This is a genomic window from Halomonas sp. ANAO-440, assembly GCF_019915905.1.
GTDB classification, from domain to species: domain Bacteria; phylum Pseudomonadota; class Gammaproteobacteria; order Pseudomonadales; family Halomonadaceae; genus Halomonas; species Halomonas chromatireducens.
Genome location: NZ_JAHXBV010000005.1, coordinates 55,680 through 249,096 on the forward strand (window position 1 = coordinate 55,680; position 193,417 = coordinate 249,096).

The 193,417-nt window shown below is 63.1% G+C and carries 178 protein-coding genes and 6 tRNA genes (1 of these 184 running past the window's edge); 112 read left to right on the plus strand and 72 right to left on the minus strand.

Annotated features, from left to right (window positions below; all coding sequences use genetic code 11):
* Positions 1–704: the 3' portion of an efflux RND transporter permease subunit gene (locus tag KZO25_RS05315; RefSeq protein ID WP_223136170.1), read on the plus strand. The gene continues 2,470 nt to the left of window position 1, outside the view; 704 of the gene's 3,174 nt are visible here — the last part of the coding sequence; its start codon lies beyond the left edge, outside the window; the stop codon is at positions 702–704.
* Positions 697–2,115 carry an efflux transporter outer membrane subunit gene (locus KZO25_RS05320; RefSeq protein ID WP_223136171.1) on the plus strand — a complete coding sequence of 473 codons (1,419 nt, stop codon included), beginning with the start codon at positions 697–699 and terminating at the stop codon, positions 2,113–2,115. Before KZO25_RS05315 ends, KZO25_RS05320 begins: the two co-directional genes overlap by 8 nt.
* Before the next feature lie 56 nt (positions 2,116–2,171).
* On the opposite strand, the gene KZO25_RS05325 is transcribed toward KZO25_RS05320, so the two are convergent.
* Together KZO25_RS05325 and KZO25_RS05330 are read right to left on the minus strand one after the other, a co-directional pair.
* Positions 2,172–3,695: a methyl-accepting chemotaxis protein gene (locus tag KZO25_RS05325; RefSeq protein ID WP_223136172.1), complete on the minus strand. Its 1,524-nt coding sequence runs from the start codon at positions 3,693–3,695 to the stop codon at positions 2,172–2,174.
* Positions 3,696–3,863: 168 nt separating this feature from the next.
* On the minus strand, positions 3,864–4,625 hold the full coding sequence (locus tag KZO25_RS05330) for an NAD(P)H-dependent oxidoreductase (RefSeq protein WP_223136173.1): 762 nt from the start codon (positions 4,623–4,625) through the stop codon (positions 3,864–3,866).
* 94 nt (positions 4,626–4,719) lie between these two features.
* On the opposite strand from KZO25_RS05330, the gene KZO25_RS05335 reads away from it, so the two are divergent.
* Complete coding sequence (locus KZO25_RS05335) at positions 4,720–5,601, plus strand: LysR family transcriptional regulator (RefSeq protein ID WP_223136174.1); 882 nt, start codon at positions 4,720–4,722, stop codon at positions 5,599–5,601.
* Here the strand turns inward: KZO25_RS05335 and KZO25_RS05340 are convergent.
* The gene (locus KZO25_RS05340; protein ID WP_223136175.1) at positions 5,598–8,036 is read right to left on the minus strand and encodes a membrane-bound PQQ-dependent dehydrogenase, glucose/quinate/shikimate family; all 2,439 of its coding nucleotides are present in this window, start codon (positions 8,034–8,036) and stop codon (positions 5,598–5,600) included. The genes KZO25_RS05335 and KZO25_RS05340 overlap by 4 nt on opposite strands.
* A gap of 220 nt (positions 8,037–8,256) precedes the next feature.
* On the opposite strand from KZO25_RS05340, the gene KZO25_RS05345 reads away from it, so the two are divergent.
* Together KZO25_RS05345 and KZO25_RS05350 are read left to right on the plus strand one after the other, a co-directional pair.
* Entirely contained in the window at positions 8,257–9,264 is a 1,008-nt protein-coding gene (locus KZO25_RS05345; protein ID WP_223136176.1) for a zinc-dependent alcohol dehydrogenase family protein, read from the plus strand.
* Between the two features lie 181 nt (positions 9,265–9,445).
* Positions 9,446–9,649 (plus strand): putative motility protein, encoded by a 204-nt coding sequence (locus tag KZO25_RS05350; RefSeq protein ID WP_066451583.1) that lies wholly within the window; start codon positions 9,446–9,448, stop codon positions 9,647–9,649.
* A 54-nt stretch (positions 9,650–9,703) separates the two neighbouring features.
* Here KZO25_RS05350 and KZO25_RS05355 read toward each other — a convergent pair whose 3' ends face one another.
* The 7 genes from KZO25_RS05355 to KZO25_RS05385 form a co-directional block, all read right to left on the minus strand.
* Positions 9,704–10,399 (minus strand): aspartate/glutamate racemase family protein, encoded by a 696-nt coding sequence (locus KZO25_RS05355; RefSeq protein ID WP_223136383.1) that lies wholly within the window; start codon positions 10,397–10,399, stop codon positions 9,704–9,706.
* 54 nt (positions 10,400–10,453) lie between these two features.
* Positions 10,454–11,158: a DUF899 domain-containing protein gene (locus KZO25_RS05360; RefSeq protein WP_223136177.1), complete on the minus strand. Its 705-nt coding sequence runs from the start codon at positions 11,156–11,158 to the stop codon at positions 10,454–10,456.
* A 12-nt stretch (positions 11,159–11,170) separates the two neighbouring features.
* Complete coding sequence (locus KZO25_RS05365; protein ID WP_223136178.1) at positions 11,171–11,566, minus strand: VOC family protein; 396 nt, start codon at positions 11,564–11,566, stop codon at positions 11,171–11,173.
* Positions 11,539–12,090, minus strand: coding sequence for an SRPBCC family protein (locus KZO25_RS05370; RefSeq protein WP_223136179.1), 552 nt, complete (start codon positions 12,088–12,090; stop codon positions 11,539–11,541). Before KZO25_RS05370 ends, KZO25_RS05365 begins: the two co-directional genes overlap by 28 nt.
* Positions 12,077–12,448 carry an ArsR/SmtB family transcription factor gene (locus tag KZO25_RS05375; RefSeq protein ID WP_262488856.1) on the minus strand — a complete coding sequence of 124 codons (372 nt, stop codon included), beginning with the start codon at positions 12,446–12,448 and terminating at the stop codon, positions 12,077–12,079. Before KZO25_RS05375 ends, KZO25_RS05370 begins: the two co-directional genes overlap by 14 nt.
* A gap of 53 nt (positions 12,449–12,501) precedes the next feature.
* A complete protein-coding gene (locus KZO25_RS05380; protein WP_223136180.1) occupies positions 12,502–13,221 on the minus strand; it encodes an SDR family NAD(P)-dependent oxidoreductase in 720 nt (239 codons plus the stop codon).
* Positions 13,222–13,315: 94 nt separating this feature from the next.
* On the minus strand, positions 13,316–13,639 hold the full coding sequence (locus tag KZO25_RS05385; RefSeq protein ID WP_223136181.1) for a hypothetical protein: 324 nt from the start codon (positions 13,637–13,639) through the stop codon (positions 13,316–13,318).
* A 161-nt stretch (positions 13,640–13,800) separates the two neighbouring features.
* Here KZO25_RS05385 and KZO25_RS05390 point away from each other — a divergent pair, with 161 nt between their 5' ends.
* Positions 13,801–14,691, plus strand: a complete 891-nt coding sequence (locus KZO25_RS05390; RefSeq protein WP_223136182.1) for a LysR family transcriptional regulator — start codon at positions 13,801–13,803, stop codon at positions 14,689–14,691.
* 21 nt (positions 14,692–14,712) lie between these two features.
* On the opposite strand, the gene KZO25_RS05395 is transcribed toward KZO25_RS05390, so the two are convergent.
* Together KZO25_RS05395 and KZO25_RS05400 are read right to left on the minus strand one after the other, a co-directional pair.
* Positions 14,713–15,324: a cell wall hydrolase gene (locus KZO25_RS05395; protein WP_223136183.1), complete on the minus strand. Its 612-nt coding sequence runs from the start codon at positions 15,322–15,324 to the stop codon at positions 14,713–14,715.
* Between the two features lie 118 nt (positions 15,325–15,442).
* Positions 15,443–16,405 carry an arsenic resistance protein gene (locus tag KZO25_RS05400; protein WP_223136184.1) on the minus strand — a complete coding sequence of 321 codons (963 nt, stop codon included), beginning with the start codon at positions 16,403–16,405 and terminating at the stop codon, positions 15,443–15,445.
* 93 nt (positions 16,406–16,498) lie between these two features.
* On the opposite strand from KZO25_RS05400, the gene KZO25_RS05405 reads away from it, so the two are divergent.
* Positions 16,499–17,164: a glutathione S-transferase family protein gene (locus tag KZO25_RS05405; RefSeq protein WP_223136185.1), complete on the plus strand. Its 666-nt coding sequence runs from the start codon at positions 16,499–16,501 to the stop codon at positions 17,162–17,164.
* Here KZO25_RS05405 and KZO25_RS05410 read toward each other — a convergent pair whose 3' ends face one another.
* From KZO25_RS05410 to KZO25_RS05425, 4 genes are all read right to left on the minus strand, one after another.
* Positions 17,165–17,908, minus strand: coding sequence for a carbon-nitrogen hydrolase family protein (locus tag KZO25_RS05410; RefSeq protein WP_223136186.1), 744 nt, complete (start codon positions 17,906–17,908; stop codon positions 17,165–17,167).
* Positions 17,905–18,864 (minus strand): DMT family transporter, encoded by a 960-nt coding sequence (locus KZO25_RS05415; protein WP_223136187.1) that lies wholly within the window; start codon positions 18,862–18,864, stop codon positions 17,905–17,907. Before KZO25_RS05415 ends, KZO25_RS05410 begins: the two co-directional genes overlap by 4 nt.
* A 223-nt stretch (positions 18,865–19,087) precedes the next feature.
* Positions 19,088–19,357 (minus strand): hypothetical protein, encoded by a 270-nt coding sequence (locus tag KZO25_RS05420; RefSeq protein ID WP_223136188.1) that lies wholly within the window; start codon positions 19,355–19,357, stop codon positions 19,088–19,090.
* Between the two features lie 70 nt (positions 19,358–19,427).
* Positions 19,428–19,778 carry a VOC family protein gene (locus KZO25_RS05425; protein WP_223136189.1) on the minus strand — a complete coding sequence of 117 codons (351 nt, stop codon included), beginning with the start codon at positions 19,776–19,778 and terminating at the stop codon, positions 19,428–19,430.
* 286 nt (positions 19,779–20,064) lie between these two features.
* On the opposite strand from KZO25_RS05425, the gene KZO25_RS05430 reads away from it, so the two are divergent.
* A complete protein-coding gene (locus KZO25_RS05430) occupies positions 20,065–20,904 on the plus strand; it encodes a PhzF family phenazine biosynthesis protein (RefSeq protein WP_223136190.1) in 840 nt (279 codons plus the stop codon).
* Positions 20,905–20,949: 45 nt separating this feature from the next.
* On the opposite strand, the gene KZO25_RS05435 is transcribed toward KZO25_RS05430, so the two are convergent.
* On the minus strand, positions 20,950–22,047 hold the full coding sequence (locus KZO25_RS05435) for a class I SAM-dependent methyltransferase (protein WP_223136191.1): 1,098 nt from the start codon (positions 22,045–22,047) through the stop codon (positions 20,950–20,952).
* A 104-nt stretch (positions 22,048–22,151) separates the two neighbouring features.
* On the opposite strand from KZO25_RS05435, the gene KZO25_RS05440 reads away from it, so the two are divergent.
* Positions 22,152–23,168: a GlxA family transcriptional regulator gene (locus tag KZO25_RS05440; protein WP_223136192.1), complete on the plus strand. Its 1,017-nt coding sequence runs from the start codon at positions 22,152–22,154 to the stop codon at positions 23,166–23,168.
* 239 nt (positions 23,169–23,407) lie between these two features.
* Complete coding sequence (locus KZO25_RS05445) at positions 23,408–24,310, plus strand: arylamine N-acetyltransferase family protein (RefSeq protein WP_223136193.1); 903 nt, start codon at positions 23,408–23,410, stop codon at positions 24,308–24,310.
* A 133-nt stretch (positions 24,311–24,443) separates the two neighbouring features.
* On the opposite strand, the gene KZO25_RS05450 is transcribed toward KZO25_RS05445, so the two are convergent.
* Both KZO25_RS05450 and KZO25_RS05455 read right to left on the minus strand, forming a co-directional pair.
* On the minus strand, positions 24,444–24,902 hold the full coding sequence (locus KZO25_RS05450) for a carboxymuconolactone decarboxylase family protein (protein ID WP_223136194.1): 459 nt from the start codon (positions 24,900–24,902) through the stop codon (positions 24,444–24,446).
* 81 nt (positions 24,903–24,983) lie between these two features.
* Entirely contained in the window at positions 24,984–26,267 is a 1,284-nt protein-coding gene (locus KZO25_RS05455) for an NAD(P)/FAD-dependent oxidoreductase (RefSeq protein WP_223136385.1), read from the minus strand.
* A 115-nt stretch (positions 26,268–26,382) separates the two neighbouring features.
* Here KZO25_RS05455 and KZO25_RS05460 point away from each other — a divergent pair, with 115 nt between their 5' ends.
* Positions 26,383–27,276, plus strand: coding sequence for a helix-turn-helix domain-containing protein (locus KZO25_RS05460; RefSeq protein WP_223136195.1), 894 nt, complete (start codon positions 26,383–26,385; stop codon positions 27,274–27,276).
* 18 nt (positions 27,277–27,294) lie between these two features.
* On the opposite strand, the gene KZO25_RS05465 is transcribed toward KZO25_RS05460, so the two are convergent.
* The gene (locus KZO25_RS05465) at positions 27,295–28,026 is read right to left on the minus strand and encodes a DUF899 domain-containing protein (protein ID WP_223136196.1); all 732 of its coding nucleotides are present in this window, start codon (positions 28,024–28,026) and stop codon (positions 27,295–27,297) included.
* A 148-nt stretch (positions 28,027–28,174) separates the two neighbouring features.
* On the opposite strand from KZO25_RS05465, the gene KZO25_RS05470 reads away from it, so the two are divergent.
* Complete coding sequence (locus KZO25_RS05470; RefSeq protein ID WP_223136197.1) at positions 28,175–29,098, plus strand: bifunctional helix-turn-helix transcriptional regulator/GNAT family N-acetyltransferase; 924 nt, start codon at positions 28,175–28,177, stop codon at positions 29,096–29,098.
* 53 nt (positions 29,099–29,151) lie between these two features.
* Here the strand turns inward: KZO25_RS05470 and KZO25_RS05475 are convergent, their stop codons facing one another.
* Positions 29,152–30,177, minus strand: coding sequence for a MerR family transcriptional regulator (locus tag KZO25_RS05475; protein WP_223136198.1), 1,026 nt, complete (start codon positions 30,175–30,177; stop codon positions 29,152–29,154).
* A gap of 126 nt (positions 30,178–30,303) precedes the next feature.
* Here KZO25_RS05475 and KZO25_RS05480 point away from each other — a divergent pair, with 126 nt between their 5' ends.
* From KZO25_RS05480 to arsH, 3 genes are all read left to right on the plus strand, one after another.
* On the plus strand, positions 30,304–30,717 hold the full coding sequence (locus tag KZO25_RS05480) for a PadR family transcriptional regulator (RefSeq protein ID WP_223136199.1): 414 nt from the start codon (positions 30,304–30,306) through the stop codon (positions 30,715–30,717).
* A gap of 66 nt (positions 30,718–30,783) precedes the next feature.
* Entirely contained in the window at positions 30,784–31,947 is a 1,164-nt protein-coding gene (locus tag KZO25_RS05485; protein WP_223136200.1) for an MFS transporter, read from the plus strand.
* Positions 31,944–32,690, plus strand: a complete 747-nt coding sequence (arsH, locus tag KZO25_RS05490) for an arsenical resistance protein ArsH (protein ID WP_223136201.1) — start codon at positions 31,944–31,946, stop codon at positions 32,688–32,690. The genes KZO25_RS05485 and arsH overlap by 4 nt, the downstream gene beginning before the upstream one ends.
* A gap of 60 nt (positions 32,691–32,750) precedes the next feature.
* On the opposite strand, the gene KZO25_RS05495 is transcribed toward arsH, so the two are convergent.
* Positions 32,751–33,470: an FMN-dependent NADH-azoreductase gene (locus KZO25_RS05495; protein ID WP_223136202.1), complete on the minus strand. Its 720-nt coding sequence runs from the start codon at positions 33,468–33,470 to the stop codon at positions 32,751–32,753.
* A gap of 138 nt (positions 33,471–33,608) precedes the next feature.
* On the opposite strand from KZO25_RS05495, the gene KZO25_RS05500 reads away from it, so the two are divergent.
* Positions 33,609–34,529 carry a LysR substrate-binding domain-containing protein gene (locus KZO25_RS05500; RefSeq protein WP_223136203.1) on the plus strand — a complete coding sequence of 307 codons (921 nt, stop codon included), beginning with the start codon at positions 33,609–33,611 and terminating at the stop codon, positions 34,527–34,529.
* Positions 34,530–34,724: 195 nt separating this feature from the next.
* Here the strand turns inward: KZO25_RS05500 and KZO25_RS05505 are convergent, their stop codons facing one another.
* From KZO25_RS05505 to KZO25_RS05515, 3 genes are all read right to left on the minus strand, one after another.
* Positions 34,725–34,901 (minus strand): hypothetical protein, encoded by a 177-nt coding sequence (locus KZO25_RS05505; RefSeq protein ID WP_223136204.1) that lies wholly within the window; start codon positions 34,899–34,901, stop codon positions 34,725–34,727.
* Between the two features lie 262 nt (positions 34,902–35,163).
* Positions 35,164–35,601: a VOC family protein gene (locus KZO25_RS05510; RefSeq protein ID WP_223136205.1), complete on the minus strand. Its 438-nt coding sequence runs from the start codon at positions 35,599–35,601 to the stop codon at positions 35,164–35,166.
* Positions 35,602–35,678: 77 nt separating this feature from the next.
* Positions 35,679–36,632, minus strand: coding sequence for a helix-turn-helix transcriptional regulator (locus tag KZO25_RS05515; protein WP_223136206.1), 954 nt, complete (start codon positions 36,630–36,632; stop codon positions 35,679–35,681).
* 117 nt (positions 36,633–36,749) lie between these two features.
* Between KZO25_RS05515 and KZO25_RS05520 the strand changes: the two genes are divergently transcribed.
* Positions 36,750–37,457, plus strand: a complete 708-nt coding sequence (locus tag KZO25_RS05520) for a glutathione S-transferase family protein (protein WP_223136207.1) — start codon at positions 36,750–36,752, stop codon at positions 37,455–37,457.
* A gap of 133 nt (positions 37,458–37,590) precedes the next feature.
* On the opposite strand, the gene KZO25_RS05525 is transcribed toward KZO25_RS05520, so the two are convergent.
* Positions 37,591–37,917: a rhodanese-like domain-containing protein gene (locus tag KZO25_RS05525; protein ID WP_223136208.1), complete on the minus strand. Its 327-nt coding sequence runs from the start codon at positions 37,915–37,917 to the stop codon at positions 37,591–37,593.
* Between the two features lie 124 nt (positions 37,918–38,041).
* On the opposite strand from KZO25_RS05525, the gene KZO25_RS05530 reads away from it, so the two are divergent.
* The 3 genes from KZO25_RS05530 to KZO25_RS05540 all read left to right on the plus strand — a co-directional run bounded on the left by KZO25_RS05530 (position 38,042) and on the right by KZO25_RS05540 (position 40,135).
* On the plus strand, positions 38,042–38,938 hold the full coding sequence (locus KZO25_RS05530) for a LysR family transcriptional regulator (RefSeq protein WP_223136209.1): 897 nt from the start codon (positions 38,042–38,044) through the stop codon (positions 38,936–38,938).
* Between the two features lie 54 nt (positions 38,939–38,992).
* The gene (locus KZO25_RS05535; RefSeq protein ID WP_223136210.1) at positions 38,993–39,169 is read left to right on the plus strand and encodes a hypothetical protein; all 177 of its coding nucleotides are present in this window, start codon (positions 38,993–38,995) and stop codon (positions 39,167–39,169) included.
* A gap of 96 nt (positions 39,170–39,265) precedes the next feature.
* Positions 39,266–40,135, plus strand: coding sequence for a DMT family transporter (locus KZO25_RS05540; protein WP_223136211.1), 870 nt, complete (start codon positions 39,266–39,268; stop codon positions 40,133–40,135).
* A gap of 32 nt (positions 40,136–40,167) precedes the next feature.
* Here KZO25_RS05540 and KZO25_RS05545 read toward each other — a convergent pair whose 3' ends face one another.
* Positions 40,168–40,518, minus strand: a complete 351-nt coding sequence (locus KZO25_RS05545; protein ID WP_223136212.1) for an antibiotic biosynthesis monooxygenase family protein — start codon at positions 40,516–40,518, stop codon at positions 40,168–40,170.
* A gap of 125 nt (positions 40,519–40,643) precedes the next feature.
* On the opposite strand from KZO25_RS05545, the gene KZO25_RS05550 reads away from it, so the two are divergent.
* Positions 40,644–41,363: an ArsR/SmtB family transcription factor gene (locus KZO25_RS05550; RefSeq protein ID WP_223136213.1), complete on the plus strand. Its 720-nt coding sequence runs from the start codon at positions 40,644–40,646 to the stop codon at positions 41,361–41,363.
* Here KZO25_RS05550 and KZO25_RS05555 read toward each other — a convergent pair.
* Positions 41,339–41,758 carry a VOC family protein gene (locus KZO25_RS05555; RefSeq protein ID WP_223136214.1) on the minus strand — a complete coding sequence of 140 codons (420 nt, stop codon included), beginning with the start codon at positions 41,756–41,758 and terminating at the stop codon, positions 41,339–41,341. The two genes, KZO25_RS05550 and KZO25_RS05555, sit on opposite strands and share 25 nt — an antisense overlap.
* A gap of 270 nt (positions 41,759–42,028) precedes the next feature.
* Here KZO25_RS05555 and ada point away from each other — a divergent pair, with 270 nt between their 5' ends.
* The gene (gene ada, locus KZO25_RS05560; protein WP_223136215.1) at positions 42,029–43,132 is read left to right on the plus strand and encodes a bifunctional DNA-binding transcriptional regulator/O6-methylguanine-DNA methyltransferase Ada; all 1,104 of its coding nucleotides are present in this window, start codon (positions 42,029–42,031) and stop codon (positions 43,130–43,132) included.
* Between the two features lie 7 nt (positions 43,133–43,139).
* Here ada and KZO25_RS05565 read toward each other — a convergent pair whose 3' ends face one another.
* Positions 43,140–43,682, minus strand: coding sequence for an Lrp/AsnC family transcriptional regulator (locus tag KZO25_RS05565; protein WP_262488857.1), 543 nt, complete (start codon positions 43,680–43,682; stop codon positions 43,140–43,142).
* 67 nt (positions 43,683–43,749) lie between these two features.
* On the opposite strand from KZO25_RS05565, the gene KZO25_RS05570 reads away from it, so the two are divergent.
* Both KZO25_RS05570 and KZO25_RS05575 read left to right on the plus strand, forming a co-directional pair.
* The gene (locus KZO25_RS05570; RefSeq protein WP_316935507.1) at positions 43,750–44,919 is read left to right on the plus strand and encodes an MFS transporter; all 1,170 of its coding nucleotides are present in this window, start codon (positions 43,750–43,752) and stop codon (positions 44,917–44,919) included.
* Positions 44,920–44,945: 26 nt separating this feature from the next.
* Positions 44,946–45,344 carry a VOC family protein gene (locus tag KZO25_RS05575; RefSeq protein WP_223136217.1) on the plus strand — a complete coding sequence of 133 codons (399 nt, stop codon included), beginning with the start codon at positions 44,946–44,948 and terminating at the stop codon, positions 45,342–45,344.
* On the opposite strand, the gene KZO25_RS05580 is transcribed toward KZO25_RS05575, so the two are convergent.
* Positions 45,329–46,117: a helix-turn-helix transcriptional regulator gene (locus KZO25_RS05580; protein WP_223136218.1), complete on the minus strand. Its 789-nt coding sequence runs from the start codon at positions 46,115–46,117 to the stop codon at positions 45,329–45,331. The genes KZO25_RS05575 and KZO25_RS05580 overlap by 16 nt on opposite strands.
* Positions 46,118–46,225: 108 nt before the next feature.
* Between KZO25_RS05580 and KZO25_RS05585 the strand changes: the two genes are divergently transcribed.
* Positions 46,226–47,812, plus strand: coding sequence for an MFS transporter (locus tag KZO25_RS05585; RefSeq protein WP_223136219.1), 1,587 nt, complete (start codon positions 46,226–46,228; stop codon positions 47,810–47,812).
* 126 nt (positions 47,813–47,938) lie between these two features.
* Here the strand turns inward: KZO25_RS05585 and KZO25_RS05590 are convergent, their stop codons facing one another.
* Positions 47,939–48,091 (minus strand): hypothetical protein, encoded by a 153-nt coding sequence (locus tag KZO25_RS05590; RefSeq protein WP_223136220.1) that lies wholly within the window; start codon positions 48,089–48,091, stop codon positions 47,939–47,941.
* Positions 48,092–48,625: 534 nt separating this feature from the next.
* On the opposite strand from KZO25_RS05590, the gene KZO25_RS05595 reads away from it, so the two are divergent.
* The 5 genes from KZO25_RS05595 (at position 48,626) to KZO25_RS05615 (ending at position 53,869) form a co-directional block, all read left to right on the plus strand.
* Entirely contained in the window at positions 48,626–49,735 is a 1,110-nt protein-coding gene (locus tag KZO25_RS05595) for a TRAP transporter substrate-binding protein (RefSeq protein ID WP_223136221.1), read from the plus strand.
* A 126-nt stretch (positions 49,736–49,861) separates the two neighbouring features.
* Positions 49,862–50,386: a TRAP transporter small permease subunit gene (locus tag KZO25_RS05600; protein WP_223136222.1), complete on the plus strand. Its 525-nt coding sequence runs from the start codon at positions 49,862–49,864 to the stop codon at positions 50,384–50,386.
* A 3-nt stretch (positions 50,387–50,389) separates the two neighbouring features.
* On the plus strand, positions 50,390–51,715 hold the full coding sequence (locus KZO25_RS05605; RefSeq protein ID WP_223136223.1) for a TRAP transporter large permease subunit: 1,326 nt from the start codon (positions 50,390–50,392) through the stop codon (positions 51,713–51,715).
* Between the two features lie 131 nt (positions 51,716–51,846).
* A complete protein-coding gene (locus KZO25_RS05610) occupies positions 51,847–53,337 on the plus strand; it encodes a cache domain-containing protein (RefSeq protein ID WP_223136224.1) in 1,491 nt (496 codons plus the stop codon).
* Positions 53,246–53,869 carry a response regulator gene (locus tag KZO25_RS05615; RefSeq protein ID WP_262488858.1) on the plus strand — a complete coding sequence of 208 codons (624 nt, stop codon included), beginning with the start codon at positions 53,246–53,248 and terminating at the stop codon, positions 53,867–53,869. The genes KZO25_RS05610 and KZO25_RS05615 overlap by 92 nt, the downstream gene beginning before the upstream one ends.
* 34 nt (positions 53,870–53,903) lie before the next feature.
* On the opposite strand, the gene nfo is transcribed toward KZO25_RS05615, so the two are convergent.
* Positions 53,904–54,752 (minus strand): deoxyribonuclease IV, encoded by an 849-nt coding sequence (nfo, locus tag KZO25_RS05620; RefSeq protein WP_223136225.1) that lies wholly within the window; start codon positions 54,750–54,752, stop codon positions 53,904–53,906.
* Positions 54,753–54,846: 94 nt separating this feature from the next.
* Between nfo and KZO25_RS05625 the strand changes: the two genes are divergently transcribed.
* From KZO25_RS05625 to KZO25_RS05640, 4 genes are read left to right on the plus strand one after another with little or no spacing between them, the layout of a single operon-like run.
* Positions 54,847–55,470, plus strand: a complete 624-nt coding sequence (locus KZO25_RS05625) for a LolA family protein (protein ID WP_223136226.1) — start codon at positions 54,847–54,849, stop codon at positions 55,468–55,470.
* A gap of 20 nt (positions 55,471–55,490) precedes the next feature.
* On the plus strand, positions 55,491–56,000 hold the full coding sequence (locus KZO25_RS05630; RefSeq protein WP_223136227.1) for an SRPBCC family protein: 510 nt from the start codon (positions 55,491–55,493) through the stop codon (positions 55,998–56,000).
* Positions 56,001–56,057: 57 nt separating this feature from the next.
* The gene (locus KZO25_RS05635; protein ID WP_223136228.1) at positions 56,058–57,068 is read left to right on the plus strand and encodes a GGDEF domain-containing protein; all 1,011 of its coding nucleotides are present in this window, start codon (positions 56,058–56,060) and stop codon (positions 57,066–57,068) included.
* Positions 57,052–58,575, plus strand: a complete 1,524-nt coding sequence (locus tag KZO25_RS05640) for a PLP-dependent aminotransferase family protein (protein WP_223136229.1) — start codon at positions 57,052–57,054, stop codon at positions 58,573–58,575. The genes KZO25_RS05635 and KZO25_RS05640 overlap by 17 nt, the downstream gene beginning before the upstream one ends.
* Positions 58,576–58,578: 3 nt before the next feature.
* On the opposite strand, the gene KZO25_RS05645 is transcribed toward KZO25_RS05640, so the two are convergent.
* From KZO25_RS05645 to KZO25_RS05655, 3 genes are read right to left on the minus strand one after another with little or no spacing between them, the layout of a single operon-like run.
* Complete coding sequence (locus tag KZO25_RS05645) at positions 58,579–59,352, minus strand: GNAT family N-acetyltransferase (protein ID WP_223136230.1); 774 nt, start codon at positions 59,350–59,352, stop codon at positions 58,579–58,581.
* On the minus strand, positions 59,349–59,960 hold the full coding sequence (locus KZO25_RS05650; RefSeq protein WP_223136231.1) for an FMN-binding negative transcriptional regulator: 612 nt from the start codon (positions 59,958–59,960) through the stop codon (positions 59,349–59,351). Before KZO25_RS05650 ends, KZO25_RS05645 begins: the two co-directional genes overlap by 4 nt.
* An 11-nt stretch (positions 59,961–59,971) precedes the next feature.
* Positions 59,972–60,436 carry a GNAT family N-acetyltransferase gene (locus KZO25_RS05655; RefSeq protein ID WP_223136232.1) on the minus strand — a complete coding sequence of 155 codons (465 nt, stop codon included), beginning with the start codon at positions 60,434–60,436 and terminating at the stop codon, positions 59,972–59,974.
* A 160-nt stretch (positions 60,437–60,596) separates the two neighbouring features.
* Between KZO25_RS05655 and KZO25_RS05660 the strand changes: the two genes are divergently transcribed.
* A complete protein-coding gene (locus KZO25_RS05660) occupies positions 60,597–61,541 on the plus strand; it encodes a DNA-3-methyladenine glycosylase family protein (RefSeq protein ID WP_223136233.1) in 945 nt (314 codons plus the stop codon).
* A 4-nt stretch (positions 61,542–61,545) separates the two neighbouring features.
* Positions 61,546–62,070: a methylated-DNA--[protein]-cysteine S-methyltransferase gene (gene ogt / locus KZO25_RS05665; RefSeq protein ID WP_223136234.1), complete on the plus strand. Its 525-nt coding sequence runs from the start codon at positions 61,546–61,548 to the stop codon at positions 62,068–62,070.
* A gap of 10 nt (positions 62,071–62,080) precedes the next feature.
* On the opposite strand, the gene KZO25_RS05670 is transcribed toward ogt, so the two are convergent.
* Positions 62,081–62,572 carry a MarR family winged helix-turn-helix transcriptional regulator gene (locus tag KZO25_RS05670; protein WP_223136235.1) on the minus strand — a complete coding sequence of 164 codons (492 nt, stop codon included), beginning with the start codon at positions 62,570–62,572 and terminating at the stop codon, positions 62,081–62,083.
* Positions 62,573–62,642: 70 nt separating this feature from the next.
* Between KZO25_RS05670 and KZO25_RS05675 the strand changes: the two genes are divergently transcribed.
* From KZO25_RS05675 to KZO25_RS05695, 5 genes are all read left to right on the plus strand, one after another.
* Positions 62,643–63,578 (plus strand): DMT family transporter, encoded by a 936-nt coding sequence (locus KZO25_RS05675; protein ID WP_223136236.1) that lies wholly within the window; start codon positions 62,643–62,645, stop codon positions 63,576–63,578.
* A 175-nt stretch (positions 63,579–63,753) separates the two neighbouring features.
* Entirely contained in the window at positions 63,754–64,623 is an 870-nt protein-coding gene (locus KZO25_RS05680) for a LysR family transcriptional regulator (RefSeq protein WP_223136237.1), read from the plus strand.
* Positions 64,624–64,722: 99 nt separating this feature from the next.
* The gene (locus KZO25_RS05685; RefSeq protein ID WP_223136238.1) at positions 64,723–65,082 is read left to right on the plus strand and encodes a YciI family protein; all 360 of its coding nucleotides are present in this window, start codon (positions 64,723–64,725) and stop codon (positions 65,080–65,082) included.
* 9 nt (positions 65,083–65,091) lie between these two features.
* A complete protein-coding gene (locus tag KZO25_RS05690) occupies positions 65,092–66,339 on the plus strand; it encodes an RNA polymerase sigma factor (RefSeq protein ID WP_223136239.1) in 1,248 nt (415 codons plus the stop codon).
* Between the two features lie 45 nt (positions 66,340–66,384).
* On the plus strand, positions 66,385–66,747 hold the full coding sequence (locus KZO25_RS05695) for a DUF1428 domain-containing protein (protein WP_223136240.1): 363 nt from the start codon (positions 66,385–66,387) through the stop codon (positions 66,745–66,747).
* Positions 66,748–66,822: 75 nt separating this feature from the next.
* Here the strand turns inward: KZO25_RS05695 and KZO25_RS05700 are convergent, their stop codons facing one another.
* Positions 66,823–68,805, minus strand: coding sequence for an acyl CoA:acetate/3-ketoacid CoA transferase (locus KZO25_RS05700; RefSeq protein WP_223136241.1), 1,983 nt, complete (start codon positions 68,803–68,805; stop codon positions 66,823–66,825).
* A gap of 138 nt (positions 68,806–68,943) precedes the next feature.
* On the opposite strand from KZO25_RS05700, the gene KZO25_RS05705 reads away from it, so the two are divergent.
* Positions 68,944–69,816: a bifunctional nuclease domain-containing protein gene (locus KZO25_RS05705; protein WP_223136242.1), complete on the plus strand. Its 873-nt coding sequence runs from the start codon at positions 68,944–68,946 to the stop codon at positions 69,814–69,816.
* A gap of 61 nt (positions 69,817–69,877) precedes the next feature.
* On the opposite strand, the gene KZO25_RS05710 is transcribed toward KZO25_RS05705, so the two are convergent.
* Positions 69,878–70,693, minus strand: coding sequence for an acyl-CoA thioesterase (locus KZO25_RS05710; protein ID WP_223136243.1), 816 nt, complete (start codon positions 70,691–70,693; stop codon positions 69,878–69,880).
* A gap of 64 nt (positions 70,694–70,757) precedes the next feature.
* Here KZO25_RS05710 and tadA point away from each other — a divergent pair, with 64 nt between their 5' ends.
* Entirely contained in the window at positions 70,758–71,249 is a 492-nt protein-coding gene (tadA, locus tag KZO25_RS05715) for a tRNA adenosine(34) deaminase TadA (RefSeq protein WP_223136244.1), read from the plus strand.
* Positions 71,250–71,296: 47 nt separating this feature from the next.
* On the opposite strand, the gene mltF is transcribed toward tadA, so the two are convergent.
* On the minus strand, positions 71,297–72,754 hold the full coding sequence (mltF, locus tag KZO25_RS05720; RefSeq protein ID WP_262488859.1) for a membrane-bound lytic murein transglycosylase MltF: 1,458 nt from the start codon (positions 72,752–72,754) through the stop codon (positions 71,297–71,299).
* A gap of 168 nt (positions 72,755–72,922) precedes the next feature.
* Here mltF and purL point away from each other — a divergent pair, with 168 nt between their 5' ends.
* Positions 72,923–76,864 carry a phosphoribosylformylglycinamidine synthase gene (gene purL / locus KZO25_RS05725; protein ID WP_223136246.1) on the plus strand — a complete coding sequence of 1,314 codons (3,942 nt, stop codon included), beginning with the start codon at positions 72,923–72,925 and terminating at the stop codon, positions 76,862–76,864.
* Between the two features lie 109 nt (positions 76,865–76,973).
* Here the strand turns inward: purL and KZO25_RS05730 are convergent, their stop codons facing one another.
* Positions 76,974–77,477 carry a hypothetical protein gene (locus KZO25_RS05730; RefSeq protein ID WP_223136247.1) on the minus strand — a complete coding sequence of 168 codons (504 nt, stop codon included), beginning with the start codon at positions 77,475–77,477 and terminating at the stop codon, positions 76,974–76,976.
* 326 nt (positions 77,478–77,803) lie between these two features.
* On the opposite strand from KZO25_RS05730, the gene KZO25_RS05735 reads away from it, so the two are divergent.
* From KZO25_RS05735 to KZO25_RS05765, 7 genes are all read left to right on the plus strand, one after another.
* Entirely contained in the window at positions 77,804–78,598 is a 795-nt protein-coding gene (locus KZO25_RS05735) for a crotonase/enoyl-CoA hydratase family protein (RefSeq protein ID WP_223136248.1), read from the plus strand.
* Positions 78,599–78,673: 75 nt separating this feature from the next.
* A complete protein-coding gene (locus KZO25_RS05740; protein ID WP_262488860.1) occupies positions 78,674–80,497 on the plus strand; it encodes a DEAD/DEAH box helicase in 1,824 nt (607 codons plus the stop codon).
* A gap of 125 nt (positions 80,498–80,622) precedes the next feature.
* Entirely contained in the window at positions 80,623–81,579 is a 957-nt protein-coding gene (locus tag KZO25_RS05745) for a segregation and condensation protein A (protein ID WP_410505374.1), read from the plus strand.
* Positions 81,576–82,481: an SMC-Scp complex subunit ScpB gene (gene scpB / locus KZO25_RS05750; RefSeq protein ID WP_223136249.1), complete on the plus strand. Its 906-nt coding sequence runs from the start codon at positions 81,576–81,578 to the stop codon at positions 82,479–82,481. The genes KZO25_RS05745 and scpB overlap by 4 nt, the downstream gene beginning before the upstream one ends.
* The gene (gene rluB, locus KZO25_RS05755; protein WP_223136250.1) at positions 82,478–83,335 is read left to right on the plus strand and encodes a 23S rRNA pseudouridine(2605) synthase RluB; all 858 of its coding nucleotides are present in this window, start codon (positions 82,478–82,480) and stop codon (positions 83,333–83,335) included. The genes scpB and rluB overlap by 4 nt, the downstream gene beginning before the upstream one ends.
* 87 nt (positions 83,336–83,422) lie before the next feature.
* Positions 83,423–83,498, plus strand: a tRNA-Lys gene (locus KZO25_RS05760).
* Between the two features lie 30 nt (positions 83,499–83,528).
* A tRNA-Lys gene (locus KZO25_RS05765) sits at positions 83,529–83,604 on the plus strand.
* A gap of 379 nt (positions 83,605–83,983) precedes the next feature.
* Here the strand turns inward: KZO25_RS05765 and KZO25_RS05770 are convergent.
* On the minus strand, positions 83,984–85,093 hold the full coding sequence (locus KZO25_RS05770; RefSeq protein WP_223136251.1) for a diguanylate cyclase domain-containing protein: 1,110 nt from the start codon (positions 85,091–85,093) through the stop codon (positions 83,984–83,986).
* A 351-nt stretch (positions 85,094–85,444) separates the two neighbouring features.
* Between KZO25_RS05770 and KZO25_RS05775 the strand changes: the two genes are divergently transcribed.
* Positions 85,445–86,164: a Crp/Fnr family transcriptional regulator gene (locus KZO25_RS05775; protein WP_223136252.1), complete on the plus strand. Its 720-nt coding sequence runs from the start codon at positions 85,445–85,447 to the stop codon at positions 86,162–86,164.
* A 182-nt stretch (positions 86,165–86,346) separates the two neighbouring features.
* The gene (locus KZO25_RS05780; RefSeq protein ID WP_223136253.1) at positions 86,347–87,117 is read left to right on the plus strand and encodes a Crp/Fnr family transcriptional regulator; all 771 of its coding nucleotides are present in this window, start codon (positions 86,347–86,349) and stop codon (positions 87,115–87,117) included.
* Between the two features lie 104 nt (positions 87,118–87,221).
* On the opposite strand, the gene KZO25_RS05785 is transcribed toward KZO25_RS05780, so the two are convergent.
* The 4 genes from KZO25_RS05785 to KZO25_RS05800 all read right to left on the minus strand — a co-directional run bounded on the left by KZO25_RS05785 (position 87,222) and on the right by KZO25_RS05800 (position 92,269).
* The gene (locus tag KZO25_RS05785; RefSeq protein WP_223136254.1) at positions 87,222–87,506 is read right to left on the minus strand and encodes a YqjD family protein; all 285 of its coding nucleotides are present in this window, start codon (positions 87,504–87,506) and stop codon (positions 87,222–87,224) included.
* Between the two features lie 42 nt (positions 87,507–87,548).
* A complete protein-coding gene (locus KZO25_RS05790; protein WP_223136255.1) occupies positions 87,549–88,712 on the minus strand; it encodes an AI-2E family transporter in 1,164 nt (387 codons plus the stop codon).
* 347 nt (positions 88,713–89,059) lie between these two features.
* The gene (locus KZO25_RS05795) at positions 89,060–91,606 is read right to left on the minus strand and encodes a chemotaxis protein CheB (RefSeq protein WP_223136256.1); all 2,547 of its coding nucleotides are present in this window, start codon (positions 91,604–91,606) and stop codon (positions 89,060–89,062) included.
* A gap of 63 nt (positions 91,607–91,669) precedes the next feature.
* Complete coding sequence (locus tag KZO25_RS05800) at positions 91,670–92,269, minus strand: PAS domain S-box protein (RefSeq protein ID WP_223136257.1); 600 nt, start codon at positions 92,267–92,269, stop codon at positions 91,670–91,672.
* 664 nt (positions 92,270–92,933) lie between these two features.
* Here KZO25_RS05800 and KZO25_RS05805 point away from each other — a divergent pair.
* Positions 92,934–94,199, plus strand: a complete 1,266-nt coding sequence (locus tag KZO25_RS05805; protein ID WP_223136258.1) for a phospholipase D-like domain-containing protein — start codon at positions 92,934–92,936, stop codon at positions 94,197–94,199.
* 203 nt (positions 94,200–94,402) lie between these two features.
* A complete protein-coding gene (locus KZO25_RS05810) occupies positions 94,403–94,582 on the plus strand; it encodes a CsbD family protein (protein WP_066444883.1) in 180 nt (59 codons plus the stop codon).
* Between the two features lie 121 nt (positions 94,583–94,703).
* On the opposite strand, the gene KZO25_RS05815 is transcribed toward KZO25_RS05810, so the two are convergent.
* Positions 94,704–94,946 (minus strand): hypothetical protein, encoded by a 243-nt coding sequence (locus KZO25_RS05815; RefSeq protein WP_144439602.1) that lies wholly within the window; start codon positions 94,944–94,946, stop codon positions 94,704–94,706.
* Between the two features lie 349 nt (positions 94,947–95,295).
* On the opposite strand from KZO25_RS05815, the gene nadA reads away from it, so the two are divergent.
* On the plus strand, positions 95,296–96,324 hold the full coding sequence (nadA, locus tag KZO25_RS05820) for a quinolinate synthase NadA (RefSeq protein WP_223136259.1): 1,029 nt from the start codon (positions 95,296–95,298) through the stop codon (positions 96,322–96,324).
* 202 nt (positions 96,325–96,526) lie between these two features.
* Here nadA and KZO25_RS05825 read toward each other — a convergent pair whose 3' ends face one another.
* Entirely contained in the window at positions 96,527–97,975 is a 1,449-nt protein-coding gene (locus tag KZO25_RS05825; RefSeq protein ID WP_223136260.1) for a M48 family metalloprotease, read from the minus strand.
* Positions 97,976–98,114: 139 nt separating this feature from the next.
* On the opposite strand from KZO25_RS05825, the gene KZO25_RS05830 reads away from it, so the two are divergent.
* Positions 98,115–98,363, plus strand: coding sequence for a sulfurtransferase TusA family protein (locus KZO25_RS05830; RefSeq protein ID WP_066444901.1), 249 nt, complete (start codon positions 98,115–98,117; stop codon positions 98,361–98,363).
* The gene (locus tag KZO25_RS05835; RefSeq protein ID WP_066444904.1) at positions 98,360–99,463 is read left to right on the plus strand and encodes an AI-2E family transporter; all 1,104 of its coding nucleotides are present in this window, start codon (positions 98,360–98,362) and stop codon (positions 99,461–99,463) included. Before KZO25_RS05830 ends, KZO25_RS05835 begins: the two co-directional genes overlap by 4 nt.
* A 62-nt stretch (positions 99,464–99,525) precedes the next feature.
* Here KZO25_RS05835 and KZO25_RS05840 read toward each other — a convergent pair whose 3' ends face one another.
* A complete protein-coding gene (locus KZO25_RS05840; protein WP_223136261.1) occupies positions 99,526–100,002 on the minus strand; it encodes a peroxiredoxin in 477 nt (158 codons plus the stop codon).
* A gap of 180 nt (positions 100,003–100,182) precedes the next feature.
* Between KZO25_RS05840 and dapA the strand changes: the two genes are divergently transcribed.
* The 4 genes from dapA to purC are packed head-to-tail and all read left to right on the plus strand — an operon-like array spanning position 100,183 to position 103,666.
* The gene (gene dapA / locus KZO25_RS05845) at positions 100,183–101,067 is read left to right on the plus strand and encodes a 4-hydroxy-tetrahydrodipicolinate synthase (RefSeq protein WP_066444910.1); all 885 of its coding nucleotides are present in this window, start codon (positions 100,183–100,185) and stop codon (positions 101,065–101,067) included.
* Positions 101,068–101,124: 57 nt separating this feature from the next.
* Positions 101,125–102,093: a lipoprotein, NlpB gene (locus KZO25_RS05850; protein ID WP_262488861.1), complete on the plus strand. Its 969-nt coding sequence runs from the start codon at positions 101,125–101,127 to the stop codon at positions 102,091–102,093.
* Positions 102,093–102,908, plus strand: coding sequence for an MBL fold metallo-hydrolase (locus KZO25_RS05855; RefSeq protein WP_223136262.1), 816 nt, complete (start codon positions 102,093–102,095; stop codon positions 102,906–102,908). Before KZO25_RS05850 ends, KZO25_RS05855 begins: the two co-directional genes overlap by 1 nt.
* A 44-nt stretch (positions 102,909–102,952) precedes the next feature.
* Complete coding sequence (gene purC / locus KZO25_RS05860; protein ID WP_223136263.1) at positions 102,953–103,666, plus strand: phosphoribosylaminoimidazolesuccinocarboxamide synthase; 714 nt, start codon at positions 102,953–102,955, stop codon at positions 103,664–103,666.
* Positions 103,667–103,754: 88 nt separating this feature from the next.
* On the opposite strand, the gene tsaA is transcribed toward purC, so the two are convergent.
* On the minus strand, positions 103,755–104,492 hold the full coding sequence (gene tsaA / locus KZO25_RS05865; RefSeq protein ID WP_262488862.1) for a tRNA (N6-threonylcarbamoyladenosine(37)-N6)-methyltransferase TrmO: 738 nt from the start codon (positions 104,490–104,492) through the stop codon (positions 103,755–103,757).
* A gap of 95 nt (positions 104,493–104,587) precedes the next feature.
* On the opposite strand from tsaA, the gene KZO25_RS05870 reads away from it, so the two are divergent.
* Positions 104,588–105,115 (plus strand): GNAT family N-acetyltransferase, encoded by a 528-nt coding sequence (locus KZO25_RS05870; protein ID WP_066452194.1) that lies wholly within the window; start codon positions 104,588–104,590, stop codon positions 105,113–105,115.
* A 76-nt stretch (positions 105,116–105,191) separates the two neighbouring features.
* Here the strand turns inward: KZO25_RS05870 and nadC are convergent, their stop codons facing one another.
* Positions 105,192–106,046 carry a carboxylating nicotinate-nucleotide diphosphorylase gene (gene nadC / locus KZO25_RS05875; RefSeq protein ID WP_066444926.1) on the minus strand — a complete coding sequence of 285 codons (855 nt, stop codon included), beginning with the start codon at positions 106,044–106,046 and terminating at the stop codon, positions 105,192–105,194.
* Between the two features lie 91 nt (positions 106,047–106,137).
* Between nadC and ampD the strand changes: the two genes are divergently transcribed.
* From ampD to KZO25_RS05905, 6 genes are all read left to right on the plus strand, one after another.
* On the plus strand, positions 106,138–106,689 hold the full coding sequence (ampD, locus tag KZO25_RS05880; RefSeq protein WP_223136264.1) for a 1,6-anhydro-N-acetylmuramyl-L-alanine amidase AmpD: 552 nt from the start codon (positions 106,138–106,140) through the stop codon (positions 106,687–106,689).
* Positions 106,690–107,032: 343 nt separating this feature from the next.
* A complete protein-coding gene (gene aceE / locus KZO25_RS05885) occupies positions 107,033–109,705 on the plus strand; it encodes a pyruvate dehydrogenase (acetyl-transferring), homodimeric type (protein WP_066444929.1) in 2,673 nt (890 codons plus the stop codon).
* A 63-nt stretch (positions 109,706–109,768) separates the two neighbouring features.
* Positions 109,769–111,799 carry a pyruvate dehydrogenase complex dihydrolipoyllysine-residue acetyltransferase gene (gene aceF, locus KZO25_RS05890; RefSeq protein ID WP_066444933.1) on the plus strand — a complete coding sequence of 677 codons (2,031 nt, stop codon included), beginning with the start codon at positions 109,769–109,771 and terminating at the stop codon, positions 111,797–111,799.
* A gap of 247 nt (positions 111,800–112,046) precedes the next feature.
* On the plus strand, positions 112,047–112,703 hold the full coding sequence (gene adk, locus KZO25_RS05895) for an adenylate kinase (protein ID WP_066444935.1): 657 nt from the start codon (positions 112,047–112,049) through the stop codon (positions 112,701–112,703).
* 108 nt (positions 112,704–112,811) lie between these two features.
* Entirely contained in the window at positions 112,812–113,516 is a 705-nt protein-coding gene (tsaB, locus tag KZO25_RS05900) for a tRNA (adenosine(37)-N6)-threonylcarbamoyltransferase complex dimerization subunit type 1 TsaB (protein WP_066444937.1), read from the plus strand.
* Between the two features lie 65 nt (positions 113,517–113,581).
* Positions 113,582–114,286, plus strand: a complete 705-nt coding sequence (locus KZO25_RS05905; RefSeq protein WP_066452196.1) for a class I SAM-dependent methyltransferase — start codon at positions 113,582–113,584, stop codon at positions 114,284–114,286.
* A 27-nt stretch (positions 114,287–114,313) separates the two neighbouring features.
* On the opposite strand, the gene plsB is transcribed toward KZO25_RS05905, so the two are convergent.
* Positions 114,314–116,752 carry a glycerol-3-phosphate 1-O-acyltransferase PlsB gene (gene plsB, locus KZO25_RS05910; RefSeq protein ID WP_223136265.1) on the minus strand — a complete coding sequence of 813 codons (2,439 nt, stop codon included), beginning with the start codon at positions 116,750–116,752 and terminating at the stop codon, positions 114,314–114,316.
* Between the two features lie 124 nt (positions 116,753–116,876).
* On the opposite strand from plsB, the gene KZO25_RS05915 reads away from it, so the two are divergent.
* Complete coding sequence (locus KZO25_RS05915; protein WP_223136266.1) at positions 116,877–117,998, plus strand: phospholipase D-like domain-containing protein; 1,122 nt, start codon at positions 116,877–116,879, stop codon at positions 117,996–117,998.
* 69 nt (positions 117,999–118,067) lie between these two features.
* Here KZO25_RS05915 and KZO25_RS05920 read toward each other — a convergent pair whose 3' ends face one another.
* Entirely contained in the window at positions 118,068–118,724 is a 657-nt protein-coding gene (locus KZO25_RS05920; RefSeq protein ID WP_223136267.1) for a YecA family protein, read from the minus strand.
* A gap of 195 nt (positions 118,725–118,919) precedes the next feature.
* Here KZO25_RS05920 and KZO25_RS05925 point away from each other — a divergent pair, with 195 nt between their 5' ends.
* The 3 genes from KZO25_RS05925 (at position 118,920) to KZO25_RS05935 (ending at position 122,739) form a co-directional block, all read left to right on the plus strand.
* Positions 118,920–119,510: a SprT-like domain-containing protein gene (locus KZO25_RS05925; RefSeq protein ID WP_223136268.1), complete on the plus strand. Its 591-nt coding sequence runs from the start codon at positions 118,920–118,922 to the stop codon at positions 119,508–119,510.
* A 172-nt stretch (positions 119,511–119,682) separates the two neighbouring features.
* Complete coding sequence (gene acs, locus KZO25_RS05930; protein WP_223136269.1) at positions 119,683–121,632, plus strand: acetate--CoA ligase; 1,950 nt, start codon at positions 119,683–119,685, stop codon at positions 121,630–121,632.
* A 444-nt stretch (positions 121,633–122,076) separates the two neighbouring features.
* Positions 122,077–122,739, plus strand: coding sequence for a LuxR C-terminal-related transcriptional regulator (locus tag KZO25_RS05935; protein ID WP_066444975.1), 663 nt, complete (start codon positions 122,077–122,079; stop codon positions 122,737–122,739).
* 298 nt (positions 122,740–123,037) lie between these two features.
* On the opposite strand, the gene KZO25_RS05940 is transcribed toward KZO25_RS05935, so the two are convergent.
* The 4 genes from KZO25_RS05940 to KZO25_RS05955 form a co-directional block, all read right to left on the minus strand.
* Complete coding sequence (locus KZO25_RS05940; RefSeq protein WP_223136270.1) at positions 123,038–126,988, minus strand: PAS domain-containing hybrid sensor histidine kinase/response regulator; 3,951 nt, start codon at positions 126,986–126,988, stop codon at positions 123,038–123,040.
* Between the two features lie 151 nt (positions 126,989–127,139).
* Positions 127,140–127,655, minus strand: a complete 516-nt coding sequence (locus tag KZO25_RS05945) for a hypothetical protein (protein WP_066444981.1) — start codon at positions 127,653–127,655, stop codon at positions 127,140–127,142.
* Positions 127,656–127,750: 95 nt separating this feature from the next.
* Positions 127,751–129,547: a sodium:solute symporter family protein gene (locus KZO25_RS05950; RefSeq protein ID WP_223136271.1), complete on the minus strand. Its 1,797-nt coding sequence runs from the start codon at positions 129,545–129,547 to the stop codon at positions 127,751–127,753.
* 6 nt (positions 129,548–129,553) lie between these two features.
* Entirely contained in the window at positions 129,554–129,814 is a 261-nt protein-coding gene (locus tag KZO25_RS05955) for a DUF4212 domain-containing protein (protein ID WP_223136272.1), read from the minus strand.
* Between the two features lie 693 nt (positions 129,815–130,507).
* Between KZO25_RS05955 and KZO25_RS05960 the strand changes: the two genes are divergently transcribed.
* From KZO25_RS05960 to ttcA, 3 genes are all read left to right on the plus strand, one after another.
* Positions 130,508–132,328, plus strand: coding sequence for a putative nucleotidyltransferase substrate binding domain-containing protein (locus KZO25_RS05960; protein WP_223136273.1), 1,821 nt, complete (start codon positions 130,508–130,510; stop codon positions 132,326–132,328).
* 105 nt (positions 132,329–132,433) lie between these two features.
* A complete protein-coding gene (locus KZO25_RS05965) occupies positions 132,434–133,063 on the plus strand; it encodes a 3'-5' exonuclease (RefSeq protein WP_223136274.1) in 630 nt (209 codons plus the stop codon).
* A 91-nt stretch (positions 133,064–133,154) separates the two neighbouring features.
* The gene (ttcA, locus tag KZO25_RS05970; protein ID WP_410505376.1) at positions 133,155–134,096 is read left to right on the plus strand and encodes a tRNA 2-thiocytidine(32) synthetase TtcA; all 942 of its coding nucleotides are present in this window, start codon (positions 133,155–133,157) and stop codon (positions 134,094–134,096) included.
* A 111-nt stretch (positions 134,097–134,207) separates the two neighbouring features.
* Here ttcA and fnr read toward each other — a convergent pair whose 3' ends face one another.
* The 11 genes from fnr to ccoN form a co-directional block, all read right to left on the minus strand.
* Positions 134,208–134,954: a fumarate/nitrate reduction transcriptional regulator Fnr gene (gene fnr / locus KZO25_RS05975; protein ID WP_223136275.1), complete on the minus strand. Its 747-nt coding sequence runs from the start codon at positions 134,952–134,954 to the stop codon at positions 134,208–134,210.
* Positions 134,955–135,106: 152 nt separating this feature from the next.
* Positions 135,107–136,498: an oxygen-independent coproporphyrinogen III oxidase gene (gene hemN, locus KZO25_RS05980; RefSeq protein WP_262488864.1), complete on the minus strand. Its 1,392-nt coding sequence runs from the start codon at positions 136,496–136,498 to the stop codon at positions 135,107–135,109.
* A 107-nt stretch (positions 136,499–136,605) separates the two neighbouring features.
* Positions 136,606–137,304 carry a sulfite exporter TauE/SafE family protein gene (locus tag KZO25_RS05985; protein WP_223136276.1) on the minus strand — a complete coding sequence of 233 codons (699 nt, stop codon included), beginning with the start codon at positions 137,302–137,304 and terminating at the stop codon, positions 136,606–136,608.
* Positions 137,304–137,537: a cbb3-type cytochrome oxidase assembly protein CcoS gene (gene ccoS / locus KZO25_RS05990; protein WP_223136277.1), complete on the minus strand. Its 234-nt coding sequence runs from the start codon at positions 137,535–137,537 to the stop codon at positions 137,304–137,306. Before ccoS ends, KZO25_RS05985 begins: the two co-directional genes overlap by 1 nt.
* The gene (locus KZO25_RS05995; RefSeq protein WP_223136278.1) at positions 137,534–140,011 is read right to left on the minus strand and encodes a heavy metal translocating P-type ATPase; all 2,478 of its coding nucleotides are present in this window, start codon (positions 140,009–140,011) and stop codon (positions 137,534–137,536) included. Before KZO25_RS05995 ends, ccoS begins: the two co-directional genes overlap by 4 nt.
* A 34-nt stretch (positions 140,012–140,045) precedes the next feature.
* On the minus strand, positions 140,046–140,561 hold the full coding sequence (locus tag KZO25_RS06000) for a FixH family protein (protein WP_066445011.1): 516 nt from the start codon (positions 140,559–140,561) through the stop codon (positions 140,046–140,048).
* Positions 140,558–141,997 carry a cytochrome c oxidase accessory protein CcoG gene (gene ccoG, locus KZO25_RS06005; protein WP_223136279.1) on the minus strand — a complete coding sequence of 480 codons (1,440 nt, stop codon included), beginning with the start codon at positions 141,995–141,997 and terminating at the stop codon, positions 140,558–140,560. Before ccoG ends, KZO25_RS06000 begins: the two co-directional genes overlap by 4 nt.
* A gap of 128 nt (positions 141,998–142,125) precedes the next feature.
* A complete protein-coding gene (ccoP, locus tag KZO25_RS06010; protein WP_066445020.1) occupies positions 142,126–143,055 on the minus strand; it encodes a cytochrome-c oxidase, cbb3-type subunit III in 930 nt (309 codons plus the stop codon).
* Positions 143,052–143,288, minus strand: a complete 237-nt coding sequence (locus tag KZO25_RS06015; RefSeq protein WP_223136280.1) for a cbb3-type cytochrome oxidase subunit 3 — start codon at positions 143,286–143,288, stop codon at positions 143,052–143,054. Before KZO25_RS06015 ends, ccoP begins: the two co-directional genes overlap by 4 nt.
* Before the next feature lie 2 nt (positions 143,289–143,290).
* On the minus strand, positions 143,291–143,899 hold the full coding sequence (gene ccoO / locus KZO25_RS06020) for a cytochrome-c oxidase, cbb3-type subunit II (protein ID WP_066445025.1): 609 nt from the start codon (positions 143,897–143,899) through the stop codon (positions 143,291–143,293).
* 22 nt (positions 143,900–143,921) lie between these two features.
* Positions 143,922–145,346, minus strand: a complete 1,425-nt coding sequence (gene ccoN, locus KZO25_RS06025) for a cytochrome-c oxidase, cbb3-type subunit I (protein WP_066445027.1) — start codon at positions 145,344–145,346, stop codon at positions 143,922–143,924.
* Positions 145,347–145,507: 161 nt separating this feature from the next.
* Between ccoN and KZO25_RS06030 the strand changes: the two genes are divergently transcribed.
* From KZO25_RS06030 to KZO25_RS06055, 6 genes are all read left to right on the plus strand, one after another.
* A complete protein-coding gene (locus tag KZO25_RS06030; protein WP_066445029.1) occupies positions 145,508–146,239 on the plus strand; it encodes an alpha/beta family hydrolase in 732 nt (243 codons plus the stop codon).
* A gap of 41 nt (positions 146,240–146,280) precedes the next feature.
* A tRNA-Val gene (locus KZO25_RS06035) sits at positions 146,281–146,356 on the plus strand.
* Positions 146,357–146,407: 51 nt separating this feature from the next.
* Positions 146,408–146,484 (plus strand) — tRNA-Asp (locus KZO25_RS06040).
* A gap of 108 nt (positions 146,485–146,592) precedes the next feature.
* Positions 146,593–146,669, plus strand: a tRNA-Val gene (locus tag KZO25_RS06045).
* Between the two features lie 3 nt (positions 146,670–146,672).
* Positions 146,673–146,749, plus strand: a tRNA-Asp gene (locus tag KZO25_RS06050).
* Positions 146,750–146,937: 188 nt separating this feature from the next.
* The gene (locus KZO25_RS06055) at positions 146,938–148,947 is read left to right on the plus strand and encodes an FAD-dependent oxidoreductase (RefSeq protein WP_223136281.1); all 2,010 of its coding nucleotides are present in this window, start codon (positions 146,938–146,940) and stop codon (positions 148,945–148,947) included.
* Positions 148,948–148,967: 20 nt separating this feature from the next.
* On the opposite strand, the gene KZO25_RS06060 is transcribed toward KZO25_RS06055, so the two are convergent.
* Genes KZO25_RS06060 through KZO25_RS06070 form a run of 3 tightly spaced genes read right to left on the minus strand, consistent with a single transcriptional unit; the run spans position 148,968 to position 152,319 of the window.
* Positions 148,968–150,044 carry a response regulator gene (locus tag KZO25_RS06060; RefSeq protein ID WP_223136282.1) on the minus strand — a complete coding sequence of 359 codons (1,077 nt, stop codon included), beginning with the start codon at positions 150,042–150,044 and terminating at the stop codon, positions 148,968–148,970.
* Positions 150,041–151,810, minus strand: a complete 1,770-nt coding sequence (locus KZO25_RS06065) for a sensor histidine kinase (RefSeq protein WP_223136283.1) — start codon at positions 151,808–151,810, stop codon at positions 150,041–150,043. The genes KZO25_RS06060 and KZO25_RS06065 overlap by 4 nt, the downstream gene beginning before the upstream one ends.
* A complete protein-coding gene (locus KZO25_RS06070) occupies positions 151,807–152,319 on the minus strand; it encodes a molybdopterin-dependent oxidoreductase (protein WP_223136284.1) in 513 nt (170 codons plus the stop codon). Before KZO25_RS06070 ends, KZO25_RS06065 begins: the two co-directional genes overlap by 4 nt.
* Positions 152,320–152,725: 406 nt before the next feature.
* Between KZO25_RS06070 and KZO25_RS20150 the strand changes: the two genes are divergently transcribed.
* The 13 genes from KZO25_RS20150 to KZO25_RS06135 all read left to right on the plus strand — a co-directional run bounded on the left by KZO25_RS20150 (position 152,726) and on the right by KZO25_RS06135 (position 178,172).
* Positions 152,726–158,125: a VWA domain-containing protein gene (locus KZO25_RS20150; protein WP_223136285.1), complete on the plus strand. Its 5,400-nt coding sequence runs from the start codon at positions 152,726–152,728 to the stop codon at positions 158,123–158,125.
* 20 nt (positions 158,126–158,145) lie between these two features.
* A complete protein-coding gene (locus tag KZO25_RS06080; RefSeq protein ID WP_223136286.1) occupies positions 158,146–163,752 on the plus strand; it encodes a vWA domain-containing protein in 5,607 nt (1,868 codons plus the stop codon).
* The gene (locus tag KZO25_RS06085) at positions 163,742–166,159 is read left to right on the plus strand and encodes a hypothetical protein (RefSeq protein WP_223136287.1); all 2,418 of its coding nucleotides are present in this window, start codon (positions 163,742–163,744) and stop codon (positions 166,157–166,159) included. Before KZO25_RS06080 ends, KZO25_RS06085 begins: the two co-directional genes overlap by 11 nt.
* A 10-nt stretch (positions 166,160–166,169) precedes the next feature.
* The gene (locus KZO25_RS06090; protein ID WP_223136288.1) at positions 166,170–167,591 is read left to right on the plus strand and encodes a hypothetical protein; all 1,422 of its coding nucleotides are present in this window, start codon (positions 166,170–166,172) and stop codon (positions 167,589–167,591) included.
* A 33-nt stretch (positions 167,592–167,624) separates the two neighbouring features.
* Entirely contained in the window at positions 167,625–168,638 is a 1,014-nt protein-coding gene (locus KZO25_RS06095) for a hypothetical protein (RefSeq protein WP_223136289.1), read from the plus strand.
* Between the two features lie 59 nt (positions 168,639–168,697).
* Positions 168,698–168,910 (plus strand): hypothetical protein, encoded by a 213-nt coding sequence (locus KZO25_RS06100; RefSeq protein ID WP_223136290.1) that lies wholly within the window; start codon positions 168,698–168,700, stop codon positions 168,908–168,910.
* 2 nt (positions 168,911–168,912) lie between these two features.
* Entirely contained in the window at positions 168,913–170,001 is a 1,089-nt protein-coding gene (locus KZO25_RS06105; protein WP_223136291.1) for a WD40 repeat domain-containing protein, read from the plus strand.
* Between the two features lie 140 nt (positions 170,002–170,141).
* Positions 170,142–171,122, plus strand: a complete 981-nt coding sequence (locus KZO25_RS06110; protein WP_066451638.1) for a hypothetical protein — start codon at positions 170,142–170,144, stop codon at positions 171,120–171,122.
* 62 nt (positions 171,123–171,184) lie between these two features.
* Entirely contained in the window at positions 171,185–172,195 is a 1,011-nt protein-coding gene (locus KZO25_RS06115; protein WP_144439690.1) for a hypothetical protein, read from the plus strand.
* 122 nt (positions 172,196–172,317) lie between these two features.
* Positions 172,318–172,947: a hypothetical protein gene (locus KZO25_RS06120; protein ID WP_262488865.1), complete on the plus strand. Its 630-nt coding sequence runs from the start codon at positions 172,318–172,320 to the stop codon at positions 172,945–172,947.
* A 423-nt stretch (positions 172,948–173,370) separates the two neighbouring features.
* Positions 173,371–175,293, plus strand: a complete 1,923-nt coding sequence (locus KZO25_RS06125) for a PrkA family serine protein kinase (RefSeq protein ID WP_066451644.1) — start codon at positions 173,371–173,373, stop codon at positions 175,291–175,293.
* 24 nt (positions 175,294–175,317) lie between these two features.
* Entirely contained in the window at positions 175,318–176,601 is a 1,284-nt protein-coding gene (locus tag KZO25_RS06130; RefSeq protein ID WP_066451646.1) for a YeaH/YhbH family protein, read from the plus strand.
* Between the two features lie 17 nt (positions 176,602–176,618).
* Positions 176,619–178,172 carry a SpoVR family protein gene (locus KZO25_RS06135; RefSeq protein ID WP_066451651.1) on the plus strand — a complete coding sequence of 518 codons (1,554 nt, stop codon included), beginning with the start codon at positions 176,619–176,621 and terminating at the stop codon, positions 178,170–178,172.
* Between the two features lie 90 nt (positions 178,173–178,262).
* On the opposite strand, the gene KZO25_RS06140 is transcribed toward KZO25_RS06135, so the two are convergent.
* Complete coding sequence (locus tag KZO25_RS06140) at positions 178,263–178,577, minus strand: high-potential iron-sulfur protein (protein ID WP_043510453.1); 315 nt, start codon at positions 178,575–178,577, stop codon at positions 178,263–178,265.
* 189 nt (positions 178,578–178,766) lie between these two features.
* On the opposite strand from KZO25_RS06140, the gene KZO25_RS06145 reads away from it, so the two are divergent.
* Complete coding sequence (locus tag KZO25_RS06145) at positions 178,767–179,261, plus strand: methylated-DNA--[protein]-cysteine S-methyltransferase (protein ID WP_066451653.1); 495 nt, start codon at positions 178,767–178,769, stop codon at positions 179,259–179,261.
* A 35-nt stretch (positions 179,262–179,296) separates the two neighbouring features.
* Positions 179,297–179,716, plus strand: a complete 420-nt coding sequence (locus KZO25_RS06150) for a CopD family protein (RefSeq protein ID WP_066451655.1) — start codon at positions 179,297–179,299, stop codon at positions 179,714–179,716.
* Between the two features lie 54 nt (positions 179,717–179,770).
* On the opposite strand, the gene KZO25_RS06155 is transcribed toward KZO25_RS06150, so the two are convergent.
* Entirely contained in the window at positions 179,771–180,235 is a 465-nt protein-coding gene (locus KZO25_RS06155; RefSeq protein WP_223136292.1) for a DUF2231 domain-containing protein, read from the minus strand.
* A gap of 135 nt (positions 180,236–180,370) precedes the next feature.
* Between KZO25_RS06155 and coxB the strand changes: the two genes are divergently transcribed.
* The 15 genes from coxB to KZO25_RS06230 all read left to right on the plus strand — a co-directional run bounded on the left by coxB (position 180,371) and on the right by KZO25_RS06230 (position 193,203).
* Positions 180,371–181,333, plus strand: a complete 963-nt coding sequence (gene coxB, locus KZO25_RS06160) for a cytochrome c oxidase subunit II (RefSeq protein ID WP_262488866.1) — start codon at positions 180,371–180,373, stop codon at positions 181,331–181,333.
* Positions 181,330–183,861 carry a cytochrome c oxidase subunit I gene (gene ctaD, locus KZO25_RS06165; RefSeq protein ID WP_223136294.1) on the plus strand — a complete coding sequence of 844 codons (2,532 nt, stop codon included), beginning with the start codon at positions 181,330–181,332 and terminating at the stop codon, positions 183,859–183,861. The genes coxB and ctaD overlap by 4 nt, the downstream gene beginning before the upstream one ends.
* Positions 183,858–184,208, plus strand: coding sequence for a hypothetical protein (locus tag KZO25_RS06170; protein ID WP_262488867.1), 351 nt, complete (start codon positions 183,858–183,860; stop codon positions 184,206–184,208). Before ctaD ends, KZO25_RS06170 begins: the two co-directional genes overlap by 4 nt.
* A 103-nt stretch (positions 184,209–184,311) precedes the next feature.
* Positions 184,312–184,587 carry an Lrp/AsnC family transcriptional regulator gene (locus KZO25_RS06175; RefSeq protein WP_043510462.1) on the plus strand — a complete coding sequence of 92 codons (276 nt, stop codon included), beginning with the start codon at positions 184,312–184,314 and terminating at the stop codon, positions 184,585–184,587.
* A gap of 95 nt (positions 184,588–184,682) precedes the next feature.
* Positions 184,683–185,561, plus strand: coding sequence for a DNA/RNA non-specific endonuclease (locus KZO25_RS06180; RefSeq protein WP_066448977.1), 879 nt, complete (start codon positions 184,683–184,685; stop codon positions 185,559–185,561).
* 153 nt (positions 185,562–185,714) lie between these two features.
* Positions 185,715–186,197 (plus strand): Na+/H+ antiporter subunit E, encoded by a 483-nt coding sequence (locus tag KZO25_RS06185; RefSeq protein ID WP_066448975.1) that lies wholly within the window; start codon positions 185,715–185,717, stop codon positions 186,195–186,197.
* Positions 186,197–186,484, plus strand: a complete 288-nt coding sequence (locus KZO25_RS06190; RefSeq protein WP_066448967.1) for a monovalent cation/H+ antiporter complex subunit F — start codon at positions 186,197–186,199, stop codon at positions 186,482–186,484. Before KZO25_RS06185 ends, KZO25_RS06190 begins: the two co-directional genes overlap by 1 nt.
* Positions 186,481–186,810 (plus strand): monovalent cation/H(+) antiporter subunit G, encoded by a 330-nt coding sequence (gene mnhG, locus KZO25_RS06195; RefSeq protein ID WP_223136296.1) that lies wholly within the window; start codon positions 186,481–186,483, stop codon positions 186,808–186,810. Before KZO25_RS06190 ends, mnhG begins: the two co-directional genes overlap by 4 nt.
* Before the next feature lie 23 nt (positions 186,811–186,833).
* Positions 186,834–187,376 carry a DUF4040 domain-containing protein gene (locus KZO25_RS06200; RefSeq protein ID WP_066448961.1) on the plus strand — a complete coding sequence of 181 codons (543 nt, stop codon included), beginning with the start codon at positions 186,834–186,836 and terminating at the stop codon, positions 187,374–187,376.
* A complete protein-coding gene (locus tag KZO25_RS06205; protein WP_066448958.1) occupies positions 187,373–187,792 on the plus strand; it encodes a Na(+)/H(+) antiporter subunit B in 420 nt (139 codons plus the stop codon). The genes KZO25_RS06200 and KZO25_RS06205 overlap by 4 nt, the downstream gene beginning before the upstream one ends.
* Complete coding sequence (locus KZO25_RS06210) at positions 187,792–188,145, plus strand: cation:proton antiporter subunit C (RefSeq protein ID WP_066448954.1); 354 nt, start codon at positions 187,792–187,794, stop codon at positions 188,143–188,145. Before KZO25_RS06205 ends, KZO25_RS06210 begins: the two co-directional genes overlap by 1 nt.
* The gene (locus tag KZO25_RS06215; RefSeq protein ID WP_066448951.1) at positions 188,145–189,632 is read left to right on the plus strand and encodes a monovalent cation/H+ antiporter subunit D family protein; all 1,488 of its coding nucleotides are present in this window, start codon (positions 188,145–188,147) and stop codon (positions 189,630–189,632) included. The genes KZO25_RS06210 and KZO25_RS06215 overlap by 1 nt, the downstream gene beginning before the upstream one ends.
* Positions 189,629–191,113 (plus strand): proton-conducting transporter membrane subunit, encoded by a 1,485-nt coding sequence (locus KZO25_RS06220; RefSeq protein WP_316935524.1) that lies wholly within the window; start codon positions 189,629–189,631, stop codon positions 191,111–191,113. The genes KZO25_RS06215 and KZO25_RS06220 overlap by 4 nt, the downstream gene beginning before the upstream one ends.
* Before the next feature lie 22 nt (positions 191,114–191,135).
* Positions 191,136–191,447 (plus strand): hypothetical protein, encoded by a 312-nt coding sequence (locus KZO25_RS06225; protein WP_223136297.1) that lies wholly within the window; start codon positions 191,136–191,138, stop codon positions 191,445–191,447.
* Positions 191,448–191,487: 40 nt separating this feature from the next.
* Positions 191,488–193,203 carry a Na(+)/H(+) antiporter subunit D gene (locus KZO25_RS06230; RefSeq protein WP_066448941.1) on the plus strand — a complete coding sequence of 572 codons (1,716 nt, stop codon included), beginning with the start codon at positions 191,488–191,490 and terminating at the stop codon, positions 193,201–193,203.
* The last annotated feature ends 214 nt before the right edge of the window (positions 193,204–193,417 follow it).

Sequence of the window (193,417 nt, forward strand, 5' to 3'; positions counted from 1 at the left end):
ACGGCTACCCGGCGGCGGACCTGATGGGCGAGGCCGACCCACGGATGCTGTCGTCGAGCCAGGCGATCGAGGTGGTCGAGCAGCTCGCCCCGGCAGTGCTGCCGGCGGGCATGTCCTTCGAGTGGACCGACCTGAGCTACCAGCAGGTCAACCAGGGCGGGGCGGCGCTGGTAGTGTTCCCGCTGGCCATCCTGCTGGTGTTCCTGGCGCTGGCCGCGCTCTACGAGAGCTGGACGCTGCCGCTGGCGGTGATCCTGATCGTGCCGATGTGCATGCTCTCGGCGCTGATCGGGGTGAAGCTCACCGGCGGCGACAACAACATCTTCGTCCAGGTGGGCCTGGTGGTGTTGATCGGCCTGGCGTGCAAGAACGCCATTCTGATCGTCGAGTTCGCCCGGGAGCTGGAGATGCAGGGGCGAGGCATCGTCGAGGCGGCCCTGGAAGCCTGCCGCCTGCGCCTACGGCCGATCATCATGACCTCGATCACCTTCACTGCGGCGGTGGTGCCGCTGATGCTGGCCGGCGGCGCCGGTGCCGAAGTGCGCCAGGCGCTGGGCACGGCGGTATTCGCCGGCATGATCGGCGTGACCCTGTTCGGCCTGTTCCTGACCCCGGTTTTCTACGTCGCCCTGCGCAAGCTGGTGTCGCGCGGGGAGGCACAGCCTCTTGAAGCGCTGTCCACGGAGGGCTCCTCCCATGCATAACCCGACACTGCGCAACCTGCTGCTGTTGCCGCTCACTCTCATGCTGGCCGCCTGCGCGGTGGGTCCCGACTACCGCACACCGGAGCTGCCGGCACCGCAGGCGCGTGCCGAACCGGAGCTCGTCACCGCCGAGCCGGTCGAGGTCGAATTCTGGCAGCGCTTCGAGGACCCGCTGTTGACCCAGTTGGTGGAGGATGCCCTGGGTGCCAACCATGACCTGCGGATCGGCCTGGCTCGCTATGACCGTAGCCGCGCTCTGCTGCGCCAGAGTCGCCAGGATCTGCGCCCCGGGGTCAATGCCGAAGCCGGCGCCGCACACCAGCGCTTCAGCGCCGATCAGATGCCAGGGGTGTCACGCACCGACCGCGACAGTGAGAGCTTCGATGCCGGGGTGAGCGCCTTCTGGGAGCTGGACTTCTTCGGCCGCGTGCGACGTGGGGTGGAGGCCCAACGGGCCGAGGCCGAGGCCAGCGCCGCCGACCTGCGTGCCCTGCAGGTCGTGGTGGTCGGCGAACTGGTCGACCATTATTTCCAGCTGCGCGGCGTGCAGGAGCAACTGCGGGTGGCCCGAGCCAACGCCGACAATCAGCGCGAGTCGCTCAGGCTGGTGAATGCGCGACTGGAGGCGGGGCGAGGCACCGAGTTCGACAGCGTGCGCGCCAGAGCCCAGCTGGAGAATACCCTTTCACGTATTCCCGCCCTGGAGGGGGAGGTTGCCGCCCGGGTCCATCGCATCGCCGTATTGACCGGCAAGGAACCCGGGGCACTGGTGGCCACCCTGGAGCGGCCGACCCCCTTGCCCGCGTTGCCGGTACAGGTGGCGACCGGTCTGCCGGGGGACCTGCTGCGTCGACGCCCCGATATCGCTGCCGCGGAGCGCCGTCTCGAGGTCGCCAGTGCGCGCATCGGTGTTGCCACTGCTGATCTCTACCCACGCTTCACCCTGACCGGGCTGCTGGGCACCCAGGCGGCCAGTACCGGCGACCTGTTCGGCCGCGACAGCGAGACACGCCTGGTGGCACTCGGTGTGGACTGGTCGTTTCTCGACCGGGAGCGGGTGCGGGCGCGAATGGCCGCCGCCGATGCCGATTCCGACGCCAACCTGGCGCACTATGAACAGACGATCCTTCTGGCGCTGGAGGAGACCGAGACGGCGCTCGCCCGCTACGCACAGGCGCTGCGCGAGCGCGAACACCTGGTCGATGCCGCCGAGGCCAGCGCCGAGGCGGCCCGGCAGGCGCGGGTTCGCTTCGACGTCGGGGTCATCGACTTCCTGCAGGTCATCGACGCCGAGCGCTCGCTGCTGGAAGCGGAGGACAGCCTGGCGCGCAGCCATACGCGATCGGCTACGGCACTGGTGGGACTCTACCGAGCGCTGGCGGGTGGATGGTCCCTGCGCGAGTCGGCCTGAGGCTCAGGCGAAACTTTGTGGTCTGGCCAGGGGCTGAGCCCCTGGCCAGTGACACGTCATGACACCAGGGCGGGAGCGTGAAAAGAGGCGGAGGAGGGGGCCTGTAATTTCGGCTCATCGGGCTTTGCCATGCTTAGCTGGGCATTGCTTTCGTGAAATGTGAACTCGTTGATGGAGGCCATGAGCGACGTTGCCACTTGTGCCAGGTGTTCGGCCAGTCGATGGGCGTCTTCCAGTGAGTGTGCCGAGCGCTGGATCGAAGACTGCATCTCGCCGACGCTTGCGTCGAGGTCCTCAATGCCAAGGTGTTGCTGGGAGGTGGCATGGTCGATTTCGGCGAGGCGTGAGGCCACCTCCTGGAACGTTTTCATGACTTGTTGCATGGTCTGGTCGACATCCTGGGTCTGTTGTACGCCGCTGCGTACGCCTGTTTCAGTCTGTTGTACGCGCTCGCGGATCCTGCCGGCGGTTTCGCTGGTTCGTTGCGCCAGCGTGCGAACCTCGCTTGCCACCACGGCAAAACCACGGCCATGCTCGCCGGCCCGCGCAGCCTCTACGGAGGCATTCAGCGCCAGCAGGTTGGTCTGAAAGGTAATATTGTCGATCTCGCCCAGCAGGCTGGCAATGTTCCTGGCGTTCTCCTCCAGCAGTTGCATTGCGTCGCGCAGTGAGGCGGCCTTTGCCCCACCGCTCTTGGCGGCGAGCTCGGCCTCGCTGGCCAGCTGTCTGGCCTGGGAGGTTTTCTCGGCACTTTCACGGGTGGTTGTTGCCAGCTGTGTGGCTGCAGCGGAAACGCGCTCCACCTGGGCCGTATTGTGACTTGCCTGGCTTCGCACGCTGTCGTGCGCCTTGAACAACCCGTCACCCAGCGTATTGACCTGCTTTGCCGCCTCACGCGCTACGCCTAGGGTGCCGGTCAGCTTCTGCTGCATGTTGCCGATGGAAGCAATGGCGGGTCGCGTCAGTTGCTCGCTGGAAAGCGACATATCCAGCCGGCCTTCGCTGGCGGCTTCGGCAAATTCGCAGACCGTCAGGCTATCGTCCACCATGTGACGCAGCTCACGGGCCAGAAAGCCAAGCACCACGACCTGGGCCACCACGGCGCCGGCATGCATCAGCAGACAGGCAATGAGGCTGGCTTCTTCCCCGTGGCTGCCGACGCTCTGGTAGAGGTGGACATGCCCGCCATATTGCAGCCAGGTGAAGAGCGCATGGTGTACGGCGATGACCAGACCACCGAAAGCAATGACTCGCCAGTCGCTATATAGGATGAGTACTGCCAGCATGATGAAGATGCTGAAGTGCGCCTCGATCATGCCGCTGCTCTGTTCGATCAATACTATCGACAGGCCCATGAACAGGGCTGCCTTGATAAAGCCATTGACGATATGACCGGGCAGCTTCCATTGCACCAGGGCGGCCAGCGGGAAGGCGGTCACTGCAAATATCACCGCAAGGCCAAGTGTACCGGTGGCAAGCCCGACGGCCAGGCACAGCAACAGGTGGGCAAAGGCGGGCAGCCACATCAACTGATCGGTGCGTTGATGATGGCGCTGGATGGTAAAGGCTGGCTGAGACATCGGGATCCCTCTGGCGGTGCGAGTCAGCATTAGCGATTCATTGTATATTGATTCTTTGGTGTACAGGATCCGTACAATGACGCGTTAATTTCTCTATCGGCCAGGATGAGGCCAACTTTAGCGCTGGCCGACATGCAGCGCATCGCCGAGGTCGACGGTTCGGGCGTCTCACAGCTGCCAGATATCGGGATGCCCCGCCTTGAGCACGCCCTGATCGTCCCAGTCGTTCCAGCCGGCGAAGGAGATCGGCGCCTCATTGTCGAGCCCTTCCAGCCGTTGCGCCCAGGCTGCCTTCTCGGCCTCCAGGCGCTGGCGGAATGTCGCCTCCGCTTCGTAGCTCAACCCGCCGCCCTGAACGCCGTAGGTGACCTGGGGGGGCAGCACGCTGACACCGAGGTAGTAGAGCGAATAGTGGATCGGCCACAGCAGCGTCACGATATGGCCGCTGCGACCGTGTCGGGTGAAGGTGGGCGCCGGGGCGCCGGTGGTCACCGAGAGCATCACGCGCTTCTCCAAAAAGCGCCCGCGGTCGTAGCGCATCCGGCCGGAGTAGAGCCCGCCGTAGACGAACACCCGGTCGAACCAGCCCTTGAGCATGGCCGGCTGGGCGTGCCACCACAGCGGGAACTGCAGGATCACCAGGTCGGCGCGCTCGAGCCGCTCGATCTCGCGCTGCACGTCGGCGGGTAGGGTGCCGCTCTCGAAGGCGTGGCGCTGCTCGGTGAGCGGAAAGAAGGTATCGGGTTCGCAGCGCCCGGGGTAGTGCGCTGCTCCCTCCACCGGATCGAAGCCTTCGGCGTAGAGGTCCGAGACCTCGACGCTGTAACCCTGGCGCTGCAGGGTGTCGACGGCGACATCTTTCAGGGCGCCGTTGAAGGAGTAGGGCTCAGGGTGGCAGAACACGATCAGGGCATGATGGGGGCTATGCATTACAGGGCTCCGGTTCGTTGGCTACGGTGCATGCCCTCAGGCTATGCTGTACGAAGACGAACTGAAATTACCCAGAAATGACAATGAACCTTGCATGAATGAACAGGCTTTGCACTGGGATGACCTGCGGGTGGTCCAGGCCATTGTCGAGGCGGGCTCGCTTTCCGGCGCCGGGCGGCGCCTGGGGGCCAGCCACGCCACGGTGTTCCGGCGGCTGAATGCCATCGAGCGGCGCCTGGGTGTGGCGCTGTTCGAGCGCTCGCGCACGGGCTATGCGGCCACGGCGGCGGGGGAGGACCTGGCGGCTACCGCCGCCCGTGTCGCGGTCGAAGTGCACGGCGCCGAGCGGCGCGTGGCGGGGCGCGACCTGCGTCTCTCCGGCAGCATCCGCGTGACCACAACGGATACGCTGCTGATGGGGCTGCTGTCGCCGATCTTCGCCGATTTCCAGCGCGCCCATGCCGAGATCGTCCTCGAGGTAGCGGTTTCCAACCAGCTGTTCAATCTCTCCCAGCGGGATGCCGACGTGGCGGTGCGGCCGTCGTCGTCACCGCCGGAGCACCTGGTGGGACGGCGGGTCGGCTCCATTGCCCAGGCGATCTATGCCCGTGCCGATAACCACAGCGATGCCTGGGTCGGGCCGGATCGCCACCTGGGCTATGCCGCGCTCGATGGATGGATGGTCAATAACGGCGCGAACCAGCGCTGCCGCTACCGCGTCGACACTCTGCTCGGCATGCTGGCCGCCGCCCGCGACGGGCTCGGCCGCGCCGTGCTGCCCTGCTACCTGGCCGATGCCGAGCCGGTGCTGACGCGCCTCGGCGAGCCGATCCCCGAACTCGCCACCGACCTGTGGCTGCTGACCCACCCCGACCTGCGCCGGGTGGCGCGTATCCGGGCCTTCATGGCTTTCCTGGCCGAGGCCATGACGGGATGCAAGGCCCGGCTTGCAGGCCAACTGGCTCGGCGGGCCTAGTCTTCGGGGAGAGCATAAGCCATCACGCTGTCACCCAGGCTGGTCTCGGCCTGGAAGGCCCCGCCTGCAGCGATCACCACGTACTGACGCCCCTCGTGCATGTAGGTCATCGGTGTCGCCTGGCCGCCGGCCGGCAGGCGCGCCTCCCACAGCATGTCGCCGGTGGTGTTGTTAAAGCCGCGAATATAGTCGTCCATGGTGGCGCCGATGAAGGTCACGCCGCCGGCGGTGGTGATCGGCCCGCCGCTGGTGGGCGCGCCCACGGTCATTTTCAGCCGTGCGGGAATGCCCCAGGGGCCCTGATCGAAGCTGGTGCCGATCGGGCGTGACCAGACCAGTTCGCCGGTGGCGATATCGGTAGCGCTGAGAAAGCCCCAGGGCGGCGCAGCGCAGGGCATGTCCAGCGGCGAGAGCCAGGCGCCGCGCTGTGCCGCTACCGGAGCGCCGAGCATGGGCTGGGCTTCCTGGTCGATGTAGCTGGCACCCTCTTCGCCGATGGGGGCGATATTGTCCATTTCCTCGGCTTCCTCGCGCGGGTAGAGCACCACGCGTGACGGCATACGGTTGTTGTTGACGATCATCAGGTTGTTTTCGAGATCGAAGGTGGCGCTGCCCCAATTGATCCCACCGAGGATGCCCGGGAATTGCAGCATCCCGTCGGGATGATCGAGGGTCGGTGGGGTGAACATGCCTTCGTAGCGCATGCGCTCGAACTGGATTCGGCAGTAGAGATGGTCGAGCGGTGTGGTACCCCAGGTGTACGCGCCGCTAAAGTGCTCGACCTCATGGCCCGGTAGTGAACCGAAGTTGGGCATACTCGGCGAAAAGGGCTGGTGCTCGGCCGCCCAATCGCCCTCGATGGTGCCATGGGGCGCCGGTCGCTCCTCGATGGGCAGCAAGGGCTCGCCGGTTTCCCGATCGAAGACGAACACCTGCCCGTACTTGGTCGCCTGGACCACGGCGGCCCGGGGCCCGTCGTCAGTGGGGAAATCGATCAGCGCGGGCTGGGCGCCTAGGTCATAGTCCCACAGGTCGTGGAGCACCGTGGTGAACTTCCAGCGCACTTCGCCGCTGTCGACCTCCACGGCAACCAGGGTAGAGGTGAATTCGTCCTCTTCGGGGCTGCGGTCGCCACCGTACTGATCGTTAGTGGGATTGCCGGTGGGCAGGTAGACCAGCCCCAGGTCCGCGTCCGCCGAGATCGCCGTCCACACGTTGGGTGTGCCACGGGGATAGACCTCGTCTTCCGGCGGCTGCTGGTCCGGGGTGGTCCAGACCGAGTCCCATGTCCACTGCCATTCGCCGGTGACGGCGTCATAGGCGCGTACAGCACCGGAAGGCGCATCGCGGCGCTGGTTGTCGGTGACCTGATGGCCCACCACGACGATGCCGTTCACTACGGTCGGCCCTGAGGTGTTGGAGAGCAGCCCCAGCGCCTGCGGGTCCATGCGGTCGTTGAGATCCACCGTACCGTTGTCGCCGAAGCTGCTGCAGATCGATCCGTCCTCGGCGTCCAGTGCCATCAGGCGACCGTCCAGCGTGCCCAGCAGCAGGCGACGAGGGCACTCTTCCACCGGCTCGGGGGCCTCGAAGTAGGCCACTGCGCGGCAGGTGGTCGAGAAGACATTCTCCTGTGCCTCCACCGCCACTTCCGGGTCGAAGTGCCACTGCTGCCCGCCGGTGCCGGGGTCCAAGGCAAAGACTTGATTACTCTGGGTGCAGACGTAAAGGTTATTTCCGATCTTCAGCGGGGTGTTCTGGAAGGCATAGGGCGCTGCATCGCTGGGCGGCTCGTCGCCGGTATTGAACTCCCAGGCCACCTCCAACTGATCGGCGTTGTGCGGCGTGATCTGGTCGGCCGGCGAGAAGCGCTGGGCCAGGTTGGTGCCGCCGTAGGCAACCCAATCCGTGTCATCCGGGGCATTCTGCTGGGGGATCTCCTCGGCGGCCAGCGTGGTGGGAGCATCGGGGCCGGAGTCAAAGATGAGCCACAGCACCGCCCCGGCGTAGCCGACGATGATCAGCACGCCGAGCAGCGGGCCGGCGTAGGGCAGGGGAGGCTGGTAATAGCCGCGGCGATACAACACGGGCAGCAACAACAGGGCGACAGCCAGCAGACCGGCCATGAGCCCGGTACGTGCCAGCAGGTCGATATGCCAGACCGGCATCCAGCCCTTGCCCGCAATTTCCCACAGCGACCAGAGAAAGGTACCCGCCACGGTAGCGGCATAGACCCACACCCCCGCTGGCAAACCCAGCATGAGCATGACGGAAGCCACCAGCGTGGCAATGCCGGCCAGGAGAAAATAGAACGTTCCGCCGAGATAGATCAGATAAGCGCCACCCAGCGACATGGCCAGACCGAGCAGCAGCAGAACGTAGGCGAGAATGGTGACGGCCCAGCCGGCCGCTCCTCGTGAGGAATGCACATCCATGGCAATACCTGTGGCTCAGGGGCGAGAGGGTCGGGTCCGCTTGAAGGCTTGCCTAAAAGCTAGGCCACATCGGTGGCGGGCGCCATGAACGAAAACAGCGGCTGCACTGCTTCAGCGTGAATGGCCGGGTAATGAACGAGTGCTTTTGGTGCCCCGGCCTTCGCTGTGTTGAACTGGTCTCATGGCATCTTGATATATAGCGACGGAAAGGAGTGCAGAGATGAAGGTCGTTACCCTACAGAGCCCCGGCGGGCTGGACCAGCTACAAGTCAGCGAGCGGGAGGCGCCCGGCGAGCCGGGGCCGGGTGAGATTCGCGTGCGTGTACATGCCAGCTCCCTCAACTTCCACGACTACGGTGTGGCGTCCGGCATGATCCCCACCGAGGACGGTCGCATCCCCATGTCAGATGGGGCGGGCGTGGTCGAGGCGGTCGGCGAAGGTGTCGATGAGTTCGCCGTGGGCGATGCGGTCGTCTCCACCTTCTTTCCCTACTGGCTCGATGGTCCGGCGCGGGTCGGCGACTTCAAGACCACGCCTGGCGACGGCGTCGACGGCTATGCCCGTGAGCGGGTGATCCGCCCAACCACCTGGTTCACCCACGCACCCAGCGGCTACAGCCACGAAGAGGCTGCCACCCTGACTACCGCGGGGCTCACCGCCTGGCGTGCGCTGGTGGTGGACGGCAACCTCAAGGCGGGCGATACCGTGCTCACCCTGGGCACCGGCGGCGTCTCGATCTTCGCCTTGCAGTTCGCCAAGGCCATGGGCGCGCGGGTGATTTCCACCTCTTCTTCGGATGAGAAGATTGAAAAGCTCAAGGAGCTAGGCGCCGACCACACCCTTAACTACAAGGCAGAGCCTGAGTGGGGCAAAACGGTGAAGGCACTGACCGATGGCCAGGGCGTCGATCACGTGATCGAGGTGGGCGGCCCCGGCACCTTGCCGCAATCCATCGATGCCGTGCGCATCGGCGGTCACATTTCGCTGATAGGGGTGCTGACCGGTCGCGGTGGCGAGATTCCCACGGCCAAGCTGATGGCCAAGCAGGCGCGCCTGCAGGGGCTGATCGTCGGCAGTCGTATCCACCAGCAGGAGATGGTGCGCGGCATCGAGGCCAGCGGTGTGCGCCCCATCATCGACAGCACCTTCGGGCTTGAGGAGATAGCCGACGCCTTCCGTCACGAGGAGGCGGGGCGCCACTTCGGCAAGATCTGTCTTACCTACTGATGATGGGATAGGTGTTCGGGGCAGCGCCGCATCGCTGCGCCGTGTGTCGCGAAAGGCTAGCCGCTTTCGCTACAGGTTAATTTCATCGGGGACAGTTGCTAGGGCGAGATGCGGTTTTGCTCTGGCGTGTGTCTGCTGTTAGCGTGGGTAAACAGAAGAATCAGATATTGGAGCAAGCAACATGGATTCAGCCGTCAATACCATCGTCGGCCAGTCGCTGGTCATGCAGCAGGCTCAGGCCGCGCAGCAGGTACAGCTGGAGGTCTACAAGGAAGCCCTGGACATGCAGAAGGACCAGGTTGCCGCCCTGATGGCTTCGGCTTCGGTGGCACCGCAGTTGGCCAATGATGGCATGGTGGGCACCCACATCAACACTTACGCCTAGGCTTGACCGAATAGTTTCTGCGCTTGGCCATACGGCGTTAAATTAAGCTCAAGTCTATCGCTGTAGTGCCCACTTCACCGCTTCCTCGGCGTGAATGGCTGCGGTGTCGTAGAGCGGCACCGCGGTATGGCTCTGCTGCACCAGCAGGGCGATTTCGGTACAGCCGAGGATTACCGCCTCGGCGCCCTGCTCGTGTAGCGACTCGATGATTTCCAGGTAGCGCTGCCGCGACGCCTCCTTGACTTGGCCCAGGCACAGCTCGTGAAAGATCACCTCGTGAACCTGGTCACGCTGAGCCTCGTCGGGCACCAGCACCTCGATGCCGAAGCCCTCAGTGATGCGCCCCTTGTAGAACTCCTGCTCCATGGTGAAGCGGGTGCCGAGCAGGCCGACGCGGCTAATGCCGTCGGTGGCCAGGCGCTGTGCCGTGGCGTCGGCGATGTGCAGCAGCGGAATCGAGACCGCTTTGGCGACCTGCGGGGCGACCTTGTGCATGGTGTTGGTGCCGATCAGCAGGAAATCCGCACCGCCGGCCTCCACGCTGCGGGCAGCCTGGCTGAGGATCTCGGCGGTGGCGTCCCAGTCGCCGGCGTGCTGTAGCCGCTCGATCTCGGCGAAGTCGACGCTGTACAGGCACAGCTTGGCCGAGTGCAGCCCGCCCAGGGCAGCTCTAACGCCCTCGTTGAGCGCGCGGTAGTAGCTGGCGGTGGATTCCCAGCTCATGCCGCCGAGCAGGCCGATGGTCTTCATGGTCATGCGCTCCCTCATGTTGTCGTTTATTCCATAACTGTCATACGGCGCCGCCTATGTCTCGTACTCGTCGTGGCGGCGGTTCCAGACGTACGGTGGCGTTTGCGGCCAGCCCGCCGGTGAGTCCTCCCAGCTCTCCTGGCGACCGTAGGGCGTCAGGTCCAGATAGGTCCACAGGCTGCCGAGGTATTCCACGCCGCGTTTGCCGCTGAAGTAGGTCCGATAGATACGTTCGTCGTCGGTCAGAAAGACGCTGATGCCATGTCGCTCGCCGCGATCGGTGTCGGGAGCATGGCAATTGCAGCTCGTCACGCCCATGTCCTGGTTGAAGTCGCTGCCGAGCGACGAGTACCACGTCGGGTGCTGCCAACCCATGCGGGCCTGATAGCGTAGAAGCTTTTCCCGCGGTGCACGGGAGACCAGCACCAGCGTGGTGTCACGGGCGTGCAGGTGGGCGGGGTGGGTCATGGCGTCCACCACCCAGGAACAGCCGTCGCAGCCGGCCTCCCAGTCGGGGCCGAACATGAAATGGTAGACGATCAGCTGGCGGCGCCCCTCGAACAGGTCGAGCAGGGTAGTTTTACCCTGTGGCCCGTCGAACACGTAGTCAGCGCTCACCTCGACCATTGGCAGGCGGCGGCGGGCGGCATTGAGCCTGTCGCGTTCCCTTGTGTGAGCCTTCTCGCGGGCGATTTGCGCTTCCAGGGCGGCGCGCCATTCGCTTTCGGAAACGATCGGAGGCAGGGGCGAGGTCGTCATCGTGCCGCTCCTTCATGCCAGGTTGAGCTGCCACGATACGCCGAAGCGGTCGTTGAGCCAGGTGAAGCGCGTGCTGAAGCCGTAGTCGTCGGGTGGCATCAGCGTCTTGCCCTGTTCCGACAGCTGCTCGAGAAGCCGCTCGAATTCTCCAGTGCTTTCGCACTCGACGAACAGGGATATCGAAGGCGTAAACGTGAAGTCGTGCTTTACCGGGCTGTCGATGCAGGTGTAGCGCCTGCCCGCCATGGTGAATTCGGCCTGCTTGACGCTGCCTTCCGACCCTGGCTCGCCAGGGCCATAGCGCTCGAGCCGGACGATCTCGGCCTCCTCGAACAGCGAGACATAGAACCTGATGGCCTGCTCGGCGTTGCCGTCGAACATCAGCTGTGGGGTGACATGATGCGGCATCGGTACTCCTCCTCCAGGCGCTCGAACGTGGGCCAGAAAGGGGCGGGGCGGCGGCCCTCCAGCACGCCTTCCAGAACGGTGAGGTGGGTATGCCAGCCACTGGCCACGTTGACCATGGTGTCGTCATCGGCGAGGCGACGATGGGTCACCACCAGGCGTACCTGATCGCCGGCCTCGCTGAGTTCGAAGGTCACCTCCGACGGGGCTTCGCTGCCTCCGCCCCAGGTCCAGGCAAGCACGTGGGGTGGCTCGCAGCGCAGCACCTGGTGATGCGTCGTGAAGCTGCCGTCGTAGCGGCGAAACCGCTCACTTGGTGGCGTCCTGTCGGGTGTCAGTTCGGTATTGTGGAAGTGCAGAGTGAAGGCGCTGCCTGCACGCGGTTCCATGGCACCGGGAGCGAGCCACTGGCCACGCTTGTCGGATTCTGTGAGATAGGCCCACACGCGCTCGATGGGCCCCGGCAGCAGGCGCTCGAAGCGGATGCTGTCCTCGGCGATTGGCCGGCCGTGGTTAGCGTCGTTCATCTGCCTTTCCCTCCTCTGGCGGCTTGCCATCCGGTGCAGCCTTCATCGCCGCTTCCAGCGCATTCAGGCGCTGGCTCCAGAAGCCTTCGTAGAAGCTTAGCCACTGTTCCGCCGCCGCCAACGGCTGCGTTTGCAGCCGGCAGTAGTGGGCGCGTCCTTCGATGCGCCGCTCTACCAGCCCTGCCTGCTCCAGCACGCGTACGTGCTTGGAAACGGCAGCCAGTGACATGGGGAACGGCTCGGCCAGCTCGCCGACCTTGCGCTCACCGGCTGCCAGCCGCTCCAGCAGCAGGCGGCGGGTGGGGTCGGCCAGGGCGTGGAAGACCCGGTCCAGATGTGTTTCATTATATTCAACCATATGGTTTATATAGTGGCTTGACGATGTCTTTTCAACCATATGGTTGAACATTGCTAGAAGCGCGTATCGCTTATGGCAGGCATTACTACTTCCTTGACGTAGGAGCTCGGCGACAGCGTCAGCAGGGTGCGAACCAAATGCACCACGTCGTGCATGGGAATTAGCTCGCCGTCGCCGCGCCGTGCCGCGCGCTCGAGAGGCACGGCCAGGTCATCTTCGGTATTGAGATGACCGAGCTGCAGGCAAGTGACCGCCAGGCCCTGGTCACGAAAGCCCTCGCGCAGTGCCTCGGCGATGCCGCGCAGGGCGAACTTGGTGGCGCTGAAGGTGACCTCCGGCCTGCCATGGCCGGGCAGGGCGGAGGTCGAGCCGGTGAGGATGATGCGCGGGGAGACGGAGCGCAGCAGCGCGGGAAGCAGCGCCTGAACCAGCAGGATCGCCCCGCTGACATTGACCGTGACCATGCGCTGGATCTCCGCCGGGCTGTCTTCCAGGAAGCGGTAGTCCGGCTCGAAGGCTCGGCTTTCCCACAGCCCCAGGTTGTAGATCAGCACGTCCACGCCGTTCTCCGTCACGGACTCGGCCACGCTGGCGGCGGCCCGTTCGGGTGATGCAAGGTCGGCGGCAATCCACTCGATTTCGATGCCGGTGCGCTCGGGCAGCCTCGTCGGTACGCGGCGTGACACGCCGATCAGGTGATCGCCACCATCGCCCAGCCCTTCGACGAAGGCCCGGCCCAGGCCCTGGCTCGCTCCCACGATCATGATGCGCATGCTTCTTTCCTCGCTGTAGTGACGTTGCCAGTACCGTAAGACCTCAAGTGCAGATGAGGTCAAGTCGCAAGCGTCCAAGCATCGCTGTTCAGTGCTACCTCCGTTGTGCGGCCTTGCGACTTGCCCGACGCTTCTCCAGCGTCTGCTCGGCGTCTTCCTTCAGCGGCAGGCGCGAGGCCCACAGGATGTCGTCGCGGCGGTGGTTCATGTCTTCGAGCATGTGATCGTCCTTGGCCAGCAGCGGCATGAAACGCTGGCGGAACTGCCGCCGGCGCCGGTATTCCCACCACTTGGTTTCGAGCTTGTGGATCAATCCCAGCGGAGGCATGGCCGGCATGAAGAAATCCGGCTGGGGCGGTGGGGTGGGGCGCTTCTCGGCCACCGAGTTGGGCTGGCGAAGCGGTTCGTACTGGCTCATGTCGCACCTCCTGGCAGGCAGCCGCCATATGGGACGGTTGCCATGCACTCTTATGGATTAAGGGAGGGTCGCGACCTCTGGGGATAGCTTGGCTTGACGGGTTTGATCAGGCAAACGAAAAGGTCTACATTGTGCTATAAGAAAAATTGAAAGGTTTCATCATGACAGCTGCCACCCTGCCGAACGGTAATAGCGCCCTGCCGCTGCTCGACTCGGATGTACTGCGCACCTTCGTCGCCATTGCCGAATGCGGCAGCTTCACCCGAGCCGCCCGCCAGGTGTTTCGCACGCCCTCGGCGCTCAGCATGCAGATCAAGCGCCTGGAAGAGACGCTGGGCCAGGCGCTATTCGTACGCGAGGCCCGTCAGGTCAGACTCACGCCGGAAGGGGAGATACTGCTCGGCTACGGGCGGCGTCTGCTCAGGCTCAATGAGGAAGCGGTGACCCAGTTTCTGTCCCCTTCCTTGGAAGGGCGCATCGGTTTCGGCACGACCGATGATGTGGGCACACGAATCCTGCCAGGCGTGCTGGGTCAGTTCGCCCGCTCGCACCCGGCTGTGCAGGTCGATGTGGTCGTGGGCAGCAGTCGGGAGATGCTCGCCCGCCTGGACGCTGGCGACCTTGACCTGGTGTTGGTTACCGCCGGCAATCCGGGGCAGGAAGTACGCGGCGAGATCGTGCACAGCGAGGCGCTGGTATGGGCGGGGCGGGAAGGCGGCATCGCTGCACAGCGCTCGCCGCTACCGGTAGCCCTGGCCCATCATGGCTGTGCCTGGCGGGGGATGGCTCTCGACGCGCTGGACCATGCCGGGATGAGCTATCGGATCGCATATACCTGCGAGCATTGTGCCGGCCATGAGGCAGCCATGCTCGCCGACCTGGCCGTGTCGCCTTTTCCGCTCAGCTTGATCCGCCCACCGTTGAGACGGATCGACTCGAGCCTGCTTCCGCCGCTGGGTGACTACCAATTGGAGCTGGTCAAACGACCCGGTGCCGGTCAGGCCAGTGAGGCTCTGGTGGGGTATGTGATGGACGCCTTCCGCAAGACCTGAGCGTTCTCCCGTGGGTTGCCCTCAGTCGGCGGAGGCGACGTCAGGTCGGTAGAAGATGAAGGCCTCGGTTTCGATAGTGACCAGGAACTCGTTCGCCCAGTGGGGATGCACGGTGCGGTCGTGGAAATAGAGCGCTCCGTCCGTGTGGTCGGGTAGCTCCTGATTGAGAGCCAGGCGCGCCACTTCCTTGGCCACTTCGTAGGCGTCGTCCTCCACCACTTCATCGGGTCGGCCGTCACACCACCAGGAAAACTGGCAGGGGGGCTGCTCGGAGCCCTGTTTCACCACGTCGCAGATGGTGTTGGGGAAGGCCTCGCCAGCGAGCCGGTTCATCACCACATTGGCCACCGATTCCATATCGTGCCCCGGCACGCCCTTGGCTTCCCAATAGATGGTACGTGCCAGGCAGGTCAGCGGCTCCTCCAGTGGGTCGCTGCCCTTCGGATCCACCAGTTGCGCTTCCTGCTCACTGATCGATTCGACTGGCTCGTTCACCTCTACATCGGGAGCCACGACCTGTTCCAGTACCTCGGCCTTGCGTACGGCTTCTTCGGCTTGCTCCCCGGGGTCGGCCAGCGCTGCCTCGATGGGCAGTATCATGAGTAGCCAGCCGGCCAGCAGGGGTGGGCGCATGGTCTAACCTTCGTGTGTTATTTCATCAGGACCCGGCACTCCAGCGTCTTTAACGCCAAGATCGGGTAACGAGTATAGTGCCCTGGCTGCCCTGGCCCACCGCGACGGCGTATGGTTTTTATCCTACGGAGGGGAAGAGGCGGCGTGGCACCCACCACAGGAAGAACGCCATGCCGATCAGCTCGACCAGTGACTGGAACACGATGGCCACCACCGCCAGCTCATAGGAGGCGGGCAGGGAAAGTGCCAGGGGCAGCACGACGAAGGAGTTGCGCGTCCCCAGGCTGAAGGCAAGCACTCGCCCTTGGGCATTGGGAAGTTCGAATACTCGCGCCAACAGTCGAGCCAGCAGTGCAGCGGTGATCAGAAAACCGACAAAGGCCAGCAGTAAGCCGCCAAGCAGTGACAAGGAGCCTGCAACTACGCTCACCTGAGAGGTAGCAATGCTGAATACCACCAGGGCCAGCAGGGGCACCGGAAGCCAGGCTAGCCGCTCGATGTGCCGTGTCCGGGCGCGGTGGTGCTGCGTCCATTTCTGGGTGGCGAATGCCAGCAGCAAAGGCAGCAGAATCAGCCCCGCAAAGGCCATCAGCAGCTCGCGTTGTACCACGGCGACCAGCAGGCTCTGATCGAGGAACAGCCAGAGGTAAAAGGGCAGCAGCGCAAGCTGAAGCAGCAGGCTGATCGGCGAGAAGGCAATGGCATACTGCGCCCTGCCGCCGCCCAGATGGGAAAAGGTAATGAACCAGTCCGTGCAGGGCACCAGCAGCACCAGCAGCATGCCCAGGCGAACCGCCGGCTGGTTGGCGAAAAGGCTCGCCAACCCCCAGGCGACGAGGGGCAGAAGAACGAAATTGCCGACCACCGCTGCGGCAAGAAAGCGTGTGTCACGCCATGCGGCGCGCAGCTGCGTCAGCGGTACCTGGGTGAAGGTGACGTAGAGCAGTACACCCAACAGCGGCCACAGCAGCGCTTCCAGCATGCCAACATGTCCCGGGAGAACCGTGCCCAGGGCCAGGCCCATGGCGATGGCCGTCATGTAGACCAGCACTTGATACTTTTCGAGCGACTGGCGTGTCAATCTGATGGGCTCCCTGGCAGTGGCGACTCAGCATTGCGCAGTTGCTTCATGCCTGTAAAGACAACGTGACCAAGGAAAAACCGGAGCTCAGCCATGATCACCCTGCATCACTGCGTCAGCGCCCGCTCGTTTCGCCCTCTGTGGCTGCTCGAGGAGCTCGGAACTCCCTACGAACTGGTGATGCATGCTTTTCCACCCCGGGTACGCAACGAATCCTTTCTCAAGATCAACCCGTTGGGTACAGTGCCGGCGCTGTTCGATGGAGAGGTGGCCATGACCGAGTCGGCGGCCATCTGCCAGTACCTTGCGGGACGCTATCCCGAAGCGGGCCTGGCGGTGGGGCAGGACGAGCCCGCCTACGGCGACTACCTCAACTTCCTGCATTTCGGCGAGGCGACGCTGACCTTTCCCCAGACCCTGGTGCTACGCTACGGTCGCTTCGAGTCTGAGCAGCGCCGGTCACCCCAAGTGGTGGAAGACTACTCGCGCTGGTTCCTCTCCCGCCTGCGCACCCTGGAACCGCGCCTGGAGCGTGACGCCTTCCTTTGCGCCGGGCGTTTCACCGCGGCTGACGTGTCTGTTGGCTATGCATTACTGCTGGCCAGCCACATCGGTCTGGACGAGCGTTTCAAGCCCGCCGTGGCGGATTACTGGCAGCGACTGCAAGCGCGCGAGGCCTTTGCGCGAGCCAAGTCTGCCGAGCGAGAGGCGGCCTTGGCCCAGGGCGTTTCTCCCAAGGCATCAATGGAGGAGGGCTAGCTAGGCCACTCGCGCCGCCAGGGTCAATACCCGGGCTGTCAGCGTGGTCGTGTCGAGGATCAGCATGGCTTCCTGCTCATCATCCAGGCTGGCGGTTCGCTTGCCGCGGTCGATCCAGGCCGCTGAGCGGCCTCCGCCTGTTTCTCCGTCGCAAGGCCCTACGCAGTTGGCCATCAGGATCGTCATGGTGCGCTCGCGGGCGAAGGTGGCGTAACAGGCATGGGCCTCGTCCATTCCTGGCGCCAACTTGGCCACGCTGGCCAGGTAGACGTCCGCACCCAGGCTTGCCGCCGTGGCGACATGATCGGGCTGCAGCGATTCGTAGCAGACCGCCAGGGCCAGGCGGTGTTCGCGGGTCTCGATCAACAGCGGCTTCTCGCCGGCCGAGAAGTAGGGCAGCTCATCCTCGTGCAGCCGCTGCTTGGCATAGGCGTGGCGCCCCGTGTGGGGCTGAAACACCACCATGCCGATCCGTGGCTTCGTCGAGGAGACCAGCGGCAGCCCCACGCCGATTACGATTCCATGGGTATCGCTCAGGCGCTGGAATACGTCCAGGATCGGGTCCTCTTCGTGTGTGGCCAAGCCCTTGGCCAGCGCGGGCTCGTAGCCGGTCAGCGAGAGCTCGGGAAAGAAGATCAGCTCGGTGTCGTGCGATGCCGCCAGCTCGACGAACTCGGTGTGGCGTGCCACGTTCCCTTCGATATCGCCCGTTGTCGAGGCATACTGCACGGCACACAGCTTCATCGGCCCGCTCCCTCTCGCCTGGCTTTCCAGTAAGCGTAAGCCATTTTGCGAATCCCCCCTAGTGGTCGACCATCAATGGCCGCAAGCCCCAGGCCTATCAGCCCCATGCCGGCCAGATGGCGCCATTCCAGCCGCTCGCCCAACACGAAGATGCCCAGCAAAATGGCGCTGGCCGGGATCAGGAAAGTGACCAGCAGCAGGTTTGTCGCTCCTGCACTTGCCAGCAGGCGGAAGTAGATGAGGTAGGCCAAGGTGGTGGAGAGCAGCGCCAGGCCGAACACCGCCGACCAGGTTTCCAGCCCCGGCCAGGGTTGCTGCCAGAAGCGCTCCATCACCAGGGCCATGGGCATAAGGACCAGCGCCGATGCCGTTACCTGTCCACAGGCGGCAACCAGAGGCGAGCAACCCAATGCACCAAAGCGCCGCCCGAACACCCCGGCAAAGGCATAGGAGAGGGCGCCGGCCAGCACCGCAAGCTGCGCCCATGAGCGGCCGGTGGCGCCCTCGTTAACGTCGGCGCCCAGCATGTACACCACACCGGCAAAACCGATTGCCACGCCCGCAAGGCGCGCCGGGGTGAGAGGCTCGTCACGGGTCAGGAAGTGCGCCACAACGATGGTAAAGAAGGGCGTGGTGGCGTTGAGAATCGACGCCAGACCACTGGCGATATGCCCCTGGCCCCAGGCGATCAGGCTGAAGGGGATCATGTTGTTGAGTAGGCCCATGCCGAAGAAGGCCATCCACAGCCGCGAGTCGCGCGGCATGCGCTGTCCCAGCAGCAGAATCAGCGCATGCAGCGCCAGTGCCGCCAGTCCCACGCGCAGGGCCACGATGGTGAGTGGCCCCAGCTCCGTGACCGCCACTCCGACAAAAAAGAAGGAGCCGCCCCACAGCACTGACAAGGCCAGCAACAAGACCCATTCCGTGAGCCCCATGGTTCGATCGATCGTCTTCATCGCTGCCACTCCGGTTGGTAGACGTTGCCAACCTATGGCAGCGGGGCGATGAGGGAACTCCGCTTCTTGCGCTGGAAGTCAGGGTCAGGCGTTGGCCAACGGCCTGGAAGCCGTTTCTACAGCGCTCGCGATTGGAATAAGCGCCGTTTAGCTTTTCCACTTCAAGAGTATTAATGATACTTGGGGCCATGCGCATGGGGTCTGGGTTCTGCGCGTTCTTTTATCACTCACCATACGGCTCATCTGACCGAGGTGCATTGGGCGCCTGTACATCCAGCGATTGCCGATACTTGATACAGCCCTTGATGAATTCTGGCCATTCCGGTACCACGGGAATCGGATCGGTCTTGTCGGGCAGCAACCCCCACATGGCAGGATGATGCCAGCAGAGATCGTGTCCGCTGCAGTCGCGGTGTTCGCGGATGCCCTGGCGTAGCCGCTTGGCCACTTCAATCAGTTCTTCGCGGGTCATCTGTTCGAGGTCTTCGTCCATCGTTGCCTCCTCGATTTTTGGCGGAGTGAATGGAAGGCAATGTGAAAGATGCCTGCTTGTGTATGTGTGCTCACTCATGCTGCAGGATATTGACGAGCTTGCCGAACGGGTCGCGGGCATAGAACCGTCGCACGCCCCAGGGTTCGCTGACAGGGCCGTACTCAATGGGCACGTACGCCTTCTCGCAGCGAGCCAGCGCCGCTTCGAGATCGTCGACTTCGATGGAGAGATCGGGAACCGGCGTGCCGGAGCCACCCTCGGTGCCGAAGCTCAACTGTACGGTCATCTTTTCATCAGAGCCGTATGTCCGAAACCAGCCGTGATCCATGAGCAGCTCAAGGCCCAGGATTTCCCCATAGAAGGCTGCAGCCTTGTCGATATCCGATGTCGCCGTGTTGGCCATGATGCGTTTGACTTTCATGGGTCACCCAATTTTTGATTTGTTCTGGCTTCAGAAATTACTTTTTGGCAAAGCCCTTCTCAGTAGTGCTAGGCGCTTCGGTCGGGAGATGTTTAAACGTAGACGTCGTTCTTGTTACCTGCCAAATAACCAGGCTAAGTTCCACCTTGGAGCGCCAAGTTTAATTGTTTATTCAGCTGTCGTGATCAATCGGCCATTACTACGGTGATAAGTGATGTCAGTCCTGTTCTCTCCCTCTTTTTCAAACCACAATGTCAGGCAACGACATGAACCCAAGGAGCTTCCCATGAGCGGCACTCTCTATCGCCTGGCGGCTTTTACCGATGCCCCCAGCGGCGGCAACCCCGCCGGGGTGTGGCTGGGGGATGCGCTGCCCGAGCCGGCCGAGATGCAGCGTATCGCTGCAGAGGTGGGCTATTCCGAAACCGCTTTCATCGCGCCGGCCGATGGTGAGCGGCGCACGGTTCGCTACTACAGCCCCGAGGCGGAGGTGAGCTTCTGCGGCCATGCCACGGTGGCCGGCGGCGTGCAGATGGGCCGGTTGAGCGGGGCGGGCAGCTACCTGCTCGATACGGTGGTGGGCGAGGTGAGCGTCACTGTCGACCAGGTGGAAGGGGAGTGGCAGGCTTCGCTGGTATCGGTCGCGCCGGAGTATCGCCCCGCCGAGCCTGAATTGGTCGAGTCGGTGTGCGAACTGCTTGGCTGGCAGGCGGACGAACTCGATCTCGAGATTCCGCCGGCACGGGCCTACGCCGGGGCCTGGCACCTGGTGCTGGCATGCAAGACGCAGCAGCGCCTCGAACGGCTCGAGTACGATTTCGAGCGTCTCAAGGCGCTGATGCTGCGTGAAGGGCTGACCACGCTGCAGTTGGTATGGCGCGAGAGTGAAGGGCACTTCCACGCCCGTGACCCGTTCCCGGTGGGCGGTGTGGTGGAAGACCCCGCCACCGGTGCCGCCGCCGCGGCGCTGGGTGGCTACCTGCGCGATGCCGGCCTGCTACAGGCGCCTGCCCAGCTGACGATCCGGCAGGGCGAGGCCATGGGCCGGCCCAGCCGCCTGCAGGTGTATGTCCCGCTTACTGGCGGCATCGTCGTCACCGGCCAGGCGGTGGGGCTGGAGCATTGAGCCGGGGCCGCAGAGCCAAGCAGGGCCTTGTTGTCGGCGAACGGCTCAAGGCCTGAGCACCCAGTAGTCGTTCTGGATATCGTGGGGCAACTGATGCACCTCGATGTTGCCGAAGCCGGCCTTGCCGAAATACTCCCGTGCTTTCTCCCGGCCCCACATCGTTCCCAGCCCTTCGCCGCCCTGGGCGAGGGAGACGCTCATGCAGTGCATGATCGACAGGGTGTAGAGCAACGTGCCCATGGGGTGGTCGCGGTCGCCGTGGTGGTGGCTTGACGAGTGGATGTCCTGGGCCAGGTAGACGCCATCCTCGCGCAGGGTGCGGCGGACACCCTTGAGCAGGTTCAGCGGGTGGGCCTGGTCATGGATGGCATCGAAGGTGGTAACCAGATCGTAGCGCTGCGCCGGAGCCGTGCGGTCGAAGTCGCTCAGGTCGCGCTCCTCGAAGCGCAGGTTGGCCAGGCCCCGGCGAGCGGCACGCTCCGTCGCCCAGCCGATGGCCTCCTTGGAGAGGTCGTAGCCCATAAACCGGCTGTTGGGGAAGCGTTCGGCGAGCTTCATCAGTGCCAGGCCGCGGCCGCAGCCCAGGTCGAGTACGTCGATGCCCTGCGCCAGCCTGTCCGGCAGCTCCGGTGCCAGGGGCAGGATGGCATCCAACAGCACGGGTAGCACGGTCTGGCCGCTGTCCTGGGCCATGACCTCATGGAAACGGGCATAGCGCGAGTACGGCACGCCGCCACCGTGGCGGAAGCAGGCCAGCACGTCGTCTTCCACCTGGCCCATCAGTGGCAGGTACTGGGAGAACACGGCGAGATTGGCCTCGCCGCCGTCGGTCAGCAGCGTGGCGTGTTCGGGGGGAAGGCGATAGGTCATGGCCTGCGGGTTGTGCTCGACCAGGGCGGCGACCGTCGCGCCGCCCAACCACTCGCGCACGTAGCGCTCATCGAGCTTGGCCTTGGCGGCGAGTTCGCTGCTGGTCACTGGCTCGCCGTCGGCCAGGTGGCCAAGCAGGCCGCTGCGGTGGGCCAATGAGATCAGCTGCAGCATGGCGCCCTCGTTGAGGGCTCGAACAAAGCGGTTCTCGAAGTCGGCGGCGCGGGAGGCGTCGAAGGCGTCGTTAACGGAAGGTTTGGCTTGGGCAGTCATGGCGGTTCTCCTCAGGTCTTGTTGTGTGCATTGGAGTGTCCATTCTGGCGCTCCCGGCTGGGCTACACTGAAGTCCCTACGGACAAAAACCGGCGGTTTCCGCCATGTCGATGCAGAAACCCACCATCGCATTGCTGGCAATTCCTGAAGTGGCGGCTTCCACCCTGTACGGGGTTTACGACGTCTTCGCTGCCGCGGGGCGCGACTGGCCCGCCCTGATCGAGGGCAAGGCCGGTGAGCCGCTATTCGTGCCGCAGGTGGTCGCTCGCACCGGCAGTCGTGAATTGACCATCGCCAATGGCGTGCGCATCGTTCCCGACGCCGGGCTGGATTGGGTGCCCGACGTGGTGTGCATCCCCGAGATCATGCTGCCTCCCGAGGCGGTGCTCGAGGGCCGCTATGCCGAGGAGGTCGAGTGGCTCAAGCGCTGCCATGCCGACGGCACCATCCTGGCGACCGCCTGTTCCGGCGCCCTGTTGCTGGCCGAGTCGGGGCTGCTGCGGGGCGAGGATGCCACTACGCACTGGGCCTACTGCGATGTGCTGGGTCGCTATCCGGATGTGCGGGTGCATCCGCATCGAGCCCTGGTGATCGGCGGCACCGGGAGTCGCCTGGTCATGGCGGGGGGCGGCACCTCCTGGAGCGACCTGGCGCTCTATCTCGTCGCGCGCCTGGCGAGTGTCGACGAGGCGATGCATCTCGCCAAGCTGTTCCTGATCGACTGGCATGCGGCCGGCCAGCTTCCCTTCGCCATGCTGGCGCGCACCCGCCAGGCAGAGGATGCCGTCATCGCGCGCTGCCAGACGTGGATCGCCGAACACTACGACGAACCTTCGCCCGTGGCGTCCTTGATCGAGGTTTCAGGGCTTAGCGAGCGCAGCTTCCATCGTCGCTTCCGCAAGGCCACCGGCCTGACGCCCATGGAGTACGTGCATACCCTGCGCCTGGAAGAGGCCAAGCAGATGCTGGAGACCGAGAAGACGCCGGTGGATGCCATCGCCGAGGCGGTGGGCTATGAGGACGGCGCCTTCTTCGGCCGGCTATTCCGGCGTAAGGTCGGCCTGACCCCGGCCCAGTACCGGCGACGCTTCGGTGGGCTGCGCAAGGCCCTGGTGGGTTGAGTTCTCGCGAGCGGGACATGGCATGTGCTGCTTACAGGTAACGGTGCAGCAATGGAGTGATGATCCTCGACGGCTATTGAGCGAGGCATTTACGGCCGCTATGGGGGCGATAGGACGATGCGGTATTGATATCAACTTAACTTGAGGTATTAGGCTCCGGATATTCGGCCGGCCTTGAATGGACTGGCCAGACATCGCCATCAGCGACGTTGTGTCGCGGGCATAAGGAGTCTTGGAACATGACAGCTACTACTCTTCTGCAATCCGATCTTCACGACACGGCCCAGTGGGAGACATCGCCGCTCGACCTCGACGCCTACCTGGCGCGTATCGACTATCGCGGTTCGCTAGCGCCGACGTTGAATACGCTGCGCGATCTTCAGCGGGCGCATCTCGCGGCGGTGCCCTTCGAAAATCTGGAGATCGCCACCGGCGGCGAGATTCGCCTCGACCTGGAGAGCCTGCAGGACAAGCTGGTGCGGCGGCGGCGCGGTGGCTACTGCCACGAACAGAACACCCTGTTCGCCACAGTGCTGGACCGGCTCGGCTTCGTCGTCGAGGGGCGCAGTGCGCGAATACTGATGGGCGATGCTGCGGACAGGGTGACTCCGCTCGGGCACACGATCCTCAACGTGACCGTGGCGGGGCGTCAGTGGCTGGTCGATGTCGGAGTCGGCAACGTTGGGCCGCGTGAGCCGATATCGCTCGAGGAGGGTATCGAGGCACGCCATGGCCGCTGGGAATACCGTTTGGAGCGCTCACCGCTGGGTTACTGGCTGCTGCTTCACCGCCGCCATGATGGCTGGTTCAATCTCTACCAGTTCAGCGACGAGCCTTACTATCGTGCCGACTTTGAAGAGCAAAACTATCTCGTCTCCCGTCATCCGGCCTCGCCGTTCGTGCGGCGCATCGTGGCCCAGCACAACGGGGCAGAGGAGCGCCTGGCGTTGACCGATCTGGAATTGAAGGTATTTCGTCCGGGTGAGGTGCCGGAACTGCATCGGATCGATGCAGACGCGCTGCCCCAGGTACTGCGCGAGCGGTTCGGACTGGTGCTCGCACCGGAGCAGGAGACCGCGTTGCTGCGGCGGGCCAAGTCGCTCGCCGAGATGTCATCTGAAGGCGAGCAACTCGGTACCTGAGGTCGGCCTTGGCTTGGTGTGCCTTTAAGTGTTACGGCGCCGATCGAGGACGTTTACCGACGAGCCGAATGGCGAGCAGGCTGTGAGCCTGGTGTACTGAGCCGATGGCGTCGGGAGATTCGCGACCAAACAGTCATGCGGGTTGGTAGTTGCCGGCATCGGCGGCAAAGCCGATTGCCAGGCGATTCCAGGCATTGATGGTGCAGATGGCGAGGGTGAGGTCGGTCAGGCCCTTCTCGGAGAAGTGCTTGCGGGTAGCCTCGAACAGCGCCTCGTCGATGCCGCGGCCGGCAATGAGGGTATGGGCCTCGGCCCAGGCCAGGGCGATACGCTCGCGTTCGGTGTAGAAGGGGGTTTCGCGCCAGGCGCTCAGGGCATAGAGCCGCTGTTCGGTTTCACCGGCCTTGCGTGCGTCCTTGGTGTGCATGTCGATGCAGTAGGCGCAGCCGTTGATCTGCGAAACCCGGGTATAGACCAGCGCCAGCAGGCCATCGCCGAGTTCGCCATCTTCCGCTGTCTTTTGAACATGGTTCTGCAGGTCGAGCATGGCCTTGAGACCGGCGGGACTGGCGGAGAAATAATTCATGCGCATGGGTGGGGCTCCAGAAATGAATGGAGTCCCCACCCTAGTCCGGCCGCTAGCGGCAGAATTGTAGTTTTTCGACCTGCTGGATCAGTGCAGCTTCATGCGCGGGCGAATGAAGCGGTTGAGCCCGTCCGAGAGCAGGATCAGCGCGGTCTTGGCCGTGCCATGGATGGCGCGCTGGTGCATGCGATAGAGCGAGGCGTAGAAGAACTTGGCCAGCCGCCCCTCGATAAACAGGCTGCGCGCCGAGGCGCCACGCATCAGGCTGCCGATCGCCTCGAAGTGGGCCAGTGAGATGAGCGAGCCGCGGTCGCGGTAGCGGAACGGCTTGAGCGTGCCGTTCTCGAGCCGGGCGACCAGGTTCTTGTAGAGCCGCTGGGCCTGCTGGTGGGCGGCCTGTGCCCGCGGTGGCACCGTGGAGCCGTCCGGCTGCGGGCAGCTGGCACAGTCGCCGAAGACGAAGATATTGGGGTCATCGATGCTCTGCAGCGTCGGTTCCACCTGGATGCGCTGATTACGGTCCAGCGTGAGCCCGAGTTCGAGCAGCATGTCGGGCGCCTTGATGCCCGCGGCCCACACGTTGAGGTCCGTCTCGATGCGCTGCTCGTCGGCGGTAACGATGGCACCCTCCTCGACGGACACCACCCGGGTGCCGGTATGCACCTGCACGCCTAGGCGTTCAAGCTCGGTACGCACGGCCTCGCGAATGCGCTCGGGCAGTGCCGGGAGTACGTCCGGCGCCGCCTCGATCAGGTGGACTTCAAGGTGGCGGCTGTCCATCTCGGTGAAGCCGTAGCTGTGCAGCATGCGTGAGGCATCGTAGAGTTCCGCCGAGAGCTCTACGCCGGTGGCACCGGCGCCGACGATGCCGACGGTGAGCCGTGGGTGCAGGCGACGTTCGGGGTCGCTATAGCGCAGGAAGGTATTGAGCATGTCGTGGCGGAAGGCTTCGGCCTGGGCCGGACTGTCGAGAAAATGGCAGTGCTCGGCGACGCCGGGCGTGCCGAAGTCGTTGCTTACGCTGCCCAGTGCCAGCACCAGCAGGTCGTACTCCAGGGTGCGCGCCGGCAGCACTTCCTCGCCGTGGTCGTCGAGCACTGGCGCCAGGCGCAGCTGGCGGGCATCGCGGTCGAGGCCCTCGAGCGTGCCGCGTTGGAAGCGATAGCCATTGAGCTGGGCATGACTCTGGTAGGAGATCTCGTCGATGCTGGAATCCAGTGCCCCGGTGGCAACCTCGTGCAGCAGCGGTTTCCAGATATGCGTGGAATTGCGGTCGATGAGCGTGATCTCTGCCTTGCCGCGTCGTCCCAGGCGCCGACCGAGGCGGGTGACCAGCTCCAGCCCGCCGGCGCCACCGCCGACGACTACCATTCGCGTTTTGTCCACGTAATACTCCGGTAAAGTGAATGAAGAGGGGAAGAACTAGAATCGTTTTACTCCATTGTCCGCTCCCTGGCCTAGGGGAGAGCTAGATGAGGGGGCTTGCATGAACGGCGTCACTCATCCTGACCCGGCCGCCCTTGGCGGTATTGTAAATTTCCGCCCTGCTCCGCTGGCGTCGTCGTCGGGGCTGTCGCTGAAATATTTCGCGCCCGTTGCGGCGCTGCGTCCCTACGTGCAGTGTTACTGGCAGGCCAGGGGGAGGGGCAGCGAGCCGGCAGGCGTGGAGCTGCTGCATCCAGATGGCGCTGCGGGGCTGCTGTTCAACTTCGGCGGTGCGCTAGAGCGCGATGGCGAGCGGGTGGGAGGTGGCTGCTGGGTCGACGGCCCCAAGCAACGCACGGCGCGGCTGGCGGTGAGGGAAACACTCGACCTGCTTGGCGTGCGATTCCTGCCAGGCATGGTATTTCCCTTCGTCGGCGAAGCGCTTTCAGCCCTGGCCAGCGGGGAGCTGACGCCGGGCGATGCCTTGCGCCGGCTTGAACTCGAAGCACTGCACGAGCAACTGCATGAGACGCCCGACCTGTCGAGTCGCATCGCGCTGCTGGAGGGATACCTGCTTGAGCGCCTACGGCGGCACGAGGCGCCGGAGGTGCCAGCCCTGTTGGCATCGCTTGGTTGGCTTCAGCGCCGTCATGGCCAGGGCAGCATCGCTGAGCTGGTGACCAAACTGCCGTTTGGCCAGCGTCGCCTGGAGCGGCTGTTCCAGCTCCACGTGGGGCTCTCGCCCAAGCGCTACGCCCGGCTGCTGCGCGTCGCCCACAGCCGCGCGTTGATCAAGCGGGGCGGGGTACGCACGCCGCTCACCGATATCGCCCACGAGGCGGGTTATTTCGACCAGGCACACTTCATCCACGACTTCAAGGCCGTCACCGGCCTCACGCCGGGTAGCTATCTTGACCATGTGCAGCGGCGGTATGGCCGTGAACCTCAGCAGTAAGATGGGCGATGTGACAGCTTATCCCGGCGATCCGTACTCGTCGTGGCGTTTCACCCAGTCCATCAGGTTGCGGTGAGGCCCCGTCTCGTTGCGGCCCTTGGGCGTCATGTCGAGCAGCATGTAGGTGCTGTCGACGAGTTCGTCGCCGCGCCCGTATGTCGAGTAAGTGTGGAAGATTTCGCCATCGGTGTTTCGGTAGAACATGCTGAGGCCCGACAGGTCCTCGATCGAGACGTTGGCCGTGGCGTAGTTGTAAGTGACCGTTCCCTGGGCGATCGCTTCGGGGGTGAACGAGACCTGGTAGTCGTAGTTGAAGTCGCTGCCGTGCGAGGAGATCCACGTCACCTGCCAGCCCATGCGTCGCCGGTAAGCCTCGATCTCATCGAGCGGGGCGCGGGAGACCCGAACCAGGCTCACGTCATGATGCTCGAGGTGTACCCGCGTACCTTCGATGTGATCGGCCGTGAAGGAGCAGCCGATACATCCCGCCCCCCAGCCGGGGCCGAACATGAAGTGATGGACGATGAGCTGGCTGCGCCCATTGAACAGCTCGCCGAGGGTCCTGCGGCCTTCGAGCGTATCGAAGGCATACTCCTTCTCGACTTTTACCCACGGCAAGGCGCGGCGCTTGGCGTTCAGGTCGTCGCGCAGGTGGGTTAGCTCCTTTTCTCTTCTCAGTAGCTCCTTGCGGGCGGCGATCCATTCTGCGCGGGAGACGACGGGTCGGGATATTGCATCTTGCGCTGACATGAGGAGTTCTCCTGTTGCTGTCGTTGCACGAGGTAGTCGTCCTGGAGGGGGCGGATTCGACAGGAGGGCAAGTGCGGCGCACGGGCTATTGACATATTTGCCTCAAGCAACTAATTATTTGCTTTAGGCAAGTTTAAGGGCTTTTTCCATGAGAACAGATCAGCTTCTTGAAGCGCGCGCCGGGGTCGTACGAAGCTTCAATCGCTTCTACACGCGGCAGATCGGGGTACTCCATGAGCACCTCCTGGAAAGTCAGTTTTCGCTGACGGAAGTTCGCATCCTGTATGAACTGGCGAACCGGTCATCGCTTACCAGTACCGACCTTTGCCGGGAGTTGGGCCTCAACGCTGGCTATGTGAGCCGAGTGCTGAAGGGCTTCGAAAATAAGGGGCTCATTACCAAGACTCCCTCGCCCTCTGACAGGCGGGCGGCGCAACTGCAACTGACGAATCAGGGCCGAGCGACTTTCAAGCCGCTGGACAAAGCCTCGCAGAGCGAAGTCATTGCCGTGTTGAAGCGGCTGTCGGAGCCTGGACAGCGCCAACTGATCGAGGCGATGAACCAGATCCGGCGGCTGCTCGGCGAAGTCGGCACGAGCTATGTTCTGCGTGATCCGCAGCCGGGTGACATGGGGTGGATCGTCCATCGGCAGGCGGTGCTGTACGCGCAGGAGTACGGATGGAACGCAGAGTACGAAGCGCTGATCGCAGAAATCGTCGCCAAGTACCTGCGCGATTTCGATCCACGTTGGGAGCGGTGCTGGATCGCCGAAAAGGAGGGAAATATCGTTGGGTCGGTGTTCGTCGTTCGGGAAGACGAAGCGACCGCAAAGCTGCGGCTGCTCTATGTCGACCCCTGTGCCCGTGGCCTTGGAATAGGGCGCCGCCTCGTGGATGAATGTCTGAGATTCGTCCGCCAGGTCGGCTACCAAAAAATGGTCTTGTGGACCAACAGCGTTTTGACCGATGCGCGCAAGATTTATGAAAGGGCAGGGTTCGAGCTGGTGGAGGAAACGCCACATCACAGCTTCGGTAAGGACCTCGTGGGCCAGGTCTGGAGGCATGATCTATAGTCAGGTACGAGAACGGTATGCGGCCAGCGCCGAAGACGCCGGCCGCGAGTGGTTCAGGTCGAGGTCAGGTGGGCGATGGCCTGCTCCAGGTACGCCTTCATGCGTTCGTTCATCCAGGTACTGTCCTTCAGTGCCGGTTCCTGCTCGTTGGCCTGGCGGATCTTGCGATGGGTGGCCGGGTCGTCGCCGGCAAAGCGGCGCAGCAGTTTCAGCCATTCTTCGGCCAGCCGTTGAACGGCAGGATCGTCGGGGGCCGAGCCCTGCTCCAACTGCTCTCGCAGGCGGGCCATCAGCGGGGGCCATTCCTTCATGCACAGCGGATAGCGTTTTCGTATGTACTTGAACTCCTCATCCGACAGATAGCGCTGGTAGATGACCAGCTTGCTCTCGGCAAAGGCCTTCAAAACGTACTCGGAGACGCGGGATGAGATGCCCAACTGTTCCTGCACGCTGGGCTCGTTGGCATGCATCACATTCAGCTTGTCGAGCAGTGTCGGGTCACCAGCGGTATCCCGCTCCAGCTTGGCCATCCAGCACGTCGCCAAGTCCCGCGCTTCGGTGGCGGCGGGGGAGACGCCAAGCTGAAGCAGGGTCTCGGCCTCCCGTATCAGAGCGTTCCACTCTGCTTGGCAGTCGGTGTTGGCGTGGTAGAGGGGCAGGCGATCTAGTTCGTCACGCGAGAAATATCGGTCGTACATCGTCATCAACTCCAGTGTATCCAACCATTCGGCCAGGTCCGGCTCTTCGGCATCGGCGAACTGGCGATGCAGCCGCTGGAGACGGTCTCGCAGCCGGATCTGCTGCGCGATCCGTTCTTCCAGCATGCCGATCTGTCGCTCGACGATGTCCGCCAGAGGCGGTTCCGGCCGATCCAGTAGGTCTCCGATGTCGGTCAGCGACATGCCCAGGGAGCGCAGCGCCTGAATGCGATGCAGGCGCGCGATGTCCCGGCGGCTGTACAGCCGATAGCCGGCTTCGGAGCGCGTGGACGGCACGAGCAGACCGATGTCGTCGTAGTGGTGGAGGGTTCTTACGGTCAGGCCGCTGCGTTTGGCCAGTTCACCGATCCGCAACAACATCGAAGGTCTCCTCTCGTCCAGGCAAGATACAGACTGGAGGCTCACGTTGCGTGAGGGTCAAGAGGAGAGTATAGAGTGGTTGCTGATGCTCTTGACACCTCGATCATCGAGGTATAAATTTCAGCCATGACCCAGGCAAAGACCGAACCGGCCACCGGCCGCAGGATTCCCGACTACAGCGAGCCTTCGTACTGGCGCGGCACGATCAAGATGTCGCTGTCGAAGTTCTTCGTGCTCAGCGTGCTACACCGTAAGCCGATGCACGGCTACGAGGTTGTCCAGGCGGTGGAGAAGAGCACCAAGGGCTGCTGCAGTCCATCGGAGGGCACGGTCTACCCGATGCTCAACGAGTTCGAGGCGGGCGGCTACCTGAGTTCGTCCGCCGAGGTGGTGCAGGGGCGCTCGCGCAAGGTCTATGCGCTGACGGAAAAGGGGCGACAAGCCTTCCAGGTGGCGGTGGACGCCTGGCTGGAAGCCACGGATTGCATCCTCGAGAGCCGCCGCATGGCCGGTGGGGCGATGTCTGGTCGAGGGGATTAGGGGTGAGGGAAGAATGAGCGCAGAGCGTTTTTTCAGGCCTCAATACCTCGTTGATCGAGGTATAAGGTGAACAGCCGCACCCGGGTGGTCGTCGCCTTGGGTGTTTCCCAGACCCTGGCCTGGGGCTCGACCTACTACCTGCCGGCGATCCTCGCCGTGCCCATGGCGCGGGATCTCGGCCTGACGACCGGCACGGTATTCGCGGCGTTCTCCTCGGCGCTGGTGGTCTCGGCGGTACTGGGCCCGGCGGTGGGGCGGCGCATCGACCGTTTCGGTGGGCGCGACGTGCTGACGGTTTCCAGCCTGGTGTTCGCCCTGGGCCTGGTGCTGCTGGGGCTGGCTAGCGGACCCATGATGCTGTGGGTGGGATGGCTGATCATCGGCGTCGGTATGGGCATGGGACTGTACGAGTCGGCTTTCTCGACCCTGGCGGGGCTCTACGGCCGCGAGGCGCGCGGCCCGATTACCGGGATTACCCTGCTGGCGGGCTTTGCCAGCACGGTGTGCTGGCCGATCACCGGCTGGCTCAACGCCGAATTCGGCTGGCAGAACGCCTGCTTTACCTGGGCGGCGGTGCACCTGCTGCTGGGCCTGCCGCTCAATCGCCTGCTGGTTCCCTTCGGCATCCAGCCGCCCGCTCCCCAAACCGAGGCGGCAACGGTAAAGGGAGAGGCGACCTGGCTGCCCATGGCGCTGCTGGCCTTCGTCTTCGCCGTGACCTGGTTCGTCAGTACCGGCATGGCGGCGCACCTGCCATGGTTGCTGCAGATCGCAGGCCTGTCGCCAGCCGTTGCCATCGCCGCCGCGGCGCTGGTGGGGCCGGCCCAGGTCGCGGCCCGGCTGCTCGAGTTCTCGCTGCTGCAGCGTTTCCATCCGCTGCTTTCGGCCAAGCTGGCCGTGGTCGCACACCCCATCGGTGCGCTTGGTTTGATGACGCTGGGAGCGCCGCTCGCCACGCTGTTCGTGCTGCTGCACGGCGCCGGCAACGGCATTCTTACCATCGCCAAGGGCACGCTGCCGCTGGCGATCTTCGGTCCTCACGGCTATGGCCTGCGCCAGGGCGTGTTGATGGTGCCGGCACGCTTCGGCCAGGCGCTGGCACCGCTGGCCTTCGCCCTACTGATCGAGCGCTTCGGGGCCCAGGCACTGCTGTTCTCATCCGCCCTGGGGCTCGCAGCCCTGGTGGCGCTGTTCGTTCTGCAAACCCACGCCATGAAGGAGGCGACATGAGGCTTCGCACACTGTCTGACCCCGACTACCTGCCGGCGCTCGATGAGCGTTTCGCCCGTCAGCGACCCGGCCAGGGCCTGCCCGATCCGCTCGGCCATCCGCCGCGTATTCTGCTGCTCTACGGCTCGCTGCGTGAACACTCTTACTCGCGCCTGGCAGTAGAGGAGGCGGCACGGCTGCTGCGCCACTTCGGCGCCGAGACGCGTATCTTTGACCCTTCCGATCTGCCGCTGCCGGACCAGGTGGCTGGCGACGATCACCCTGCCGTGCGCGAACTTCGCGAGCTGGCCATCTGGTCGGAGGGGCAGGTGTGGTGCAGCCCCGAGCGCCACGGGCAGATCACCGGGGTAATGAAAACCCAGATCGACCACCTGCCGCTGAGCATGGGGGCGGTACGCCCCACCCAGGGGCGTACCCTGGCGGTCATGCAGGTCAGCGGCGGCTCGCAGTCGTTCAACGCGGTGAATACCCTGCGCCTGCTGGGGCGCTGGATGCGCATGTTCACCATCCCCAACCAGTCCAGCGTGCCCAAGGCGTATCAGGAGTTCGACGAGGCCGGCCGTATGCGGCCCTCGCCGCTCTATGACCGCATCGCCGATGTGATGGAGGAGCTGGTGCGTTTCACCCTGCTGATGCGACCCCATAGTGAGACGCTGGTGGATCGCTACTCGGAGCGACGCGAAGCGGCCGGCGCCAAGGCCGACCCGATGACGGACAAGGCGGCAGTGGGTCAGGCCTCATAGCGAATGGCAAAAGGCGGGGCGCCAAGCGCCCCGATGTTCAGCCACCTCGAAGGGCAGTCGTCAGGCCGGCTGCGATAGGCGTGGCACAGCCATTTCGCTGTGCAAGCGCTCCACCAACCGCTCGATACGCGCCAGGGCGCTCTCGGTCGAGGCCGCCAGCGCGTCTCCACCGTCTTCCTGGTGTTCTATGGCGATGTCGTGGAAGCCGCTGATGCCGATGAACTGCAGGGCGGTGCGTACGCTCGGCTCCAGGTGGTTGAGCGCGGCAAGGGGGCGCCCCGGGTCGAAGTCGAAACCGCCGCGGGAAGAGAGCAGCACCGCGTGGCGTGAACGGTCGGCCAGCAACGGCACGTAGCCCTCCAGAGGCAGGTGGGGGTGGGCGCCGTACTGTGAATCGAAGTCGACGGTGCGATTTATGCGGATGATGTTGTCGATCCAGGCCTTGAACGCGGCCGGTGGCCCGAAGTTGTACATGGGCACGCCGAGCACCAGGATATCGGCCCGTACGACTTCATCGACCAGCGTATTGCTCTCGGCAAGCACTGCCCGCATTGGCTCGGTTTGCTGCTCGATGGGCGTGAAGGCCGCTTCGATCCACTCCACGCTGGTCAACTGGGGTGGGGTAGCGCCGATATCGCGATAGACGATCTTGGCGTCTGGCTCAAGGGCACGCCAGCTCGAAACGAAATGGTGGGTCAGCCGGCGGGTATGTGAACCGTGATCATGGCTACCGGCGCGACCGGGACGTGGACTGGCATCAAGGTGAAGTAAGCGCGTCATGGGTGGCTCCTCTATCTAATAGCATTTCCCAGGTGAGTTTCTTTCAGCCGTCCCTTGACGGCTAATGCCATCAGGCCAGAAGCTTTATGGGTCGACAAACGACGATTCTTTTTCGATAACGGAAAATAAAATTCAGCCATGACGCCGCGCCGACTACCCTCACTCTCCGCCCTGCGCGCCTTCGAGGCCGCGGCGCGCCACCTCAGTGCCAAGCGGGCGGCCGAGGAACTTTCGGTGACGCCGACGGCGATCAGTCATCAGATTCGTCAGCTCGAGGAGAGCTTGGGTATCGCCCTGTTCGTGCGCAGGCCACGGCAGCTGATACTGACGGCCCAGGGACAGACGCTGCTGGCGGTGCTGAGCGACTCCTTCGATGCCATCGCCGAGACGGTGACCAAGCTGCGACGGCCTCCCTCGCGCCATGGCGTGAAGCTCTCGACTACGCCGGCCGTGGCTGCGCGCTGGCTGTTGCCCTGGGTGTGTCTGCTGCGCGACGCCCACCCGCAGATCGACCTGAGCATCCAGGTCTCCCACGAGGCGGTTGCTCTGGATGGCATCGTCGCCGACATGGCGATTCGCTATGGCGTGGGCCCCTGGCCTGGGCTGGTCGCGGAGAAGTTGTTCGACAATGTCTTCGTACCCGTCTGCAGCCCCTCGCTGGGGCTTCGTGAACCCGCCGAGCTGGTGCGCCATACGCTGCTCCACTTCTCGTCGCCCGCACCGTTGGACTGGGCGGCCTGGCAGCGCCAGGTACAGGTGCCAGGGCTCGACGTCAGCGCCGGGCTGATGTTCTCCGACGAGACCCACGGCATTGCCGCTGCCCTGGATGGCCAGGGCGTGGCGCTGATGAGCCGGTACCTGATTGAGGAAGAGCTGAGCCAGGGCCGTTTGGTTCAGCCCTTCGGCCCGGAGGTAGAAGCCGCACCTTTCCAGCTCGTCTACCCGCCCGAGCGACTCGAGGAGGCGGCCATCGCTGCCGTGCGCGACTGGATCATGGGGTTATTGGACTCTCCGTCGAGAGAGAGTGCCTGCCGCTCGTTGGTCGAGCGCCATTCATAAGCAAGTGCTTGCTGACGCTCGCGTATATCTCGTCGCGCTGTGGTGTGGGCAATGAAGAGAGAGCTCTTGCGCATTTGTGGCTCCTGAATCGGTCGAGAGATGAAGGCCGGAGTGGCCGTCACTGTCATGACGATTCAGGAGGGCGCTGTGTGACATGGGCGGTTTCTATTGTCTCCGTTTCTGACAGGTGGAGGATCAACGTGTCGTTTCCTCTCGCTCCGGATGAAGCGGCAGCAGGCGGCCACGCTCGCGATATAGGCCGATGTCGCGCAGCATTCGGGAGTCACACTCTTTCAATGCGATATGGTTTCGATGGCTGGCAGCATCACGGCGGCCTCGCTTCAGCCATGACGCGAGTCTGTACAGAATCATGCTCCTTCCCTCCAAAAGCGCTGTCTTTCTGCCACTTTCCCGTTCCAGGTGAGAGGTCACACTCCGTTTATTGCCGTCAAAGGCGCTTGCTGCTTTCGCTGCGGTGAAACACGTTGTGATGTGCTGCGGACAGTTAATGGGCACTTTGAGGAAGTCAGGGCAGCCGAGTGGCCGTGCACCGGGAGGGGCACCACTCGGCGGCCAGGGTCCGTGTCTTCATCGGCCTGCTCGCCGAGCGGTTCAGGAGGGAAGCGGTACTGCGCTAGGCGGCGGCCTGCTCCTCCTTGTCGTAGTTGATAATCCAGGCGACGCCGAATCGGTCCACCAGCATGCCGAAGTGATGCGCCCAGAAGGTCTCTTCGAGCGGCATCTGCACAGTGCCGTTGTCGGCCAGGGCATTGAAGAGCCGTTCGGCGTCGTGTACCGAGTCGACACCAACCGAAATGCTCGCGCCCTTGATGCCTTCATAGGGCGCCGGGCAGAAGGGGGCATTGTCCGAGGCCATCAACAGCTGGTCACCGATGCGCAGTCGGGCATGCATGACCAGGTTGCTGGCTTCCTCGGGAATTTCCATACCCTCGCTGGCGGGCATCTCCGCGTAGGTGGATACGGCCTCGAGCTTTCCGTCGAAGCAGCGCTGGTAGAACTCGAAGGCCTCACGGCAGTTGCCGTCGAAGATCAGGTAGGTGGAAAGCTGCATTGTGGGTCTCCAAGGGATTGTTGTAGGTCCTGCTTCCCTTCATCGATACAAGCTAGTCGATTTCGACACGTGCACGATCATTTTTTCGCTGCCAACCGCTGTAGCCGGACGGCCTGCTCCGAGAGGGCGTCGCGTAGCCTGGGTGGGTCGAGTATTTCGAAATCGAAGGGTTGGTTGGCCAACTGGCGGGCGAACCAGTCCAGACTGTCGGTACGCGCATGGAGCATCACGGCGCTTCCGTCGGGCGTGAATACGCCGATATTGCGGCCCAGCTCCGCAACGATATTGGCGAGCTCGGTGTGAAAGCGCACGCTGACGGCGATGGCGCGGGGCAGGCTGGCGATACTGTTGGCCAGGTGCTCGGCGGGGTCGAAATCCATTGGTCGCTCGAAGCTTGCCTCGAGCGGCGTGGCCTCGACGATGCGATCCAGACGAAAGCTGCGCAGATCGCGGCGCAGATGGCACCAGCCGCTGACATACCAGCGACCAGCGCGATAGACCAGACCGTAGGGATTGAGCGCGCGCCGGGTGTGCTGCTCCCGGTCGTCACGGTAGTCGAGCCGGACCCGCTGGCGGGCCTGGGTGGCGGTGGCGAACAGGATCAACAAGCGTTCGTCGCCCGGGGCGCGTGCCGAAGGCAATTCCAGACGTGCGCTTTCGCTCAGGGCGTGTGCCTGCTGCTTCAACCTGGTGGGCATGACCCGCTCCAGCTTGGCCCGCGCGGTTTCCAACGCCGGGGCCGTCTCGGCGATGCCCAGCCCCTGGGTGGCGAGCAACCCCAGCGAGACGGCCAGTGCCTCTTCGCTGGTAAACATTAGCGGCGGCAGCTTGAAGCCCGGCATCAGGCGATAGCCGCCGTGCCGCCCCCGCTCGGTGGTGACGGGAATGCCGAGATCTTCCAGGACCTGGATGTAGCGCCGAAGTGTGCGACGGTCGACACCTAGCCGCTCGGCCAGCTCCCGGCCGCCCATGTGGCGGTGGGCCTGCAGCAGTTCCAGCAGGGTCAGCACGCGAACGGTGGGGTTGGCCACGCTGAATTTTCCTGTTTTAAATAGGGCGCGATATGTCCTATTTAGCCATTACCTTGCTGACAAGGCCAGGCGCAGAGGGCGCTGGCTTTCACACCCGAATCAGCAAGGAGCAAGACAATGGAACCCGTACTCTTCTATGGCGTACCGCAAGGTTGTTCTTTCGGCTCTGTCGTGGCGCTCGAGTGGCTGAGGCAACCCTACCGGCTGTGCCGCATCGAGATGATGGAGCAGCCCTGGGACCCGCTCTATGCCAAGGTCAACCCGCTGTTCAAGACGCCAGCGATGCTACTCGAAGATGGAGAGCCGCTTACTGAGAGCCTGGCGATCCTGCAGCACCTGGCGGCACGCGACCTCAGCATGCGGCTGGGCTTTGAACAGGGCAGCCGGGAACATGATCGCTTGAATCAGATGCTGGCCTACCTCACCACGGACTTCTTCGCCGCCTTCGGACCACTCTGGACGCTCTATGACACCCAAGGAATGAGCGGCGTGGAGCAGGCGTTGCTGCGCCGGCTGGGCCGTGAGCAGGTCGCGGAGGGCTGCGCCTACCTCGACGGACTGCTGGCCAAGCGCGAGTGGCTGCTGGGCAATGCGCGCAGCATGGCGGATGCCTATGTCATGGGTATCGCTCGCTGGGCCAAGTATCACCGGCTATTCGATCTCGGGAGCGACTATCCGAACCTGGCCCGGCACCTGGCGAAGCTCAGGGACGATCCGGCCGTGCGGTTCGCCGATGCCATCGAGCGCGGCGAGCAGCCGGTGGGGCAGGGGCACTTCAAGGGGCATGTAAGCCTGCGGGAATTGGAGCCACGCCTAACCGCCTAGGTTGAGGGAGCGCCCCGTCAAGTGAGGGCTTGCCGGGGGGCGAACATTATTCGCTGAGATGGAGCCCACGCCATCACGAAAGGGACCCGCTGGTCCGAAGAACGGCAGGCCCCTAGCGGAGTCCACAGCCCCGTCAGGCCGTGGCGACGGGCAACTGGGCATCCTCCCACTCCGCCTTGCCGCCCTCGTAGACGGCAACGTCGGTATAGCCCATGGCCTCGAGCTGGTTGGCCACCATGTGTGAGTTTTGGCAGGTTGCACTGGCACAATACACCACTATCGCAGCCTGCTTGTCAGGCAGCAGATCGGGCGCCCGCTGCCTGACCTGGTCATGGTTGATGTTGATGGCATGCGGCAGGTGCCATTGCCGGAAATATTTCTCCGGCAGTGCCTCTACCAGGATCGGGCGCTCCCTATTTTCGAGGCCGGCGGCAAGGTCTTCGCGGTTGATGGTCTTCATGTTGGTGCTCCAGGTATTGGTGAATGTGAATCCGTTGCCTCGGCAACGAGAGAACAGCGTAGGGTTTGCGAATCAGCAATGAAATCGACGAAAATTGCATAAAGCCATTGCATAGGTGCAAGGCGTGAACTTCGATTGGGACAATCTTCGCCTTTTCCTGGCGATTGCCCGCGCCGGCACCCTGGCGGGGGCAGCGAGAGCGCTTGGCGTCAACCACTCGACGGTGTTCCGGCGGCTCAATGCGCTGGAGGCCGGCCTGGAGGTGCGCCTGTTCGACCGCTTACCGCAGGGCTATGTACCCACGGCGGCGGGTGAGACGCTGCGCAAGCACGCGGAGCGAGTGGAGGAGGAGGCGCAGGCCATCGAGCGTGAGCTCGGGGGGCGCGACGTGAGGCTGTCCGGACGGGTCGTCGTCACCACCACCGATACCCTGGCCAATGCGTTTCTCGCGCCCGTTTTCCAGGGCTTCGTCGAGCGCTACCCGGGCATCGAGCTGGAGCTGCTGATTGTCAGTGCCTTCCTCGATCTGTCCCGGCGCGAGGCGGATGTCGCCATTCGCCCGACGCAGGCGCCGCCGGAGAACCTGATCGGCCGACGGCTGGGTACCATTCGTTGGGGGATGTACGGTGCGCGCGAGTACTTGAGAGAACGTCCGGCGCTCGAGGATCCGGCACGTCCGAAAGGACACCGCTTCGTTGGCGGCAACGAGATGATCCGCCATCTTGCCAGCAGCCGATGGCTCGACGAACGAGTGCCGCCGGAGGCCTTCGCGCTACGCACGAACAGCGTCGTCGCTGCGCTGGGGGCCGCCCGGGCAGGCGCGGGGCTTGCCGTGGTGCCGCATTACATGGCTCGCCAGGAGGACGAGCTGGAGTGCGTGCTGGCGATCGGTCCGGAGGTGGCGACCGACCTGTGGCTGCTGGTCCATCCGGACTTGCGTCACAGCGCCCGTATTCGCGCCTTCATGTCCTTCGCGGTCGAGGCGGTCAGGCAGCGACAGGACGAATTGGAAGGCCGCTAACGCCGGGGGGCATGCTATTTTCTAATACGTAGTCGCATCCAGGCGGAATCATTCATGACCCCTTCTGCACGCTCTCCTCTTTCCACGCTGGTGGCCACGCCGGTCGCCGCCGTGATGCGTGCCGCGACTGCTCCCCCCCTGCCACCTGTCGCTCCGCCGCTCGGCGTTTCGCCGCCGGCGGGGCTCGACATGGCCGGCGTTTCACCGCCGCCCATGTGCGCTCTGGGCTGACTTCCAGCCCACCAAGCCGCCTCAGCTTTCCGTCGTTTGGTATCGCGTGCCGATGCCGGCTGAGGCCTGTGCGTCTTTAGACAGGTGAAAGTCATCATGACAAACCATTCCGTTGCCTGGACCGCTCATGCGTCCACGGCGCTCTTCGTGCTGCTGTGGGGCAGTGGCGCCATCTTCACCAAATGGGGGCTGGACCATGCCCCGGCCTTCGCATTTCTGCTGCTGCGCTTTGGCCTGGCGCTGACCGTGCTGATGGCCATCGGAGTTTACCGACGACGCTGGTTACCCGTGCCTGGCACGCGTCTGCGCGTCGCCGGCACCGGCCTGCTGCTGATAGGTGCCTACTCGATCTGCTATTTCCTGGCCATGGCGCAAGGCATCACGCCCGGGGTGTTGGCTACCTTGCTTGGGGTACAGCCTATTCTGACCCTGATGCTGCTGGAGCGACGCTTCGCGCCGATGAGAATGGCGGGGCTCTGCGTGGCGCTGATGGGGTTGGTACTGGTGGTATATCAGAGCGTCATCCTGGTGCGCTTTTCCTTGGCAGGCGTAGGCTTCGCCCTGGGCGCGCTGGGGTGCATGACGGTAGGCGCCATCATGCAGAAGCGTATCCGACAATCGCCTGCCGAGGTCCTGCCGCTGCAGTACGTGGCCAGCCTGGCGCTGTGCCTGCCCTTCGCCGCGCTTCAACCGGTGGCGTTCGAGCCAACCTGGGAGTTCCTGGTGCCGCTGCTCTGGCTGGCATTGGTCATTTCGGTAGTGGCGCAGCTGCTGCTGTATCGATTGATTCAAGCCGGGAATCTGGTCAACGTCACCAGCCTGTTCTATCTGGTGCCGGCTGCCACCGCGATGATGGACTACCTGTTCCTGGGCAATGCGTTACCGATGCTCAGCCTGGCGGGCATGGGGCTCATCCTGCTGGGCCTGGCGCTGGTATTCCGTCAGCCGGTGACGGCGTCCCGATAATAGGGTAACGAGCAACCGTCGGCCACGAGCGTTCACGGAACATCATGACGCTCGCGGCTATCGGCGGGCGCCTGCTCGCGTTCGTGCATCCCGTAGTCGCGCATCACCGTGGCGACGCGCAGGCGATAGTCGTCGAACACCACGTCACGACCCTGGGCCTGGGCGCTGCGGTGGCGTTCGAGCTGGCGCCATTGGGCGACGGCCTCCTCATCGCGCCAGAAGGAGAGCGAGAGTACCTTGCCCGGCTGGGTGAGGCTCTCGAAGCGTTCGATGGAGACGAAGCCATCGATCTCGTCGAGCAGTGGACGCAGGTTGGCGGCGATGTCGAGGTACTGCTCGCGGCGGCCGGATTTGGGAATGACTTCGAAGATAACGGCGATCATGGGGCACTCCGTTTTGACTTATCGGTTTCGAAGCGATAATCCCGCTCCGTCTTGCTCAATGTCGTTCCATTGTGTCTCCTTGGCCTATGCTTGTCAGACAGAAACCGTTAGGTGTGGAGCTAACTATGGATGAGCCGGACCTGTCACGCCTTGCTCGCACCATTGGCGAGCCGACCCGGATGGGCATGTTGGCGCTGCTGATGGAGGGGCGGGCATTGACCGCCAAGGAGCTTGCCTACGGCTGCGGGGTACAGCCGGGTACGGCGACGGAGCATCTCAAGCGGCTCCAGCGCGACGGGCTGATCGAATCGACGGCACAAGGGCGGCACAAGTACTACCGGCTGGCGACAGCCGAGGTGGCGCATGCCGTCGAGGCGCTGATGGTAGTGGCCAAACCGATTAAGGTGGTGTCGCCGTGCAGGCGGCAGGCCCGTGGCATGGGAGCTGCGCGATTCTGCTACGACCACCTGGCGGGTGAGCTGGGCACGCGGGTGACGGCGGTACTGCTCGAAAGGGAGTACTTGGTGACGGATGGCGAAGCCATGAACGTGACGGAGCGGGGCGAGGCCTGGTTCTCGAACTTCGGCATCGATATCGCTTCCCTGCGCAAGCGCCGCCGGCGTTTCGCCTATCCTTGCCTCGACTGGAGTGAACGGCGCGATCATCTCGGCGGGGCGCTGGGGGCCGCCATGGCCGAGCGTATGCTGGAGCTGGGCTGGATCGAACGGCAGAAACACTCGCGGGTGGTGAGTATCAGCGAGTTGGGGCATCAGGCAATGGCGCGCGAGTTCGGGCTCGTGATCGATTCGCCAGAGAATGATCAAACGGTCGCGATCTCGTCGTAACCCCGGTTGAGAAACTGCACGAAACAGAAACCGTGGCCGAATGGGTCGCCCATCAGTGCGAGCTTGCCCCAGCTGTCGGTGACGGTGGTTTGCTCCTGGGTGGCACCGGCCGCGATGGCGCGTTTCACTGCGGCGTCGATATCCTCCACCACCACGTCCAGGTGTACCGGGGTCCAGTGGCGGGTGTAGTGGCGCTGACCGCCGGGTGTGACCCCTCCCGCTGCGTAAGCCGGCGATCCCGAATCCTTGGCCAACAGGTAGATGGGCGCGGGGCCGCCGATCAGTTCGATGCCGTCATCGCCGAATCGACGCCCGACCTCGAGGCCGAATGCCTGGACATAGAAGTCGATGCCACGCTCGAGATCGTCCACGTCCAGATTGACGAGAAAATTCATATCGCCTCCTGTTTACGATTTGCACAGATCCCGAACACTAGCAATTAATCAGATACTAGCCGGTAAGTAAGTACTTACGGGGGCGTTTGGAAAGAGTAGCAGCCTCACGGGGAAGCCATTTAGGCTTATGTGCGATGCTATGCTGCGAATGGTGCGAAATGCCGCGACGAGGCGGGTCCACTTTGAAAGCAAGGGACGGAGTGTGCCGGGCGGGGCCAGGGCTCATCCTGAGTCTCTCGGAGAACGCCGAACCTACAGCGGAGGCCCGCCATGAACGAGACATCCACCGAGTCACTTGCCCCCTTCGATTCCGATGAGTCGAAGTGGGCAGCGGTACTGGCGCGCGATGCCGCGGCGGACGACGCTTTCGTCTATGCGGTGCGTACCACCGGGGTCTATTGCCGTCCCACCTGCCCATCGCGCCGGCCGCGCCGCGAGAACGCCGAGTTCCATGTTGATGCGGCCACGGCCGAGCAGGCCGGCTACCGGCCGTGCCAGCGCTGCCGCCCCCAGGAGCTACCGTTGGCCCAGCGACACGCCCAGAGCGTCGCCAGGGCCTGCCGTTTGATCGAGGCATCCGACGAACTCCCCACGCTCGACGAATTGGCGCAAGCCGCGGGGCTGAGCCGCTTCCATTTTCATCGTGTCTTCAAGTCGGTCACGGGGTTGACGCCCAAGGCGTATGCGGTCGCCTGCCGGGCGGAACGTGCTCGCCAGGCGCTGGTGAAGCGGGAAACCGTCACCGAGGCGATCTATGAGGCGGGCTTCAATTCCAGCGGGCGCTTCTATGCCGGTTCCAGTCGCATGCTCGGCATGACGCCGCAGCGCTATCGTTCAGGAGGGAAGGGTATGGAGATTCGCTTCGCCCTGGGTGAATGCTCATTGGGTACGGTATTGGTGGCGACCAGCGAAAAGGGCATTTGCGCTATTTCTCTGGGCAGCGACCCGGAGCAGCTATTGCAGGAGTTCCAGGATCGTTTCGCCAACGCTAACCTGATTCCCGGTGGAAAGGATTTCGACGCCTGGGTGGCCCGGGTGGTGGGCTTCGTCGAGGCGCCTGGCGTTGGGCTATCGCTGCCGCTGGATATTCGCGGTACCGCCTTCCAGCAGCGGGTCTGGCAGGCACTGACCGAGATACCGGTAGGCACCACCATCAGCTATGCGGAGTTGGCACAGCGGATCGGCTCTCCCAAGTCGGTGCGTGCCGTGGCCAGGGCCTGTGCCTCCAACACCATTGCGCTGGCCATTCCCTGCCATCGTGTCGTGCGCAGTGACGGGGCACTTTCAGGCTACCGTTGGGGCGTGGAGAGAAAGCGCACGCTGCTCGAGCGTGAGGCGACACTGGCGGATGCTGCCATGCTGCAGCATGAATGAAAGGGTTTCACTGCTGAGCTTCGTCCATGGGCGGCTCTTCCAGAGCCTCGGTGATGCCCGCTTGGGGCGTGCGCTCCAGATAGGTGGAGAGCACCACATAGCTGCGTGTGGCCTTGACGCCCGGCATGGCGTAGAGCCGAGCGAGCAGACCCTCCAGTGCCCGGCTACTGGCGCAGCGAACCTTGAGCAGGGTGCAGGTGTCGCCGGCCACCGAGTGGATCTCCTCCAGTTCAGGTAGCTCGGCGAGTGTCCTGAAGGTGCGACTCTTGCTGCCGCCGGTTGTATCGACATGCACGAAGGCCAGAAAAGGCTTGCCGGTGGAAGGGCCATCCAGCACCGCCACGGTGCCGCGGATGCGCCCCGTCGCGCGTAGTCGTTTCACCCGTTCGTGCACTGCCGGCGCCGAGAGACCGACGCGACCTCCAAGTTCGGTATAGCTGAGCCCGGCGTCCACGGCCAGTTCGCCTAATATTTTTCGGTCGAAGGCGTCCAGGGGACGTGCCTCCTGGCCCTTGTCCTGAACGGTTTCTGTTTTTTCAGGGTTCGGCATTTTCGACGTTGCTCCGAATGTCATTCCTTTCTTCAATGGTAATGTCGAACCTCATATGGAGCGAGCCGTGATCTCTCGCCGCGTTCTCTTGCTGACCGCAGCCATTGCCGTAATCGGCGCCAACTCGCTGGCGTTGAGCCCCATCGCCGCCACGGTGGCGGTGTCGTTTCCGGGTCGCAGCGCCGCCGATGTGGTAACGGCTGCGGCGCTCTATGGCCTGGCCACGGCGGGCAGTGCCTTGCTCCTGGCTTCGCTGGCCGATCGGATCGGAGCCGAGCGCGCGCTGGTGCGAGCACTGTTGGTCCTGTCGGCTTCCCTGAGTGCCGCTGCGCTCTCGCCGACGCTGTGGACGTTAATCGTTGCCCAGGCGCTGGCCGGCCTGGCGGCGGGCGTGGCGCTACCGGCGATCTATACCCTCACCGCCCAGGTGGCGGCGAAAGGGCGCGAGAGCCAGACGCTCAGCTTCGTGCTGACAGGATGGACGCTGAGCCTGGTGCTCGGGGTGGGCCTTGCGGCTCTGCTGGCGGACCTGCTGCATTGGCGTGCCGTCTTCTCCCTCTTGGCGCTAGCCGGTATAGGGTTGGCGCTGGGAATCTCGCGTTGCGGCAACTGGGGAGCAAGAGCGGGCGGCGTAACGCCGAGTTCCGCCTTCAAGGCCCTGCGAATCCCCGGCATTCACCCGGTGCTGCTGAACGTTGCGGCCTACATGACGGCGTTTTATGGCCTGTACACTTATCTCGGCCCGCACCTGGGTGAGGTGCTGGAACTTCCCACATCCTTCGCGGGGCTGGCCATTGCCATCTATGGTCTGGGTTTCGGCGCCGCTGCACCGTTGGGTCGGTTGGTCGACCGCTACGGTGCGGCCGCTGCCGCCTGTGTGACCTTTGCCGGCTTGATGCTCGTCTACCTGGGGCTGATGGGTGCCGCCATGCTTCCGCTGATGCTGCTGGCGCTCTGTCTTGCCTGGGGCGTGGCCAATCATCTCGGCTTGAACCTGCTCATGCGCCAGCTTGCCGAGATCGACCCTGCGCAGCGGGGTGCCATCATGGGGCTGTATAGCGCCATCACCTATCTGTGCGTCTTCGTCGGTGCGCTGCTTTATCGGCCGATATTCACCCACTTCGGCTTTGCCGCCTGTGCCTGGGCGTCGGCGATGCTCGTACTGCCGGCCATAGGCTGGGCGCTGGGGCAGTGGCGTAGAAAGCAGGCTGAGCTACGCTGCCATTCAGAAACATGACGAGTCGGTAAAGGAGGTATATCAGCATGATCGCTTACACCATGGTCGGAACCCGGGACCTGGAGAAAGCGCTGACATTCTACGATCCACTTTTCGCTGAAATGGGCTGGGATGCCTGCTGGAAAGACGATTCCTGCGTTTCCTACGGAAAGGAGACCGATCTCGACTTTCCTCGCTTCTTCGTCGGATACCCCTTCGATGGCCAGGCAGCCAGTGTAGGCAATGGCACCATGACAGCGTTCCAGTTCGCGGCCCCTGAAAAGGTCGACAAGCTTTATGAGATAGCCATCAGCAATGGAGGCAGTGATGAAGGCGCTCCAGGTTATCGGCCGCAATACGCTGAAGGTTTCTACGCGGCCTATGTGCGCGATGGCGATGGCAACAAACTGGCCTTTGTCGTTTATCCGGATCAGGAAGAGAAATAAACCACCATCCTGAGATGCCGATGCTCGTCCACCAGCAGCATGGCGTGTTCGTACTCCCTCGGGGTCGAGTCGACGTCGAGAAGCGTGCCGATGCCGTAGCGGTAGGCTTCATGACTGGGTTGTTCCCACCAGCGGCGAAAGTCCGGCGACAGCTTGGCGAGCGCTTCTGTCAGCTCCTGCATGGCGGGGTCCTCGGGTGCGGCGGCCAGGTCGCAGCGAAACTGGGCCAGCAGGCGGGAGGCATCCCGATGCCAGTCGGGAAGGCGCCTGCGTAGCGCCGGGTCGGCGAACAGCAGGCGCATCATGCTGCGCTCGCCGGGCTCCTTGTCGCCGAAGCCGAGCAGGGCATCGGCGGCGGCATTCCAGGCGATGATGTCCCAGCGCAGGTTCATCACGTAGGCGGGCCTTGCCATATCGTCCATCAGCGTCTGTACCAGTGGCGGTATTTCCTGCCACTGGTAGGCCTCCACCGGCGGCGGCCGGCGGTGGGCGAGCAGGAACAGATGACAGCACTCGGCGTCGTCGAGCTTGAGGGCTTTTGAAACGCTGAGCAGGAAGCTCTCCGAAACGTTGATATCCCGCCCCTGTTCGAACCAGGTGTACCAGGTCAGTCCCACGCCGGCGAGGGTCGCCACCTCTTCACGTCGCAGCCCCGGGGTGCGCCGCCGTCCGGTGCTGGGCAGGCCAACGTCGGCCGGCGTCAGCTTGTTGCGATGATGGATCAGGAAGTCGGTGAGTTCACTGCGGGTTCGGTCGAGGCTGCGTCCGCCCATGTCATTAGCCTATGCAATTACTGTTGGTAATAGGATAAGTAGCTATATTGTACCCCTATAAAATCAGGTCAAGACTACCATGCCAACCCCAAGGAACAGGAGCATGGCATGGTTACCATCACAGAGCAGGACTCGATCCCGCATTCATCCCGGCAGCGGGCGGGCATCAAGGAGTGGGCTGGCCTGGCGGTGTTGGCATTGCCCACGGCACTGCTCGGCCTCGACGTCACGATACTCTATCTGGCGCTGCCGGCACTTGCGGCGGATCTGCAACCGAGCAGCACCCAGGCGCTGTGGATCATGGATGCCTACGGCTTCATGATCGCCGGCTTTTTGATCACCATGGGTACCCTGGGTGACCGCATCGGCCGACGCCGGCTGCTGATGATCGGTGCCGTGGCCTTCGGCATTACCTCGGTGATCGCGGCCTATTCCACCAGCGCCGCCATGCTGATTGCTGCCCGCGCACTGCTCGGTATTGCTGGCGCGACGCTGATGCCATCGACCCTGGCGCTGATCAGCAACATGTTCGGCGATGTGCGCCAGCGCGCCCTGGCCATCGGCGTGTGGGCCACCATGTTCGCCCTGGGCATGGCGCTGGGGCCGGTGGTGGGCGGCGTGCTGCTGGAGCGCTTCTGGTGGGGCTCGGCCTTCCTGGTGGCGGTACCGGTGGTGACCGTGCTGCTGATCGCGTCGCCGATTCTGCTGCCGGAGTATCGTGCTTCTCGCAGTGGCCCGCTGGACTTCACCAGCGTTCTGCTCTCGCTGGCGGCTATCCTGCCGGCCGTATATGGCGTAAAGGAGATCGCCAAGGCGGGGCTCGAGCCCATTTCGCTTCTGGCGCTAGGGCTGGGTGGGGTAATGGCGGTCGCCTTCGTGCGTCGTCAAAAGCGCTTGGCCGATCCATTGCTCGATATGCGTCTGTTCGGTAGCCGCACGTTCAGTGCCGCTCTGATCGTATTGCTGGTTGGTCTGGTGGGCGTTTCCGGTGTGATGCTGCTGGTAACCCAATACCTGCAGCTGGTGGCAGGGCTCACGCCGTTGGCGGCGGGGCTCTGGATGGGGCCGCCGGCGTTGATGATGGTGCTGGCGGGCATTGTTGCGCCGCTGATCGCGCGACGTATTCGTCCTGGCTATGTAGTGGGCGCCGCGCTCACGCTCTCGACGCTGGGTTATTGGCTGCTGGCCACCGTCGAAGTCAACGCCAGTGGGGTGGGCATGGCGATCGCCGGATTCTCGCTGGTCTATCTCGGCCTGGGCACCATCGCTGCGTTGGGAACGGACCTGGTGGTAGGCGCGGCGCCGTCGGAGAAGGCCGGCTCGGCCTCGGCCATGTCGGAGATGGTGCAAGAGCTGGGCGTTGCGCTGGGTGTGGCCTTGCTGGGCAGCCTGGCCACTTTCGTCTATCGCGCTCAGGTCAGCGCGATGATGGCCGAGGGTGAAATTGCCCAGGCGGCGGACATCGTGGAGGAGAGCCTTTGGGCTACCGTTTCGGCCGGCGTGAGCCTGCCTGAAGGCGTATTGCTGGAAGCCCAGCAGGCCTTCACTGCGGGGTTGAACGTGACCGCCACGGTGGGTGGCATCGCCATTCTGGCGCTGGCGGTGGTCTCCATCGTCAGCCTGCGCCATGTCGCCGCGATAGGAGATGAAGTTCAGGAACATTCAGCCGAGAAGGGCGAGTCCTGCTCGCTCTAGCAATTCATTACATTCGAGCCCACCAGGATCGAGCCGACAACGACCAATACCAACGAAGGTGTGTCGTGAAACGAAGCGCCCCCGGCACTCAGGGTGCCAGGGGCTGCAATATCGATACGCTGACGATCAGTCGTGGGGGGAGCGTTGCCGGTAAGGGACGCGCTCATCCTCATCGATACGCACTTCCTTGCGAACGGGTTGCCTCTGCTTCTCGCTCATGGCGTAGCTCAATAGCGCCACTGCGGCCACGCTCACGGTCAGCATTGTGATGATACCCATGTGCATGTCCTCCTGCGGGTGAATGGGGCGACCCTCGGGACTTCGCTGTCCCTACGAGAGGTGTGCCTGCCCTCTGGAGGATGGCAGTTTTCTCGCTGGCCGACAAAGACTTTGACTCGTTGTCAGCGACTTAGTTTTCACGCTTGGCGAGAAACCCATTTTTATCGCTTCGCGATAAGGGTCCACGACCTTGCCGAGTGGCCCGCCGCCGAGTCGTTACTGGCCTGGCTGCCTGGTTGGCCTCATTGGTATTGCTTTTTTAACCGGTTTAGTGAAATATATTTCCAGGTATATGCTTCGGGTAAAAGTCTTGGGTGGTTGTACGTAGTTCTACGGATGCCCTGTCCGTAAGATCGACTAAGAAATATCACTAGTGTGAATTGCGCAGTCTCCCGGATTTATTTTTTTCCTCACCAGTTTATTCTCCCCAAGGTCAGCTTTCTGACCAGTTCACGATTCAACCATTAAAATAAACAAGAGCGCTGCTTGGTAGTGCGCTTGATGCTATCAAGCACGCCGGGAGAAGGCACTTTCATGAGCGTCAACAGGCGTAATTTCCTCAAGTACGGTGGTGCTGCCGCGGTGGGTACCGTGATGGCTCCGAGTATCGTCAAGGCCCAGGAAACCTTCAACTGGCGCATGACCACCAGTTGGCCCTCCGGGTTTCCATTCTTCCAATCTGGCCCCGGCTCCGCCACGGACTTCGCCAAGCGAGTCGAAGACATGTCGGGCGGGCGCATCAAGATTCGGGTTTATGGAGCCGGTGAATTGATTCCAGCCTTCGATGGCTTCGATGCCGTCTCGCGGGGCCAGCAGGTCCAGTTGAACCATGCTTGCTCCTACTACTGGGCCGGGGAGTCGTTTGCCGCCCAGTACTTCACCACCGTGCCGTTCGGCATGACCTTCCAGGGCTTCAATGCCTGGCTGGCCCATGGCGGTGGCTATGAATTGTGGAAAGAAACCTACGAGCCCTACAACCTGATCCCGCTGGCCGTGGGCTGTACCGGGGCGCAACCGGTGGGCTGGTTCCGCGAGCCCGTCACCAGCGTCGAAGACTTTCGTGGCCTGAATATCCGCATGCCGGGGCTGGCCGGCGACGTCTACAACGCCATTGGTGCCAATGCCCGCCTGCTGCCCGGGGGCGAAATCTTCTCTGCCCTGGAGCGCGGTGCCATCGACGCGGCGGAGTGGGTGGGACCCTACCTCGACCGTGCGCTGGGTCTGCACAATGCGGCCAAGCACTACTACTCTTCAGGCTGGCATGAGCCCTCTACCACCACCGAGGTCATCGTCAACAAGGACGCCTACAACTCCTTGCCCAGCGACCTCCAGGCGGTGCTCCACAATGCGGCAGCGGCCTGCAACATCACTTCTCATACCTGGATCGAAGCCCAGAATGGCGACGCCCTTGATGACCTGGTCAACAACCATGGCGTGGCGTTCGAGACCCTCCCCGATTCGGTCATTCGTGCCCTGTTCGAGGCAACGCGCGACATCCTGACGACCGAGGCTAACAAGGATCCGCTGGTCAAGAGAATCAATGACAGCTTCTGGGAGTTCAAGAAGAAGCACGATGGCTGGCATGCCAACAGCGAGGCTGTCTTCGCCAATACCATCAGCCGTTACGGTCAGGGCATGATCTGATCTCGGCCAAGCCCTCGGCTTCGATAGCTGCGTCGAGCCGAGGGTCTTCCCCGCCCGATTCTTTCGAAGATCACGCTTACCCTGCAAGAGACGTCCACCGGGCACCAGCCCGGAGGGGGAGTTCATATGCTGCGTTTCTGTACTTCGCTCGAGCGCCTGCTAGAGCGTATCACGGGCCTTGCCGGCTTCATCGGCGGGATGGCCATGATGATCATGATCGCATTGATATTCGGCAATATGCTGAGTCGCTATGCTTTCGGCCTGGGCGCGGTCTGGGCCCAGGAGCTGGAATGGTACCTGCTCTCGGTCATGGCGATGATGGGAATCGCCTATGCCATGAAATTCGACGACCACGTGCGCGTGGACATTCTTTCGAGCCGCTTCAGCCCCGTTGGCATGATGTGGCTGAATCTCATCACTGCGCTCCTGGTAGCGCTGCCCTGTGCGCTGCTGATCATCCATTACAGCTTTCCGTTTGCCGAGACGTCGATGACTCGCGGTGAGCGTTCTCCGAACTCGTCCGGGCTCCCCTGGCGCTGGATTCCCAAGTCCATGGTGGTGGTCGGCTTTGTCTTCGTTGCGACCGAGTCGGTTCGCCAAGCGCTGGAAAACGGCAGGCGCCTCATTCAACACTACGCTGGGAGAGCATGAGTCATGCCCTTGGAATATTACGCGCTGGCCATGATCATCGCCTTCTTCGTGCTGGTGATGACCGGCATGCCGGTCGGGTTCGTGGTGGCTTTCGTCGGCTTCGTGTTCGGCTTCATCGGCTTCGATGGTTGGCTGTTCGAGCTGCTGCCATCACGCATCTACGGTGTCGTCTCCAACTACACCCTGCTGGCGATACCGCTGTTCGTGTTCATGGGCGTCATGCTGGAGCGCTCGAAGATCGCCGAGCGCATGCTCGACGTGATCGGGCATCTGTGCGGGGGTCTGCCGGGCGGCATGGCACTCGCGGTGATCATCGTGGGCGTGTTGCTGGGCGCGGCGACGGGCATCGTCGGGGCGGCCATCGTCACGCTGACCCTGATGGCCCTGCCTACCCTGGTGCGGCGCGGCTACAAGAAGACGGTGGCCTGCGGCACCATCTGCGCCGCCGGGACCCTGGGCCAGATCATCCCGCCCAGCCTGGTGCTGCTGGTGCTGGCCGATATCATGAATCTCTCGGTGGGTAGCCTGTTCGCCGCGGCCCTGGTGCCGGGACTGCTGCTGGCCGGGATGTACCTGGCCTATCTGCTGGTGCTGGCCTTCTTCTTTTCCGCCGACGTGCCGGCCATCGACGAGCAGGAGCGTGCGTCCGTCAGCAAGTTGGAGCTGTGCAAGGACTTCGTCAAGGTGGTGGTCCCCCCCTTGTTGCTGATCTTCGCCGTGCTGGGTTCGATCATCGGTGGTGTGGCGGCTCCCACGGAGGCGGCGTCGGTTGGCGCCGTCGGGGCCCTATTGTTGACCATCGTCTCCGGTCGCATGTCGCTCCCGGTACTCTCCGATACCGTGAAGACATCGCTGCGCATCAGCTGCATGATCTTCTTCGTGCTGATCGCCTCGCAGGTCTTCGCCCTGGCCTTCAGGGGCCTGGACGGCGAGTTCCTGATCGAGGCGATGTTCGAGTGGGTGCCGGGAGGCATGTACGGCACGCTGATCTTCATGCTGCTGCTGATCTTCTTCCTGGGCTTCTTCCTCGAGTGGATCCAGATTTCCTACATTGCCGTGCCACTGTTCCTGCCCTTCCTGGCAAGTCAGGGCGACATGTCCATGGTTTGGGTGGCCATCCTTATCGCCATGAATCTCCAGACGTCGTTCCTCACGCCGCCCTTCGGCTGGTCGTTGCTGTTCATGAAGGGGGTGGCGCCGCCGGGAATCACCACGGGAGACATCTACAAGGGCGCCATTCCCTTCGTCCTGATCCAGATCCTGGCCCTGGCCCTGATCATCGTCTTCCCCGGTGTGGTTCTGTGGTTGCCGGCGGTGGTAGGATGGTGAGTTGCCGAATGCGTTAGTTACGAGTCTGAAAATCAGGCCCTGCCAATCCTTGTCCGGTCATTGAGGTTGGCGGGGCTGGTGGTTCGACAATAACTGTGGTTCAACAATAATAAGTAAACAGGTATACGCCAGTGTTCACGTTCAGAACCAAACTGACGCTGCTCACCTTGCTTCCTCTGTTGATACTCATAGCCGGCGTGACGTTCTTTGCCATCCACCAGAGTGCGCGGTTGAGTGGGGTGCAGTCGGAAATCCTCAAGGACGGATTGCTGCAAGCCAAGAAGGCTGAACTGAAGAATTACATGGAGCTGTCCTATACGGCGATTCGTGACATATACGAAGATCCCTCATTACCCCGAGAGGTGGCTCAAGGCCTCGTGGCGGATGCTTTCCATCGAATGGAGTACGGCTCCGATGGGTACTTCTTCGTCTATGACTACCAAGGGCTGAATGTCGTCCATCCCCGGCTGGAACATCTGGTGGGCCAGGATCTGTGGAACTTTCGCGATGAGGATGGAAAGCTCCTGATTCAACAACTCATCCATCGCGCCCAGGAGGGTGGAGGATTCACCGAATATCGCTGGGACAAGCCCTCCGGCGGTGAATCGGAACTCAAGCTGGGCTACTCCATCGGCCTGGATGACTGGGGTTGGATGGTCGGCACCGGGCTCTATCTTGATGACCTCGAATTGGTCGTCAGTCAGATGGAGCAGCATATGGTAGAGAATGCACGCAAGACGATTCTACTGATGGCCTTCTTTACCGTCTCCTGTCTTCTGGTCATTGCGGTGATCGGCCTGGCGGTCAATTTGAGCGAAGCCCGCGTGGCGAATCAGAAGCTGGTCAGGATGGCACAGAAGACCTTCAGCTTCCTTGAAAAGGAGCGGCGGCGGATTTCTCGCGAACTCCACGATGGTATCAACCAGCTTCTGGTGTCGGCACGCTTCAAGCTGGAGCGTGTCGATGATGCCTTGGGCCGGGGAGATCACCTTGACGTCTCCTCCTCCCTGGCCGCGACGGATCGCATCCTTGAGACGGGAATTCAGGACCTCCGGCGTCTTGCATATGACCTGCGCCCGAGCGTACTCGACGATCTGGGGCTGGTCTCGGCCCTGGAGAGCCTCTGTTCGGACCTGGTGGAGCGCAAGCCCGTCCAGATTCAGTTCGAGTCGAATATCGACAGCCGGCAGTGCCAGCCGGTGCTGGCAACGGCGCTCTATCGTATCACCCAGGAGAGTCTCCACAATATCGAGAAACATGCCGGCTTGGCACGTCAGGTCAAGGTGCGGGTCTTGCGTCGACGCAGCTGGGTCTACCTGGAGATTGCGGATGATGGCGAAGGCTTCACCTGGCGACCTGATCAGCGCCGCGAACAGGTGGACTCCGGCATGGGGTTACGCAATATAGAGGATCGCGTCGATCTGCTGGGCGGACGCCTGACCATCGTGACGGCGCCCGGGAAGGGTGTGCGTATTAGGCTAAAGGTGCCGTTTCAGCGTGTTACCAGCAAGACAGGCGGGGAGAGAGTCGATGGACGGGTGTATACGCGTACTTTTGGCGGACGACCATCCGCTGGTGCTGGAGGGGCTTCGCTACCGGCTGGAAGCGCAGCAGGGCGTTGATCTCATTGGGGTGGCCAGCTCAGGCCAGGAGTTGCTGGAACTCGCCCGGGAGTTGCAGCCGGACGTGGTAGTCACGGACATTACCATGCCCGGTTTGTCTGGCCTCGAAGCGTGCAAGATTCTAAAGAAAACCTGTCCGGACATTCGGGTGCTGGTGCTGACCATGCATGACAATGAGGAGTACATCCGGCGCGCGGTGGCCTGCGGGGCGGCGGGCTACGTGCTCAAGGATGCCTCGGCCGAACAGATGGTCTTCGCCCTGCGCGAGGTGGCAAGCGGGCGCAGCCATTTCGGCTCCGGCGTTTCCCGTGTGCTTCTCGAGGAGAAGCCGGATCGCCTGACGCCGCGCGAGACCGCCATCCTGAAACTGATGTTCGAAGGCATGAGCAGCCGCGACATTGGTGAAGCACTCTCCATCAGTGCTCGCACGGTGGAGTCACATCGCAGCAACATCTACCGCAAGCTCAATACCAACTCCCTGGCTGGCCTGTTTCGCTATGCGATGCGGCATGGCCTGGTCGAACTCGAGTAATCGCCCCGGGTCGCGACTTCAATCGGTTCTGCGGTCACCCATCGACCACCTGAGCGCGCAGCCAGGCGATCTCCTCGGCCCAGATCTCCGGCTCGATGGTTTCCAGCACCATGGGGATCTCGTCGATGCGCGGGTCGCGCATGATAGTGGTGAAGGCGTCTAGCCCGATGTTGCCCCGGCCCAGGCTGTGATGGCGGTCGACCCGGCTGGCGTACTCGCTCTTGGCGTCGTTGAGATGCATGCCGCGCAGGTACTCGAAGCCCACCACCTTGCCGAACTCGTCGAGGGTGGCGGTGCAGGCCTCGGGGGTGCGCAGGTCGTAGCCTGCGGCGAAGGCGTGACAGGTATCGATGCACACGCCGACCCGCGACTTGTCGTCGACCTGCCCGATGATCTCGGCCAGGTGTTCGAAGCGCCAACCCAGGTTGGTGCCCTGGCCGGCGGTGTTCTCGATCACCGCGATGACGCCGCGGGTCTCGGTGAGGGCGTGATTGATGGAGTCGGCGATGCGGGTCAGGCATTCACTCTCGCTGATCTTCTTCAGATGGCTGCCGGGATGGAAGTTGAGCAGGGTCAGGCCGAGCTGCTCGCAGCGCTGCATCTCGTCGAGGAAGGCGGCGCGGGACTTCTCGAGTCCTGCCCTGTCCGGGTGGCCGAGATTGATCAGGTAGCTGTCATGGGGAAGGATCTGCCCGGGACCGAAACCGTGCTGCTTGCAGGCGCTGCGAAAGGCCTCGATGGTGGTGTCCTCGAGGGGCTTGGCGCGCCACTGGCGCTGGTTCTTGGTGAACAGGGCGAAGGCGTCGGCGCCGATCTCGACGGCGCGTAGCACGGCCTGATCGGGTCCGCCTGCGGCACTGACATGGGCGCCGAGGTATTTCATCTGACCTCTCCGTGGGTTGGGCAACGCCAATACGATAGCATGCACTCGCCCTGGTCCTGCTAACCTCAAAGGGAGGAAGCCGAGGATATGCCCTATGTTGCTACTCGCACTGGTCGCCATGAGCACACCCTCCGAAGAGGGCCAGATCGCAGCGGCGCTGTCTCGCATCGATGCCCTGCAGGGGTATCGCCTCACGCTGCGCAGCCAGGGCAGTAGCGGTGAAGAGGTCATCCGCTACAGCTATCAGGGTCCCGGCTACGTACGCATGGACATGGAGACGCCCTACGCTGGGGCGGTGCTGATCTACCGTCCCGATACGGGCAAGGTGCAGCTGTGGCCCTTCGGCTCGCCGGGCAGGCGGCCGGGTCTTTCCCTGCGGCCTACCAACCGAATGGTACGCAGTTCGCGAGGGCATCGCGTGGACCAGTCCGACGTGGGCACGCTGCTGCGCAATGTGCAGCAGTTGCAGCAGCTCGGCAGCGCACGCTTGCTCGAGCCGACGACGCTTGATGGGCACTTGGTCAAGCACGTGGTGGTGGAGGCCGAACCCGGGCGAACGGTACACGAGGTATCGCGCTACGACCTGTGGCTCGACGAAAACACGCTGTTCCCGCTCAGGGTTAACAGCTACGACCGGCGCGGCGTGCGCCTGGAAAGCGTGCGTCTGGAAGATGTCGAGCTCGACCCTGCCTTCCCCCCTGACCATTTTGCACCCTGACGTTCGTGGTAATAGCGACCATGGCAAGCTTCGACTTCGACACCACCTGGTACATCGAGGCGCCGATCGGCGAGGTATTCAATGCCCTGACCGATTCGCTGCACTGGCCCGACTGGTGGCCTGGCCTCGTCGACGTGCAGCCGCTCTTGGCCGGCAACGAGTACGGCATTGGGCGCACTCAGCACTTCGTCTGGAAGAGCCGATTGGGCTATCACCTGCGCTTCGATATTCGCATCACCCGTGTATGTGAGCCTCGCTTGATCGAGGGGGTGGCGAGTGGCGATGTGGCTGGTTTTGGGAGCTGGCAGCTGCATGAGGAGAATCTTGGTACCCGGGTACGTTACCTCTGGCAGGTGCGTACGGTGCCTCCGTGGATGGGGCTGCTGGCTCGGGTGGCACGGCCGTTGGTCGTCTGGAATCATCAGGCCATGATGCGCGAAGGTCATGCGGGGCTGATACGACACCTGGCCAGGTTTGCGCCGCACCCGGAGGGGAAGGTCAGGAGCTTGCCATCGAGGGAGGGTTGGTAGCCATCAAGGCAAAAAGGTATGCTGCGTTCCACTCATCGAAGTGGCGATAGAGATGTCATGAAGGCCTCGCATAACAATAGCAAGCGTGAGCGCCCGAAAGGAGAGAGCCATGATGGTGGCTCTCCCGCTGTCTCCTGCGAGCAGGTCCGGCGCGAACTCGAGGAGGCGCACGAGGAGATCGCTCATCTCAAGTACACCCTGAATCGGGTTCAGCGCATCGCCCGGTTGGGTTACTGGCGCCTGAGCCTCAAGACCGGCGACCTCTTCTGGTCCGAGGTGATTTACGACATTTTTGGCGTCGACCCCAAGAGCTTCACGCCTAGCCTTCTTGGCTTCAAAGCCATGGTTCACCCCGAGGACCTGGAGAGTGTAGAAGCCGCCATCGTGCGTGCGCATCAAAAGGGACAGCATGATGTCGTGCATCGAATCATTCGGCCTGATGGCGAGATCCGCTGGGTTCATGAGCTGGCTGATAACGTGCCGGAAGGGGACGATCAGATCCTGATCGGCACCGTGCGCGACATCACCGAACAGAAGAAGCTCGAGCTGCGCCTGCGCCAGCTGTCGCGCACAGATGAACTCACCGCGCTGTTCAACCGACGCTATTTCATGCAGCGACTGGTGCAGGAGCTGGCTCGCTACCGGCGTTACGGCAGGCCGACATCGGTGGTGCTGTTCGATTTCGATTACTTCAAGCGCATCAACGACACCCATGGTCACCCCGCCGGCGACCAGGTGCTTGTAAGCGTGGGCGCGCTATTGCGCGAAAGGTTGCGCACGAACGACATTCCTGCCCGGCTCGGTGGCGAAGAGTTTGCCCTGCTGCTGCCTGAAACCGGCCTCAAGGAGGCCGTGGGTGTGGCGGAAAAGGTGCGCCAGCTGGTATTTGAACAGGCATTCATGTCGGAAGAAGGCAATCGCTTCAGTGTGTCGATTACCTGTGGGGTGTCGGCATTCCACGGTACCGAAGAAACGGTGGAAGCTATCCTGCATCGCGCCGATCAGAATCTCTATGAAGGCAAGCGAGCCGGGCGCAACCGGGTCGTTGCGGATGAGCGGGGTCGTTAAGGGCGTGCCGTCCAGCGGATATGCTCTGCTGGAACAGGCTGACGGACTGTCCGATGCGTTGGACCTGGCGCTGGGCAAGCCATCGACACAGCCCTTGACCTCGCGCCTCTATCACACCTTGCGCGAATGGATTCAGGCGGGGCGACTGGTCAGCGGCCAGCGACTGCCCTCCACCCGGCAGTTGGCCCAGGAACTGGGCCTGGGGCGCAATACGGTACTGGCCGCCTTCGACCAGCTGCTGGCGGAAGGTTTCCTGGTAACCCGCCATGGTTCGGGCACATTCGTTGCCGACCTGCCGTTCCAGCTTGAGACGACAGCTGACACCGCGTCATCGCCATCGGTAGTGGATGGCAGCGTGAACCTCTCCGCACGGGGCACGGCGTTGCTTGCCTACTGTCCTGCCCGGCAAGGGCGCCACCCTGCCTTCGTGCCCGGCGTGCCGGCGCTGGACCGCTTTCCCCATGCCCAGTGGCAGCGTTTGGTGCGCCGTCACCTGCAACACATGCCCATGGATTGGCTCGCCTATCAGGTTCAGGGCGGTGTTCCGTCGCTGCGCGAGGCGCTGGCCGATTATCTGCAGCTGTCACGCTCGGTGCGATGTCGCCCCGAGCAGATCCTGATCGTGCAGGGGGCCCAGCAGGGCTTCGAACTGATCGTGCGACTGTTGAGCGACAGCGGCGATGAAGTATGGCTCGAGGAGCCGGGCTACCATGGCGCCCAGGCCTGTTTCGCGGCGGCGGGTCTCGATATGCAGCCGGTGCCGGTAGACGGTGAGGGCATGCAGATCGAGGCCCTCGACGATCCGGGGCATCCGCGGCTGATCTACGTTACACCCTCGCACCAGTATCCCAGCGGCGTGACCATGAGTCTCGCCCGGCGGCTGGCGTTGCTTGAAGCCGCCGAGCGACACGGGGCCTGGATCGTGGAGGACGACTACGACAGTGAATTTCGCTATGGCCAGCGGCCTGTTGCCGCCCTGCAGGGGCTGGTGGAAGACGCGCGGGTCATCTATGTGGGCACCTTCAGCAAGGTGATGTACCCCGGCCTGCGGTTGGGCTACCTGGTGCTGCCCGAGCCGCTGGTCGAGCCGTTTCGGCGGGCCAATGCACGGCTCCATCGCGAGGGGCAGTACGCCGTTCAGGCCGCCCTGGCCGAGTTCATTGCACGAGGCCATTTTTCTCGCCATGTGCGTCGCATGCGCGACTGCTACCGCAGGCGCCAGGCCATGCTGCGCGAGGCCTTGGCACCGGCCGTGGCGCGTGGCTTGCGGCTATCCGAAGGGCAGGCCGGCATGCACCTCGTGGCCTGGCTCGACGATGCCGAATATGAGCGCCACCTTGTCGATCGAGCGGCGGGCGAGGGGATCTCACTGTCGCCGCTATCGAGCTACTACCTGATCGCAGGCAGGCCTGGGCTGGTGCTGGGCTATGCCGGTACTGTCGAAGACGAGATCGAGCGGGCCGGTCGCTGGTTGGCCCAGGCGTGGTGTGAATTGACAAGCGACTAGTGGTCAGCGGCACTTCTGCGTCAGCGCCGACAGCGAGCTCAGCTGCCTTCCCTCCGCCTCGAAGTTCTCCGGCGCTAGCCAGCGTTCCAGGCGCGCCTCGACGGCTGGCCATTCACTGTCGAGCAGGGAGAACCAGGCGGTATCGCGGCTATGCCCGTTCTCCACCCGATGCTGGCGGAAGATACCCTCGAAGCGAAAGCCCAGGCGCACGGCGGCACGCCGTGAGGCGGCGTTGAGCGCATTGCATTTCCATTCGTAGCGCCGGTAGCCCAGTGCGAAGGCGTGGCGCATCATCAGCAGCATGGCTTCCGTGGCTGCCGGCGTGCGTCGTAGAGCTGGCGTGAAGTGAATGTGGCCGACCTCGATGCTGCCGTGCTCCGGGACGATGTTGAGGTAGCTGGCCAGGCCCAGCGCCCGGCCGGGTGTCCGCTCGTCAGCCGTCTCGACGATGGCCTCAGTCGTCTCGACAATGGCATAGAACAGCGGGTCGTCGCTTTCCGACCTGGCCTCCAGCCAGGTGCGGTACTGCCCGGCATCGGCGAACGGCATGCCGCCGGAGTAGGTCCAGCGCGCCTCGGGGGTGTCGTGTGGGCCTTCGCCGGGGGCCAGGAAGGCGGCATGCAGCGAATCGGCATGACGTTCCGGCGCCAGTGGCTCGAGGTGAACCCGGCAACCCTGCAGTGCCATACGATCGGGCCGGCGTGCCGGCTGCCAGGCGGGCAGGGCGGCGCCGACCGGCTGGCCATGCTCGTTGCGCAGCGCATCGCTCGGGCTCATGTACCTTGCTCCTCTTTCGCCAGCTTCTGCATATGGCGCCATAGCAGGCGTGCCTGCGGATCGCGGCTTTCGGCCAGGGCCGCTTCGACGCCTTCCTGGTCGGCCCGGGAGCGCTGGCGGCCGAGCTTGGCCTTGCCCGTGAGCGTCTCGATGCGAAGGCGAAAGCCGACCACGCCGGACTGCATCTTGCTCAGATACTCGCGCTCGCGGCCCAGCGAATCGAGCAGCGCGGGCTCGTAGTGCGCCAGGCTGCGGTCGAGCAGTGTCCGCGTGTCCTCGTCATTCAACACTTCGATGCTGCCCGTGGCATGCACGGCCAGGTAGTTCCAGGTGGGCACGGCGGGCTGGCTGGCGTACCAGGACGGCGATATGTAGGCATGGGGGCCGCTGAAGATCGCCAGCGCCCGGTTGCCATCCAGCGTACGCCACTGGGGGTTGGCGCGGGCGAAGTGGCCGTAAAGCGTGCCGAGTTCGCCTTCACTGCGCTCCAGCATCAGGGGCAGGTGAGTGGCCGACAGCTCGGCATCGACCAGGGCGGCGAAGCCGTGCCGGTCGATCAGCTCCCAGGCCTGTTCGCGGTCGAGACGCATCGATGGGGGAACGTACATGGCGCCTCCGCTCAGCCCTGGTCTGCTTGCGTGTCGAACAGCAGGCCGTAGTGATAGAAGGTGGTATCGCGCTGCCAGCCCAATGACTCGTAGAGCGCCTGGGCGGTTCGATTGTCGATCTCGGTGGCGAGCTTGAGGTGGCCGACGCCATGAGAACCGGCAAGCTCCCTGGCGGCCAGCATCAAGGCTCGGCCGACACCGCTGCGACGTGCCTGGGGTGCGACGAACAGGTCATTGAGCAGCCACAGCGGCGCCAGGCGCACGGTGGAAAGCAGCGGGTAGAGCTGAACGAAGCCCTGCAGCTCTCCCGCGGGGCTCTCGTGGACCAGGATGTGCGAGTCGCCAAGCTCCAGGCGTGCCTGAAGGAATTGCCGTGCGCCCGCGAGGTCCGGTTTCTGGCGATAGAACTGCCGGTAGCCGTCGAGCAGTGCGCTGAGCGGTTCTAGATCGTCCAGGGTGGCATGGCGGATGGACATGGATGGCTCCTCGCGTTTTCTGGTGGGTGCCACCCAGTGTGAGACGAAGCTGGTTCCTTGATAAGAGCCAGTTTTGGGAGATTTTGGAGAGCCACTTGGCGTTGACATTCATATCTGAAAAAACGCCAGCCATCCGCTGCCCTCAGGCTAGAATGGAGCGATGAATCTCTCGACCGAAACCGGGCGCCCCGGTGAAGCTTCCCACCTGCCCGAGCTGACGCTGAACTTGCCGTATCGGCCACCCTATGACTGGCAGGCGATACTGGCCTTCCTGGCGCGCCGGACCATACCGGGGCTCGAGCGCATCGATGGGGAGTGCTATCACCGGGTCTTCCGGGTGGGCGAGGCGGTCGGTAGCGTAAGTGTGAAACATGTTCCCGCCGACAACGCCTTGCTCGCTTCGATCCGGCTGCCCGAGGCCGCGGCCCTGTCTGGCGTCACGGCCCGGCTGCAGCGGCTGTTCGACCTGGAGGCCGATCCTGAGGCGATATGCCTGGGACTTGGCCGCGATGTCACGCTGGCGCCGCTCGTGGCGAGCCGCCCCGGGCTGCGCGTGCCGGGTGGGTGGGACCCTTTCGAGGTCGCTGTGCGGGCGATCCTCGGCCAGCAGGTCAGTGTCGATGCCGCGACCCGGCTGGCCGGACGCCTGGTCGAACGCCTCGGCGAACGGGTTGCAGGGCAGGCAGCGCCAGGCCTCGACCGACTGTTCCCATTGCCCGAACGCTTCACCTTCGATGAGATCAAGGCGCTCGGCATGCCCGGCGCGCGAGCCAATGCCCTGGTGGGGTTGGCGTTGGCCTACCGTGAGCGGCCGCAGCTGTTCGAGCGGCGGGATCTCGACGACACCGTGGCCCACCTGTGCGCCTTGCCCGGCATCGGCGCATGGACGGCTCACTACATCGCCATGCGCGGACTGAGGGAGAGCGATGCCTTCCTACCTTCGGACGTGGCGCTGCAGCGGGCGCTGGCGGAACAGGGCCGGCGGCCCACGCCGCGTGAGCTGCTTGCGCGTGCCGAGGCATGGCGGCCCTGGCGTGCCTACGCCGTGATGCACCTATGGCATGCCGATGCCGCCACCACGCAAGCAAATCCGCAACGGGAGTAGTGCGATGCGACTCTGGACTGATCGACTGCCGTCCCCGGTGGGGGAACTGTGCCTGGTCGGCGATGACCAGGGCGCACTTCGGGCGTTGGAATTCGATAGCCATGACGAGCGGCTGCACCGCCTGCTGGCGCGGCACTACCGCCGCTACGAACTCGTCAAGGGCACGGCGCCTGGTGCCATTCTCCAGGCCCTCGAGTCCTACTTCGCCGGCGACCCGTCCCACCTCGATGCGCTGCCGGTGGCCACCGGCGGCACCGAGTTCCAGCGCCAGGTATGGCAGGCGCTGCGCGGAATCCCGGCCGGCACCACGATCAGCTACGGTGAGCTGGCTGCGCGGATCGGGCGCCCCGGCGCCAGCCGCGCCGTGGGCCTGGCCAATGGCGCCAACCCGGTGGCCATCGTGGTGCCGTGCCATCGGGTGATCGGCGCCAACGGCACTCTGACCGGCTATGGTGGCGGGCTGCCGCGCAAGCGCTGGCTGGTGGAGCACGAGCGGGGGCTGGTTCAGGGGGAGCTGGCACTCGTCTAGCTCGGCCGGCTCAGGCCTCGTCGGCCAGCCCTTCCAACAGCTTGCCCAGCAGTTCACTCAAGGCTCGCTGCTCCTCGCAGCTGAGAGCCGCAAGCATCCTGGCTTCGTTCTCCACGTGACGTGGGACCATTCGGTTCATCAGCGCCAGGCCCTCTTCGGTCAGTGACACCAGCGTCCCGCGCCGATCCTCGGGATTCGGCGAACGCCTGATCAGGCCTGCTTTCTCCAGCCGGTCCAGCCGGCTGGTCATGCCCCCGGACGAGATCATCAGCGTCTCGAAGAGCTGAGTCGGTCCCAGGCAATAGGGGGCTCCCGAACGCCGCAGCGTCGCCAGTACGTCGAACTCTCCTGCCTGCAGGCCGTACTCCTTGAAGAAAGCCTGCAGCCGCTCCTGGGTGAGCGACTGCATGGTCTTCAAATATCCCACCACCTCCATCGGCAGCAGGTCGAGATCGGGCATTTCCTGTTGCCATTGAGCAATGGCTTGCTTGACACGGTTCATGGCTATGATTATCTTTCCATAAAGATACTTTTTGGCAAGATTCTTTTTGCCGTTCTATAGGAGCCCTATCATGGCGAACTCCACATCACCAGGCAACCGTGCCGGCTGGTACGCTCTGGGCTGCCTGCTGCTGGTCGGCAGCCTGTTGGCTCTCTCGCTGGTCGTGGCCAAGCTCGCCGACAATGCCGGCGCGCCGCGCTTGAGCTTCCTGATGGTGGCGGTGGCCGGTGCCGGCCTACTGCTACTGGCGCTGGCAGCCGTACAGCGCCAGCCGATGAGACTCAATCGGCGCATTCTCGAATATGCGTTGATTTCGGGTGCGCTGTTCGCCCTGCCCAATGCACTGGTCTTCCTGGCGGTACGCCACGTGGGTGCCGGCTTCATCTCGCTCAGCTTCGCCTTTCCGATTCTCTTGACCTGGATGCTGGCGGTAGGACTGGGCATGGAGCGCGTCAATGCGCTGCGGCTGCTGGGTGTCATGTTGGGTCTGACTGGCGGAGTGCTGCTGGCATGGGCCAAGGCAGGCGGTATGCAGGGCGCCCAGGGTTGGGCTGCCCTGGTTCTGGCGATTCCCTTGATCCTTGCGCTGGGCAATATCTATCGCACCCTGCGCTGGCCCGGTGAGACAGGGGCGGTGTACCTGGCGGCACTGATGTTGCTGGGCGGAGCGCTGACGCTCGCCCCCTTCGTGCTGGCGTTCGAATCAGGACAAGTACGGCAGCTGCTCGGTTGGGAAGTGATTCGTCTGCTGCTGGTGGAAGCCATGGTCTTCACCGTGCTCTACGTCTTCTACTTCGTGCTGCAGAAGATTGCCGGACCCGTCTACCTCAGTCAGATCGGCATGGTGGCTGCCCTGGTCGGCACGCTGATCGCCGTCACGTTGCTGGGGGAGTCGATTCCGCCCTTCCTGGGCCTGGCGGCGGCGCTGGTGGTCCTCGGCGCCTTACTGTTTCACCGCGGCGCTTCGCGCCGCGACACCAATCCGCCGGCCACGGCGGATGCCTGACCCCTGGAGAAAATATTGCGAGAAAATTCATCCAGTGAACATGCGCTCTGAAGCGAGCTGTTGCTGACGAAGCACGGTACTTCTTTATTTATCTGCTATCTTTCATTTCCAGTCGGGATGCGTGCTTAGTTAATACATAATAAACACGATCCCTTATTTATAGCGGATTATTATAATGCTTGATCTATTGCTGCTCCGTAGTTTCGTAACAATTGTCGAGGAGGGCAGTTTCACTGCCGCGGCCAACCGATTGCATCTTACCCAGCCTGCGATCAGCGGGCATCTGCGCCGCCTGGAATCACAGCTTGGCAAGCCGCTGCTGCAGCGAACGACGCGAAGTTTCCAGCTGACGCCGGATGGCGAGAGTCTGCTGAGCTATGCCCGAGCAATGCTGAGCCTCAATCGAGATGCCATAGCACAGCTTGCGAGTTCGTCCTTTCATGGCTGCCTGCGCCTGGGTGTGTCTGAGGATCTTGCCCATGAGCGGCTAATGAGGACACTGAAACGCTTTACGAAGCGTCACTCTCTGACAAGCATCGAGGTGCGGGTTGGCATTCCATCAGACTTGCTGGCCTCCATGCGCCAAGGCCACCTCGATATGGTACTGGGGGCGCAGTGTGGAGAGCAGGAGGCAGGCATCTGTCTTTGGCGGGAGCCGTTGGCCTGGGCCTGGGCCGAAGGCGAGCCTTGGGAGCTTCCTTCGCCGCTGCCCCTGGCACTTTTCCCCGAGCCATGCCCGTATCGGGAAATCGCCCTGGCGCAATTGGCGATGGCGGGAATCGTGCAGCACACAGTCGTGCTGTGCATGAGTGGTGCTGGCATGCGCGCCGCCGCCGCCAGCGGTTTTGCCATTGCTCCCATGCCCGTCAGTCAACTGGGGCCGGGGCTGGTCGCGCTTTCATCCGAGCATGGCCTGCCATTGCTGCCCGATGCCGAAGTCAGGCTGATCACTGAGGATAACGCCGATGAGCAGGGGTTGCTGGTGGCATTGACGGATGCCCTGGTCACCGAGTTGGCTCCGGCACGGATGGTCGAGACGGCCTGAAGTCATCACCCACGAGTCGCCTGGCCTGTCGATTCATCGTGCCGCCGTTCGATCTCTCATCAGGCAGCCATGAGGCTGCGCTTATCAGGAGACAATGCCATGCAATACATGCTGATGTGCTGTATCGACGAGGCGCTGTGGAGCGGCCTGCCGGATGCCGAGCGAGACGAGGTCATGAACGACTATAATGCCCTGATCCAGGAGATGGTCACCAGCGGCCACTACCGCGGCGGTGCCCGGCTACAGTCGGTGGACAGTGCCACCACGTTGCGCGAGAAGAACGGCAAGGTGGTGACACTGGACGGCCCCTTCGCCGAGAGTCGCGAACAGCTGGGCGGATTCCATGTGGTGGAGTGCCGCGACCTGGACGAGGCCTTGTCGCTGGCCCGGCGTATTCCGCCACTAAGGGTCGGCGGTTCTGTCGAGGTAAGACCGGTGGACCCCGCCTATCGACTATGAGGGGCCTGAGTGACCCTGGACGATCTCTATCGCCGTGAGTATGGCCGTGTGTTGGCCAGCCTGATTCGCCGGTTCGGTCACTTCGAACTGGCGGAGGATGCCGTGCAGGCGGCCTTCGAGGCGGCGATGGTGCAGTGGCCGGCGCAGGGCTGGCCACCGAACCCGACCTCGTGGCTGATCTCCACGGCCCGCCACAAGGTGGTCGACCAGTTGCGTCATCAGCAGATGCGCGAGCGCAAGGGCGACGAACTGCGCCAGCACCTGGCGCTGATGCTCGAGCGCGACCTCGAGGCCGAGCCGCTCGACAGCCTGCGCCTGATCTTCGCCTGCTGCCATCCGGCCCTCGCACGACCGGCCCAGGTGGCATTGACGCTGCATGCCCTGGGCGGGTTGCGTACCGAGGAAATCGCCCGCGCCTTCATGGTGCCGGTGCCGACCCTGGCCCAGCGGCTGGTGCGGGCCAAGGCCAAGATTCGCGACGCCGGCATTCCCTTCGAGGTGCCCGACGACACGGCCCTGGGCGAGCGCCTGGAGTCGGTGCTGGCGGTGATCTACCTGATCTTCAACGAAGGCTACGCGTCCAGCTTCGGCGACGACTGGGTGCGTGGCGACCTCTGCGCCGAAGCGATTCGCCTGGGACGAATGCTGGTGCGGCTGCTGCCGGCGGAGCGCGAGGCGCGCGGCCTGTTGGCGCTGATGTTGCTGCACCATTCCCGGCGCGATGCCCGTACCGACGATAGCGGTGACATCGTGCTGCTGGAGGAGCAGGATCGCGCGCGCTGGCACCTCGATGAGATCGAGGAGGGGAGTGCCCATGTGCAGATAGCGCTGCGCGGTGGCGTGCCCGGCGGCTATGCGGTGCAGGCCGCCATTGCCGCGCTGCACGCTCAGGCGCTGACGCCGGCAGAGACCGACTGGCGGCGTATCGCCTCGCTTTACAGTCTGCTTTATGCCATCCAGCCCACACCGGTAGTGGCACTCAACAGGGCCGTGGCGATCGCCATGGCCGATGGGCTGGAAGCGGGCCTGGAGCAACTCGAGAAGATCCACCTGCCCGATTATCACCTGTTGCCCGCGACACGCGCCGACCTGCTGCGACGGCTGGGCCGCCATGATGAGGCGGCGGCGCATTACCGCCAGGCGCTGAAACTCGTGACCCACGGTGCCGAGCGGCGTTTCCTCGAGCGCCGCCTGCGCGAGGTGCTGGCGAACGCTGCCGGTGTCGATTCGTCGCTGGCTGGTTCGAAAGGGGGGTGAGGCCTTTATTGGCCGCCCCAGACTTACCACTCAGGAGACATTCCCATGAGCTACGTCGATGGTTTCGTATTGCCGGTTCCCGAAGGGAACCTCAAGCCGTATCTGGACATGGCCCGACGGGCCGGCGAGGTCTGGCGCGAGCACGGAGCGCTGGAGTACGTGGAATGTGTGGCCGACGACGTCAAGCCGGGAGAGCACACTTCCTTCCCCCAGAGCGTCAAGCTGGAGCCGGGAGAGACGGTGATCTTTTCCTGGATCCTCTACGCCTCGCGCGAAGAGCGCGATCGTATCAACGCCAAGGTGATGGAAGACCCGCGAATGGCCGACATGATGGATCCGGCTAACCACCCCTTCGATGGCAAGCGCATGATCTGGGGCGGATTTCGAGAGGTGCTGAGGCTGCCTTGACTCAGCGCTTGACCTGCCGGGTCCATAAAGAGGCCGGCCACGGCCGAGATGAGTATTTGACCGGTGAGGCTGCGGTCAGGCCTCATCCTCCTTTAGGTGCTGGCGCGCCTCCTGGGCGCTCTCGTAGATATGAGGTGCCACGGCGCGCTCCTCCAGGGCATGGCCGAGCTTCCTGCGCATGAAGCTGCTGGTGGTATAGCGGGTGACCCGATGATAGAAGCGGTGCTCGAGGTCGCTGACCATGGCCGTGTAGTCAGCGAGCAGGGATTCGTCGATACGGAAGTGGTCATAGTTGACGACGGCATACACCTTTCGACCCAGTGGCGCCAGACAGGCTTCCACGGTATCGCGGATCGTGGCGATATCTTCCGGAGACGTGACCTTGAGGTTCTCGAAGTTGATGAACAGCACGTCGGCGGCTTCGTCGAAGTGGAAGCGTTGTGCCAGGGGTAGCTCCAGCAGCAGCTCCCGAAGGCCCATGGGGGCGGAGCGGAAGATGCGTTCATCCATCACCCTGGGTGGCGTGGGCATCAGCGGCGTGAAATCCATCAGGGCCAGGATGTCATGGTCCAGGTCGACGCCTGGAGCGATCTCGATCAACTGGATGCCCGCCGTGGTGAGTTCGAAGACACAGCGTTCGGTGACGTAGCGCACCGGCTTGCCGTCTGCTGCGGCAAGCTGGCCGCTGAAGGTGCGATGCTCCACCTCAGTGACGAACTTGTGCATGCCGCCCTCGGGAAGCCGCAGCCCGCCTTCGATGATGGCGAGCGCTTCCTTCGTGGCCACGAAGGTGCCCATGAACACCACCTTGCGGGCATTCTGGCTGATATTGATGAAGCCTCCGGCGCCGGCCAGGCGAGTGCCGAACTTCGAGACATTGACGTTGCCTGCGGCATCGACCTGGGCCATGCCCAGGAAGGCGATGTCCAGGCCACCACCGTCATAGAAGTCGAACTGGGCAGGCTGGTCGATGATCGCCTGGGTATTGAGCGCGGCGCCGAAGTTGAGCCCGCCGGCGGGCAGGCCGCCGATCACGCCGGGTTCGGCGGTCAGGGTCAGCAGTTCCAGGATGCGTTCTTCGCTGGCCACCGAGCTGATCCCCTCGGGCATGCCGATGCCCAGGTTCACCACGCTGTTGGGAATCAGTTCGAAGGCCGCGCGCCTGGCGATGATCTTCCGGGCAGAGAGCGCCAGCGTTTCGGGAACGGCCATGGGGGCCTTGATCTCCCCTGAGAAGGCCGGGTTATACGCGGTACTGAAGGTTTGCCAGTGATGTTCCGGCTCATCGCAGATCACGATGCAGTCCACCAGGATGCCGGGTATACGTACGTCCTTGGGGTGCAGGGTGCCGCGCTCGGCAACTCTCTCCACCTGGACGATCACCACGCCTCCCGAGTTGCGCACCGCCGTGGCGATGGCCAGCGACTCCAGCACCAGGGCCTCACGCTCCATGGTCACGTTGCCCAGGGTATCGGCTGTCGTGCCGCGCAGCAGTGCGACCTGCAGCGGCAGGGCCGGATAGAAAAGGTACTCCTCGCCATTGATGGGCAATAGCGTGACTCGCTCGTCCACGGTTGCGTCGTTGATCTTGCCGCCACCCAGACGCGGGTCGACGAAGGTGCCGAGACCGACCCGCGTCAGGGTGCCGGGCTTGCCGGCGGCGATGTCGCGGAACAGGTGCGAGATCACGCCCTGGGGCAGGTTCCAGGCCTGGATGCGCCCCTCGATAGCAAGTTTCTGCAGTGCCGGCACGAGCCCCCAGTGCCCGCCGATCACCTTGGCCACCAGCCCTTCATGGCCAAGGTGATTGAGCCCTCGGGTCTTGCCATCCCCCTGACCCGCCGCATACATCAGCGTGAGATCCCGCGGCTGACCGGTCTCGAGAAAGCGCTGTTCCAGTGCCACGGCCAAGTGTTCGGCAAAGCCAATGCCGACGAAGCCGCCCGTGGCCACGGCATCGCCATCGCGGATCAGCTCGATGGCCTCCTCTGCGGTGACGACCTTGCCTTTCTCGTTGAAGGGGCGACGGGACAGCAGCGGGTGGGTCTGGCGGTTCATGGGCTTGGCTCCTGTTATTGTCCCGATACGTTATCACCGGAGATCGGCTCGTGGTGATAGCCTCATGGCAGAGTTCGAGGCCGGGTGCCATCCTGATGGGACACCCCTATTGCCGCAGGCCGGTATTCGAGGAGGCTTATGAAACTGTCACTGTTCTTGCGCTACCTTGCGTCATTGTTTCTGGGCGGACTACTGCTGCTTGGCACGCAAGTGGCCGGTGCCCGTGAACTTGCCGCCGAACCTGAAGACATGGTCGAGGTCGAGATTGCCACCGTGGGCGTGGCCGGCTTTGGTGGGCCGCCGGTGGTGCTGTTACGCGAGCCGGGCACCCAGGATGTCATCCCAATTTTCATCGGTCCCAATGAGGCCGCTGCCATCCTGCACGGCCTGGGCGGCGAGCGCTCCCGGCGCCCAATGACCCACGAGTTGCTCGGAGACGTCCTTTCAGGCATCGAAGTGACCCTGGAGCGGATCTATGTCGATGCCATTGTCGATCATACCTTCCTTGGGATGCTGGAGCTGCGCGTCGAGGGTTGGGATGAGCCGGTGCGAATCGACAGCAGGCCCAGCGATGCCATCGCTCTGGCGCTCTATGCGGGGGCAAGCATCCACGTGGCTCCCCAGGTGCTGGAGGCGGCGCGGCAGATTGAGTACGAAGGACTGGACGATCAAGTGGTGGCTGCGTTGGGTATCACGGTCACGCCGGCGGACGATGACTTGCGCGAAGCGCTAAGCCTGCCCGACCGGGAGGGCGTCTTGGTCAGCGATACACGCGGACCCGCCGCAGAGGCCGGTATGGAACCCGGTGCCTTGATACTCGAAGTGAACGGTGAGGTGCCGACCACGCCCATGCAGTTTCTTGAACTGGTACGCGACACCCCCCGGGGCGAAGATGCCCGGCTGCGCTACTGGCAGGAGGGGGAAGAGCACGAGATCGAGCTCTCCACCGATGTACCGCCACCACGTGCGGTGCCCCGCGAGCGACTGGAGGAGCCCGGTATCCAGGCTTGATACGACAGCGTCAACGGGCCGCCTCTGTGACCTGCACGTGGCGGCCCACCTCAATGGCCGATCATGAGCGCAGGCGGGTCAGCCCCTCCTGGGCGGTTGAGGCCACCAGTCGACCATCGCGGTCATAGATGCTGCCACGAGCGAAGCCCCGTGCCCCGCCGGCCCAGGGGCTGTCCATGTCGTACAGCAGCCAGTCGTTGATCTTCACGTCGTGATGGAACCACAGCGCGTGGTCGAGGCTGGCGATCTGCAGCCTGGGGTCGCGGAAGGTTATCCCGTGAGGAACCAGCGCCGTGGTCAGCAGGTTGAAATCCGAGCTGTAGGCCAGCAAGTAGCGGTGCAGGGCGGGGTCGTCGGGCATATCGCCGGTCAGGCGAAACCAGAGCCGCTTGCGCGAGGGCTGACCCGTCTCGGCCTCGTCTCCCAGGTGGAGAAACTCGATGGGGTGGCCGGGGAAACGTTCCAGCCGAGCCGAGGGATCACTGTCCAGGTCTTCGGGATGGGTGACCTCGGGCATGGCCATCTGGTGGGCCATGCTCTGCTCGCTGCCATGGAAGGAGGCGCTGCAGAAGAAAATCGGGCGTCCCTTCTGGATGGCGGTGACGCGTCGCGTGGTGAAGCTGGCGCCATCGCGTACGGCATCGACCTGATAGACTACCGGGCGATGGGGGTCGCCGGGCCGCAGGAAGTAGCCGTGCAGTGAATGAACCTGTCGCTCGGCATCCACTGTTTGCGTGGCGGCCGAGAGCGCTTGACCGAGTACCTGGCCACCGAACAGCTGGGGCAGGCCAAGGTCCTGGCTGTGGCCGCGAAACAGGTTTTCCTCGATCTCTTCCAGGCCGAGCAAGGCAACGAGAGCATTCAGGGCGTCGCTCATGGGCATCCTCAGGGGTGTATCATACGATTGTTTAATAGTATCAGCATACACGGAGTCCGAACCGATGCGCAGTGACGAATTCTACATGCATCGGGCGCTCGACCAGGCGAGGGAAGGGCTGGCTGCCGGCGAGGTGCCGGTGGGTGCGGTGGTGGTGGATGCGGCCGGCGAGATCGTTGGAGCCGGCTACAATTCGCCGGTGTCGTGCCACGACCCCAGCGCCCATGCCGAGGTTCGCGCACTGCGTGACGCGGGAGCCCGGCTGGGCAACTACCGACTCGACGGCTGCACGCTGTACGTCACCCTCGAACCCTGCCTGATGTGTACCGGAGCGATCATTCACGCGCGTCTGGCCCGGGTCGTCTATGGTGCGGCGGAGCCGCGTACCGGTATGGTCGAGTCCAAGGCCAATCTCTTCGTTCAGCCCTGGTACAACCACCGGGTGCAGGTGGAAGGTGGGCTGCTCGCCACGCGAGCGTCGCAACTGCTCAAGGCATTCTTCGAGGCACGCCGTGAGAGTGCAAAGAAAGACGAATCAGGATGCGCCAGTGGCTAGCGTGCCAAGCCCGTCGTCATTGAGGCGTGAAGTTCAGGTCGCGATTCTCAACGAATGGGGGGCACGATATCGAACAGCAGGCCATCGTCATCGGCGGCTTCGCCATTCAGGTCGTTGAGCTGTAGATACTGCTGCTGGCTGCGATCGACGTAGGTCAGGATCTCGTAATAGCGGCGGATATTGCGTACATAGATGACAGGCTCGCCCCCACGGGCATAGCCATGGCGGGTCTGGCTGTGCCATTCGCGTTTCTGCAGCAGAGGCAGGGCTTCGCGGACGTCCTTCCAGCGGTCGGGGTCGCCATCGAGCTGCTCGGTGATACGGCGGGCGTCGTAGAGGTGGCCCAGGCCGACATTGTAGGCGGCCATGGCCATGAACAGCCGGTCCTCGCCCTGGATCGAGTCGGGTAAGCGATCCTTGATGTGTCGCAGGTAGCGGGCGCCGCCATCAATGCTCTGGGCCGGGTCCAGGCGGTCATCGACGCCCATCTCGCCGGCGGTGGGCAGGGTCAGCATCATCAGGCCGCGCACGCCGGTGGGGGAGGTGGCCTCGGGGTCCCAGTGCGACTCCTGGTAGCCCAGTGCCGCCAGAAGCTTCCAGTCGAAGCCGGTGTTGCGGGCTGCCTCTCGAAACAGGGCCGTATAGTCGGGAAGGCGCTCATGCAGGTGGGCGATGAAGACCCGGGCACCCACATATTCCAGGTAGTCGTCGTGACCGAAGTGGCGTTCGACCAGGTCGTCAAGAACCCCTTCGTGCTGCAACTGCTCGAGGAATCGATTGGCCTCCTGCTGCAACCGCAGGCCGCCCAGGGCGGGAAAGGCCCAGGCCATGGAGAGCGGCTCGCCGATGGGAAAGCCGCGCTCGACGCCGGGGAAGAAGATGCGGTTGATGCGGAACTGGTGGTCATAGACCACGGCCGCATCGAGATTACCACTCTCCACGCGACTGAGCAGTTCGGGAACTTCGACTTCCGGCGATTCACGCCAGCCGAGCTCGGGATACTCGGCCTGCAGCTCGCGTAGCGCCTGGTCGGCGCCGGAGCCGCGGATGGTGCCGATTTCCAGGCCGGCCAGTCCTTCCGGGCTCTTGACCGGGGGCAAGCCGCGCCGATAGACCAGCACTGGCTGCAGGTCGAACATAGCCCGGCTGAATATCAGGCCTTCCAGGGTCGGATCCAGGGGCAGCGTGGCGGCGCCCAGATCCCCTTCCCGGCGCACGGTGTCGATCACACTCATGATGTGGTGGCTGGCGTCCAGGGTGAGGCTGACCTCGAGGTGGTCGGCAAAGCGCCGCATCAGTTCATACTCGAAGCCGGTCGGGCCATGGCGGCCTTCATAGTAGGTGGTAGGCGTGTTTCGGGTATGCACGCTGAGAAAATCCCGCTCACGCACAGCCTCGAGGAGGTCGTCTGGCGGGGTGAAGTGCCGGTAGGGTAGCAGGAACAGCATGACACCCAGCAGCAGCAGGGCAGCAAGGCGCAGACGGTACTGCGCTTGTCGACTCATGGGTTTGGGCATTTAGGCGACGATCGGCGATGAGGGCTTTACGATAACGTTACAAGCAGCCAGTGTCATCCGCCGGATTTCGTCCCGCCCCCGCTTTCCAGTATCATGTCGGCTTTCTGCGCCGCGTATGCGGCCCCTTCCTACGCTTGCTTCAGAGGCTCCAAAGACATGCTCGAACTTCGAGGCGCGCCTGCCCTTTCCGCTTTCCGTCACGACAAGCTGCTGGCTGCCCTGCGCGCGCGGGTTCCCGAGGTCGAGTCCCTGCACGCTAACTACGTGCATTTCGTCGATCATGACGGTGAGCTGTCCGACGATGAGCGACAGGTCCTCGACCGCCTGCTCGACTATGGTATCCAGAGTGAAGGCGCGAATGATCTTGGCGCCGAGGGGCAGCTGTTTCTGGTGGTGCCGCGAATCGGCACCCAGTCGCCATGGTCGTCCAAGGCCACCGATATCGTGCATAACTGCGGCCTGGCGAAGATCCGTCGCCTGGAGCGGGGCATCGCCTACCGTGTCGTGCTCAGGGCGCCGATGTCCGAGACCGCCTTTTCCACCATCGTGGAGACCCTGCACGACCGCATGACCGAGAACGTGCTGGCCGATGCCTCCGATGCCGCCAGGCTCTTTGCCCATCATGAGCCGGCACCGCTGGGTCAGGTGAATGTCCTCGAAGGCGGCCGCGGCGCCCTGGAGGCGGCCAACGGCGAACTGGGGCTGGCCCTGGCCGACGACGAGATCGACTACCTGCTGGCCGCTTTCCAGGAGCTGGCGCGCAATCCCACCGACGTCGAGCTGATGATGTTTGCCCAGGCGAACTCCGAGCATTGTCGCCACAAGATCTTCAATGCCGACTGGGTGGTGGACGGCAAGGCGCAGCCGCACTCGCTGTTCAAGATGATCAAGAACACCTTCAATGCCTCGCCGGACGATATCCTTTCGGCCTACAGCGACAATGCCGCCGTGATCCGGGGCAGCGAGGCGGGTCGATTCTTTCCGGCGCCGCTGACCGGCAAGGCTGCCGAGCGTGCCGTTTACGGCGCGCAGCACGAGCCGATTCACATTCTGATGAAGGTGGAAACGCACAACCATCCCACGGCCATCGCGCCTTATCCCGGGGCCGCTACCGGTGCCGGTGGCGAGATCCGTGACGAAGGCGCCACGGGCATCGGCGGCAAGCCCAAGGCGGGCCTCACCGGCTTTACCGTTTCCAATCTGCGCATACCCGAGTTCGTGCAGCCCTGGGAAGCCTTCGATTACGGCAAGCCGGACCGGATGCAGTCGGCGCTTTCGATCATGCTCGAGGGCCCCATCGGCGGCGCCTCCTTCAACAACGAGTTCGGGCGCCCCAACCTTGCCGGTTACTTCCGCACCTTCGAACAGGATGCCATGGGCGCCGGGGGCATCGAGCGGCGTGGCTACCACAAGCCGATCATGATCGCCGGCGGCTACGGCAACATTCGCGATGGCCATGTCCAGAAGGGCGTGATTCCCGTCGGTGGCAAGCTGATCGTCATGGGTGGCCCGGCCATGCTGATCGGCCTGGGCGGCGGCGCCGCTTCCTCCATGGCCTCCGGCACCTCGAGTGCCGATCTCGACTTCGCCTCGGTGCAGCGCGAGAACCCCGAGATCGAGCGCCGCGCCCAGGAGGTGATCGATCGCTGCTGGGCCCTGGGCGAGGCCAACCCCATTTGCTTCTTCCACGATGTGGGCGCAGGCGGCCTCTCCAATGCCCTGCCGGAGCTGGTCAAGGACGGCAACCGTGGCGGGCGCTTCGATCTGCGTGCCGTGCCCAATGCCGAGCCGGGCATGAGCCCGCTGGAGATCTGGTGCAACGAGGCCCAGGAACGCTATGTGCTGGCGGTGGCGCCGGAGGACCTGGAGACCTTCGAGACGCTCTGTGCCCGGGAGCGCTGCCCCTATGCCGTGGTCGGCGAGGCCATCGAGGCCCATCACCTGGAAGTGCGCGACGGCCATTTCGAAAGCCAGCCGGTCGACCTGCCCATGAGCGTGCTGTTCGGCAAGCCACCGAAGATGCAGCGCGAATTCGAGCGGGAAAGCCGGGATCTGTCGGGGGTGATGCTCGACAACCTGGACCTGCGCGAGGCGATGGAGCGCGTGCTGCGCTTGCCCACCGTCGCTTCCAAGGGCTTCCTGATCACCATCGGCGACCGCTCCATCACCGGCATGGTGGCCCGCGACCAGATGGTCGGCCCCTGGCAGGTGCCCGTGGCCGACGTGGCGGTGACCACCGCCAGCTACGATACCCATGCCGGGGAGGCTATGGCCATGGGCGAGCGGCCGCCGGTGGCGTTGATCGATCCCGCCGCCAGCGCACGGCTGGCGGTCGCCGAGGCGATCACCAACCTGGCGGCGGCGCCCATCGCCAAGCTGGGTGATATCAAGCTCTCCGCCAACTGGATGAGCGCCGCCGACCACGTCGGCGAAAACCAGGCGTTGTACGACGCTGTCCATGCCGTGGGGATGGAGCTCTGCCCGGCGCTGGGCATCGCGATTCCGGTGGGCAAGGACTCCATGTCGATGCGTACCGCCTGGACGACGCAGGACGCCAAGGGCGAGCCGGAAGAGCGGAGTGTCACCTCGCCGCTCTCCCTGGTCGTTACCGGCTTTGCCCCGGTTACCGATGCCATGGCCACCCTGACGCCGCAGATCAACCTGGAGCAGGACGAGTCCGACCTGATCCTGATCGACCTGGGCGCTGGCAAGAATCGCCTGGGCGGCTCGGCCCTGGCCCAGGTCTATGGCCAGGTGGGTGATGCCTGCCCCGACCTGGACGACCCGGAGGACCTCAAGGCGTTCTTCGCGGTGATCCAGGGCCTCAACCGTGACGGCAAGCTGCTCGCCTATCACGATCGCAGTGACGGCGGGCTTCTGGTGACGCTGCTGGAGATGGCCTTTGCCGCCCACGCTGGCCTGGAGATCAAGCTCGACTGGTTGATCGACGAGCCGGCCGACGCCGTGGATGCGCTGTTTGCCGAGGAGCTCGGTGCGGTGATTCAGGTCAATCGTCAATACACGGAAGAGGTGCTGGCCCAGTTCGCCGGCGCGGGTATCGAGACCTGCGGCGTCATCGCCCGGCCGCGCTACGACGATCAGGTCCGCGTGACCCTCTTCGAGGAGCCGCTGCTGGAGACCACGCGGCTGCTGGCCCAGCGCACCTGGGCCGAGACCAGCTACCGGATGCAGGCACTGCGCGACAATCCGGAGTGCGCCAAGAGTGAGTTCGACGGTCTGCTCGACAGCCGCGACCCGGGTCTTTCCGCGAGTCCTGCCTTTGACGTGGATGAGGATATCGCCGCGCCCTACGTGAATACGGCTCGACCGGCGGTGGCAGTCCTGCGCGAACAGGGCGTGAACGGCCAGCTGGAAATGGCCTGGGCCTTTGACCGTGCGGGTTTCGAGGCCGTTGACGTGCATATGAGCGATATCCTCGAGGGGCGCGTCGGTCTCGAGTCGTTCAAGGGCCTGGTTGCCTGTGGCGGCTTCTCCTATGGCGACGTGCTGGGCGCCGGCGGCGGCTGGGCCAAGTCGGTACTGTTCAACGAGCGGGCTCGCGAGCAGTTTGCCGCCTTCTTCGCCCGGGACGACAGCTTCGGCCTGGGCGTCTGCAACGGCTGCCAGATGTTCGCCCAGCTGCGGGAGCTGATTCCCGGCACCGAAGACTGGCCGCGCTTCGTGCGCAATGAGTCCGAGCAGTTCGAGGCGCGGGTGGCCATGGTCCAGGTGGAGAAGAGCCCCTCGATCCTGCTGGCTGGCATGGAGGGCTCACGCCTGCCGATCGCTGTGGCCCATGGGGAGGGGCGTGCGGAATTCCGCGACAGCGCCCACCTGCGCAGCATGCAGGTCGGGACCCAGGTGGCGCTGCGCTACGTGGACAACTACGGCCAGGTGACCAGCCACTATCCTGCCAACCCCAACGGTTCACCCTCCGGCATTACCGGTCTGACGACGCCGGATGGCAGGGTAACGATCATGATGCCGCATCCGGAGCGGGTGGTCCGGGCCGTCACCAACTCCTGGCGTCCGGCGGAGTGGAGCCAGGACGGCGCCTGGATGCGGCTGTTCCGCAACGCTCGGGTCTGGTTGGACTGACAGGCATCAGTGAAGCAAGGGCGCGAAACAAGTGCGTGAAAAGAATGAGGCGACCGTCAGGTCGCCTCATTCGTTTTCGTGGTGGATGGTAACTTTCAAGATACGGGTTCTATGACGCCATCATTGTCAGGTCCAGGCAGCTTCGGCTACTCATGAAACCCTCAAGTACGGCATGTTCCGCCTGCTTTTGCTTGATGATGACCGACATGGCGGGATAGAGCGCCGGTATAGCGGTGGCCTCGCGGAGATGCTGGTGAAACCGCAGCGAGTACTTCGCATCGATGATGGCCTGTTCCAGGACATCGCTTGCCATGTCCGGACTACAGATGAAGTAGGGCTGGGCGGCGCTGGGCTGCTCTCCGCGGGTGGGCAATTCCGTCAGCCCATCCGTCAGCCCAAGCTGACGGGACACGCGTTGCAGCTCTTCGATGCGCATCTCACACTGGATGCCCAGGGATGCCATCAGGCGGCTTACCGAAGTATCGAAGGTCAGGAAGCTGAAGGCGAGCTGGCGGTAGCGGGATAGCTCGGCTTTCTCATGGGCCTCGGCCAAGGTCAACAATTCATCCAGTACCAATACGAGCCTGGCGATCTTTGTTCTAGTTTCAGGCATGGCAGTGTCCTCTAAACGGGGTAGAGCAGCAGCGTCCTTTCATGGCAGGAGACTGGCGACCTTATTGCCCGTTTTACATGATTTGCATCAACTGCCACGACGTTTTTAACCGCTGTGGCAACGATTCCATTCGCTGGGTATTACGAAAACCATTACCACCATCCCCCATTGCCCGATGAGTGGACTACGGCTTTCGTCTGACACGGCTCTGAACTCCCACTATAGACGAGCGCTGGGGAAGCCGCCTGTCGAGAAATAAAACAGATGTTTGAATATTTGCCTGGATGCCGCCAAACTGCATAAAAGCCCTTGAATGGAAAGGCGGCATGAAAAAGGAAATTTTTTGTGACCGAGTGATGCTCACCTTTGCGAGTCATGTGGCCGAGGTGACCCTGAAGCGCGCGCGAGAGCACAATGGGCTCGACTGGGCGATGATCGACGGCCTGCTCGCGGCGCAGCAGCGGCTGACCGAGCTCGACGGCCTGCGTGCCGTGGTGCTGGCTGGAGAGGGCAAGAGTTTCTGCGCAGGGCTCGACATGGCGGCCATCATGACGCAACCAAAGCGATTGCCCTCGCTACTGGCAGCCGATGAGCGGGGGATCAATCCGGTACAGCGCCTGGCGCTGGGCTGGCGTGACGCCGGGGTGCCGGTGATCGCCGCCCTGCATGGCCATGTCTACGGCGGCGGTCTGCAGATTGCGCTGGGGGCGGACATCCGGGTGGCGCATCCCGACGCCAGCCTGGCGCTGTTGGAAATCGTCTGGGGCATCATTCCGGACATGGCCATCAGTGTAACGGCGAGTGATATTCGGTCGGACGTCCTGCGTGAGCTGGCCTGGACGGGGCGTAAGCTGGATGGGGCCGAAGGCCTGGCGCTCGGCATCGTGACCCGGCTTGCCGATGACCCGCAGGAAATCGCCCGGACTATCGCGGCTTCGGTCGCGGCGCGCTCGCCAAAGGCGGTGGCTGCCGCCCGCGAGCTTTTCACGCTTGCCCCCGGGCTTCCTCAGCGGGAGCGGCTGGCTCTGGAAGCGCGCCTGCAGGGTGGCCTGCTGGGCGGCGAGGAGCAGATGGAGGCCGTGGCCGCCCGAATGGAGGGCAGGGAGCCCCATTTCCCCTGAGGCCCCGTCAAGCCTGACGATGGCTGCGTTGACCGGGTAAGATGGCGGCTTCGTGCCGCCATGCCTGACCTGCCCATGTCTGATCTGCCAATGACGTTGTCGCCCACTGTTTCGCTGCCTGCCCGTCAACCTGCGTTGCGCCCCTACCAGCAGGAGGCGGTGAAGCGGGTCGTCGAGCACTTTCGCGCCGGCCACGAGCCGGCCGTGGTGGTGTTGCCCACCGGCAGCGGCAAGTCGCTGGTGATCGCCGAGCTGGCGAGGCTGGCCCGGGGGCGGGTGCTGGTGCTCGCCCACGTGCGTGAACTCGTCGAACAGAACCATGCCAAGTATCTCGACTACGGGCTCGAGGCCGATATCTTCAGCGCCGGCCTCGGACTCAAGGAGAGCGCCCGCCAGGTAGTGTTCGGCTCGGTGCAGTCGGTGGTGCGCAATCTCGACCGTTTCGCCGCCGGCGATCACCCCCGTGGCGCCTTCACCCTGCTGGTGATCGACGAGTGTCATCGTGTCTCCATGGACGAGGGTTCGAGCTACCGCCGGGTGATAGACCGGCTGCGCCGGCACAATCCGAGCCTCAAGATCCTGGGCCTCACGGCGACGCCCTACCGGCTGGGGCAGGGATTCATCTACCACCGTCACCATCACGGCATGGTGCGTGGTGACGACGACTGCTTCTTCCGCGATTGCGTCTTCGAGCAACCCCTGCGACTGATGGTCAAGCAGGGCTATCTGGCTCCACCGACACGTGTCGATGCGGCGCTTTTCAAGGATGGTAAAGAACTGCGCTATGATTTCTCGGCGCTTCGGCCTGCCAACGGCGGACTGTATCGGGAAGACGAGCTGAATCGAGTGGTGGCTGCCAGCCGTGCGACCCCGGGCATCGTCGCCGAAGTCATCGAGCGTGCCCGGGAGCGGCAAGGGGTGATGCTGTTCGCCGCCACGGTGGCCCATGCCGAGGAAATCCTGGGCTACCTGCCGGCTGGTGAGGCGGCGCTGATTACCGGCGAGACGGCATCGCAGCAGCGCGAGGCGGTCATCGCCGCGTTCAAGGCCCGACGGCTCAAGTTCCTGGTCAACGTCGCGGTGCTGACCACCGGTTTCGATGCCCCCCACGTCGACCTGATCGCCATCCTGCGGCCCACCGAGTCGGTGAGTCTCTACCAGCAGATCGTCGGTCGCGGCCTGCGGCCTTCGCCGGGCAAGCGCGACTGCCTCATTCTCGACTACGCCGGCAATCCCTGGGACCTCTACGCACCCGAGGTGGGTAGCCCCCGCCCGGCCTCGGATACCGAACCGGTACAGGTCGAATGCCCCGCTTGCGGCCACGCCAATCTCTACTGGGGGCGGCGCGACGGCGAGCTGGTCATTGAGCACTTCGGCCGCCGCTGCCAGGGGCTGATCGACAACCAGCAGTGCGACTATCGCTTTCGCTTCAAGGTTTGTGGCGACTGCGGCGCGGAGAACGATATCGCCGCCCGGCGCTGCCATGGCTGCGACACCCTGCTGGTGGACGCCGACGACAAGCTGAAGGAGGCGCTGCGCTTGAAGGATGCCCGGGTGCTTCGCGTCAGTGGCATGCAGCTCGAGGCGACCGTGAACGGCCGTGGCCTGCCGCGGCTCAAGGTGACCTACCATGACGAGGACGGGGCTAGCCTGAGTGAATGGTTCGCCCTGGAGACCCCGGCCCAGCGCGCCGCCTTCGGCGCCGTGTTCCTGCGCGACCACCTGCGCGCGCCCGGAATCCCCTGGCGTCCGACTTCCCCGGATGAGGTGATGGCCGAGCAGCGTCGCCTGCGGGCACCGGACTTCGTGGTGGGGCGCAAGATGGGCCGCCACTGGCAGGTGCGTGAAAAGCTGTTCGACTACACCGGGCGCTATCGCAAGGCTGAGGCGGCGGAATAGAGGAGAGCATCTAGATTGGAGCGAGGTGCGCCGGGGGCAGGCTGAAGAGGAGGCGCTGTCTCTCGTACCACCATCTTGCTAGACTGCCCCGTTGATCGACTCTTTCCCCGAGAGGCCAGCCCCGCGTGAGCGAGACGCCCCAGACGGACGCGCCTGAACAGCGTGACATGCCGGATGCCGCCGTTCCAGCGGAGACCCTGGCGCGGCTGTTCGACGAGCCGATCACCGAGCTGCCGGACGATCTCTACATTCCGCCGGAGGCGCTGCGGATATTCCTCGAGGCCTTCGAAGGCCCGCTGGACCTGCTGCTCTACCTGATCCGCCGCCAGAACCTGGATATCCTGGCCATCAACGTGGCCGCCATCACCCATCAGTACATCGAGTACGTGGAGCTGATGAAAGCCATGGAGATCGAGCTGGCCGGGGAGTACCTGCTGATGGCCGCGATGCTGGCCGAGATCAAGTCGCGTACCCTGTTGCCGCGGCCGACCAAGGCGAACGGCGACGACGAGGAGGACGACCCGCGGGCCGAGCTGATCCGTCGCCTGCAGGAGTACGAGCAGCTCAAGAGTGCCGCCGAGGCGTTGGCAGAGCTGCCGCGGGTGGGGCGCGACTGGTTCCCGGCCCGCGCCACGTTGCCGCCGCTGCAGGCCCGGGTGCTCCATCCCGACGTGGAACTCGATGAGCTGCTCGGTGCCCTGGCCGGTATCCTGCGGCGCGCCGAACTCAATCAGGCGCACCATATCGGTCGCGAGACGCTCTCCACCCGGGAGCGGATGCTGGCGATCATGGAGCGGCTGACCCACGAGCACTACACACCCTTCGAAGCGCTGTTCACGCTGGAGGAGGGCAGGGCCGGGGTGATCGTCACTTTCATGGCGATCCTGGAGCTGGCCAAGGAAGCCATGATCGAGATCGTTCAGAATGCACCGCTCTCGCCGATCCATGTGCGCGCGCGAGCGCCGCGAGAGGACTCGGGTGAGGCGGCCTTCGACGATGAGGGGGCCGATGTCGAAAGCCCCTATGATGTCGAGAGCCCCTTTGAGGAGGAGGTCGACATGCCGCAGGAGGGAGAGGCATGAGCGCCATGGAGCTGCCTGACAGCCTCGACGAGATTCTCGAGGCGGCCCTGCTGGCGGCAGCGGAGCCGCTGTCGCTGGAGCGTCTCGAGAGCCTGTTCGACGACAACGAACGGCCGCCGCGCCGCGCCCTGCGTGAAGCGCTGGAGCGCGTCGAGGGGCGCCACGAGACAGGGGCCATGGAGCTGATCGAGACCGCTTCCGGCTACCAGTTGCGTATCCGGCCGCGCCTCTCCCCCTGGGTCTCCCGGCTGTGGGACGAGCGGCCCCAGCGCTATTCGCGGGCGCTGCTCGAGACCCTGGCGCTGATCGCCTATCGGCAACCGGTGACCCGAGGCGATATCGAGGAGGTGCGGGGCGTGGCGGTGAGCAGCTCGATCATGCGCACGCTGGCCGAGCGGGGCTGGATTCGCGTGGTCGGCCATCGGGATGTGCCTGGCCGGCCGTCGGTCTATGCCACCACTCGTTCGTTCCTCGACGATTTCGGACTCAAGACCCTGGACGAGCTGCCGCCCATGCACGAATTGAAAGGGGTGGCGGAACCCTTCTTCGAGGACGAGGCGCCGCCACCACCCAGCCCCGTGCTGGCCCAGGCCGATGAGCCGGTCGAAGAGGACGAGGAGGGTCCCGGCGACGGGGGCGAAGCGGGTGCTGGCGCGGTGAGCGGCGAAGCGCACGAGAGCCAGGAGGAGACAGCGCTGGCGGCCACGCGGGAAAGTGGCGAGAATCACGACACGACGGCCGGGATGGCCGACGCGACACACGCCGGGAAGGCGTCCGACAGGCCCGGGCTGAGCTTTGCCGATCTGGAAGCCCGCCTGGCCGAACGTGCCCGCACCAGCGTCGATGATGACGGCGGAGCGGGGGCGGAATTCACACCTGATGAGACATCTGACGAACCATGACGACCACCACGGAAAAACTGCAGAAGGTACTGGCCCGCGCCGGGCTGGGCTCGCGTCGCGAAATGGAAACCGCCATCGCGGCGGGTCGCGTCAAGATCAATGGCAAGCTGGCCACCCTTGGCGACCGCATCGAGATGCGCGACCGGGTCAGCTTCGACGACCGCCCCGTCACCCTGCGTGGCGTCGAGGAGACTCCCCGGCGGGTGATCATGTACAACAAGCCGGAAGGCGAGCTGTGCACCCGCAAGGACCCGGAAGGGCGGCGCACCGTGTTCGAGCGCCTGCCGCGCCTGAAAGGCGAGCGCTGGGTCGCCATAGGGCGCCTGGACATCAACACCAGTGGCCTGTTGCTGTTCACCACCGACGGCGAGCTGGCCAACCGGCTCATGCATCCTTCCACACAGGTGGAGCGTGAGTACGCCGTGCGGGTCATGGGCGAGGTGAAGAAGGAGCAGGTCGTGGCCATGGTCCAGGGCGTCATGCTCGAGGATGGCCCGGCACGCTTCACCGATGTGCAGGAGTTTGGCGGCGAGGGCATCAACACCTGGTTCCACGTGGTGATCACCGAGGGGCGCAATCGGGAAGTGCGGCGGCTGTGGGAATCCCAGGGGCTGACGGTGAGCCGCCTGAAGCGTGTGCGCTACGGCAATATCTTCCTCGACAAGCGGGCCAAGGCCGGGGAGTGGGTGGAGCTCTCCCAGGCCGAGATCGACGACCTGGCCGAGAGTGCGGGCTTGGCTTCTCGCAAGGTCCCGGAGCTGACGCCCGACGAGAAGAACCGCTGGAGCCGCGACAAGAACAAGCGTCGGCCGGTACAGGCAATGCGCAAGCCGAAGAGCCCTCGCGGCCGCTGAGCCGGTCGGCGGGAAGCCGTTGGACAGGCTGCCAGAAACCCCTTGCTTTCAGGGGGCTGGATAGGTAATATCTGCCCCCGTTCGGACGGGTCGTTAGCTCAGTTGGTAGAGCAGTTGGCTTTTAACCAATTGGTCGTAGGTTCGAATCCTACACGACCCACCATCCGAACCTGTATGCTTGCACGCGAGCACCGGGTCGTTAGCTCAGTTGGTAGAGCAGTTGGCTTTTAACCAATTGGTCGTAGGTTCGAATCCTACACGACCCACCAGATTGACAAAAAAGCGCCCTCGCTTTCTGAAGCGAGGGCGCTTTTTCTATGGCGGTTAATTAAAAAAATCTATGTAAATTTCCTCATGCCCGAGCGGCACTCGGTGGGGGTTATTCTCGCTTGTCTCAACGAAGGCCGAGGACGGATAGAACGACCAGTACGATGACGATGGCGCCGACGATATAAACGATGTTGTTCATGAAGTGTACCTCTGCGGCGCATGTTCCTGTTTCAGGATACTGCGGTATGGTTCGTGTTCTGATGGCGTCGCAGTCCTTGCGACGCGTAGCGTAACTCCCTGTACCGGCTGTTCCCTGCCTCACTCGCACCAAGGATATGTCCTGGGCAGGCTGCGGTCTGTGCGTTGGCGTACACTCGACTAAAAGTTGAAGAAGAGTTGGGCTGAATCGAGTGACCGATGCACCCCCGGTTCGGTTCGTCTCCGCTGGATGGGCAGGGTATTCATCTCAGTGGTGTAGCACTGGTGCCCATTTCGGCCATTTCGTTTGGTGTGATACATGGCCATGTCGGCGTTATGCATGAGGGTTTCGGCATCGTCGGCGTCATCGGGGTAGAGGCTGATGCCGATGCTGAGCGTGATGAGGAGTTCATGACCCTCGATACGGTACGGCCTGCTCAGAACGGCAAGCAGTTTTTTCGCAACCTTGGTGGCGTCTTCTGGCTTCTTGATCTCGGCAAGCAGGATGGCGAATTCGTCACCGCCCTGGCGGCAGACAGTATCGATGTCGCGCATGCAATCGCGTAGGCGAGATGCAACTGCCTGGAGCAAACTGTCACCCACGGCATGGCCGAGCGAGTCATTGATGGGCTTGAAGGCATCAAGGTCAAGATAGAGCAGGGCGACCAGGTGCCGGTGTCGTCGGGCTAGGCCGATGGCGTGGGAGAGCCGTTCCGTCATCAGCGCGCGATTGGCCAGGCCGGTGAGGGCATCGTGCTGCGCCAGGTAGGCCATCCTGTCCAGCATGACCTGAGACATGGAAGCGTCGCGAAACACGATCACGGCACCGGTGACGCGGCCGTCTCGGTCGTGGATCGGTGCGGCTGAATCCTCGATCTCAAGCTTGCTGCCATCCTGGCGGAGCAGTGCGCCATCCAGGGAGAGGCCTACCGCTCTGTTCTCTTCGATGGCTCGCCGCCCGGAGGTGATGGTTGTTTGCTGTGTCTTGCTGTCGACAAGGAGGAGCACTCGGGAAATGGGCTGGCCGATCGCCTCCGGTTCTGACCAGCCTGACAGAATTTCAGCCATTCGGTTCATGTAGGTGATTGCGCCCTGAAGGTCGATGGTCAGGACCGCATCGCCGACGGTGTTGAGGGCCACCCGAGTCCATGCCCGCTCGGTTTCCACGGCCGCTGCGTCGTCCCGCCTCGAGGCGTGGATCTGGGTGTGTCCTTGCCGCAGAGGGTCCTGGGAGCGTACCGAGTGCAAGGAGGCTGAGGGAGGCTGTTCAACCAGCGGTTCGTCCCTCATTCAGTCGGCCCGGAAGCTGGCAGAGTCCATGGTGCGCGCCCCCAGGTGGGCAAGGGTGGCGTGGCCCACTGAGGTGCTCGAGCCCGGGAGGCAGGAGGCGAGATCAACAGAAACGTTGGCGTTGCCATGAGTCGAATTCCTTTTCCGCCTGCGTATGAGCCCCGATGGGGCGGCATGGCCTGGCCAGGCCGGGCGCGCGGCTTGGCCAATATCCCGCGAGCGTAGTAGCGTGACGGCATCGCTTCCGTGCGTTAGCGTACATAGCAATTGCTTGTTGTTCGCTATACCTTATGCGTCGGGACTACTATTTCTCCCGCACTCGGGGAGCTTTACCGACAAGGAGTGTCAGTCATGGCTCTGCAACAAGAACCGCGTCAGAATCATTTGCTTGCGGCCCTGCCCAAGGATGAATACCAGCGCCTGGAGCCCCACCTCAAGTTGGTAGAGTTGACGCTGGGAGACTCGCTGGCCGAGTCGGGAAAGGCGATGCGGCATGTCTATTTCCCGCTGGACTGCATCGTATCGCTGCTTTGCGTCATGGAAGATGGGGATTCGACGGAAATTGCCGTCGTCGGTGGCGAGGGTATCGTCGGTATCGCGCTGTTCATGGGAGGTGAGTCCACACCGAGCCGTGCCATCGTGCAGAGTGCCGGCAGCGCCTATCGCCTTGATGGGCAACTGCTGAAGGACGAGTTCGATCGCGCGTCAACGTTCCAGTATCTGTTATTGCGTTACACCCAGGCCCTGATCACCCAGATGGCGCAGACTGCAGTGTGCAACCGGCATCACAGCCTGGATCAACAGCTGTGTCGCTGGCTGCTGCTGAGCCTGGATCGCTTGCCGGTCAACGAGCTGGTCATGACCCAGGAACTGATCGCCAACATGCTTGGCGTCCGCCGGGAAGGCGTCACCGAGGCGGCCGGCAAGCTGCAGCGGGCCGGACTGATTTCCTACCGCCGCGGGCACATCAGCATTCTCGACAGGCCTGGCCTGGAAGCGCGTGTCTGTGAGTGCTACTCGGTCGTCAGGCAGGAGTACGACCGTCTGCTGAGCTATCAGCGCCCCGAGTGAGGACCCTCCTTTCCGTATCGGGTCGGGTGGGTTCACGCGTAGCACCTGTCCGATATATGTATCCTGGCGCACCGACGCCATGTGAAGGACATGCCAGTGTTCTCTCAGCGGTCTATTGGTAATTCTAGAATCCCTTGCTTGCCATGTGCCCATTGCCGATGTTTTCCAGCGGGAGCACGCCCATGAATTCTTCACCCCCAAGTCCGATGACCAATCATCTTATTGACAGGTTGCCACAACTGGAGAGGGCATCGTTCCTTGCCGATTGCCAGGTCATTGACCTGGTGTTCGGTGAAGTGATTACCGAGCACGGAGGGCGGATTTCGCATGTCCATTTTCCCCTCGACAGCTTCATCTCCCAGATTGCCAACCTGAGCAGTGACCGGGAGCAGCTGGAAGTGGCGATGGTCGGCAGTGAAGGGATGTTGGGAACGCCTCTGATTCTGGGGGTCGAGGAGTCACCTTGGCTCGCACTGGTGCAGGGTGCAGGCCCGGCGCTGCGCATGCCGGCGGATGTCTTTGGTCGCCACCTGGCGGAAAGCCCTCCGCTCCAGGCGCTGCTGAAGCGCTATCTCTATGTGGTCATGCACCAGCTATCCCGGGTGGCGGCATGTACCCACTTCCATCAGGTGGAGGCCCGTCTGGCACGCTGGCTGCTGATGACGCAGGATCGTGCGCACTCGGATGAGCTGCATCTTACCCACGAATTCCTGGCCATGATGCTGGGGGTGCGTCGCGCCGGCATCACCCTGGCTGCCATGGCGCTTCAGTCGCGCCGGCTGATTCGCTATCAGCGAGGAGACATCGTGGTGCTGGACCGAGCGGGTCTGATCGAGGCTTCCTGCGGCTGCTATGCCTCCGATCGCAGCCTTTACCGTCGGTACATCACCGGAGGTGGCGCAGCAATAGACCTGCTGACGCGCCCTAGGGAGGCGTCAGCCGGAAAATCATGAGGTGACGATTGCCTTGCGATCCAGACTAAGCCGAGAGTGTTGCCTTCGGCGGCATGCCAGGCAGTTTCGTCGCCTCGCCGGTTTTGGCATCCTGCCTGCCGAGATTACCGGCGGCGCCTCAACGATGAGTACAGCGCGCCAGCGATAAAGGCGATGCCAATGGACATCAGCGGGTTTTCGCGGACGTGGGTGCTCACGCGTTCGAGCACATCATCGGCCCGCTGGCGCCCATGGACAGTTGCCTCTCGAATGCGCTCTTCGGCGCGGGATGCCTGCTCCCGCGTGTACTCCTCGGCCTTGCCAGCGGTTTCGGCTGCCCTGTCTACCGCTTCATGAGCCTTGCCCGCTACCTGGTCGATGGTCTCGTGTCCGCTTGTTTTCATAGTCATGATCGTATCTTCCTTGTGCTGTAGACGGGTTAAGGTGACCTGTCAGGTATGACGCTCATCGTCGCCAATGGTTTCTCTGACTATCTGCTGGTCGAGGGCGTCAGGCCCGGTCGTGGTGGTTAGTCGGCTTTTCACGTGCTCACCGAGGGTGAGGAGGAACGCTGTCAGGGGAACGGCGAGGATCATGCCGACGACCCCACCCAGTACCGTTCCCCAGAACAGGATGGAGATCACGACCAGGGCCGGGTGCAGGCCTGAGCGATCAGCCATGATCTTGGGCGTGAGCAGCATGCTCTCCACCAGCTGTGTGACAGCGATGACCGCCAGCACCAGCATGACGAGCTGTGAGCCCCCTCCTGGCTGAAAATAGGCGATGGGAAGCACGGTGACAATGCCGACAATGAAGCCAAGGTAGGGCACGATGTTCAACAGCCCCAGGGCGAGGCCCAGGAAAATGGCAGCTTCGAGGCCGATGACGGTAAAACCAACTGCCATCAGCACGCCCATGATCAAGGCGATGGTCAGCTGTCCGCGGAAAAACGCGGTGACGTAATTGATAAAGAGCTGAACCAGGTACAGAACTTCGTTCTGCCGCTGCTTTGTGAACAAGAACAGCATCCCCTTGGCATGCTGCTTCATGCGACCACCGGAGAGTAGCGCAAAGAAGAGATACAGGGGCACGAAACCGAGGCCCACCAGGAAACCGATGTATTTCATGGTGCGATCAGTGGCCTCCTCTGCATCCGGAAGCATCGAATGGATCTCCATTTCGACGATGGCGTCTTCCACCAATGGCAATGCTCTCGGGAACCGGGCTGACAGGCTGGCGTGTCCGCGCTCGGCGATCTCAGGCACAGACTGGAAGAATTGGCTGCCCTGATGGATAGCCGTCGGCAGGATCAGCACCATCACCGTAAGAAACAGGCCGAAAAGGATCACAAACAGAGAGATCACGGCGCCGAGCCGGTTCATACGTAGGTGGCGCTCGAAGCGTTCTACGATCGGGAGCAAGATCAAGGCCATCACCCCCGCGATGGCAAGAGGGAAGACCAGGGAGTGCAGGGCGCCGATGATCTGCCCCAGAACCCAGATGATGAACACGACGGTGCCAACCAGGGTGACGGCGCTGAGGGCGACAATGGTGTAACGAAGCAGCCGTTGTTCGCCGGGTGCAAAATCGATTTGCGTTCTCTTTTCGAAGCTCATGGGTTTCCTCTGCCGCTCAATATGCGGTCCTGACACCCCTTGTCCCATATATGGATAGCGGTGTATGGGCACAAGATGTCGGCCCTCTGGGCCTGGAGATCATCAAAAGGAAACATATTTCAGCTTACGCGCAAGCGGGCGAGCCTTCGGTGCGCTACCACACACAGCGTCGCCGTTTTGAATGCAGAAACTCGTGTAGCTGTCTAAAAAGGCTTATTAAAAGTTCGGCACCGAAGAGGCCAAGTTTGGACCAGCAGCTATTCTTTCAGTATCACCTAGTTCAAGTAAGGATAAGGCTACGGAAGTTGCCGACGACAAGCGCGCGGAGCATCATTCTGGCATCACCGTCACGATTGCAAATCCTTGCGCAGGGACTGTTCCAGCTCCTTGGTCGCGGTGATATCCAATAGCGTGATCACCACGCCGTCTATGACATTGTCCAGCCGGCGATAGGGCATGATCCGTACTGTAAACCAGCGGTCGTCGGTGGTAGTGATCTGCTTCTCGGAGAAGGCCAGGGTGTTCAAGGTGTCAAGGGCGTCGTCGTTAAGTTCCGGGTACTGCAGGGTGGTGGTGAGATCGCTAAGGGGGCGGCCGATGTCGCTTTCGCGAATGCTGATGATCTTTGATGCCCGGTCGGTGAAGCGACGGAGGTTCAAGTTCTGGTCGAGAAACAGAATGGCTATCTCGATGCTGTTGAGCAGGTTGTTCATATCGCTCTGAGCGAGGGCGAGATCGTCGAGCTTGGTCTGCATCTCCGCGTTGATGGTTTGCAGCTCTTCATTCATGGACTGCATCTCCTCCTTGGAGGTGGTCAGCTCTTCGTTGGTGGACTGCAATTCCTCATTGGTCGATTGCAATTCCTCGTTGGCTGACTGCAACTCCTCCCGGGAAGCCCGGTTTTCCTCACGCAGGGTCTGGATTTCATCCTGGCACTGTTGCAGCTCGGCGGCATGGGCCCGTTGCGCTGCTGTTGCCGACTTGCTTTTGCTGGCCGGGCCGGCATGGGTCTGGGCGATGTCGCGGAATACGATCATCGTCATCCCGCGCAGGGTGGTGGGCTCTCGCAGCGCCTGTACGGTGATGTCGACGCTCTGCATGCCGCCGCCGGGCAGCTGCACCTGAAGGCCTTGCAACTGCAGCGGCTCGCGCTGGTCCGCAGCCTGGCGCAGGGCGCTGCCGATGGGCGTTCGCAGGCCTTCCCGCACCATGGCGTGAAAATTCCAGTTGGCCTTGCCGGCGGCAGGCTCCAGGTACTTTCCCGTGCGCCCGCTGATGTAGACGATATCACCCTCATCGTTGACCACCACCGCGGCAGGGGCGTAGACCTGCAGTAACACCTGGTCGGCCGCCGCTTGCAGGTTATCCTTTGGCTGGGAGGGTGAGTGATTGGCGGGCACGGGAAGCTCCTTGGCTATCCAGGAGAGGGGTGGAAACGCCTTTACCGGCAATCGGGTGTCACCGCTCCGGGTATTATCCTGGCGCCGATAAAGCCGCAGCTTGGCTTGAATGGGAGCAAACAACTGAGTGTTGCGCCCTACCGTCTCCGAGCTCCCCAGTAACAGTACGCCCCCGGCGCGCAAGCTGTAGTGAAACAGGGGAATGAGTCTGCTTTGCAGGCTCTGGTCGAAGTAGATCAGCAGGTTGCGGCAGGAAATGAGGTCGAGGCGGGTGAAGGGGGGGTCAAGTACCACATCCTGCTGGGCGAACAGCACCAGGTCGCGGATATTGCTGTTGATGTGATAGCCGTTCTCATGGGCGCTGAAGAAGCGCGCCAGGCGCTCCGCCGAGACGCTCGTTTCGATATCGGCGGTGTAGTGCCCTCGGCGTGCGGTGGCAATGGCGTCCGGGCTCAGGTCCGAGGCGAATATCTGCAGGGTAACGCCATGGGCTTGTGGCAGCTTTTCCAGCACCTCGGTAAAGACCATCGCCAGGGAGTAGGCCTCTTCACCGGTTGAGCAGCCGACCACCCAGGCACGCAGGTGGGGCTCCCTGGGCTGTTGCGTCAGCAATTCGGGCAGGGTGGTTTCCGCCAGATGCTGCCAGACCGGGGCATCGCGGAAAAAACTGGTGACTCCGATGAGCACTTCCTTGAACAGCAGGTCGATCTCCAGGGGATTGTGCTGGAGATAATCTGCGTAAAGCGCCAAGGTGGCGATTTCGTGGATCGCCATGCGCCGCTCCATGCGGCGGTGCAGGGTGCTTGGCTTGTAGAGGGAGAAATCGTGGCGAGTTTGCTGTTGAAGCAGGCGAAGAATGCGCTTCAAGGGCGTTGAATCGACTTCAGCTTCCGGTTCTTCCGCTTCCACACCGGAGGTGCCTGGGTTGGACGCCTGGGCAACGCAGGCCAGGATGCGGGTGGGCAAGTCGCCAGGCAGGGCAATGATATCGGCACAGTTTGCGGCGATGGCACTGTTGGGCATGGCATCGAACTGAGCCGAGTCGGGCTGTTGCGCTGCCGTGATACCGCCCACGGCCTTGATCGCCTGCAAGCCCAGAGTGCCGTCGGAGCCCATGCCGGACAGCACCACACCGATGGCTTGCTTCCCCTGGGCGATGGCCAGGGAAGAAAACAGCACGTTGATGGGCAGGCGCAGCCCCCTGGGTTCCATGGGCGCTGCGAGCTTCAGCAAGCCGTCGACAACGCTGATTTCCGCATTCGGCGGAATTACATACACGCAGTCGGACTCGATGGGCATGCCCTGGGTGGCTTCCCGTACGGGCATCGGGGTGACGCGCTGGAGTAATTCCGGGAGCAACGCCTTATGGGTGGGATCGAGATGCTGTACCACCACATAGGCCATATGGCTATGGGGAGGGACCTGGGCCAGAAACTGTTCCAGCGGCGCCAGGCCACCGGCGGAGGCGCCAATGCCCAGAATGCGTGCGGTCACCGGAGCATCGCCGTTGGCTTGGCAGGTGTCACAGCGTCCATGGCGCAGAGCGGTAGACCGGGGTTACTCGGCATTGGCGCACTCGCAGCAGACCAAAAGTAAATGCTTGCGTTCTGGTGCGAGGGAGGCAAAGCACTGCATGTGCCGGGTCCCTGTGCTTCCTGCTGTCTCGGCTACGCAGGAACCCCTGGCGCCGCTCTGTGCGACCTGCTGCAGCAAGCCAAGCAGCTTTGGCCGGCTTTGGGCGAGCAGGAGCGTGTCGATGGGATGCCCCTCGAACTCGTCTCGTTCGATCCCAAAAAGCTCCGCGGCGGCAAAGTTACCCTGAATAACGTTACCCTCGAGGTCGACGAGCAAGTAGCCAAGAGGGGCGGAGTCGAAAAGTGTCCGGTAAAGGCTCAAATCCTCGACAAGCGCACGTTCATTGGCAGCAATTTCCTCGTTCTGCAAGTCAAGCTCCACTTGGTGAACCTGCAATTCATGGAGCAGCTTGAGGGCGTCGTCCGCGTTGTCGGGATTGCTGGACAGGCGATGGAGCAGGCGCAGGGCATCAACGCCCACCGGCCCGTGACTCGCTGACGGTGCCGTGCCCGCCTGGAGCTGCGCTTCAGCCTTGCCTCGCAGCTGTATATAGGCATCGGATTCATTAATTTTTAAGGGCATGCCAGGCTCCAATACTCCTCTCCGTATGTGGTTCTCATAGTAGCTTACTGTGACAGGAATTAGTATGGGGGGGTTAGGCGATCATCGCGATGCGCGGTGATCGAAGACAGGTCCCTGGATTGACGGTTTTTGTTACGTCATCAATTTTACTGTGCATCGTTAAGTCTGTCAGTGAGCTGGCTGAACAGCTTCCGTTGCGCACTTTGGAGTTTTCTATTTAATCCCAGGGTCTGGTGGTTGAGATTTTCTTTAGTAAATCCAGATAAGTATTTTATGCAGAAATTGAGTTAATGTATTGTTCAGGTGCAGAGACGGTTTGTAGGGGTATATAAGCTGCTTTGCTTTAAACGCGTAGCCACTGGCTGGGTAGCGTAGCCACAGGCTTCCGAAGGGCCTGAGCGGTGTTTCGCTCCGTTCCCGCTCTCCGTGTGGTAGCGCACCGACACGGCTAGCGTCCCGGCTGACACTACCGGCTCTACACTTCAGACATGAGGCGCCAGGCACGCGCGCGTTCTGTCCGCGCTGGCATATGGGGGTAACGGCATCACTTACAGCATGCTTGGTGCCGAATTGCTGTGCCGCAAATCGAACGCCGCCGGCATCCATTGACTGCGCTATTCTCCTTCGCGCGGTTGGAACGTCATTGACTGGGGGGCGAAAACCTATGCTCTGGGTTATCGGAGCCACTATTCTGGCCACTAGCCTGGCACTGGTGTTGCTGCAGAACTTCCAGACACCCGAGAAATCTCTGGAGCGCAAGGTCGAGCATCGCTACGCCGTTTCCGACCCGCAGTTTCGCCGCGAGATGTCCGTCCTGTTGGGTCCGGCAATAGTGGGCGGCAATCAAGTAACCGCGCTGCAAAACGGCGACGAGATTTTTCCGTCGATGCTGGAGGCCATTCGTTCGGCACAGACGTCGATCACGTTCGAGACCTTCATCTACTGGTCAGGTGACATTGGTGAAGCGTTCTCGAAAGCGCTCTCCGAACGTGCCCGCGCGGGCGTGCCGGTTCGCGTCACCATCGACTGGGTCGGCAGCAACAAGATGGAGCAGTCGCTGTTGGACTCCATGCAGGCCGCCGGTGTGCAGCTGTATCGATATCGGCCGCTGCACTGGTACAACGTTGGCCGGATGAACAACCGTACCCATCGCAAGCTGCTGGTGGTCGATGGCCGCATCGGGTTCACCGGAGGGGTAGGCATCGCGGATCAGTGGAGTGGCGACGGTGGCGATCCCGAAAGCTGGCGGGACACGCACTTCCGGTTTGAAGGGCCGGTGGTGGCGCAGTTGCAAGCGGCCTTCAATGACAACTGGATCAAGACCACTGGCCAGGTGCTGAACGGCCCGAGCTACTTTCCGGCCCTTCAGGAAGGGGGCGAGATGGACGCGCACGTCTTTGTTGCCTCGCCATCCGGAGGGAGCGAGAGCATGCACCTGATGTATCTGCTTGCCATCGCGGCGGCCGAGGAGACCATCGACCTGGCGGCATCCTACTTTGTGCCCGACAGCATGTTAATCAAAGCCCTGATCGCCGCCCGTGGTCGTGAGGTTCGCGTTCGCACCCTGTTGCCTGGGCCGCACATCGATGCGGTGACGGTAAAGATCGCTTCCAAGTCGGATTGGGGCGCGCTGCTTGGCGCCGGTGCCGAAATCCACATCTATCAGCCAACCATGCTGCACACGAAACTGCTGGTCATCGATGACGAGTTTGTGTCGGTGGGTTCAACCAATTTTGACATGCGTTCGATTCGGCTCAATGACGAAGCCAGCTTGAATATCTACAGCAACGATTTCGCCACTCAGATGACCGCAGTGTTCGAGGCCGATCTGCTGTCGGCTGAACCGTATTCCCTTGCTGACTGGAAGAGCCGTCCATGGCGCGAAAAGCTGTCAGAAAAGATTCTTCTACCCATTAGATCGCAGCTTTGAAAACAGGGGAAAATTCAGTCCTGAGACCTATGTGCTGAGGTGTATATTGCCGGAGTTTTGTCTGAATAAAATCACCTCGCCTAAGTTTGGCGCCGTACGGACTATGCCCCGGGCTATAACTATATTAAGAACTCACCCTGAATCGCCATGAGTCCATGGTAAGAGGGTGAGCCCAAGTGCAGCGATCATCTGGAGGTCAGCTCATGAACAAGAATCAGGTCACGGGTCATGCGAAAGAAGCGAAGGGAAAGGCCAAGGAAGTTGCTGGCAAGGTGACGGGCAATAAAAGCACGGAGTACAAGGGTAAAGCCGAAAAGCAGGGCGGAAAGGCTGAAGCAAAGTACGGCGATATCAAGAGTGAAAGCAAAAAATCAAAGAAATGAACGATTAATGGCACAGTCGAAGTCCGGCTTGGCGGGCTCAACCCGTGGCTGAGCCACTACCGTAGGAGGCACTCCGATGAAATCGGCTGGCGCGCCCATCAAGGACGCGTCAGCCGAGTAATCAGGAGGGCACGTCGGAGACGGTGGCGTTGGGATCCTGACTCATCAGGTCATCGTCGCCTTCGGCGGCGCGGGGGGCAGGTTCATCTAGCGCCTCGTCGGGAGGTGTGGCAAGCGGTGCTTCCGGCAAGCGTTCCGGCTTGAAAGGATAGCCGTGCTGCTGTTCGCCTGGCGCTTGGTCGGGCCGGCGCGTGACTTTCTTGAACGTATTCGCGGGAGCGGGGGGCTGAATTGGGGATGACATGGTGGCCTCGCGTTCTTAACGGCTTTCACGATATCGTGAAGCATCGTTACCACGATTCTGGCACGACGTCAGGCCGCAGTCGGTGCGCTAACGCACCCTCGGCACCGGTTGTGAAAGCGCTTCGAGCGCCCTTGAACCTGGCGGACGAAGCCCGCATCCTATTTGCATGCCACTTTAATCTGGCCGGAACTGGCCAATACCGCACCGTTCTGGTCTAGAATAAGGGTATGGGTCGAAATAGCGAGAGACGCAATCTTGGCCCCAGGCGCATCGCCTGCACGGAGTGTGCAATTCGCGATGTACCCGATACATGCAGGGGGAGCCCCTGCCAGTCACAGTGGTAGACACGATGACGATCATGACTTCCCGAATTGATGTGCGCGAGCACCTTGCCCGCGCCTATTGCCCCACCCGGATTCCCGCCGAGGACGATGCGCGCGTCGCCGAGATCAAGCGGCTGCTCCAGGAGCAGAATGCCGTGCTGGTGGCCCACTACTATACCGACGACGCCATCCAGCAGCTGGCAGAAGAGACCGGCGGCTGCGTCGCCGACTCTCTCGAAATGGCTCGCTTCGGCGCGCGGCACGAAGCCGACACCCTGGTGGTGGCCGGGGTGCGCTTCATGGGCGAGACCGCCAAGATACTCTCTCCCGAGAAGCGGGTCCTGATGCCGAGCCTGGAGGCGACCTGCTCGCTCGACATCGGCTGTCCCGCCGACGAGTTCGGTGCCTTCTGCGACGCACACCCCGACCGCACCGTAGTGGTCTATGCCAACACTTCGGCAGCGGTGAAGGCGCGTGCCGACTGGGTGGTGACCTCCTCCATCGCGGTAGACGTCATCGAGCACCTGCAGGCCCGCGGCGAGAAGATACTCTGGGCACCGGACAAGCACCTGGGTGGCTATATCCAGCAGAAAACCGGTGCCGACATGCTGCTGTGGGACGGTGCCTGCATCGTCCACGAGGAGTTCAAGGCCAAGGGTATCGAGGACTTGAAGGCGCTCTACCCGGAAGCGGCAGTCCTGGTGCATCCCGAGTCGCCGGCCGCGGTGGTCGAACTTGCCGATGTGACGGGGTCGACGTCACAGCTGATCAAGGCGGCCAAGGAGCTGCCCCATGACAAGCTGATCGTGGCCACCGACCGTGGCATCTTCTTCAAGATGCAGCAGGCGGTGCCCGGCAAGACCCTGTTCGAGGCCCCCACCGCCGGTAGCGGTGCGACCTGCAAGAGTTGCGCCCACTGCCCTTGGATGGCGATGAATGCGCTCGACAACATGGCCGGCGCCCTGCGCGAGGGCAGCGGCGAGATATTTGTCGATGATGCCTTGCGTCACGCCGCCCTCAAGCCGCTGGAGCGTATGCTCAACTTCCAGAGGTAGCCAGCAAGAATGACTTCGAAGCAGGCATGCTCGCTTGCGCCGTGACGAAACCCTGACGCTCCACGAGCCGGACCGCGTCGGACTGGAACAAGGTCCCTCTTGCCAGTCCTCAATCGACATCCCTGTCGATTGACGCTGTCCGGCTCGTTTGCGTCAGCGTCCCGGCTAAACCGCTTACATGCCGCTTCTCTCCTTATCGCGGCTAGAACTTCTCCAGCGTTTCGCGGTAGCCCACGAAGTCCTCACGCCGCTGCGCGATGCGCGCTGCAGCGTTGCCATCGGCGCTTCGCTCGGCGACCTGCTTGGCTATGTCGAGCTGCCGAATGGCCTGGTCGATGCTGCCGGTCAGCTGCATATGCTCGGCTCGGGCCAGGTGGCCCCAGGCCTCGCGATCGCTGCGGCCTGCGGCCTCGGCGAGCAGGGTGAAGACCTGGGGGTCCTCCGGACGTCGCTCGGCCAGTTCGCGCAGGACGCGGTACGCCTCGTTGGGATCCCGTTGCAGCAGCGCTTCGCCCATGATGCGGGTGGCAGGCATGTAGCCAGGCATCAGCCTCAGCTGGCGTCGGCTTCGCTCGATGGCATCCTCATAGCGACCGGCATCGAAGGCGACCTCCGCGGCGCTGGCAGGAATCATGGCGAGGTCGGGTAGCTCACGGGCCAGGCCATCCAGGGCGGCGAGAGCGCTCTCGGTATTGCCCCGCTGGGCCTCGATCAGAGCGTCGAGATAGCGTCTTGCCGTATCCGGGGCGTCGTCCTGTGCCAGACGATTGACCGCTTGCTGCGGATCGCGCTGGTGGATCGTCAGCAGGGCGCGGGCGCGAATCAGGTGATAGGTTGGCCCGCTATTGCGAGACTCAGCGGCTTCCAGCTGCGAGGCTCGTGATTCGGCGTCGCTGATCCGGGATTCGGTCAACGGGTGGGTGAGCAGGAACTCCGGAGGGTTGCCGCCCTGGAGGCTGGCCTGTCGCTGCATGGCGCGGAACATGCGGACCATGGCCTGTGGGTCGAAGCCAGCCTGGGACATGGCTTGCAGGCCGATGCGATCGGCCTCTTGCTCGAAGCGCCGGGAGTAGCTCAACTGATCCTGTATAAAGGCCGCCTGTGAGCCCATGGCGGCGGCCACGCCGGCATCGCCGCCGCCGCTGGCAGCGATGAGCATGCCGGCCAGCATGGCCGCCATGGCGGGGATCTGGGTCTGCTCGGCACGGGCCTGGCCGCGTGCATAGTGGCGTTGAGAGAGATGGCCCAGTTCATGGGCCAGCACCGAGGCCACTGCATCTTCTTCGTCGGCGAAGGCGAACAGGCCAGCGTTCAGGCCAATGACGCCGCCCGGTACGGCGAAGGCATTGAGGGTACGACTATCGACCAGGGTCACGACCGTGCGGGAGCCATCAACACCGCTGTGGGGAACCAGGCGTGCCAGCAGTGACTCCACATAGTCCTGGGCGATGGGATCCTGCCACTGAGGCGCACGGGCGCGGAACTGGCGCAGCCAGGCGCGGCCCAGGCGATACTCTTCACCGCTTATGGCCTGGCTGCCGGTGGTCAGGCTGGGCAAGCCATAGTCATCCGCGGCGCTAGCCGGACCGGTAAGAGCAAGCGCCAGCACCAAGGCGCTGCCGGTCAGGAAGGTGCGGATGTTACGCAGCATGGCCAACCTCGTCATAATGGGGATCGAATGCTTATCCGACATTGATTCGACCTGTAAAGTGCCTTTAAATCTCAAGGGCTTTGACGTTCGCAAGAGCGTCACCCTTTTTGCGACAACCTGCATTCTCCCGGGAGTTACCATGGCTGTGCAACCAGATGACGTGCTCGACGCCTGCGGCCTGCCGTGCCCGCTACCGCTGCTGAAGGCGAAGCAGGGACTGGCCAGGCTCAAGGCCGGCCAGCTTCTTGAGGTCATCGCTACCGATGCGGGTTCCTGGCGTGACTTCGAGACCTTCGCCGAGCAGAGCATTCATGAACTGGTGGCGCGTGAAGAGCGAGGCGAGCGTTTTCACTACTGGATTCGCAAGGGCGAGGAGCCTGTTTCATGACCCTGCGTCAGGTCTTCAAGAGCTGGGTAGATCATTACTTCTCCGATGAGGAGGCAGTGATCCTGCTGGTCGTGCTGATACTGGGCTTCGCGGTAGTGATCCTGTTCGGTCGCATGCTGGCGCCTTTCCTCACCGCCCTGGTGATTGCCTTTCTGCTGCAGGGCGGCGTCAATGCCATGACGCGCCGAGGCGTACCCCACCTGCTGTCGGTGATCGTGGTATTTCTGGGGTTCATCGGCATACTAATGGCGTTGGCCTTCATCCTGATGCCGCTGATATGGAATCAGCTGGTGGGCCTGGTCCAGGAGACACCGCGGATGTTCGCCAGCAGCCAGCGCTGGCTGGGCGACCTGCAGGAGCGCTATCCCAATCTGGTGACGCCGGATCAGGTGCAGGAGTGGATCGGTGTCGCCGGGCGGGAGATGACCCAGTTCGGTCAAAGGATGCTGACCCTGTCGCTAGCCTCGCTGGGCAACGTCCTGTCGTTGATCATTTACCTGGTTCTGGTGCCCATTCTGGTTTTCTTCCTGCTCAAGGACCGCGACCAATTGGTGGCATTCACGCTCTCGCTGATGCCCCAGAAGCGTCACCTGATGACCCGTATCTGGCATGAGATGGACGATCAGATTGCCAACTATGTGCGCGGCAAGTTCATCGAGATCATCATTGTCGGGACCGTGACGTTCTTCACCTTTGCTTTCTTCGGTCTGCCCTATTCGGCGCTGCTGGCGGTACTGGTGGGGTTCTCGGTGCTGGTGCCCTACATCGGTGCTGCCGTCGCAACACTACCGGTGGCGGCGGTTGCCGGATTTCATTTCGGCCTCAGCGACCAGTTCCTCTATGTCTTGATTGCCTATGGCATCATCCAGGCGCTGGATGGCAATGTTCTGGTGCCGATCCTGTTCTCCGAGGCGGTCAACCTGCACCCGGTATCCATCATCGTCGCGGTGCTCTTCTTCGGCGGTGTCTGGGGTTTCTGGGGCATCTTCTTTGCCATTCCACTCGCTACCTTGCTCAAGGCGCTGGTCTACGCCTGGCCTCGTGGCATCCAGCAGCATCAGGCGGAGGAGGGCGTCGTCGAGGAGGTCGTGGAGAAGTGAGCCAGGCAACAGGATGAGAGGGCGGAGGGGCCTCCGCCCAGTACACCGGGCGGAAGCTGTCTTTAACCAGCGGCATATAGTGCCTGGGCAGCCTCGAGCACTTCATCGGCATGGCCCGGAACCTTGACGCCACGCCACTCCCGGGCCAGCTTGCCTTCCGCATCGATCAGGAATGTGCTGCGCTCGATGCCCATGTGCTCCTTGCCGTAGAGTTTCTTGAGCTTGATGACATCGAACAGCCGACAGACGGTCTCATCCTTGTCGGAGATCAGCTCGAAGTTGAAGGCCTGCTTGGCCTTGAAGTTCTCCTGGGCACGGATGCCGTCGCGGGACACGCCGAGTACGACCGTATTGGCGGCCTCGAAGTCGCTCATGCGGTCGCGAAAATCGCCGCCCTCGGTGGTGCAGCCGGGCGTACTGGCCTTGGGATAGAAAAAGAGGACCACCTGCCGGCCCTTGAGTTCGGACAGGGTGACTGTCGTATCGCCGGTGGCGGTAGCGGTAAAGCTTGGCGCGGATTGGCCGATGGCAAGCGTCATGTCGGGGATCCTTGGTTTTTGATAAGGTCTTGATTACACGCAATAGCGCCACGTCTGTCAAAGTCTCCGGTGCGTGCCGCTGTACAGCCTTCGGCCGCCTGAGTACCATTTACCCTTTGCATCGAGGGGCCTGCCGACAATTGGCACCCGAGAGCGGCATGAGCGGAGAGGAACGAGAGGATGATCACTGGCAGTATCGTCGCCCTGGCGACGCCGATGAAGGTCAATGGCGACATCGACTGGGAGGCGCTGCGCCGCTTGGTGAACTTCCACCTCGACAATGGCACCGATGGCATTGTCGCGGCCGGCACCACCGGTGAGCCCACCACCATGTCGTTTGCCGAACACTTCGACGTGATACGCACCGTGGTGGAAGAGGTCAACGGTCGCATCCCGGTTATCGCCGGAACCGGAGCCAATGCTACTTCGGAAGCCGTGGAACTGGCACGCTATGCCAGTGAAGTGGGCGCCGATTACTGCCTCTCGGTGTGCCCCTATTACAACAAGCCGACTCAGGAAGGGCTGTATCAGCATTTCAAGGCAGTGGCCGCGGGCAGTCAACTTCCGGTGATTCTCTATAACGTGCCGGGCCGCACCTGCTCGGACCTCTATAACGAGACCGTACTGCGCCTGGCTGAGGTCGACAATATCATTGGCCTGAAGGATGCCACTGGCAACCTGGAGCGTGCCGAGGATCTGATCGGTCGTCTCAAGGGCAGCGGTTTCATGCTTTACTCCGGCGATGACGCCACCGCCTGCGATTTCATGCTGATGGGAGGCAATGGCGACATCTCGGTGACCGCCAACGTCGCACCCCGGGCCATGCACGAGCTGTGCGCTGCCGCCGTGGCTGGCGATGCCGACAAGGCGCACCAGATCAATACGCGGCTGATGCCGCTGCATACCAACCTGGGTATCGAGTCCAACCCGATTCCAGTCAAGTGGGCCCTGCACCGCATGGGACTGCTGGATCCGGGTATTCGACTGCCGCTGACCTGGCTGTCCGAAAAGTACCACTCGACCGTGGGTGAGGCCCTGCAACTGGCAGGGGTGACAGACGACTGACGCTGCGACCGGACCCGATATCCCGACGCCCCGATTAATACGATGCAAGGTGGACGCATGAATTTTGCGCTGAAATGGATGCCGCTGGTGGCGGTTCTCGCCCTGGCAACCGCTGGCTGCGCACGCGATGGCTTCTATGATGACCGTAATATCGACTACGTGGAGGCCCAGCGCAGTGCGCCTCTGGTCCTTCCGGAAGGTCGCAATATCGAGCGCTACCGGGATGCCATGCCGGTTCCGGAGGCCACTGGCACGCTGCGTTCCAGCGAACGCTTCAGTGCGCCCAGCCCCGAGCGCCTGGTAGCCGGGCGTGCGACGGAGCGGGACTATGTCGAGCGCCGAGAAATCGGCAGCGACCGCTGGCTGGTGGTGGGGGCTGACCCGGGTATGGTCTGGCCTCAGCTGCAGGACTTCGCCCGTGCCCGTGGCCTGCAGGTTCAGGCCAGCGACGATACGCGAGGCGTGCTGGAGACCGACCAGGGCCGCCTGAGCGTTCGACAGGGCCTGCGCGAGGGTGACAGCGAGGTGCGCTGCGACCAGACGGGCCGCCCGGTCGCCGCCTGTCTTGACGCCCTGGAGCAGCACTTCAGTGCACGCAGCGCCACGGCTAGCGCCGCTTCCCTGGCCGGTCAGCAGATCGCTGCTGAGGACCGCTTGCGCCTGGAGCAGCGCGGCGATGGCGAGTGGGTCGTACGGATTCCGCTGGATATCGATCGAGTCTGGGCCGAGCTCAGTCACCAGCTTGAAGCCGACTTCTCCGTGGAGGATCGCCGTGAGCTGGTTGAGCAGAACCCTCAGAGCCATGACTTTCTGATCAACTACATGACCGCCTCCGAGCGTGATCGTGGGGTCGTGCAGATCATCATGAGCCCGGATGTACGACAGATGCCCCAGCATATCCGCCTGGCGCTGGAGTCCGAAGGACCCGAGCGGACAACTCTGCGCGCCATCAACGAGAGCGAGCGACGTTTCCTGGAAAGGGATGCCCGTGAGCTGCTGGAGCGGGTGGCAGGCCTGCTGCGCTGATGTCGCAGCTGGCTGCTGCTGACTCGCCGCCGGTCGTCCCGCTGCAGGGGCGGCTGCGGTTTGCGTCGCTGGGCAGCGGAAGCAAGGGCAATGCCACCCTGGTCAGCGACGGTGAGGCATGGGTGCTGGTCGACTGCGGCTTCGGCCTGCGTGAGGCCGAGCGCCGTATGGCCCGGCTGGATATCCATCCTTCCCAGTTGGATGCCGTGCTGGTGACCCACGAGCATGGCGACCACCTGCGCGGCGTGGGGCCGCTGGCACGACGCCATGGCGTGCCGGTCTATATGACCCCGGGCACCTGGCTCTCCGGGCGCCTGGGTGAGGTGCCGCAGCTACACTGGATCACACCGCAGTCGCGTTTCGCGATCAAGGGGCTGCTCATCGATCCGATTACCGTGCCCCATGACGCCCGCGAGCCCATCCAGTTCCGTTTCGAGGCGGCCGGTTGCCACCTCGGTGTGCTGACCGACCTGGGGCATCCCAGCGATCATGTGGCAGAGGCGTTTCGTGGCTGCGATGCGCTGATTCTCGAATGCAACCACGACCCTCACCTGCTGCAGACGGGACCCTACCCGCCGACGCTAAAGCGTCGCGTGGGCGGCAACTGGGGGCATCTGGCCAACGGCCAGGCGGCCACGCTGCTTGCCCGGCTGGGGTTGGATCGCCTGCAGCGTATCGTCTGCTCACACCTTTCCGAACACAACAATCGCCCCGAGCTGGCGCTCGAGGCGCTGACGCCACTGCTCGATGGCGATGCCTCCCGTCTGACGATTGCCGCTCAGGACCACGGGCTGCAATGGCAGGCGGTGAGCTGAGAGCCCCCCCTTTCGTCTTGCGATAACCCTTTCTGGAGACCCCCATGGAAAAGCGCCAAGAACTCTATGCCGGCAAGGCCAAGTCGGTCTTTGCCACCGATGATCCGGATCGTGTGGTCCTGCAGTTTCGCGACGACACCAGCGCCTTTGACGGCGAGCGCATGGAGTCGCTGGCGCGCAAGGGCATGGTCAACAACCGCTTCAATGCCTTCATCATGGGCAAGCTCGAGGCGGCAGGTATTCCGACTCACTTCGAGCAGTGCCTCTCCGACACCGAGAGCCTGGTCAAGACGCTCACGATGATCCCGGTGGAGTGCGTGGTGCGCAATATCGCTGCCGGTGGCCTGGTCAAGCGCCTCGGCGTGGAGGAGGGGCGCGAGCTCTCGCCGCCAACCTTCGAGCTGTTTCTCAAGAACGACGCCCTGCATGATCCGATGATCAACGAGTCGCTGGCGGAGACCTTCGGCTGGGCCACGCCGCAGCAGCTGGCCGAGATGAAGGCACTGACCTTCAAGGTCAACGCGGTGCTCAAGCAGCTCTTCGCTGACGGCGGCCTGCTGCTGGTGGACTACAAGCTGGAGTTCGGCCTGTTCAAGGGACGGATCGTGCTGGGCGATGAGTTCTCACCGGATGGCTGCCGCCTGTGGGACGCCAAGACGCGGGACAAGATGGACAAGGACCGCTTCCGCCAAGGGCTGGGCGGCGTGATCGAGGCCTACGAGGAAGTGGGGCGGCGGATTGGCGTCGACTTTACGTAGACGTTAGATGTCGACGACTCAGATGTTGCTGTCTGGATGTCACTGAATAAAGGGCCCCGCGGGGCCCTTTGTCGTTGCCGGCCACCGTTCAGGCCGGCACGATGTCGACCACCCGGATCCTGGAGGCCTCTGCGTCGTTATCTATCTGGAAGCGAACGTCCACGTCGCGCAGCCTTACCCCATAGACCCGTGCTTCGCCCCCCTGGCGCCCCGCACCGTGATAGGCAGGCCGCGGGTCCTGGGCCAGGACCTGGATGACCAGCTCGCGCAGCGAGGCGCCATCGGGCCGTGTTGCCAGGGCGGCTTCCGCATCGGCCGAGAAACCCACCGCAAGCCGTAACGGCGCTTCCGGTGCAAAACCGGCGCGGGCTTCGGGGCGTGCTTCCGCCCAGGGCAGGTAGGGCTTGATATCGAGCACCGGGGTGCCACTGACCAGGTCGCAGCCGCGCAGCTCGAGGCATACCCCGCCGCGGGTATCGATGTCGATCAGTTCCACCAGCGATAGCCCGAGGCGGTTGGGGCGGTGGGTGCTGCGGCTGGCGAAGACGCCGACCCGGGCATTGCCCCCCAGCCGGGGCGGGCGTACCAGCGGCGCCCAGCGCCGATCGGGGCTAAGGTGGAAGATGAAGGTCAACCACAGGTGGCTGAACTCCTCCAGTCCGCGCACGGCGAGGGGGTCGGAGAAGGGGGGGGAGAGCACCAGGCGGGCGCGGGCGGCCGGCGCCAGGCCCGGCTGTCGGGGGATGCCGAACTTGTCGGGGAAGTCGCTGGCGATGTGGCCAATGGGTTGCATCGCGAAGTCGGCGTCAGGTTGTGCAGGAGTCATGGCGCCGATTATGCCCACCATTGGCCGCGACAGCGAGCTTGTGTAACCTGCGTGCCGGGTTTGTCACTTACAGCAGGAACAACGGGGTGGAAACGATGACGACCACGGAAGCGCCATCGGCGCCTGCCCAGTCTCCACGGATCATCTATCGCCAGGCCATGGCCCGCGACGGAGCCGACCAGGCTGAAGTCTTCCACCATGCCGTCATGCAGGGCGCGGCGTCCCACTACAGCGTTAAACAGCGGGAGGCATGGGCGAACTCGCTGCCGCGCGAGGCGAGCGTATGGGGGGCGCGTCAGGCGCTCTATACGACGCTGGTTGCCGCCTGCGACGGTCGCTGCGTGGGCTTTCTCGAACTGAACGTTTCCGAAGCCCATATCGAGACGCTCTATGTCTGGCCCTCGCTGGCACGGCGGGGTATCGGCACGACCCTGCTGGTCCACGCCAAGCGACTGCTGCTGGAGCACGGCTGCGAGAGGGTCACCATCGATGCCAGCTTGATGCTGGCTGACAGCCTGCTGCGTCGCGGCTGGCAGGACCGTGGTGAGGAGTGGCTGGAGCGTGGCGGTGAGCGTCTTCCGCGTCGGCGACTGGAGAAGCGGCTGGTAGCGGTGGAAACCTGAGAGAATGGTACGGGGAGTGTCGCGCAACGCCTTGCGGTCTAAGCCGGGGCAAGGCGTCGCGGATGGGTTGGCTCCGCTAGGAGTTGCCCAGCTCGACGATGCGCATCGACAGGTCGATGGCCTTGATGTCCTTGGTCAGGGCACCGCTGGAGATGCAGTCGACGCCGGTGTCGGCGATGGCGCGCAGGGTGGTCTCATCCACATTGCCTGACGCCTCCAGGGTGGCACGCCCGGCATTGCGCTTCACCGCCTCGCGCATGTCGTCGAGGGAGAAGTTGTCGAGCATCACGATGTCGGCGCCGGCGGCCAGAGCCTGGTCGAGTTCCTCGAAGCTCTCCACCTCCACTTCCACCGGCAGGTCACTGGCGATACGGCGGGCGGCCTTCACCGCCGCCTCGATTCCGCCGCAGGCAGCGATGTGGTTCTCCTTGATCAGGAAGGCGTCATAGAGTCCGATGCGGTGGTTGTGCCCGCCGCCACAGGTGACCGCATACTTCTGTGCCAGGCGCAGCCCGGGCAGGGTCTTGCGGGTGTCGAGCAGGCGCACGCCGGTGCCTTCGAGCAGCATCGCGTAGTGGCGTGTGCGGGTAGCGGTAGCCGACAATGTCTGCAGCAGGTTCAGCGCCGCCCGCTCTCCGGTGAGCAGGCTGCGGGCGGGGCCTTCGAGTTCGAGAAAGCACTGGCCCGCTTCCAGCGGGTCGCCATCGGCAGCGCTCCAGCGCAGGGTGACGCTGACATCGAGTCGGCGAAAGAGCTCCTCGACCCAGGCCATGCCGCAGAGTACCGCCGGCTCGCGGGTGATCACCCGGGCGCTTGCCCACTGGGTATCGGGAATCAGCTGAGCGGTGATGTCGCCGGGGCCGACATCCTCGGCGAGCAGGTGAGCCGCGCTGGCGCGGATCTCTTCGATAAGGGCATCCTGATAATGCATGGCAGGCCTTTTCGGGTTCATGGAGCGCATGGGCAAGGAGCTGCAAGACCGTCATTATAGGGAACTACAGCGAGGGCGTCAGGGGAGCGAGATGAGAATCGACAGCGGCTGGTTACAGGGAGCGCGACAGGTGCCGTCACCGAATCAGGACAGGCGGCCCGAGCATGAAGTTTCGGCGGTGGTGCTGCATTCGATCAGCCTGCCTCCCGGCGAGTACGGCGGTGACCATATCGAGCGCCTGTTCACCAACCGCCTCGATCCCGACGCGCACCCCTTCTTTGCGGCCATTGCCGAGTTGAAGGTATCGGCGCACCTGTTGATTCGCCGCGATGGCGAGTGCGTACAGTTCGTGCCCTTTGATCGTCGTGCCTGGCATGCCGGTCGCTCCTGCTGGATCGAGGGGGGGCGTGCGCGACGTGCGCTCAACGACTTCTCCATCGGCATCGAGCTGGAAGGTAATGAGGTCAGTGCCTATCGGGAGGCCCAGTATCGAACCCTCGCGCATGCTGTGCAGGCGCTCATGGACGACTATCCTGATATCACGCCAGGGCGCATTACCAGTCACGCGCGTATCGCCCCGTTGCGTAAGGCCGATCCGGGGCCTGCCTTCGACTGGGCCTACTTCCGCCACTGCCTTGGCTGATTGGAAAGAGGAAATGCTGTGTCTACAGGAACATGGATCGAATCATACGGTAGTTTTATTACATGCGCTGTTTCAGCTGGGCGGTCTATGCTCAAGCGCGCCTAAGGGCTTGTGTTGCAATGCAATGTGGTTGTTATGGAAACTTTTTCCATTCTGTTTTAATTGGCAGGGAGGCGACTTTCCGGTATGTTCTACGCCATTAGTGGTATCCAGCGCCACGTTGTTCCGTAATTTCACTACAAGAGCCGCCCGGCGGCCCCGATTTCCCTGATCGTCAGTAAGAACATGCCCCACCTACCCGCTGGGGTTTCCTGACATCACATTGTCACTCGGAGAGACGTCTATGAGTCTTGAGGCAAGAGAAGATTTCGATCCGGTCGAAACCACGGAATGGATAGATTCCCTGGAGTCGGTCCTGGATCGTGAGGGCGAAGATCGCGCCCGGTACCTGCTGACGCGCCTGGCTGACCGGCTACGCCGTGACGGAATGCAGGCTCCCTTCTCGGTGACGACGCCGCATCGCAACACCATACCGGTGCATCGCGAAGCGCCCATGCCGGGCGATCTGTTCATGGAGCGTCGGATCCGCTCCCTGATTCGCTACAACGCCATTGCCCAGGTCATACGCAACAATCGGGCGAATCCCGGGCTGGGTGGTCATATTGCCAGCTTCATGTCGGCAGCGACTCTGTACGACGTGGGCTTCAACCATTTTTTCCGAGCGCCCAATGGCGACTTCGAAGGCGATCTGGTCTATATCCAGGGCCACGTGGCCCCTGGCGTCTATGCCCGTGCCTACCTGGAAGGGCGTCTCACCGAGGCGCAGATGGACAAGTATCGACAGGAAGTCGATGGCGACGGTCTCTCCTCCTACCCGCACCCCTGGTTGATGCCGGACTTCTGGCAGTTCCCCACGGTTTCCATGGGCCTGGGGCCGATCCAGGCGATCTACCAGGCTCACGTGATGAAGTATCTGGATTCACGTGAACTCAAGAACATGTACGATCGCAAGATCTGGTGCTTCATGGGAGACGGCGAGTGCGACGAGCCGGAATCCCTTGGCGCTATTTCTCTTGCCGGCCGTGAAAAGCTCGACAACCTGATCTTCGTGATCAACTGCAACCTGCAGCGTCTCGATGGTCCGGTGCGTGGGAATGGCCGGATCATGGACGAACTCGAGGGCGTCTTCCGTGGTGCCGGTTGGAACGTGCTCAAGGTGGTCTGGGGCCGGCTCTGGGATCCGCTGTTCGAGAAGGACAAGAAGGGCATCCTGCAGCAGCGCATGGATGAGGCAGTCGACGGCGAGTACCAGAACTACAAGGCCAACGGTGGCGCCTATACCCGCGAGCATTTCTTCGGCAAGTACCCGGAAACCGAAGAGATGGTCAAGCACATGTCCGATGAGGACATCTGGAAGCTCAACCGCGGCGGTCATGACCCCTTCAAGGTCTATGCGGCCTACAACGAGGCGGTCAACAACCCCAACGGCAAGCCTACCGTGATTCTGGCGCACACGGTCAAGGGTTACGGGATGGGCAGCGGCGACGGCGAAGCGGCCAACGAGGCGCACCAGGTCAAGACCATGGAGTACGAGGCGCTGCGCAAATTCCGCGACCGCTTCGGCATTCCTCTCACCGACGAGCAGCTCAAGGAGGTGCCGTACTACAAGCCGGAGGATGACTCCCCCGAGCTCAAGTACATGCACCTGCAGCGTGAACGTCTGGGCGGCTACCTGCCCCAGCGCCGCAGTGACTTCGAGGCGCTCGAGATTCCCTCGCTGGACGACAAGATATTCGCTTCCCAGACCGGCGGCTCGAAGGGCCGGGAAGTCTCTACCACCATGTCGTTCGTGCGCGTGCTCAATGGCCTGGTGAAGCACAAGAAACTCGGTAAGCAGGTGGTGCCGATCATACCCGATGAGGCACGCACCTTCGGCATGGAGGGGATGTTCCGCCAGCTCGGTATCTACACCTCCGAAGGCCAGAAGTACGAGCCCGTCGACAAGGGCCAGATCATGTTCTACCGCGAGGACAAGCAGGGGCAGATCCTCGAAGAGGGCATTACCGAGGCGGGCGCCATGTCGGCGTGGATCGCCGCGGCAACCTCCTACAGCAACAACAACCTGACGCTGCTGCCGTTCTACGTCTACTACTCGATGTTTGGCTTCCAGCGCATCGGTGACCTGGCCTGGGCTGCCGGTGATCTTCAGGCCCGCGGCTTCCTGGTCGGTGGTACCGCGGGGCGGACCACCCTGAATGGCGAAGGTCTGCAGCACCAGGATGGCCATAGCCATCTTCAGGCGTCCACCATTCCCAACTGCCGTAGCTATGATCCGACCTATGGCCATGAGGTGGCGGTGATCGTCCAGGATGGCCTGAAGCGCATGTTCGCCGACAAGGAGAACTGCTTCTACTACCTGACGGTGATGAACGAGAACTACGAGCATCCCGAACTCGACGAGCTGCCGGCCGAGGACATCATCAAGGGCATGTACCGCCTGCGCGAGGTGAAGGGCGACAAGGGGCACGTACAGCTGCTTGGTTGCGGCACCATCCTGCGGGAGGTCGAAGTGGCCGCCCAGATGCTCGCCGACGAGTGGGGGGTTGGCTCCGAAATCTGGAGTGTCACCAGCTTCAATGAACTCCGCCGCGAGGCACTGGGTCTGGAGCGTGAGGCATTCCTGAATCCGGGTGACGAGCCGGTAAAGCCGCACGTCACGCGCTGCCTCGAGGGTCGCGAGGGGCCTGTCATTGCCTCGACCGACTACATGCGCCTGTTCGCCGATCAGGTTCGTGCCTGGGTCCCGAACGACTACCATGTACTAGGGACCGATGGCTATGGGCGCTCCGACACTCGCGAAAAGCTTCGCCATTTCTTCGAGGTCGATCGTTACTTCGTGACCGTCGCTGCACTCAAGGCATTGGCCGACCGCGGCGAGCTGGACCGCAAGGTCGTCGCCGAGGCGATCAAGAAGTACGGCATTGATCCCAGCAAGCCTAATCCGCTGACCAGCTGATTCCGGTGGCCAGGCGGGCCCTGGGCCCGCCTGCTCCAGGCACGATTTGGAAGGAGCGCGACCTTGAGTAGCGAAATCATAAAAGTTCCCGACATCGGCGGCAGTGAAGATGTCGAAATCATCGAAATCGCGGTGTCCGAAGGCGACGTCATCGACGCCGAGGATACCTTGATCACTCTGGAGTCCGACAAGGCCAGCATGGACGTGCCCGCGCCCAAGGGCGGTAAGGTGTTGAAGGTGCTGGTCAAGGAGGGCGATACCGTTTCCGAGGGCGACGACATCGTCGAGCTCGAGGTGGAAGGCGGTGGCAGCGACGATGCCGGCGGCGAGGAAGAGGCCGACAAGCCTGAGCCCAAGCGTGACGAGTCGGCGACCAAGCAGGACTCCCAGGCAGCCGAGCAGAAGCCGGCGGCGAAGAAGAGTTCCGGTGGCGGCAAGCGCACCGTCGAGATCACGGTACCCGACCTGGGTGGCTCCAGTGATGTGGAGATCATCGAGGTGGCGGTGGCCGAAGGCGACGACATCGCGGCTGAAGATACCCTCTTTACCCTGGAGTCGGACAAGGCCTCCATGGATGTGCCGAGTCCCCATACCGGCAAGCTGGTCACGCTGACGGTGAAAGAGGGCGATACGGTTTCCGAGGGCGATGTGGTCGGGACCATGGAAATTGCCGGCGAGGGCGCTGACGAAGGCGGCGAGCCGGAAGCGTCGTCCAGCGAGGGTGCTGGCGACGAAAAGTCCCCTGAGGCCCCGGCCGAGGAGGAGAACGCCAGCAGCGGTGAGCCCGAGCGCAAAGAGATTCGTGTGCCGGATCTGTCTGGCGCCAGCGACGTGCCGATCATCGAGATGGCCGCCAGCGAAGGGGACGAGGTCAACGAGGAAGACCCGTTGATCACCCTGGAGTCGGACAAGGCCAGCATGGATGTACCGAGCCCCTACAAGGGCAAGCTGGTGGAGCTCACCGTCAAGGAGGGCGACACCGTCTCCGAAGGTGACTTGATCGGCTATATCGAAGTGGCCGGTGCCAAGCCGACCGCCAGCAAGGAGCAGAGCAAGAAGCCGGCCGAGCAGAAGGCGTCGGCATCTTCGGCAAAGGCGGACAAGCCTGCTCCGACGTCGGGCGGGACGCCGAGCCCTGAAGCGCAGATGGCAGCGCACAAGCCGCGGGACGGCAAGCTGGTGCATGCCGGTCCGGCGGTGCGCATGCTGGCCCGGGAGCTGGGGGTGGACCTGGGTTTGGTCAAGCCCAGCGGCCCGAAGGAGCGGGTGCTGAAGGAGGACGTTCACGCCTACGTCAAGCAAGTCATGAGCGGTAAGTCTCAGCCAGCGGCGCCGTCTCCGGCAGCCACGGGTGGTGCCGGTATTCCGCCGATTCCCGAGGTCGACTTCAGTCAGTTCGGCGAAGTGGAAGAGAAGCCCATGGGGCGCCTGCTCAAGATGGGCGCCACCAACCTGCATCGCAGCTGGCTCAACGTGCCCCATGTGACTCAGTTCGATGAGGCGGACATTACCGAGCTGGAAGCGTTCCGCAAGGCGATGAAGGCCGAGGCCGAGGCACAGGGCGCCAAGCTCACGCCACTGCCCTTCCTGGTCAAGGCCTGCGCCTTTGCGCTTACCAAGTTCCCGCAGTTCAACGTCAGCCTGAAGGGAGACGGTGAGACCCTGGTGTGGAAGAAGTATGTTCACATCGGGATCGCGGTAGACACACCGGATGGGTTGATGGTGCCGGTGGTACGCGATGCCGACAAGAAGTCACTGATCGAAATTGCCACTACCATGGCCGAGCTTGGCAAGAAGGCACAGACCAAGAAGCTCAAGCGCGAAGAGATGACCGGCGGTTGCTTTACGATCTCGAGCCTTGGCTCCATTGGCGGCACGGCCTTCACGCCTATCGTCAATGCACCGGAAGTGGCGATTCTCGGCGTCTCCAAGGCGCAGATGAAGCCGGTCTGGAACGGTAGTGATTTCGAGCCGCGGTTGATGATGCCGCTGTCGCTCTCCTACGACCACCGGGCCATTAACGGTGCCGATGCGGCGCGATTCACGGCCTTCCTGGCCGATGTGTTGACCGACATCCGTCGACTGTTGCTGTAAGCATTGGTTCGACTCCGCACACCGGCGGCGCCTCCTGGGCGTCGCCGGTGTTTTCGTCAGGCCAGGCCAGCCATAGGGAAGACCAAAGTGCAAGTTGTGAGTTAATTGGCTGAAAAGGCTGACTCTTTACCCTGCATGACTGTCCCCGCCAGCGTATTCGAGGTTGTCTGGCCGGGGCCACACGGTTATCGTTCTTTTCCAACCCTTCTTCACCACAGAATTTATCACTCTCTCAAGGAGCAGCCAGATGCGTTTGATCCTGTTGGGCGCCCCGGGTGCCGGCAAGGGCACACAGGCCCAGTTCATCTGCGAACGCTATAATATTCCGCAGATTTCCACTGGCGATATGCTGCGCGCCGCCGTCAAGGAAGGCAGTGAACTGGGGCTGAAGGCAAAGGAGATCATGTCCAGTGGTGGACTGGTTTCCGATGACCTCATCATCGCACTGGTCAAGGAGCGTATTGCCCAGCCCGACTGCGAGAATGGCTTCCTCTTCGACGGCTTTCCCCGCACCATTCCCCAGGCCGATGCCATGAAGGAAGCCGGTGTGAAGATCGACCATGTGCTGGAGATCGCCGTGGCCGATGAGGAAATCGTCAAGCGCCTGGCGGGTCGGCGCGTGCATCCGGGATCCGGCCGGGTCTATCACATCGAATACAATCCCCCCCGTGAAGCGGGCAAGGACGATGTCACCGGTGAGCCCCTGATTCAGCGCGAGGATGACAGCGAGTCGACGGTGCGTCACCGCCTGTCTGTCTATCATGACCAGACCGCTCCTCTGGTCGACTACTACAAGCAGTGGGCCGAGAAGGAGCCCCAGGCGGCTCCCGTCTATCATCGGGTCGATGGCGTGGGTAGTGTCGATGATATTACGGCTCAGGTGCGCCAGGCACTGGACGACTGATTCGGCTTCACGAAAACCGCTCCTTGGATGGCCCGCCTGTGCGGGCCATCGTCGTTTTACCGCCAGCGGCGTATAATGACCACCCACTTCTCGTCACGATGCCCACCTATGCCGATTCTGCTGGCCCTTGATGCCTCCTCGAGTGCCTGTTCCGCCGCCGTGCTGCTGCAGCGCGAGGGTGGCGATGACATATTGGTCTCGCGTTTTGCGCTCACGCCCCGTGAGCATACTCGCCGCCTGCTGCCGATGGTCGACAAGGTGCTGGCCGAGGCCGGCCTCGCGCCTGCCGAGCTGGACGCCGTGGCCTATGGCCATGGTCCGGGCTCCTTCACTGGGTTGCGTATCGCGGCGGGCCTCGCCCAGGGGCTGGCCTACGGGCTGGATCGTCCCCTGCTCGGCGTTTCAACCCTGGAAGCCCTGGCTCTTGCTGCCCATCGCCGCCACGCCCTATCCCACGTCATCACCGCGCTGGACGCGCGCATGGGTGAAATCTACGTGGCGTCCTGGTTCTGTCACGAGGGGGTGACCGAGGCCCTGTCGCAGGAGGCTGTCATGCCTCCGGAGCGCCTGCAGCTGCCGGCAGCCCACGCATCGTGCGACTGGGTCGGCGTGGGCTCCGGCTGGACGCTACGAGAGACGATGCCGGACGAGATTCGCACAACGGTCCGCCAGGGCGACGCCACGCTGGAGCCGGCCGCCGAGGAGATGGTCCTGTTGGCGGCACGTGCCTATGCCGCCGGTGAACGTCATGCCGCCCATGATGTTCAGCCGGTCTATTTGCGCGACCAGGTTGCCTGGAAGAAGAGTCAGTGAGTGGTATGGACACCGAATGCAGGGTCGCGGTCGAGGGGGACGTGCTGGCACCGTTGGCCCAGCGCATGGGGCTTACGCTAGACGCGGCGGGTGGTGCCGAGCTGATATTGCGGCATGTGGACGGGGCCTTGGCTCTCTGCGGCGATCAAAAGCGCTACGGCAAACCCCTGGTGGTTGATTTCGTGTCCGGCCGTGCGGCGCACCGCAGGCGCTTCGGCGGTGGGCGCGGACAGCTGATCGCCCGGGCCTGTGGTCTGGGCGGTGGCGTCACCCCCAGCGTGGTGGATGCCACCGCAGGGCTGGGGCGGGATGCCTTCGTGCTGGCGAGTCTCGGCGCCCGGGTGCTGATGATCGAGCGCGTAGCCGTCATTCATGCGCTGCTGGAGGATGCCCTGATTCGCGCTCGCAACGATGCCGAGACGGCAGACATCGTCCAGCGCTTGGCGCTGGCCCATGGCGATGCCACCCGCCATCTGGCCGCTCTGGTTGCCGACAGCGGCGTGGCACCGCAGGTGGTCCATCTCGATCCCATGTTTCCCCACCGCGAGAAGTCGGCCCTGGTGAAGAAGGAGATGCGGCTGTTTCGGCTGCTGGCCGGCGATGACGACGATGCGCCGCGCCTGCTCGAGGCGGCTCTGGACGTGGCGACGCATCGGGTGGTGGTGAAGCGTCCGCGCAAGGCCCCGCCCATTGCCGGACCCGCCCCCCGCCATGTCATCGAAGGCAAGACCAGCCGCTACGACCTGTACGTACATCGTTCACTGGCCTGACTCATGGCGCTGGGTCCCGTCGGCCTATCACCGAGTGACCAGTTGGAGCCGGTGACGAAGCTCAGTATCGAACAGCACCTGTGAACGCTGGGCAGCCTCGCATAGCTGCTCGTCGTACCACAGCCTGTCATTGGCTTCCCATATCCAGCCTTTGGCCTCGAGGCTGCGGATCAACCCGGCGAAGATATTGCGGTCGAAGAACTCCGGCGCATCCCGGCCGGAGAGAAGTGCCAGGCGTTCGGCCATCTGCCGGCTGCACTCGGTGAGGTCGTCCCGGCCCTGGCTCCCCGGCGGCTGGTTGAGCAGAGTGGCCAGCAGCAGGTAGCCGCGCTCGAGGGGAGGCTGCATCAACCGCCCCAGCAGGTTGAGCTGTTCGCCGGCCTCGAGTTCCTCGACGCGCAGCCAGGCACCTGCCTCCTTTGACAGAAGCCCCGCCTGGCCGAAGGCATCGAGCATGGTCGGCAGCATGCTGGCCAGGCTTGCCTCCTCGAGAAAGAGTTCCCGGGCGAGTATCGGCCAGGCGGGCTCGAGCAGGTGGAGCAGGCTGTCCAGGTCGTGCTGCGGGGCATGTCGGAAGGCGAAGGCGGTGAGCCCGGCCAGGGCGAAGAGATGCAGCACGTTGTTGCGGTACCACACCAGCAGGCTGGCCTGATCCGGCTTGGCCACCAGAATATCGCCCAGCGGGTGGGCGCGACGCTCGATCATGCCCAGCGCGATGACCTGCTCTATCCAGTCGCTCGGCGCGCCCTCCGGCAGCCTGACATCCAGACCTCCCGGGCAATACTGCTGCAGGCGAACAAGCAGAGCCAACTGACGTGTCATGAGGCTCTCCTCAAGGGCATCATGAGGCGTTGCCAGCAGCACCAGGGCAACGAGGTTGACCGGATTGAGGGCGGCGGCGGCGTTGATGCGTGTGGCCAGTTCAATGCCCAGCCGCGGTACCGCCTCGCCGAGCCAGGCGGGCTTCGGGTCGATCGGTGCGTTGCGCCAATCGGGATCCAGGCGGTCGAGGTAGTCGCCGAGCAGCAGCGGGTCACCGACGCTGACCGTGACCTGGCCGAAAGGCTGGCGCAGCTGACCGAGGACACGCAGCAGTGCCAGCGGACTCTCCTTGCGTTTCTTGCCACCGCGCAGCTCTCGCTGATAGCTGGCGTTTTCGATGATTCTCTCATAGCCGATATAGACCGGTATGAAGGCGAGTTTCGGCGGGCTGGTGGCGGCGGCGCTGCGGTGAAAGGAGCGCAGGGTCATCGCCAGCATGCCTGGCCGCGGCGTCAGCATGCGGCCGCTGCGCGAGCGGCCTCCCTCGATGAAGTATTCCAGCGGATGGCCCCTCGCCAGAAGGCGATGGAGGTACTCATTGAAGACGGCAGCATAGAGCGGTTTGTCGCGAAAGCTGCGGCGCATGAAGAAGGCGCCCCCGCGTCGCAGCAGGGGGCCGATCAGCGGGATATCGAGATTGCGCCCGGCAGCGACATGGGGTGGCATCAACCCGTCTCGATAGAGTACATAGGAGAGCAACAGATAATCGATATGGCTGCGGTGGCAGGGGACATAGACCAGAGTATGGTCGCCGGCCAGCTCCTTGACGCGCGACAGCCCCTGCACGTTGACGCCGTCATAGAGTCGATTCCAGAGGCGTCGTAGCAGCCCGTCCATGAAACGCAGCACCGGGTAGGTCATGCTGGAGGCGATCTCGCGACCGTAGCGCAGGGCGCGTTGCTCAAGGCGCTGTGGCGAGCGCTTCTCGCTCCTGGCGAGCTCCTCGATGACACGGCGGACCTCGGGGCTTCTGGCCACTCCTTCGATCAGGGTGCGACGATGGGAGAGGTCCGGACCCAGCACGCGGGTACGCATGCGCCGGAAATGAACGCGCAGCAGCCGGGCGGTCTTGCGGTTGGCCAGCGCCGGGCCGCGTGAATCGAGCAGGTCGCGAAGGCGCAGCGGAGCCCCGAAGTGGACCTCTACGTTGCGACCATTGACCAGTACCGACAGGGCGCGGCGCATTCGTCCTGTCAGTCGCCAGCTATCGGCGGCGAGCATGCGCCAGAAACCGAAACGCTTGCCCGGAGCCCGGCCCCAGAACACGCTGACCGGCACCAGCTGCAGATCGGCATCGGGATCCGCCGCTAGCTGCTCCAGGGCCGTGATGAAGGGCGCTGGCTTGGCCGTCCCGCGCCGCCAGAGGCGTCGACGCCGGGCTGGCAGGGGCAGGCACGCAGGCAGTTCGACGCCATGGATTCTGCGCTTTCCCTTGGCCGGGGGCAGCCCGTGGCGCTGACACAGGGCCTCCAGCAGCAGCGTGTCGGAGAGCGCCGGATGGGGCAGCACATAGAGGGTCGGCAGTCCCGGGTCGAGCGCCAGGGCGTCGGGTGCAGGCTCGATCAGCCGGGTCTCCACACAGGCATTGACCAGGCGTCTCAGTAGACTGCGAAGGGGAGCGAGAAGGGGAAGAGCAAGGGCCATCCGGTTGCCTCTGCTGGGGGCGAGGCGCCAGTATAGCCTTGCCCCGCCCATCGGGTCAGGTGCTTTCCCTCGGCGTGCAAACGTGCGTCAATTCAGCCACGCAACTGAATACGGGAGACATGCCATGCATGGCGTGTGGCGGGATGGCAATCGGTTCCAGCTGCTGGCGGAGTCATCGCGCTTCTTGCCGGCGATGTTCGATGCCATCGAGGAGGCGCGCCATTCGATACTGATCGAACTCTATCTGATGGAGTCGGGACGGCTGACAACGGCGCTGCTCAATGCCCTGATTCGGGCATCCGAGCGGGGGGTGAAGGTTGCCCTGATGCTGGATGGCTACGGTGCCAGGGGCTTGCTCGGAGAGGATCGGCAGCGTATCGAGGTCGCCGGCATAGCATTGCGGCTGTTCAATCCCCTGGGCTTTCATTCCCTGGCGCGCAACCTGACCCGGGATCATCGCAAGGTGGTGATAGTGGACGGCCGGGTGGCTTTTACCGGCGGCTTCGGCGCCGTCGATGAGTTTCTGAGCGCCTGGTACGAGGTGGCGGTGCGTATCGAGGGCCCGGTGGTGGCCGACTGGGTACGGCTCTTCTCCCGGCTCTGGGACTCGCCCATGACACGCGGCGAAGGGGCGCCCTCCCTGGTGCGTGAAGTGGGCCTCCGGTTGACGCAGCGTGAGGACTATCGGGGCATGCGCGGCCGGGTTGTCTGGGGTCAGGGCTATCGCTATCAGGCGATTCGACACTCCCTCTATGCCCGGGTCTCCGCGGCACAGCGGCGTATCTGGCTCTGCACACCCTATTTCGTGCCTACCTTCAGCCTGCGTTTGCGACTGGTACGGGCGGCGCGGCGCGGGGTCGATGTACGGCTTCTGCTGCCGGGGAAGGATCACGACCACCCCGGGGTTCGCTATGCCGGCCAGCGCTTCTATCGTCGAATGCTCAAGGCCGGGGTGCGGATCTTTGAATTTGAACCCAGTTTCATTCACGCCAAGTTCACCCTGGTGGACAACTGGTCGAGCATCGGCTCGTGCAACTTCGATCACTGGAGCCTGCACTGGAATCTGGAGGCCAACCAGGAAGTGGACGATACCCGCTTTGCCGGTGAGGTTGCTGCCCTGTTTGAGCGCAACTTCTCGGCCAGCCAGGAGATCACCCGGAAGGGGTGGGCGCGACGCCCCCGCTGGCAGAAGTTCAAGGAGTGGGTGTTCGGCCGGGTGGACGGCTGGCTGACGCGGCTGCGTTAGCTCCAGCGCCAGCGCTTCCGGGTAATTCGTTCTGTTGCGCTACCGTGCCTATTGGTAACACAGGCAAGACTACCGTTTGCCGCCGTGTTTGCCGGGGCGGCGGGCGGCGGGCTTCTTCTTGCGCGGCATAGGCTTGGGTGTCTCCGGCGGTACCCGGTAATGCAGGTAGAGATCCAGCACCAGTTCCGGCAGCTGGTCGACGAGCGACTGAAGCCGTGCCGTGTCGGTGGCGAGCTCCGCCATGTCGGGTTCGTCTTCGAACAGGCCTGAAAGCGCCATGAAGGGCAGCAGTAGGGTGGCCACGGTCTCTTCGTCGTGCTCGAACCAGGACGCCTCATCCAGGAAAACCCCTTCCATGAATCCGGCGCACCAGTCGCCGATGGGTGTTTCCTCCGGCGCCAGGCCGTCCAGGGCGGTATCGAAGGGAAGCTCCGGGAGCCCGCCCTGCTCGAGGGTGTCGATGGCGTTATGCCGCAGGCGCTCCAGCAGGCCGAGGATCTCGCTGCGCTCGGCATCGTCGGCGAAGGCGGGCTCGCCCTGGAAGAGTTCGGCGATCCAGGTGGCGCTCTCGATTTCGCTCGGGGCGACGGCCAGGGCTACCAGGAAGCCGTGGGCCGAGATGAGGTCCAGAGCATCGGGGTCGACGCGGTCGGACTCCAGGTACTCGTCGAGCCGTTCGAGCGCTTCATCCTCGAGCAATGGCTGGGGCTGGGGCGTGTCGGACATGGGGCCTCTCGCTGGCGGCGGGTCGGATAAGGGCGTGGGAATCGGAAAAGGGCCTTGCGGCGGCCTGGGCTGGACGTCGCCTTCCCGGGCCGCCATTCTAGCACCCTGGTCTCGTCCGGTCCTTCTCATGCGCTACCGGCCGAACCAGGAATCTGCTCCAGGCCCCGTCTGCACCAGGAGACCCTTCGCTTCGCCATGAACCATCCCGCTACTGTTCTCAAGCGTCCCATTGCTGCTTCGAACCGACCGGCACTTCCCGACCCCGGGGCGACCTGGTTGAGTCAGCTCGACGAATTGGCGTTGCAGCAGGCACTGCTCGACCGGGTCGAGGCCGCCTGGAGCCTTTGTGTCGAAGTCCATCCCGATTTGCCGCGGCCACGGGTCTGGTGCGACCTGCGTGGCAAATGCGCGGGCCAGGCGCACTATGGGCGCGGTGGTCTGCGCTTCAACCCGGTGCTCTATCGAGAAAATCGACACGCTTATCTGGTCGAGGTGGTGCCCCACGAGATGGCCCACTGGTTGGTTCACCATCTCAGCGATGGCCACCGGGCGCGCCCCCATGGCCGCGAATGGCGCGCGGTGATGGAACAGCTTTTTGGCCTCTACCCCCGGGTGACCCATGCCTTCGATACGGGACGGGCGAGTCCTGCACCCTACCGCTACGTCTGCCACTGCCGTGAGCACGCCTTTACCGCACGACGTCACTCCCTGGCGCGCCGAGGCAGAGGCTACCGCTGTCGTCACTGTGCTCAGACCTTGGTCTATCAGCCGTTTGTAGACCCTTGAAAGCATATCCAACTATTTGAAATAAAAAAGAAAAATCTTGATACCAAGGTCTAAGGGGAAGGTCGTTACAGGAGGTATATGCTGGAGGGACATCATGGTGCCGGCGCAACCAACAATAATGCTGCCGGCGGTATCCACAGAGAGTGGTGCATCTCCTGGAAGAGGCTATTCAATGACCGAACAGCAGAAAGTCCATCCGGTAAGCGACGACTTTGCCGCCAACGCCTGGGTAGATAAGGAAAAGTATCAGTCCATGTACCAGCAGTCCGTTGACGACCCTGAGGGGTTCTGGGCGGAACAGGCCAAGCGTGTCGACTGGATCAAGGCGCCGACGAAGATCAAGAATACCACTTTCGATTCGCATAACGTCGATATCCGCTGGTTCGAGGATGGCACCCTGAACGCTAGCGTCAGTTGCCTCGACCGCCACCTGGAAACGCGTGGCGACCAGACCGCCATCATCTGGGAAGGCGATGATCCCAAGGACGCCAAGCATGTCACTTACCGCGAGCTGCATGCCAAGACCTGCCAGCTGGCCAACGCGCTGAAGGAACTCGGCATTGGCAAGGGCGATGTGGTGACCCTCTACATGCCGATGATTCCCGAGGCGGCCGTGGCCATGCTGGCCTGCGCTCGTATCGGTGCGGTACATTCGGTGGTGTTCGGTGGCTTCTCCCCCGACGCCCTGGCCCAGCGTATCAACGGTGCCGACTCGAAGCTCGTGATTACCGCCGATGAGTCGGTGCGTGGTGGCAAGCAGGTGCCGCTCAAGGATAATGTCGATGCTGCCCTGACACGCAAGGGCACCGAGGTATGCAAGAACGTGCTGGTGGTCAAGCGCACCGGCGGCGAGATCGACTGGAACGATAGCCGTGACGTCTGGTATCACGATCTGGTCGACAAGCAGGCTACCGACTGCCCCTCCGAAGAGATGAACGCCGAGGACCCGCTGTTCATTCTCTACACTTCCGGCTCTACCGGAGCCCCCAAGGGCCTCAAGCACACGACTGGCGGCTATCTGGTCTATGCCAGCCTGACCCACCAGTACATCTTTGATTATCAGGATGGTGAGGTCTACTGGTGTACCGCCGACGTGGGCTGGGTCACCGGGCACAGCTACATCGTTTACGGGCCGCTGGCCAACGGGGCCACCACACTGATGTTCGAGGGTGTGCCGAGCTACCCGAGCCACGGCCGTATGGGCGAGATCGTCGACAAGCACAACGTGGCGATTCTCTACACAGCGCCAACCGCCATCCGTGCCCTGATGGCACATGGCGATGCGGTCATGGACTCCAGCAAGCGCGACAGCCTGCGCCTGCTTGGCTCGGTAGGGGAGCCCATCAACCCCGAGGCGTGGGAGTGGTTCTACCGGGTGATCGGCAACTCCAAGTGCCCCATCGTCGATACCTGGTGGCAGACCGAGACCGGCGGCATCCTGATTTCGCCGCTGCCCGGCGCCATGGACCTGAAGCCGGGTTCGGCCACGCTGCCGTTCTTTGGCGTGATGCCGGCTCTGGTCGACAGCGAGGGCAACGAACTCAAGGGCGTCGCCGACGGCAACCTTGTCATTCTCGACTCCTGGCCGGGCCAGGCCCGCTCGATCTGGGGCGACCACGATCGCTTCGTCCAGACCTACTTCTCCACCTACAAGGGGATGTACTTCACCGGTGACGGCTGTCGTCGTGACGAGGACGGCTACTACTGGATCACCGGGCGGGTCGATGACGTGCTCAATGTGTCCGGCCATCGCATGGGCACCGCCGAGATCGAATCCTCGTTGGTGGCTCACGAGGCCGTGGCCGAGGCCGCGGTGGTTGGCTTCCCCCACGACATCAAGGGCCAGGGCATCTATATCTACGTGACCCTGACCGATGGCGTCGAGCCCAGCGACGAGCTCAAGAAAGAGCTGACCCAGTGGGTACGCAAGGATATCGGCCCGATCGCTTCCCCGGACGTCATCCAGTGGGCGCCGGGTCTGCCCAAGACCCGCTCGGGCAAGATCATGCGCCGCATACTGCGCAAGATCGCTGCCAACGAAACCGACGGCCTGGGCGATACCAGCACCCTGGCCGATCCGAGCGTGGTCGACGATCTGATCGAGAATCGCGCGATCAAGTAATGAAGTTGCGGTACGGAATACTGCCGGCCCTCGGGCCGGCTTTTTCGATTCAACCGGCGGCAACGATGGCCTTGAGCAGCTCGGCCTTGCTCATGCGGCTACGGCCGGAAAGGTCGCGTTCGTAGAGCTCGTCACGGGAGAGGGTATCCAGCTTGGCGGGGCCTCCCTAGGCGTGTAGTGAAACCTGTACGGAGCGCTCCTTTAAGCGCGGTGACTGGAATATTGCGGTTAATATTCGTACCACTCTGAATTGTACGGAGATGGCCTTTCATATCCTTGCGTGGCAGATGGACAAGCAGGGAGTTGACCTGGACCGAGAGATTGTTGACAAATATGGTCATGTGCTTGGGAAAGCTTCGGCGCATGGGGTAACATGCCGTTATCGATTGATGAGCCCAGTGAGTCGGCCCTTGGCCCACTGCTCGAGGAACCGGAGGAGAATCCATGGCGTTTGCCCAGAAATTCATCGTTGCCGATGATCATCCGCTGTTCCGTGCAGCCCTGACCCAGGCGCTGCGCCAACTGGCGCCCCAGGCCGAGATCGTCGAGTCCGACACCATGGCGGCGACCAATGAGGTGGTGACACGCCATCCCGATGCCGACCTGATTCTGCTCGACCTCCATATGCCCGGCGCTCATGGCTTTTCCGGATTGATCCAGCTACGTGGCCAGACTCCCGATATCCCGGTGGCGGTGGTGTCCGGCAGTGACGAGCCCTATGTGGTGCGTCGGGCCATCGACTATGGTGCTTCCGGCTTCATCCCCAAGTCTTCTTCCCTGGCGCTGATCGCGGAAGCGGTGGGCGAGATCCTGGATGGTGAGGTATGGCTTCCCAAGGAACTGGCCGATGCCATGGGCGACTCCAACGAGGAGGAGACCCGTTTTGCCGAAGCCATCGCCTCATTGACTCCGCAACAGTTTCGGGTGCTCAACATGCTCACCGAGGGCCTGCTCAACAAGCAGATTGCCTATGAGCTGAGCGTCTCCGAGGCGACCATCAAGGCCCATGTCACGGCCATCCTGCGCAAGCTGGGCGTACACTCTCGTACCCAGGCGGTGATCGCCGCCCAGAAGCTCGAGGTGGAGCCGCCCAAGGTCGAGTCCTGAGCGACTCGCGCTGAGCATCGATGCAGAGCAAAACCGCCGGATGGCAACATCCGGCGGTTTTGTTATTTGACTGGCGCTGACCTGTCCGACGCTAGGCCCCGGTGGGCAGGCCAACGCGGAGGCGCTTTGAACCCCTCCCTGGGCGCTACATTCACCCTGCGGCGCTCTCGCATCCTGCTCCGCTTGCAGGGCCGGTGCTGGCCATCCATGGCCAGCCCGTTCGGAGCAGTGCTCCTCACCCATGGCGAATGACCTCCGCTTAGGCCTCCCACCGGCATGCCTTGAACGCTTAAGGGCACTAATTCTCCTGCCTGGTGGCACGGCTGGCTTGTAGTGTGCGGGTCAGCAGGGCGCGCAGGGCGGCAGGGCGCACCGGCTTCTGCAGCAGGTGGTAGCCCGAGCGACGGATCACCTCGGCTACTTCCTCGGTGCGGTCGGCGGTGATCACGATACCCGGCACGGCGCCCTCGAGGCGTTCGCTGAGCGCTTCCAGGGCCATCAGACCGGTCACCTCGTTGTCCAGGTGATAGTCCGCCAGAATCGCATCCGGTTCGCCGTCCAGGTTACGCAGCACCGACTTGGCACCACCGATGCTGGTGGCGGTGAGCACGTCGCAGCCCCAGCCTGAGAGCATGGCCTTCATGCCTTCCAGGATCAGTGTCTCGTTGTCGATACAGAGGATACGGGTGCCGGCGAGCTTGTTGCCGGCTCGGCGAGCCACAGCCTGCTCCGATATTGCCTCGAGAGGGCGTGCCTCCACCACTGGAACGCTGACGGAAAAGACCGTACCGTGACCCTCCCGTGAGCGGACCTGTATCGGATGATCCAGTACCCGACTCATGCGATCGGCAATGGAGAGACCAAGCCCCAGCCCCTTCTCGCTCTCCTTGTGACGGGTTGTCTGGTCGAGACGACGAAACTCCTGGAATATCTCCGACTGTTTGGACTCGGGTATGCCGGGGCCGCTGTCCCACACCTCGATGGAGAGCCGCTGCCCTTGGCGCCGGCAGCCGAGCAGCACCCGGCCCTCCTGCGTATAGCGAATCGCATTCGACAGGAAGTTCTGCACGATGCGCCGGAGCATTTGTGGATCGCTGTCGACCCAGAGGCTCGTCGGTACCATCAGCAGGTCGAGGCCACGGTCTTCGGCCATGACCGCGAACTCGGCATACAGCGGCTGCATGATATTTGCCAGGGCAAAGTGGCTGCGCCGGGGTGTGAGTGCGCCGGCATCGAGCTTGGAGATATCGAGCAGGGTGCCCAGCAGCTCTTCGGCGGCCTGCAGCGAATTGTCGATATGACCGATGGTGCGGCGCATGTCCGCGGCCACGTCCTCCTGGGAGAGCGCCGAGGTGAAGAGACGAGCGGCATTGAGCGGTTGCAACAGGTCATGGCTGGCCGCTGCCAGGAAGCGCGTCTTGGACGCGTTGGCGTCCTCGGCCACCTGCTTGGCCTGCCGCAGGGCCAGTTCGGCTTCGGCGCGTACCCGGTTCTCCTGACGCAGGGCGGCGTTGGCTTCCGACAGCGCCTGGGTGCGCTCCCGGACCCGCTCCTCGAGCGTTTCATTGGTTTCCTTGAGGGCGATTTCCGCCACGCGGCGCTCGGTAATGTCCTGATAAAGGGCGAAGAAGCCGAGAATGGCGCCGCTGTCGCCAAAATGTGGCGTATAGGTAACCAGCATATAGCGGATGCCGTCGCTTCCCTGCATGGAAACCTCGAAGCTGACCCGCTCTCCGGCCAGTGCCCGACGAATCCAGGGCGCGCGCTCCCGGGCCATTTCATCGGTGATTACCGTGTCCACGGACTGGCCAATGACTTCGTTTCGGTCGATGCCGAAGGCCTGCTCATAGGCACGGTTGGTGAAGAGGTAGCGGCACTCCTTGTCAAAGTAGGCGATCAACGCCGGCACGTTGTCGGTATAGATACGTATATTGTTCTCGGAGCGAATCAGCGCTTCTTCGATACGCTTCTGCTGGGTGATGTCCTGGTAGGTATAGACGAAGCCCCCCCCCGGCATGGGATTGCCTTGCACCTCCAGCACGCTGCCATCCTGGCGGTAGCGAACGTAGCGGTGTGGCTGGCCGTCGCGAATATTGTCGATGAGCAACTGGACATGCTCTTCCGGATCGCCGGGACCGTATTCCCCATTATGAGCGTTATAGCGAAAGATCTTGTCGATGGGGGCGCCCACCCGTATCAGGTGATCAGGAAAGCGGAACAGTTCCAGATAGCGCTGATTCCAGACCACCAGGCGCAGGTTCTGGTCCACTACGCTGATGCCCTGATTGATGTTCTCGATGGTGGCCTGCAGCAGGGCGCGATTGAACTCGAGAACCTGCGAGGCCTCATCGACGATGGAGATCACGTCCGAAATGCCGATGCCGCGGCCCTGCAGCGCCGAGTTGACCACGATCCGCGCTGACGACGCCCCCAGCACCGAGGCCAGAAAACGTTCGGTGAACTGGATAACGTCGATGGAAGCTCGTGAGCTATCCTCCAGCGGCTTGCCGGTGCGCCTTGCATAGTCGTCGAAACCGCGCTGTACCTGCTTCGCGCCCAGGAAGCGTTCGCACAGTACCTTCAGGTCACCTATCGTGGTGGCGCCGGTCCAGGGGCGATTGACCGAGGTCTGGCGAGTTTCGACGCTGTCAACGAACAGCGAGGCCTGAATCCGTTCGACCACACGCTGTGAGGTAATCTGGGATACGAAGATGTAGCAGAACAGGTTTACCCCGAGAGAGAGCATCACGCCATGCGTGAAGCTATCGCCGAAATTGAGCCCGAACAGGGCGGTGGGGGTGAGCCAGGCATGGCCGAAGGGGCCACCATCGATCCAGTCAGCCGGGAGTACCCCGCCCTGAATCAAGGCAGGCATCAGCAGGCTATAGGCCCAGATGGCGAAGCCGGCATTCATGCCCACGATCACGCCCAGTCGATTGCCACGTTTCCAGTACAGGCCGCCAAGCAGGGCAGGGGCGAATTGGCCGGCGGCAGCAAACGAGAGCATGCCGATGGAGGCCAGCGAGCTGAATTCACCGATCAGGTGGTAGAAGCCATAGGCCAGCGCCAGGATGACGCAGATGGTGATCCGTCGTACCTGAAGCACCAGGCGGCCGTAGTCTCGTGGCCGGGCGTCCAGCCAGCGCAGCCTGAACAGCAGGGGAATCACGATTTCATTGGAGATCATGATCGATACCGCAACCGTGGCCACGATCACCATGCCGGTGGCTGCCGAGAAGCCGCCGATATAGGTGAGCAGAGTCAGCCATTGGTTACCTGCGGCCATGGGCAGCGCCAACACGAAGGTGTCGGGCTCCACCGAGCCGTCGGGGAAGGTGGCAAGGCCGGCGGCGGCGATCGGCAGGATGAAGAAGGCGAAGGCCACCAGGTAGAGCGGGAAAAGCCAGCGCGCCTTTGAGGCGTCATCGGGGTGGGTGTTCTCCACGACAGCGACATGGAACTGCCTGGGCAGGCAGAAGATCGCCAGCATCGCCAGCAGGGTCTGGGCCCAGAAGCTTCGGCCGAAGTCCTGGTCGGCCAACTGTCGCTGCAGCTCCAGCTGACTGTCGGCCCGGCCCAACAGGTCGCCGAGCCCGCCAAACATCCCCCATGTCACATAGGCACCGAGGATCAGGAAAGCCAGCAGCTTGACCAGCGACTCGAAGGCCACGGCGTGAATAAGCCCTTCGTGGTGTTCGGTCGCGTCGGTATGCCGGGTGCCGAAGAGGATGGCGAAGGCAGCCATGACGATAGCGACGAAGAAGGCCGTATCGGCGAATAGCGGCGTATGGGTAATGTCCGTGGCATCTGTCAGTACGGCAAACGACGTGGCGACGGCCTTCAATTGGAGGGCGATATAGGGCAGCGTGCCGATCAGGGCCACCATGCTGGCAAAAGCGGCGAGCGACTGTGCCTTGCCATAGCGAGATGCGATGAAGTCGGCGATCGACGTGATGTTCTGTCGCTTGGCGACTCGAATCATCTTGGCCAGCACCGGCCAGAACAGCAGAAAGGTAAGAATGGGCCCAATGTAGATGCTGGCGAAGGACCATCCGGCCGTGGCGGCCTGGCCGACCGCGCCATAGAAGCTCCAGGAGGTACAGTAGATGGCCAGCGCCAGGATATAAATGATGGGACGGCGGCGGCTGGCACCATGCTTGCGGGCATGGCGATCGCCACGCCAGGCGATGGCGAACAGCACGGCAATATAGAGCAGTGAAACGGCAATCAGTAGCCAACCGGCGAACATGCACTCTCTCCCACGGGTCTGCGGACCATTCTATGGCAATGGCGGCCGGGAGGGCAGTCAGTCAATGACCGGGGCAGCAGGACGTCGGGAGTCAGGAACGAGAGAGCCGGCCTAACGATGACAGGCCGGCAATGGGTAGGTGCTGGCGGGTTCAGCTGTCGCGACAGACTGTCTGATAAAGGGGCGTATCGCTGTCGACGCTCTGCAGGGCAGAGAATCGGGGTTGGCGCTCTTCACCGATCAGCGGCAGCTTTTCTCGGGTAGTGCAGTTCATCAGGAACGCCTGATGCGTCAAGCGGTCCACGTAATCCTTCTCGAAGCGATAGAGGATGAACTCCACCAGCTGTTGATCGTCCGCCTCTCTCGGCACCATGCTGCTTCGATCCACCACGTTGAAGGCCGTCGTCATGGGGAAGAAGTACGTCCAGGGGCGCCAGAAGGCTTCTCCCTCCTCGGTAGCTACCACCTGGGCCGTGGCCGGCAGCTGGCTCTGCTTGTGGCTCAGCCAGGAGTATTCGTAGTGAATCTGGTAACCCAGCATGCCCAGGCCGGCGAAGGCCGGAACGATCCAGCGTGGCAGGCGCTTGCCACTCATCAGCCGCAGTAGCAGACCAATCCCTGCGGCGCCCAGCCCGGCAAATATCGCTGCAACCAGATGCCATATCATTTGTGTACCTTCCGAAAGCAGTCGGGCTTCCTGGTGGAAGCCCGACTTGGTTTTGATTCCACAACAGCTTGGCTGTGTCAGGAACCCATTATGGCTTAGTGGTCAACCGCACCGCCAGCGCCTTTGGGATAGCGAACGCTTTCCACCAGGTCCTGGATTTCCTGCGGAGGCTCCTCAGTTGCATAGGAGACACCGAAGGCAATGGCGAAGTTGATCATCGCACCGACTGCGCCGAAGGAGAGCGGCGAGATGCCCATGATCCAGTTGTCCGGCGTGTTGGGCAGCATGTTGGTGCCGGGAATGAAGAGCCAGCCCAGGTAGGTGAAGATGTACAGCAGGGTAGTGACCAGGCCTGCCAGCATGCCGGCAACGGCGCCCTTGCTGTTAACCCGCTTGGAGAAGATACCCATCATCAGTGCCGGGAAGAGCGAGGCCGCGGCGATACCGAAGGCCAATGCTACCGTCTGGGCCGCAAATCCGGGCGGATTCAACCCCAGGTAGGTGGCAAGCAGGATGGCACCTGCCATGGAGATCCGTGCCGCGAGCATCTCTCCCTTTTCGGTGATGTTGGGGTTGATGGTCTTCTTGATCAGGTCGTGGCTGATGGCCGAGGAGATCGCCAGCAACAGACCCGCCGCGGTGGAGAGTGCCGCCGCGATGCCGCCGGCTGCCACCAGGCCGATGACCCAGCCCGGCAGGTTGGCAATTTCCGGATTGGCCAGTACCAGGATGTCGTTGTTGACCTCCAGCTCGTTACCTTCCCAACCACGCTCTGCGGCCGTATCGGCGAAGGCCGGGTTGGCGTCGTTGTAGAGCTGGATGCGACCGTCGTTGTTCAGGTCGTTGAAGGTGATCAGGCCTGTCTCTTCCCAGGTGCGGAACCAATCGGGACGATCTTCGTACAGGATCGGCTCGGCTAGCGCTTCTTCGTAGTTCTCGACCTGGCCGGCAGCCTCCGGGTAGACGGTGGTCAGCAGGTTGAGGCGTGCCATGGAAGCCACGGCGGGCGCGGTCAGGTAGAGCAGGGCGATGAAGACCAGGGCCCAGCCGGCGGACCAGCGTGCATCGGCGACTTTCGGCACGGTGAAGAAGCGGATGATGACGTGGGGCAGACCGGCGGTACCGATCATCAGCGACAGGGTGAACAGCACCATGTTCAGCTTGTTGTCCACGTCAGCGGCGTAGTCCTGGAAGCCGAGTTCCACCAGCACTTCGCTCAGCTTGGCCAACAGCGGCATGCCGGATTCACTGTGCGTGCTGAACATGCCGAACATCGGGATCGGGTTACCGGTGAGCTGCAGGGCAATGAACACGGCCGGAATGGTATAGGCGATGATCAGCACCACGTACTGCGCCACCTGGGTGTAGGTGATGCCCTTCATGCCGCCGAATACGGCGTACAGGAAGACGATAGTGGCAGCGATCCAGATGCCCCAGGTATTGCTGACCTCCAGGAAGCGAGAGAAGGCAACGCCGGCACCGGTCATCTGACCGATAACGTAGGTTACCGAGGCGACGACCAGGCAGACCACCGCCACCAGGCGTGCGCTGCTGCTGTAGAAGCGGTCACCGATGAAGTCGGGAACGGTGAACTTGCCGAATTTACGCAGATAAGGCGCCAGCAGCATGGCCAGGATGACGTAGCCACCGGTCCAGCCCATCAGGAACGAGGAGTTGGCATAGCCGCCGGATGCCAGCAGGCCGGCCATGGAGATGAAGGACGCTGCGGACATCCAGTCGGCGGCTGTTGCCATGCCGTTGGTGATCGGATGAACGCCGCCGCCGGCGACATAGAAGTCCTTGGTCGAGCCGGCCCGTGACCAGATCGCAATGCCGATATAGAGGGCAAAGGAGCCGCCGACGAACAGCAGGTTGATTGCAAATTGACTCATGCCGGCTTACTCCCCAAGGCCGAATTTTTCATCGAGCTTGTTCATTTTCCATGCGTAGAAGAAAATGAGCCCGATGAAAGTAAGGATGGAGCCCTGTTGGGCAAACCAGAAGCCGAGGTCCGTGCCGCCGATAGGAATACCCGCTAGCAGGGGCCGCAGGAGGATGGCGAAGCCATAGGACACCATAGCCCACACAATCAGGCATCCCGTTATCACGCGAACGTTCGCTTTCCAGTACGCAGCAGCATTGGATTTATCATCTGCCATAGTGTTGCTCTCCACTTGTTTTTGAGGTTGGGAAGTTGCACAGAGAGATAACATGCCTCATCAGGGTCGTCCTGCATGGTCAGCCGCACGTTGATCGCTTCGACAAGGTGCCGGCCAGCACCTTTTTTTATCGTTACCCCTGCGCAGCCAAGTCTCGTTTCCCACCATATCTCTTGCCGGCTGTCGAAGTGTATTACCGACGTGCAATTGCCCTGCATGACACATCGGCAATACTGGTCAATAAATGAGAAAATTAAATCCCAGACTTTGGTATCATGAGTAAACTGTGATTGAACGATAGAATGAAATTATCTTGAATTTCAATTGGTTAGTCTTGAGATTTGGCTGCGTTAATACTGCGGCCGGCACGGGAATAGGACGATTGTCTAGCCGTGTGGCTGTATGGACTTTTGTCTAATTATTTGGCGAATAGACTATTGTCTAAGGCTGCGTCTCTGGATTGTTCCGACTTGTAGGACGATGGTCTAGGTTATGCCGTAAAAGATGATCTTGTTATCCTGCCCAGGACCTCTTCACGATGTGGGTGACAGCAGAGAGTCCTTGGAAGACCCGGTCGAAGACCCGCTGCCGGAACGGTTAGGCGTCCACTTGCGTGAGTGTTTTCGTCCTTGCTGGTCCAGCCATGGCCCTGATCTATCCTGAGCAAAACGGCCGCACAACGAGGGCAGCAGCATGGTCGATGTCGATCTCTCTCAACCACCTTTTACCTTTCTTGATGATGAGGGGCGCGAACGCGTTCGCAGTGGCATCGACCTGGCCTATTTCGACCGTGATGAAATCATTCTCGAAACTGGCCAGCCCGGTGAGTACGTCTTCATCATCCACAAGGGAGAAGTCGCCGAACTGGATACCACCCTGCCAGGTGCACGTGAACGGATCGGTCACTACACCGCAGGCGATCTCTTTGGTGCCATCAGCATACTCAACGGCAAGAGCCGCTATCGTTTTCGCGCCGAGCAGGAAAGCCTGTGCTATTTGCTGCCCAAGAAACTGTTCCTGCAGCTGTGCGATGAATTTCCACCCTTTGCGGAATTCTTCCGCCAGACTCTGGCTCACAAGGCGCGACTGCTGACCGAACAGCGCGCCGAAGGCGGCGTGACCATGGCTGGCTTCATGCTCGCCAAGGTCAGCGAGTGCATGCGCACTCCGCTCTGCGTTGGTCGGGAGGCGACCATTGCCGATGCGGTGACCACTCTGCATGACAGTCACGCCGATAGCCTGCTGGTCGACGGCGGTCAGGGAGCCGGCATGGTCACCAAGACCAACCTGCTCGATGCGCTGGTACTGGAAGGGCGTGATCAGGCCAGCCCTGTGCGCGAGGTAGCCAGCTTCGAGCTGGTCACGGTGGGTCCCGATCAATACCTGTTCGAGGTGTTGGTCAAGATGACGCGCTTCAAGGTGGAGCGGGTCGTGGTCATGGAGAGTGAGCGGCCGATCGGGGTGGTGGAGCTGACCGATGTGCTCAGCTACTTCTCCAGCCGCAGCTATGTGGTCAGCCTTCAGGTGGAGCAGGCCGACAGTCTCGATGCCCTGTTCCGTGCCAGCCATCGCACGCCGGAGCTGGTCAAGGCGCTGATGGCCCAGGGGGTCAAGCTTCGCTTTGCCATGGGCCTGCTGGCGGCACTCAATGGCCGCATCATGTCCAAGGCCTGGGGTTTCCTTATCGATGAGCGCTACCACGGCGATAGCTGCTTGATGGTGATGGGCAGCGAAGGGCGTGGCGAGCAGATACTCAAGACCGATCAGGACAACGGGCTGATTCTTGCCGATGATCTCGACTGGCCGGACGTCAATGACCAGATGCAGCGCCTCACGGAGACCCTGATCGAGCTGGGCTACCCGCCATGCCCCGGCAACATCATGGTCTCCAACCCCGAATGGGTGGGCAGTGTGACCCAGTGGCGCGAACGTATCGCGCACTGGGTCCGAGTCCGCGATGGTGACAGCCTGATGAAGCTCGCCATCATGCTCGATTCCCACGCCGTGGCCGGCAACCCTGCGCTGCTCGACAAGGTGCGCGAGTCGCTGTTCGCGGCCTGCTCCCGAGACGAGATTCTGCTTTCCTACTTTGCTCGTGCTGCGCTGCGCTTCTCCACGCCGCTGACCCTGTTCGGTTCGCTGAAGAAGCCCCAGCACGGTATCGACATCAAGAAGGGCGGAATTTTTCCCATCGTGCACGGCGTGCGAACCATGGCGCTGGAGCGGCGTATCAAGCCAACCTCGACCCTGGAGCGCCTGGAGGCGCTGGCCGCCGATGGGCGCCTGGAGGAGCGGGTTGCCGAGGATCTGTCGGAGGCGCTCTCGCTGTTTACCGAGCTGCGTCTCAAGCAGCAGCTGGAGCGCCTGGATGGCAGCGCCGACGATGCGAGCCCGGACCGGGTCGTCGTGCAGCAGCTGTCGTCGCTCGAGCGAGACCTGCTGCGGGAGGCGCTGCATATCGTCAAGGAATTCAAGCAGAGCCTGTCACAACGCTATCACCTGGAGTACTCCTGAGGGAGAACGGAACATCGGTTAGCGCACAGGCAAAGTCAGGTCAGTAACAGGCCAATAGCCGGTCACCAGCGGGATAATAGCCCGTGAATAACAACAGGAGGCTACATGCTTCGAGCATTGCGTCGGGCCAAGGATCGTCGCCGTCACGCCAACGGCGAATATGGCTGGCTGTTTCACCCTTATACTGGCGATGAGCTGGTCGCCATTGACTGTGAAACCACCGGCGTCGACACCCGCACGGCAGAGCCGGTTTCCATCGCCGCCGTGAAGGTGCGTGGCGACCGGGTACTGGCCAGTGAGTCGCTGGATCTGCGTCTCCGGCGTCCCGCTTCGCTCACGGGGGACTCCATTCGTGTTCACGGACTGCGCGGCATCGATCTTGACGACGGCGAGAGCCCCGGCGAGGCGCTGGCTAAGCTGCTGGAATTCATCGGTAATCGTCCATTGTTGGGCTGGCACCTCGATTTCGACCTCGCCATTCTCAATCGCCAGCTACGTCCACTGTTCGGTTTCGAGCTACCCAACACCGGCATCGACGTGGCCCAGCTCTACCATCGCCAGCTCCGCCGTAGTGCCATGGATCCGGATCCGACAACGATTCGCTTCGATACGGTAGCGGAAATACTGGGGGTGCCGGTAATGGGGCGCAACACCGCACTGGGGGATGCCGTAACCACGGCGCTGATGTATCTGAAGCTGGAGCGCGGAACCATGCAGGCCCGGCGGGAGGCATGACCCTGCTGGTAGGGCCGGGCGTCGCCAGTAGCGGGCTGCGATGGTAGGATGGGCCCCGATATCCACCACACGCCCTGGCAGCGCCGTGACCATGCAAGACGCCATGACAATCGACCCACTCGCCCTGCGGGGCCACTCAGACAGGCTCTCACCTTGTTCTGCAGATGAGCCCGGCTCTCTGCTGGATGGCCTGGATGCCAAGGCCCGGCGGGAGTTCAACAAGCTGCAAAAGCGCCTGCGTCGCCATGCAGGCAATGCCATCATCGACTACGGCATGATCCATGAGGGCGACCGGGTGATGGTTTGCCTGTCGGGTGGCAAGGATAGTTACACGCTGCTGGAGATACTTCGCAATCTGCAGCGCAACGCGCCAGTGAATTTCTCCCTGGTGGCGGTCAACCTCGACCAGAAGCAGCCCGGCTTTCCCGAGCATGTATTGCCGCGCTACCTGGACGCCATCGGCATCGAGTACCATATTCTCGAGCGTGACACCTATTCGGTGGTCAAGGAGAAGACACCGGAGGGCAAGACCACCTGTGCGCTCTGCTCGCGACTGCGGCGTGGCTCGCTCTACGGCTTCGCCGAGGAGATCGGTGCCACCAAGATTGCCCTGGGGCATCACCGCGAGGACATACTCGAGACGCTGTTTCTCAACCTCTTCTTCGGTGGCAGCCTCAAGGCCATGCCGCCCAAGCTGCTGTCCGATGATGGCAAGAATATCCTCATTCGCCCGCTGGCCTATTGTCGCGAGGCCGATATCGCCGAGTTTGCCCGGCTGATGCAGTTCCCCATCATTCCCTGCAACCTGTGCGGCTCACAGCCCAATCTTCAGCGCCAGGTGGTCAAGGAGATGCTGGCCGAGTGGGAAGTCAAGCACCCTGGCCGGCTCGAGAGCATGTTCAAGGCGGTGACCAATGTGGCCCCTTCACAGCTGGCTGACCGCGACCTGTTCGACTTTACCGGTCTCGAGGAGAAGCAGGCCAGGCGTCAAGAGAACCACATCGATGCCATCGACCTGACCCACGGGGGCTGAACAGAAGCGGTTGTGGCCGCCGAGACTGACGTCATCGGTAGTAGGCCCATAAATAAACGCCCCGTCGCGCTTTGCTCGACGGGGCGTTTATTTGGCAGGTGAGGCCTGGGCTCAGTGCTCTTCCTGCGCCTGGGCAAGCAGGGCTTCCAGGTTCAGTATGTTGACTTCGCGCCCTGAGACCTCCACCAGGCCCTGCTGCTGGAAGCGGCCCAGGATACGGCTGACGGTCTCCACCGCCAGGCCCAGATAGTTGCCGATATCGGCCCGGGACATGGACAGCCGGAAGCTGTAGGGCGAGTAGCCGCGTCGACGGAAGCGGTCCGACAAGCTGGAAAAGAAGCTGGCCAGGCGCTGGTCGGCGGTCTTGCGCGATAGCAGGCGCATCATGCGTCGGTCGTCCCTGAGCTCCTTGCTCATGCTGCGGTAGAGCTGGCCACGCAGCTCTGGCAAAACCTCGGATAGCGTATCGAGGCGGTCGAAGGGGATCTCGCAAACCGTGGTGGTCTCGAGTGCGATCACGCTGCCGGGATAGGCCTGCTCGCCGATGCCGTCGAGCCCGACCAGTTCGCTGGGCAGGTAGAAGTTGGTGACCTGATCGTCGCCGGAACCTTCCGTGGTGACCTGCTTGAGGCTGCCGGAACGCACGGCATAGACGCTGTTGAAAGCGCTGCCCTGACGGAACAGCGACTCGCCTTTCTTCAGGGGTGCGCGACGGCGAATGATGGCGTCGAACTGTTCCATATCTTCAAGCTCGAGCGCCAGCGGCAGACACAGGGAACTCAGGCTGCAATTCTGGCAGCGAGTTTCATGCAGCAGGGAACGCCGCTTGTCGACCGCATTGGCCGTTTGTACAGCCATTGGTCACCTCCTTGATCGTGATCATAGAGGTATTATGGAGCATTCTTTGGCCTGGGAGAATGCCCGTTGTGACGATTGGTCGCAACACATTGATATGCCGAGCTATTCGCTGGCGCAAGTTGCCGAAATCGCTGAAGAATTCAAGAAAAAGGTTAAGTTGGTCGTTGTGGTGGATGGGCATCGAAGGCCATGGCGAGATGATGAATCAGCAGCCTTCCGATCGGTGTGGCAACGAGACGTCTCCCATGCCATGTCAACAGGCCATCCCGGGCCAGCGTTTCCAGGCGAGCCAGGGCGTCCGCCAGGTAGCGTTGCGCGTCGATGCCGAAGTTCTCCTCCAGTTGATTCAGGTCCAGCTGCATGTCGCATAGCAGCCGCTCGATGGCATGGTGGCGGACCCGGTCGTCGAAGGTATGGCGAAGGCCTCGTGCCGTAGGCAGGTGGCTGGCATCCAGGGCCGCCTCGTAGGCGCTCAGCTTGGTGTGATTCTGGGTGTACAGCCCGTCCAGTTGAGAGATGGCCGAGACGCCCAGTCCTACCAGATCACAGTGCTCATGACTGGAGTAGCCCTGGATATTACGCCTTAGCGTTCCCTGGTGCTGGGCTTTCACCAGGCTGTCACTGGGCCGGGCGAAGCGGCCCATGCCGATATGCACGTAGCCGGCATTGGTCAGCATGGTGATGCTGGTTTTCAGAATGGCCAGCTTCTCTTCCGGGCCAGGAAGGTCCTCGTGGCGGAAGCGTTGCTGGGAAGCCCGCTGCGACATGGGGTCGTAGTGGAGCAGCGATAATCGGGCCGGTGCCATGGCGATGACCTGCTCCAGGGTGACAGAAAAGGTGTCGCGGGTCTGGAAGGGGAGGCCATAGATCAGGTCGAGGTTCAGGGAGCGGAAGCCCAGGCGGTCAGCTTCATCAAGCAGGGCCTCCGTCAGGATGCGTGGCTGTACGCGGTTGATTGCGCGCTGAACCTTGGGATCGAGATCCTGGACACCGAGGCTCAGGCGGTTGAAGCCAAGGGCCTGGAGGTGGCGCAGGGTAAAGACATCGGCCTCGCGGGGGTCGATATCAATAGCATAGTCGCGGCCCCTGGCGCTGGAGAGTCCGAAGCGGGCGTCCAGGCGGTCGATGAGGTCGCTCATCTGGTCAAGGCTGAAGAACGTCGGCGTGCCGCCGCCCCAGTGCAGTTGGCTGACTTCCCTGCGCGTATCGAGATGCGACCTTATCAGGACCATTTCCCGGTCGAGCCGGGAGAGATAGGGCTCGGTGAGGCGTGTAGCCTTGGTGACCACCCTGTTGCGGCTGCAGTAATAGCAGGCCTTGCGGCAGAACGGGAGATGGATATACAGCGAAAGGGGGCGACCGCTGTCATTGCTCTTTGCCAGAGCCTTTTGATAATCCACCTCACCGATGTCTTCCTGAAAGGAAGCTGGCTCTGGATACGAGGCGTATTGCTGTCCATGGATATCGTATCGGCTCAGCAACTCTTCGTCCCAGGCGAAGGGATCGGCCATCATTCCATGTAGGGACATCGCGGGGACGGACATGAGGACACTCCGGCGTCTCATAAGATGCCCACATGCTAGCGGTAGCGCGTCCGTCGCGGATTGAGCTGCGTCAAGCGAAGCAATAATGAGCTGATGAGCCGCTCGTTTCAGTGTACGACTCCGGCTCCCAGCAGCGAGACGAGCTGCCATATTGCAAAGGCGATGATAGACAGGGCAGCCAGGGTACGCGTGGCCCGGTGTCGGATCAGCGCGCCCAACTGGCGCGCGGCGAAACCGGTTACCAGCAGTGCAGGCAGGGTGCCGAGCCCGAAGGCCGCCATCAGCAGCGCGCCGCGGACGGGGTCGGCGATGGCCAGGCTCCAGGCCAGCATCGAGTAGACCAGGCCGCAGGGCAGCCAGCCCCACACCGCGCCCAGGCCGATCGCCTGTGGGATGCTGATGACCGGCATGAGGCGCCTGCCGATGGGCTCGAGGTATCGCCATAGCTGCTTTCCGACTGCCTCGACCCTGAGCAGGCCTTTCCACCAGTCGGCGATGTAGAGCGCCATCAGGATCAGCATCACGGCGGCAAACAGCTGCAGTATCATCCGCGCCGTGGAGGACAGGGCGATTACTGTGCCCAGCGAGGCGACAAGGGCGCCTGCGGTCATATAGCTGAGAATTCTCCCCAGATTGTAGCCGAGCAGCAGCCCGGAGAGCCGTGCCGGACTGCGCATGCTGGGGGGGACGGCAAAGGTCAGGGCGCTCATGATGCCGCCGCACATGCCGATGCAATGGGCGCCGCCGAGCAGGCCGAAGACGAAGGCTGCCAGCAGCGGTGGCAGGCCGAGACCGGTGGGATCCATCAGCGGTCGGGGGGCTCGTCGCTCTGGGAGGCCTCGGACTTTTCTCCGGCTGGCTTGCGACGCTGCTCTCGGGCTTCTGGTGTCAGGTCGTTCTCATCGTCATCGAACAGGATGCGATGTGCGGGCCCCTCAAGGTCCTCGAACTGATCGTTCTTGACGGCCCAGAAGAAGGCCCAGACCGCCAAGCCGAGCAGGATCAGCGAGAGCGGGATGAGCATATAAAGAATGGTCATGCGTTCACCAGGCGAGCGGAGTTGACCGGGGCCGGCGGCGGTGCGGTGCGATAGCGGCTCAGGCGAAGGGCATTGCCCACCACCACCAGGGAGCTGGCCGACATCCCCAGAGCTGCCACCCAGGGCGGCACGATTCCGATGGCAGCCAGGGGCAGAGCCGAGAAGTTGTAGCACACAGACCAGATCATGTTCTGGCGCATGATGCGGCGTGTGGCATTGGCGATCTCGATGGATTCGACGATACGCATCAAACGGGGGCTGAGCAATACGGCATCGGCGCTGGTGCGCGCCAGGTCGGTGGCGCCATTCATGGCGATGGAGACATCGGCCCCGGCGAGAACCGGCACGTCATTGATGCCGTCGCCGATCATTGCCACCTTCTCTCCACGCTCCTGGCATTGGCGGATATGCGCCAGTTTTTCCTCGGGGCTGGCGGCGGCACGCCAGGCGTCGATGCCGAGGGCTTGGGCAAGGCTTTCCACGGCACCGGCATTGTCGCCGGAGAGCAGTTCCACCGCGACGCCGCGGGCCTTTAGCGCCGACACGGTGGCGGCGGCGTCTTCGCGGACCCGGTCATGGAGCGCGAACCAGGCGCGGGGCTCGCCTTCCTCGGTGAGCAGCAGCCACTGCCCCGCTTCCGGCAGTGCCAGATTCTGCTGGGGTGCGGCAAATTCAGGGCGGCCCAGCCGCCAGAGCCGGCCAGCGATGCTGCCCTCGACGCCCTGCCCGGTGTGGCTTGTTCGCTCGCTGGCCTGAACGGTGGCCTGGCGCCAGGGACGGAAGGCACGGGCGATGGGGTGTTCGGAGTGAGCTTCGAGGGCCGCTGCTATCACCCGTGCGCGATCTATCGACAGGTCGCCGGTTGGCCGCGTCTCGCGCAGCTGCATTTCGCCGCTGGTCAGGGTGCCTGTCTTGTCGAAGATCACCCGGTCCACCTGGGACAATGACTCGATGGCATCGGCGCGGGTAATCAGCACGCCGCGGCGTCGCAACTGGCCGTGGCCGGCGGTCAGTGCCGTGGGGGTGGCCAGTGCCAGGGCGCAGGGGCAGGTCACCACCAGTACCGAGAGCGTGACCCATAGCACCCGGGAGGGGTCGATGAACCACCAGGCAATGGAGACACAGGTGGTCACCAGCAGCAGTCGCAGCACGAACAGGTGGGACATGCGCGCGGCCATCTGAGCCAGGCGGGGGCGGCTGGCGAAGGCGCGGTCGGTGAGGTCGACGATACCGGCCACCCGGGCCTGCTTGCCGGCATGGGTGACCCTCACGATCAACGGGCTCTCGATGTTCTGACTGCCGCCGACCACGCTGTCACCGACGCGGCGTGTCACCGGCAGGTACTCTCCGGTGAGCATCGACTCGTCGAGGCTGGACTCGCCTTCCTCGATCACGCCGTCGGCGGGTACGCCATGGCCGGGCTTGATCAGAATCCGGTCGCCGGTGGCGAGTTCGCTGGCCGGCAGGATGCGCTCTTCGCCCTCCACGGTCAGTCTCGTCGCCGACAGCGGCAGGGCCCCGGCCATGGCGTTGCCGGTATGGCCGCTGCGCCGCCGGGCCCTGGCCTCGACGTAGCGACCGAACAACAGGAAGAAGGTGAACATGGCCACCGAGTCGAAATAGACCTCGCCAGTGTCGGTGATCACAGCGTAGCCGCTGGCCAGGTAGGCCCCGCCGATGGCAATGGAGACCGGTACATCCATGCCCAGCACCCGTGTGCGCAGGTCGCGCACCGCGTTGCGGAAGAACGGCATGGCCGAAAAGAACACCACCGGCGTGGCCAGGGCAAACGAGAGCCAGTGGAACAGCGCGTAAAAGTCAGCGCTGATCTCGCCGGGGCTGGCCACATAGATGGGGATTGAGAACATCATCACCTGCATCATGCCGACGGCGGCGATGATCAGGCGTCTTACCGTCATGCGCTCTTCGAACTGCAGCCGCTGCTGGGCCGCATCAGGCTCATAGGGCTGGGCGCCGTAACCGATGGCTGCCATCTCGGCGAGGATGCGCGATAGCTTGAGCCGGGCCGGGTCCCAGGCCACGCGAACGCGGTGATGGCTGAGATTCACGGCACTGGCGCTGACGCCATCCAGTGCGTTCAGGCGATGCTCGATCAGCCAGGCACAGGCTGCACAGGTAATACCGTCCACCGCGAGGGTGGCGCGTACCAGGCCATTATCGCCTTCGGGGTGGACGAACTCCCGCTGCAGCCCAGGGTCGTCGAAGACGGCCCAGGTCTCGGCCTTGATCTTCTGGCGATCGTCCGGGCGCTCGGGCAGCTCGGTACGAAAGCGGTAGTAGCTCTCGAGCCCGCCGTTGACGATGGCGTGCGCCACCGCCTCGCAGCCGGGGCAGCAGAGCGGGTGTGCCTGGTCGTCGAGGGTGATCGTCCAGGGCGCACCCGCCGGGACCTGGCTGCCGCAGTGATAGCAGTCTGGCGTAGTTTGTTCTGCCGCGGTGGCGTGCTGATTCATGGCCGCTCGGATGAGTATGTCGAGACGCAAGCCATCAGCCGCGGTCCACGATGCCAGGCGTCAGAGCAAATTCGTCCTCGCTGGGAAAGCTGCCTTCGCCTACCAGGCGCCAGGCCGGCTCGACCTCGCTCGGGTGCAGCTGCAGGTACCAGCGGTAGCGCAGGTTGTCGGGCGCCTGGCCGAGATAGCGCCCATCTCGCACGTGCTCTAGAACGATGTCCTGGTCGCGGCCGCCCAGCGTGGGGAAAATCAGCTTCAGGTAGAGCCGCTCGGGGCGTTCTTCACCTTCGAGCTGAACGATGATGTCGCTGGTCATGGGGTCGATGCGCAGTTCTGCCGCCAGATCGAGTTCATGGGCACGCTGCTGCTTGGCCAGCACCATATTGATCGCTCGACCATGCTCATAGTAATCCTGCTGTACCAGGCCGTCGGCAGTTCGCACGGCCATGACGGCCAGGGTCGAGCTGCCGAAGATCGAGGTAAACAGCAGGCCCAGCAGGAACCAGGGCCAGAACTGCTTGTACCAGGGGGAGTGGGTGGTCATGGTCATCTCCGAGCTTCGCCGATGAAGCGGGTGTCACGTTCAAGTGCGATGCGTTCGTTCTGTTGGGATTGTACGTTCAATTGGATCGGGTGGCTGGGCAGTTCCAGCACCTCGGGGTCGGCGGTGACCTGTACCGCGAACCTGCGCGAGGCACCGGCAGGAACACGCAGCGTGTCGGTATCGATCTCCAACCCGGGCAGGCCGCTTACTTCGAGGCGAAACTCATGGTCCTCGCGATCCTGGTTGCGCAGAGTCAGGGAAAAGACATTGCTGATACGGCCGTCACGGGTCATCTGATAGAGCTGCCCGCGTTCCCGCTCGACTTCAAAATCCAGCGGCATGCGATCACTCAGCGCCCATACAAACAGGCCAATCATCACCAGCAGTGCCACCAGGTAGCCCATCAGTCGCGGACGCAGGATATGAGTCGGCTTGCCTTCCAGGGCATTCTCGGTGGTATAGCGGATCAACCCCCGCGGATAGTTCATCCTGTCCATCACACTGTCGCACGCATCGATGCAAGCGGCGCAGGTGATGCATTCATATTGTAGGCCGTCACGGATATCGATGCCGGTGGGGCAGACCTGAACGCAGAGGTCGCAGTCGATGCAGTCACCGTATCCGGCCTCCCGAGCCTGCTGATGGCTGAGACTCTTCTTGCGTGAACCGCGAGGTTCGCCGCGAGCCTCGTCATAGGACACGATCAGGGTGTCGGCGTCGAACATCACCCCCTGGAAGCGGGCATAGGGGCACATGTAGATACATACCTGCTCGCGCAGCCAGCCGGCATTCAGGTAGGTGAATACCAGGAAGAAGCCCGACCAGAAATAGGCCCAGCCGTGAGCCTGGAGGGTGGGCAGTTCCACCACCAGTTCACGGATCGGTGTGAAGTAGCCGACGAAGGTGACCCCCGTGGCAAGGGCGATCGCGAGCCAGATGATGTGCTTCGCGGTCTTGCGCCATGCCTTGTCCAGGTTCATGGGCTGGCGGTCGAGCTTGATGCGACGGTTGCGAGAGCCCTCCAGGCGATGCTCGACCCAGATATAAAGAAAGGTCCAGACACTCTGGGGGCAGGTGTAGCCACACCACACGCGGCCGGCGAAAACGGTGATGAAAAACAGGCCGAAGGCGCAGATGATCAGCAGCCACGACAGCAGGATGAACTCCTGGGGATAGAAGGTCGCGGCAAAGATATGAAATTCCCGTCCTGGCAGGTCGAACCAGATCAGCGGGCGGCCGTCCCACTGAATCCAGGGCGTGACGAAGAAGGCCAGCATCAGCAGCCAATTGGCACAGCGACGCAGGCGTTGGAAAAACCCTTTGATCTCGCGCACATAGATATGCCGCCGGCTGGCGTACATCTCCTGCTGTACGACGGCGCGCGGTTCGTGGTGGCCCACGGGATCCGGGGTCACATCGCGGGCGGGTATCTTGTCACTCATGGCGGACTCGTGGCGGGCAGGGATGGCCCGCAGAAGGGGAGCAATGAAACAGGTCCATTGTATCGAGGCCCCGTCACCAAGAGAAAGGGTGCGACCTCAGGCCGCACCCTTACTGCCCGGCTACGTCCTCAGTCGCGAAAACGAAGGCTGTAGACGTAGGCGGCGACGAGATGGACACGCTCCGCACCGATATAGGCTTCCTGAGCCGGCATATGGCCGTTACGACCGTTGCGCAGGGTCTGGCGAACCGAGTCGGCCACGCTCTGGCCGGGCATCTGGTAAAGCCAGATGTCATTGGTCAGGTTGGGGGCGCCCAGCGCCTGGTTGCCGCTGCCGTCCGGCATGTGGCAGGCGGCGCAGACCGAGGCATAGACCGCCGCCCCTTGCTCGGCACGGTCGGCTTCATGCTCGAGGTCGGAAAGCGACAGGACATACTGGGTGACGTTCTCGATGTTGTTCGCGCCAAGCGTCTGGAACGAGGGCATCAGCCCGTTACGTCCCCTGACCAGAGATGTCATGATCTGCTCGGGCTCGCCGCCGTAGAGCCAGTCGTCATTGGTCAGGTTGGGGAACCCGTAGCCGCCCTGGGCGTTGGCGCCGTGACATACCGCACAGTTGTTCTGGTAGATGCGGTCGGCGACCAGCATGGCCTCCTCATCCCGGGCCAGTTCCGGGATCGGAATCTCCTGGTACTGGGCGAAAATTGGCGTGAAGCGCTCTTCGGCCCTGGCAACTTCCTCTTCCCACTGGCCTTCCTGGGTCCAGCCAAGCAGGCCCGTGAAGTTACCCAGCCCCGGATAAAGCAGCAGGTAGCCCAGCGAAAAAACGATCGTTGCCACGTAGAGCTGGAACCACCAGCGGGGCAGCGGGTTGTCGTACTCCTCGATCTCGTCGGCGGCGTGACCGGTGGTCTCTACGTTGCCATCGGCATCCGGCACCTTGTCGGTCTTGCGGTTGGCGTAGAGGATCCAGAAGGCGAAGGCAATGGAGCCCAGCGTGAGAACGATGATCCAGGCGCTCCAGAACCCGGAAAGGGAGTCATCCCAAAGATTGTTCATGTGTTTCTGTCTCCCTTGTTCGTACGGGAATCGCCGTTGTCGCCCGGCTCGCTGCTCGAGCGGGGCGAGGCGCTGCTGTCACGTATTGGCTGCTCATCCTCTTCGGCGAAGGGCAGGTTGGCCGCCTCATCGAAGTCCGGCTTGCGACGCCGGGAGTAGGCCCACCAGGTGATGCCGAGAAAGGCGACGATCAGCAAAAAGGTGATGATGCCGCGAAAGGTTCCGGTATCCATGGTCAGCGTGTGCCCTCGAGCACGGTACCCAACTGCTGCAGGTAGGCGACCAGGGCCGTGATTTCCTGCTGCCCACGCACTTCGCGGGTGGCGTTCTCGATATCCTCGTCGGTATAGGGCACGCCGAGGGTGCGCAGCGCCCGCATCTTGCGCGGCGTATCGTTGCCATCGAGCGTACGCTCGAAGAGCCATGGGTAGGCCGGCATGATCGATCCCGGCACCACGTCACGCGGGTTGTACATGTGGGCACGGTGCCAGTCGTCGCTGTAGCGGCCACCGACGCGGGCCAGGTCGGGACCGGTGCGCTTGGAGCCCCAAAGGAAGTTGTGCTCGTAGATGAACTCGCCAGCCACGCTGTAGTGGCCATAGCGCTCGGTCTCGGCGCGGAACGGGCGGATCATCTGGGAGTGACAGCCGACGCAGCCTTCCCGGCGATAGATGTCACGGCCTTCCAGTTCCAGGGCAGAGAGCGGGCGCAGGCCCTCGACCGGCTCGGTGGTCTGCTTCTGGAAGAACAGCGGCACGATCTCGGCCAGGCCGCCGAAGCTGATCACCACCAGGATCAACACGGCGAGCAGGCCTACGTTCTTTTCGACAATCTCGTGTTTCATTGGTGTCGGTATCCCCGGTTGCTCAGGCGGTCTGTGGAATCGGATGTTGCACGGCTTCGCTGCGCTGGATGGTCTTGAAGACGTTGTAGGCCATGATCAGCATGCCGATAATCCAGAACAGGCCGCCGATCAGGCGCACGATATAGCCCGGACCGCTGGCCTCGACGGACTCCATGAAGGTGTACATCAGGGTGCCGTCAGGGTTGATGGCGCGCCACATCAGGCCTTGCAGGATGCCATTGACCCACATGGAGGCGATATAGAGTACCGTTCCAATGGTAGCCAGCCAGAAATGCACCGCAATCATGCCGACCGAATACATTTCGGTGCGACCGAACAGGCGCGGGATCAGGTGGTACATGGAGCCGATGGTGATCATTGCCACCCAGCCGAGTGCGCCGGCATGGACGTGGCCGATGGTCCAGTCGGTGTAGTGCGACAAAGCGTTGACCGTCTTGATCGCCATCATCGGTCCTTCGAAGGTGGACATGCCGTAGAATGACAGGGCAACCACCAGGAAGCGCAGGGTCGGGTCGGTGCGCAGCTTATGCCAGGCGCCGGAGAGCGTCATCATCCCGTTGATCATGCCGCCCCAGGAGGGCGCCAGCAGGATGATCGACATCACCATGCCCAGCGACTGGGCCCAGTCGGGCAGGGCGGTGTAGTGCAGGTGGTGTGGGCCTGCCCACATGTAGATCATGATCAGCGCCCAGAAATGGACGATGGATAGCCTGTAGGAGTAGATGGGGCGCTCGGCCTGCTTGGGCACGAAGTAGTACATCATGCCGAGGAAGCCGGCGGTGAGGAAGAAGCCGACCGCGTTGTGCCCGTACCACCACTGCACCATGGCATCGATGGTGCCGGAGTAGATGGAGATCGAGTACATGGCGGTGACAGGGATCGCGGCATTGTTGACGATGTGCAGCACGGCCACGGTCAGGATGAAGGCGGCGAAGAACCAGTTGGCGACATAGATGTGCGACGTCTTGCGCTGCTTGATGGTCATCAGGAAGACGATGGCATAGCTGACCCATACTGCGGCGATCAGGATATTGATCGGCCACTCCAGCTCGGCATACTCCTTGGTGGTGGTGTAGCCAAGCGGCAGGGTGATCACTGCCGACACGATCACCGCCTGCCAGCCCCAGAAGGTGAAGGCTGCCAGCTTGTCGGAGAACAGGCGCGTCTGACAGGTACGCTGCACGACATAATAGGAGGTTGCCATCAGCGCCGAACCACCGAAGGCAAAGATGACGGCGTTGGTGTGCAGCGGGCGCAGGCGGCCAAAACTCGTCCAGGGCAGGTCGAGGTTGAGTTGCGGCCAAACCAGCTGTGCGGCAAGGATGACGCCGAGGAGCATGCCCACGATGCCCCACACGACTGTCATGATCGCGAACTGCCGAACTACCTTGTAATTGTAGGTCGGGTGCTCTAATGCTGTGCTCATGTCAGGTTCCCATCGAACGCGTATCGAGAGCCGGCCGTCACGGATGCTGCGGCCGGCGCTCACGGTTGGGTGAAGCGGGTCAAAAACAGAATGGATTCTATCGCAGCCGCATCGCAGACTGAAACACGCCCAAGGGCGAAACTCACACAGGAGTTTGACCGGTGTCGTACTTTGCACGACTTGATCGGGTAGCAATTTCTTCGGTGCGCCTCCGCGAGCGCCTCCTCGAAGGGGAGACCGGACGCTGGCGTGTCGAGGGGCTGGGTCCGCTGGAAGTTGAGGGTGACGGAAGCGTCGGCCGGCTGCTGATCGCCCATGGGGCGGGGGCTGGGCAGGGGTCGCCCTTCATGAGCCAGCTGCGTGGCAGTCTGGCGAAGCAGGGGGTGCAAACCCTGGCGATAGAGTTCGCCTACATGCAGCGAATGCAGAAAGAAGCCAAGCGTTTTCCGCCACCGCGCATCGATCGTCTGGTGGATGAAATGAGTGCCTGGTGCGACATTCTGACACATCCCGAACTGGGTAGCTTCTGGTTGGGCGGGAAGTCCATGGGCGGACGAGCTGCCAGCCTGCTGGCGGCCCGCGACCAGGCCGCAGGATTGATCCTGTGCGGTTACCCCTTCCATCCGCCGGGCAAGCCGGAAAGCCTTCGCCTTTCGCACTGGCCGCTGCTCGGCTGTCCCACCCTGGTGGTTCAGGGTAGCCGCGACCCCTTTGGCAACCGCGAGGAAGTCGAAAGCTATCGGCTGGGCGATGACGTTGCGGTGCATCTGCTGGAAGATGGCGATCACGACTGGAAGCCGCGGCGTGCTTCCGGTTTCACCCAGGAGGGGCTGATCGAGGAAGCGGCGGGGGTGATCGCCGCCTTCATGCGGCAACACTCTGAAAGGCATTGACAACCAACCGGATCCCTGTAGAATTCAGCGCCACGTGACCGGGGTGGTTAGCTCAGTTGGGAGAGCACCAGCCTTACAAGCTGGGGGTCACTGGTTCGAACCCAGTACCACCCACCATCGCTCTCGAGCATCAAGCGATGGCGAGTGATCACGTAGGAAGCACGCAGCGGACCGGTAGTTCAGTTGGTTAGAATGCCGGCCTGTCACGCCGGAGGTCGCGGGTTCGAGTCCCGTCCGGTCCGCCACGATGACTGGCATGCAGTATCGAGTAGCCATGCAGTATCGAGTAGCCATGCAGTATCGAGTAGCGTTGTATCGAGCAGGGCTATTAGTAAATGAAGTGCGGTATCCGTGGGTGATTAGCTCAGTTGGTTAGAGCACCAGCCTCACATGCTGGGGGTCACTGGTTCGAATCCGGTATCACCCACCACGCGGACCGGTAGTTCAGTTGGTTAGAATGCCGGCCTGTCACGCCGGAGGTCGCGGGTTCGAGTCCCGTCCGGTCCGCCAACACGATTTTCCAGACCCCGAGCCGAATGGCTCGGGGTCTTTCGTTATGCACGGTTTTTCCTTTCCTGTCTTCTCTTGCTCTCCTGCTGCGCTATGCTGCTTTCGCCTATGGTGCATCATTATCTTTGCGCATCCCGCTTGGCTATCATACAGTTGTTTGAAACCTTGACCAGCAGGAGGAGTTCGGCGTGCGCTACCCTCATCTCTTTCGTCCGCTCGACGTGGGCCACCTGACGCTGCCCAACCGGGTGTTGATGGGCTCCATGCATACCAATCTCGAAGAGGCGCCCAATGGCTTCTCCCGCCTGGCGGCCTTCTATGCCGAACGGGCCCGTGAAGGCGTCGGGCTGATCGTCACCGGTGGTATCGCTCCCAACCCCGAGGGCGCCGTCTTTCAGGGTGCGGCAACCCTGGAGCGCAGCGAGCAGGTGGCGAATCACCGTGGCGTGGTCGAAGCGGTGCATGCCGAGGGCGGTCATATTTGCATGCAGATCCTGCACGCCGGTCGCTACGCCTATTCCCCCGAGCTGGTGGCGCCGTCGCCGATCCAGGCCCCCATCAACCCCTTTGCCCCCCGGGAGCTCACCGGTGAGGAGGTCGAAGGCCAGATAGCCGACTATGTGCGCTGTGCCACCCTGGCCCGGGAGGCTGGCTATGACGGCGTCGAGGTGATGGGGTCCGAGGGGTACCTGATCAACCAGTTTCTCTGCCTGCGTACCAACCACCGTAGTGATGAGTGGGGTGGTGCGTTCGACAGTCGCATGCGCTTTGCCGTCGAGATCGTGAAGGGGATCCGCGAGGCAGTGGGTGAGGACTTTCTTATCATCTTCCGCCTGTCGATGATCGATCTGGTGGAGGAGGGCAGCACCTGGGAAGAGGTCGTCACCCTGGGGCGGGCTCTCGAGGCGGCAGGCGTCAACCTGATCAATACCGGTATCGGCTGGCACGAGGCGCGCGTACCCACCATCGTCACCAGCGTGCCGCGGGCGGCCTTCACCGAAGTGACCCGGCGCATGAAGGCGGAACTCAGCGTGCCGCTGATCACCACCAACCGCATCAACATGCCGGACGTGGCCGAGCGGGTGCTGGCCGATGGCCACGCGGACATGGTTTCCATGGCACGACCCTTCCTGGCTGACCCGGCCTGGATCACCAAGGCGGTTGAAGGGCGCAGCGAAGAGATCAACACCTGTATCGCCTGCAACCAGGCGTGTCTCGATCACACCTTCCAGGGCAAGTTGACCTCCTGCCTGGTCAACCCGCAGGCCTGCCACGAGACCGAGCTCGAGATTCTCCCGGCGGAGACAGTACGGGATATCGCCGTGGTCGGCGGCGGGCCGGCGGGCCTGTCGGCTGCCGTCACCGCGGCAAGGCGGGGGCATCGCGTGGTACTGTTCGAGCGCAACAGCGAACTGGGCGGACAGTTCAACCTGGCGCGAAAGATACCGGGCAAGGAGGAGTTCGACGAGACCCTGCGCTACTTCAAGGTCATGCTCGACAAGTATGGTGTCTCAGTGCGACTCAATTGCAGTGCCGATCTCCATACCCTCAAGGGCTTCGATGCCGTGGTGCTGGCCAGCGGCGTCCAGCCCCGCCAACTGACGCTGCCGGGCCAAGATCACCCCAAGGTGCTCAGCTATCCCATGGCCATCCATCATCCGGAGCGCGTCGGCCGCCGGGTGGCGATCATCGGCGCCGGCGGGATCGGTTTCGATGTCGCCGAGCTCCTCACCCATGTTGGCCACCCCGCCATGGACACCGAGGCCTGGTGTGCCGAATGGGGCGTGGATCTCAGCGTCTCCGAACGGGGCGGGATCGCCCCGCCGCAGCGTCCCGATACGCCCCGCCAGGTCTTTCTGCTGCAGCGCAAGGCCTCCAAACCAGGCAAGGGGCTGGGCAAGACCACCGGCTGGGTACACCGTGCCTCGCTGAAGCATCGCGGCGTCGAGACCCTGGCTGGCTGCGAGTACATGGGCATCGATGATCACGGACTCCACATTCGCCAGGATGGCGAGCCGCGACTGCTCGAGGTCGACAGCGTCGTCGTCTGCGCAGGCCAGAACCCGGTGCGCGAACTCCTCGAGCCGCTGCAGGCCTCGGGTATGGAGGTACACATGATCGGCGGCGCCGACGAAGCCGCAGAACTCGATGCCAAGCGCGCCATCGAGCAGGGCACACGGGTCTCGGCCAGTCTTTGAGAAACGCGTAACGGAGCGTCTCAGGGCAGGGTGACCGACATCGAACCGGAAAGCACCAGAGCGATCAGGTCGGCCTGGCGGTGGGTGTCGGTCTTCTGAAAAAGGTTGCGCAGGTGGAAGGCCACCGTGGTGGTGGAGATCGACATGCGCTCGGCAATCTCCTCGCTTCGCAGTCCCTCGGCCAGGGCCAGGGCGATACCGGCTTCGCTCGGGGTAAGCCCAAACAGGCTGGCCAGTATCTGCCGGGGCACCTGAGCGCGTTTTTCCGGGTCCGAGAGCAGCACCACCACCGCTGGTTCATGGGGCGAGCCGTCGGTGCGGCCCAGGGAGCAGGCCAATATCAGCAGGTCGCGACGTTCACCCGGGCGGTTGAGCCGCAGACATGTCACCTTTTCCTCTCCCTCCTGGCTGCTCTTCAGCGCGGCGCGAATGGTCTTGCGCAGGTCCTGGCCGCAGCCGGCGGCGGACAGGCTCTGGCCCAGCTCCAACTGCTCGGTATCCTGCGACAGCCGATGAGCCGCCCGGTTGGCAAAGAGTATCTGTCCGTCTCGCCCCAGCAGGACCATGCCGGGTGCTACCAGGTCGAGGGCTCGTGTGGCGGCAACAAAGGCCTGGCTGCTCGCCTCCTGGCGCAGGTCGGCCATGGCCTGGCGTAGTTCGGTGATTTCCCCGACAGCCTTGCTGCGCATGCGCCTCACCTGGCGCAGCCGGGCATCGATGGTGGCCAGCATGAGGTCGAAGTCCACGGGCTTGACCAGATAGTCGTCTGCACCGGTGCGCTTGCCATCCACCACGTCCCGCGGGTCGGAGAGGGCGGTGAGAAAGATGAACGGGGTGTCGGCCAGGTCGGGGCGGGTATTGCGAATGTCACGCAAGACCTCGTAGCCGTTGCAGTGCGGCATATTGATGTCGCAGAGGATCAGGTCCGGGGCCACGGCGTTGATCTGGTCGATGGCTTCCCGTCCGTCGGCGGCCTCGATGACGGCGTAGCCGGCCTCTTTCAGTTCCTCGCAGATATCCCCCCGCAATTCGGCATGATCCTCGGCGCAGAGAATCAGCGCCGGCATGGCAGTTGCTTGTGGCGTCGGGTCGATCATGGCGCGGCCCCTCCAGCGGCGAGTGGTAGCGTGAGCGTGAAGGTGGTGCCGTCACCCTCCCGGGAGTCCACGGTGATGTCGCCATTCTGGAAGCGGGCCAGATGCCTGGCGATATTCAAGCCCAGGCCGATGCCTGGCATCGCCGCGACATTGCGTGCACGAAAGAAGCGCTCGAAGAGCTGAGGCATGTCCGCCTCCGGTATGCCGATCCCCCTGTCTTGCACAGTGCAGGTGGCGTGTTCGCCGTGGCGGTCGAGCCGAACCGTGATGGGGGCGTCCGGTGCGGAATACTTCAAGGCGTTGGATACCAGGTTGGCAAGGATCTGTTCGATCAGTGCCCTGTCGCAGAGTACGACCAGCGGCGGCGAGGCCATGGACTCCAGTCTGATGCGTCGGGAGCCAGCTGCCTCCTCCTGGAGCTGGCATACCTGCTGGGTGATGGCTGCCAGGTCGCAGGGAGCCGCCTCGGCCTCTACCTGGCCGCCATCCAGCCGTGCGGCGGTCAGCGCGCTTTCCACCAGGCGGGTCATGTGCGCCACGGCGTCACGCAGCCGGGTATAGCGCCGCTGCCGATCCTCGGGCGTCATCTGGTCACCGCGGCGCAGCAGTCGCTGCAGGCCGGAATCGATCACCGCCAGCGGTGTGCGGAACTGGTGCGATACCGTGGCGGCAAAGCTGCGATAGAAGTCGCTGACGCCACGCTGGCGGCGCAGGGCACTCTCCAGCGAGAGGGCGGCCTGCTTGTAGCGGGTGATATCGGCAACCCGCAGCACGTGCCCGCCATCGTCGGTCTGGCGAATCATCATCTGGCGCCAGCCCTGGTCGCGGATTTCCATATCGCATTGCAGGCTGCCATTCAGGGTGGTGCCGAGGGTGTCGCATTGGGTCTCCTCTGGCCGGGTCAACCCGCGTATGTCCCGCAGTATCGAGGCAAGCGGGCGTCCATGCTGAAGGCTGGTAGCCGATATCGGCAGCAGCTCGGCCAGCTGCGGGTTTGCCAGAGCCAGTCGGCCCTCGGCGTCGAAGGCGGCGAATCCATCCGGGGCGGTCTCGATGGCTGCGGCGAGGCGCTGGCGCTCCGCGTCGAGATCCCGCGTCCTGCGCTCCACCTCACCCTCGAGCTCATTGCGATGCTTGGCCAGCGCCTGCTGGGCGCTGGCTCGCTGGCGCAGTGCCGACAGCAGCAGGGCGACCAGCACCAGGCCACTGAGCATGATGCCCACCACCGAGGCAATGACCTGTAGCGTGCTGTCGCGGTGTTCGTCCAGCCTCTCGCCGGTGGCCTCCCACTCCTCGATCATCACCGCATTGGCGATGCGGTTGAGCTGCAGCAGCATGGGCTTGAGCGTGCCATGAATACGGTCGGCGATGTCGATGGTGCCGGGCTGCACCTGCTCCAGCAGTGGTTCGATGGCGTCCAACTGGTCGAATGCCGTGGCAATGTCCTCTCCGAAGCCCAGTCTTGCCAGGTAACGCTGCTGGGGGCCCTCGTCCAGCAGCACCAGGCGGCTGGTCAGTACATCGAACCGCAGGCCGGGGCGTGCAGCGTCGTCTCCCAGGGCGCGGCGGCTGACCGCCTCGTCAAGCCGGTGGCTCGCCACCTGGGCCTGGGTGATCACCCACAGCATGTTGTCGCTGACGTTGGAGCGCATGTCCTGCTCGACCTGGTAGAGCCGCACCAGGGAAAACGTCAGAAAGGCCACGAAGGCCAGAATGACGACCAAGGGGGCAACAAAGGCAGGCATGCGTCGGGTCAGGGGCATCATCGAATTTCGAGACTCTCCAGTTGCCAGACCCAGCGATAGTCGTAGCGGATGTCCTGCAGCTCACCGTGATCATCCCTGGGGTAGACGATCCATAGCGGCCCCTTGTCACGGGGCGTCAGGCGCTCACCGTCCATGCTGTCCGCCACCAGTACCTCGAAGTCGTGGAAATCCTCGAGTGGGATATCCACCACATAGTCGTTCAATGCCGTAGCCACGGCGCTCTCTCCCTGGGCCCCTACGTGAGCCAGGAGGTCGCGCATCAGGAAGCCCTCGAAGTGATTGACTCCATCGGTCACCACGGTCGAGGTATCCAGGGTCTGTCGAGGCAGGGCGTCGAGCATGGTGCGATCGAAGTGAGCTTGGTTGTCGACGTTGGTCTTGCCGATCTCCCCGCTCACTCGCAGCAGTACCGGACCCTCTGGTGCCGGCAGTGGGTCGGCCATGGCCAGCATCACCGGCATCAACAGGGCTCCAGTCAAGCTCAGGCAGGTAAGGCGGCGTCTCATCATGAAAAGCTCCTTGGCGCTCTAGGCAGGATGTAACGGGTTACCAGGCTGTGTCCCCGTTCGTATGAACGGGTGCGGCCCGGTTTCAGCATTCGATGCTGCCCATCGATGACTATAGAGAAACATGGCTTACAGAAAGGAAACATGCGAGGCGTGACGGGATAACCCTGCAAACGCATGGGTCAACCACAGGCAGCGTGCAGTGGCCCTCTCTTGCCATTTTCACTGCATTGACCTCCTGACCCGTCTGTATGAACGGGTACAGCCCGGTCATGGTTGTTCTAGGCTGTCTAGTTAGTAACTACTAGAAACCATGAATTACAAAAATGAAACCTCATGGGCGTCTAACGTTAATCCTCTCTGATGCGTAAGTGGGGCGCCCGCAGTAAAAGGTAAGAGGGGCGCGTCAGTGAAAAAGATTGCGGCAACTACCACCTGCCTGCTGGCACTCTTGATGGTGGATGGCACGGAAGCCTTCCCCAGGATGGTCTTCGAGGAGGAGCCCAACGATACCCCCGAGCAAGCCCAATCGTTCCGTGGTGAAGCCCGCCTGGTGGGCGAGGTGTCGAGCGATGATCGCGACATGTTCCGCTGGGTGCTGGACGATGCCGAAACGGACCGTCTCTGGCAACTCGAGCTGCAGGGTGATTCGCCGGACGGTATCGAGGCACGTTTTTTCTGGCCCGCCGTGGAAGAGCCGGAGCCGAGCGGGGTGGCCGAATTCGGTGCCGCAGAGCCCGAAGAGAGTGCCGACGAGACGACGGAGTTGCTCAGTCTCGGCATCAGCGCCGACCAGCCGAGGCGGCATCGCCAGCAACTGATCGTCCCGCCAGGGGAGCATCTTGTGAGCTTCCTGCCCCAAGGGGAGGGCGGTGAGTACCAGTTGACCTTGACCGAGGCGGGGCGCATGCGCATCCGCGGCCAGGTTGGCCCCGACGAGGCCGATGACCTGGAAGTGACCCCCGGGCGGCTGTGGTTCTTCCACCTTGATGTCGCCGAACATGCCATCCCTCTGGTGCCGGAGGATGAGGCGGCCGAATACCTGTGGCGACTCGATCTGCTCGGCGAGCTGGGCGTGTCGCTGGAGGCCTGGATCGAGAGTGACACCGGTGAACGACTCGCCGAAGTACACGGCGACTCCCCAGTGCAGCAGCAGTGGAGCCGCCTGGATCTCGCCGGGGGAGGGCGCCTGCACCTGCGTAACCCGAAGGGAGATGCCATCGGGCGCGTGGGGCTGGAGCTGGAGGAAGACGGCCAGCGTCCCGCGCCGCGAGACGATGACCCGGAGGCGCAGGAGACGATGGAGGCGGAACCGGAGGCCGTGGCCACCTCGGAAGAGGAGGCTCTGTGGTTTGCCCTCGGCGAAGCCGTGACGCTGGATCTGATTCCCCGCCAGCGCCACTACCTGGCCTTCAGCCTGGATGAGTCAGCGCCCGGCCAGACCCTGGACGTGATTGGCGATACTGACCGCGATATCGATGTCTGTCTCAGTCGCCATGACGACCGCGACCCGGTGTGCCGAGAGGGGCCTGCCGAGTCGCTGTTCGCCCAGATGCAGCTTCCCGCTGGCGACTACCTGCTGCAATTGAGATTGTCCCGGCGCGCCGATGGCCCTGTGCCCACCGAGGTGCGGCTGAGCGAGACGGAACTGCCGGATCGGGACGGCTGGGTGAGCGAACCCAATGACCAGCGTGACTGGGCCGCGGTGCTGAGACCCGGAGTCGTCCGCCAGGGCCGGCTAGAAAGCGGCGATACCGCCTGGTTCGAGTTGCTGGTCGGAGGTGAGACCCAGGTTTGGGAATTCCTGGCGGAGGGCGATCCACTCGAGCGCCTGGCCCTTTACCGTGATGGTGATCGCCGCCCCTTCCTCGACAGCAGGCAGTCTCGCCGCGGTGACCCGCTGCAGCAGCGGCGCTTGAGCCCGGTGCGCCTGCTGCCGGGTCGTTACCAGGTGCGTATCGAGGGGGAAAATACCGATTATCGTCTCCAGGCCGAGCCGCTGGGTCGGCCCCAGCCCGGCAGGGAGATGGAGCCCAACGACACGCCCGAGGAGGCCAATCCGCTATGGCTGGGCGAATCCGTCGAGGGACATTTCCACAGCGAGGATGACGCGGACCATTTCCACTTTCATCTGCCCGGCGAGAACCGCCTGGTGCTGGATGTCGAGCCGCCGTCGGAAGGGCGCCTCGAGGCCCGGCTGTTCTGGCAGGGAAATGAGGTACTGCGCACCCTCGACCTTGAGGAGGCCGCGCGCATCAGTCGGAGGCTGCCCCCCGGGGACTATACGTTGAGGCTCGTCGGGGATGGCCCCTCCCAGGAACCCTACCGCGTCCGGCTGGACATCGGCGATCCCTGGCACCATCAGGGCGCGGTGGGGCTGGTGCGGAATCTCGAGCAGGCGCCCCTGGTCCCCAGGGACGGGGTTATCGATGAAGAGACGGGCGGCGTGGATGATCCAGAGGGCTATCTGCGACTTCCCGTCACCGAGCAGGCGCGTACCCTGCATGTCGAGGCACGGAGCCTCGGCGATCGAGTCCGCTTCGTGAATGCCAAGGGCGATGAGCTCGAGATCAAGGAGACAGACGAGCGGCGCCGCTATGCGGTGACCGTGCCGGCAGGTGAGCAGTGGTACCTCTGGGCCTCCATCAGTCGTCGCATGAGCAGCCTCACGCTGGAGGACCCGGCGCAGCCGTACGCACCGGAGACGGCGCCCATCACTGCCGAGCTGGAAAGTGAGAGCGCTCGCCTCCCACCCTTCCTGCCCCATGCCCAGCGCCTCGAGGCCCGCCTGACGGTCCGCAATGAGGGAGAGGAATCCCTGACGCTGCCCCTGAAGGCCCACGCCAGCCATTCGGGCTGGTCGCTCGACGGGTTGCCCGAGTCACTCTCCCTGGCCCCCGGGGAGGGGCGTGAAGTACCCCTGACCTGGACCCTGCCGCCCGAGATGCTGGAGAGCGATCCACTGTCGCTCTTCGTGGCGGTGGGCGAGCACAGTGTGCGGCATGACCTGATAGTGGACCCGTCGATGGCGGCGCTGGATCCGCAACCGGCGCTCCCCGTCCCCGAATCGCTCGATGGAATGGTCGACCTGGCCTGGAGTGCCCTGGGGGCGCACTTCGTCGACGCCGAGAGCGGCGAGCCGGACAGTGACCTGGCTGGCCTCGTCAGTGACGGGCACTTCCTGCTCGACGGTATGGCCAGTGCCGCCAGCTCCATCGAGGTCGACGCCGACCCCGGTGAGGCCTTGCCGCCGATCCGCCTGGCCGGTGAGGGAGGCATGGTGCATGGCCTGGCCTTCAATCAGCGCTCGCTGCACGATCACAGCTATCGGTGGCGGAAGGTCGAGATCGCCTTGGGCGAGTCCCGGAATACGCTGGAGACCCGGATGACCGTCGAGCTGGACAGCCGTGACGGCGAGCAGTTCTTCCCCCTTGATGCCCCGGTTGAGGCGCGCTACGTACAGCTGCGCCCTCTGGCGATCTTCCTCGAAGAGGGCGAGCGCCGACGCTCCCGCCATGGCAGCGGCGAGCTGCGTGTGCTTGGGGAGCCTTCCGGAGAGCTGGCCGAACGGCGTCATGACCTGCTGGATCGCGACCTGGGCGGGCACTGGCTATACACCCTGCCGGATATCGACAGCCTCTATGGCTTCCAGGGGCAGCGCTACACCCATCGAGGCGTGACCGGCGAGCGCGGGGTGCGTCGGGGACAGCGTATCAGTGACGAGCGCATCGAGATGGTCTTCGCCTTCCTCCAGCATCGGGCGGCGCGGATCGACGAACTGCGCTGGATCGAGAACCTCGACTGGGACGGCCTGCCGGTGGAGGAGGTTTCGGTATACACCTCCCTCGAGTCACCGGTGGGCCCCTGGGAGCACCGGGCCGACTGGACCCTGGAGCGTGACGGTGAGGGTCAGGCAATTCTCTCGCTGCCTGACGCGCCGCGGGCTCGCTACCTGCGCCTGGTATTCGATGAGCCCGCCGTGCCCGAGGACGAGCGCCGAGCCAGCTGGCGGATTCCCGAGGCCCTGCAGGCCTTCGAGGCAGATGCCCTGGGCAGCGGTCGTTCGGTTCTCGGCCACTGGGGACTGGACAAGCCTCGTGGGCCGCTGGAAGTGGAGCAGGGCGGTGACGGCCTCAGGGTGCGAGAGATCGAGGACTCCGATAGCCACGCCGGGGCCCCCTATTCCCTGGCGGATCGAGTGGTGGGGCGGGTCGATGAGCCGGGGGATACCCGTCATTATCGGGTGAGCCTTGATGCACCGGACAATACCCTGGCCTTCGAGCTCGAGGAGCCGGCTCGGGATCGCCTCGTGGTCACCCTCAGCAATGCCGATGGTGAAACGGTGCCTCTCGACTGGTCATCGGTCGGCGGGGGGCGCCGTCAGGCCGAGGCGGTGGATATCCCTGCCGGGGATTATCGTCTCACGGTCAGCGAGCCGCCGCGCTCCATCGTCTTCCTGTGGGATGGCAGCGGCAGTATTTCCGAGCACCAGCCGGCGATCTACCAGGCACTGAACCGCTTCGCCGAGGGGTTGGAGCCCGGCAAGGAGGTATTCAACATGCTGCCCCTGGGAGGCCCCCTGCTGATCAATGGCTGGGCTGACCACCCTTCCCAGGTTGCCCAGACCCTCGCCGCCTATGACGACGACTTCAATAGCTCGAATTCGGAGCCCGCCCTCGAACTGGCCAGCCGCGCCCTGGCCCAGCGGGAGGGGCAGCGGGCGATCTTCCTGATTACCGATGCCGAGCAGACCGGTCGCGACCTGGAGGCCTGGGAGACCCTGGCCCGGGTTCGGCCGCGGGTCTTCACCCTGGAGATCACCCATGGTTCCAGCCGGGACACCGAGGTGAATCGCTGGTACCAGAACCAGATGCTGAGCTGGGCCCAGATCGCCGACGGGCGCTATCGCTATACCGTGGATCGTACCGACCTGATTCGCGGCTTCGAGGCGGGCATGCGTGAGCTGCGCCAGCCCAGCGAGTTCGCGCTGGCGGTGGAGCGGCGCTACCAGGAGCCACCCGAGCCCGGCAGCCTGAGGGTGGTCAGCGCCGACCCCGAACAGCCGGCGGTGGCCGGCGGAGTGGTGCATCTGATCTTCGATGCCTCGGGCTCCATGCTGCGCCAGATGGAGGGCGGACGGCGCATCGAGGTGGCGCGGCGCATCGTTCAGCAGACCCTGGACGAGCGCATTCCGGAGCAGGTGCCGGTTGCGCTGCGTGCCTACGGCCATACCGAGCCCCATAGCTGCGAGACCGAGCTGCTGGTCGAGCCCCGTGCGGATAATCACGACGAGGTGCGCGAAGTGGTCTCAGGTATCCAGGCCATCAACCTGGCACGTACGCCGTTGGCCGCCTCGTTGGATGCCGTACTCGATGACCTTTCCGATTTCGCGGATCAGCCTCGCCTGGTGGTGATGCTTACCGACGGTGAGGAGACCTGTGACGGCGATGTGGCCGCCTCCGTGGAGGCACTGATCGAGGAGGGGGTGGACGTGCGCCTCAATATCGTCGGCTTCCATATCGACGAGATCGGCCTTCAGGCCGAGTTCGAGCGCTTTGCCGCCCGTGGCGGCGGCGAGTACTTCGATAGCCAAGACGGCGATGAGTTGATTGCCGGCCTGTCCCAGGCCTTGGCGGCCACCTGGCGGGTACTGGACAGTGATGGGAGCGAAGTCGCCCGGGGACGGGTGGATGACGCATCCATCGAGCTGGACGTAGGTGAGTACGAGTTGGTGGTGGTGACTCAGGAGGGTGAGCGGAGCAAGACCTTCCAGGTGGCGCCCAGCCAGTCCGTCGAGCTGGGACTTTGATCCGGGAGCAGGAAATGGCGATGACGACAGCCTGTCGTGACGGCAACAGGTGCCTCAGGGGCGGAATGGCAATGATCAGCCTGCTGGCTGTGGTGCTGTTGGCGTCTCTGGTAAGCGGTGCGTCGGCCTACGCTTACCCCCGAACCCTGGTGGCCGAACCCCTGGCTGAGGGCATGCCGCCTTCCCAGGGCTTTCGCGGGGCAGCACGTATCCTGGGAGAGCTGGCCGAGGGAGAGCGGCACGCCTTCACCTGGTCGATCGATGACCGTGAGGTGGGTTACCTGTGGCAGATATCGCTGCGCGCCACCATCGCTGAGCGATTGCGGGTCAGTCTGCACGCTGTCCAGGCGTCGGCAGGGCAAGGGGAACCGCAGGGTGTGACGACGTTTGGCGAGGCGCCGACGACGTCGACATTTGGCACCGCCGATGAGGCTTCGGGCGACGCGTCGCATGCGTCTGACCCTGCCGCCGCTGAGGGGCGCGCGACCGAGAAGCCGCTGCTGACCCTTGAGGCCACGCCCGATACCGCCGGTGATCGCGTTACCTCCCTGCTGGTGTCCCATGGCGACTATCGGATCGAAGTCGAGACTCAGGGAGGGCAGGGCGAATACCAGCTGACCGTTGAGCCTGCCGGTGAGGTCAGCCTGCATGGCACGGCAGACGCGCCATCGAATGCCGATGCCCTGGTCGTGGGCCCGGGCCGCGACTGGTTCTATCAGCTCAATGCATCGCGCCTGCAGCTCCCTCTTGAGATTGATGAGAACGACGCCCGGCTCTGGCGACTCTCCCTGCTGACCGAACTTGGCCATGCGGTAAGGGCGCAGCCGGTGGATGCATCGGACGAGCCCCTGGTGGCGTCCACGGGGCCTCTGCCGATGAAGCAACAATGGGACCAACTGGCCCTGGAAGAAGGCGCCGCACTGGCCCTGGCGCGTGATGAGGAAGGTGAGGCCATCGGCCGGGTGCGGGTGCGCCTCGAGCCGGGCGAGGCCCTTCCGGAGCCGGCGCCTGAGCCGGTGGCAGCGACACGGGAAGACGCTCTGGCTCTGCCGGCCCAGGCCACTCAAGAGCTTGAGCTGCTGCCCGGTCAGCGTAGCTACCTGGCCTTTGAGCTCAACGATGAAGAGGCTCAAGGGCAGGGCTGGGCGCTGGATCTGCTTGGCCCGGAGGATCCGCCGATCGAAGCGTGCCTGGCGGATGCCCTGGGTCAGGAGGCGATCTGCCGCACGGGCCCGCGGGAGTCGCTCTTCGATCGTCTGCGCCTCGACCCTGGCCGTCACTACCTGGCGCTGACACCGTCAGAGCAGACGGAAGAGGCTGGCGTCGCGGTGGAGGTGATTCGCCGATCCGTTCCTCGGCACACTTCACAGGAAGTGGCGGAGCCCAACGACAGCCGCGAGGTGGCAACCGCCTTATCGCCAGAGCAAGAATTACAGGGCACCTTCAATGGCCCGCGAAAGGGGGTTTTCCGGCTCGAGGTGCCGCGCTCGGATCAGGTGTGGCGCATTGTGGCCAGTGGCGATGGCCTGGAGGACCTTCGCCTCTACCAGTCCGGCCATTCGGGGCGCTCCCATTTCGCCAGATCCCAGGCCTACGGGCCTGTAGGTGAAAAGGAAGGCCTCGGTTTTTCTCGTCTCGATCTGATGGCGGGCACCTATTACCTGGAGCTCTCCGGGAGCGACAGTGACTATCGAATCCTTGCCGAGCGTCTGGAAGCCGATGAAGAAGGCTGGGAGCGCGAGCCCAATGACACCCGCGGCCAGGCCAATGCGTTGACTTTCGGAGCGGTCATGCGTGGCGACCTTCACGACGCCTCCGACGAGGACTGGTATCGGTTCACCCTGCCAGGCGACAACCGTATACGGCTGAAGATTACCCCGCCCGATGCCGGAAGTGTTCAGCCCATTCTCTACCGGGACGAAGAGCGTATTGCCGCCGTGCATCCACGTCGCGCACTGGATACATCGCCGCTGATACTCACCGGTCGGCTGCCGGCCGGTGACTACTATCTCTGGCTGGGAGATCGGGAGCCAGCCGGTCCTTATCGAATCCGGCTGGATCTGCAGGCGCCCTGGGAACCGCTTGCGGGGCATGCCATGGCGACACGCCAGGAACTGGCTGTCGAGCCGCCACCTGACGGTCGCATTGAGCTTCCCCACAGCGGATTGGGTAGCGACTATCAGTGGTTCCGTCTCCCGGTGGGCGATAGCCCCAGAGAAGTGAGAATCAAGCGGCTGGGGGACAATCGACTGAGCCGCGCCCATGTCGAGCTGATCGATGAGCAGGGTGATGTACTACCGGTTCGAGAGGTCGAGACGCAGCGTGACGACGCCGAAGCCGTGGCGGCACAGATTCCCGCCCGGGCAAAGGTCTACCTGCGAGCCAGCAGCGCGCGCCTGGGGCATATCGACCTGATCCTCGAGGATCCCCTGCTCGCAGAACGACAGGCCGAATCGCAGAGGCACCACGATGCCATCGAAGCCCGCTTCGAGGCAGACGGGCCCCTGACCGCCTGGCATGACGCTCCCCAGCGGCTGGAAAGCCGACTGGTGCTGAGCAACGGCGCCGAGGCGCCGGTGACCTTGCCGCTCGAGGCCCACGCCAGCCATGCCGGCTGGCGCATTGACGCGCTGCCCGACACCCTTACCCTGGATCCCGGCGAGGAGGTCGTTCTGACCCCGGCCTGGACGCTGCCGGCCGGACTGGATGACGAGGCGCCGGTGTCACTCTTCATCGGCGTTGCGGGCCAGACGCTAGAGGCGACCCTCGCTGTCGGGAGCACCGATACCGAAGCCGGCGTCAGCCTGGGGGACGCGGCCCTGCGCGACCGGGCTCAAGGGCTGGTGGACCTGGCCTGGTGGGGTCTTGGTGCCTACTTCGAAGACCCCGACAGCGGGGAGCCGATCATTGATGATGCCACAAGCGGCTGGGGTACCCATCGCGTGGCTTCCGAGCCCCGGCTGGTGCATCTTATCGACGGCATGAGCTCGATGGGTAGCCATCTGCGCTATCGCGGGGAGCCGGGTGAGGCCCTGCCCCCCCTGCGCCTGGCCGGCGACGGTGGCGACGTCGAGATGCTGGTGATCAACCAGCGTTCAGGCCAGCCCCCAGAGCACCGCTGGCGCGAGCTCGAGGTGTCGCTGGGCGACACTCCCGATGACCTGGAGGTGGTCACCACCCTCGAGCTTGACGCCGCCGACGGCGAGCAGTTCTTCGCCCTGGGGTCTTCCCGCCAGGCTCGCTACCTGGGGCTGCGTCCTCTCGGTTTCTGGGGGGAGACGGGGCGGCTGGAAGACACCGGCATCGGGCAGCTTCGTGTGCTGGGCGAGCCCGCTGATGAACTGGCGCGTCAGCGCCCTGATCTGCTGGCGGATCGGCGCGGTGGGCATTGGATCACTACGCGGCCCGAGGTTCCCGCCCTGAACGAGATGACCCTGCCGGAGCGCAATGCGTTCCAGGCCCATGGTGCCCATGGGGATCGCCTTGGGCGAGGCCTGGCGCGTGGCGGCGAATGGCAGCCGGGCGGCGTATCGCTGGTCTTCGGCTTCCTGCAGCAGCGTGCGGCAAGGCTCGGGGAGTTGGGCTGGCAGGAGGCGCCTGAACACCGCGGTCAGCCCATCGAGACGGTAAGGGTCTATTCCAGCACCGAAAGCCCGGTTGGCCCCTGGCAGCATCAGGCGGACTGGCACCTCGAGCGCGATGCACAGGGGCTGGCCGAGCTGACCCTGGACACCCCTGTCTGGGCGCGCTATCTGCGCCTCGAGGTGCTGATGCCCGAGCCGGACCCGGAACAGGCTGAGCGTCGCTGGCGGCTGCCTGCCGAGATCCGTGCCCATGAGGCGGAACCGTTGGGCGGCGGCGAATCGATCCTGGCCTACTGGCCGGAGCAAGGCAGGGAAGGGCAGGCGGGACCCTATGAGCTGACGTTGAGCGAAGAAGCGCTTCCGGAAGCGGTGGACGATGATGCCAGTCATCCCGACGTGCCCCGGCGGCTGGAGGAGCGCATCACCGGACGCCTGGCGCAGCCGAATGATACTCGCAGCTATCGGGTGAGGATCGAGGAGGGGCACAACACCCTGGTGGTGCGGCTGCGTGAGACGCTACGCGGCAGGATCCAGGCCAGCCTGGTAGCGCCCGATGGAGAGACGCAGTCTTTCGACTGGCAGCGCGAGCCCGAGGGGTGGCGCCGCGGCGAGGCCGTTGGCCTTCCCCCCGGGGAGTATCGCCTGGACATCACCGAGCCTGCTCGGGCCATCGCCTTCCTGTGGGATGCCAGCGGCAGCCTGGAAGCGCTTCAGGCGCCGATTCTGCAGGCTATCAACCGCTTTGCCGAAGGGCTCGACCCCGACCAGGAAGTCGCCAACCTGATGCCGCTAGGCGGGCCCATGCTGCTCGATGAGTGGAGCGGGGAGCCGCGCATTCTGCGCCATACCCTGGCTGCCTACGACGGACGCTTCGAGAGTTCCGATGCCGAGCCGGCGCTTCAGAGCGCGACGCGCGCATTGGAGGCGCTGGACCGGGAAAGGGTCATCTTCCTGATCACCGATGCCGAGCAGATGGGACGGGCTATCAGTGTCTGGGACGACCTGGAGCGGGTACAGCCGCGTATCTTCACCCTGGAGATTTCCCATGGGCAGCAGCGTCTGGCCAGCGAGACACGCTGGTACCAGAACCAGATGCGCAGCTGGGCCAATGTGGGGGGCGGTCGGTATGCCTATACCCTGGACCGGGGCGATCTTGTGCGGGCCTTCGAGGTCGGCATGCAGGAGGTTCGTCAGCCCACGACCTTTGCCCTGGAGGTGACATCCCGTTACCAGGAGCCACCCGAGCCCGGCAGCCTCAGGGTGGTCAGCGCCGACCCAGAACAGCCGGCGGTGGCCGGCGGAGTGGTGCATCTGATCTTCGATGCCTCGGGCTCCATGCTGCGACAGATGGAGGGCGGGCGGCGCATCGAGGTGGCGCGACGCATCGTCCAGCAGGTACTCGATGAGCGCATTCCGGAGCAGGTACCGGTTGCGCTGCGTGCCTACGGCCATACCGAGCCCCATAGCTGCGAGACCGAGCTGCTGGTCGAGCCCCGTGCGGGTAACCACGACGAGGTGCGCGAAGTGGTCTCAGGTATCCAGGCCATCAACCTGGCACGTACGCCGTTGGCCGCCTCCATCGATGCGGTACTGGAGGACCTTTCGGGCTACGAGGACCAGCGGCGCCTGGTGGTGATGCTCACCGACGGTGAAGAGACCTGCGACGGCGATGTGGCCGCCTCCGTGGAGGCCCTGATCGAGGAGGGGGTGGACGTGCGCCTCAATATCGTCGGCTTCCATATCGGCGAGATCGGCCTGCAGGCCGAGTTCGAGCGCTTCGCTGCCCAAGGCGGCGGCGAGTACTTCGATAGCCACGACGGTGACGAGCTGATTGCCGGTCTGTCCCAGGCCTTGGCTGCCACCTGGCGGGTGCTGGACAGTGATGGGAGCGAGGTCGCCCGGGGACGGGTGGATGACGTCCCCATCGAACTGGGCGTGGGCGAGTACGAGCTGTTGGTGGAGACCCAGAGCGGGGAGTGGCGCCAAGCCTTCGAGATTGGCCCCCGTGAGGACAAGAACCTGGAGGTGAGCGGTGAAGACTAGACTCTGGTGGCTGCTGGTGATGATGTCGTTGAGCCCGCTGGTCTCGGCGAATCAGATGTGCCTGGGAACGGCGGGCATGGATAAGAGCCATTCACGCTACCTGGAGCAGCGGATCGTGACGCTGGATCGCGCCGTTCGTGAGGCTTATACCGAGCTGCCCTGGCAGGAGCTGAACGTCGGACAGGCGCAGCAGGCGCTGGGTGTGGAGCCCCGAGCCCTCTTCGAGTGGGTGCGTGATGAGACTCGCTGGCTGCCCTATGCAGGAGAGCTGCGCGGGGCGGACGGGGTGATGCAGGATCGTATGGGCTCCAGCCTGGATCGTGCCCTGCTGCTGGCGGCGCTGATGGAAGAGGCCGGACACACCGTGCGCCTGGTCCGGACCGACCTGTCCGAGGAGGCCCTGAAGCGCCTCGAGTCGACCTGGGCCGGCGAACCGGTGGCCAGGCGGCCGGATGGCCCCATCGAGATGGACCTCTCGGACGCGTCCATCAAGGCCCTGGCCGAGCGGCTCGAGAGTGACCCCGACGCCATCGCCGAGTCGCTGCGGGAACAGCGGGAGGCGGCCGAAACGCGACAGGCGCGGCTGCTGGCCGACGGTCGCCAACAGGCCAAGGCGCTGGAGGCGTTGCTGGACGGGACCCTGGAGGCAGTTGATGGCACGGATGCTGCCCCGACGCATCACTGGTGGGTGCAACAACGCACAAGCGATGGCTGGGCGGACTTCGACCCTGCGCTTCCGCAGCAGGCCGCCGGTGAGCGCCTGGTCGCCGAAGGGGAGGTCGAGCATGTATACCCGGAGGCGCTGCCCGACGACGTCCGGCACTGGTTGACCGTCGAAGTGGTGGCGGAGCAGCTCCATGATGACCGCCTGAGCGAGGCGGTAGCCTTCTCCCACCGGCTGCCTGCTGCCGAACTGCTGGGGCAGCAACTGCACCTGGAGCTCTACCCCATGGCGCTACCGTCACCCCAGGCGCTGCTTGATGGCAGTCATGAACTGGATGCCCTGCCTGGCGCGCTGTTCGACCAGGAGCAGTGGGTGCCCTATCTGCGCCTGGGTGACAGCCTGGAGCGCCAGGACGGCATCATGGCCGACGGTAGTGTCGTCGACCTCGGCTCGGAGGCCGGCATGGCCGGTGCCTTTGGCGAAGCCAGCAGTGCCCTGGGCGAGGTGGGCATCGGTGGACTCGGTGCCGATGAACCGGACACCCCGCCGGAGCTGACGGCCGTGATGGTGCGCTTCCATGTCGAGGCGCCGGGCCGAGAGACCGACATCGTAGAGCGCCCCATGATGGATCTGATCGGCCCCGCACGTCGCGCCGCGGGCGTCGAGGCCTTCGAGTTCGATGATGCCCTGCGCGAGCAGCGTGCCGTCGAACTGCTGAGCACCCTGGAGGTGCTCGGACAGAGTACCTGGGTGCCCCCCGCGCAGCTGGCCGCCTGGCGCTACGAGGGGCTGATGGACAATCGGCAGTCGGCCTTGGCCGGGGCTTACCTGGGTGCCCAACGTGATGACAGCTTTATCGGCGAGGCGCTGGAAGCGCGCAGCACCCGCCGCTCCTCGCTGGACCAGCTCGCCGCCATGCGGCTGGCCTACAGTCCGCACCCCGAGAGGGTCGCGCTGACGCGCCTCAACCTGCTGGGCTATGTGACGCTGATGGAGTTCAAGGGGGGGGAGTATCGGCGCCGTGAGGGCTTCGACATCCTCGATAATCGGATTGCGGTGCCTGACGGTGATGCGGTGGCCGAGACCCGGCTGGCCCAGGGGGCATTGGATACTCTGCTGGAGGCCGAGCTCGCGGTGGAAGCGCGTGCGGCCCTGGGCAACACTGCTCGCGCCTTCCTGCACGACCTCGGCGAGGGAGTCGACTGGCGTCGCGTGGACAGCCTGGACGGCTTGGCGGACCTCGACTGGCAACTGGATGCCGACCTCAAGGCGCACTTCGCGACGCACCTGAACACGGGGCAGGTGCTGCTGCTGCCCGACCCGCCGGCTCGGGAAGAGGCGCCCACCTGGTGGCAGCTGGACCCCGCCACCGGTGACCTGCTCGGCTACGGGCGAGACCGACGTGGGCAGTACATCGAGGGGATTCTGACGTTGATGAGTGCAGGCGATAGTGCCATGGGCGCGGTGGGCATGGTGCAGAGCATCTGGGACTGCCTGTTTACCTCGAGCGATCCGCTCTGCTGCACCCAGGATGCCGCCGCCCAGGAGATGATTGGTCGCGCCGTCAGCGCCGGCTTGGGCGGTCTCGCCGAGGCCCATGACATCAACATCATCATAGGGCGCGAACTCATCTCCGGAGGGGCCTTCGACCGGCTCAATTCAGCGGGCATCAGCAAGGCGGCCGGTGATGTGGCCGGCGCCGGCGCCGAGTTCATCGTGGATTCCTGGGGCCGCTGCAACTGAGGAGACATCAATGAAACAGCCAAGCATGCGCAAGGCCGCACTGGGCATGACGGGGCTGCTGGTCCTGGTCGGACTGGTTGCGACGAAGCCTGCGGCGGCTCAGCCGCCCTGCGTCGAGGCGGTGCAGGAGCGACTCCCCGCATCGGGCTGCAACCGCGCTTTCACCCTGCACGTCAAGGAGATGGCCTTCAGCGATGAGCTGAACGGCCGGACGCCGCCGCCCGGCCAACGCTGGATCACCCTGGAGGTACGCTTTGACAGCTGGATGCCCAGCGACCTGGTGTTCGGTCTGGGCTATCCGGAGCCGTTGCTGGTGGCCTCGCTTGCACGCCAGCTTTATCTGCTGGTGGACGACCGGCAGGTGGTGCGGTCGACCCTGTCGGAGGCATCGGACCTGGAGGATGAGTTCGTTCTGCCTCGATCCGGCGACCGGCGCCAGGGCCAGGTCGCCTTCGCTGTGCCCGATGAGCCTCTGTCTCAACTCTCGCTGCATTACTACCACGACCAGTATGCGCCCATCGTCGTGCCACTTCTCGGCGAGCGTGCCCAGCCCGACGAGGAGCGCGATGCGGCGAGTCGGCAGGAGGGCCACGACCTCTTCTCGCTGGGCGTTCACGGTGTCAGTCGGCATGAACGCTGGCATGGCGAGTCGGCTCCCGAAGGCATGCAGTGGCTGGTGGTGGACCTGCGCGGCCAGGGGGAGTGGCGCACGCCGGTTGACGCTCGGGCGCTGGATGCGTCCGCCGAGTCCGGCGCCGAGGTCTCGCTGCGCCGGGTCATGGAGTATATCGAGGCCCCGCGGCTGCTGCAGGCGGTAGTCGACGGTAGCCATGCTTACGTGCGCGATCTTGAACTCAGCACCCTGGCGGGAGACCCCGCCCTGCTGCCCGATGCCTGGGCCGGCGGCCAGGCGGTGTTCCCGGTGCCGAAGGATGCCGAAAGCGTGGAACTCATTGCCTATATGCCGGAGTTTCGCGGCACCAATATCTCTTCGGAGATCCGCCCCAGCCTGCGCTACCTGCTGAAGGGAGAGGCCGTCACCGGGATGATCGGTGAGGCCCTCGTCGACATCGAGGATGGCCCCATCCGCTTTCGGGTGCATGGCCTTGAGTTTCCAGATGAATTTGCCGGCCATCTGGCCGGCGAGGAGGAGAGCCTGCTGCTGGTGGAGGCCTCGATGACGAATCTCAGCGGGGTGGGCGGCATGATGCCGGTCAGCCAGCGGCTGAGCCCGAGGGGGGGGGAAGGAGAACTGGTCGCAGCCTATCAGCGCGGTCCTCTCGTGCTCGAGGAGCCCTTCTGGCTGCCTGCCGATGATGAGCCTCGTCACTTCAAGCTGCTCTACCGCTTCGAGTCACCTGCTGAAACATATGAGTTCGAGTATGGCGGTGTCTCGGTCACCGAGCGGGTCAGGCTTCCCGTGGAGCCCTGACCCTGTTATTTCAATTCAGGTCTGGAGGGAGACATGACAGCCGATACACTTCGCCAGCCCGGCATCAAGGAGCGCGTTGCCCAGCTGGGCTACCTGCTCAAGCACACCTTTGCTCTCGTGGGCCGCGATCCGGGGATCCTCAGACCCTGGGTCCGCATGTCCATCTACGGGGTCGTGATGGTCACCCTGTTCTTCACCAGCGTGATCTTCCTGTGGGTGAGCAATGGCGACATCGGCACCCCGGCGCTGCTGCTGGCGCTCATGATGTTCCTCTACAAGTACTTCTATTACGCCCGTCAGGAGCTGCGGCAGAGCTGGCTGGTGAGTGAGGCCCTTCAGGGGCATAAGCGGTCCGCCGCGGAGGCCAAGGCCAAAGTCAAGTCGCTCAAGGGAACCGCCAGGTGGATCGCCCTGTTCGATATGGTGTTCAACGGCTTGCTGAGCTGGGCCGTACGCCTGCGCATTGGTCCCATGGGCGTCCTGATGGCGCTGCTGTTGAAAGGCGTCCGCGAAGGCTGGGATCTGATCAACCACTACCTGCTGCCTTCGGTGGTCGTAGACGGCCATGGCATTCGCGAGAGCGTGTCGCGCATGGGGCGGCTCAAGGATAACGTGCCCGAGACGCTGGCCGGGGTATTCGGGATCGATATCGCGGCCCGAGCGGTGGGCACCATCATGCTGCCGGTCTATGCGCTGATGCTGCTGGCAGGACTGTTGGTCGGCATCTGGGTGGGGGACAGCCTGCCGGGCTACTATCTCGGCGATCCCCTGGCGGGCAAGGCGCTGGCGGGTGCCGGGCCGCTTCCGGAGACCCTGCCCATCTCGGCCCTGCCCATCTTCATTGCCTTGGGTGCTGCCAAGCTGATCAGCGTGGTGCTGGAGCGTATGGCCACTTCGGTCAAGGTGATCTACTTCTCGATCTTCTATATGCGCATCACCCACGCCGACGACATCGTTCCGGAGATCCGCGACGAGTTGGAAGCCTATCTGCGCATGGAGGCAGAGGAGCCCGCTCCGGTGGTGGTCCCCGGTACCCAGAAGGGCTAGATGCCCATGCTCTTGCCGGTTCACAACAAGATACAAGCAAGCCCAGTGGGGGAAGCACCATGTGGCACTTCCTTTCACACAAGGCAACCATGAGTCGCTTGAAGCTGACCGCCTTCTGGCTGTCGCCGACCATGGCAGGGGAGATGGATGACCGGCCACCGTCGGACATGCTGCTCGAAATGGTCGTTCCTACTCTCTGTATGCTACCGCCCGCGGACATGGCCGATGAGCAGGTCATCGCCATGATGGGGAGCACTGACTTCAGGAGGTGAAGATGGCACATCGCAATTCATATGACGCACGGACCCGTGCAGGCGTCTGGGGCCGGGCTTTCGTTCTTGGGTTGGTGGCAGGTGGCTGGCTTGTCCCCGCTATGGGAAACACGACGCCGGACTGGACGGGGGCCGAGCTGCTGCATGAGTTCGAGCTCGAGGGAGAGAGCGTCGAGCGCTTGGCGCTGTCACCGGATGGCGATCGTGTTGCGATTGCCGCACATGGGAATCTCGAAATACGCGAGGCGTCGACCGGTGAGCTGGTTCATCAGTTGGAGGGCCACCACTCTCCGGAGGTGGACCGGCCGCTGCCTGTCACCGGGCTGGCCTTCAGCCCCGATGGCGGGAGCCTGGTGAGCGCCAGCTGGAATCCGGGCGTGGCGGCCGACGCGTCGCTCATGCTATGGGATCTGGCTACGGGCAAGCTGCGTCGTGCCCTGGCCGGAGGACAGGGGTGTCGCGAGGTCGCCTTCTCCGACGATGGTGCCAGCGTATGGGCTGCCTGCGGTGCAGACGTGCAGCGCTATGTACTGGAGACGGGTCTTGTGGTCGAGCGGGCGGAGTCTTTCCCTGCCGAACTGCAGCATGGGCCTGATGCCGAAACCGCGGCAGATGCGCTGCCGATGCCCAGGCAGGGCCCTGCCCATGCGCTGGCCTTGAGCCAGGACGGCATGCGGCTGGCCTGGGCGGGAAAGCCGCCGACCTTCCCCGCACCGCTAGTGCGAGTGTGGCAGGCCGAAGCATCTCCGGCAGATGGCGCACTGCCGGCCAACGACTATCAGCTCATCGAGCTGCCAGAGGTGGAAGCGACTGACGATCCAGTGGCTCTGGCGCGAAGCCACTACGGCATGCGCGAGTTCAACCCGGTCACCGTGGAGACGGTCACCCAGCGTATGCGCCAGGACGGCGATATCCTGGTCACCCTGAGCCTGGAGGGCCTCAAGGATGATTCGGTTCGTGCCATTCGTTACCGGCTGCTGTTTTCTCCTGCGGCCGATGGGCGCTGGCAGCTCGGTGAAGTCGGGCGACAGCAGCAGTGCCGACGAGGGCCCACCGAGCCGGATACCTGGACCACGGCGCTATGCCATTGATACCGGCCGGCGTCGGCTGGGAGCGGCACTCCCCCTCCAAACGAACGGGGTCACGTCGCCCCAGCCTGGCTAACCTAGTGGGATCAGCCGATAGCATTAGCGCTAAACAACGACAACACTCATCCTCAGCAGGGGGCGACATGTGGGATTTCAAGATTGGCCAGGCCCTTGGCCTGATGCTGAAGACAATGCCTTTCATTCTCTTCCGCCTTGCCGTCTACTTCGGCGTAGCACTGGCCTACGTACTGATGACCGGTGTCGGTGCCGGCGTGGGGTGGGGCGTCGGGGGCCTGGGCGACGAGGGCTTCCGCGCCGCTTCCACCTTCTGGGGCGGCGTCGTCGGCTTCGGGATCGTCGGCGCCATCATGTACATTCTGCGTGAGTACCTGCTGTATATGGTAAAGGCGGGCCATATTGCCGTGCTGGTGGAGCTGATGGACGGCAAGCCGCTGCCCCAGGGACGTGGCCAGATCGAGCATGCCAGCACCGTGGTGAAGGCGCGCTTTGCCCAGGCCAGCGTGCTGTTCGGCGTGGACCAGCTGATCAAGGGCGTGCTGCGTGCCATTACCGGCCTGGCTCGCGGGATATTCCGGCTGCTGCCGATTCCCGGCGCCCGTCAGTTCCTCCGGCTCGTTGAAATGTTCCTGCGCATCGCCGTGGGCTTCATCGACGAGGTGATCCTGGCCTACTGCATTCGCACCCGCTCCGACAACGCCTGGGCTTCCTCCCGTGATGCGCTCGTGCTCTACGGTCAGAATGCCAAGCCGATGCTGAAGAATGCCGCCTGGCTGGCACTGATCGTCTACGGCCTCTCTTTCCTGGTCTTCCTGGTCATGCTGGCGCCCGCTGCCCTGGTGGCCTATCTCATTCCTGGTGGCTGGTCGGCGACCGGGGTCATCGTCGCACTGCTGTTCGCCTGGAGCGTCAAGGTGGCGGTACTGGAGCCCTTTGCCATCACCTGCATGATGCAGGCGTATTTCAAGGCCATCGAAGGCCAGCAGCCGGATGCCGAGTGGGAGGCCAAGCTGGATGGCATGTCGGCCAAGTTCCGCAAACTGAAGCTGCGTGCCACTCAGACGACGACAGGTGACGACGCGCAAGGAGCAGAAGCTGCGCGGTGACACCGCGTGGCCGGGAAATGCGCTGAGAGCAGAACAATAAGGCATTAAGGTGCGATATGAGCATGAATCGGGGAAGCCAAGGTACATTGCTGGCAGGTATGGCGCTTGTCGGCCTGGGGTTGTTGACGGCATGCAATGATGAATCCGCTTCCAGTGCCGTGCAGTCAGACAACGGCGCTTCGCAGCAGGGCGGTGTGCAAAGCAACGGCGACGGTGAGCTTGCTGGCCTGCTGGAGAGTGTGGAAAGCGGCGAGTCGATGATCAGCATCAGCGGTGCCGCCACCTCGACAGGTGAGTACACCACGGCGGATGACCCGCGCTACGGCGGTGTCAGCAACGATATCTTTCGGCCTGCGCTGGGAGGTGGCTCATCCCGTCGAGGCAGCAATGCCGAAGGGCCGTATGTCATTTCAATCTACACCGATGCGACCCACGAAGATGACCCTGACAATGTTGTGCGTGCCTGGGTCTCGCTGGTGCTGCCGGCAGACGCCGAGGCAGGAAAGCGCTACGAGGTGGCGAGTTTCGCCGACGCCGAGGACCACCAGGTGCAAGCCCATGTTCGGGGTGACGGCATGGGGTGGTCATTCTCGCGGCAGGTCTCGGGCAGTGTTTACCTGGAATCGTTCGGGGAAAGGGTCAGTGCTGCCTGGCAGTTGGAGGCCGCCGATGGGCGTGGCGAGGAGGCAGGCCGAGTGACGAGCGAAGGGGCGGTCAGGGAACTGCCGCTGACGCTGCAGTCCGAGGCGGAATATGAGCTCACCGTCAACGGGGATACCGAGTCAGCCCTGTCCCGTATCACCGGTCGCGACAACATGCTGATCATCGGCAATGGGATCTATCTCTACCTGCCTGAAGGGGCGACAGCCGGCAGCTACCCGGTTCAGGCAGATCGGGATGACGACGCCGTGCGCGCCCAGTTCTCCCGGCATGACATCGAGGAGGTCAGCGGAGAGCTGACACTGGTGGCCAACGGCGAGCGCTACGATGCCGAGTTCCACATTGATGCCAGTGGGGAGGATGAGGTGGCGCTGGCCGGCGATCTGCGCTGGTTTGTGCTGAATGAGGAGTGAGCCGGCGACCTGAAACGGTTGACGCATGGGTAGGAAGGACAGGGTAGGACGGGATAGGAAAGACGGGGTGGGCAAGCCTGGATAGGCAAGATTGGGTAGACAAAACAACGAGGAAAACGAATATGCGCAGCAAACGCTCTCTTGGTGTTGTCCTGCTGGGTGCCACGCTGGCAATGCCATTCACCGCTTCAGCGCTGGCCGATGAGGTCGTCGAACAGATCGAACTGGGTCTCGAGCTGTATCAAGAGGAGGATTATGGCGGTGCGGTCACCGAGCTGGAGTTCGCCATCAACGACATTCGCAAGCTGCTCTCGGGACGCATTGCCGAAACCTTCCCCGACGCCCCCGAGGGCTGGACCGCAGGTGAAGCTGAATCCGCCGGCGGTGGCGGCGCGGCGGCCCTGATGGGGGGCGGTGGTTCCATGCTGCAGCGCAACTATCGCGAGGACGAAGGGGAGGGACGCCTGGAAGCGTCTTTGATGATCGACAACCCCATGGTCCAGGGCATGGCTGCGATGTTCAACAATCCCGCCATGATCGCTGCCCAGCCCAACATGGAGCGTGTTCGCATGGGACGCGAGTCTGCCATCGTCAAATGGGAGGCGGATCGCTCCCGGGTCGAGGCGACGCTGCTGCTCGACGGACGGATCCTGATGCAGGTCAAGGGGCAGGGAATCGATTCGCCCGATGTCGCCGTCGATCTGCTCAAGGCCTGGGACCTGGCCGAGGTGCGTGCAAGGGCGGCACGGTAAAGCCGGCTGCCACGTCATCAAGGTCATTCTTGCGCCCGGTCAGCGAAAGCGCGACGGACGTCAATCAGTCTTCTGTTTTGGCCGGCACCAGGGGGCTGGGCAAGCGTCTGCGTTGAACCGGGCGCTGAATATTGGGCTAACGTGAAGAAAGGTCCCGCTGATGCGCGACATCCAGCGGAGGTGGTCTTCGCTGCGCTTGCCAGCCTGGTGAGGCGTTGACTCACGCATTGCGTCTATCCATCGTTAAATCAGAATAGATTCCTTCATCGAACCCTCTGCAACTCCTGCGTTCTCATTGAGTAGTCATTCACTGCGTTGACAGTTCCCCGGCCGCTCCGCCGGAAGCTGACTAGGCTGATGAGTAACCCGGTAAGGTCATCGAGTGTGGCGGTGACCATCAGGGTGGGCAAACAGGAGGCTTCGATGAGTATCTTCGATCATGTGCAGAACCGCTTCTCTCGTGTCCAGCAGGAAGAAATGTCCCTGCAGGAATACCTTGAGCTGTGTCGTGAAGACCCCATGGGCTATGCCAGCGCTGCCGAGCGTATGCTCCAGGCAATCGGCGAGCCCGAGGTGATCGACACTGCCAAGGACTCAAGGCTCTCGAGGATCTTCTCCAACAAGGTGATTCGTCGCTATCCCGCCTTCGCTGAATTCTACGGCATGGAAGAGGCGATCGAGCAGATCGTCGCCTACTTTCGCCATGCCGCCCAGGGATTGGAGGAGCGCAAGCAGATCCTCTATCTGCTGGGGCCGGTGGGGGGCGGCAAGTCCTCGCTTGCCGAGCGTCTCAAGCTGCTGATGGAGCATATACCTTTCTACGCCATCAAGGGCTCGCCGGTATTCGAGTCGCCCCTGGGGCTATTCTCTCCCGAGGAAGATGGCGAGCTGCTCGAGAAGGAGTACGGCATTCCCCGGCGCTACGTGAAGAGCGTGATGTCGCCCTGGGCCTCCAAGCGGCTGAGGGAGTATGGCGGCGACATTTCCCAGTTCAAGGTGGTCAGGCTCTACCCGTCCCGCCTCAACCAGATCGCCATCTCCAAGACCGAGCCGGGTGATGAAAACAACCAGGACATCTCCTCCCTGGTGGGCAAGGTGGACATCCGCCAACTGGAGCTCTACTCCCAGGACGACCCGGATGCCTACAGCTTCTCCGGCGGCCTGTGCAAGGCCAACCAGGGTCTGATGGAGTTCATCGAGATGTTCAAGGCACCTATCAAGGTGCTGCATCCGTTGCTGACCGCTACCCAGGAAGGCAACTACAACCCTACCGAGGGCATGGGAGCCATACCTTTCGAAGGTGTCGTGCTGGCCCACTCCAACGAGAGCGAGTGGCAGGCCTTCCGCAACAACCGCAACAACGAGGCCTTCCTCGACCGCGTCTACATCGTCAAGGTGCCCTACTGCCTGCGGGTTACCGAAGAGATCAATATCTACAAGAAGCTGCTCGAGCATTCGTCTCTCGACCAGGCTCCCTGTGCCCCCGACACCCTGCGCATGCTGGCTCAATTCTCGGTGCTCTCGCGGCTGAAGGAACCGGAGAACTCCAGTATCTATTCCAAGATGCGGGTCTATGACGGGGAGAACCTCAAGGACACCGATCCCAAGGCCAAGTCGATCCAGGAATACCGCGATGCGGCTGGTGTCGACGAGGGCATGGACGGGTTGTCCACGCGTTTTGCCTTCAAGATCCTCTCCAAGGTGTTCAACTTCGACAATCATGAGATTGCCGCCAACCCGGTACACCTGCTGTATGTGCTCGAGCAGCGCCTGGAACAGGAGCAGTTGCCCAAGGAGACCTTCGAGCGCTACCTGCGTTTCATCAAGGAGTTCCTGGCGCCGCGCTACGTGGATTTCATCGGCAAGGAGATTCAGACCGCCTACCTGGAGTCCTACTCCGAGTACGGCCAGAACATCTTCGATCGCTATGTGACCTACGCCGACTTCTGGATCCAGGATCAGGAGTACCGAGACCCCGAGACCGGGGAGCTCTTCAATCGCCAGTCGCTCAACGAGGAGCTCGAGAAGATCGAGAAGCCGGCGGGCATCTCCAACCCCAAGGACTTCCGTCACGAGGTGGTCAACTTCGTGTTGCGGGCGCGTGCCCAGAACAACGGCATGAACCCCAGCTGGCAGTCCTACGAGAAGCTCAGAGGTGTGATCGAGCACAAGATGTTCGCCAATACCGAGGAGCTGTTGCCGGTGATCTCCTTCAATGCCAAGGCGTCCACGGCAGACCAGAAGAAGCACGAGGACTTCGTCGAGCGCATGAAGGATCGCGGTTATACCGAGAAGCAGGTACGGCTGCTCTCCGAGTGGTATCTGCGCGTGCGTAAATCGCAGTAACCGGCGCTGGCCTGGGAGGTCACCATGACCTATTTCATCGATCGACGTGCCAATGCCAAGCACAAGAGTGCGGTCAATCGGCAGCGTTTCCTCGACCGCTACCGGACGCATATCAAGCGTTCGGTGGAGGAGGCGGTCAACCGCCGCTCGATCACCGACATGGAGCGTGGAGAGAAGGTGTCGATTCCGGCACGCGACATCTCCGAGCCGGTGTTCCAGCATGGCCCTGGCGGCAAGCGCACCATCGTCAGTCCCGGTAACAAGGAATTCGTCGAAGGCGACCGTCTGCGCCGCCCCGGTGGCGGCGGTGGTGGTGACGGCGCGGGGGAGGGGGGAGCCTCCAACCAGGGTGAAGGCACGGATGAGTTCGCCTTTACCTTGAGTCGTGAAGAGTTCCTCGACTTCGTCTTCGACGGACTGGAGCTGCCACACCTTGAGCGCAAGGCGCTGGTGGATCTCGACGAGGTGCGGCCGGTGCGAGCGGGGGTCTCCCGGGACGGCGTGCCGGCACGCATGAATATCGTACGCTCCATGCGCGAGGCCTATGCCCGGCGGATCGCCATGCGCGCGCCCATTCGGCGGGCGCTGCGCGAGGCACGGGAGGCGCTTGACCTGGAGGAGGGCAAGGATCCGGTGCTGCGCAACCCGGCGCGCATTGCCGAGCTCAAGGCCGAGATCGAGCGCCTGGAGAAGCGACTGGAGGCGGTGCCGTTCATCGACACCTACGACCTGCGCTACAACAACCTGATCAATCAGCCCCAGCCGTCGAGCAAGGCGGTGATGTTCTGTGTCATGGACGTCTCGGGGTCCATGACCCAGGCCCACAAGGATATTGCCAAGCGCTTCTTCCTGCTGCTCTACCTGTTCCTGGAGCGTAACTACGAGAAGGTCGAGCTGGTATTCGTGCGCCACCACACCGCCGCCAAGGAGGTCGACGAGGAGGAGTTCTTCTACTCACGGGAGACCGGCGGCACCATCGTGTCGAGCGCCCTGTCCCTGGTCGACGAGATCATTACTGACCGCTATCCACCGGGGCAGTGGAACCTCTACGTGGCCCAGGCCTCGGACGGCGATAACTGGGACGACGACTCCATCACCTGCCGGGAGCAGTTGATGAAGTCCCTCATGCCACGGCTGCAGTACTACACCTACGTGGAGATCACGCCCCATGCCCACCAGGCGCTATGGGAAGAGTACGAGACGGTGGCCGACGAGTTCCCCGACCGATTTGCCATGCGCCAGATCGTCGAGGCCGGCGATATCTACCCGGTCTTCCGCGAGCTGTTCAAGCGTCGCACCGCCCATTGATGCGGACAGGAGGCAACATGACCCGACGCAAGCCCATTGCTACTGGCTCCGACTGGAATTTCGAGGTTTTGGAAGCTTATGAGCGAGAGCTGGCCTGCCTGGCCGATGAGTATCGCCTGGATATCTATCCCAATCAGATCGAGATCATTACCACGGAACAGATGATGGACGCCTACGCCAGCGTGGGGATGCCGGTGGGCTACCACCACTGGTCGTTCGGCAAGCAGTTCCTGGCGGTCGAACAGGCCTATCGGCGTGGCCAGATGGGGCTGGCCTATGAGCTGGTCATCAACTCCGACCCCTGCATCGCCTACCTGATGGAGGAGAATACCCTGATGATGCAGGTGCTGGTCATGGCCCACGCCTGCTACGGCCACAACTCCTTCTTCAAGGGCAACTACCTGTTCCGCGCCTGGACCGATGCCAGCTCTATCGTCGATTACCTGGTCTTTGCCCGCAAGTACGTGGCCGACTGCGAGCAGCGCCACGGCGTGACGGCAGTGGAGCAACTGCTGGACGCCTGCCATGCGCTGCAGAACTATGGCGTCGATCGCTACAAGCGCCCTTCACCGATATCCGCCGAAGAGGAGGCCAGGCGCCAGACGGAGCGCGAGGAGTACCTGCAGGCCCAGGTCAATATGCTCTGGCGTACCATTCCCGATCGGCCGGTTGGCGATACCCTGCCGGGGTCACTGGACGATGGCGAAGATCCGCTTGGCCTTCGCGAAGGGGGGCGTTATCCGCCGGAGCCCCAGGAAAACCTGCTCTACTTCATCGAGAAGAACGCGCCGCTGCTGGCCCCCTGGCAGCGCGAAATCGTTCGTATCGTGCGCAAGCTGGCCCAGTACTTCTATCCCCAGCGGCAGACCCAGGTGATGAACGAAGGCTGGGCATCGTTCTGGCACTATACCCTGATGAATCGTCTCTACGATGATGGCCTGGTCGATGAAGGTCTGATACTCGAGTTCCTGCAGTCGCACACGGCGGTGGTCAATCAGCCGGACTTCGACAGCCCTTACTACAGTGGCATCAATCCCTATGCGCTGGGGTTTGCCATGTTCAGCGACATCAAGCGCATGTGCGAAAACCCCACCGACGAGGACCGCGAGTGGTTTCCCGATACGGCAGGTGGGGATTGGCTGGAAACGGTGCATTTCGCGATGCGCAACTTCAAGGACGAATCCTTCATCCAGCAGTTCCTTTCACCCAAGGTGATCCGAGACCTCAAGCTGTTCACCGTCGTGGATGACGATCAGGATGAAATGCTTGAAGTGACGGCGATACACGATGAACGGGGCTATCGGCGTGTCAGGGATGCCCTGGCCACTCAATATGCGCTGTCCGTGCGCGAGCCCAATATACAGGTCCATGCTGCCAATATCCGCGGCGACCGCTCATTGACGCTGCATCACGTGCAGGATGGCCGCCGTCCCCTGGGGCGCAGCGTCTATCCGGTGCTACGCCACCTGTATCAGCTGTGGGGGTTCCCCGTGCGACTGGAGACCATCATGGATGACGATTCGGTGGGGCGGCGGCTTCAATGGCCGCTACCGGACGAGGAGGCGAAGTGACGGAGACGGCTGGCAGGCAGACGGGTGGCCGAACGCCAACAAGAACAGGCGCCCGAACAGGCGCCTGTTGTCCAGCATCGAGCCAGCGGTTCAATCCATCGGTGCCCAGGACTGGCACCAGCCTCGAGGCTCGACACTGTTCTGTGGAAACAGCTGACAGCCTTCGGTTTCCGGCTCGTAAAACATGCAGTTGTCGCAGTACTCACCCTCCTCGAAGGCAGGATGATCGCTGGCTTCCTCGGCCACTTCGACGTAGTTGAGCGCCTGGGCCTGTTCGTCGTTGGGGTCCAGCCGGGGCAGCGTCTGGGCAAAGGCCTGTTTCGACAGGATACCGGCCCCCAGAGGCAGGGCGGCTACACCGAGCAAGCTGTTGCGCATGAAGTCACGGCGGCTCTGATTGGCCATGGATACTCCTTTTCGTCACGGTCCTGGGTTATCGGTGCCTGGCATGATAGCTCCGTTACCGGGCTATCGTAGCCACGACCAATGGGCTGGCATGCGCCCGCCCACCTAGTGTGCGACAGGATTGAGCCCGATGAGTTCGCTATGATCATACAGTCAGGATGACTTTCTTGAACCGACGGAGGGGACGCCATGCCGATCTTTACCCGATTTGCTTCGCCCATGGGCGACATTCTGATTGAAGCCGACGAGCAGCAGCAGGTCAGTTGCCTGATTGTGGCGGCCGACGACGAGCCGGACCCGGCAGAGGCGCGCCGGGATGACGCTGCGCTGGCAGAAGCCCGAGAACAGGTCGAGGGGTATCTGGCCGGCCGCCGGCGCAGTTTCAGCCTCTCTCTGGCGCCGGGTGGCAGCGACTTCCAGCGGGATGTCTGGTCGGCGCTGCTGCGCATTCCCTACGGCGAAACCCGCACTTACGGGGAGCTGGCCCACCGGCTGGGCCACGAGGGGGCGGCACGAGCCGTATCGGCAGCGGCGCTGGCCAACCCCGTCCCGCTGCTCATTCCCTGTCATCGGGTCGTGGCCGCCGATGGGCTGGGCAGCTACAGCGGTGGGCAGGCACTCAAGGACTCTCTATTATCAATGGAGAGTTCGGCGAAGCTGGCAACTCCTTCTTACCCTAGGTAGGGTGAAGCAGACACTGCAACTGCAAGGATGCTGCCATGCCGTGGATCAAGATCCTGCATATCGCCACCCTGCTCTGCTGGTGTGGCACATTGCTTTACCTGCCCGCGCTGCTGATGGCCAGTGCCAAGCCGCGGGTTGGCTCGTCCTTTCATGCACCCGCACCGGTCATTCTTCGCTTTCTCTTCACCCATGTTGCAACGCCATTCGCCCTGCTGGCGATCATGAGCGGAACCCTGTTGTTCATCGTCGGACAGCTCACCGGCGGGTGGCTGGTACTCAAGCTGGCGGCGGTGACGGGTATGGTTTTCTGTCACGTGCTATGTGGTTGGCTGATCGTGCGTCTCGAGCAGGAGCACCTGAGGGGGCTGATGCCGGCAAGCGCGCTGGTGGCCATCATGGCGGCAACACTGATGCTGGCCGTACTGGTGCTTGTGCTCGGCAAGCCATTCGACTGAGGCATGACAAGGAGAGTGACCATGCGCCACGCGACCCGCCAAGCACGGCTTGCTTCACTTGTCGTCGATTTCGACGCCTACCGCTTCGTCGTAGACGAGCATGCCCCCGAGGATGCCGGCCAGGGCGATCAGCCCTGCCGTCATCAGCGTCAACCCCACGGCCCAGGGCAACAGGTCGACGGGATCCTTGAAGCGCCACAGCCAGTTGAGCGAGGCCAGCGACAGCATCATTACTGCCAGGATGGCGTGGCACCAGCCGAGAATCATCTGGCGTATGCGTCTCACCGTGATCAGATCGATGAGGCCGGCAATGCTGGCGACCCAACCTCCCAGAGCGCCAATCCCAGCCAGCCACAGGCTGACGCGGGCCCAGAACAGGTCTTCTGTATAGAGAAAGGCGCCATCGCTCGCAACGACCAGCATCAGGCAGGCGATAGGGAAGTGGATCATGACCGGGTGCAGGGGATGTCCGGCGATGGCGGCTCGGCTCTTGATCGAGCGTCTTGTTTGTTCAGCCATAGTCGCGTCCTTTGCGATGGTTTCGTTGCCCTTTTTGGCATTCAACGCCCTGTAAGGCATCGGGTCAACCGCTCATGGCAACGCCCCGTCGGGATCCTGGCGCTGCTGGGACTGCTGACAGGCTGTGTTGGTGAGATGTCGATCCTCGACCCGGCCGGCCCGGCGGCCAGTGCCCAGTTCTGGGTATGGTGGGCCATGCTCGGTGTCAGCGTGGTCGTTGCGCTGGTTCTCTTCGTGCTATGGCTCTATACCTTCCGGCGACGCGAGCCGGTACAGCGAACACCGCGGGAGGAGCAGCGCATCATGCTGCGCTGGGTGATTGGCGGCGGCATCCTGCTGCCGCTTGTCAGCATTGTTGCCCTGCTGGTATTCGCGGCTCCTACCGGTCGCGGAATGATACCGCTGCCCCTCCCCGAGGGAGAAGCCGAACGCATCGAGGTGGTCGGGCACCAATGGTGGTGGGAAATTCGCTATCCCGGCGAGAACGGCGAGCCTGATGTGGTTACCGCCAACCGACTGGTGATGCCGGCCGGCGAGCCAGTCGACTTTCGACTTGTGAGTGCCGACGTGATCCATGCCTTCTGGATACCGCGGCTCGGTGGCAAGCGGGACATGGTGCCGGGGCGCTATACCACCATCCGCCTCGAAGCCGATGAGCCCGGCGTCTTCGGCGCCCAGTGCGCGGAATTCTGTGGTACCCAGCACACGGGGATGCTGCTCCACGTCGAGGCGATGGAGCGCGAGGATTACGATGCCTGGCTCTCCGAGCGCCGTGCCCCGCGAGAGCCGCAAGAGGGGTTCGACGAGGCGCGAGAAGCCTTCGGCGAGCACTGCGCAGCCTGCCACACGGTGGAGGGTTTCCCCCAGGAGCTCGTTGACGACGACTTGCCCCATGCCATGGTCGGACCGGATCTGACGGACATCGGCTCTCGGCCTACGCTGGGCGCGGGTGTGTTGCCCATGCAGGAGGGGGCTATCGCCTATTGGCTGGAGCACCACCAGACGCTCAAACCCGGCAACAGGATGCCGCCTCATAACCATATCGACACCGAGACACTGCAGGATATCGGAGCCTGGCTGGAGACGATGGAACCATGAGCGATATCAAGGATGCGACGCTGTCCCCCGAAGTCCGGCGGCTGCAACAGGGAATGGATGAGGTTTGGGGCAATCCCAAGGGGCTGCGCGCACTGACCGTGGTGAACCATACCACCGTCGGCCTGCGCTTCATGGTCACCGGGGCGATCTTCTTTCTGATCGGGGGCCTGCTGGCGATGCTGATTCGCACCCAGCTGGCTTTTCCTGACAACGACTTCATGTCGCCGGAGATCTACAATCAGGTCTTCACCATGCACGGCACGGTGATGATGTTCCTGTTCGCCATTCCCATACTCGAGGGGTTGGCGATCTACATGATTCCCAAGATGATCGGGGCACGGGATCTGGTCTGCCCGCGACTCACCGCCTTCGGTTATTACTGCTATCTGTTCGGCGGCATCATCCTGTTCTCCAGCCTTATCCTGGAGATGGCGCCCGCCAGCGGCTGGTTCATGTATACCCCCCTTAGCAGCGGGGACTTTTCGCCTGGTCCCGGCTCCGATTTCTGGCTGCTGGGGATTACCTTCGTCGAGATATCGGCGCTCTCCGCAGGCGTCGAGCTGGTGGTGTCGATTCTGCGCACGCGGACCCAGGGCATGGCGCTGCACAAGATGCCGCTGTTCGCCTGGTACATCCTGGCGATGGCGCTGATGATAGTGGTCGGTTTTCCACCGCTGATTCTCGGCAGCATCCTGCTGGAGCTGGAACGTGCCGTGGGAATGCCCTTCTTCGAGGTGGCCGGCGGCGGTGACCCGGTGCTGTGGGCGCACCTGTTCTGGCTTTTTGGTCACCCGGAGGTCTACATCATCTTCCTCCCAGGGGCGGGCATCGTCTCGACTCTTATTCCGGTTTTCGCCGGGCGGCCCATTGTCGGCTACGGCTGGGTGGTGGCGGCGATCATCATCATGGGCTTCGTCAGCTTCGGGCTCTGGGTGCATCACATGTTCACCCTGGGCATACCGCAGCTGGCACTGGCCTTCTTCTCGGCGGCAAGCATGCTGGTGGCGATTCCCACCGGCATCCAGATATTCGTCTGGCTCTCGACCCTGTGGCTGGGCAGACCGAAAATGTCACTGCCGATGCTGTGGATCGTCGGCTTCCTGGTGATCTTCGTGCTGGGCGGGCTGACCGGCGTCATGCTGGCGCTGGTGCCATTCAACTGGCAGGTGCATGACACCCACTTTGTGGTTGCCCATATGCACTACGTGCTGGTGGGCGGCATGCTCTTTCCGCTGATGGCCGGCCTCTACTACTGGCTGCCCCAGGTGTCGGGGCGCATGCCTTCGGAGCGGCTGGGCAAGTGGAGCTTCTGGCTGATCTTCCTCGGTTTCAATGTCACCTTCCTGGTCATGCACTGGACCGGGCTGCTGGGCATGCGTCGGCGAGTCTTCACCTACGATACGGCCATGGGCTGGGACCTCTACAACCTGATCTCTTCCATCGGCGGGTTCATGATGTCCATCGGCGTGGCGCTCCTGATCCTCGATATTGCGCTCCACTTTCGCTTCGGCAAGAAGGCGCCTCAGAATCCCTGGGGCGCCGATACCCTGGAGTGGGCCATGCCCAAGCCGCCCACGGCCTACAACTTCGTCAGCCTGCCGAAGGTCGAGACGCGCCACCCGCTGTGGGAGAATCCCGAGCTTTCACGCACCATCTACGAGGGGCAGCATGGCCTGGCCAACATCCAGCACGGTCGACGCGAGACTTGGGGCAGCGATGCCCTGACCGGCAAGCTGCGTGAGACCATCCACCTGCCAAGCAATTCCTGGTGGCCGTTGTTCGCGGCGCTGGCCATCGCCGTCGTCTGTATCAGCCTGTTGACCCGGATCTACTGGATAGGGGCCATCGCAACCCTGGTAGCTGTCGTGCTGCTGCTGCGCTGGTCATGGGAAAACGGGGCACACCCCGGCAAGGCGCCCGAGGCGTCGATGGCGCCCAGCGACCCACCGTTGCATTACCACACCATGAACGGGCCTGGCGTATGGTGCATGTCGGTCTCCCACTTGGCCAATGGCTCGCTCTTTCTGTCGCTGCTGTTCGGCTGGTTCTACCTGTGGACCGTGGCACCGGAGTGGCAGATGCCTGAAACCTCGCCGCTCTCCCTGCCCATGCTGGTGGCGGGGGGTATTGCGCTGACCCTGGGGACGTTCTGGCTGGCCAAGCTGGTGCGCCGCTTGCGGCGGGGCATCGACGCCGGGCTCGGCGGAGGCATGTATCTCGCGGGCGGGCTCGGCGCTTTGCAATCGGCGCTGCTGATGGTCGTGATCTGGCAGGCTCAGCTGGCACCCACCGAAACCGCCCACGATGCCACTTTGCTGGTGGCGCTGCTCTATGTGCTGATCCATGCGTTGCTGGGGGCAATTCTCTGCCTGCTGCAGGGGCTGCGGGTCGGCTATGGCTTCGTCAGCGCCAAGGTTCCGATAGAGCCGGTAGTCGTCATACGCTTCTGGTATTACCACCTGGTCGTCTACTGGGCCCTGTTCGTGGCCATATGGGTGCTGCCGACCGTGCTGGGGAGAGCGTCATGAGACGTCTGTTGAGCCTGACCCATCCGATCCACATGGTCAGCGGCTTGACCATCTGGAGTCTCTGGTTCGTGGGGATCTACGCCGGGCTTTCGGTGGCCTGCTCGGTTGCGCCGCCCGAGCCTGCGCGCGACATGTTAACCGGCATCAACATCAGCGTCGGGGTGGCCACTCTGGTCACCACGGCGCTACTGCTGTGGCTGGCCTGGGCCAGTGTCGCTGCTGCTCGCAAGGCCGAGTTGAGCCGCGAGTGCTACTTCGCCTATGTGTCGGCCGGTGTCTTCCTGTTCACGGCAGGCGGCACCCTGTTCGTCGGCTATCCCATCGTGTTCCTGCCGCCTTGCCTGTAGGCTCGGCTCGACGATACAGCCGCCGTGGCGAGCCTGCTATACTCGCGCCAGGTCGCGGCAATGCACTTGCCGCAGGACGTTCCAGATCCAGGGGGAGTTCCCGATGCAGAATGCCGTGATCCTGATCAACACCGACAAGGGGCAGGTCAAGGCGGTGGCTGAGCGTCTCGCCGATGTCGAGGGTATCAGCGAAGTCTATTCGACCTGTGGCCGCTATGATCTGGTGGCGATCGCCCGCACGCGGGACTTCGAGAGCCTGGCCGAGCTGGTTACCGAGCGCCTCAATGCCGTCGAGGGCATTCGCGACACCGAGACCCTCAACGCCATGCAAGTCCATTCCCGTCACGATCTGGAAACCATGTTCTCGCTGGGCTGGTAATCAGGGTTTGCTTTCCCATTGCCTTGAACATCTTGGCTACTGACTGAAGTGCCGGTGCCGATGTGTGCCGGCAGTGGCACCATTCGGATCGACTCATGGCTCTAGCACGTTCCCGCCGCCGGCGCTCGCCCTTGTCACGTTGGCGCTCTCGCACCCGGCAGTTCGGTATCACCCTCGTTTTCGTCATTGTCGGCAGCGGGCTGTGGTACACCCAGGAGCAGGCGTATCGCGATCAGTTGAGTTGGATGGGAGTTCCGACCTGGGAAGCCCTGACGCCCTTGACCGTACACCGCGTGCTGCGCAACGACGGCTTTCTTGTCGGCTGGTCCGATATCAGGGTCAATCCGCTGTGGGTCAGCTACCTGCTGCACGAGGTAGACGACCCGAGCGCCGGGCACAGGCCTGGCTTTCGTCGCGACTGGCGCACACTCTGGCCGGTTGCGGCGGACAGTTATTCCGGCAGCGGCTATGACCGGGGGCACCTGGCGCCCAACTATGCGATTGCTGTAGTTCACGGTCGCCAGGCCCAGCAGCAGTCGTTCCTGATGAGCAATATCTCGCCGCAGCGGCCGGACCTCAACCGCCGCCTCTGGCAGCGGCTGGAAGAGGTGGTGATCGATCACTTCGTGCCACGCTTCGGTGTGGTGCAGGTGATCACCGGCCCGGTCTTTCCCGAGCGCTTTTTCGACAACGTGACCAACCGGGTGGGACTGGTCGAGATTCCCGAGGCTTTCTACAAGATCGTTGTGGTACCGGCCGAGGAGCCCATGGCGCTGGCCTTCATCATGCCCCAGGATGTGCGCGGCGACGAGCCGCTGGACGACTATCTGGTGAGCATCAATGAGGTGGAGGCACGTACCGGGCTCAATTTTTTCCCGCGGTTGCCGGAGGAAGCTGCTGACGTGTTGGAAGGTGAGATTGTTGCCGAGGGCTGGGCTCTGGAGGAAGTGGCCCGTCAACCTGCTCGCTTTTGACCTGCCATTTTTATTTAAATCTGATATGGATCAGGCATTGTGGGGTGATTCAATATAAAGTCTTAATTACACGGCATGCCATATGGGAGCCGAATCAGGCAGGATAAATGCAACTTATGAGCTAACACGCCCGGGTTATACAAGGAGCTCAACGTGCTCAAGTACGCCGTTAGCCTTTCAGTCATCATGGCCGCCGTCTGGCTGCTGCTCTCCGGTCAGTTAACCCATGCCATTCTTGTCCCGCTGGGCATTGTATCCGTCGCCCTCACGGTGTACCTGGCATATCGTATGCGTATTCTCGACCGAGAAGGGCATCCCATCCATTTGCTGCTCCCTATCCTGACTTACCTGCCCTGGCTGCTCATCGAAGTGGTAAAGGCCAATCTGATAGTGGCCGGTCATATTATCAGGGGTAGCAAGAGCCTCAGTCCTCGTTTCTGTCGTCTGGAGGCCACTCAGAAAACCGATCTGGGCCGGGTTTTTCTCGCCAACTCCATCACGCTGACGCCTGGTACGGTGACTGTCTATGTCCGCGCGCAGGAAGTCTGGTTCTACGCCCTGACCGAGGAGCTCGAGCAGGGCGTGCTGAGTGGGGAAATGGACCGTCGGGTAACCCGGCTGGAGGGAGAGTCTTGATGCTGGTTGCCATCGCACTGGCCGTTCTTTTCAGCATAGGCTGCGCGCTGATCCGCGCCTACCTCGGCCCTACTTTGTTCGACCGCCTCCTCGCGGTGAACGTCGTCGGCAGCCTTACGGTGCTACTCATTGCCCTGCTTGGGTTCATCGTCGGTCGCCCCGAGTTCATCGACATTGCCATCGTCTATGCGCTGCTCAACTACATCGGTGTTGTGGCCGTCCTGCAGTTCTTCGAGTCGGGACGTTTCGGCGCTTCGCAAAGGCGCAGTGAGGAGGAGAAGCCATGAGCCTGGTCCTGGATCTGCTTAGCGGCCTCCTGTTGGTCAGCGGCGCTATCCTGGTGATAATCAGTGGCATCGGCGTGCTTCGCTTTCCTGATTTCTACTCCCGAATCCAGGCAGCCGGGATGACCGACACCCTTTGCATGATTCTGATTCTGGGCGGCCTTATGCTGCAATCCGACTCCCTGAGCGTGGTCGCCAAGCTGCTGTTTACCTTGGTATTCCTGTTTTTCACGGCGCCTGCTGCAAGCCATGCACTGACCAAGGCGGCTCGTCAGAGAAAGCTGTCCCCTTGGCGTTCGGACAAGGAGAGTGAGTCATCGCAGCCTTAATTGACCTCCTGCTGCTGGCCTTCATGGCCTTGGTGGCGGTTGCCGTGGTGAGAATTCGCAACCTCTTCGCGGTGATCATGCTCACGGGTATTTACAGCCTGCTGGCGGCTTCCCTGTTCGTGATGCTCGACGCCGTTGATGTTGCTTTGACGGAAGCGGCCGTCGGTGCCGGGATCATGATCATTCTCATGCTGGCCACGCTGGCGTTGACCACCAGTGAAGAAAAAGTCCGGATTACGCGCCAGAGCCTGCTGGCTCTGGTGGTGGTCGTGATCACGGGGGGGGCACTCATTTACGGAACACTGGACATGCCCCAGGTTGGTGATCCCCAGGCTCCTGCGCATACCCATCTGGCGCCGCATTTCACCCAGCAGTCGGTGGAGGAAATCGGCATACCCAATATGGTGACCTCAGTACTGGCCAGCTACCGGGGACTGGATACCCTGGGCGAAGCAGTGGTCGTGCTAACCGCAGCCGTGGCGGTAATCCTGGTGATCGGTAGCGGCCGGGCCCGACAGCGGAAGCGACGCCAGAAGAAGCCAGGGAGCAGGGAGAGCCGCTCGTGAAACATCACATCGTGCTGCGGATCGTTACCAAGATCATGATTCCACTCATCGTGATCTATGCGCTGTATATCCAGTTCCATGGAGAGTACAGCCCCGGAGGCGGCTTCCAGGCGGGCATCATCTTCTCAGCGGGCTTCATCATCTTCAGCCTCATCTTCGGATTGGATGTGGCGCAGGATGCCATCCCCCCAGAGGTGGCTCGGTTCCTGGCCGCCTTCGGCGTCCTTCTCTATATCGGCTTCGGCCTGGCTTGCATTCTGCTGGGCGGACAGTTTCTGGAATACAAGGTTCTGCTGGCGAATGATCAGGCAGGCGAAACCCTTGGGATCATCGGCATCGAGCTAGGCGTGGGCATTACCGTTGCTGCTGTTGCCCTCACCCTGTTCTATGCCTTTGCCGGCCGGGAGCGGGAGTAATGGAGTGGATTGGATTTTATAATTATTGGGTCGTTGTGGTGCTCATGATGGTGGGGTTCTACATCGTTATTGCCCAAGGCAACCTGATCAAGAAGATCGTAGGACTGAATATTTTTCAGACCTCCGTATTCATCTTCTTCATCAGCCTGGCCAAGTTGGATGGGGGGACCGCACCGATTTATGTAGAGGGCGTGAGCGATTACTCCAACCCTTTGCCTCATGTGCTCATCTTGACGGCGATCGTGGTCGGTGTGGCCCTGACCGCCGTGGGGCTTGCCCTGGTGGTGCGCATTCATGAGCTCTACGGCACCATCGAGGAGGACGAGATCCACGCTCAGGATGAGGCGCAGTGATGGGGCTGGTTCAGCTTCATTTGCCGGCGCTCCAGGTCATTGTTCCCATGCTGGTGGCACCGCTGGTGATGCTCATGGCCCGCTCGCCACGTGCTGCCTGGGCGACTGCCACCCTGACAAGCTGGCTGACCCTGACCATTACCCTTCTGTTGCTGATCCGTGTCCAGGCTGAAGGCGTCGTCACCTACCATATGGGAGGCTGGTTGCCGCCGGTGGGGATCGAGTACCGGGTGGACGCGGTCAATATCCTGGTTCTGCTGGTGATCAGTTTCATCAGCGCGGTGGTCATGCCTTTCGCACGGCTCAGCGTGGCGAATGAGGTTCGAGAGGACAAGCATTGCTTCTTCTATGCTGCCTTCCTGCTGGCCAATTGTGGGCTACTGGGCATCACCATCACCGGTGATGCCTTCAATATCTTCGTCTTCTTCGAGATTGCCGCCCTGGCGTCTTATTCGCTCATCGCCACGGGTCGCGAGCGTCGGGCCGTGATGGCTTCCTATCAATATCTGATGATGGGAACGATCGGGACTACCTTCCTGCTCATCGGTATCGGCTTTCTCTACATCATGACAGGCACCCTGAACCTGGTGGACCTGTCCGTGAGGCTGCCGGAAGTCAACGACACCAGAACAGTGCGTGCTGCGCTGGCCTTTATCGTGGTTGGGATCTCGCTGAAGCTGGCACTCTTTCCGCTACACCTTTGGCTGCCCAATGCCTATGCCTTTGCCCCGTCAATGGTCACGGTGTTCCTTTCCGCGACGGCAACCAAGGTGGCCATCTATGTGCTGATGCGCTTCATTTTCGGCGTGTTTGGCTATGAGCTGAGCTTCAATGAACTCGAAATGAATCTGTTGCTGATGCCGCTGGCAATGCTCGGCATCCTGATACCCTCCATCGTTGCCATATTCCATACCAATATCAAGCGCATGTTTGCTTACTCCAGCGTGGCTCAAGTGGGCTACATCATTCTGGGCATCAGCTTTGCCAGTACGCTGGGGCTGATGGCCTCGGTACTGCACCTCTTCAACCACGCGATTACCAAGGCAGCTCTGTTCATGGCGCTGGGCTGTATTGCCTATCGCCTTGGCGGCGTTTCACTTGTGCATATGACGGGGGCCGGGCAGCGGATGCCCTGGACCATGACGGCCTTCGTCATTGCAGGGCTATCCCTCATCGGTGTCCCGCTGACAGCAGGCTTCGTCACCAAGTGGCATCTGATTCTCGCGGCTCTGGACGGAGGGCTCTGGCCAATTGCGGTCTTCTTGCTGGGTACGTCCGTGCTGGCCTTGCTCTACGTCTGGCGGGTCGTGGAAGTGGCTTTTTTTCGTGCACCGCTAAGGCGAATCCAGGTGCGTGAGGCGCCCCTGTCGCTGCTCCTTCCCACCTGGTTTCTTACACTCGCTTGCCTCTACTTCGGTATCGAGACTTCCCTGCCGGTGGGCCTGGCCGAGCGTGCCGCCGAGACATTGATGGGAGGTTACCGGTGAGTCCGTTCCCGTTCATGGAAGCCGCTATGGCGATTCCGCTCACCCTGGCTATCCCCGTGGTGGGTGCGGTGGTGATTGCGCTGAGTGGCCGCCGTCCCAATCTTCGTGATGGTCTGATGGTGGCCGTTGCCGTGCTGTTGTTCATCACGGTCCTGCAGATATTGCCTGCTGTTCTGGCGGACGAGCGACCGGCCATCACCCTGATTGAGCTCTTGCCCGGCCTGAGCATGGCCTTCGAGGCCGAGCCGCTCGGCATGATCTTCGCTCTGGTGGCCTCCAGTCTCTGGATCATCACCTCGCTGTACGCCATTGGGTACATGCGCGGGGCCAGGGAGAGCAAGCAGACACGCTTTCACGCCTGTTTCGCCGTGGCACTGTTCTCGGTCATGGGAATTGCCTTTGCCGAGAACATGTTCACGCTTTTCATTTTCTACGAGGTGCTGACGCTTTCCACCTATCCGCTGGTGGCACACAAAGGCAACCGGGCAGCCCAGAAAGGGGCGCGTACCTACCTGGGACTACTACTCGGTACTTCCATCGGGTTCCAACTGGTGGCAATCGTTGCCACCTGGTGGCTGACCGGCTCCTTGAGTTTCACCGAAGGCGGGATCATGGAGGGTAATGTCAGCCATGGCCTGGGAGCGCTGCTCCTGCTGCTCTATGTCTACGGTATCGGCAAGGCTGCCTTAATGCCGTTTCACCGCTGGCTGCCTGCCGCCATGGTGGCCCCGACTCCTGTGTCCGCCCTGTTGCATGCCGTGGCGGTGGTCAAGGCCGGCGTGTTTACCGTACTCAAGGTGAGCACTTACATTTTCGGCCAGGATTATCTCCGCGAGCTCTGGAGTGCGGAACTATTGATGTATATCGCCGCCTTCTCCTTGCTGTCGGCATCGCTGGTGGCCCTGCAGAAAGATAATCTCAAGGCCCGACTGGCCTATTCCACCGTCAGTCAGCTCTCCTATATCACACTCGGTGCAATGCTCGCCCATGAGTTGGCTGCCATCGGAGGCGGTATGCATATCGTCATGCATGCCTTCGGCAAGATCACGCTGTTCTTCTGTGCCGGCGCCATTTACGTGGCAAGCAAGAAGACCAATATCAGCGAGATGGACGGTCTAGGGCGACGGATGCCCATCACCATGGGCGCCTATCTGCTGGGAGCGCTGGCGGTGATCGGCGTGCCTCCCATGGGCGGGCTATGGAGCAAATGGCATCTGGTGCTTGGGGCGGCCGACAGCGGGCAACTTCTGATGGTCCTGGTGATTATGCTGAGTACCCTGCTCAATATCGCCTATCTCCTGAGGCCGGTAGTCAGAGCATTTCTGATGCCGCCGAAGGATGCAGATACGGGGCAGGTCGGGATCCGTGAGGCGCCGCTGCTATGCGTGGTACCTCTCTGCATCACCGCGCTCAGTTGCATGGCACTATTCCTGGCGGCGGACTCGCTGCGCGCCATGCTTGGTGGACTTTTCGTCAGTTGATACGGGATCCACAGGGGGACACATGCTAGTCAAACTGCTCGACCTGCTGGTACGCAATGCCATTTGGCTGAAACGGGGGATGTTGGCCGCCATGGCGGTACTGGTCATCGCCGATCTACTGATCGCCACCGGCTACGATCGCTTTCCCTGGGAAACATGGGGCGGATTCGGCGCCCTGTTTGGGGTGCTGGCATGCCTTATCCTCATCGGCCTGGCCAAGGCGCTGGGCCTGGGGCTGGTCTATCGCCGGGAGACGTATTATGACAATGAGCTGGCGCCCTACCGGACGCTCGATGAAGCCACCAAGGCACGGGGTAGAGACGACTTGTCTTGAGCCGAGCTGGATTTAGCCAACCATTGAGGGAACAGCCGTCATGCATGAGTGGTTCGTGATCAACTGGCCTTTCATCGAATGGCTCTCACCCTCCGTGGTGCTGATCCTGGGCGGCTTGCTGGTGGCGGTTCTGCGTGGCGGGGCGCAGAAGCTGGTGCTCCTGGCCGCACCCGGGCTGGCTCTTGTCGCGGTGCTGGGCAGTACTCCCGGTACTCATGGCAGCTTTGAATTTCTGAATATGCAGATGACCCTGGGCCGGGTCGATTCGCTGAGTCTGGTGTTCGCCCATGTATTTGCCATCATGGCCCTGGTGGGGGCCATCTATGCGCTGCACGTGCGTGACACCATCCAGCATACGGCCGCTCTGATTTACGCGGGCTCAGCCATGGGCGTGGTGTTTGCCGGAGATCTCGTCACGCTCTATGTCTTCTGGGAGCTGATGATGCTCTCCTCGGTCTGGCTGATCTGGCGTAATCGCCGGGCCGCCTCGCTTGCTGCCGGTTTCCGCTACCTGATGGTACATGCGGTCAGCGGCGTTCTGCTGCTGGCCGGTATCGTGATCTATTACACGCAGACCGGGAGTCTGAGCTTCGATGCCATTGAGGCCGGAAGCCCTGCATTCTGGCTGATCCTGCTTGGTTTCATCATCAATGCTGCGGTGCCGCCCCTGCACGCCTGGCTCACCGATGCCTATCCGGAAACCACGGTGACCGGAGCGGTATTTCTGTGCGCCTTTACCACCAAGACGGCGGTATACACCCTGATCCGCGGGTTTCCCGAAACCGAACTGCTGATCTGGCTGGGTACTCTGATGACACTCTGGGGGGTCACCTATGCGGTGCTGGCCAACAATATTCGCCGGCTGCTCGCCTATCACATCATCAGTCAGGTCGGCTTCATGGTGGCCGGCATCGGCCTGGGTACCGCGATGGCCCTCAATGGCTCCGCAGCCCATGCCTACACCCATATCCTCTACAAAGCCCTGTTGTTCATGAGTGCCGGTGCCATTATCCATATGACCGGCCGCACGAAGCTGACCGAGTTGGGAGGGCTGTACCGCCACATGCCGCTGACGTTCATGTTCTACATGATTGCGGCATTCTCGATTTCAGCGCTGCCGCTGACGAGCGGCTTTGTCAGCAAGACAATGATCCTCGAGGCCTATGCCGACCAGCGAGCGGCACTTGTCTGGCTGGTTCTCTCACTGGCGTCGGCAGGCACCTTCCTCAGCGTGGGGCTCAAGCTGCCCTGGTTTGCCTTCATGGGACGCGATAGCGGACTGCGGCCTCGTGAGGCACCGACCAATATGCTGATTGCCATGGGAATTGCGGCTTTCTTCTGCCTTTTTATCGGCGTTAACCCCCAGTGGTTGTACCAGATGCTTCCACATCAGCCGGTCGGCTACAACGCCTATACGCTGGCTCATGTCTTCTGGGACCTGCAGTTACTCTCGTTCGTCGGCCTGGTCTTTTTCGTCCTGCTGAGGTTCATGGCGCCCAAGGACAAGATCACCCTCGACACGGATTGGTTCTATCGTGTAGCGGCACCACGCGCCGTCGGCGTCATTCACCGTCACGTCACGGCCGTGTGGCGCAACCTGCTCGATGCCATGCGCTGGCCGTTGCGCAGCATCGTCGCCCAGGCCCTGCGATTTCATGGCCCAAAGGGCATTCTGGCCCGCACCTGGCCTACCGGCAGTATGGTGCTCTGGGTGGCTGTTTTGCTGACGGTTACCCTGCTGCTCTATTACATCTGAGCGCAGTCTGAGTGAGGTCGAAGTAGCGGCTCTTCGCAGGGAGGCAGCCTGAAGCAGCGATTGACAGGCACAAAAAAACCGCGATTGGTCGCGGTTTCTTGGGTCACTTCCTTTTGGTGCTATCGGCATTAACAGCTTGCATGACGCGTACTTGAAAAAAAGCAGTGGTGCCCAGGAGAGGACTTGAACCTCCACATCCATACGGATACTAGCA

Coding starts and splice junctions, on each gene's coding strand:
- KZO25_RS05320 (WP_223136171.1), top strand. CDS start 697: ATGCATAACCCGACACTGCGCAACCTGCTGCTGTTGCCGCTCACTCTC.
- KZO25_RS05325 (WP_223136172.1), bottom strand. CDS start 3,695: ATGTCTCAGCCAGCCTTTACCATCCAGCGCCATCATCAACGCACCGAT.
- KZO25_RS05330 (WP_223136173.1), bottom strand. CDS start 4,625: ATGCATAGCCCCCATCATGCCCTGATCGTGTTCTGCCACCCTGAGCCC.
- KZO25_RS05335 (WP_223136174.1), top strand. CDS start 4,720: ATGAATGAACAGGCTTTGCACTGGGATGACCTGCGGGTGGTCCAGGCC.
- KZO25_RS05340 (WP_223136175.1), bottom strand. CDS start 8,036: ATGGATGTGCATTCCTCACGAGGAGCGGCCGGCTGGGCCGTCACCATT.
- KZO25_RS05345 (WP_223136176.1), top strand. CDS start 8,257: ATGAAGGTCGTTACCCTACAGAGCCCCGGCGGGCTGGACCAGCTACAA.
- KZO25_RS05350 (WP_066451583.1), top strand. CDS start 9,446: ATGGATTCAGCCGTCAATACCATCGTCGGCCAGTCGCTGGTCATGCAG.
- KZO25_RS05355 (WP_223136383.1), bottom strand. CDS start 10,399: ATGAAGACCATCGGCCTGCTCGGCGGCATGAGCTGGGAATCCACCGCC.
- KZO25_RS05360 (WP_223136177.1), bottom strand. CDS start 11,158: ATGACGACCTCGCCCCTGCCTCCGATCGTTTCCGAAAGCGAATGGCGC.
- KZO25_RS05365 (WP_223136178.1), bottom strand. CDS start 11,566: ATGCCGCATCATGTCACCCCACAGCTGATGTTCGACGGCAACGCCGAG.
- KZO25_RS05370 (WP_223136179.1), bottom strand. CDS start 12,090: ATGAACGACGCTAACCACGGCCGGCCAATCGCCGAGGACAGCATCCGC.
- KZO25_RS05375 (WP_262488856.1), bottom strand. CDS start 12,448: ATGGTTGAATATAATGAAACACATCTGGACCGGGTCTTCCACGCCCTG.
- KZO25_RS05380 (WP_223136180.1), bottom strand. CDS start 13,221: ATGCGCATCATGATCGTGGGAGCGAGCCAGGGCCTGGGCCGGGCCTTC.
- KZO25_RS05385 (WP_223136181.1), bottom strand. CDS start 13,639: ATGAGCCAGTACGAACCGCTTCGCCAGCCCAACTCGGTGGCCGAGAAG.
- KZO25_RS05390 (WP_223136182.1), top strand. CDS start 13,801: ATGACAGCTGCCACCCTGCCGAACGGTAATAGCGCCCTGCCGCTGCTC.
- KZO25_RS05395 (WP_223136183.1), bottom strand. CDS start 15,324: ATGCGCCCACCCCTGCTGGCCGGCTGGCTACTCATGATACTGCCCATC.
- KZO25_RS05405 (WP_223136185.1), top strand. CDS start 16,499: ATGATCACCCTGCATCACTGCGTCAGCGCCCGCTCGTTTCGCCCTCTG.
- KZO25_RS05410 (WP_223136186.1), bottom strand. CDS start 17,908: ATGAAGCTGTGTGCCGTGCAGTATGCCTCGACAACGGGCGATATCGAA.
- KZO25_RS05415 (WP_223136187.1), bottom strand. CDS start 18,864: ATGAAGACGATCGATCGAACCATGGGGCTCACGGAATGGGTCTTGTTG.
- KZO25_RS05420 (WP_223136188.1), bottom strand. CDS start 19,357: ATGGACGAAGACCTCGAACAGATGACCCGCGAAGAACTGATTGAAGTG.
- KZO25_RS05425 (WP_223136189.1), bottom strand. CDS start 19,778: ATGAAAGTCAAACGCATCATGGCCAACACGGCGACATCGGATATCGAC.
- KZO25_RS05430 (WP_223136190.1), top strand. CDS start 20,065: ATGAGCGGCACTCTCTATCGCCTGGCGGCTTTTACCGATGCCCCCAGC.
- KZO25_RS05435 (WP_223136191.1), bottom strand. CDS start 22,047: ATGACTGCCCAAGCCAAACCTTCCGTTAACGACGCCTTCGACGCCTCC.
- KZO25_RS05440 (WP_223136192.1), top strand. CDS start 22,152: ATGTCGATGCAGAAACCCACCATCGCATTGCTGGCAATTCCTGAAGTG.
- KZO25_RS05445 (WP_223136193.1), top strand. CDS start 23,408: ATGACAGCTACTACTCTTCTGCAATCCGATCTTCACGACACGGCCCAG.
- KZO25_RS05450 (WP_223136194.1), bottom strand. CDS start 24,902: ATGCGCATGAATTATTTCTCCGCCAGTCCCGCCGGTCTCAAGGCCATG.
- KZO25_RS05455 (WP_223136385.1), bottom strand. CDS start 26,267: ATGGTAGTCGTCGGCGGTGGCGCCGGCGGGCTGGAGCTGGTCACCCGC.
- KZO25_RS05460 (WP_223136195.1), top strand. CDS start 26,383: ATGAACGGCGTCACTCATCCTGACCCGGCCGCCCTTGGCGGTATTGTA.
- KZO25_RS05465 (WP_223136196.1), bottom strand. CDS start 28,026: ATGTCAGCGCAAGATGCAATATCCCGACCCGTCGTCTCCCGCGCAGAA.
- KZO25_RS05470 (WP_223136197.1), top strand. CDS start 28,175: ATGAGAACAGATCAGCTTCTTGAAGCGCGCGCCGGGGTCGTACGAAGC.
- KZO25_RS05475 (WP_223136198.1), bottom strand. CDS start 30,177: ATGTTGTTGCGGATCGGTGAACTGGCCAAACGCAGCGGCCTGACCGTA.
- KZO25_RS05480 (WP_223136199.1), top strand. CDS start 30,304: ATGACCCAGGCAAAGACCGAACCGGCCACCGGCCGCAGGATTCCCGAC.
- arsH (WP_223136201.1), top strand. CDS start 31,944: ATGAGGCTTCGCACACTGTCTGACCCCGACTACCTGCCGGCGCTCGAT.
- KZO25_RS05495 (WP_223136202.1), bottom strand. CDS start 33,470: ATGACGCGCTTACTTCACCTTGATGCCAGTCCACGTCCCGGTCGCGCC.
- KZO25_RS05500 (WP_223136203.1), top strand. CDS start 33,609: ATGACGCCGCGCCGACTACCCTCACTCTCCGCCCTGCGCGCCTTCGAG.
- KZO25_RS05505 (WP_223136204.1), bottom strand. CDS start 34,901: ATGATTCTGTACAGACTCGCGTCATGGCTGAAGCGAGGCCGCCGTGAT.
- KZO25_RS05510 (WP_223136205.1), bottom strand. CDS start 35,601: ATGCAGCTTTCCACCTACCTGATCTTCGACGGCAACTGCCGTGAGGCC.
- KZO25_RS05520 (WP_223136207.1), top strand. CDS start 36,750: ATGGAACCCGTACTCTTCTATGGCGTACCGCAAGGTTGTTCTTTCGGC.
- KZO25_RS05525 (WP_223136208.1), bottom strand. CDS start 37,917: ATGAAGACCATCAACCGCGAAGACCTTGCCGCCGGCCTCGAAAATAGG.
- KZO25_RS05535 (WP_223136210.1), top strand. CDS start 38,993: ATGACCCCTTCTGCACGCTCTCCTCTTTCCACGCTGGTGGCCACGCCG.
- KZO25_RS05540 (WP_223136211.1), top strand. CDS start 39,266: ATGACAAACCATTCCGTTGCCTGGACCGCTCATGCGTCCACGGCGCTC.
- KZO25_RS05545 (WP_223136212.1), bottom strand. CDS start 40,518: ATGATCGCCGTTATCTTCGAAGTCATTCCCAAATCCGGCCGCCGCGAG.
- KZO25_RS05550 (WP_223136213.1), top strand. CDS start 40,644: ATGGATGAGCCGGACCTGTCACGCCTTGCTCGCACCATTGGCGAGCCG.
- KZO25_RS05555 (WP_223136214.1), bottom strand. CDS start 41,758: ATGAATTTTCTCGTCAATCTGGACGTGGACGATCTCGAGCGTGGCATC.
- ada (WP_223136215.1), top strand. CDS start 42,029: ATGAACGAGACATCCACCGAGTCACTTGCCCCCTTCGATTCCGATGAG.
- KZO25_RS05565 (WP_262488857.1), bottom strand. CDS start 43,682: ATGCCGAACCCTGAAAAAACAGAAACCGTTCAGGACAAGGGCCAGGAG.
- KZO25_RS05575 (WP_223136217.1), top strand. CDS start 44,946: ATGATCGCTTACACCATGGTCGGAACCCGGGACCTGGAGAAAGCGCTG.
- KZO25_RS05580 (WP_223136218.1), bottom strand. CDS start 46,117: ATGGGCGGACGCAGCCTCGACCGAACCCGCAGTGAACTCACCGACTTC.
- KZO25_RS05585 (WP_223136219.1), top strand. CDS start 46,226: ATGGTTACCATCACAGAGCAGGACTCGATCCCGCATTCATCCCGGCAG.
- KZO25_RS05590 (WP_223136220.1), bottom strand. CDS start 48,091: ATGGGTATCATCACAATGCTGACCGTGAGCGTGGCCGCAGTGGCGCTA.
- KZO25_RS05595 (WP_223136221.1), top strand. CDS start 48,626: ATGAGCGTCAACAGGCGTAATTTCCTCAAGTACGGTGGTGCTGCCGCG.
- KZO25_RS05600 (WP_223136222.1), top strand. CDS start 49,862: ATGCTGCGTTTCTGTACTTCGCTCGAGCGCCTGCTAGAGCGTATCACG.
- KZO25_RS05605 (WP_223136223.1), top strand. CDS start 50,390: ATGCCCTTGGAATATTACGCGCTGGCCATGATCATCGCCTTCTTCGTG.
- KZO25_RS05615 (WP_262488858.1), top strand. CDS start 53,246: ATGGACGGGTGTATACGCGTACTTTTGGCGGACGACCATCCGCTGGTG.
- nfo (WP_223136225.1), bottom strand. CDS start 54,752: ATGAAATACCTCGGCGCCCATGTCAGTGCCGCAGGCGGACCCGATCAG.
- KZO25_RS05625 (WP_223136226.1), top strand. CDS start 54,847: ATGTTGCTACTCGCACTGGTCGCCATGAGCACACCCTCCGAAGAGGGC.
- KZO25_RS05630 (WP_223136227.1), top strand. CDS start 55,491: ATGGCAAGCTTCGACTTCGACACCACCTGGTACATCGAGGCGCCGATC.
- KZO25_RS05635 (WP_223136228.1), top strand. CDS start 56,058: ATGAAGGCCTCGCATAACAATAGCAAGCGTGAGCGCCCGAAAGGAGAG.
- KZO25_RS05640 (WP_223136229.1), top strand. CDS start 57,052: ATGAGCGGGGTCGTTAAGGGCGTGCCGTCCAGCGGATATGCTCTGCTG.
- KZO25_RS05645 (WP_223136230.1), bottom strand. CDS start 59,352: ATGAGCCCGAGCGATGCGCTGCGCAACGAGCATGGCCAGCCGGTCGGC.
- KZO25_RS05650 (WP_223136231.1), bottom strand. CDS start 59,960: ATGTACGTTCCCCCATCGATGCGTCTCGACCGCGAACAGGCCTGGGAG.
- KZO25_RS05655 (WP_223136232.1), bottom strand. CDS start 60,436: ATGTCCATCCGCCATGCCACCCTGGACGATCTAGAACCGCTCAGCGCA.
- KZO25_RS05660 (WP_223136233.1), top strand. CDS start 60,597: ATGAATCTCTCGACCGAAACCGGGCGCCCCGGTGAAGCTTCCCACCTG.
- ogt (WP_223136234.1), top strand. CDS start 61,546: ATGCGACTCTGGACTGATCGACTGCCGTCCCCGGTGGGGGAACTGTGC.
- KZO25_RS05670 (WP_223136235.1), bottom strand. CDS start 62,572: ATGAACCGTGTCAAGCAAGCCATTGCTCAATGGCAACAGGAAATGCCC.
- KZO25_RS05675 (WP_223136236.1), top strand. CDS start 62,643: ATGGCGAACTCCACATCACCAGGCAACCGTGCCGGCTGGTACGCTCTG.
- KZO25_RS05680 (WP_223136237.1), top strand. CDS start 63,754: ATGCTTGATCTATTGCTGCTCCGTAGTTTCGTAACAATTGTCGAGGAG.
- KZO25_RS05685 (WP_223136238.1), top strand. CDS start 64,723: ATGCAATACATGCTGATGTGCTGTATCGACGAGGCGCTGTGGAGCGGC.
- KZO25_RS05695 (WP_223136240.1), top strand. CDS start 66,385: ATGAGCTACGTCGATGGTTTCGTATTGCCGGTTCCCGAAGGGAACCTC.
- KZO25_RS05700 (WP_223136241.1), bottom strand. CDS start 68,805: ATGAACCGCCAGACCCACCCGCTGCTGTCCCGTCGCCCCTTCAACGAG.
- KZO25_RS05705 (WP_223136242.1), top strand. CDS start 68,944: ATGAAACTGTCACTGTTCTTGCGCTACCTTGCGTCATTGTTTCTGGGC.
- KZO25_RS05710 (WP_223136243.1), bottom strand. CDS start 70,693: ATGAGCGACGCCCTGAATGCTCTCGTTGCCTTGCTCGGCCTGGAAGAG.
- tadA (WP_223136244.1), top strand. CDS start 70,758: ATGCGCAGTGACGAATTCTACATGCATCGGGCGCTCGACCAGGCGAGG.
- mltF (WP_262488859.1), bottom strand. CDS start 72,754: ATGAGTCGACAAGCGCAGTACCGTCTGCGCCTTGCTGCCCTGCTGCTG.
- purL (WP_223136246.1), top strand. CDS start 72,923: ATGCTCGAACTTCGAGGCGCGCCTGCCCTTTCCGCTTTCCGTCACGAC.
- KZO25_RS05730 (WP_223136247.1), bottom strand. CDS start 77,477: ATGCCTGAAACTAGAACAAAGATCGCCAGGCTCGTATTGGTACTGGAT.
- KZO25_RS05735 (WP_223136248.1), top strand. CDS start 77,804: ATGAAAAAGGAAATTTTTTGTGACCGAGTGATGCTCACCTTTGCGAGT.
- KZO25_RS05740 (WP_262488860.1), top strand. CDS start 78,674: ATGTCTGATCTGCCAATGACGTTGTCGCCCACTGTTTCGCTGCCTGCC.
- scpB (WP_223136249.1), top strand. CDS start 81,576: ATGAGCGCCATGGAGCTGCCTGACAGCCTCGACGAGATTCTCGAGGCG.
- rluB (WP_223136250.1), top strand. CDS start 82,478: ATGACGACCACCACGGAAAAACTGCAGAAGGTACTGGCCCGCGCCGGG.
- KZO25_RS05770 (WP_223136251.1), bottom strand. CDS start 85,093: ATGAGGGACGAACCGCTGGTTGAACAGCCTCCCTCAGCCTCCTTGCAC.
- KZO25_RS05775 (WP_223136252.1), top strand. CDS start 85,445: ATGGCTCTGCAACAAGAACCGCGTCAGAATCATTTGCTTGCGGCCCTG.
- KZO25_RS05780 (WP_223136253.1), top strand. CDS start 86,347: ATGAATTCTTCACCCCCAAGTCCGATGACCAATCATCTTATTGACAGG.
- KZO25_RS05785 (WP_223136254.1), bottom strand. CDS start 87,506: ATGACTATGAAAACAAGCGGACACGAGACCATCGACCAGGTAGCGGGC.
- KZO25_RS05790 (WP_223136255.1), bottom strand. CDS start 88,712: ATGAGCTTCGAAAAGAGAACGCAAATCGATTTTGCACCCGGCGAACAA.
- KZO25_RS05800 (WP_223136257.1), bottom strand. CDS start 92,269: ATGCCCTTAAAAATTAATGAATCCGATGCCTATATACAGCTGCGAGGC.
- KZO25_RS05805 (WP_223136258.1), top strand. CDS start 92,934: ATGCTCTGGGTTATCGGAGCCACTATTCTGGCCACTAGCCTGGCACTG.
- KZO25_RS05810 (WP_066444883.1), top strand. CDS start 94,403: ATGAACAAGAATCAGGTCACGGGTCATGCGAAAGAAGCGAAGGGAAAG.
- KZO25_RS05815 (WP_144439602.1), bottom strand. CDS start 94,946: ATGTCATCCCCAATTCAGCCCCCCGCTCCCGCGAATACGTTCAAGAAA.
- nadA (WP_223136259.1), top strand. CDS start 95,296: ATGACGATCATGACTTCCCGAATTGATGTGCGCGAGCACCTTGCCCGC.
- KZO25_RS05825 (WP_223136260.1), bottom strand. CDS start 97,975: ATGCTGCGTAACATCCGCACCTTCCTGACCGGCAGCGCCTTGGTGCTG.
- KZO25_RS05830 (WP_066444901.1), top strand. CDS start 98,115: ATGGCTGTGCAACCAGATGACGTGCTCGACGCCTGCGGCCTGCCGTGC.
- KZO25_RS05835 (WP_066444904.1), top strand. CDS start 98,360: ATGACCCTGCGTCAGGTCTTCAAGAGCTGGGTAGATCATTACTTCTCC.
- KZO25_RS05840 (WP_223136261.1), bottom strand. CDS start 100,002: ATGACGCTTGCCATCGGCCAATCCGCGCCAAGCTTTACCGCTACCGCC.
- dapA (WP_066444910.1), top strand. CDS start 100,183: ATGATCACTGGCAGTATCGTCGCCCTGGCGACGCCGATGAAGGTCAAT.
- KZO25_RS05850 (WP_262488861.1), top strand. CDS start 101,125: ATGAATTTTGCGCTGAAATGGATGCCGCTGGTGGCGGTTCTCGCCCTG.
- KZO25_RS05855 (WP_223136262.1), top strand. CDS start 102,093: ATGTCGCAGCTGGCTGCTGCTGACTCGCCGCCGGTCGTCCCGCTGCAG.
- purC (WP_223136263.1), top strand. CDS start 102,953: ATGGAAAAGCGCCAAGAACTCTATGCCGGCAAGGCCAAGTCGGTCTTT.
- tsaA (WP_262488862.1), bottom strand. CDS start 104,492: ATGACTCCTGCACAACCTGACGCCGACTTCGCGATGCAACCCATTGGC.
- KZO25_RS05870 (WP_066452194.1), top strand. CDS start 104,588: ATGACGACCACGGAAGCGCCATCGGCGCCTGCCCAGTCTCCACGGATC.
- nadC (WP_066444926.1), bottom strand. CDS start 106,046: ATGCATTATCAGGATGCCCTTATCGAAGAGATCCGCGCCAGCGCGGCT.
- ampD (WP_223136264.1), top strand. CDS start 106,138: ATGAGAATCGACAGCGGCTGGTTACAGGGAGCGCGACAGGTGCCGTCA.
- aceE (WP_066444929.1), top strand. CDS start 107,033: ATGAGTCTTGAGGCAAGAGAAGATTTCGATCCGGTCGAAACCACGGAA.
- adk (WP_066444935.1), top strand. CDS start 112,047: ATGCGTTTGATCCTGTTGGGCGCCCCGGGTGCCGGCAAGGGCACACAG.
- tsaB (WP_066444937.1), top strand. CDS start 112,812: ATGCCGATTCTGCTGGCCCTTGATGCCTCCTCGAGTGCCTGTTCCGCC.
- KZO25_RS05905 (WP_066452196.1), top strand. CDS start 113,582: ATGGGGCTTACGCTAGACGCGGCGGGTGGTGCCGAGCTGATATTGCGG.
- plsB (WP_223136265.1), bottom strand. CDS start 116,752: ATGGCCCTTGCTCTTCCCCTTCTCGCTCCCCTTCGCAGTCTACTGAGA.
- KZO25_RS05915 (WP_223136266.1), top strand. CDS start 116,877: ATGCATGGCGTGTGGCGGGATGGCAATCGGTTCCAGCTGCTGGCGGAG.
- KZO25_RS05920 (WP_223136267.1), bottom strand. CDS start 118,724: ATGTCCGACACGCCCCAGCCCCAGCCATTGCTCGAGGATGAAGCGCTC.
- KZO25_RS05925 (WP_223136268.1), top strand. CDS start 118,920: ATGAACCATCCCGCTACTGTTCTCAAGCGTCCCATTGCTGCTTCGAAC.
- acs (WP_223136269.1), top strand. CDS start 119,683: ATGACCGAACAGCAGAAAGTCCATCCGGTAAGCGACGACTTTGCCGCC.
- KZO25_RS05935 (WP_066444975.1), top strand. CDS start 122,077: ATGGCGTTTGCCCAGAAATTCATCGTTGCCGATGATCATCCGCTGTTC.
- KZO25_RS05940 (WP_223136270.1), bottom strand. CDS start 126,988: ATGTTCGCCGGTTGGCTACTGATTGCCGTTTCACTGCTCTATATTGCC.
- KZO25_RS05945 (WP_066444981.1), bottom strand. CDS start 127,655: ATGATATGGCATCTGGTTGCAGCGATATTTGCCGGGCTGGGCGCCGCA.
- KZO25_RS05950 (WP_223136271.1), bottom strand. CDS start 129,547: ATGAGTCAATTTGCAATCAACCTGCTGTTCGTCGGCGGCTCCTTTGCC.
- KZO25_RS05955 (WP_223136272.1), bottom strand. CDS start 129,814: ATGGCAGATGATAAATCCAATGCTGCTGCGTACTGGAAAGCGAACGTT.
- KZO25_RS05960 (WP_223136273.1), top strand. CDS start 130,508: ATGGTCGATGTCGATCTCTCTCAACCACCTTTTACCTTTCTTGATGAT.
- KZO25_RS05965 (WP_223136274.1), top strand. CDS start 132,434: ATGCTTCGAGCATTGCGTCGGGCCAAGGATCGTCGCCGTCACGCCAAC.
- ttcA (WP_410505376.1), top strand. CDS start 133,155: ATGCAAGACGCCATGACAATCGACCCACTCGCCCTGCGGGGCCACTCA.
- fnr (WP_223136275.1), bottom strand. CDS start 134,954: ATGGCTGTACAAACGGCCAATGCGGTCGACAAGCGGCGTTCCCTGCTG.
- hemN (WP_262488864.1), bottom strand. CDS start 136,498: ATGTCCGTCCCCGCGATGTCCCTACATGGAATGATGGCCGATCCCTTC.
- KZO25_RS05985 (WP_223136276.1), bottom strand. CDS start 137,304: ATGGATCCCACCGGTCTCGGCCTGCCACCGCTGCTGGCAGCCTTCGTC.
- ccoS (WP_223136277.1), bottom strand. CDS start 137,537: ATGACCATTCTTTATATGCTCATCCCGCTCTCGCTGATCCTGCTCGGC.
- KZO25_RS05995 (WP_223136278.1), bottom strand. CDS start 140,011: ATGAATCAGCACGCCACCGCGGCAGAACAAACTACGCCAGACTGCTAT.
- KZO25_RS06000 (WP_066445011.1), bottom strand. CDS start 140,561: ATGACCATGACCACCCACTCCCCCTGGTACAAGCAGTTCTGGCCCTGG.
- ccoG (WP_223136279.1), bottom strand. CDS start 141,997: ATGAGTGACAAGATACCCGCCCGCGATGTGACCCCGGATCCCGTGGGC.
- ccoP (WP_066445020.1), bottom strand. CDS start 143,055: ATGAACAATCTTTGGGATGACTCCCTTTCCGGGTTCTGGAGCGCCTGG.
- KZO25_RS06015 (WP_223136280.1), bottom strand. CDS start 143,288: ATGGATACCGGAACCTTTCGCGGCATCATCACCTTTTTGCTGATCGTC.
- ccoO (WP_066445025.1), bottom strand. CDS start 143,899: ATGAAACACGAGATTGTCGAAAAGAACGTAGGCCTGCTCGCCGTGTTG.
- ccoN (WP_066445027.1), bottom strand. CDS start 145,346: ATGAGCACAGCATTAGAGCACCCGACCTACAATTACAAGGTAGTTCGG.
- KZO25_RS06060 (WP_223136282.1), bottom strand. CDS start 150,044: ATGATCGACCCGACGCCACAAGCAACTGCCATGCCGGCGCTGATTCTC.
- KZO25_RS06065 (WP_223136283.1), bottom strand. CDS start 151,810: ATGATGCCCCTGACCCGACGCATGCCTGCCTTTGTTGCCCCCTTGGTC.
- KZO25_RS06070 (WP_223136284.1), bottom strand. CDS start 152,319: ATGATGAGACGCCGCCTTACCTGCCTGAGCTTGACTGGAGCCCTGTTG.
- KZO25_RS06080 (WP_223136286.1), top strand. CDS start 158,146: ATGACGACAGCCTGTCGTGACGGCAACAGGTGCCTCAGGGGCGGAATG.
- KZO25_RS06090 (WP_223136288.1), top strand. CDS start 166,170: ATGAAACAGCCAAGCATGCGCAAGGCCGCACTGGGCATGACGGGGCTG.
- KZO25_RS06095 (WP_223136289.1), top strand. CDS start 167,625: ATGACAGCCGATACACTTCGCCAGCCCGGCATCAAGGAGCGCGTTGCC.
- KZO25_RS06100 (WP_223136290.1), top strand. CDS start 168,698: ATGTGGCACTTCCTTTCACACAAGGCAACCATGAGTCGCTTGAAGCTG.
- KZO25_RS06105 (WP_223136291.1), top strand. CDS start 168,913: ATGGCACATCGCAATTCATATGACGCACGGACCCGTGCAGGCGTCTGG.
- KZO25_RS06110 (WP_066451638.1), top strand. CDS start 170,142: ATGTGGGATTTCAAGATTGGCCAGGCCCTTGGCCTGATGCTGAAGACA.
- KZO25_RS06115 (WP_144439690.1), top strand. CDS start 171,185: ATGAATCGGGGAAGCCAAGGTACATTGCTGGCAGGTATGGCGCTTGTC.
- KZO25_RS06120 (WP_262488865.1), top strand. CDS start 172,318: ATGCGCAGCAAACGCTCTCTTGGTGTTGTCCTGCTGGGTGCCACGCTG.
- KZO25_RS06125 (WP_066451644.1), top strand. CDS start 173,371: ATGAGTATCTTCGATCATGTGCAGAACCGCTTCTCTCGTGTCCAGCAG.
- KZO25_RS06130 (WP_066451646.1), top strand. CDS start 175,318: ATGACCTATTTCATCGATCGACGTGCCAATGCCAAGCACAAGAGTGCG.
- KZO25_RS06135 (WP_066451651.1), top strand. CDS start 176,619: ATGACCCGACGCAAGCCCATTGCTACTGGCTCCGACTGGAATTTCGAG.
- KZO25_RS06140 (WP_043510453.1), bottom strand. CDS start 178,577: ATGGCCAATCAGAGCCGCCGTGACTTCATGCGCAACAGCTTGCTCGGT.
- KZO25_RS06145 (WP_066451653.1), top strand. CDS start 178,767: ATGCCGATCTTTACCCGATTTGCTTCGCCCATGGGCGACATTCTGATT.
- KZO25_RS06150 (WP_066451655.1), top strand. CDS start 179,297: ATGCCGTGGATCAAGATCCTGCATATCGCCACCCTGCTCTGCTGGTGT.
- KZO25_RS06155 (WP_223136292.1), bottom strand. CDS start 180,235: ATGGCTGAACAAACAAGACGCTCGATCAAGAGCCGAGCCGCCATCGCC.
- coxB (WP_262488866.1), top strand. CDS start 180,371: ATGTCGATCCTCGACCCGGCCGGCCCGGCGGCCAGTGCCCAGTTCTGG.
- ctaD (WP_223136294.1), top strand. CDS start 181,330: ATGAGCGATATCAAGGATGCGACGCTGTCCCCCGAAGTCCGGCGGCTG.
- KZO25_RS06170 (WP_262488867.1), top strand. CDS start 183,858: ATGAGACGTCTGTTGAGCCTGACCCATCCGATCCACATGGTCAGCGGC.
- KZO25_RS06175 (WP_043510462.1), top strand. CDS start 184,312: ATGCAGAATGCCGTGATCCTGATCAACACCGACAAGGGGCAGGTCAAG.
- KZO25_RS06180 (WP_066448977.1), top strand. CDS start 184,683: ATGGCTCTAGCACGTTCCCGCCGCCGGCGCTCGCCCTTGTCACGTTGG.
- KZO25_RS06190 (WP_066448967.1), top strand. CDS start 186,197: ATGCTGGTTGCCATCGCACTGGCCGTTCTTTTCAGCATAGGCTGCGCG.
- mnhG (WP_223136296.1), top strand. CDS start 186,481: ATGAGCCTGGTCCTGGATCTGCTTAGCGGCCTCCTGTTGGTCAGCGGC.
- KZO25_RS06200 (WP_066448961.1), top strand. CDS start 186,834: ATGGCCTTGGTGGCGGTTGCCGTGGTGAGAATTCGCAACCTCTTCGCG.
- KZO25_RS06210 (WP_066448954.1), top strand. CDS start 187,792: ATGGAGTGGATTGGATTTTATAATTATTGGGTCGTTGTGGTGCTCATG.
- KZO25_RS06215 (WP_066448951.1), top strand. CDS start 188,145: ATGGGGCTGGTTCAGCTTCATTTGCCGGCGCTCCAGGTCATTGTTCCC.
- KZO25_RS06225 (WP_223136297.1), top strand. CDS start 191,136: ATGCTAGTCAAACTGCTCGACCTGCTGGTACGCAATGCCATTTGGCTG.
- KZO25_RS06230 (WP_066448941.1), top strand. CDS start 191,488: ATGCATGAGTGGTTCGTGATCAACTGGCCTTTCATCGAATGGCTCTCA.